The following is a 221,577-nucleotide window of genomic DNA, read 5'->3' on the forward strand; positions in this document are numbered from 1 at the left end:
CCGATCTGTGGACGGTCGACTGCGCGCGGACTCAGGCCGTTTGGGTGAGGTCCGCCGCCGCGCGGGCGATGGCGAGTTCCTCGTTCGTCGGCACCACCAGGACCTCTACCTTCGCGTCCGGCGGGGAGATCCGCCGCGCGGTGCGCTCCCGTGCCGTATTGCGGTCCGGGTCGACCGCGATACCGAACCGGGACAGCCCGGCGAGGGTGTCGGCGCGAACATCGGGGTTGTTCTCGCCGACGCCCGCCGTGAACGTGATCGCGTCGACCCCGCCGAGCTCGATCAGGTACGCGCCGAGGTAGTGGCGGAGGCGGTGTACGTACACGTCGTAGGCCAGTCGAGCCGCGGCATCGCCCGCGCCGATGAGCCGCCGCAACTCCCGGAAATCGTTGACCCCCGCCAGACCGCGCAGACCCGACCCGCGGTTGAGCAGACGATCGACGCCGTTGACGTCCATATGCGCGGTACGCATGAGATGGAGGATGATCCCGGGATCCAGGTCGCCCGAGCGGGTGCCCATGACCAGGCCCTCCAAGGGAGTCAGCCCCATACTCGTGTCCACCGGCTGCCCGCCGCGCAGCGCCGAGACCGAGGCGCCGTTACCGAGGTGGAAGACGATCTGGTCGATCGATTCGGGTGGGCGGTTCAGGAACTCGGCGACCCGGCCGGAGACGTATTCGTGCGAGGTGCCGTGGAATCCGTACCGGCGGATACCGTGCGCCGCCGCGACCTGCGCGTCGATGGCATAGGTCTTCGCGGCATCGGGCAGGCCGTGGAAGAACGCGGTATCGAATACCGCGACCTGCGGAATATCGGGCAACAGGGTGCGTACCGCCGCGATACCCCGTACGTTCGCCGGATTGTGCAGCGGCGCCAGCGCCGACAGTTCATCGATCGCGGCCAGCACCCGGGCGTCGACCAGCGTGGGCTCGTAGAACACCTCACCGCCGTGTACGACCCGGTGACCGACCGCGGTCACTCCGGCCGCGGTCAGGTCGTGGCCGGTATCGGCGAACTTCTCGAATGCCAGCCGCAACCCCGCTGTGTGGTCGGGAATCACGACCTGCTCGGTCAGGGTCCGGCCATCCGCGGTGTGTTCGATCGCACCGCCGTCCTCGCCGATCCGCTCCACCAGGCCCGCCGCCGCGATCGTGCCCGAATCCGGGTCCAGCAACTGATATTTGATCGAGGACGAACCGGAATTGACCACCAGCACCAGGTTGCCGCCCACTGCCGTCTCCCTTTCGCCGGACCGCGCCGCGGTCACTGGTCCTGCGCTTGAATGGCGGTGATGGCCACCGTGTTCACGATATCGGTGACCAGTGCGCCGCGGGACAGGTCGTTCACCGGTTTGCGCAACCCCTGTAGTACCGGCCCGATCGCGACCGCCCCCGCACTGCGCTGTACCGCCTTGTATGTGTTGTTACCGGTATTGAGGTCGGGGAAGACGAAAACGGTCGCCCGCCCGGCCACTTCGGAGCCGGGCAGTTTGGCGTCGGCGACCGTGGGTTCGATCGCCGCGTCGTATTGGATCGGTCCCTCGACCGGCAGCTCCGGCGCCCGCTCGCGGACCAGTCCCGTGGCCACCCGCACCTTGTCCACGTCCGCGCCGCTACCGGATTCGCCCGTCGAGTACGAGAGCATCGCCACGCGGGCGTCGATACCGAAGCGGGTCGCGGTCGCGGCCGACGAGACGGCTATATCGGCGAGCTGTTCGGAACTCGGGTCCGGGACCACCGCACAGTCGCCGTAGGCCAGCACCCGGTCGGCCAGGCACATGAGAAACACACTCGACACCGTCGAAACCCCGGGCACAGTTTTGATGATCTCGAACGAGGGCCGGATCGTATGCGCGGTGGTGTGCGCCGCCCCCGACACCATGCCGTCGGCGATACCGCGATGCACCATCATGGTGCCGAAGTACGAGATATCGGACACCGTCTCCCGCGCCCGCTCCAGCGTCATCCCTTTGTGCTTGCGTAGTTCGGTGTATTCGCGGGCGAAATCGTCGAGATGTTCGGAGGTCCGGGGGTCGAGCACCCGGGCATCGGTGATATCCACACCCAGCTCCGCGGCCCGGGCGCGGATCGCCGTCTCGTCGCCGAGGATGATCAGGTCCGCGATCTTGCGTTGCAGGACCCGCCCCGCCGCGCGCAGCACCCGGTCGTCGTCACCCTCGGGCAGCACGATCGTCTTACGGTCGGCCCGCGCGCGTTCGATCAGCTGGTATTCGAACATCTGCGGGGTCACCACGCTGGTCAGCGGGACCTCCAGCCGGCGCAGGAAATCCGCGGCATCGACACGGGTTTCCATCAGCGCCAGCGCCGTATCCACCTTGCGCGGATTGTGCGTCGACATCCGGCCGCGGGTGCGGTGCGCGACCCCGGCGGTCTCGTAGGTGCCCAGACCGGTGGTCAAGATGGGTAATCGCGGTTTCAGCCCGGTGATGAGCCGCGCGATCGCCGGATGCGGGAGCAACCCGCCGTTCATGATGATCCCGGCCAGCGACGGAAAACTCTCCGCCTCGTGCGCGTTCACCACACTGAGCAGAACATCGGAGCGGTCGCCGGGCGCGATGACCACCGCCCCGTCGTACAGACGCTCCAGAATGTGCTCGGCGGTCATGCCGCCGACCATCACCCCGAGTGCCTCCCGGTGCAGCAATTCGGGGTCGCCGCTGTACATATGGCCGTCCAGGGCCTCGCACAACTCCGCCATGGTGGGCGAGATCAGCAGCGGCACCTCGGGCAGGCTCCACGACGGCACCCCGAACGGTACGAGCGCCTCCCGCACGGTATCGAGTTCCCCGGGCGCGCAGCGATTGGCGATGATCGCCGCGAGTTGCGCGTGCTCGGACTTCAACTCGGCCGCGCACAATTCCACCAGTTGCTCGACCTCCTCGGCCGAACGCCGCGCCCCCCGCACCACCAGCAGCACCGGCGCCCCCAGATTCACCGCGATCCGGGCATTGAACCGCAGTTCGCTGGGACTGGCCACATCGGTGTAATCGCTGCCCACGATTACCACGGCGTCGCAGACAGCCGCGACCGCGTGGTACCGCTCCACGATCTCGGAGATCGCGGCGTCCGGATCGGCGTGCACCTGTTCGTAGCCGACGCCCACGGCCTGCTGGTATTCGATATCGACGGTGCTGTGTTCGAGCAGCAGCTCGAGAATGTAGTCGGGCTCGGTGGCCGACCGGGTGATCGGCCGGAACACCCCCACCCGCGCGGTGGTCGCACACAACATCTGCAGCACGCCGAGCGCCACGGTCGATTTACCGGTATCGCCCTCCGGCGATGCGATGTACACACTGGACGCAGCAACCTCGGCCATACGGTGAGTTTATGGTGCGCAGGTGCGCACGTGCGCGTGGGCGGGTCCAGGTGTCATCCTTCCGCGGAGGGCTGGGGCCGGCCGCGCCCGCTCCATAGGACTCCTCCGTTGTGCGCGGCGAACTCGACCGTGCGGTGCCGGAACCGGGCCGGTCAAGGGCTGTTGCCGAGCGCGGAGACGCTGTTCGTGGTCATCGCGGGAATCGAGGCCGTTGTGATGAACGATCGAAATTTTCTGCTGGTGACCCAGGACACCACGGCACCCTAAAGTCCGGATATCGTCGGATATCTCTCGGACTCACCGACCGGCCCGTTCGAATCGCCGGCGCTCCTGTATCAGGCGAAGGAATCGGGCCCGTCCGGATCGTCGCCTCGCTACCGGCTGCGTGCCCGATAGCCACCGCTATGGTGTACCGCCGAGGTTGCCTGCGGTATCCCGTTGGGGCGGATATCGCAGGCACCCGCCGTCCTTCCGCTTACCCCAGTTTCCGCAGCCGGGGGGCCAGGTCGCGCTGAAACAGGTCCAGGAAGCGTTTCTGGTCGTGGCCGGGTGCGTGGAAGACCAGGTGGTTCAGGCCCGCGTCGACGTACGGCTGCACCAGTTCGACCGCCTGGTCCGGGTCGCTGGCGACGACCCAGCGTTTGGCGATCTGTTCGATCGGGAGCGCGTCGGCCGCTTCTTCCATTTCGATCGGATCGTGGATGCTGTGCTTCTGTTCGGGGGTCAGCGACAGCGGTGCCCAGAAACGGGTGTTCTCGAGCGCGAGTTCGGGATCGGTGTCGTAGGAGATCTTGATCTCGATCATCCGGTCGATTGTGCTGACCTCACGGTCCACCTTCGCCGCGCCCTCCGCGACAGCCGGCATCAGCTTCTCCGTGTACAGGTCCATGCCCTTACCCGAGGTGCAGATGAAACCGTCGCCCGCGCGACCCGCGTACCGGGCCACCACCGGGCCGCCGGCGGCGATGTAGACCGGGATCCCGCCTTCGGGTACGTCGTAGATGGAGGCGCCGACCGTCTTGTAGTAGTTACCGTCGAAATCGGTCCGGGCGCCGGTCCACAGGGCGCGCATCAGATCCACCGATTCCCGCAGCCGCGCGAACCGCTCCTTGAACTCCGGCCATTCCCCCGAGTAGCCGGTGGCGATCTCGTTCAGGGCCTCGCCGGTGCCCACACCCAGCATCACCCGACCCGGATACAGGCAGCCCAGTGTCGCGAACGCCTGCGCGATCACGGCGGGGTTGTACCGGAAGGTGGGGGTGAGTACCGACGTACCGAGCAGGATCCGCTCGGTACGCTCACCCGCCGCGGCCAGCCAGGCCAGGGAGAACGGTGCGTGGCCGCCCTTGTGCCGCCACGGCTGGAAATGGTCGCTGACCGTGGCGCTGTCGAGGCCGTGTTCCTCGACCAGTACCGCCAGCTCTACCAGTTCACGGGGTCCGAATTGTTCCGCCGACGCTTTGTATCCGAGCTTCAGCTCACCCATTTGCGCCCACTCCTGTCGCGTTGTGGCCGGACCGTTTCCGGCCCGGATTCGACCCTAATAGGCGCAGTTGGGCCGAGCCCACCCGCAGCCCGCGAGTGACCGCGGCGAGCGCGCAGGTACGCCGTGGTGTCCGGTGGTCTCGTTCTCGGCTCGCGTTCGTCACTGCGGGCGCGGCATACCCACCCCTGGGCCCGCGAAGCGCAGAATCGATGAGTGAGCACAGACGACCGGATTCTGTCCTACCTCACCGATATGGACGGGGTGCTGGTGCACGAGGACCATATGGTCCCCGGCGCCGACGAATTCCTCGCCGAATTGCGGGCCGAGGAGATCCCGTTCCTGGTCTTGACCAACAACTCCATCCGCACCCCGCGCGATCTGCAGGCACGATTGCGGCAGACCGGGCTGGAGATCCCCGAGCATTCGATCTGGACCTCCGCCCTGGCCACGGCGAGCTTCCTCAACGAGCAGCGGCCGGGTGGGACCGCCTATGTGGTCGGTGAGTCCGGGTTGACCACCGCGCTGCACGAGATCGGTTATGTGCTGACCGAGGTGGACCCCGACTATGTGGTGCTGGGGGAGACCCGCACCTACTCGTTCGAGGCGATCACCACGGCGATCCGGCTGGTCGAGCGGGGTGCGCGGTTCATCGCCACCAACCCCGACCCGACCGGTCCGTCCCGCGACGGTGTACTACCCGCGACCGGTTCGGTGGCCGCCCTGATCACCCGCGCCACCGGCCGCGACCCCTACTACATCGGCAAGCCGAACCCGTTGATGATGCGTTCGGCGCTGCGCCGGATCAACGCCCACTCACAGACCAGCGTGATGATCGGCGACCGGATGGACACCGATGTGATCTCCGGGATGGAGGCCGGTATGCGCACCATCCTGGTGACCTCCGGTATCTCGACGAAGATGTCGGTCGAGCACTACCCCTACCGGCCGACCATGGTCCTGAACTCGGTGGCCGACCTGGCGGGGCGGGTACGGACCCCGTTCGCCGCCGAGTCGACCTCGCCGCACTGACCCGGGCTGCCCCCGATCCGTCCGTCCGAGTCCTGCCGGCGCCCGTCCTGGGTCAGGCCTGTCGGGACATATTGTCGTCGCCCTCCGTGCCTATGTCCCAGGTCGGCATCCGACCACGCGGCGCCGGAGGCGCCGCAGATCAACCCAGCGCGTGTTCCAGGTCGCCCAGCAGGTCTTCGATATCCTCGAGGCCGACCGAGATCCGCACGACACCGTCCGACAGCCCGATGCTCGCGCGGCCTTCCGGGCCCATCGCCCGGTGGGTGGTGGTCGCCGGGTGGGTGATGAGGGATTTCGCATCGCCCAGGTTGTTGGAGATATCGACGATCCGCAGCCTGTTCAGTACTTCGAAGGCGCGTTTCTTGGCGAGATCGGCGGCGGCCTCGAGTTCGAAGGTCACCACAGTGCCGCCGCCGCTCATTTGTTCGGTCGCCAGCGCGTATTGCGGGTGCGATTCCAGGAACGGATACCGGACCCAGCTCACCGCCGGATGCTCGTCGAGGTAGCGCGCGATCCGCAGCGCCGAATCGCTGGACTGCCGGACCCGCAGCGGCATGGTTTCCAGCCCTTTGAGCAGCGTCCAGGCGTTGAACGGGCTCAGCGCGGGTCCGGTGTGACGCATCAGCGTCTTCACCGGGCCCTCGATGTACTCCGATGTACCGAGGATCGCGCCGCCCAGCACCCGGCCCTGGCCGTCGATGTGTTTGGTGCCCGAGTAGACCACCACATCGGCGCCGAGTTCGAATCCACGCTGCAGCAGTGGGGTGGCGAACACATTGTCCAGGACCACCTTCGCACCCGCGGCGTGGGCCAGTTCGCAGACCTTGCGCACGTCGACCAGGGTCTGCATCGGGTTGGCCGGGGTTTCGAAGAACACCGCGGTGGTGGGCTCGGACAGGGCGGCTTCCCACTGGTCGAGGTCTTCACCGTCGACGAAAACCGTCTCCACACCCCAGCGGGGCAGGATCTCGTTGCACACCACGAAACAGGACCCGAACAGGCTGCGGGCGGCCACCAGCCGATCGCCCGCCTTCAGCAGAGCGCCGAGGGCGACGAAGACCGCCGCCATACCGCTGGCGGTCGCGAAACAGGCTTCGGCGCTGTCGAGCAGCCGCATCCGCTCCTGGAAGGTGGTCACCGTGGGGTTGCCGTAGCGGGAGTACACGTAGTGCGGATTGTCGCCGGTGAACGCGGCCTCGGCCGCTTCGGCGCTGGCGTAGACGAATCCGGAGTTCAGGTACAGGGCCTCGGAGGTTTCGTCGAACCCCGACCTGCTCAGGCCGCCGCGCACGCCCAGCGTCGCCGGGCCGACGCCTTCGGGTAGCGGACGTTCGAACGAGCCGCCGCCGATCACGACTGCCGCCAGGGGAGTCCCTGGGCCCGCCAGCCGGCGCCGCCGCGGTGTCCGAGTTCGTCCAGCGGACCCTCGAATCCCTCGCTGATGTTGTAGGCGGGTGCGATACCGGCCGCGGTCGCGGCGTCGGCGGCATGCGCCGAACGCTGACCGGAGCGACACAGGAAGAGGACGGGTGCGTCGGCGGGGTGGCCGGCCAGCGCGCTACGCAGTTGGTCGAGGAATTCGGTATTGCGGGCACCGGTACCGTCGACCCACTCCACCAGCAGGGTGGGCTTGGCGATCGGGCTGGTATCGGGTACTCCGACGAACTTCCACTCGGCTTCGGTCCGCACATCCACCAGGACTGCGTCCGGATTCTCGGTCAGCAGTTCCCATGCCTGCTGCGGGCCGATATCCCCTGCGTAACTCATACGTGGCACCTCCTACGAATCCGCACTTGCCGCATCCGATCGATGCGCGCCAGGTCGTCACCCGGAGCACCCCACCGCGGAGGAGGGTTGCCGACCAGCGAGCCGGGGCTTGGTACTGGTACTCATGACCCAATTCATGAGATTGCCCGGCCCGGCCCGGCCCTGTCAAACGTTGGTTGACGCTCCCGGCGGAATCATTCGACCGGCAGGTTGCACACCAGCCAGTCGCCGTCGGTGAGGAACAGCCACCAGGTCGCGGTCTTCTCCTCGCCCTCGACTTCGCTGGTCACCTCGATGGTCGCCGTATCGCCGTTGACCTGGACGGGGCCGAATCTCGCGATCTCGATGTCCTTCCCGGTCTCGCCGGGCTTCAGCTGCCCGGCCAGCGGTGAGCGCGCGGGAACGAAGCCGGGGCAGACCGCCTCGCGTGGCGGCTCCACCCCGTAGCGGCTGCTCGCCTCGGCGAACTCACGGACCGCTCCGGCGATCCGGTCGGAATCTGTGACATTTTTCTCAACGGGCGACACCAGTCCGGCGATCAGCACACCGCCCAGGACCAGGGCGGCAACCACCGCGGCCACGATGAACGGGGTGATCGAGCGCGGTGGTTCACCGTCGCCCGATTTCCCGGCCGCCTGCTCGTCGGCTCCTCCGGCATCGGTCATACCGACGATCATCCCTGGTCCCTGGATCGGTCCGTGCCCGGACCCCGATAGAATCACAGGGGAGGCGGGTACCACAGCACATCGCTACCCGCACAGACGTGGGACGACGAACGGCGACCAGCCGCCCGCGAACGACGCGATGTAGGTGCATATGGGCCGCGCGTCAAGTTAGCCTGAGCTAACAACAACGCCAGTGATTCTTTCGACCGATAAGGGTGCGCGTAACAGATGACCGAGCAGAAGGAAGCGAACCGCCCGCTTCGGATCGCGATCGTCGGGGCCGGACCGGCCGGTATCTATGCCGCTGACGCGTTGATGAAATCCGATGCAGACGTCTCGATCGACCTGTTCGAGCGGATGCCCGCCCCGTTCGGACTGATCCGCTACGGCGTCGCTCCGGACCATCCGCGGATCAAGGGAATCGTCACCGCCCTGCACAAGGTGCTGGACAAGGAGCAGGTGCGCCTGCTCGGCAATATCGACTACGGCACCGATATCACTCTGTCGGATCTGCGCCGCTTCTATGACGCGGTGATCTTCTCCACCGGCGCCAACGCCGACCGGGCGCTGCCGATCACGGGTATCGATCTGGACGGTTCCTACGGCGCGGCCGACTTCGTGTCCTGGTACGACGGCCATCCGGACGTGCCACGCACCTGGCCGCTGGACGCGGAGAAGGTAGCGGTCCTCGGCGTCGGCAATGTGGCGCTCGATGTGGCGCGCGTGCTGGCCAAGACCGGCGACGAACTGCTGCCGACCGAGATCCCGCCGAACGTGTACGAGGGACTGAAGCAGAACAAGGCCCTCGAGGTGCACGTGTTCGGCCGCCGCGGCCCGGCGCAGGCCAAATTCACCCCGCTGGAACTGCGCGAACTCGACCATTCGCCGACGATCGAGGTCATCGTCGATCCGGAGGACATCGACTACGACGAGGGTTCCGAGGCCGCGCGCCGCCACTCCAAGCAGGTCGATATGGTCGCCAATACCCTCGAGCAGTGGGCCATTCGCGATCAGGGCGAGCGCCCGCACAAGCTGTTCCTGCACTTCTTCGAATCCCCCGCCGAGATCCTGGGCTCCGACGGCAAGGTCGTGGGTCTGCGCACCGAACGCACCCAGCTCGACGGCACCGGCAATGTGAAGGGCACCGGCACGTTCCGGGAATGGGATGTGCAGGCGATCTACCGGGCCGTCGGCTACCTGTCCCAGAACATCTCGGAACTGCCCTTCGACGATCAGGCCGGTGTCATCCCGAACGAGGCCGGCCGGGTCCTGATCGACGAGAACGCCGACGGCCCCGCCCGCTACCTGCCCGGCACCTATGTGACCGGCTGGATCAAGCGCGGCCCGGTCGGGCTCATCGGCCACACCAAGGGCGATGCGAACGAAACGGTCGCCTGCCTCATCGACGACAGCGCGAATTTCGGCGCGGCCGAGAGCCCCGAGCCCGAAGCTGTGCTCGAATTCCTGGAGGGCCGGGGTATTCCGTTCACCACCTGGGCCGGCTGGTACCGGCTCGATGCGCACGAGCGGTCGCTGGGCGAACCCGAGGGCCGCGAGCGGGTCAAGGTCGTCGAGCGCGAGGATATGCTGCGCGCCAGCGAACCGAACAAGGTCTGATCGGTGGCCCGCTCCTCCCGGTCCATGGTTGGGAGGAGCAGGTGCCCCGGCATTTCAGGCATGCTGTAGCAGTGTTCGACGCCCATGTGCACATCATCGATCCGCGTTTTCCGCTGATCGAGAACGAAGGCTACCTACCGGAGCCCTATACCGTCGCCGACTACCGGCGGCGGATGACCCGGTTCCGGCCTTCCGGTGGTGCGGTGGTGAGCGCGTCGTTCCAGAGCAATGATCAGAGCTATCTGCGGGCCGCCCTGGCCGAACTCGGCCCCGGCTGGGTCGGGGTGACCCGGCTCGATCCCGACGCCTCCGACGCCGAGATCCTCGACCTGCACGAGGCCGGGGTGCGCGCGGTCCGGTTCAACCTCAAACGCGCGGCCGCCGATATCGCGAGCATGACCCGGCAGGCCCTGCGCGCTCATGAGCTGGCGGGCTGGCATGTGGAAATCTATGTGGACGGCCAGATGCTGGCCTCGCTACAGCCGGTGATCCTGAAACTGCCGAAGGTCTCGGTAGACCATCTCGGAATGTCCGAGGAGGGGATGTCGTATCTGCTGAACCTGGTCGATCGCGGTGCGCGGGTGAAGGCCACGGGCTTCGGCCGGGTCGATATGGATATCGCCACGGCGCTGCGCCGGATCCACGCCGTCAATCCGGAGGCGCTGATGTTCGGCAGTGATCTGCCCGGCACGCGGGCGGGGCGGCCGTTCCGGGAATCGGATGTGGAGCTGATCTGCGATGTGGTCGGCACCGATATGAACGCGGTTCTCGAGGACAACGCCCGCGCGTTCTACGGGTTGCCCGCCGTCGACCGCACCGCCGAGGACCCGACTCCGACTCTGCCGCTGTTCGTTCCACCACGCGAGGACAGGCCGGCGGTGCACGACGGGACGACCCGCCCGCTGCCGATCATCCATAAGCGCCCCGACCTTCGATAGTGCCCGAGCCGGGACGCCGCCCGGAACCTTCACGGTGGGCGAATATGCCGGCCGGGACCTGGTCGAACATATTCGTTACAAAGATCCGTTCGGGGGATAGCTGCGGTGGAGGCACGGATCGCGGGGGCGCCGAATCCGATCGAGAAGGCATTGTTGTCGGAGGAATTGCCTACATTGCGATACGAGTCGGCGGTGTGAACCTGTCGGCCGTGGGTGTGGTCGGCGGGTTCACGCCGCGATGGCGCCGATAACCCACACTCCGCTCGCCAGCAGCGCGCCCAGGAGTTCCACCAGGATCGAGAGTCCGACACCTTTGATCGCGTGTTTGCTCGACACCCAGGCCTGCCGGTTGTCCGGTAGGCGCTGGAGTTCGGAAAGGTAGACCCCGACAACGAAACCCACGAACAATCCGACCACGGGGATCACGAAGAACCCGGCGATACCGGCGATGCCGCCCAGCAGCAGCGTCCGGTTCGGTACGCCCGCTTCTTTCAATTTCTGCCCCGGCCAGGTGTATTTCACGACGCCTGAGATGACCAGCAGGACGGTGCTGATCGCCAGCACCGCCCACGCCGTCGTTCCGCCGGTGACGAACGCCCAGACGGCGATCGCCCCGAAGATCAAGATCACTCCCGGCAGAATCGGCACCACGATGCCCACCAGGCCGACCAGGATCACCAGGCCGACAACGATTTCTCCCCATACGCTCACCGCACCAAAGTAACCCGAATCGGACATCACCGCCGGATCGTGCGTACCCGTTCACCGCAGTGCGGGCGCGGCGTGTTCGCCGGACCCGGTGGATCTGGCGGATTTCGGGCAGGTCCGGCGGTGGATACCAGGGCGAAGGAGTGGTGACCTGCGGACTCGCGTCAGGACGGATTGCCGAGGCCCAGCGTGCGGGCGGTCAGGTCCAGTACGCCGGCGCGGTGGCGCCGACCCGCGATCATATCGGTGATCTCCGGACGCATGCTCGCGAAGATCGCCATGGCCAGGAACTCGGCGTCGGCATCGGGCGCCACCTGTGCGATCAGGTCGGCGAGGAGGGCGCGCCAGGGTGCCCAGCTGTTCGAATGGCAGCCGTCGGGCAGGGCGCGCATCAGCGGGGCCAATTCGATCGCGGTGAGATCGAAGACCGCCGCGACGACCGCCAGGATCCGATCGCCCACGGGCTCCGCGGCATCCGCCGCGAGGGCGCGGACGGTCTCCCAGCTCCGGCTGGTCCGGTCCTCGACCAGCGCGCGGATGAGTCCTTCGCGGTCGGTGAATCGGCGGAACAGCGTGCCCTTGCCGACCCCGGTGGCCGCCGCGATGTCGTCCATGGAGATGTTGTCGCGTTTCTCGTCGCAGATCAGACGCCCGGCCACGGTCAGGATCGCGGCGCGATTGCGTTCGGCGTCGGCACGCACCAGGACTCCTCCTGTTGACAGAAACGGACTGTTGGTCCGTATCATACAGATGACTAAGCGGACTATCGGTCCGGAACGAGAGGTGGAGTCCAGTGCGTGCAGTTCGATATCACGAATACGGAGCGCCGGAGGTGCTGCGCGTCGAAGAGGTCGAGGATCCGGTGCCGGGAGAGGGTGAGCTGCTCGTCCGGGCGACGGCCACCGGTGTCAACTACTTCGAAGTGCAGGTGCGCGCCGGCGTCGTGCCGGATCCGCTCGACTCGCCCTTGCCGCATATTCCGGGTATCGAAGTGGCCGGCACTGTGATCGCCGCCGGTCCCGGCGTCGGACGACACCGGATCGGCGAGCGGGTGGTCGGAACCGTCGCTGCTGGAAGCTATGCCGAATTGGTGGTCGTTCCCGCGGCGGCCGCCGCTCCGCTCGACGAACGGCTCGGCGAACACCGGGCGCTCGCGCTGCTCGGACAGGGGGCGACGGCGGTGGGAGTGATCGAGACCGCCGATATCGGGCCCGGTGACACGGTTCTGGTGGAGGCGGCCGGTGGCGGTATCGGAACCCTGCTGGTGCAGTTGGCCAAACGGGCCGGTGCCCGGGTTGTGGCCGGCGCGAGTGGGGAAGCGAAACGCCGCGTGGCCGCCGACCTGGGTGCCGACACAACTGTGGACTACTCACGACCCGGTTGGGCCGAGGAGGTGGGGCCGGTAACGGTTGTTCTGGAAACCGTCGGAGGGCAGACAGCTCGCGACGCGTACGGTCTGCTCACCGCGCCCGGCGCCCGGATGGTCGTCTTCGGTTCCGCCAGCGGGAATCCGGTGGAGATCGGTTCGCAGCAGCTGCTTCCGGTCGGTGCCCCGCTGATCCCGTTCAGCCTCGGCTACCGTCCGCAACGATGGCCGGAACTGGTCCGTCGCGCCGAGGAATTGACCGTGCGCGGTGAACTCGATCCGGTCATCGGCGCCGTCCTGCCCCTCGCGGCGGCCGCGGCGGCCCACCGTGCATTCGAGGCCCGCACCGCGATCGGCAAGACCATCCTCACCCTCTGAATCCGGCCGGGTCGCTATCGCGCGGCCGTTCCGCGCTGAGAACGCCGACCGCCGGTGGTTCGCCGCCGGGGAGCCACCGGAGCTGATCGCCCACGGCACCGAACTCATGGCCCGGTCGCGCCGGGCGACCGGTTCGACTCTGGCGAACCCCGGTTGTTCCGCGCACACCGCCGGCGACCGGCCGGGAGCACGTTTCCGGAAGCCGGGACCGGTCGAGGCAGGCCATGATGAGCCGATCAGCAGACGAATGTGGAGGTAGCGATGCGGCCGGTGGTTCTGATCGTGGCGGTGATCCTGTTCGCGGCAATGGGTCTGTACGCGCTGGCGGCACCGGCGAAACCGACCGCGCCCTTCGGTATCCCGGTCACCACCGCGAGCGGACGCTCCGAGGTCCGCGCCGTGTACGGCGGGTTCGGGCTGGCGGTGGCCGGCGCCCTCGGCTGGGCGGCCGCGGGAACCGGTGAGTTGCGGCGGGGCGTGGTGCTGGCGGTCGCTGTCGCGCTCGCCGGGATGGCGGCCGGCCGGGCCCTGTCCCGGTTGTTCGACAGCTCGGTTCCGTTCTATCCGGTCTGGTTCTACTTCTGGGTGGAGGTGGTCGCGGCCGCCGCGCTGCTCGCGGTCGCTTGAGGTTCCCGGTGCGCGGGCCCGACGGGCTAACCGGCACCGGCGAGGACCCCGGCCCCGACGGCGATCAGCGCGATACCGACGAGCACATCGATGCGGCCGCGGACCCGACCGTCGGCGAACTTCCGCTGTAGCGCGGAGACCACGCTGGTCAGCGCCAGATACCAGGCTGCCACGACCGCGGCCGCGATGGCCGGGAACGCGATCGCGTCCGCCGCCCGCGCCCCGCCGGGCGGTACGAACGGCGGGATCAACGCGACGAAGAGGACCGCGGCCTTCGGATTGAGAATATTCGACAGGAACCCACGCCCGATATCGCCGACGCGGCTCGCGGCTCGCGGTCCGGACGCGGCGATATCGGGCGCGACGGCCGTGCGGCGGGCCGCGCGCAGGGAGCCGACACCCAGCCAGATCAGATACACCGCACCGGAGATCTCGACCACGCGGAACGCTGTCGCCGAAGTCTCCAGCAGTATCGACACCCCGGTGACGGCGGCGAGTACCCAGAGGAACATCCCGGCCGCCACGCCCAGCGTCGCCGCCGCCCCGGCGGCCCAACCGGTGAGCGCGCGGCCGGTGATCACGGCCATATCCGGGCCCGGCGAAACCGCGATGAACAGCATGACACCGGCGAACGCGGCGTATTGCGCCGGCGCCGAGGTCATTCGGTCTCCTACTTGGATGAGCGGCAGCCGACCGGCGTCACCATGAGCGGTCGGCAGGGCCGGGGTCCGGTATCAATTCTGACGTGGCAGGAGTTCGGTGACGAAACGATCCAGGAAGCCGTCCAGTGGTTTGCCGCCCGCCGGGACCACCACGAACTTGCTCAGTCCGGCTTCGAGATAGCCGTCGACCAGCCGGTGCAGCTCCGGCCAGCTGCCCGCGACCAGTTCGGCCGGGTCGGTTCCGGGGCGCTGGAGTGTGATCCCCGCCGATAGATCGGCCGGGATACCGTCCTCCGCCAGCAGCAGCGTGATCCCGAAATGATCGGCTTCGATTTCTCGCCCCGCCGTCGCGGCCTCGGCATGGATCGCCGCCACCCCCGCGGCAGCCTCGGCCGGGGTCAGGAAGCTGCCCAGCCAGCCGTCGCCGTACCGGCCGATGCGCCGGAACGCGGCGGGTGCGCGGCCGCCGAGCCAGATGTCCAGGGGCCGGGCCGGGCGTCTGCCCACCCGTGCGCCGCGCACCGTGAAATAGTCTCCTTCGAAATCCACATCGTCATCGCGGAGGACGGCGCGCAACAGCCGCAGGGATTCGTCGAATACTTCTCCGCGCCGCCCGGCCACGGGGAACAGATCGCGTTCCTGCGGAGTGGCCGGTTGCAACCCGAACACCGGAAGTACCCGTTTCGGTGCGAGCGCCGCCAGCGAGGCCAGCTGTTCGGCGACCAGGACGGGATGGCGGCCGGGCAGGATGGCCACCGACGTCCCGACCTTCAAGTGGGTTGTGCGCGATAGCGCGAACGCCATCCCGACGGTGGGATCCACAGCCGGTGCGTAGATCAGTTCGGAGAACCAGAGGGAATCGATCCCTTCGCCCTCCAGCCGGTCCACGAGCTCCGGCAGATTCTCCGGTTCGCTGTTCGAGCCCGCACCGACGCCGAATCTAACTTTCATCTAGCCGCTCCTGGTCTGGACGAATTGCCCGTACTGCGACCCTACGGAATCCCGGCGAGCCGTGACGCCGAGGTGTCGCAGGACCTCGACCAGCCGCGGCCGCTGTTCCCGGCTTGTGCGCACGGCGGCGGCCGAGCGCATCGCCCGGAGTTCGAAATTCGTTACACATTCGGCCCATCCAGCTGTGAAACGGTCTCGAATACAAGATGGTATGTGTCATAGCTTCAAGCCATAACTGCTGCTAGGGCGTTGCTTTTGATTTCGTCTTCCGGCTGTCGGGGGCTTGGGTGAGAGCGCAACCGTAAGAGTCCGGGCGCTAGTCCGGACGGACAACGAAACCAGAGAAACGAGGATTTGAAATGGGACTGCTCGGTGGTCTGCTGGATCTCGTCGGTAGCGTCGTCACGAACCTCGCCGGTGTTGTCGGTGGCCTGGGCGGCGTGCTCTTCTGAGTAGGTCGTCCCGCCGTCGGATGCGCTCGTGATCACTGCACCTGACGAGCACTTCCGTTCGGGCGAATTCGATATGGGTGCCCGCTTCGGCCGATCGCTGCGAAGTGACGGCCGGGGCGGGTATTCCGGTGTAGCAACTCTTTTCGTGCCGGGCACTCCGATACGTCCCGGCGCATTCGCTTCGCTGTGAGGAGTTCAGTTGCTTCTGAGTGTTGTCGGCCAGCTCGTCGGCACGGTACTCGATCTCGTTATCGCGCTCCTCGTTCCGTAGCGGGTCCGCGCGAGGTCGATTGCCGTACGGCGCCGTCCGGGGCCGCGCCGTTCCGATGAATCCGGAGGTCTGGATGAGCCGCGCCCGCACGGTGTTCGAACGAGTGGTCTGCGCTGTCGCCGGCGCGGTGACCGTATCGGTCGCCACGCTCGCGGTCGGGCCACCCGCGGTCGCCAGGGCCCAGGACGGTGTCGAGGCGGCGTTGGCGGAGGCCGGGGGTTGCCCCGGCCTTTTCGTTCTCGGGGTACAGGGAACCGGGCAGTCCACCCCGAATTCCCCGGTCGCCGCGGATGTCGGCCTGCTGTCGCTGGTACTGGGCCCGTTGACCGAGATGTTGAGCGGGCCCGCGGTGGGCCGCGCCTATGTTCCCTACCTGGCCGGTTTCGGCGGCGCGCTGCCCGGAGCCACTCCGGCACCGTATTCCGTCTCGGCGGGTGAGGGATTGGGACGGCTCCGCGAGATGGCGGCCGAGGTCACCGAGCGCTGCCCGCGCTCCCAGCTGGGATTGATCGGTTACTCGCAGGGTGCGCATGTTGTTTCGATGTTCGCCCGCGAGGTCGGTACCGGCCTGGGTGCCGTTCCGGCCGACCGGATCGCGGCAGTGGCCCTACTGGCCGACCCGACCCGTGCGCCCGGGGCCGCGGTGTTCCCCGGACAGCCGGGAACGGGACGCCCGGAACCTGCCCCCGGCACAACGGGCGCGGAACTGGACGCCTTGCAGGAGTTTCCGCAGCATCCCGCGCCGGGCGGCGGAATCGGGCCACTGCGCGATATCGCCCCGGACTTCGGGGAACTCACCGGCCGGGTGGCCTCGCTGTGCCTGCCCGGGGACCTCGCTTGCGACGCGCCCACCGATGCGCCGCTGCTGCACATGGTGGTGAACATCCTCGGCCAGGCCGAACTCATCCCGTCGGATCCGGTGGCGGCGCTGGAGTCGATCGGCGACGGTTTCTCGTCGACTCTCGCGCGTACCGCGACCGCGGTCATCACCCATGATCTGCGCGGGTATTCGCTGGGCACACTGTCGTTGACGCCGGAGAAACCGCTCGGCGTCCGGTTGGCCGAGGCCGCGGACCCGCGTTCGGGTAGCGAACCGCAGGCCCGTGAGGCGCTGCTGAAATTGGGTACCAGCGCGCTCAACACACTACTGGCGATCATCGGTATCGCTCTCGAACCCGCCGAAGTCGCCGGAATCGCCACCGCTCCCGACCCGCTGACCGGTATCGAACGCGCCACCGACGCGCTCATCGACGCCGTCCGCCGCCCGCTGCCGCGGCGCACCGTGTTCAATCTGGTCAGTAAGACGTTCAACGCGCTCGGCCAATTGAGTGCCGAGAACGGTGAACTCCTCGACCCCACGCTGTGGCTGCGTTACGCCGATACCGTGCGTAAACACGGCGACTACTTCCACGCGGGCTACACCGCGGACGGTAAGCCCGCGGCCGACCTGGTACTGAAATGGTTCACGGCGGTGGCCGAGGATCTCGCCACCAACCGCATACCCGAACCCTCTCCGGCGCGGTCGGTTCCGTCCGTGCCCGCACCCGCCGATCCCGGCCCCGCACCCGCACCGCAGCAGCAGCCCGCGCCACAGTCGCCTGTGCCCGCCGCCGAGCCCGATATCCGCAATATCGCGGTCGGCGCGCAACCGTCTGCGCGGACGCGGGCCGTGGCCGACACCGCGTCGCACCGACCCGTGCCCGGCTCGGTCCCGTATCTGCTGGGGCTGGTGCTGCTGGCCGCGGTATCGGCCGGCGCGTGCAGTGCGATCAAGGTCGCGCAGCGCGTGCGCGGCCTATGGCTGGTGGTGGCGGCCGGTGCCAGCGATTGTCCGCCTTCGCCGCGACGACGGCCGCGTAACCGGGGTCGCGCATACGGCCCGCGGCGATCAGGGACTCGGCCTTGCGGCGATTGATCTCCGACCAAGGGCTCTTCGGCGTCCGGGGGGAGTAGCGCTGGAGGTAGTGGTCGGCGTCGAACGCGCGGCGGTGGCTGTCTATCCAGCCGTAGCAGAGGGCTACGTCGAGGGCTTCGGTGATGGTGATCGTGGGAGTGGGCGCGTTCTTCTTGGCGATCTTCAACCAGATCTCCGAGGCGGTGTCGTGATGGGTGGACAGCCACGTCTCGTAGTCCTCGGCCGTATCGAAAATGACGGCTCGGGTGTGGTCGACGGTGGGCATCTGTGGACCTCTTCCGACTGGTGTGTGATGGTCTGTCTCGATCCTCCAGCAATAAGTGCGCACCGAATGAGCACTTATCTCCGGCCGTCGCCGTAGCGTTCGACCAGTTCCGCGCCCAGGGTGGCGAGCTCGTCGCACACCGAATCCGGTGCCACGACCTCGGCGGTCGCACCCCAGCCCGCGAGTTGTTCGGCGATCGCGCGCGGGGTGTGCGCGGTGATCCGGACGCGGATACGGCCGTCGGGTGCGGGTCCGAGGATTTCGCAGTGCCGGCCGTGCCGGTCGCGCAGGACCGGGAGCAGGTGTTCGCCGATCAGCACGAGAGCGGAGGTGGTGGCGCGGCGCTGCTCCATCTCCTCGACGACTTCGGCCCAGACGGTGGACAGGTCGAGATCGGCGGGGCGGTGCGCCTCCTCGTCGATAGGGCCGGCGTGCAGGATGCGGTCCACACGGAAGGTCCGGCGGCCCTGTTCGGTTCCGGCCACCAGATACCAGATGGCGTCCTTGTCGACCAGGCCCCACGGATCGACTACGCGGTCGGTCGCCGAACCGTCCCGGCCCGGGTAGCGCAACGCGACACGGCGGCGCCGCACCACCGCCTGCTGCAACAGCCGGACCGTCTCGGGGAGTTCGCGCTCGGTGCGGCCCCAGCCGGCCGGATCGATCACTACCGCGTCGGCGGCGGCCTCGGCTTCGCCGCGGAAGGTCGCGGGGAGAGCACGCAGCAGTTTGCGCAGGGCCGAGCGCGCTTCCGGCACCGCTCCCGCGGACGGGCCGGTGAGCAGGAACAGCGCTCGCGCCTCGCCCGCGGTCAATCCACTCAGATCGGTGCGGGCGCCGCCGATCAACTGCCAGCCGCCGCCGCGCCCGGGTTGTGGGTACACCGGCACGCCGGCGGTGGAAAGTGCCTCCAGGTCGCGGCGCGCGGTCGCGACCGACACCTCGAGTTCGGTGGCGATCTCGGCGGCGGTGACCCGGCCGCGGGTCTGCATCAACAGCAGGGTGGCCACCAATCGATCTGCTCGCATAGCCCGATTCTTCGCTGGAAAGTGCTCAGAAGTTGAGTACTTTGCGCGCGAGGATGGTTACACCAGCTCGAAACCACGACCGAGGAGAACAACGATGCTGCGCGGAATGACGACCGTGAACTTCTACGCCGACGATCTGACGGCGGCCAAGGACTGGTACGAGGAGTTCCTCGGGACCCCGCCCTACTTCGCGGTGCCGGGGTACTACGAGTTCCGGGTCGGCGACTACGAGCACGAATTCGGTCTGATCGACAGTGCGCACAAGCCGAAGCGCGCCGAATCGGGACCGGGCGGTGCGGTGCTGTACTGGCATGTCGACGATCTGGCGGCCACCCACGAACGCTTGCTGGAACTGGGCGCCACCGAATACGAGCCGATCACCACCCGGGGGCCGGGTTTCGTCACCGGCTCGGTGGTGGATCCGTTCGGAAACGTGCTCGGCATCATGAGCAATGTCCACTATGTGGAGATCCTCGGCCGGAAATGACGCTTCGCGTGTGCCCCCGGGATAGTTGCGGGGCTCCCGATCAGAACAGTGTCGGTTCGCCGAAACCGGAGGTGCGTTCGATCGCCAGCAGTGTCGATTTCGTGCCGATCCCGCCCGGCGCCGAGAAACCGTGCAGTGAATGGTCGGCGGCCAGGACGCGATGGCAGGGCACGATGAGGGGGATCGGGTTGCTGCCGAGTGCCTGTCCGACGGCCTGTGCCGCCCCGGGCGCGTCGCAGCGTCGCGCTACCTCCCCGTAACTGAGTGTGTGTCCGGGATCGATGGCGCGGGTGACGGCGTACACCGCCCGGTGGAACACCGGGACTCCCGCGAGGTCGAGCGGTATCCGGCGGAGGTCGTCGAGGTCGCCGTCGAGGTGATCGCGGATACGGGCGATCGCCTCGGCCCGCGGGCCTTCGGTGGGGATCGGGATCGGGCGGGCGTCGCCGGTGAAACGGGAGAAGGCGGTGCCGGGCTCATGACCGGGCAGCTGGAAGCGGATCACGGCGTCCGCTCGCCACGCGATGGCGCAGCGGCCGATCGCGGTATCGAAATCCGTCGCGTCGAGGGGTGCGACCGTACTGTCCGGCATATCGACAGTCTGCTCGCAGCCACCGACAGATGGTGGGGCCGGATCGGACCGCACCGGCCCCGTGACTCGGAGCCGCTGTTGTCATACTGTCAATATGCCCGGCAGGGCAGACAATGGATCGACGACGAACCGAGGTAGGGCGTGAGTACACCATCCACCGCCACCAAGCAGGGCCCGCTCGCGGGCATTCGCGTGATCGAACTGGCCGGAATCGGGCCCGGGCCACATGCCGCGCTGCTGCTGGCCGATCTCGGCGCCGATGTGGTGCGGGTCCAGCGGGCCGGTCAGCTGCCCGGCGGCGCCGACCGTCCACAGCTGCGCGGCCGCACGATCGTGGAGGCCGACCTCAAGGCCCCGGCGGATATCGAGAAGGTACTCGCCCTGGTCGAGAAGGCCGACGTCTTCATCGAGGGATTCCGCCCCGGTGTCACCGAGCGGCTGGGCCTCGGCCCCGACGACCTGCTCGGCCGCAACCCGGGCCTGGTCTACGGCCGGATGACCGGCTGGGGTCAGGAGGGTCCGCTGTCCGACCGCGCCGGGCACGACATCAACTACATCAGCCTCACCGGCGTCCTGCACGCCATCGGCCGCAAGGGCGAACGACCGGTGCCCCCGCTGAACATGGTCGGTGATTTCGGCGGCGGTTCCATGTTCCTGGTGTTCGGCATCCTGGCAGCGCTGGTGGAACGTCAGAATTCCGGAAAGGGCCAGGTCATCGATGCTGCGATGGTCGACGGCACGCTCGCGCTGTCGAATATGATCTGGGCCTTCCGCGGCACCGGCGCCTGGTCCTCCGAACGCGGGACGAACCTGCTCGACACCGGTATGTCGTTCTACGACACCTACGAGACCTCCGACGGCAAATACATGGCGGTCGGCGCCATCGAGCCCCAGTTCTACGCCCAGCTGCTGGCCGGTCTGGAGATCGACCCCGAGGGTCTGCCCTTCCAGATGGACCCGGCCGGGCAGGACACGCTGAAGAAGCTGTTCACCGAGAAGTTCCGCAGCAAGACCCGCGACGAATGGGCCGAGATCTTCACCGGCACCGACGCCTGCGTGAGCCCGGTGCTCACCTTCGACGAGGCGAGCGGGAACGAACATATCGCCGCGCGTGGGTCGCTCATCGAGCTCGACAACGTCACTCAGCACGCTCCGGCGCCCCGCTTCTCCCGCACCCCGAACGGCGTACCCACCCCGCCGCCCACCGAGGCGACCCCGATCGACTCGATCTGGACGGACTGAACTCCGGCGGAGGGCCGGCGCCGACCGGCCTTCCGCCGGTCGCGCGGGTCGCCGGAGGTCGCGGGTAGGCGGCTACGGTTCGGGGAACAGCGCGAACGCGTCGAACCGGCGGCCCCGCAGCCGGGCCGCCGCCGGGGCGCCGCGAGGTACACCGGACAGATCGTAGAAGGTCGCGTTCGCCGAACCGGTGAACGTATCGCCGGCGACCTCCACATCGAATCGGACGATTCCCCGGCTCACCGACTCCGGATCCCGCCGGTCCACGGTGAACTCGACGAAGGCCCCGCGCACCCGCGCGCCGTCGGCACGCCAGGCACCCATGCCGTTGCTGTCGCTGGATATCCGGTTCCCGGAATCCGGATTCGATTGCAGCATGGTGCCGTCGGTGTGGAAGGTCATCACGTGGTATTCGAAGGGCGCGCCCTCCGCGACCACTTCCCACACTCCGGCGATACCGGACCCCTTCACGCCCCGCACACCCGGGCCAGCAGCTCGATCCCGTGATCGATCCGATCGACCGGTGCGCCGGCGAAACTGAGCCGCATCGCCGAATTCGGTGCTCCCTCGACGAAGAACGCGGAGCCGGGCAGGAACGCCACTCCGGATTCGAGCGCCGGCCCCAGGAGGGCATCGGTGTTCAGACCGGTCGGGCCCTCCAGCCACAGGAACATTCCGCCTTCCGGTTCGGTCCAGCGATATTCCCCGGGGAAATGCCGGGCCAGCGCGGCAGTCATCGTCCCGAGTTTCGCCGCGTACGATTTCGTCAGCAGATCGATATGGTCGGCCGCCGCGGGACCGGCCAGGAAGCGGGCCGCGATCGCCTGGGCGAATGCCGAGGTCTGCATATCGATCCCCTGTTTGAGGGCCAGCACGGAATCGACGAGTTCGCCCGGCAGCACCTCGATTCCGATCCGCAGGGCCGGGGCCAGCGTTTTCGACAGCGAGGTGATGTAGACCGTGTGGTCCGGCGCGAACGACCAGAAGGCCGGCACCGGGGTCCCGCGGTAACGCAGATCGGTGTACACATCGTCCTCGACCACCAGTACACCGTGGCGCACGACGATATCGGCGATCGCGGCCCGCCGGTCGGCGGACATGGTGCGTCCGGTCGGATTCTGGAAGGTGGGTAGCAGGTACACGAACGCGATATCGGGATCGGCCAGCGCCGCGTCCAACGCTCGCGGCAGCATGCCCTCGGCGTCGGATCCGACCTCGCGCACCTGTGCGCCGTGGCTGCGGAAAACCTTCACCGCCGGACCGTAGGTCGGCGCTTCCACCAGGACCACCGCGCCCGGTTCCAGCAGCGCCATGCACAAATTGTGCAGTGCCCCGGAACCACCCGTGGCGATATGTAACCGGTCCACCGGGCAGTCGATACCGCGGCCGGACAGCAGTTTCCGTGCCTGCTCCAGCAGCGGCGGGAAACCCCGGGTGACACCGTATTGCAGGGCGGTACTCCCGTATTCGGTCAAGACCTCGGCCGCCAGCGCCGCCACGGTATCGACCGGTAGGAGCGCGGGGTCGGGGGCGCCGACCGCGAACGAGATCACCTCCGGGCGGCGGGCCAGCGTCGCGAAGGCCTCGTCGATCGGGCCGCTGCGCACGGCGGGGCGGCGTCCGGCCCGCAGGATCGCGGTCATGCTGTGTCCTTTCCGGCTGCGGGGAGAGCTCGGCCGCTCACGCCGCGGCGCGCTCCCGCCACAACCGTGCCGCGATCTCGGCGGCGGCGGCGTCGAACTCCGGTGCCAGAATCAGGTCCTCGCTGAACTTCGGATCGGTGCGGATATCGAGGGCGACCAGATCGTCGGTGTCGCTCAAATTCACGGCGACGTGCACGACACCTGCCGGGATGTAGAGGAATTCATCGGGTCCGTGCTCGTGCGGCACCAGATCCGGGCCGACCAGCGTCGCGGCGCGCCCGCGCGTGCACACCACGATCGTCTCGGAGTGCGCGTGATAGTGCGCTAGCGAGATCTTGCCCGGCGGCATGTTGACCAAGCCCGCGGAGATCGCTCGGGCGCCACAGGTCTCGCTGGTGACGCAGGGAACCAGGAGTTGGTTCTGCGGGCCCACCACCTCCTGGATATCGGCGGCGGATACCACGCGGGCGGGGTTGACCAGGTCCTTCATTCGAACTGCTTTCGCTCGTGCGTCGGTCGAGGAGTGAAGCTACCGCCGGCGGCCCGGCGGACGGGTGGGCCGAAGTCGCCGCCGGTGGGAGGAGGTCGGCGGCCGGAGCGGCGCCGCACCCGGCCTCACGCCGAAGGCTACGACCGGCGGCGGTCCGGAGACATCCGCCGCGAGAACCGGGAATATGGGTACGTGCGGTGGCGGGGCCGGCCGGAACCCGGTGTCCGGGAACGGCGGAGCGCGCTGGTCAGAACCAGGTGGTGGGCCGGATGTAATTGGCCAGATCGACCAGTGCGTATCGGTGGCGGCGGCCGGGAGCCAGGCGCGCGAGTGTGCGCAGCCCGGACTCGGTGCCGTCGCGTAACGCGTGCTCGGTGAACGCGACTCCCATGATCGGCGGCCTGGGCCGCCGCGGGGTATTACCGGCCTGCAGCCAGGCCAGCGCGCTGCCCAGCACCATGACTCGCAGCTGTACGGCCCGGCGCTCGTCCGGAGGTAACGCTTCCACGCGTGCTGCCGCTTCGCGCAGCAGGTCTTCCGGCAGTTCGGCCACGGGTGCGCTGGTGAGCAGCAGAAGTACCACGGTCATCTTGGCGGTGGTGAAATAGCGGGAGGAGCCGGGTACCTCGTCCAGCGCGGTGACGGCCTCGCGGTGGCGGCCCGCGGCGGTGAGCAGCCGGGCCGAGCCGAACGCCGCACTCACCAAACCGTGATCGGTGCGCCAGGTGACGGCGTAGAAATTCTCGGCGTAATCACGCCAGGCCCGGGTCTCGTCCGGTTCCCAGTGCTGGAGCACGAGTTCTGCGGTGGCGGCCAGGGCCAGCTTCGGCGCCAATTCACCCGGTAGTACTCGGAGCACGGCGTCGAACGCGGAATAGGCTTTCTCGTAGTCCTTCTCGCGTAATCCCGCGATACCGGTGTACCAGTCGATACGCCAATCCCGCCGCCCCGGCTGCGGTATCGCGTCGAGCAATTCGGTGGCGTCGGTGACGCGGTCCAGGTCCAGCAGGATCCGTGCCTCGGCCAGGCGCAGTTCGCGTTCCAGATTCTCCGGTGCCGCGGCGGGATCCTCGGCGAGTTGCTCACGTGCCTCGTGCAGCGCGGCCAGCGCCTGGTCCGGATCCGATTGCAGGGTGTCGGTCAGCCGGGCGGCGGCCGGATCGGTGCGCGGTAGCAGCGGGATCGGCAGGGCGGCGGCGATATCGGCGGCCGAGAGCAGGGTGCCGCGGGCGATACCGTCGGCGTAGGCGTCGGTCTGGCCGATCAGTTCCTGGGCGCCGAACGCGCTGCGCTGTTTGCCGAAAACCATGGATCGGTGCGGCCGCTCCACGCCTGTATCGAGCGCCAGGATCTCCCGCAGCACTCCGGACAACTGGTCGGCCATGGCGCCGGCCGAGGGGAACCTGCGGTCCGGATCGGAATCGGTGGCGCACAGCAGCAGCCGGTGGAACGATTCGTAGCGGGTCAGGATCGGTTCGTCCTCGGGTGTGGGCAAACCGTCTCGGTAGGCGCCGTGCTCGGTGGGCATGTTCAGGGTGAGTACGGCGAGCGTGCGGCCGACCGTGTAGATATCGGAGGCGATCGTAGGACCGGTCCGGGCGATCTCGGGCGCCTGGAAACCACGGGTACCGTACAGGTTCCCGTAGGCCTCCACCGGCGCCACCGCCCCCAGATCGAGCAGTTTGACCTGATCCTCGGTGACCATGATGTTGTCGGGCTTGAGGTCGTTGTAGGTGAGCCCGGTCGCGTGCAGATAGTCCAGTGCGGGCAGCACTTCCAGGATGTAGGCGATGGCCTGGGCCACCGGGATCCGTTCGGGGCGTTGGTGGTCGTCGAGCATGCTGCGCAGGGACCGGCCGCCCACGTACTCCATCACGATGAACCCGATCGGTTCCCCGCCGGGCGGCAGGTGCTCGACGAAATTGTGGATCTTCACGATGCCGGGATGGGCGACCTCGGCCAGGAATTCCCGCTCCGCCACGGCGACGGCCTGCGCCTCGATATCGTCCGCGTGCAGCAGCCCCTTGAGCACCACCCAGCGGTCGCTGACATTGCGGTCGACGGCCAGATAGATCCAGCCCAGCCCGCCGTGCGCGAGACAACCCTGGACCTCGTACTGTCCGGCCACCATGTCTCCGGGGCTCAGCGTCGGACGGAAATCGTAGGCGGCATCGCAATTCGGGCAGATACCGCGCGTGCCGGCCGGACCGCGCGCACTCGCCCGGCCCACCGGTTTACCGCAGCGCCAGCAGAACCGTTTGCCTTCCGCGACGACCGGGTCGGCCAGCACCGCGGCGACCGGGTCGGCCGCTTCGACGGGCGGGATCTCGACCAGGCCCGCGACGAGGGTGCGCACCGTGGGCCGGGAACGGACGGTGCGGGAACTCCGGCCGGTACGCAGCTGGGAACCACTGCCGCGCCCCGAACTCTCGGTGGCTCCCGAGCCGGTTCCGGTATCGGCGAAGGGCGCGGCCGCCGCGGTACCCGGATACGCGGCGGTACCCGCGATCGCACCGGTGACCGGGGATGCTGTGGTTCCTGCCACCGCGGCGGTTGCCGGGGACGCGGTGGTTGCCGGGGACACGGCCGTTTCGGTGACTGCGGCGGTTACGGGACCCGCGTTGTGCCCGGGAGTGTCCTGTTCGCCGCGGGCGCGACCGGCGCCGAGTTGGGTGGCCGCACTCGGCCGACCGTCCGGCTGCCGGCTCCGGGTGGCATCGACCGCACGAGTCTGCGGCGGCTCCGGAGTATCACCGGAGCCGGACCGGGTGTCCGACTCGTCCGTCGCCAAGGCGATCAGTCCCGATAGACCGGCGGCGGAGGTCCGGGGGAGGGGCCGAGGGCCGACAGCCACGTGTTGTAGAGGCGATTCCAGGTACCGTCCGCGCGGATGCGATCGAGTGTGCCGTTGACGAAACGCACCAGATCCTCGTCCCCCTTGGGGATGCCGATCCCGTACGGTTCCTCGCTGATACTCGGGCCCACCAGTTCGGTGTAGGGGTCCTGTTCCTGGAGACCGGCCAGGATCGCGTCGTCGGTGCTCACCGCGTCCACCTGCCGCTGCTGCAGCACCACCAGACAATCCGCCCAGGTGGGCACGGTGAGAATGGACGCATCGGGCTGGATCTGGCTGATATGTTCCAGCGAGGTGGTGCTGCGGATCGTGCACACCCGTTTGTTCGCCAGATCCTTCAAACTGTTGATGCCGGAGTTCTGCATCGCCAGCACCCGCTGATGGGCCTTCAGGTACGTGGTGGAGAAGGCGACCCGCTCCAGTCGCGCACAGGTGATGGTCATGGTTTTGACGACCATATCCACCCGGTGCTCGATCAGCGCCGCCTCGCGCTCTTCCGAACTCAGACTGCGGTACTCGATCTTCTCGGGGTCGCCGAACAGGTCCCGGGCCACTTCGCGGGCGATATCGGCGTCGAAACCGACGATCACACCGCTCTCCGGGTCCCGGAAACTGAACAGGTTGCTACCGGTGTCCAAGCCGACCACCAGTCGGCCGCGGGCTCGGATACGGTCCAGCACCGGACCCGTCGCGCCAGGACCGGTGGGGCGCAGACCGGCGGTCGGGTCGCCGCAGTTGGTGGGATCGTCGGGCAGCGGTAGCGGGCCGTCGGCCTCCATCGCCGTCGCCTGTGCGGGTAGCGGCGGTTCGGCGTAGTCGCTGTGCGGTATCTCGCTGTGTGGGCCCGGGCCGGTCGCGCAGCCGGCGAGAAGCAGCGCGGTGCACACCACCCCGAACTGCAGCGGCCACGATCGTCGTGACGGCCGTCGACGGGCCGCCGGTCGGACCGGGTTTCGCGCAAACCTCATCGATACTCCCGCAGTCTTGGCCAGATGCCGAAGGCGATATACGCCGCGGCGGCGATACCGAGGATCAACGCACCTGGTGCCAGATAGTCGAGTACCCGGGCACTGTGGAAAATATTGCTACGCAGTGTCTCCCGGGTCTCGGTAATACCGTTGCCCAGCGCTTTGTCCAGGGATTCCACATGGGCGGTCGCGTTCTCGGCGCCCGGCGCGGTGGCGATCGTGGCCGCGCGGGTGAATTCACCGCGGTTGAGTGCCTCGTTCATCCGCTGATGCGCGGCCAGCCAGTGCAGCAGGGCGGCGCGCGCGTCGACGGTGGCCCGGTCTGTATGGCCGGCGAGCAATTCGTTGAGCCGGGTGATGTTGGCGTCGAACGCGTGATCGTAGTCGCCGGTGGTGTCGCGGCGCACCAGTTTCAGGGTTTCCGCCGAACGTGCCTGCTGCGCGAGGATGCGGCTCTCGGTGAGCCGGGCGGCGGGCACAGTACCGTCCGCGCGGCCGCTGGACATCGCCACCGACGAAACCGATCCGGCGATCACGGTCCACAGCATGAGGATCAGTAGCGCACCCGAGGCCAGCAGCAGGCCCGGATTGAAGGTCCGGCGCCAGTGCCGGGCCAGCAGCCGTTGTCCCCAGACGAGTGCGATCACGGCGACCGCGAGCAGGCATATGGCGAACCACGGCGGCCGTACGTGCCGGTCCTGGGCGCTGTCGACCGCGGCCGCGCGCCGCACATACAACTGTTCCGCCGCCGGAAGCAGCACCGTCTGCATCTGCGACGACGCCTCGCTCAGGTACGCCGCGCCGACCGGATGGCCTTCGCGGTTGTTCGCCCGCGCGGTCTCCACCAGTCCCGAGTACACGGGCAGTCCCGAGCCGATTCCCATTCGCTGCCCGGTGTCCTGGGCGTCGTCCCCGGACAGCGTGACCAGATCGGCGCCCGCTTCTCCCAGCGCCTGACTGTAGCGGTCGCGCACCTGCTCGGGTTCCAGGCCGCCGGAGATGAACGCCGTGGCCGCGGCGGCGTCGGCGACCGAGAGCGAGGTGTAGAGCCGATGTGCCGCGTTCGCATCGGGTTCGGTGTGGGCGAGCAGGATGTCGAGATCGCGCTGGCGGTCGTGCACAGCGCCCGCGGTGATCGCTCCCGACCCCACGCACAGCACGACCAGCAGCAGCCCCACCCCGAGCAGCCGGCCGGGGGAGGACTGCGCGAACAGGCGTATCCGTGCCGGATTCAACCACTTCCAGGCCCGCGTGATCCGGGGGCGGACGTGGCCCGCTCGCCCGCGGTCGGGCGCCGGTTCCGGGTGGGCCGGGTCGGGTTCGGTTACCACCCGATCCACCGCCAACCGCGTCATGTCCACCCTCCAACTCTGGGCGCCGTGTGTGCTGTATCGCTTCGCCGGTGCCGCGCGAGATCGCTCACACCGCTGCTATGAGCGTATTCGGTATTCTCCACGCGCGCGCCCCGACCTCCACAACGCCTCACCCACTCGGTGCGGTGGGGCAGGATGGAGGCAACGGTCGACGAGGGCGGTGCGAGATGCGTGGTGACGGTGACGGGTGGTCCATAAGCCCGGGTGGTGTGCGGCACTGGGGCCTGTTCGGCGCGGCCGGGTTGCTGCTGCGCGCCCCGCTCGGGACCGGCGGTTCGGCGGTGCTGTTGCAGCATCGCGCCTTGTGGAGCCACCAGGGCGGCACCTGGGCGCTGCCCGGCGGCGCCCGTGACAGCGACGAGAGCGCGGTGCACGCGGCGGTCCGGGAAGCCGACGAGGAGGCCGGGATCAAGGCCGCCGATATCCGGGTGCGCGCCGAACGGATCACCGCCGCCGCCCCGAGTGGCTGGACCTACACCACCGTGATCGCCGATGCCGGTAAACCGCTGCCGATATTCCCGAATATGGAGAGTGTGGAGCTGGCCTGGGTTCCGGAGGCCGAGGTGGATCAACGTCGGCTGCACGCCGGATTCGCCGATGCCTGGCCCGGGTTACGGGCCACGTTCGCCCGGATGGACCCGGGTGAGTGCACGGCGGCCGAAGCGGCGGAACTGGCCGCGACCCTGCCCCGCACGGTCGACCTGGGTGCGGAGTTCGTCTGGTTGCACGCCGAACCGGGCGGGCCGGGTGAGCGCGCGGTTCTGCTGAACCCCCCGTACCCGCCGGAGAATCCGGAACCCAGCGGATCCCCGAATCCGGTGGGCGAGGCGGGCGATCCGGGAGCGGGGCTCGGCGGGGTCGTCCCCGAGGATGCCCGGATACTGGGAATTCCGCGCAGCGCGGTGCTGGGTTCCGCGGGCTGAGATGGAAATCGTCACCGAGGAAGGCGCTCGCCCGGAACGGCCGTATGTGCTGCTCTCGGTAGCGGTGAGCGTCGACGGCTACATAGACGATACGGAGCCCGAACGCCTGCTCCTGTCCAACGAAGCCGATTTCGACCGCGTGGACGGTGTCCGGGCCTGGTCGGACGCGATCCTCGTCGGAGCCGAGACCGTGCGGCGCGACGATCCCCGGCTGATCGTGCGGGACGAGTCGCGTCGCGCGCAACGGGTCGCCGCGGGTCGTACGGAGTTCCCGCGGAAGGTCACGGTGACCGCGAGCGGTGACCTGGATCCGGAGGCGCGTTTCTGGCGTTACGGCACCGCCGAACACGCACCGCTCGTGTACACCACCGAGGCCGGCGCGCGACGGTTGCGCGACCGTCTCGCCGAACCGGCCGAGATCGTCGTGCTCGGCCCGGACCTCGAATTCGGGCCGCTGCTGGACGATCTCGGCGCCCGGGGCGTCGGGCGGCTCATGGTGGAAGGGGGTGGCCGGATCCATACCGCCTTCCTGGCCGGTGGATTGGCCGACGAGTTACAGCTCGCCATCGGTCCCACCCTCGTCGGAGACCCCGCCGCACCACGTTTTCTGCATCCCGCCCGTTTTCCGGGCGGCTCGACCCATCGGATGCGGCTGGTCGATATCGACCGGCTCGGTGATGTGGCAGTGTTGCGGTATCGACCCCAGGAGGCCCGGTGACCGAACCCGACCACCACTACTGGATGAACCGGGCGATCGATCTCTCCCGGCAGAGTCCGCGGGCCCCCGGTGCGTTTTCGGTGGGCGCGGTGATCGTCGCCGACGGTGCCGAGATCTCCACCGGCTACTCCCGGGAATCCGATCCGAAGGTGCACGCCGAGGAGTCCGCGCTGGACAAACTGGATCCGCGGGATCCACGGTTGCGCCGCGCCACCCTCTACAGCACCCTGGAGCCCTGTTCGGAGCGGGCGACCAAGACGCGGCCGCCGTGTACCGACCGTGTGCTCGGCGCCGGTATCCCGGTCGTGGTGATCGCCTGGCGGGAGCCGTCCACCTTCGTCGAGAACTGTGTGGGAGTCGAGAAGTTGCGGGAACGCGGGGTGCGGGTACTGGAACTCCCCGATCTGGCCGATGCCGCGATGGCCGTGAACCGTCATCTCGATCTGTCCTGAGCGATTCGTCACCGCAGGCAGGAGGGCCCGAACAGGGCTTTCAGCTCACCCATCAGCGCGGGCGAGGTGGTGACCCGGAAGCGCGGGTCCAGGGCGAGCAGCCGAGGGCCACGGGCACCGATCAGATCGATCCGGAGATCGGTGGGGCCGGGATGGCGCTGCAGGGTTTCGCGCAGGGCACGCACCGTACGCGGTGTGCAGGCCGCTACGGGCAAGGTGAGGGTGTGTGGCCGGCCGGACGTCGCACCGGTGAGGTCCGGGGTACTCACCTGATCGCCCAGCAGCGACTGTCGTCCGTCGCGGACACTGACCGTAGCGGTGACCACCACGACGGCGTCCTCGGTGAGATACCCGGTAGCCGTCGCGTAGGCGGCGGGGAAGAAGAGGATCTCGGTACCGGCCTCCAGATCCTCCAGGCGCACCACCGCCCAGGACTCGCCCTTGCGGGTGACCCGCCGGTCCACGGCGGCGATGATCCCGGCGAGCCGTATCCGGCGACCGTGTGGAACCCGGCCGTCGTGCAGGGCGGCGATCGGGGTATCGCCGGCGGCGCCCAGCGCGGTCGCGATCTCGTCGAGCGGATGCCCGGACACGTAGAGCCCGAGCATCTCCCGTTCGTAACCCAGCCGTTCGCGGGCCTCCCATTCCTCGTCGGGCACGGGCAGATCGAAAACAGATCCGTCGACATCCGGGTCGGCGGTGGCGCCGGAGAACAGATCGAACTGTCCCCGCGCGGCGGCCTTCTTGGTCACCGCCACCGCATCGATCGCCTCGGAGTGGATCGAGAACAGACCTTTGCGGGGATGGCCGAGCGATTCGAAAGCACCCGCTTTGATCAGTGATTCGATCACCTTCTTGCTGCACGCCACGGTGTCGGCCTTGGCCAGATAATCGGAGAACGCGGTGAAATCACCAGCCGACTCGCGCGCCCGGATCACCGCCCGCACCACCGGTTCCCCGACATTGCGGACGGCGCCCAGACCGAATCGGATATCGGGCCCGACACTGCTGAATGTGGCCGCCGACTGGTTCACATCGGGTGGTAGGACCCGGATACCGCGTTTCCGGCAATCGGCGAGATAGATCGCCGATTTGTCCTTGTCGTCGCCGACCGAGGTGAGCAGGGCGGCCATGAACTCGGCCGGATAATTGGCCTTCAGGTAGGCCGTCCAGTACATCACCAGGCTGTAACCGGCGGCATGGGATTTGTTGTACGCGTAACCGGCGAAGGGGAGTACCGCCTCCCACAGCGCGGTCACGGCTTCGTCGCGGTAGCCGTTGCCGCGCATACCGTCCCGGAAGTTCTCGAATTCCATGGCCAGTACTTCCGGTTTCTTCTTACCCATCGCGCGGCGCAGCAGATCGGCCTGCCCCAGGGAGTATCCGGCGACTTGCTGGGCGATCTGCATGATCTGCTCCTGATAGACGATCAGCGCATAGGTTTCGGCGAGGATCTCGCGCAGCGGTTCGTCGAGTTCGGGATGGATCGGCGTCACCGCCTCCCGCCCGTTCTTGCGATCGGCGTAGGCCCAGTGCGCCCCCACTCCCATCGGCCCGGGCCGGTACAGCGCGTTGGAGGCCACCAGATCGTTGAACTCGGTGGGCGTCATTCGCAGCAACAACTCACGCATCCCGGCCGAATCCATCTGGAAGACCCCGAGATTGTCGCCGCGCGCCAGCATGGCGTAGGTGGGTTCGTCGCCGAGACCCAGGGTGTCCAGGTCGATCTCGATACCACGGTTGCCGCGGATATTGTCCAGGCAGTCGCCGATCACGGTGAGCGTGCGCAGCCCCAGGAAATCCATTTTCAGCAGGCCCACGGCCTCACACGACGGATAGTCCCAGCCGGTGATGATCGCCCCGTCCTGCGGGCGTTTCCACAGCGGCACGATATCGAGCAGCGGTTCGCTGGACAAAATCACCGCGCAGGCGTGCACTCCGGCGCCGCGGACCATTCCCTCGAGCCCGACCGCGGTGTCGTAGATCCGGCGCATATCGGGATCGGTCTCGATGAGCGCCCGGACCTCCGCTGCCTCACCGTAGCGTTCGTGTGCGGTATCGGTGATCCCGGACACCGGAATATCCTTGGCGGCCACCGCGGGCGGTAGCGCCTTGGTGATCCGGTCGGCGAGCGCGAACCCGGGCTGACCGAACTGGACGCGGGCCGCGTCCTTGATCGCCGCCTTGGTCTTGATGGTGCCGAAGGTGATCACCTGGGCCACCTTGTCCGCGCCCCAGCGATCGGTGGCGTAGCGGATCATCTCGCCGCGGCGGCGGTCGTCGAAGTCGATATCGATATCGGGGGCCGACGGGCGTTCGGGGTTGAGGAATCGTTCGAACAGCAGACCGTGCTCGATAGGGTCGATATTGGTGATCGCCAGCGCGTAGGCCACCAGCGACCCGGCCGCCGAACCGCGTCCGGGACCGACCCGGATACCCACCTTGCGCGCATACGCCACCAGATCGCCGACCACCAGGAAATAGGCGGGAAAGCCCTTGTCGCGGATGATGTCCAGCTCGAATTCGGCGCGGTGCAGGTACTCGGTGGGAACGCCGTCCGGGAAACGCCAGCGCAGGCCCGCGTCCACCTCGCGGCGCAGCCAGCTGTCCTCGGAATGCCCCTCCGGAACCGGGAACACCGGCATCCGGTCCCGGAACTTCCAGATCTCGTCGTACGGTTCGATCCGCTCGGCGACAACGAGCGTGGTATCGCAGGCCCCGGGCACCTCGTCGTCCCATAGCGCCCGCATCTCCGCCGGGGACCTGAGGTAGAAACCGTCGCCGTCGAACCGGAACCGTGTCGGATCCGAGAGCGTTCTACCGGTCTGTACACACAACATCGCCTCGTGCGCCGCCGCCTGCTGCCGCAGCACATAGTGACAGTCGTTGGTGGCCAACGGCGTCAACCCGACCTTCTCGCCGACCGCGAGCAGATCCTCGCGGACCCGGCGTTCGATCGTCAGGCCGTGATCCATCACCTCGAGGAAGAAGTTCTCCGGGCCGAAGATGTCACGCCAGCGGCCCGCCGCCGCGTAGGCCGCGTCGAATTGTCCCAGGCGCAGCCGGGTCTGGACCTCGCCGGACGGGCAGCCCGTGGTGGCCAGTACCCCCTCGGCGTGCTCGGCGACGAGTTCGGCGTCCATCCGCGGCCATTTCCCCAGCTGGCCTTCGAAAGACGCCCGCGACGACAACCGGAAGAGGTTGCGCAGCCCGACGGCGTTCGCGGCGAACAGTGTCATGTGCAGGTACGCGCCGGAACCCGAGACATCGTCGGACTTCTGCCCGGGATCGCCCCAGAACACCCGCTTGCCGGAGAACCTGGATTCCGGCGCGACATAGGCCTCGATCCCGATGATCGGTTTCACCGGGGAACGCTGTGATACCCGGAAGAACTCCGCCGCCCCGTACATATTGCCGTGATCGGTCATCCCGACGGCCGGCATTCCCAGCCGCTCGGCCTCGGCGAACAACGGCCCCACCTTCGCCAGACCGTCGAGCATCGAGTATTCGGTGTGGTTGTGCAGATGTACGAAAGACGCATTGGTCATCGATAACCCCGTGCCGTCGAACCGGTCCGGAGGCGGTTCGGTTGTCGATCCGGCCGGGCCGATAAGGTCGTTTCGGCTACATATGACCAGCTCATATGTAGCGAGTCGAACAATCGGCACGAGAGTGGGAACAACCGATGGATGTATCAGGAGGTGGGGTGGGCGAGCTCGATCTGGCGACCGTGCGAGCTTTCGTCACCGTCGCCGACGAAGGTCAGTTCAGCGCGGCCGCGGCGCTGCTCGGGATCAGCCAGCAGGCGGTGTCCAAACGAATCGCGCGGCTGGAACACCGACTCGGTCTCGACCTCTTCCACCGGGTGCCCACCGGTGCCACTCTCACCGCGGCCGCCGCACGGTTCCTGCCGCACGCGCGGTCACTGCTCGCCGTAGCCGACGAAGCCGTGGCCACGGTGGTGCGGCAGCCGCGGCCGCTGCGGGTCGCGGTGCTGGGGGAGCGGGCGACCGAAATGCGGGCCATGCGGTACTACCTCGGGCGCCACCCCGATCGCGATACCGAGATCGTGCTGACCAACGCGTTCGTCACCTCCCGGGACGCCCTGGTCGCCGGGCGGGTCGACGCCGCCTTCGCCCGTGCCCACGGTGGCCCCCGCACATTGCCGGCGCGGATCGCGGCGATCCCGTTCCATCTGGACCTACTGCATCTGCTGGTCGGCAAGGATCATCCGCTGGCCGGTCATGCGGCGGTGCCGCTCGCCGAACTGGCCGGGGCCACGGTGTGGGTGCCCGGGACATCGGTGGAATCGGAATGGACCGACTACTACCGCGAACTGAGCCGGTACAGCGGGGTCGTGATCGACAGCAGCCGCCGGTCGGAACTGTTCCCCGATGTCGCCACCGGCCGTGGCCCGGCGCCGATCGCGATGGTGATCGAGCACATCGCCGATTCGGATACCCTCGCGACCTTCAGCGCCGACGGTTTCGAATCCCCGTGGCATCCGCATATCCGCCGGGTGCCCGTCGTCGACCCGACACCCGCCTACCCGCACGCGCTGTTGTGGGACGAAACCGACCCGCATCCGGGCATCGCGGATCTGGTCGAGTATTTCCGGGACAACTACAACCGCGACGTCGCGGCCGACTGCTGGATCCCCGAGATCGACCGGTCCCTGTTCGTACCCGCGTAGCAGCCACGACCAGAAACCTGCTCTGTCCTGCACCGTCCGCACCGAACCGCGCCGCCGGTGGGGCTGGTCCCCGGACACGCGGGCGTCCCGGCGGTGATCAGGCCGAACTGACCCGGTATATCCGCAGATCCTCCGGGACACCGCTCAGCGGCGCGGCGAAGAAACTGCGGCGGTAGGGCCGCGCGGTGTACCCGAGTTCGTCCAGCGTCTCCGGCTCCAGTGCGGCGAGCGTGGTCTCGGAGATCATCATCTTGCCGTTGCCACCCGCCTCCATCACCCGGGCGGCGATGGTGACGTCCACACCCAGCCAGTCGCCACCGATCTCCCGCGGTGAGCCGGTGTGCAGGCCGATCCGCATCCGGGGCCGATAGCTACCGGCGGTGATATCGGCGAGGTTGCGTTTCGCCGCGATCGCGGCCTGGACGGCCCGATCGGCGGACGGGAACACCGCCATCACGCCGTCGCCCATCCGTTTCACCACCTGACCGCCGCGTTCGGCGATCGGCGGTTCGATGGCCTTGGCTACTTTGCGGAGTAGATCCAGGGTGGCTTCGTCGCCCGCGGTGAGTGACCAGGAGGAGAACGAGACCAGATCCGTGAACATCACGGTCGTCTCCTCGGTGCCCTTGCCGCGGCCGAGCCGTTCGAGCATCGCTTGCCAGACCTGGAGTGCGCCGAAACCGATCTCCCGGGCGGCGCTGGGGTTGTCGCCGACCAAGCGGTCCGCGGCGCGCGCGACGGCCCGGGCGCCGCCGGGGCCGGTGACCGAGAGCGGATCGCCGAAAGCGGGGTCGCCGGGGAGTTGATGACGGGCCCGGCGCAGCACCTCGATCACGTCCGGACGCTGGTTCGCCGCATTCATCAGGGCGGACAGCGGGTGGACGCGCGGGCGGCCGGAGCCGACGGCCTCGCCGTTGTCGGGTACGGGGGTAAGCCCGATCCGGACCTTGTCCGCGGTCGCGTGGTCGGCGACCGGCGCGGCGGTGCTGTCGACCTCCGGCTCCGGTACGGCACGGCCGGAGGGCTTTTCGTTCACATCCCGAGCGTATCTCAGGGGGTCGGACGTGGGGGGAACGCTGAGAATCGTCACCTGTCGCCTCTCGATCGGAGGAATGCGGCACGCCGTTGGGTCCGCCGATGGAAAACGTGTGGTGCCTGCACCCGATCGTAGTGACGACCGGCGTTCTGCTGGTGAACGTATGGTTACAGATATTTGGCAACTCGCGAAGAGTCCGCTCGCTCGCCTCGCACCGATCACCGGGGTGAACAACCACACTGTGTGATCACGACCACCGGCCCGGCGCGTCGCCGCGCCGGGCCGGTGGTAAGTGCACTCCGACGACCGGGCAGTGGCCGCCGGCGTGCGGGGGCGCGCGAACCTCCCGACAAGGTCGTGCTACCCACAACCCGAGCGGCGAGGGAAGCGGCTCGGGTGGTTCTCGGTCAGGCGTCGCGCTTGTTGACCACCAACAGTGCGACGCCGGTGACGAGTGCGACGAAGGCGATGAAGTAGACGAGGCTGCCCCATACACCCCAGTGCCAGTTGCCCGACGCCATCGACTCATCCATCAGCGCGAAGCGGCTCGCGTTCTGGAACGGCAGGAACGCGCTGATCTCACGTCCCACCTTACCCAGTGCGCCGACCAGCGGCTCGATGATCAGCTGCCAGAGCACGATCAGCGAGATGGCCGCGGCCGACTGCCGGACCAGCACACCGATACCGATGGCGAGCACAACATTGAGGAAGGCGAGGATCGGTATCGCGTACAGGGCGCGCCAGTTGTCCTCCAGGACCAGCGTCGACCCGGCATCCCCGGCGACAGCCTTGGCCACCGCGTACGCGGCGAACGCCAACACCGTGGTCAGCGCGGCCGCGTACAGGCCGACCAGGCCCGCTTTGGTACCGATCACCAGCAGGCGATTGGGCACCGCCTGGAAGGTGGTGCGAATGATGCCGAACCGGTACTCGCTGGTCACGGTCAGGGTGGCCATGATGGCGAGCACCATGACCCCGAACCCGCTGATCCCGAGGAAGGCAGTGTCGACGGTCAGGGCGGGCGCACCGGAAGCCTGAGGGTCGTCGGCGGCGATCCGGCCGATCAGCCCGAACAGGGCGGCGAAGCCGACGGCGAGGCCCACCACGATCAGTGAGCACCACCACGGCGAACGGGTCGAGGTGAGTTTGATGCGTTCCGCGGCGATCACACCCATTACTTGGTACCTCCGAGAACCTTGGGCTCGACCGGCTGCTGGGCGACTGCTCCCGGCGGAGCCGCCGCTACCTCGCCCGGCGGCCCGACCTCACCGTGATACTGGACATCCCCGCCGGTCATCCGCATGAACGCTTCCTCGAGCGAACCCCGCTGCGGGGCGAGTTCGAAGAGGGTGATGTGGTGTTCGCCCGCCAGCGCGCCGACAGCGTCGCTGGTGACCCCGTTCACCACCAGGGCCGCGCCGTCGGCGCTGCCCTCGTTCTGTTTCACGGTCATCCCGTTGGAGGTGAGCAGGCTGCGCAACTCGTCGAGCTGCGGACTGCGCACCCGCACCGAGGACTCCGACGCACGTTCGATGAAGTCCGAGGTCGTGGAATCGGAAATGAGCCGGCCGCGGCCGATGACCACCAGGTGATCGGCCGTCTGCGACATCTCCGACAGCAGATGGCTCGAAACCAGTACGGTGCGGCCCTCGGCCGCCAGCCGCTGCATGAACCGCCGGATCCAGAGGATGCCCTCCGGATCCAGGCCGTTGACCGGCTCGTCGAAGAGCAGGATCTTCGGATCGCCCAGCAGCGCCCCGGCCAGACCGAGCCGCTGCGACATACCGAGAGAGAAACCACCGGCCGATTTACCGGCGACCTCGGACAGGCCCACCAGCCGCAGCACCTCTTCGACCCGGGATTTCGGCAGCCCGTTCGAGGCTGCCATCCATTCCAGATGGGCCCGCGCCGAACGGTTGGGATGCACCCATTTCGCGTCCAGCAGCGCGCCGACCTCACGTAACGGGTGCTTCAGCTGCCCGTACGGTCTGCCGTTGACGAGCGCGCTGCCCGCGGTGGGGCGATCCAGGCCGAGGATCATGCGCATAGTGGTGGATTTACCGGCGCCGTTGGGTCCGAGGAAACCGGTGACCTGACCGGGTTTCACAGTGAAGGTCAGGTCCTGGACCGCGACGGTCTGCCCGTAATGCTTGGTCAAGCCCCGGACTTCGATCATGACGACCAGCATGCCCTATCCACGGCGTGCCCGCGTCGCCCGTTGGTCGCCATCGGCACTCATCCTGGAGGATGACCCGGCTCCGGCCCACCACCCACTCGCGGACGGTCGGGCCTCGGGGGATCTACCGCCCGGGGGAGGACGCCTGGGCCCAGAACCGCTTCGGGATGCGGCCCGCTTCCCGCGCCCGGTAACCGGCCCGCACCGCGTCGGCCATGGCCGCGGCCATCAGCGCCGGACGCTTGGCCCGAGTCACCGCGGTGGCCAGCAGGACCGCCGAGCAGCCGAGTTCCATGGCGAGTGCGGCGTCGCTGGCGGTCCCGATTCCGGCGTCCAGGATCACCGGCACCTGGGCGCGGCTCACGATCATCTCGATATTGTGCGGATTGCCGATACCCAGACCGGTACCGATCGGGGCGCCCAGCGGCATCACCGCCGCACAGCCCGCATCCTCGAGCCGCCGCGCCAGCGCGGGGTCGTCGTTGGTGTAGGGGAGCACGGTGAAACCGGCGTCCACCAGCTGTTCGGCGGCATCGATCAACTCGATCGGATCGGGCAGCAGGGTCCGGTCGTCCGCGATCACTTCGAGTTTCACCCAGTTGGTGTCCAGCGCCTCGGCCGCCAGCTGGGCGGTGAGGACCGCTTCGGCGGCGGTCCGGCAACCGGCGGTATTGGGCAGCGGCGTGATATCGAGCCGTTTCAGCAGGTCGAGCACGCCGGTACCGCCCGCGGCGTCGACGCGGCGCATGGCGACGGTGGTCAGTTCCGTACCGGAGGCCAGCAGGGCCTCTTCCAAGACGGTCAGATTCTCCGCGCCGCCGGTGCCCATGATCAGCCGGGAGCCGAATACACGGTCAGCGATACGCAGCGCTTCGTCAGCCACCTTGGACCGCCGTGAGTACATCGATCTCCCAGCCGCGACCCACCGGTTCTTCCCAGCGCGATTTGGGGAACACGGTGCCGTCGACCGCCAGGGCCACACCCTGGCACGGCAGCTCGAGGCGTTCGAGCAGTTCGCGCACCGTGAGCGGTTCGGCGAACTCGTGGTCTACCCCGTTCACCGTGACGCCGATCGGCACGGACGAGCCGTGCGCCGGCGACCCTTGTGTTGGCGACTGTGTCATCGACTACCTCCTGAGGGTGTGGATGCCGTGAACCGGTGCGGATCGGCGGCCGCGGCCTCGGCCAGCGGTTTCCCGCGGAGCTCGGCCACTACCGCGTCGGCGGTGAGCGCGCTGGTCAGCATGCCGTTGCGGCCGTGTCCGGTGGCCGCGACCACGCGGTCGGACAGCCGCCCGACGAGCGGAAGATTATCGGGCGAGCCGGGTCGCGACCCGGCCGCGGCCTCGGCCAGCTCGTACTCCCCGATACCGGGGAAGACGGTTTCGGCGTCGCCGATGAGATCGCGCACCCCGGCAACCGTGACCGCGGTATCGAAACCCGCCTCGTACTGGGTGGCGCCGAGCACCACACCGTCGGCGCGGGGCACGAAGTACACGGGCCGGCCGTGGACTCGGGCGCGCACGACCCGGGTGGGCGGGGGCTGTGCGCCGGGCCGGTGCCGCAGCCGCAGGATCTCCCCCTTCACCGGCCGGACCGGCAGGCCGGGCCATAGTTCGGCCGACGCCGCGCCCGCGGCCAGTACGACCTGCCGGTGATCGAGTTCGGCGAGGTCCCGGACCCGATCCGGGTGCACGGTCACCCCGGCCTCGGCCACCGCCTTGCGCAGTGCGGTCACCAGCCGGCGGTTGTCGACCGCCGGTTCGGTGGGAGCGAGCAGACCCGCGCGGACCGTACGGGCCAGTGCCGGTTCCAGCTCACGGACCCCGGCCCGGTCCAGTACCCGCAGTTCGTGTCCGCGCGCACCGACCCATTCGGCGACTGTTCGCAGATCGGCGGCGTCGGCGGTGTCCTGGGCGACGGTCAGGGTTTCGGCGGCGACGAAAACGTCCACACCGGTGACGGCCGCGAGCCGGGCCGCGAATCCGGGCCAGCGCGCCAGTGCGGCGGCGCCGAACTCCAGGACTTCGTCTTCACCGGGCCAGCCCTCCGACAGCGGTGCGAGCATGCCACCGGCCACCCATGAGGCGCCGGTACCCACCGCCGGATCGAACAGGGTGACCGTCCAACCCGCTTCCGCGGCCCGCCAGGCCACCGCCAGCCCGATCACGCCGCCGCCGACGACGGCCAGCGTCGCGCCGGTGGCCGGTTCGCTCACCTGTGCCACCTCCTCCGGGCGCCGCGGCGACATCGCATCGGGTCAGCGGTACCGCCGGATCGATGGAGCGGTGCCCGGCCACCTCGCGGGAGCGGCGCCCGGCCGTGTCGTACCGGTCGTTTCCGGCTCGCCGCCCGCGCCGTGCGCGCGGATGTTCGCACTACGTTCCACCTCCTGCAACTTCTCCACGTTAGCGCGGTTACCGTGGCAGTTGTGCAACCGTCCTCCGCTCGCCGACCGCTGCCCCCGCGCGACCGTCTCACGACCGCCCGGCTGTACCTGTGCACAGACGCCCGCCGGGAAAAGGGGGATCTGGCCGAGTTCGCGGAAGCGGCTCTGGCCGGTGGTGTCGATATCGTCCAGCTCCGCGACAAGGGGTCGCCCGGTGAGCAGCGGTACGGTCCACTCGAGGCCAAGGGCGAACTCGCGGCCCTCGCCGAACTGAAGGGGGCCGCCCGCCGGCACGGGGCGCTGCTCGCGGTGAACGACCGCGCCGATATCGCGCTGGCGGCGGGCGCCGATGTACTGCATCTGGGCCAGCAGGACCTGCCGCCCTGGTATGCCCGCAAAATTCTCGGTCCGGACGTGGTGATCGGGCGGTCCACCCACGACCTGGATCAGGCCCGGCTGGCCGCGGGCGACGAGAACCTCGACTATTTCTGTACCGGCCCGGTGTGGGCCACACCCACCAAACCCGGGCGTACGCCCGCGGGTCTGGAACTGGTGCGCGGGACCGCGGAAGCGGAACCGACCCGCCCGTGGTTCGCCATCGGCGGTATCGACGCCGCGACCCTGCCCGAAGTGCTGGCGGCGGGCGCCGAACGTGTCGTGGTGGTCCGCGCGATCACCGCCGCCGACGATCCGGAAGCCGCGGCACGTGAGCTGAAGTCCGCGCTGTTGGCAGCCGATTGACCGGACGGGCCTGGTTTCGCGGGTCCAGCGGCCTGGTTCATCCTGCGTCGGCGCCGACGAAAGGGCTGTACCAGCCGTCGGGCCAGCCAGGTGCCCGACGATCTCGTTTCCGATCGTGGCGGACCAGCCGGCGAGCAGCTTCGGGCCGTCCTCGGCGGCGGTTGCGGGGGGCGGGCTGTAGACGACCACGCTCAGGCCGCTCTCGTCCGGCAGGGTCATGGTCTCCTGATCGAGTTCCAGCTCGCCGACGAGTGGATGGTTGAGGCGTTTCGTGCTCTCGCCGAAGGCGTGTACGTCATGGGATCCCCACATCACGCGGCCGAACCGCCCGCTGCCGGGCGCCCGGCGTCCAACCTCATCACCCGCCGAACCCTCGGCTGGGAACCCACTCAGCCCGGCCTGCTCGCCGATTTGGACAACGGCCATTACTTCCCCGGCAGGGGCCTGATCACTCGCCAAGCTGCGCACGCCTAGCCTCACGCACCGAACACATCTCAACCACGTCACTCACCCTCACCAATGCTGGACTCCGACACATCCCTGGAAATCGAAATCTGTTGGGAGAGAAGAGTAACGACTGTTCCACCCGCCATGTTGCTCCAAACCGACCGACGTGAACAGGGAGTGCGTAACGAACGTCTCACCCCCGCGAGCGTCGCGACCTCACCCCTGCGCAGTCCCGGCACCCCGTCGAGCGAACCCGGGCTGATCCGGAAGGAAGGCGCGCCGGCCGTGCCCGGCGCAGAGGGGCAGGGCCGACGCGTGTTCCGGCGGTGCCAGGTGAGGTGAGCGGTGGAGCCAGGTCGCATCCCCTGGCTCTGGTTCACCGCGATTTCCGGCCTGTCGCGCAGCGCGCCGTGCTCTGAGTGTTGACACTTTCGAGGCGCCGGAAACCTGCTCGGGTGGACCGGTTCACGGTCGCGGATCGTCACGGGCAGTGCGGTCCGGGACGGCCGGACAGCCCGCCCGCGTCAGGATCGGATTCTCAGAGTAGCCAGAGCACCGCGCCCGCTGCCGCGAGCACAGCGCAGATCCCCAGGCCGATGGACACCGGCCGGGCGGTCTTCCAGAGCGTGTAGGCACCGCCGATGAGGAATCCGGCGAGGGTGAACAGCAGAACTACGGCGACATCGGTGGACACAGAGCCCTATTGTGCCTGGTCTTCGCGCTGGTCCGGGCGGGGGCCCGAGCCTGGAAATTAACAAGCACGCGTGCTTGATTTTTTGCCGGTCGCCTGTGATGCTGGGGCGGTACGCGGACAGCCACGGGCGCATATCGGCGCCCCCGCCCGGTGCCGCGGTAGGAGGCGAAGCCGCTGATGAGTGGTCTGTCTGCCGATCCCGGCCTGATCCGGATCGGTAACTGTTCCGGGTTCTACGGCGACCGTTTCGGCGCGATGCGCGAAATGCTCGAGGGTGGGCAGCTCGATGTGCTGACCGGCGACTACCTCGCCGAACTGACCATGCTGATCCTGGGCCGCGACCGGATGAAGGATCCCGGCCTCGGCTATGCCAAGACCTTCCTGCGCCAGCTCGAGGATTGCCTCGGCCCGGCTCTGGAACGCAACGTCCGGATCGTCACCAACGCCGGCGGCCTGAATCCGGCCGCGCTGGCGGAGAAGGTGCGGGAACTGGCGGCCCGCCTCGGCCTCGAGGTCCGGGTCGGATATGTGGACGGCGACGATCTCACCGGCCGCGCCGCCGAGCTGGACCTCGGGTCGCCGCTCACCGCCAACGCCTATCTCGGAGCCTGGGGTATCGCCGAATGCCTGGAAGCGGGCGCGGATGTGGTGGTCACCGGCCGGGTCACCGACGCATCGGTCGTGGTGGGCCCCGCCGCCGCGCATTTCGGCTGGAAACGCACCGATTACAACCGGCTGGCCGGTGCGGTGGTGGCCGGTCATGTGATCGAGTGCGGCACCCAGGCCACCGGTGGCAATTTCGCGTTCTTCACCGAGCTCTCCGATCTCGGCCGGCCCGGGTTCCCGCTCGCGGAGATCCGCGCGGACGGTAGCAGTGTCATCACCAAACACGAGGGCACCGGCGGCGCGGTCACCGTCGATACGGTGGCGGCGCAGCTCATGTACGAGATCCAGGGCGCGCGCTATGCCGGGCCCGATGTCACCGCCCGGCTCGATACGGTCGAACTAGCGGCCGACGGGCCGGACCGGGTATCGATCCGGGGGGTCGAGGGGGAGCCGCCGCCACCGACGGTGAAAGTCTCACTGAACACTATCGGCGGATTCCGCAACGAGATGGAGTTCATCCTCACCGGACTCGATATCGAGGAGAAAGCCGCGCTGGCGCGGCGGCAACTGGAGTCCTGGTTGCCCGAGCGCCCGGCCGAGCTGGACTGGACTCTGGCGCGGCTGGACCGCCCCGACGCCGGAACCGAGGAACAGGCCAGCGCCCTGCTGCGCTGTGTGGTTCGCGACCCCGACCCGAACAAGGTGGGTCGCGCGTTCTCCAGCGTGGCCGTCGAACTCGCGCTGGCCAGCTATCCGGGATGCAGTTTCACCGCCCCGCCGGGGAACGGCTCACCCTACGGTGTCTACCGCCCGGGGTATGTCGACGCCGCCGAGGTCTCGCATGCGGCCCACCGCCCGGCCGGTTGTCAGGTACTGGTCGGGGGGCCGTCGGAGACGCGGGAACTGACCGAGGTACCGGAACCCGGGCTTCCCGAACCGCTTCCGTCCGGGCCCACCGAACGGGTGCCGCTCGGTGCGATCGCGCTCGCCCGCAGCGGCGACAAGGGTGGCGATGCGAATATCGGCGTCTGGGTGCGCACCGATGACCAATGGCGCTGGCTCGTCCACACTCTCACCGTCGACCGGCTGCGCGAACTGCTGCCCGAGACCGCGACGCTGGAGGTCACCCGGCATGTGCTGCCGAATCTGCGGGCCCTGAACTTCCTGATCTCCGGTCTGCTCGGTGCGGGCGTGGCCTATCAGGCCCGGTTCGATCCGCAGGCGAAGGGACTCGGCGAATGGCTGCGGTCCCGTTATCTCGACATACCGTTGGAGTTGCTGCCGTGAGCACTGTCTGGAATACGCCGGAGCGCCGGGAACTACGCACCACGGTGCGGGCGTTCGCCGAGCGCGAGATCCTGCCCCACCTCGACGATTGGGAACGCGACGGGGAGATCCCGCGGGAACTGCACAAGAAGGCCGGCGCGCTGGGGCTGCTGGGTATCCAGTTCCCCGAGGCCGTCGGCGGGGCCGGGGGCGACGGTATCGACGGCGCGATCGTCTGCGAGGAACTGCACTACGCGGGTGTCTCCGGCGGGCTGTTCGCTTCGCTGTTCACCTGCGGTATCGCCGTCCCGCATCTCATCGGCGCGGGAGACCCCGAACAGATCGCGCGCTGGGTGGAACCGACCCTGGCCGGGGAGAAGATCGGCTCACTGGCCATCACCGAACCCGGCGGCGGCTCCGATGTCGGCCATCTGACCACCACCGCCCGCCGCGACGGCGACCACTACATCGTCAACGGCGCGAAGACCTACATCACCTCCGGTTGCCGCGCCGATTTCGTGGTCACCGCGGTGCGCACCGGCGGCCCCGGAGCCGCCGGCGTCTCACTGCTGGTGGTCGAGAAGGACGCACCCGGTTTCACCGTCGGCCGGAAACTGGACAAGATGGGCTGGCGGGCCTCCGATACCGCGGAACTGTCCTACCAGGATGTGCGAGTTCCGGCGGCGAACCTGGTGGGGCCGGAGAATTCCGGTTTCCTGCAGATCGCGTCCGCGTTCGTCAGCGAGCGGGTGGGCCTCGCGGTGCAGGCGTATTCGAGCGCGCAACGCTGCCTGGACCTCACTCTGGACTGGGTGCGCACCCGCGAGACCTTCGGCCGCCCGCTCATCAGTCGCCAGGCCGTGCAGAACACCGTGACCGAGATGGCACGCCGGGTGGATATCGCCCGGGTGTACACCCGTGACGTGGCCGCTCGCGCCGCCGCCGGGGAAACCGATCTGATCGCCGAGGTGTGCTTCGCCAAGAACACTGCCGTCGAATCCGGTGAATGGGTCGCCAACCAGGCGGTGCAGTTGTTCGGCGGGCTCGGTTACATGCGGGAATCCGAGGTCGAGCGCCAGTACCGCGATATGCGGATTCTGGGCATCGGCGGCGGCACCACCGAAATCCTCACCGGCCTGGCCGCGAAACGATTGGGGTACCAGTCTTGACGACACTGCGCAGCACCCTCGATACCGGCACCGGTGACTACACCGCGGCGGCCGCGGCGATGACCGCCAAGCTCGCCGAGGTCGAGGCGGAATTCGGAAAGGTCATCGCGGGCGGCGGCCCGGACAAACTGGCCCGGCACCGCAAACGCGGCAAGCTCACCGCCCGGGAGCGGATCGAACTGCTCATCGACGAGGACTCCCCGTTCCTCGAACTGTGCCCGCTGGCGGCCTGGGGCAGCGAATTCCAGGTCGGCGCGAGCACGGTCGCCGGGATCGGTGTGGTCGAGGGCGTGGAATGCATGATCGTCGCGCCCGACCCCACCGTGCGCGGCGGTACCTCCAACCCCTGGACGCTGCGGAAAACGCTGCGGGTCAACGACATCATCCGGGAGAACCGGCTCCCGGTGATATCCCTGGTGGAATCCGGGGGCGCCGATCTGCCCACGCAGAAAGAGGTTTTCGTCCCCGGCGGGCGAATGTTCCGCGACCTCACCCAGGCCTCGGCGGCCGGGATCCCCACCATCGCCCTGGTCTTCGGCAACTCCACCGCGGGCGGTGCCTATATCCCCGGTATGTCCGATCATGTGGTGATGATCAAGGAACGCTCCAAGGTGTTCCTGGGTGGACCGCCGCTGGTGAAGATGGCCACCGGTGAGGAGTCCGACGACGAATCGCTCGGTGGTGCGGATATGCACGCGCGGGTCTCGGGCCTGGCCGACTACTACGCGCTCGACGAACAGGACGCCATCCGGATCGGCCGGCGCATCGTCAAACGGCTGAACTGGAAGAAACAGGGTCCCGCGCCCCGAGTCGCGGTGCTCGAACCGCTCTACGACCCCGGCGAGTTGCTGGGGATCGTCCCGCCCGACCTCAAGATCCCGTTCGATCCGCGCGAGGTGATCGCCCGGATCGTCGACGGTTCCGATTTCGACGAGTTCAAACCGCGTTACGGTTCCAGCCTGGTCACCGGCTGGGCAGACCTGCACGGGTATCCGGTGGGCATCCTCGCCAACGCCCGCGGTGTGCTGTTCTCCGAGGAATCGCAGAAGGCCACCCAGTTCATCCAGCTGGCCAACAAGACCAACACTCCACTGCTGTTCCTGCACAACACCACCGGCTACATGGTCGGTAAGGAATACGAGCAGAAGGGCATCATCAAACACGGTGCCCAGATGATCAACGCGGTATCCAATTCCAAGGTCCCGCACATCTCCGTCCTGATGGGCGCCTCCTACGGCGCCGGCCACTACGGCATGTGCGGCCGGGCCTACGACCCCCGATTCGTCTTCGCCTGGCCCAGCGCCAAATCCGCTGTGATGGGCGGGGCGCAGCTGGCCGGGGTGATCTCCATCGTCGGCCGCGCCTCCGCCGAGGCCCGCGGGCAGGCGTTCGACGAAGAGGCCGATGCCGGGATGCGCGCCATGGTAGAGGCTCAGATCGAGGCGGAATCGCTGGCGATGTTCATGTCCGGGCGGCTCTACGACGACGGGGTCATCGACCCGCGTGATACCCGCACAGTGCTGGGTATGGCCCTGTCGGCCATCCACACTGCTCCTGTCCAGGGCGCCGAATCCTTCGGCGTCTTCCGAATGTGAGGCCGGTCGTGTCGAATTCGCAGCAACTCATCACCAGTGTTCTGGTGGCCAATCGCGGTGAGATCGCGCGCCGGATCTTCGCCTCCTGCCGCCGGATGGGCCTGGGCACGGTCGCCGTGTACTCCGATGCCGACTCGGCTTCACCACATGTGGCCGAGGCGGACGCGGCGGTGCGCCTACCCGGGAACACCCCGGCACAGACCTATCTGCGCGCCGATCTGATCATCGCCGCCGCACAGGCCGCGGGCGCCGACGCCGTACATCCCGGCTACGGATTCCTCTCCGAGAACGCGGAATTCGCGCATGCGGTGGAAGCCGCCGGATTGGTCTGGATCGGGCCCCCGGCCACCGCCATCGAGGAGATGGGTTCCAAGGTGGCGGCCAAGAAGATGATGGATGCCGCCGGTGTGCCGGTGCTGGCCGAACTCGACCCGGACGAGGTCACCGAAGCTCAGCTGCCCGTGCTCATCAAAGCCTCCGCCGGTGGCGGCGGTCGCGGTATGCGCGTAGTACGCACCCTCGCCGAGCTTCCCGAACAGCTCGCCGGGGCCCGCCGGGAAGCCGAATCGGCGTTCGGCGATCCGACTGTCTTCTGTGAGCGCTACCTGGAGACCGGCCGCCATATCGAGGTGCAGGTGATGGCCGATACCCACGGCACCATCTGGGCCGTCGGCGAACGGGAATGCTCGATCCAGCGCCGCCACCAGAAGGTCGTCGAGGAAGCGCCCTCACCGCTGGTGGAACGGATCGATTCCGGTCTCGGGCCCGGGACGGGACCCGGAATGCGGGACCGGCTGTTCGACGCGGCCCGCCAGGCGTCGGCCGCCATCGGTTACACCGGCGCCGGCACGGTCGAATTCCTCGCCGACGAGGCCGGGCAGTTCTACTTCCTGGAGATGAACACCCGGCTACAGGTCGAACATCCGGTCACCGAATGCACCACCGGTCTCGATCTCGTCGCGCTCCAGCTCGAGATCGCCCAGGGTGCCCGGCTCGACCCCGAACCCCCGGCCATGCGCGGGCATTCCATCGAGGCGCGGCTCTACGCCGAGGACCCCGCACAGGACTGGCAGCCGCAGAGCGGCACCGTGCACCATATCGAGATCCCTTCGGTGATCACGGAATTCGATCTACCCGTGCGACCCGGCGTCCGGCTGGACTCCGGCGTGGTGGACGGCTCCGTGGTCGGTGTGCACTACGACCCCATGCTGGCCAAGGTCATCTCCTACGGCCGCACCCGCGACGAGGCCGCCCGGCTGCTGGCCGGGGCGTTGCAGCGGGCCCGGATCCACGGACTCGTCACCAACCGGGACCTGCTGGTCCGGGTGTTGCGTCATCCCGCGTTTCTCGCCGGTGACACCGATACCGCTTTCTTCGCCACTCACGGTCTGGACACGCTGGCCGCGCCCCTGCTCACCGCCGACGACGAGAAGCTCTCGATCATCGCGGCCGCGCTCGCCGAATCGGCCGCGAACCGGGCCGGGGCCGGTGTGGTCGCCGGTGTCCCGAGCGGCTGGCGCAATCTGCCTGCGCAATCCCAGCGCAAGTCCTACGAGAGTCGCCTCAGCGGCGTCCACGAGATCGACTACCGGTTCACCCGGACCGGTATCGAAGTAGCGGGTGTCGCGGGACTGGAGTTGATCACGGCCACCCCCGGCGAGGTGGTGCTGGCGGTGCCGGGGGCACACGGCCCGGTGCGGCGGCAGTTCGCCGTCGCCCGCTACGACGATCTCGTCTGCGTGGATTCGGCGCTCGGCCCGGTGACCGTGCGGCGGTTACCGCGTTTCACCGACCCGGCCGACCAGATCGCCACCGGTTCCCTGCTGGCTCCCATGCCGGGCAGTGTGATCCGGCTGGGCGCCACGGTCGGCAGCCCCGTCACCGCCGGGCAGCCGATCCTGTGGCTGGAGGCCATGAAGATGGAGCACACCGTCGCCGCTCCGGCGGACGGGGTGCTCAGTGCCGTCAATGTCGAGGTCGGCCAGCAGGTCGAGGTCGGCGCCGTTCTCGCCGTGGTGGATCCCGCCGCCCAAGACCAGGAGTGAGCAATGAGCTTCATCGAATCCGACGAACGCAAAGAGTTGCGGGTCGCCGTCGCCGCGTTGGCCACCAAGTACGGCTATCGCGACTACGTGCTGGCCAAGGCACGTAAGAGCGAGCCGCTCGACGAACTCTGGAACGAGGCGGGCAAGCTCGGCTTCCTCGGTGTGAACCTGCCGGAGGAATACGGGGGCGGCGGCGCCGGGATGTACGAACTGGCGCTGGTGATGGAAGAACTGTCCGCACAGGGCGCGGGCCTGCTGCTCATGGTGGTCTCACCCGCTATCTGCGGCACCATCATCACCAAGTACGGCACCGACGAGCAGAAGTCCGAATGGCTTCCGAAGCTCGCCGACGGTTCGGCCAAGATGGTGTTCGGTATCACCGAACCCGATGCCGGCTCCAATTCGCACAAGATCACCACCACCGCGCGCCGCGACGGTGACGACTGGTTGCTCACCGGCCGCAAGATCTTCATCTCCGGTGTCGACCAGGCCGAGGCCGTACTGATCGTGGCCCGCACCGAAGACCATAAGACGGGCAAGCTCGAGCCTGCCCTGTTCATCGTCCCCACCGACGCGCCCGGGTTCGAGAAGACCCCGCAGGACATGGACATCATCGAACCGGACCACCAGTTCACCCTGTTCCTCGACGATGTCCGGCTGCCGTCCACCGCGCTGGTCGGTAAAGAGGACGCCGCCCTCATGCAGCTGTTCGCGGGCCTGAATCCGGAGCGGATCATGGGCGCCGCCATGGCGGTCGGAGTCGGGCGCTACGCCATCGACCGGGCGGTCGAGTACGCCAAGGAGCGCACTGTCTGGAAGACCCCGATCGGTGCGCACCAGGGCATTTCGCATCCGCTCGCGCAGGTGAAGATCGAACTGGAACTGGCCCGGCTGATGATGCTCAAGGCCGCCACCCTCTACGACGCCGGCGACGAGATGGGCGCCGCCGAAGCCGCGAACATGGCCAAATACGCGGCCGCCGAGGCCAGTATCAAAGCCCTCGACCAGGCCATCCAGACCCATGGCGGTTCGGGCCTCACCTCGGAATACGGTCTGGCCGCGATGCTCGGCGCGGCCCGGATCGCGCGGGTGGCCCCGGTGAGCCGGGAAATGATCCTCAACTTCGTCGCCCAGCATTCACTGGGCCTGCCGAAGTCCTACTGAGCAGCCGGAGAGCCGGGGCCACGCGCCCCAGCCCGTCCAGAAAGGCAGGAGCGCCGTGACCGGAACCGAGACCCGGGTCGTCGACTACGCCGTCGAGGACGGGTTCGCCACCCTGACCCTCGACTCCCCGCACAACCGCAACGCCATCTCCGCCCGTCTGGTGGCCGAACTCCTGGAGGGCCTCGACCGCGCCGCCGCCGACCCACAGGTGCGGGGCGTGGTCTTGACACATACCGGCGCCACCTTTTGCGCGGGTGCGGATCTGAAGGAAGCGGTGGATGCCGATCTCGCCGCCGCCTCCGATATCCGCACCCAATGGATGGTGCGGCTGCTGCGCACCATCCTGGAACTCCCCAAACCCGTGATCGCCAGGGTGGACGGGAACGTGCGGGCCGGCGGTATGGGCCTGCTCGCGGCATGCGATATCGCCGTCGCGGGCCTGTCTAGCAGTTTCGCGCTCACCGAGGTCCGGCTCGGGCTGGCCCCGTTCGTCATCTCGCTGACCCTGCTGCCCAGGATGGCGCCTCGCGCCGCCGACCGGTATTTCCTGACCGGCGAGAAGTTCGACGCCGACACCGCCGAGCGGGTCGGCCTGATAACCCTGGCGACCAGCGACCCGGCCGCCCGGGTCGCCGAACTACTGGACGAACTGCGCAAGGGTTCCCCGCAGGGTCTCGCGGAGAGCAAACGACTCACCACCGCGCCGATCCTGGCCGAATTCGACCGCTCCGCCGACGAATTGGCGACCCGCTCGGGTAGCTTCTTCGGCACCGAGGAAGTGATCGAGGGTATGACCGCGTTCCTGCAACGCCGCCCACCGCGCTGGGCCGTCCCGGCCGCCGAATCGTCCTCGGCAGAATAGGCCGCTATGGCGACACCCCACGAACCCAAACAGGACCGCAGCCGGGCCACCCGGCAGCGGCTCCTCGAGGCGACCATCGACTGCCTGGCGGAAAAGGGCTGGGCAGCGGCCACGGTCGCAGTGGTCGCCGAACGGGCGGGGGTGTCGCGGGGCGCGGCCCAGCATCATTTCCCGACCCGCGAAGACCTGATCACCGCCGCCCTGACCTATATGTTCGACACCCGCACCGACCAGGCGGTATCGGCGGTGGTCGTCGAACCAGGTCTGGCCCGCACGGAAGCGGTGGTGGCCGGGCTGGTCGAGTCCTATACGAGCACGCTGTTCAAAGCCGCCCTCCAGGTCTGGACCCACGCCGCCGCCGACCCGGCACTACGCGAACGAATCGTTCCGCTGGAGGCCCGGTTCGGTCGCGGCGCCCACCGTCGCGCTGTCCGCGCGCTGGGGGTCGACGATTCGGATCCGGTCACCCACCACCTGGTCCAGGCCACCCTCGACCTGGCGCGCGGGCTGGGCCTGGCCGACGTCCTCACCGACGATTCGGCCCGCCGCAAGCAGATCGTGCACCAATGGGCGGTCACGTTGCACGAAGCCCTCGAAGCCCGACGGAACTGAATCGAGTAGCCCAGCGGCCCGGGCCGGCTCGGCCGGGGTGACCGATGTGGGCCAGGTGGCTCGGTCCGCAGCGGTAGGCCGACGGAGCTCGCTGAGGCCGTGTCGGCAGAAGTGCCGGCGGCGGTACCGCGAAGCCCCAGCGACTAGCATCATCGGTCCGCCGCAACTTACAGTGCCGGTGTGAGCACCCGATCAGCTGTGGCGCTAGCCGCGGAGACCGAAGCCGAACTCGACCGCTACCCCGACCAGCGCGGTGAGATCCTGCTCGAAGCCGCCGCGCTCTGGCACGACGCGGAAGAGCACGATCGCGCCATCGATCTGTTGACTCGAGCCGTCGCGCTCGGCGGCGAGGACGGCGGACTCGCCCGGGTGAGCATGGCCGAGGTGCTGTTCGATCTCGCTCACGACGCCGAAGCCTGGGCCCAACTCGATGCGCTACGGCAGGACCGGATCGCTTCACCTGCGCCGTATCACCTGGCTGCTGAACTTCTGGAAGAACGCGGCGATGACCAACAAGCCCTGACCTGGTTCAATATCGCTGTTTCTCGGCTGACCGATCAAGAAATGGCTGAACGAGAGACCGAATTCGGCTACTTGTCCTACGCCGACAACATCATTTCCGGTCGCCGCCGCGTCCGCGAAGCACTCGGCCTGCCCGCCGATGAACTCGACGGCTCGGTCTCGTCGGCCGCTGACCGCGCCGCGGAACTCGCCCGCGCGTTGACACCGCCGATACCGCCGCGTGAAATGCGAATCCTGTTCTGGCCCCGTGCTGAAATACCCCGCGCCCACGAAACCTGGCCACAACTGGTCGAAAACCTCGATACCGATACCTACGCCACCGGCCGGGAGAAAGAAAACCGCGAACTGGCCGATTCCGGCATCCCCCGCATCACCATGGTTCCGCTAACCGTCGCGAAACTCGTCGAATACGCCGCGCGCACCGGCGGCGATCCCACCGACTCCGAGACTCGCCAGGCCTGTATCGACGAGATCGTCAGCGAAGGCAAAGCGATCAGCTGGCCGCCCCCGCGCAACGCGCCGTGCTGGTGCGGATCAGCCACCAAATACAAGAAATGCTGCGGTCGGCCGACCCTCGGTTGAGGCACCTCGACCGCGGTGTGCCGTCGGATCCGGGCGGGGCTGACGGACTCACTTCGTAGATTTGAACCGAGTTTTCCGTCGGTCTATTCGGCGGCGTGATCGTGCGGCACACTCGGACGCGTGACGGCATTGATCGTAACGAGTGCTTCCAACCCCCTGAAATCGTCAGGGTTGGTCGTATAGAGGGGTAGGTCTTCTGCCACCGCAATCGACGCGATCATCAGGTCGGCGATACGCCGGCGCGGTTTGCGTCCGGCAGCGATTACGGACGCACATACGCGGCCATAGGCTCGTGCGGCTTCCGTGTCGAACGGGACCGGATCGAATTCGTGCTCGGCTCGCTGCAGAACATCCAGGCGCCGGGCTCGTTCGGAGTGCTCGTTGTAGCTGTTCTGCATGGCATTACCACGGACTTCGTGTGGCCCGGCTGATAATTCTGCCAGCGTGACGGCCGTGATCGCCATCTCGTCCGGGAGTTCTGCGGGGTCCAGCCAGCGACGCAGAATCATGATGTTGGTATCGATCAGTCCACGCGTACGAACCGGACGTTCAACGGTCATAGAGGTCGTCCAGATACTGGTCGGCGGTGGCGTCCTGGTCAGCACGGAAAGTATCGGGGTCGAGACCGGGTGCGGTTCGCGACATCGCCGCGAATTCCGCCCGTGGGACGAACCTGCGGCGACGGCGAAGCGGAACGAGTTCGCCGATCTGATGTCCGTCGCGGGTGACTGTGAACGCCTGCCCGTCTTGGACGGCGTCCATGATCTCCTTGGATCTGTTGCGAAGGTCCCGCTGCGTGATCTCGGGCTGACCGCTCATTTCCCCAGGTTAGCGCAGCGTGCCACTTGGCGCCACCAGGTGCCACGCAAGCTTGCTGCTCCAGTCGGACACAAATCGTCGCCTGGCGTCGTGGTGCGGCGTGCCGGTAGGGTCGGGAAAGTTGTTCGATCTTCAGGGGGATTCATGGCCGATCCGGCGGATTCCGTGTCGGCGATGCAGGTGGTACCGGACCATGTCCTCGACGCCGGCAGGTTCGTCCAGCTCACCGCCGACCAGCTGGTGAACGCGCTGCGCGATCTCGATGCCGATATCGACGGCGTGCTGGAGGTGTGGAAAGGTAACTCCGCCACCGCGTATCGGGTGGGCTGGGACGAGACCAAACAGGGTGCGGTCCAGGTCCTGGAGGCACTGGCGACCATTGCCGAACTGTTGGGTGTCACCACACAGACATTCGTGGAGCAGGACGATAGCAATTCGCAGAGCTATCCGTCTCTCAATCTCTGAACTATCAAGGGGGAAACGCCATGCCCGAACCATCCGAGGCTTTCCAGGTCGATCTCGACGAACTGGACAATCTCACCGCGCGTGCAGCGAATTTCATCGGCTTCCTCAATGACAGCCTCACGAGTCTCGAGCAGCGTATGGCCACAATGCACCAGGCCTGGTCCGGGGACGCGGCTATCGCCCAGGCCGATGCCTTCCGGCAGTGGTCTGCTGGGGCCACCGACGTTCGCGAAGGTGTCGACGCCATGCGTCAGGCCGCGGTCGACGCCCACACCCGCTACACCGATGCCATCCAGACCGTGCAGCGAATGTTCGGCCCACGGTAGCCCGAGCCGGTAGATGAACTTCATCAATGTTGATCCGGCCGTCTACTACGAGGCCGCCACGATCGTGAACCGCGCCGCGAGCGCGTTCTTCACCGCCTACGACCAGCATTTGCAGGCCATGAACGGTACCGGTGCCATGGCCGGCAGCGCCGGGCCCGGAAAGGATTGGGCGACCTCCTACGACCAGCAGGTCCGTGAAACCAACAATCTCGTCACCGCGATGATGCTCGCGCTGGACAAGTACGCCCGCGTCCTGAATCAGGCCGGCTACGTCTACGCGAGCAGTGACCACGACCCCAAGTCCGGAACCCCCGCGCCGCAGAAGCCGCCCGACCCGCCGTTGGCCTACGCCAGCTGTGCTATCCCGCCGCCATCTGCCGGTGGGCCGGGCAGCGGCTTGGTCGACGACGGTCTCGAACTCGCGAAGAAGATCGGTATCGACCTGCCGGTCCCCGACGGTGACACAGACAAACTGAACACTGCCGCCACCGTCTGGAACAGTCTGGCCCACGCCCAGGGCGCCACCAACCTGCCCGTGGAGCTGGGACGGGCGGCGGTGATGTTCCAGCAGGTCACAGCGCCCGAGGTGGCATCGATCGACGAGGATCTGCGGGCGATCAAAACCGCTGCCGAAGATCTGCTGGCGACCTTCGCCGATCTCGCTGCCGCGTGCGCGGCTCAGAAAACCGCGCACGACAACATGAAACAGCGGCTGCACGACCTGCTCGCCCAGTTCGCCGACGAACTGAAGAAGCAGATAGCCATTACTCTCGCGCTCGCTGTCGCCGCATCGGTGGTCAGTTTCGGAATCGGTGGCAGCGCTGTCGCGGCCATCCGCGCGGGCAAAGCTGTCGATCTCGTCAACGATCTCGTGAAAGCGCTGCGCGGCCTCGTTGCCGCGGCCGGCCTACGTACGGTGGTCGCCATTACCCGGGCCACGGGCGATACTCGCGCCAAGATCGAACGCATCCACGACCTTATAGAGGCCATCGAGGATACGGTCGAAGCCCTGGATAAACCGGAGCTGTGGGACCCCGATCATCGTCCCACGGGCGTCCCCGATGATTGGGTCTCCCGAACGGCGGACAACGGAAAAGGAGTGGTGTGGCAGAAGCCCGGCGCGGACCGAAATGCTGATTCTGTACGGGTCATGGAACCGACAAATAGATACCCCAATGGTTATGTACGATTCTATAATTCCGGCGGTCAGCCCATCAATCTCGATGGTAAGCCGGGACCTAACTCGGAAACGCACATAGCGATCAACCCGGACGGTACATATTCACTTCCGAAAGGATGGCAAGAATGATCGTTCCAACGCCCGCGCACCCGGTGCAATTGGTGCAACTGACTCCTGTGCTCGTACTTCGTGCGGGCGCGGATTTCGAGGTCCAGATCGAAAGTGAGGTCGGTATCGAAACGGCTGATCGGGTAACACATCGCTACTTGGTCGGGGCGATACCTGAAAATATTGGCCCGCAACTCACCGGGCTGCTTCGAGATGCGCAGGTGACTGCGGACGGAACACTGCGGTTGGAGTTCGATTCCGGAAGCTCGATCGAAGCCTTCTCTGATGCGGACTACGAGGCATGGAGTGTAGTTGGGGCCAACGGGTACAGAGTGGTGTGTATGCCGGGTGGGGAACTGGCTGTGTGGTCGACGGGGGAATAGCATTCGACGCAACTCGTCGTGTGATCATTCATGGATGCTGGTGATAGCGGGTGCTGGCAGGTTTGGGCGCCTGTGCAGCCGAGATCCATTTGGGATGGGTTTGATGAGCTATATCTTCGACATCGAAGACGTGACCGTGTGGAGTCCTGCTCTGCGGGTGGGAAAACTGTATGTGGGCATGGCTCGGGACCTGGCCGATTCGCTTGGAACCTCAATGGGAATTACTGTAATGGCATCCGATTTCTGGGAAATAGAACTCGACAATTTCGATTCATTCGTTCGGATGATGAATGCGGAATATTTCTCCAGTGAACATCCGGTACTCAAAGTTTTGGTCGGAGCAGTATTGGCGCCATCGATAATCCTGCTGGAACGTGGCGGCAACTCGATCGTTCCTCGCTCTGCGGAAGAACGGGAATTCTTCGACCGTGCTCATGAGCTGTCCATGCCTCAATGAGCATACGAGGGAGGTGATGGCTGGGTACCGTGCGTCCCGGCTCTGCCCGAGGAGATCCAGTGACCGATCCAGAAAATGATTCCACCGCACTGGAGACTGCGTTGTCGAACTCCCGGAGTCCGGACGGTCTCACACGAGACGCGGCTATCTTCGAACTTGCAAATTTCATCCATGAAGATAGTGCTGTAAGACGCCTGCACGAAATGCTGGACGAAGATATCGTCACGATGCAGGTCGATGCATCTGATGTTCTGGCCCGGCTGGGCGGGGTAAAGGGCCTGTTTCTCGTCTTGGATGAGATCGGGCGGCGACGTGACGACCCCGATGCGGACTACATTGCAAATTGGCTGTACGAGTTGGATGCCGGTGGGGATGTAGAAATACTGGAAATGATCGATCCGGTGAGCGGTGAGCTGTCGAATAACGGGATTTCGGCAACTGAGAAGGTTGCGAGGCCGTGAGTAGGAGGGGCGCAGCTACACCAGTTCCCCCGGCAGCAGGCCGAACAGCACGGTATCACGTCTGCCGTCCCGGAACGGGATATGCGACCGCAGCACTCCTTCGCGGAGGAATCCGCAACGCCGGGCGACCTGTTGCGATGCCGTGTTGTCGGGCGCGCAGGTCAGCTCGAGGCGTTGGACAGCAAGGCAGTCGAATGCCCAGCCGGCCAACAGACGCAGGGTTCGCGTGGCATTACCGCGACCCCGCGCTTCGGGTGCCAGCCAGTACCCGACTCCCAACCGTCCCTCGGACCTGACCGTGTCGTAGACGGACGCACCGCCCCATATCCGTCCGGTCTCCCTCGCGTCGACCACCGCCAGGCAGACCTCCTCTCCCCGCAATCGAGCCGGTTCCTCCTGCACGAAACGCTCCCGCACATGTCGCTCGGTCAACGGTTCGGTGAGTGGCCACGAGAAGCGAAGGCACAGCGGATCGGCGAACGCGCGGAACCGCTGCGGGATATCACCTGCGCGCCGGGGACGTAACAGGACCACGCCGTCGGTCAGGGGTGGGTCGGGGAGCGGGAGAGCTGGCACGGTCGGGGAGGGGAGGTCAGCTCTGCGTTCGTGGAGGGAACGGGGGAGCCGCAGCGCTCTGCCCGGTGAGGAACGACCAGACAACCTGCCAGACCAATTGAAAAGGGTCGTAGCTCATCGTCACCTTCTCCTGTGGTCATTGGTTCGTCGAGATCGCACCGCATCCGACGGTTTGCAAACAATAGCGGGCCGGCGGCCGAGTAAGGGTGCAGTGCGACGAGACGCAGTGATCCAGCGAAGGGCGCCCAGTGTCCCTGCGCGGCTTTGCGCCTAATGGATACGCACGACGGTGCGCATCCATTAGGCGGTTTCGAGCAGGCCGGTGCGCAGGTCGGTGGTCGGCCGCCAGCCGATACTGTTCCAGGTGTGGGTGAGGTTCGGGGACAACGGCGTCGGTCACCGCGCCCGGTGGCGTGGATTCCAGCCATCCGGTGCCGGCGAGCGCGATGGCTGTGCCGGCGAATTCGCTCAGTGGTAGCGCCGGACCTGCGATATCGAGCGGGCCCTGGATGCCGGTGTCGAGCATGCTGACCAGAGCATCGACGGTGTCGGTGATGTAGACGAAGGCCTGTGTCGGATTATCGGTGAGGTACAGAGTGAGGCGTCGGCAACGGGGTGCGGTCGGCCAGCGCCTCCAGCGTGGCGTGCAGTCCGTCGCGTGCCAGCATCGCCGGATAGATCCGCCACGACCCATACTTCGCCCCTGGCACCCGATTCCGCTACTCCAATACCAACTACATCGTGGCCGGCCTGCTGATCGAGCAGGTCACCGGTCGCTCTTACGGCACCGAGATCGCCGACCGTATCCTCGCCCCACTCGGGCTGACCTCCACCACGGTTCCCGGCAACGATCCTGGTCTCCCGCGGCCCGCTCTCGCCGCGTACCGCACCATCGACGGCGAGCGGACCGCGGTCACCGATATGAACCCCTCGTTGGACTGGGCGGCTGGTGAGATGGTGTCCACGACCGCCGGTCTCGAGAAGTTCTTCGCTGCCCTGCTGTCGGGTGAGTTGACCAGTCCGCACGCGCTGGCGCAGATGCGGAACACCGTTTCGATGGGTGGTATGGGTTTCTACTACGGCCTGGGCCTGCAACGCTTCGATCCGCCGTGCGGGGACTCGGTGTGGGGTCACGGCGGTGAACTACTCGGCTATGTCTCCTATGCTTTCCGGTCGGACCGGGGCCGTGCGATGACCATGGTCACAGCCTCCGCCGACAGTTCGAACGAGCTGTCGATGTTTGCGGTGGCCACCGCGGTGTACTGCTTGAAGTGACTCCGACGGCACTGTTGTCCAGCCGATCGGTGACGGGACATCCGGTATGGCGCACTGCTGTCGATGTGCCTCTGCGGTGTCCGAGCGAGGTGGGTGCTTCGGTCGGTCGGGGCGAATTCGGGTTCACCAACTCTGAGAGCAGTTGGTCTCGGTGGAAGAATGACGGGTACATGCCTTGAGGAGTGTGCTGTGCCTGTGGATACGGTTGCCGAATCGGTGTCGACTCGATCTGTGAATCCGCTGAGCGAGCGTTCAGCGTGGACGGCGACAGCTGTATGTTGAAGTCGGTGGACCTGTTCAAAATAAGCAGAGACAAGCTGGAATATATTTCTGGTGATGTCTCCGACATGATGAACGGTCACACTCTCTCGTGCTCCGGATTTGCCCGTAGTGCCGCGTCGGTGCACGACGATCTCGATCGAGATCTGGGCGCCGACCTCGACCGGGAAGTGGAATTACCGTGGCCCGAAAACCCGCCGCCTCGTGAGGGACCCGAATGGAACAAATACATATCCGACTGGCTCAGATATTGGGACGATAATCCATCGGCAGCAGATGATTTTCTCGATCTCGACACTTACCTCATGAGTTACGATTTCCGGGAGATCAATGCCGCGCTCCGAAACAGGCACAACACCCCGATCCCGGCGGATATGCAGCAGATGATCGACGGCGCTGTCCGGGCGCTGCAAAGATTACCGAAGTTCCAGGGCCAGGTGTTTCGGCACGTTGATCTCCCACCGGAAGTACTCCAGCAGTACGTGCCGGGAAATACTGTTACCGAGGAAGCTTTCACCTCTACGACAATTACCCCGGGCGGCGTACCCTGGCTGAGAAGCCGTCCGGTCGAGATGCGGATAGAAAGCAGGACCGGAAGGGATATGCGGTATGTCCCGCTCACTATCAGAGGTGAGGACGAGGTGCTGTTCGCGCCGGGAACGCGGTTTCGTGTCACCGACCGATACGAGGACTCCGGACGTACGGTGATCACAATGGTGGAGAATATATAGTTTCCGAGTTTCGGATAAGCGCGAGGGTGCGGATCCATTCGAGGGTTTCGAGCAGGCCGGTACGCAGGTCGGTGGTCGGTTGTCAGCCGAGGCTGGTCCGTGTGCGGGTGAGGTTCGGGACAACGGTGTCGGTCACCACACCCGGTGACGTGGATTCCAGCCATCCGGTGCCGGCGAGCGTGATGGCTGTGCCGGCGAATTCGCTCAGTGGTAGCGCCGGACCGGCGATATCGATCGGGCCCAGGGTGTCGGCGTCGAGCATCTTGACGAGAGCATCGACGGTGTCGGTGATGTAGACGAACGACTGCGTCGGGTTATCGGTGAGGTACAGAGTTTGGGCGCGCAGTGCGGCAGGGCAGACCGCCGCAGTGGCGCGACCATCCCCGGGTAGCAAGCCCGGACCGTAAACCTCGAATAGGCGGATGATGCCGATATCGGCACGCCGGTCGTGGTAGGCGGCGGTTTCGATCAGGTAGTGGCCGGCCCGCTGCACATCGAATTCCGTGGCCCGGTGGCCGGCCACCGATCCGGTTCCGGGGTCGGGTCCGGAAGCGAGAACGATGCGAGCGTTGTGGGCCGCGGCGAGGTCGAGTGCGGCGAGGGTTCCAGTGCAGGCCGCGCGCAGGACCGCTGCGGAGTTGCGCGCGGCGGCGACGGGACTGCCGGGGTGGGCGAGATGCGCGATATGGGTGACCTGGTCGAGCCCGGCGAATGCGCCGAAGGCGGTGGCATCGGTGCTGCGCAGGGTGAAGCGTGGGTCGTCGGCCAGATCGGCGACGGCAGCGGCACGTCCGGTGCTGAAGTTGTCGATGGCGGTGACGCGGTCGCCGCGGCCGAGCAGCCGGCGGCACAGATGCGAACCGAGGAATCCAGCTCCGCCGGTGACGACTATATGGTTCATGACGGTACTTTCTGCCGATACGGTCGGCGGCTCGTATCGGGAACGATGCAGCCGTAGGCGACCAAGGTGGCGAACGCGGCGCGTTTTCGGGGGCAGTCGTGTTCGCGGTGGTGGCGCGCGGCGTTGTGTGCGTCGTCCGGGCTCAGCGGTGTTCCGGGTAGTGCGCAGGTCCAATCCGTGGGGCCGGGGACGGTAGAGGTTCGGTGGCTCGGCAGGCGCGGGTGGGCGGCGGGACGCGTACGCGGCGGCGGGTCGGCCGGCCATACGCAACCGAGGGCTACCGCCGCTATCCCGCACACGGCGATGGTGAGAGCGGCGGTGCACAGCATGTGCCATGGAGTCATACCTTCGCACCACCCGATACGAGCGCCGGAACACTTGGCGCCCAAACGGTGTGTGGACAAACGGTTTCCAGCCGGTACCCGAGGTCGCAGATCAGCGCCGGTCGATCGTCGACCTGGCCGAGATCGAAGGCGATGATCACCTCGGCGCCGAGTGCGGTGGCCAGGGCGCGAACATAGGTGAGCGGATTCGGCTCATCGTCCGGCGGTCGCAGGGTGTAGAGGTAGCGGTAGCCGGATTCGCGGGCGTGCCGCTGGATCTGCTCGGCGTGGCGCGGAGCGTGCGGCCCGGATATCTCGGTGCGCACGAACCCGATGGCTGTCGGCCTGAGCTGCGCTGATGGCCTGCGGGCGTACGGATACGGCATCGGTCCTCCCGGAACCAGTGATCGGAATGGGTGCTGTCCGCACGCCACCATCCGGGCGGAACGCGCAGTGCGCGGAAGTGGGTCGCGGCCGACTCGTTGAAGCTCACGAGGATCGGGTGACGGTCGATCGATACGCGGTGTCACCCGTTCGCCTGACCCAGCACACCACGGGATATACGCTGGTCCAAGCCGAATCGACGGGTCCGGACCATGTTGGTGCGCTGTCCCAGAACGAGATTCGAACCCCGGTTCGGCGATGATTCGATTTCGGGGTGCTCAATGATTCGTTTTTTCGAACGGAGGCAGAAGTATGGACAGTGACGAGGGGGCGGAACCGTCGACGTTGCCGCGCCGCCAGTTGGGGCGGTTTCTGCGGGAGCACCGTGAGGCGATCGGTTTGAGCCTCGCCAAGGCCGCCGCCCTGGTGGAGCTGAGCCAGGCTGCGCTACAACGCATTGAGGCTACCAGGACGAAGAAAGTGCGCGCGGTGGATGTGCGCGCGCTGTGTGAGCTGTACGAGGTTCCGCGCGATGAGACGGTGCGGGCGCTGGATCTGGCGGAACAGGCGAAGGTGACATCGTGGTACACGGCGTTCGCGGGGCTCTACAGCGACCCGACCTTCAACATGTATGTGGAGCTGTCCGCGTCGGCCCGACAGCTCGTCTCGTATCAGGAGATCGTATTCGGCCTGGTACAGACACCCGACTACGCGCGCGCTCTGATCAGCAGCTTCTACCGGGAGGAAAGCCCGGACGATATCGAACGCCGCGTAGGTCTCCGGATGAAACGTCAGTCCATCGTTACCCGTAAGGCCGATCCGGTGCGGCTCGAGCTACTGCTACACGAATCGGCGCTACAACGTATGGTCGGCGGCCCGAAGGTGATGGCAGAGCAACTCCGGTACCTGGCGGAGATCGGCAAGCGGCCGAACGTGGACATTCGAATCCATCCGTACAGCGCCGGATGCGCGCAGGGTCTGTTGCACGGCCCGTTCGTGATCCTGGATTTCGGCGCGGATGTCAGAGGCCGGCCAGTCGAGCCACCGCTGGTCTACTTCGAGGGGGTAGGCAAACCCGACCTCTATCTCGAGAACGGTGGTGACGTCCGGCGATACGATGAGCTTGCTTCGATGATCCGAAGTGCGGCACATGATCAAGTGCAGTCGCGAGAACTGCTCAGGCACACTGCAAGGGAGTATGAAGCGTGAAGACAGATCTATCCGGAGCAGAGTGGTTCAAGAGCAGTCACAGCAGTGGGCAAACTGATTGCGTTGAGGTTGCGTGGTTGATGGGTGGTCAGGTCGGGGTGCGGGATTCGAAGAACACTTCTGGCCCTGCTCTTCTCTTCGCTCCCGGAGTCTGGGATGCCTTTGCGAACGGACTCCGAGCGGGCGGGTTCGGTTCTCAGTCGTGACAAGTCATTGCCGAAGTGAATTGCAACCGTTCCGACGAGACCCCCGATAGTGTCACGTGATGCCGTAAGGCGCGCACGGGTCGTCACCGTGCGCGCCACCTTCTCGGCGACAATCGGTGGAACCGCCAGCCCCTGCCCTGCGTCATACACTACGAGCGTAGTACTCGCGGCCGATGGGAGCAGTGGTGGGACAACGGGCGAAAGTGGGAGCCGCAACGGTACTGGCAGGGGCTCTGCTGGCAGGGAGCGGCTGTGACGCGACCACCAGTGGGTCGGCGGCACCGGCGACGACCGCGGACGCGGCAGCAGCGACCGAAGCACTGTGGGATCCGTGCACGCAAATCAGTGACGACGTGTTGCGGCAGGTGAGGGTGGACCCCGCCACGCGGGACAACACCATCTCGGGGGTGGCGAACGTCGAGGGGTGGAAATTGTGCTCATGGCACAACAAGGCTTCCCGATGGGACTACACGCTCGGAGTGTGGTCGACGACCTATACAGTCGAAGAACTGAGGAAAGACGCAAATAATGTGGAATTCAAAGATGTATCGGTAACGGGACGTTCGGGGGTTCAGTTCAGAAAAGCCCATGATAGCCATGATTCGGTCTGCTACTTGGGATTCCCATTTTCAAACGGAACAATTGAGATTTCAGTGTTCAATTCGGCGGCGTCCGACCTTGGACAAGACCCATGCCGGACGGCTAGCGCGGCCGCTGATGTGCTGGTCGCTCAGCTTCCGAAATAGATTAGGGGCGAGATTTTGAGCGTTCAGGAGGACATCACACTGTGGCGATCTCTTGCGGATGAGGCTCAGGACGGTCGGCTGTACCTCGAGGATTCTGTTGCCACAGCCTGCCGTGCAGCGATCGACAAGCAGATCGGCGTATACGTAGAAGTCCTCGAAGGCATCGAGGCTATGGCCAACGTAACGGGCCTGGGCGAGTTCGACTGCGGTATGGAGTTGGCACGACTGCTCGGCTTGAAGGCGGTCGATTCGGCAGGTGACGGTGATCTCGCGACCTCGTTGCGAGATCATATCGAGGTCCTGAAGTTGATGGGCGACACGATCCAGGTGTCACTGGATCGTGTGCAAGAGCAGGATTCGAGTAACTCGCAGGATTACAACCAGGTGAGTTGAGGGGGATTGAGATGTTCGGGTTGCCGTCGTTCGACGAAGTTATCGTGAGTTTGGGGACATTGGCGATGCGGGGGCCGCTCGGCGCCATGGCCGCCGGGTCCTCGGATATCGATTCCGCCGCGCAGGCGCTGGCCGCGGCATACGGGGATCAGAGTCCCGAAGCGATCGCCGCGCGTAATCGTATCCAGGATCTCACCGACAACAATTTCGACGGCGAATTCCACAACCCCCGGATTCCGGAACAGATGTTCGGCAATGTGCGCAGTGAGGATCTGGACGATCTGTACCGGAAAGCGCAGACCATCGACGTCTCCGCCATGGATACCCTGCATCAGATGTGGACCGCGCGGTCGGCGAAACTCGAGACCGGGCTGAACGAGTTCGGGCCCGCGATCGGTAAAGCCATCGCCGAATTGTGGAGCGGGGTTTCCGCCGCCGCGGCGGCCGGGGGTATCGCCGACTACGTGACGAAGGCGCAGAATCTGGTCTCCGGCACCAAGATTGTGGCCGATAAGGTCGGGATCGTGAAATCCGCGGTCGAAGTGACGAAACAGAATGTGCAGCCCGCCCCGGATACCGGCTGGGCCAGCACCGTCGCGGGCTGGGTACCCGGGCCCAGCTGGAAAATGGACAGCGATCGCATCAGTGCCGCCGAACTCGCCACCTATTCCGTGCTCGAGCGCGTCTACCAGCCGGGTATCCGGGAAGGCGATACCAGCCAGCCGCGAATCCCCTTGGCCTACAATCCGGTCCACGATCCGGGTACTGCCGATCTCGGCCTACCCGGTAGTTCTACAACTACCGGGCCAGGCGGACAGCGACCGGTGACCTCGGACGCCGGCGCCCAGTCGCCGAATACCACTCCCAGCGCGACAGAGCAGGACCCGGGCGAAACCCAGACCGCGTCGCAAACGCCGCAGGAACCCGGCATCACGGATACTCCGGCGGGACTCGATACGACTACCGCGTCCACCACCGACCCCGGCGCGGCCCTGCCCCCGGGTCCGGGCAGCCCGGCCGCCACACCGGGCAGTCCGTCGACGGTACCGGGCAGTCCGGTAGGTGCCGCTCCCGGTGGTCCGGGCAACCCGGCCGCCCCGACACCAGGACGTACGGTGACCGGTCCCGGTCCGGTTCCCGGGGCGGGCCGCCCCGGTGCGGCGGCGAATGCCGGTACCGCCACCACGCCGGGGCGCAGCGGTGTGCCGGGAGCGATGATGCCGCCCGGTGCGCGCGGTAAGGGCGACGACGACCAAGAGAAGCAGAAGTCCGCGATAGCCGAAGCGCTGGTCACCCAGCAGCACGGTGACGAACTGACCGGACTCGACCCCGAACACCGCCCGAAAACCGTGCCACCTGTCCTGGGGGCGTAGCGAATGGATTCGACCCCCCGCACCTGGAGACTGTCGGCCCTCGAATTCCTGGTGCTGTGGCACGCCATCGGCCGGGACGTGCTGCCCTATCCGCTGCGGTACCGGTCGGTCGAGGACACCGCCGCCGCCTACGAGCGCGCGTACAAGGCCGCGGCCGTCCGGGTGCGCACCGTGTTCGACGAAGACCTCTACGGCCCGTTGCGGGTGCTGGTGGAACCGGAGGCGCGTATCGAGATCACCGGTTTCGCGGGCGCGGCTCGTCCGGTACCGCCACGCGCGGCGGCCGACCCTGCCGCGCAGGTGCGCATGCACGCGGCGGTCGCCGGCCGCGGTGCTGTTCTGCTCACTCAGGACCCGACCGCTGCTGCCGACTGTGGCGGCGATGTGCGGATCGTGCTCGTCCCCGCGCACACGCTCGCCCGCCGCGTCCTCGCGGCGTTCCCCGATGTTCCCCGTGGCAGCGGCCCGGAGATCCGGATCGACCGCACCGAGGTGGAAGAACCGGCCGACCGTCCGTTCACGGCCTTCTTCGACGACGCGGCCCGGCCGTCGCGCGACGAGGCCCGCCGCTTCTTCGAACGCCCCCGGTCCACCGTCGCCCACTTCGCCGTCTACCCCGGCGGCGCCTACGATCACCGCCCCGCCCCGGCCCGTGACTTCCATGTCATGGACTACCCCGACGGCCGCTACCGGGTCCGCGCCACCGGCACCCTTCACGCCACACCCGTCGGCACGACAGACCTCACTACCCACCTGCACAACCTGCTCGAACGCACGGTGCACGACCACCGCGAAGACCATGAACCCTGACAGCATGGCCGCCTCGGAGTGTTCGATTCCAGCGGCGAAAGCGTGCGAGACGTGACGACTGATCTATTCCGGTAGGTCAGGGTCGCAAGGGATCTCGCGATAAGATGTCGGAGAAAGGGAACCGATCACGCTGAGGTTCCGTCAAACCTTGTAACCTGACTTGACTCAAGTTAGTGCGCAAACCCTACCGAACCCGGCATCAAAACCTAAGGCCACAGGACCGCTGCTCTCCAGATAAGTCGACTGTTCCCCCTGACGATCTTCAGGCAAGTGACCATTGTTCGCGATGGTCGTTGATATGCGAAAACTTCACCCTGATTAGACTCTCGATGCCAGGCAACAACGAAGCGGAGGATCGTGTGACGGACACGTTGACCGAGGTTAAACGGCATGGTAAACACTACACTCCATCTGGGCTCGCGCGGTTCCTGGCAGATCGCGTACTCGGCCAGTTTGACAGTGATATTGAGCAGGTCTCCGTCCTCGATCCAGCTTGTGGCGACGGCGAGCTGCTGCTTGCCGTCCGCGAAGTCGCCGCTGAGCGGCTCCCTGCTACGCGACTGGTATTGACGGGATACGACTTGGACACCAAGGCTATTGCGGTGGCCCGGCAGCGCTCTGAGGAACTCGGGATCAACATCGACTTACATGAAGGCGATTTCCTCGACGCGAGTCGTGATCTCGCCGACGGATCGTTCGACGCGGTGATCACGAATCCTCCATATGTTCGAACGCAGCAACTGGGCCAGTCGGCCGCACAAGTACTCGCTACAAGGTTCGGGCTCTCTGGTCGTATAGACCTCACCCACCCGTTCGTCGTTTTGCTCCCAACTCTTCTGCGAGCGGGAGGCGTTGTAGGGCTCCTCTGTTCGAACCGTTTCCTCACCACCAAAGCCGGTGCGAACGTCCGAAATGTTTTCCAGCAATCGCTTCAGCCGATTGAGCTATACGACTTGGGAGACACGAAATTGTTCGCAGCTGCCGTATTGCCCGCAATCATCGTCGCCCTGAACCACGCTCCAGACTATTCCATGAAGTGCACATTCACGTCTGCTTACGAAGATGATGCGGCCGAATCTACCGACGCTTCGGGGCTCTATCAGGCGCTGACCGCAGGAAAAGATGGTCTGGTTAAACACGATGGTCGCACGATAGCCATCAGAGCAGGTCACCTCGTTCAGTCCAATAGCGCTACAGAGCCGTGGAGGCTTTCGCACTCAGTTGGTGACGAGTGGCTGCAAGGAATCGCAGCGGCTACTTGGCGAACCTTCGGCGATGTCGCAAAGATTCGGGTCGGTGTAAAGACGACCGCCGACAAGGTCTTCATACTCGATGACTGGGATCAAGCGGTTCCCCGTCCAGAAAGCGAATTACTCAGGCCGCTTATCACCCAGAGCAACTTAACCCCATGGCGAATCTCGGAGTCGCTCGCAACCCGGGTTCTCTATCCGTATGACCTTGAGAAGACAAAGCGCACTCTGGTCGATATGAATAAGTTTCCAAAAGCAATGTCATATCTTGAGAACCACGCTGAGCAGCTCAAGGGACGCCAGTATGTGATCGAGGGCGGCCGTGATTGGTTCGAAATCTGGGTTCCCCAGAAGCCAGCAATGTGGGCTGCCCCAAAGATCGTTTTTCCCGACATTAGCGTCCATGCACGATTTGCTTTAGATGTCACCGGCGCTATAGTGAATGGCAACTGCTACTGGATTTCACTACATGATATCGGCTATGTTGACGTCGCGTATCTCATGCTGGCAGTGGCAAACTCACGTCTGGGTTTGCGATTCTATGATGAAGTATGCGGAAATAAGCTTTACGCTGGTCGACGCCGGTGGATGACCCAGTATGTTTCCAAACTTCCGTTGCCGCACCCGGACGCGCCCGAATCCCAAGAGCTGGTCCAAATTATCCGCGATTTGCTCGCTACGGGGGACGCGCCCGACGATGAGCAAATCTCTGCCATCGACGACCTGGTGGAATCTGCGTTTCGGCAACCTCCACTCAACCCTCAGAGTCGCCAATTAGGCCCTAGTGGCGACTCCGTCGAACAAGAAACCTTGTTCTAGAAGAACCAGTCCGAAGGCAGGCGGAGTTGGAGCTTGGAGTTGGAGATTTTTCCTCCGAACTGTCGGAATTCCGTAAAGAAGTCCTGGCCAGTAACCACCACCAGTTCTGTGATCGAAAAAGTGGCGCCCAACCGTTCGCCGTAGAATATTGCGTAACGTACATCTGCTACTGATAGAACGCCGTTTGTCGATGCGACTGGTGTTCTCGATTCCGGAAGTTCCAGGCCAAGGTCGACGGTGCGGGCGAGTTGCAGTTTTACCTCCAGGGCCTGCGACAAGACATCCGGGAACTGACCGTTATCCGCGAAATGAGACAAGCCAAGTTGGGCGCATACTTGTCGATGAACTGCGGTCCCTCGATTTCGTTCCTGGGTAAGCCCAGGATCGGAAAACGAGTGTCCCACTAAGGGGAGTAGGCGTGTGTAAACCGTATTTATATCGAGGACCTGGCCGGGCGAGGGAGGGATCACCGGCGAGACTTCGCCGCGAAGAACTGACACTGGCCGGAGTATTTCGATGAATTCCGATGTGTCTGCATGGGAAGCCAGTAGAGATCCCGAATTCTCGTTAATTCTGTTCGCCTGAAATTTTCTGGTTAGCGTACCGGTCGTGTCGTATTGTGCGAGATCCGCTCCCGCGATGACCTTAACGTCGGCAACCAGCCCGTCTTTTAGTATTAGAATTACGTAACGGCGCGCAGAGTCGAGTGCTTGATTCCAGATTTGAAGGTTGCTTGCCTGCTGGCTATAAACGTCGACGTTTGGGTGGGTCAACCTAGGATTGACCTTCTTGAAGGCCGACGGTGGAGCGTACCCAAGGGTTTCGCAGACGATCCGTTTTGCGACTTTCGAACGTGTCCGGACGGCGATGTCGGCTAGATCATCCCTCCCGACTATTTCCGCGCGCAGAAGCGCTTCGAGTTCATGCGGCGTATAGAACAATCCGGTTATTTCATTCGCGGGCTCGTCATAAATCGAGGGGCGCGCTTTGCGAATTTCTTCCCGCACGGCCAGTGCGGTGTCGAGGTTCCCGGTCTTCATCACAACCCGGTGACAAGGTCGGTGACCGTCATACCAAGACCTCTGGCGTACTTCACCAAGGTCAGGTAGGTCGGATTGCGTTCCCCACGCTCGACTGCGCCGACGTACGTGCGGTGCAGGCCGCTGTCGTTGGCAAGAGCATCCTGTGATTTCCCATTTTGCTCGCGATGAGTGCGGAGAGTGTCGCCGAGTTGTCGAAGTAGATTCGAGTCATCGACGATTGGTTCCTGTCTGTAAGGCACCCGGCGATCCTGCCCAGTGGACAGTCAATCGAGCGACACTCTATGAGTAGCAATCCTGTTCCCTGGCGGTCCGATGTGGTCTTCCCTCGGTGACCGGCCCCCGAGAACGCGATTTGAAGCTGGTGATCATCGAGAACCCCGGGTACGGCGGCAATCTCGATCACCTCAGGGTGGAGGTCGATTCGTCTGAGCAGGTGCACGCGGAGATCGCGCGGTTGTCCGCTGCCGGGTGGGTTGTTCACCGAGGAGCAGATGGCGACGACGTGTTGTTTCGCCACGCAGGACAAGGTGTGGGTGACCGGGCCGAGCTCCGAGCGGTGGGAGGTCTACGCCGTGCTCGCCCATTCCGAGTCCTTCGGCACAACTCCGGAGTTCGCCGCGATGAACGATGGGGAGGCGGTGCAGGCATGCTGCGGCACCGATGGCTGCGGGGATTCCGAGACCGTATGCTGCCCGTGCTTCCCCGGGGCCCTGGAAACTCGACGATTCCGCCGGCGGCAATCTCACGATTGTGCGCCGGATCCGCGACGATATCGAGCACCGCGTCCGCGGACTCCTTACCGAACTCGACATCGCGCCGACGCAATAGCGGCTCAGCGGTGGCCGTCAACCTCATGAATCGCTGCCCAGAGGCCTCCCGACGGCATCCCGCACCGCACACCGGACGCGATAGCCCTCGATTACCGGACGCCGCGCACTCACCTCGAAGATGCCGAGCACATAATCGCCCGGCGGAACCGGCCCCGCCACGATACGAGTGGTCCTGCGCAGGCAGGCCGGAACGGGCTGCGCGGTCGGAGCAGTTGATGGCCCTCATACGCGCACTCCCTCGTCCCCGCCCGGCGACAGAGCGAGGTGGGGCCAATCGGCGAGGTCGGTGAACAGCTGCCGATCGTGCGTGGCCACGATGACGGCGGCCGGCGTCGCCGCCAGCGCGGCGGTGAGTTCGTCGACCAGCGAGACCGAGAGATGGTTGGTGGGTTCGTCGAGGATGAGCACCTGCGGCCGGGCGGCGAGCCGCAGCGCGAGATGCAGTCTGCGCTGCTGCCCCTGCGACAGTTTCCCCACCGGGGTGTGCCGCGAGCGTCGCTCCAGCAGGCCGGTCGCCGCGAGCGGTACCGGTTCGAATAGGTGGTGCGGTTCGAGGCCGCCGAGATGACGGTCGTAGAGCTCCTGGGCGGTGGGTTCAGGGTCCCACGCCGGTACTTCCTGGCCGACGAGGGCGACCCGGGCGGCAGTGCGCCGGCCCACGGTGCCGGTGGACGGTTCGAGTTCACCGGTGAGTACCGCCAGCAGCGTGGACTTGCCCGCACCGTTCGGGCCGGTGAGCAGTAACCGGCCGCCCCCTTCCAGGGCGAGAGAGACAGGGGAGTGCAACCGGCCCGCGACGGTGACCTCGTCGCAGTGCAGAAGCGGTGTACCAGGGCGGGCCGTGAGGTCCGGGAAGCGCAATCGCAAGGGTGGTTCGGGCACAGTCACGGTATGGGCCGCGAGTTCGGAGCGGCGGCGGTTCAGCGCTCGAACCAGACCCGGGGCCCGGGACTGCCGCTGGTGCTTACCGGTGCCCTTCTCGGGCCGCCAGCCGGTGCTGAGCTGGTCCCGGGCCACCGCCACAGCTTCTTTCAGGCGCGCCTTTTCGGCCAGCTGGTCCTCGTACTCGCTCTCCCACCGGGCGCGTGCCCGCAGCCGCCCCTCCTGCCACCCGGTGTAGCCCCCGGCGAACAGTTGCGGGCGACCGTCCTGGCTCGGGTCCAAATCGAGGAACTCGTCTGCGATATCGCGCAGCAGCGCGCGGTCGTGGCTGACGACGGCGAGCCCACCGGAGTGTGCGCGCAGGCGTTCGGTGAGAAAGTCCAACCCCTTGCGATCGAGGTGATTGGTCGGCTCGTCCAGCAGCAGTATGTCCTGGGCGGCGCCGAGTAGACACGCCAGGCGAACCCGATACCGCTGTCCGACGGACAGCGTCGCCAGCGGGCGTCCGCGGTCGGTACACGCACCCAGCGCCTCCAGCGCGATATCGACCCGGCGTTCGGCGTCCCAGGCATCGAGCCGTGTGGCGGCGTCCAATGCCGTCGTATAGGCGTCGTCGGCTCCCGTCGCTCCGTCCGCGAGCGCGACGGTAGCGGTATCGAGCTCCCGCAAGGCCCGCTGGGCCGGTTCGATGGTCTCGGCGACCAGTTCACCGACGGTCTCGCCCGCTCGGAAAGGTATGGCCTGCTGAGCGATACCGATCGTGCCGACCCGCCCGACGGTACCGCTGTCGGGGCGCAGCAGCCCGGCCAGTACGTGCAGCAGAGTGGTCTTACCGCGCCCGTTCTCGCCGACCACGGCCAGGCGCGAGCGGTGGGATACCGTGACGGAGATATCCGTCAGAACCGGTCGGGACCCGAGGGTCAGGTGCAGCGAGCTCGCCCGGATATGCGCGTGCACACCGGCGGGCAGCGAGTCGGACGAAAAGTTTCGGTGTGAAGGTTCGGATATGAACAGGCCGGATCGGCCCGTATGGGAAATGGACACTGGTTCTCCGCGGCTCGAGGATGGAGCCGGGACAGCACGTGATACCGCCCGGCACGAATGCTCGGATGGCGGCTGGGAAGGATCGTCGGGATTCCGGTCGCCGCCTCAGCGGCGCGACCAGGGCTTCATCGACACAGTGCCTACGGACATGTTCGCCACGGTAGCCGACGGACGGGAGGCACTGCCACCGAATTCTGTGTGGCGTCGACCGCACAGGCAGTAGCGCCGCGCGTCAAGGAATCGTTCCACGATGACACGACTTCTCGGTTCGTCCGGAACGGTTCGCTTCGCAGTCGGTGCGGAAGGGCCCCACCGGCTTCGCCGAGGTGATGCCCTCCGGTGGTGAGGCCGAGACGGCCTGGATACCGTCCAGGCCGGGCATCACCTACCGATGGTCGCGCTGCCGGGTTCGATCAGTGGATATCGCACGTCCCGCATCTGCGCGGACACTTCGAGGAATCGTTCGTTCTCCACGTTCGTGCCGATGGTGACCCGCAGATGATGCGGTGTTCCCACATCGCGGATCAGCACCTTGCCGTCGAGGTATCGCGCCCAAGCCCGGGGCGCGTCGATGAATCTGCCGAACAGCAAGAAGTTTCCCGAACTGCCGATAACCTCGAAACCCATTTCGCGCAGGCTTGTCCGGACGCGTTCGCGCTCACGCACTATCGCCGCGATATTGCCGAGGATCTCCTCGGAATGCGCCAGCGCGGCCCGCGCGGCCGCTTGGGCGATTGTCGACAGGTGGTAGGGCAACCGCACCAGCCGCACGGCGTCGATGACGACCGGTGCCGCGACGAGGTAACCCACCCGCCCGCCCGCGAAGCCGAATGCCTTGCTCAAGGTCCTGGTCACCACCAGTTTCGTCGGGAACCGGTCGATCCGGATTTGGCAAGACTTATGGCGGGCCTGAGTCTTTATGGCGCGCACTGAGCCGCGCCGGCTCCATATCTGTACGTGGCGCCGCGTGCCGGGGGATCAGTGGTCCTTTCCAGTTGGACGGTCGCAACAGTCGCAGGCTTCGGCGGTCGGAGCGGGGCAGCACATGTCGCCCTTCCACGCGTCGACACCTTCCTTCGCCGCGACCCCGGCGATGACGAGCCCGGCGATCGGGTCGGCCCACGTCCAGCCGAACAGGCTGTTGAGCAGCAGCCCGCCCAGCAGCACCGCCGAAAGGTAGGTGCACAACAGTGTCTGCTTCGAATCGGCCACCGCGGAAGCGGATCCGAGTTCGCGTCCGGCGCGGCGTTGTGCGGCCGAGAGCGCCGGCATGATCACCAGGCTCGCCGCCGCCAGCCCGATCCCTATCGCCGAGTGCTGCGCTTCGCCGAGCCCGAACAGCGCGCGGGCCGAGTCGACGGTGACATACAGCGCAAGGGCGAAGAAGGAGAACGCGATGATCCGCAGCGCGATCTCCTCCCGCGCTTCGGGATCGCGGCCGGCGAACTGCCAGGCGACCGCCGCTGCCGACGCCACTTCGATCACCGAGTCCAGGCCGAACCCGATCAGCGCGGTCGAGGAGACGCGGGCACCTTCGGTGAGCGCGACGAACGCCTCGAACACGTTGTAGGTGATCGTCGCGGCAACGAACCAGCGGATTCAACGCGCCAGCAGTGCTTTCCGATCCGGATCCGGTCCGACGGTCATCGTGGACGGAAGCGAGGGCAGGCCGAGCGAGGTCATCAGCAGCAGCCTTCGGCGGTGGAATCCGGGCAGCATGCCGGATCCACCGCCAGCACCAGACCCAGCAGATCACCCAGTGCCGCGGCGATCCGGGCATCGGCGAGTTCGTAACGGCTGCGCCGGCCCTCGGGCACCGCGACCACCAGCCCACAACCGCGCAGGCAGGCGAGGTGATTGGACAGGATCTGGCGGGTCACCCCGATCTGCTCGGCCAGTTCCGAGGGATATCCCGGTGCCTGCCGCAAGCTCAACAGGATCCGGGTACGTGTCGGATCGGACAGGGCGTGGCCGAATCGGGCGAGTGCGTCGGTGTGAACCGCGGTCTCCATACGCCAGACGATACATCGTAATCTGTATTCAGAAAATAATGAACCTTCAAGTCTCTGCCGACTCCGCCGGCTACCGCCGACGGTGTTCTACAGCCAGCCGTTGCGGCGGAACAACACGACCAATCCGGTGCAGGTCAGTACCATCACCGCCAGTACGGTGGGGTAGCCCCACACCTGCTTCAGTTCGGGCATGTGCTCGAAGTTCATGCCGTAGATTCCGGCGATCATGGTGGGAACGGCGGCGAGCGCGACCAGCGCGGAGATCTTGCGCATATCGGTGTTCTGCCGCACCGCGATACGGGCGAGGGTTGCGCTGATCAGCGCGGACAGCGCGTCGTCGAAGTCGTGGACGCGTTCGGCGGCGCTGGTGTGATGGTCGGTGACGTCGCGCAGGTAGCGGCGGACCTCTTTGCTGAGGCCGGATTCCGGCCGGGTGAGCAGCTGTAGTGGCAGACCCAGCGGTATCACCGAGCGGCGCAGCTCCACGATTTCGCGTTTGAGCTGATAGATCGATTCGATGGTCAGCCGGGAATTGGGGGTGAACACCTCCTGTTCCATCTCCTCGACATCGGTCTCGATCTCCTGCACGACGTCGAGGTAGGTGTCGACGACATGGTCGGCGACGGCATGCAGCACCGCACCGGGTCCCAGTCGCAGGCGTTCGGTGTCGGCTTCCAGTTCCGCGCGGACCGCGCGCAGACCGGAGTGCTCGCCGTGGCGGACCGCGACCACGAAATCGGCGCCGAGGAAGATCAATATCTGTCCGGTCAGCACGATCTCGCTGACACTGTGCATATCGTGCTCGACGTAGGCCACGGTCCGCAGCACGAACATCAGGGTGTCGTCGTAGCGTTCCAGCTTCGGGCGCTGATTCCCGGCCACCGCGTCCTCCACGGCCAGCCGGTGCAGTCCGAATACCTCGGCGACCTCTCCCATCTGGTGGATATCGGGTTCGTGCAGACCCAGCCACACGAACCCGCCCGCACCCTCCTCCCCACGGACCCGCGCGAGGGCCTCGGCGAGACCGAACCGGCCGGGAAGCCGTTCGCCGTCGCAGTAGATGCCGCAGTCCACCACTGCCCGGGCCACCGGCACCGGTATCCGCTTCAACGACACCCTCGACCCACCGACGTCGCGATCCGATCCACTCAACACCCTGCGAGCCTAGAAGCTCTGCGGTCCGGTGATCCGGACGGAGCCGGGTTCTGTCCTCATTCGCGCCGCGAGGGTCGTCGGCGGCGCTGGGGCCGGGGGAGCCGTCCACCCACTCTCTTCGGCCCAGCCGAACCGCTGATCCGCGCGTTCGACACCCGAACCTCGCCCGATGTATCCGCGGCGGCGAGAATCGAGGTATGAACGATTCGTCCGAGCGGCCCTCCTTCACCTACTCCGAGGTCGCCGCTACCCGTGGCGAGCTGCCCGCCGGCTACCAGCACCTTCGGTTGCGCCGCGAGATCGGCCGGGGCGCCGACGAATTCCACCGGCTGGGCGAGGCGGTGCTCGGCTACCGGATACAGCGTGGCCTGCGCATTCTCCGGGAAGCGCAGACCCCGGTGGCCGAGCCGGGTGCCGACGTGACGGTCCGGCTCGGCGTCGGCCGGTTCGGCCTGCGCGCGCCGTGCCGGGTCGTGTACGTCCTGCGCGAGCCGGACCGCATCGGTTTCGCCTACGGCACCCTGCCGGGGCATCCGGAGAGCGGGGAAGAACTGTTCGCCGTCGAATACGACCGGGACACCGGCACCGTGTACGGCGTGGTCACCGCGTTCTCCCGCCCCGCGAGCTGGTACACCCGCCTCGGCGGGCCGCTGGCCGTCCTGGCGCAGCGGGTGGCCGCGGCGGCCTACCTGATGGTGCTGCGCCGGACCCCACAGGAGCGATGAGACCCGGTACCGAGTATCCGGCCGTACCGCTGTTCGGAGGTCGCGTAGCCGCCGGCGCGCGGTGAGCCGGGATCTCGATCAAGCGGAGGTATGGACGGTGCGCCGCACCTGTACCTCGCCGGGGGCGAAGGCGTGTCCGGCCAGATTGAAACTCCAGGACACGGTGGGCGTGATCCGCATATACGGGGCGGGCCCGAACCGGCCGACCCGCTGGACCAGTTCGGCAGTCCCGTAGACGCGCAGATATCGCGGTGTCCACGGGTCCGTGGACACGAGATCGTCGATCACGACGGCGACCTTTGTACTGCCGCGTTCGACATTGCGGTACTTCCTGGTCCGCGCCGGATCGTGGCCACCGATGTAGATGTAGGTACCGTCGAACTCGTAGCCCACCGGTGCCACGTCGGGCTGTCCGTCCGCTCCCACGGTCGCCACTCGCGCGAGCGGCTGGGAGCGCAGATAGGTGACCTCTTCCTCGGTGAACGACATCGAGAGCCTCCTTGTGACAGATCCGGAGATCCCGTGCTGATCGGTCCCGCACGGCGATCGTCGACGACGCGATTATTTCGCGGGAACGCGTCCGGGCCCGGCCGCGACGCACCCGGGAAACTCGGGGCGGATCAGGAGAGACCGAACCGGACGCCGGTGAGTTCCTCGGAGACCTCCCAGAGCCGCTGTGCCGCGGCCACATCGCTGGCCTGGGCCGATCGGCCCACGAGTGTCGGATAGCCGTGCATCTCCCCGCGACCGTCGGGCCCGACGTAACTAGCACCCGGTAGATCTTGCGTCGCCGCGAACAGCGTGGTCAGCGCGGCCTTTTCCGGGGTCTGCGCGAGGTAGCGCCCGGCCAGGTGCACGATGCCGACCAGGAATTTGTTGCGGTTCGCGGTGCCGAGTTCGGTGGCCGCGTAACCGGGATGGGCGGCCGTCGACCGCACCGCCGACCCGGCTCGGCGGAGCCGCCGTTCGAGTTCGAGGGTGAACAACAGGTTCGCGAGTTTCGATCGGCCGTAGGCCTTCACCGCGCCGTAGCCGCTCTTCGCGAAGTCGAGATCGTCGAAATCGATGGTCCCCGCCCGGTGGGCGCCGGAGGCCAGGTTCACGACGCGATCGGTGATATAGGGCAGCAGCCGATTGGTGAGCGCGAAATGGCCGAGATGATTGGTGCCGAACTGCGTTTCGAAGCCGTCCTTCGTGCGGCCCTGCGGCACCATCGCGACCCCGGCGTTGTTCACCAGGATCGAGATCTCGCCCGCCCACGCCTCGGCGAATTCGCGGATCGATTCCTGGTCGGCGAGATCGAGGCGCCGGACTTCGTTACTGCCGCCGATCCGGCGGGCCGCTTCGTTTCCGCGGTCGATATCGCGGACCGCGAGCACCACATGCGCGCCGGCCCGGGCCAGCAGTGTGGCGGTGCCGAATCCGACGCCGCTGTTGGCGCCGGTGACCACCACGGTGCGGCTGTCGAAGGCGGGCAGATCGGCCGCGGTCCAGTGCGAAGTACTCATGCCCAGACGGTAGCGTGGGGGCTCGCGCCGGGCGCGGACACGCCGGAAATAATGCGGTGCCTGCGGTTACGCCGCTGAGACGCGCCACCCCGGCGGCGAATAAATGACCGGAAGCGCCGAACACCGCGGGTCCGGACGCGTAGCGTGAAGGTGGTCTTCCGGGGTCGGCCACGCGCGGCGCGAACCCCGGATCCGGCATTCCGCTCGATCCTGGTCGAGCGCTCGGCCAGGTGGTACCGGCAGTTCCGTTCGATCCGCTGTCACTCCGAAAGGGTCGTTGATGCATCGTTCACGCAGGACCGTTTCCACCACGGCGTTGTCGATGGGTGCGCTGGCTGTGGCGCTCGTGGTCACCGCACCCGCCGCACCCGCCGCGATCACCGAATTCGAAGTGGCGCCGGGAAGCGGTACGGGTAGCTCCCCGGCGCCCTACGGCACGCATTGCACCTACACCGCGACCGCCACCGCGGAGCCGGGTGAGTACGTCAGTTTCTACGACAGCCAGAAAGGTTCGTTCGATCCGCCCGGCGCGATCCTCGTCGGTGCTTCCGGCACGGTGACCGCGGAATGGACCCCGCAGACTTCCGGGACGCACGACCTGCACGCCGTGAATATCGGTAGCGAACAGTCTCTTCAGGTGGAGGTCGGCTCCGGCCTGAACCTCGGCTCCGCCTGCCCGGTCCTGTGACCGGCGGCGTAACCGCCGTATCCGGCGGTGATATCTCGGATTCCGGATCGAAAGGCAGACACAGACCTGTCGCGTGAATCGCGGCAGCCGGCGGAAGGGGTGTGTGTATGGGGGATTTACGTCGCGCACGGCGTTCGGGTGGCGCGGGCGCCGCGATCGAACGGATCGGCGCGCTACTCGACGGGGGATCGCTGCGCAACGAACTCGTGGTCGCGGCTCTGGTCCTGTCCTCGATCACTGTCGTGCTGGGCCTGACCTCGGATGGTTTCGGATGGAAGGCCGGATACTGCCTGGCCGGGATTCTCGGCGTCACAGCGTCGTTCGTGGTGCTGCGCAGGGACCGGCCGCGGCAGCAGTGGGCGGCACTGATCGGTATCGCCGTGCTCAATGTGCTCCTGCTGGTGGTGTACGGGAGGATGTCCGGGAGTCTCTGAACCGAGCACGACAGCGGCCGGCCGGGTGCCCGATTCCGAAGGGCTTCCGGCCGGTCGCTCGGGTGAGGCCGGCAGCGTGAACACCCGGCCGGGTGGTCGTTCCATTTCACTGTTCGATCGGCCCGCCGCCGGTCCGGAGCGCAGGGAACAGCGAGTAGACCGGACTCCGTTACGAACTGTGCGCGGTCGCGGGCCGCACCAGGTGTTCGGTCAGGAAAGCGATCTGGTCGGCGACGATCTGCTCGACCACGGGCGGGTGGTACACAGTGAAATGGTCGGCGTCGTAGCGCTTCAGTACGGCTCGGGGCGCGGTGGCGGCCACCCGTCCGGCGATGGCGGGATCGATCAGGTTCTCCCGTTCGCAGGCGCAGACCAGTAGCGGGCAGCGCACCCGCGATGCGGCCGATGCCGCGTTGTAGAACAACATGCCGAGTCCGGAGGCCGCCGTGATCCGATTGTCGAAGCGGTACCCCGGCGGCGTCACCGACTGCCATCCCTCGAGCGCGCCCGGTTGTGTCACGAAGGCACGGTCGCCGGGTTTTCCGACCAGCGGTACATAGCGCCGGGGCAGTCCCAGCGCGGCGCGGACCAGATCGGAGGCGATCGGCGGGGTGAACCGGAGCAGATGCCCCACCCCGGCCCGGGAGACGATCGCACGTCCACTGAAAACCGGGCATTGGACGACGGCAGCGCGCAGGTCGCGGTGACGGGCGGCGGCGGCCAGGACGTGGCTGGCACCGAAGGAAGTGCCCCACAGCGCGATCCGGCCGGGATCCAGTTCGGGACGTGACCGAGCGAAGGCCAGTGCCGCGTCGACATCCTCGGCGTAGCGGCGCTGATCGACCAGTTGCCGCGGCTCGCCGCCGGATTCGCCGAGGTGGCGGAAGTCGAAGGCCACCACGGCCAGCCCCGCTCGCGCGAACCAGTTCTCGTATTGCCCGAGCATCATCTCGTGGGTGGCGCCGCCGCCGTGGACGAGGACGACGGTGGGGTGTGGCCCGGCGCCCTCGGGCAGCGTCAGCCAGGCCGCGCAGTGGTCGCGGCCGGAGGGGAAAGTCGTGCGGATCGTCATGAGACCTCGATTTAGGTACGTTGTACGTGAACGAGGTCAGTTAATCACGTACGTTGTACTTGAACAAGGAGGGTTATGCCGGCGCCCAGGAAATTCAGTCGGGAACAGCTACAGGTGGCCGCATTGGCACTGGTCGACGAACAGGGGCTCGCCGGCCTGACCATGCGCAATCTCGCCGCCGAACTCGGTACCGGCGCGATGACGATCTACAACTATGTGGACGGCCGAGAAGGACTCGAGGAGTTGGTGACCGAAGCCGTTATGGGTGAAACCCGCTGGATCGAAACCGCCGGAGACTGGCCGGCGCAGGTCCTGGCCATCGCGGAGGGGATGTGGCGGGCCGTCCGCGCGCATCCGCACGCCATCCCGCTGATCCTGACTCGGCGCAGCTCCGATATCTCGACCCTCGTACCGGCCGAGGCGTTGCTGGAGGCGCTGGCCCGTTCCGGTCGATCGGGTGTCGACCTGCTGGTGGCCTTCCGGGCGGTCTCCGGGTTCGTCACCGGCTTCGCCCAGGCCGAACTCACCAGCCCGTTCGCCGCCCGGGCCGGTGAGGACCGGGCCGCTGTCGCCGCCCGCGTCACCGAACTGCCGGCGGACCGGTTCCCGAAACTGATCGAGATCGCCACGGCCGCCGCCGGCGGCGATCCGGAAGCCGAATTCCGGGACGGGCTGGGGATCGTGCTGGCGGGACTGTGCGCCCGGGGATTGTTCGGTGGCGGCCCGCAGTAACCGCCACGGGCCGGGTCACGGCGTCGCTTGGATGCGCCAGCGCTGGTAGGGGCCGCCGCGCGGGGTCATCTTCAGGGCCCGGCCGCCGGGCAGGTAGGTGAGCACCGATTTGGGGTAGCCCTCCTCGAAGAGGTAGCCGTCCTCGATATGCCACTTCACCGCGAGACCGGACCCGGCGGTCACGAGGCGCGCGTTGATTCCGCCCTGCGAGGGGACGCTGCCGTAGGACAGGGCGAAGTATCCGCGAGTGTCCTGCGCGACGCCGTTGACGAGGTTGTTTCGCACACCGGAATAGGTGTTCGCGCCACTGGAATCGAACAACCATCGCTGCCGGATCGAGCTGTCGCAAGCGAGCATCGCGAGGCCGGGGTCGGTGATCACGCTGGCCCGGTCGCTGTGCCGGGTGTATTCCCGCTGCTGCCAGGTGCCGTCGTATTCGTAGTACCGGCCGGGTTCACTGGTCAGGCACAACCGGGTCTCCTCGTTGCGGAGGGCGAACATCCCACCGGGAAACCCGTTGGCGATCACTGGCACCGGGCTTCGCCGCGGCGGCTCACCGCCGGCCAACTCGATATCGGGCGCCGTCGCGGAATGGGTCGCGACGAGAAGGCCGGCGATCAGGGCGACGAGTGGCAGCGAACCGCCGCAGACTCTTCGAATTTTCATGCGCGAAAGCTATCAATGCTTCATCGGTAGGCGTCGATGGCGCGCGGAACCCACAAGGGAGGAGCTGTGCGGAGGCGCTCGATCCGTGATCCCTCGCCCGCTCAGGGGGTCTGGATGGCGGTGAAGGTCATCCGGTCTCCGCGGTAGAGCGAGCGGCGATGTTCGATCGGGACGCCCCCGGGATCGTTGGAGACCCGTTTGAGCAGGAACATCGGGGTGCGGGTATCGACCGTCAGCAGGGCGGCCTCACGGGCGTGGGGCAGGGTGGTCTCGATACTGTCGACCGCCCGCGCGAAAACTATTCCCCGATCGGCGATCTCGGCATACAGGGATTGTGTGTAGTCGAAGGATTCGAGCAGCCCGGGATAGCGGTGGGCGGGCAGGCAGGAAGGCCGGGTGGCCAGGGCGCCCGCAGCAGCGCGACGGCGGTGCTGACGAGTTCGCGACCCGGGATGTCGAGGGACTGTGCGGGGGCGGCCTCCCGCTCCCACGTGGCGAGGGCCGCGATCACGTACCGCGACATCAAGGCCACGCGCCGCGTCCGCGACTCGGTGGGCAGCTGGGTCAGCATCGCGGCGATCTCGGTGAACAGGCCGTGCGGGACCAGCACCGATTCGGTGTGCGGCTGCGCGGCGCGGGGTCCGGGAGACTCCGGTCACCTGCTGAGGTGGCCCCGCCATCCGTGTGCTGGGTCGGTATGGCCCTAGGGTGCCGCGATGTCGGTACGCGTTTCGGCGTGACGTTGCTGGGCTCGGAGGACCTCGGGCATGCGGTCCTCCAGGAAGGTGATGAGTTCGAGCAGCCGCGGGGCCGTATCGCTGCCCAGGCCGGTGAGGCTGTACTCGACGTGGGGCGGGATCGCGCGGCGTACCTCACGGTGGACGAAGCCGTCCCGCTCCAATTGCTGCAGTGTCTGGGCGAGCATCTTCTCGCTCACTCCGTCGATGCGGCGGCGCAGGTCGCCGAACCGCACCGGACCTGCGGCGAGGCCCACCAGGACGAGGGCTCCCCAGCGTCCGGTGAGGTGTTCGAGCACTGGGCGCGACGGGCAGGCGCGAGCGAAGACATCGAACGGCAACTCCGCGGTCGCGGTTTCCGTGGGGCAGGGGTCCGCTACGTCCATACCGCAATAGTAACCACAGGTGAGCACTTACTAAAAGTTTGCACTGTGGTTTTTGCCGTGTACTTTGGTCGTCGGACGCACTGCGTGTCCGAAACAGCCCGAGAAGGAGTTCGCCCATGCTCGTCGTCACCGGCGCCACCGGACAGTTCGGCCGTCTCGCGGTAGAGGCCCTGCTCCGGCGGGGCGTACCTGCCGAGCGGCTCGCGGTGGCCGTCCGCGATACGGACTCCGCCGGCGATCTGGCCGACCGTGGTATCACGGTCCGGGCGGCGGACTACGACCGGCCCGAGACACTCGCCCCGGCCTTCGCCGACGCGGAGAAACTGCTGTTCGTCTCCGCGAACGGTCCCGAGGATCTCCGCATCGTCCAGCACGCCGCCGTGGTCGAGGCCGCGGCGCGGACCGGTGTCGGGCTGGTCGCCTACACATCGGTCGTCGGGGCCGATACCAACCCGCTGGGTCTGGCCCGTGTCCATCGCGATACCGAGGCTCGGCTCGCCGCCGCGGGGCTGCCCACCGTGCTGTTGCGCAACGGCTGGTACACCGAGAACTACACGGCCACTCTCGCCGAGTCGGTTCGGCGCGGGCGCTCGTCGGCGCCGCGGGAAAGGGCGGGATCGCATCGGCGACCCGGGCCGATCTGGCCGACGCCGCCGCTGCCGTCCTCACCTCCGGTGACGATCAGGCGGGCAAGGTCTACGAACTGACCGGCGACGTGGCCTGGACCCTGGACGACCTCGCCGCCGAAGCGGCCGCGGTATCCGGTGAGCCGATCGCCTACACCGATCTCCCCGCGGCGCAGTTCGCCGAGATCCTCACCGGCGCGGGGCTGCCCGATTTCCTTGTCGCCCTGCTCGTGGACTCCGAGGTGCAGATCTCCGCGGGTGCGCTCGCCACCGTCACCTCCGATCTGACCCGGTTGCTGGGCCGGCCCGCTACACCGCTGCGCGACGCTGTCGTCGCCGCGCTCGGATAACCAACCCCGCTGTCACCGGTCCGTTTCGGCATCACACAGAAGGATCACGCCTTGGCCGTCCGACGCCTCAATCACGCCGTTCTCTACATCCGGGATCTCGACCGCGCCGTCGACTTCTACACCGCCACCCTCCAGTTCGACATCGCCCACCTGATCCCCGGCCGGGCCGCGTTCCTGCGGGCGCCGGATACCGAAAACGACCACGATCTGGGACTGTTCCCGCTAGGTGACCAGGCCCCGAGCCCGCCACCCGGCAGTACCGGCCTCTACCACCTTGCCTGGGAGGTCGGCACCCTCGGAGAATTGGCCGAGGCCGGACGCCGGCTGCGGTCGAGGGACGCGCTGGTCGGCGCCTCGGACCATCTCGTATCGAAATCCTTCTACGCGAAAGACCCGGACGGTAACGAGTTCGAAGTGATGTGGCGCGTCCCCCGCACAGACTGGCCCGGGACCGAAGACCTGCGGCCCCGCCAACTGGACCTCGACGCGGCCCTCACGCGCTGGGGCGCGGATCTGGAAACGGGAGCGGCGGCCGGTTCGCCGACCTGACACCCGCTCCCGCAGGCGGATTCAGGACGGCGGCCGGTGCCGGGCGGGCCCGCTGCCGCACGACTGGACGAGGCGCCACCGGCGTTGTTCCGCCGACGCGAGCGGATCAGCGGCGCTGGACCCGTGGTGCGGGAGCGGCCACCGGCCCCTCCGCACGGAGGTAGGTTTCCAGCGCGTCGAGATCGGTGGGGCCCACCGTCGTATCGGTCCCCCGGGCGAACACCGTGAAGCCGTCCCCGCCGGATGCCAGGAAGTTGTTGGTACTCACCCGGTACACCGCGACCTCGTTCAACGGCTGCCCACCGATCCGCACCGAATCCTCGACCACCTTGTCGCCCGGCGCCGCCGAATCGTCGTAGGCGTAGGAGATGCCGGCGACCGAGAGGACCGCGGGTTTGCTCTCGTTGTCCCACTGCTGTTCCAGCAGTTCCAGGATCTGGTGGCCGGTGAGGGACAGCGTGACGACCTGGTTGCCGAAAGGCTGGGTCTCGTAGATGGCACCGTAGGTGATCGGGCCCGGGTCGATATCGGCGCGGACACCGCCCGGGTTCATGAAGGCCGCCACCGCCCGCGCCGATTCGCCGGTGACGTCGAGCATCGCATCGGCGATCACCGCACCCAGCGGGGATTCGCCCGTGGCACTGCCGCGCGCCAGCGGTGCCGTGGCGGTGCCGACCACCCGTTCGGCGCGCGGTGCGGCCTGCGCGGCGTAGAAGTCGATCGCAGCGGTGACCGTCGCGTCCGGTTCCACGTCACGGGTGACCACCCGGTTCACCGCCTCCGCGCTGACCTTTCCATCGCGGAAGCGCAAGGTCACATCCGTGATCAGGCGACCGTAGGAGGCTGCCTGGGTCACTACCTTGCCGTCATATTCGCAGACGTAGGGCTGGTGGCTGTGCGCGGTGAACAGCACCTGGACGGCGGGGTCGGTGCGGGCGGCGAGATCGGGAACGCCGGGACTGATATCGGCACAGCCGTTGTAGTCGGTCGTCTTCGCCGGCGTCCCCTGGGTGCCGCCGTCGTGCACCAGCGCGACCACGGTTTCCGCGCCCGCCTGTTTCATGGCGGGGACGTACTTGTTGATCGCCTCGGCCTGATCACCGAACGAGTAGCCGCGGATCCCCTCCGGGAAAACGAGGTTCACGGTATCGGGCGTGACCGTCCCCACCACACCGATCTTGTGTCCCCCGACCTCCAGCATGGTCCAGGCCCGAACCTCCGGCGGCAGTTCACCGCCCGCGTTCGTGAGATTGGCGGCCAGGAAATCGAATTCCGCGCCCGTGAACGGTGCGCCGGGCGAGCAACCGTCGATCGCACAGCCGCCCTTACCGAGCCGAGTCAATTCCGATACTCCGTGGTCGAGTTCGTGATTGCCCACCGCCGACGCCGCTACCCCGACCCTGTTCAGGAACGCGACAGTCGGTTCGTCGTGGAACAACGACGACACCAGCGGGCTCGCACCGATATTGTCCCCGGCCGAGAGCACCGCGCTGTCCGGATACGCCGCGCGCAACCGATCGAGATGAGCCGACAGGTAAGCCGCTCCACCTGCCGGGTACTCGCCGACCAGCCCGTTGCTCGCCTCCGGCGCTTCGAGATGGCCGTGCAGATCGTTGAACCCGAACAGATGCACCTCACCGGGTTCGGCCGCGGGCAGATCGCCGGTGGAGACCAGCGGAATCACGCCGGGCGGCGCCGGAGCGGGATCCTCGGACCCGGTGCACCCGGCCAGCAGGACAAGACTCAGCCCGGCAGCGCAACCGGCCGCGGCCCGACGCAGAACACTCATACCGCCCGACTCTGACACCCCCGGGCGGACACCGGGCGACGCCACGGTGAATTCTGCTGCCACCTGTGCTTCTCCAGAAACTTTCACCACACCGATGAATTTCTCCGGCCCGCGTCGTCGCCATGTACGGGGCGGCGGTCCGTAAATCCGAGATACTGGACCGTCGCCCCCTGTACGGCGCACGGTGCGGGGAGACGCCGCGTTCCGGTTGCGGCCTCGGGCCGGTTGTGGCTCCATGAGCTGGCGCTGTCGATCGATTGCGCGGGTTTGCCGTCCAGCGCCCGTCTGCGCGGGTAGCGGACACCAAGGAGTTCGACCATGACAATCGGGTACGTCTGGAACACGGTCTACGGATGGGCCGACACCGGTTCGGAGAGTCTGTTCCCCTCCGATGCGACCACCGGACTCCAGCCGATAGGTCACCATCTCGCCCACCCCGATACCAAGCGCCGGTTCCACGAGCTGGTGGCCGTTTCGGGTCTGCTCGACCGGCTGCAACCGGTCCGCGCGGTTCCGGCGACCGAGGAGGACATCCTCCGGGTCCACACCGCCGAACATCTGGCCCGGATCGAGGAGGAGAGCCTCCAGCCGAAGGGCGGCGACGCCGGTGACGGTTGTTCGCCGTTCGGGCGCGGCGGATACGAGATCGCGGCGCTGTCCGCGGGTGGTGCGATCCAGCTGGTCGAACAGGTCGTCTCCCGGACGGTCGATACCGGGTACGCGCTGGTCAATCCGCCGGGCCATCATGCCTATCGCGCGAGCGGTATGGGTTTCTGCATTTTCAACAATATTTCGATAGCCGCCGCGTACGCCAAGGAAGTCCTCGGGGTGGAGCGAGTGGCCGTGGTGGACTGGGATGTCCACCACGGCAACGGTACGCAGGAGATCTGGTACAGCGACCCGTCGGTGCTGACCATCTCCCTGCACCAGCACCTGTGTTTCCCGCCGAACTCCGGCTATCTGGAGGAGCGGGGTACCGGAGCGGGGGAGGGTTATTCGATCAATATCCCGCTTCCGCCCGCCAGCGGTGACGCCGCCTATGTGCACGCCATGGACGAGGTCGTGCTTCCGGCGTTGCGCGAGTTCCGGCCCGAGCTGATCCTGGTGGCCTCCGGTTTCGATGCCAGCATGATGGATCCGCTGGCTCGTCAGATGGTCACCAGCGCCGGGTTCGCGCAGCTGACCCGCCGGGTGCTGGATGTGGCGGCCGAACTCTGCGAGGGCCGTATCGCTTTCGTGCAGGAGGGGGGGTACAGCCCGCACTATGTTCCGTTCTGCGGACTCGCGGTGCTGCGCGAAATGCTGGGGGACGCTTTCGAACCCGATCCGTACACCCCGATCGTCTCGTCGCAGGGCGGTGATGTGCTGCTGGCTCATGAGGCGGAGGCCATCCGGGCGGCGATTCCCGGCTCGCTCCGGGCACCGGCCGAGGCGCGCTGATCGAGACAGCCGGGTAATGCGGGGCACCCTGCATCGCCGGACTCGGTGGAGCCGGCTACGAGGGAGCAACGCTGTACGAGATGCCGGGCGCGGTGGGCGATGTTGCACTATTGTGCTCGCAGTATCTCGAAAATTGTTCCCTTCCTGGGGATCTCAGTAAGGAGTTGGTTGATGACTTCCGTCCGGCAAGTCGTGGAGGACTACTACGAACACATCGACTCCGGCCGGCTGGCCGACGCTGTGCAATTGATGACCCAGGACGTGAAGCTGACCTTCGCCAATGCCGAACCTGTGACCGGCCGGGAGGCGGCGAGCGCGTCCATCCAGTTCGTACTCGACCAGTGCACGAAGATCAGGCACAGTATCTTCCACTGGATCGAGCCGCAGCCGGCGACGGACGGTACGACGGAGGTCACCTTCGAGATCCGCATCCACTACTGGCTGAACAGCGGTAAGGAACTCGATATCCCCGGTGCGGTGTACGCGAGCTTCGATTCCGATAACCAGTGCACCGAACAGCGCCTCTACGGCGATCTCACGGCGGTGTTCGCCTGATCCCACCGCACGCGGTGCGCTGATACATCGATGGCTCGGACCGATCGGTCCGAGCCATCGATGTATCAGCGCCGATTACTTTCCGGCCGACCAGGCAGTAGAGACGGCGGGCTTCCTCATGGAGGGTCGACCGCGCGCCTGGAAGTTCCTCGGCGGCGCCCCCGGCGCTCGGATCGCGTCGGGAGTCGCGGGATCCGACCCAGACACCGGGACCCCTTTTTGGCTCTATGCCACCAGCTGTCCGTGATCGGGCAGCTGCCCGGTCGGTTCGTCGGCTGGACCCGGTCGCGCCGTGGTTCGAATCTTCGAGGCCGACACCGGAATCCGACGCCGCGCAGCGGGTATCAGGAGATTGCTAATAGATTGCCAGCGTTGGCATATCGAATTAAGAGGATTTCCTTGCGGGAAAACTGGTCGCTTGCTATGTTGCCTGGGTCACCGTCGGACATCATGGCCGGTGACCGTCCTCCCGGCTGTGAGCCGACTCTGTGAGGGCGACTCAACCCACTCTAGGAGTTTCATTATGGGTTCGCTCACCGATCTGATCACCGCGCTGATCCCGGCACTCGGTTCGGCCGTCGCCGGCGATGGCCTCCTGGAACTCTTCCTCGGTTCCATTCAGGGAAGCGTTGCCTGATTCGGCGACCGGAAAACCCACATTCACCGAAATTCCTTACGGAAATTCGATAATTCAGCAGTATAAGGAGTAGGACATGGGATCTCTCATGGAAATTCTGGGCTTGGGCACGGCCAGCGCTGGAGGTGTCGGCACGACTATCATCAACGCGCTGGTCACCCTGAGCGGAGGTACCCCTGCCCCGGGCAAATAGATCGACGGTCAGATGTGGGGTCCACCCGGTGACGACGGGGTGGGCCCCGCGCTCGATAGCCAGGCCTAGGAATCCATGATCTCCCCCTCTCGAAGCGCGCCGTTCGCGGTGTATCTGGTCGCGTTGCTGTTCGTTCTCGCGCCCGGTGCGGCGCCACGTGCCGCGGCCGCGCCCGCAGCGCATATCGTCTCGCTCGAGCCCGGTAGCGGGCGAACGGTCGAGGTCAGGGTGCATTCTCCGGCCATGCGGCGGGATATCGCCCTCCAGGTCCTGCGGCCCGCCGATACCGATACCCCTGCACCGACGCTGTACCTGCTCAATGGCGCCGGTGGTGGCGAGGACGCCGCCACCTGGTCGGCGCAGACCGATATTTCGGACTTCTTCGCCGATAAGCACGTCAATGTCGTGATCCCCCAGGAGGGGGCCTTCAGTTACTACACCGACTGGCAGCGAGAAGACCCCGGCCTGGCCGAGAAACTGGACAACAACGGCCGGAACATGTGGGCGACCTTCCTGACCGAAGAACTACCGCCCGTCCTCGATGCCACTTTCGGCGCCACCGGCCGGAACGCGATCGCGGGTATCTCGATGGCCGCGACCTCGGTTCTCGACCTCACCATCCGCGCGCCTCACCTCTACCATGCGGCGGCCGCCTACAGCGGATGCGCCATGACCAGCGACCTGTTGGGGCAGGCATTCGTGACACTGGTGGTGAGCCTGGGCGGCGGAGACGCCGAGAACATGTGGGGTCCGAGCGGCGGCCCCGGTTGGCGCGAGCACGACCCCTATCTGCAGGCGGACCGGCTGCCGGATATCCCGATGTACATCACCAGCGGCACCGGACTGGCCGGACGATACGACTCGGCCGGCGATCCGCGCCTCGACGGTGACCAGCGAATGTTGTGGAACCAGCTACTGATCGGCGGGGGAATAGAGGCCGCCGCCGACTACTGCACCCGGGCACTTCAGCGCCGCACCCAGGAACTCGGCCGGACCGATATCGTCTACGATCTCCGCCCGTCCGGCACGCACTCCTGGGGGTACTGGCAAGACGATCTGCACCGGTCCTGGCCGCTGCTGGCCGGTGCGCTGCGTCCCTGAAACCGGACCGCGGCTGCGGGTATCCCTGGGCCCGGCCGGTATCGGCCGGGCCCGCGGCGTGTCATCCGATCGCGGTCACCAACGCGCGCAACGATTCCCGGAGCAACTCCCGGTAGTGATCGGGATCCGGCATCATCGCCGGATCCACGGTGACAGTAAGGACGATCTCCTCGCCCTGTGAGCTGATCAGGTGCCGTAATCCGTCACCATCGAATATCGGCAGGATACCGAACGCCCGCAGCAGCGGCGCGCCACGGAATGTCAGGTCGGCCCCCAGCCGTGGAACATTGCTGATCGTGGTGTTGCTCAGCGGAACCGAGGTCAGGTCGGTGAACGAACGATGCGCGCGCGCCCAACCCGCCGATCGCAGCAGCCAGGCCGGCGCGGTATCGACCCGCTCGGCGTGCCGGAGCACCGCCGGATCGCTGTGTCGATCGCGCTCCCGGCGTACCGATTCCCGGATCGCCGACAATCTCGCGCGCGGATCGTGCTGGTCGGTGTGCAGGTCGACAGTCATCTGGCAGAGTTGGTTCGCCGAATTCCACTGGGCGATACCGCGCACCGACATCGGCACCATGGCGGCGAGCGCGCCCGAGGGCGTCTCGTCCTTTTCGGCGAGGTAGGTGGCCAGCGCACCCGACACCACCGTCAGCATCACGTCGTTCACCGTGACGTGTCCGGCGCACCGCGCACGCAGCGCCGTCACCTCGGACAACGGCAGGAATATCTGCTCGATCACCGGGGTGGAACCGATCGTTCGGTTGAAGCGGGTCGCGGGTCGCGCGGGTAGCGGTTCGCGCAGCAGCCCGGCCTCGATCCGGGAACGAGCTGCGGCGTTCGCGGCCCGGGTACGCGACAGCCCCCATACGAAACGGCCGGTGCGGTAGGGAAACAGCATCGCGGCACGTAACGCTGCCGCGGATGCCGACCAGCGGCCTTCCGTCGATGCGGCCGGTGCTTCCTGGCCACCGAAGAGATCCAGTTCGAGTTCCCGGGTCGCGACGCCGTCGCCGGCGCTGTGGTGGAATTTCAGCGCGATCACCGTCGCATCCCCGGGTATGTCCGGAACGGCGTGCACCCGGTCGAACACCTGGATCTGCCAAGGTGGCCGGGTGAGGTCCAGCGGGACCGTGACCAGCTCCGCGAGCCGGGATCGTACGGTATCCCAGTCGGCTCCCGATGGTCCGAGCACCACATGCTCGGCGATCTCGAGCGCCGGATCGGGGACCCAGTACGGCAGGTCCAGGTCCAGCGGGACTCGCTGTAGTCGCCGCTGGAACAGGGGTGCGAAGCCCAACCGCGCACGAGCCCAGCGCAACACCGCGGCGGTATCCGCCGGCTCGGACCCGGCGGCATCGAAAACATAGACCGCGACGATATTGGACGGATGCCGCTCGGTTTCGTCGTAGACGAACACCGCGTCACGCGGCGCCAATTGTGCTCTGGTGACAATGTTTTTCGCCCGGTTCGTGGCGAGAATGCTGTTCTTCCGATAAATCATCGTATTTCCTGCCGGGCCGATATCCAACGCGAAGAATTGCCTGGTCGAGACGGGCTGTTCGACCGATCCTATCTTCACGGCGGGCGGCACCGAAAGGAATCCACATGCGCAGCACCGCGGAAATGTCCGAACCGCGTGGATTTTCGATAACGTGCAGTTCGGCGTGCCTCGGAATTCCTGCTGTCTCGGACGGTCTGCCGGGATATGTATTCAGGTAAACCGCCGTACTCCCGATTTCACCGCCCACCCCGCGGGTGCATTCTTCGCTCATCGGATAGCCGTGCTCGCTCCGGTGCCGGTCGTTACGCGGTGGGGCCGCGATGTTCGAACAACCTTGAAACATAGCTGAATCGAATCAATCCGATGACATAGCTGAATATTTGCTGCAATAGCCGGGCGCGCTACTTGACTGTGCACCTCGGCCTGCATCCGGTGCACGTCGAACAGCAGTGGTGCGGAACAACCCTTGCCGAGCGATACACGAAGTCCGACTGGGACACCCAGCACGTAGCGCAGCGGCCCGGCAGCGACCTCTCCGGCCCTGCCCTGTGCGGTAGGTCCGGACGCCGATGGCTCGAACCATAGGTCCCAGCCATCGGCATTCGGGACAGGGCTCACTTCGGTGCGGTGAGGTCGTAGAGCGTGACCCCGTCCACCTCCTTCGCGATGAAGCCGTCGGTTACCCACTGGGATATCGCCGAGGTCGCGCCCTGTCGGCCGCCGGGTCCGGATCCACCGATGAAGTAGTGGATCTGTCCGGCAGCGACATACTGCTGGAACTGCTCCAGAGTGGGCGAGGGGTCACTGCCGTTGAATCCGCCGATCGGCATGATCGGAAGCTCGGTGGCCAGCTGATATCCGGCCGCTCCGTTGGAGGAGATGGTGGCCGCGGCCCAGGTGTAGTCACCGGCGTCGTCCTTCAACAACGCCACCAGGGCGTCGCTGGGGCTGGTCGCGTTCAGGAACCCGCCCCCGGGTCCGCCCCGGCGATTGCCGTCCTGGCCGCCGTCGGTTCCGGCTCCACCATCGGCCCGGGTTGTTCCGCCGTCCGTCGTTGCGGGCCCACCATCCGGCATCCCACCGTCAATACTCGGCATTCCGCCCGGACCGCCGGCCGTGCCCTGCGTCCCGCCGGGCCCGCCGTTCGTACCCGGCATTCCGCCCGGCCCGCCGTTGGCCCCGGCCATGAATCCGCCCGGTATTTCGCCACCCATACCGGGCGGGCGCATACCGCCGAACATCCCGGTGTTCGGTCCGGCAGTCGGGATCGCCCCGGCGTGCCCGGTGTTCAGGGTGTCCACCGTGTAGGCGATCGGCCCGGCCAGACCCACCGCTGCGGCGAGCAGAGCCGCGGCCGCGGCGGCGCGGCCGGGTAATGGAACCAGGAGGGCGAGGCCGGCGACGATACCGCCGACCAGAACCGTCCACCGCAGCCACGGTAGGAAATCCGCACTGCGCGAGAGCAGCATCCATGCGGTCGCGGTGGTGAGCCCGACCGCGAGCGCGGCCGCCACCCGGACCCACCAGCGGGACCGGTTGCGCCAGCACAGCACCGCGCCGATACCCACCAGTGCGGCGCTCGCAGGAGCCAGCGCCACCGTGTAGTACTGGTGGAAGATTCCGGCCATGAAACTGAACACCAGGCCGGTGACCAGCAGCCAGCCACCCCACAGCAGTATCTGGGCCCGGGGGCCGTCGGTGCGTGGCGCACGACCGCGTAGCAGCAGCCCCGCGGCCAGCGCGACCAGCGCGGCGGGGATCAGCCAGGCGATCTGCCCGCCCTGCATATGGTCGAACATCCGGGTGATACCGGTCTGCCCCCACATACCGTTGCCGCCGGGCGGCAGTTCACCGCCGGGGCCGACACTTCCGGTCTCGTTACCGTTCAACCGGCCGAGCCCGTTGTAGCCGAGGGTCAGTTCGATGATCGAATTGTTCTGCGAGCCACCGATATAGGGTCGCGAATCGGTCGGCCACAGCTCCACAGCCAGCAGCCACCAGCCGGCGGCCACCACCATGGCGGCCCCGGCCGCGAACAGCTGCGCGATCCGTCTACCCAGCTTCGGCGGTCCGGCGAACAGATACACCAGCGCGAGCACGGGCACCACCAGCATCACCTGCAACTGTTTGGCCAGGAAGCCGAACCCGATGAAGGTCCCGGTGAGTACCAGCCAGCGCCAGCGCCCGTCGTCGAGCGCCCGCATCATCGCCCACACCGCCGCGACCATCAACAGCACCAGCAGCGCGTCCGGGTTGTTGAACCGGAACATCAGCGCGAACACCGGGGTCACCGCCATCGCGAACCCGGCGATCAGCCCCGCCGACGGGCCGAACGGACGCCGGACGGTCACCCGGACCAGCGCCACCGCGGCCACGCCCAGCAGCACCTGGGGGACCAGAATGCTCCAGCTGTTCAAGCCGAACAGCCGCACCGACAATTCCATGAGCCACAACGACGCGGGCGCCTTGTCCACGGTGATGGAGTTCGCGGCATCGGAGGAACCGAAGAAGAATGCCTTCCACGACACCGAACCCGCTTGGATGGCAGCGGAGTAGAAGGAATTGGCCCAGCCGTTGGCACCGAGGTTGTACAGGTAGGAGAGGCCGGTGGCCAGCAGCAGCACCGCCAGCGCGGGGTACTCCCAGCGATTCGCACGAGCGGGTTCGGGACCGGTCGCGGTAGCCGGCGGCACCACGGCCCCGGACGGAGTCGCGGTAACGGTCATCGGGTGGCCTGCTCGGTGACCCGGGCGGTGCGTCCGCTGTCACGGAACACCCAGCGCAAGCCCACGAACCGCATGAGGGTGGCGATCAGATTCGCGACGACCAGCACGAACAACTCCAAGTGCACCGGGGCGCCGGGCGCCCAGTGGTGCAGGGAGAACAGCGAACCGCTGGTCACCAGCAGTCCGAATCCGAAGATCAGCAGCCCCTGGAACTGATGCGACACCATCCCGCTGTGCCCGCGCACCCCGAAGGTGAAGGCGCGGTTGGCGGCGGTATTGCCGACCGCGGTGATCAACAGCGCCGCGAAATTCGCGACCTGTGCCCCGGCCATCGGCTGCAACAGCAGATAGAGCAGCACATAGGCCAGGGTGGAACCGACGCCGACCAGCGCGAACCGCACCAGCTGACCGATCATGCCGAGCGGCACTCCGGGCACCAGCGGCTCCCGGCCCACGGCCGCGCGCAATTCGGTCAGCGGCAGCGACCCGGTGGCCAGCGCCCGGCCCATCCGCCAGATCCCGCGCAGATCCTTGTACGCGGTATCGATGATGTCGACGCGGCTGTCGGGATCGTCGATCCAGTCCACCGGTACCTCGTGAATCCGCAGACCCGCCCGTTCGGCGATCACCAGCAGTTCGGTGTCGAAGAACCATTCCCCGTCCTCGACCAGCGGCAACAATTCACGCGCGACCTCGGTGCGCATTGCCTTGAAACCGCATTGCGCGTCGGAGAAATGCGCCCGCAGCGATGCTTTGAGCAGCAGGTTGTAGCAGCGGGAGATGAATTCGCGCTTCGGCCCGCGCACCACCCGCGACCCGGCCCCCAGCCGGGTGCCGATGGCCAGATCCGAATGACCCGAGACCAGCGGCGCGACCAGCGGGAGCAGTGCGTTCAGATCGGTGGACAGGTCGACATCCATATAGGCGACCACCTGCGCGTCCGACTCCTGCCACACTGTCCGCAACGCCCGCCCACGACCCTTCGCGTCCAGGTGCACCACCCGGACACCGTCCAGCTCACCGGCGAGCAGTTCGGCCACCGCGAGTGTGGCGTCGATGCTGGCGTTATCGGCGATGGTGATCCGAGCCGGGAACGGGAACCCGCTGTCGAGATAGTCGCGGAGCCGGCGCACACAGACGCCGAGATCGGTTTCTTCGTTGTACACGGGAACGACCACATCCAGCACCGGCGGCGCCGCGGTCTCGTCCCTGAGGTCCGCCGCTGCGGCGAGGGTCACGGTCTCGGTCATATGGACCAGAGTCGGTGCGCGGGCTGGGGCCCGGCTCCAGCGAACCTGGGAGGTAGCTGTGTTTATTTGCGCCGCCTTCGGCGGCGCGGGGCGGGGCCCTGTCAACCCCGGTTCTTCACTCCTTCGCTCAGTCGCTGCGCTCCTTCGCTACGTCGCTCCAGAACCGGGGCGGGCCCCGCCCCTGGAGGTAGACCATCCGGAGTGGACAGAAGGTATGTGTGGGGGTGGGCCTCGAGTGCATGGGGTGGGTTCACGGCACTGTCGGTGCCCGGTGCCCGGTGCCCGGTGCCCGGTGCCCGGTGCTCGGACCAGTGCCCGAAGGACGTCTCCAAGATCGTCGGCGGCGTACTCCTGGAGTTCTCTACAACTAACCGGCAGGGCACGGATTCATCTGCGCACGACGAACCCCATCGAATCTACTTTCGCGACAATGCGTTCGAGGAGCAGGGGCAACCGAGGGACCGGGCTCGCGCGTGGCTGGTCTCGCGATGGCGCTCGAGCTGATCGAAGCCGCCTGACGCTCGCCGCTTCTACACGGATTCGACGATATTTCGTGTGGCGTCGCGATGAGTTCTGCCCTCCGGTGCAGTCTGATCTCCATGGGCAAACTCATCTATGGCTTCAACGTGTCGGTGGACGGGTACATCGCTGACGCGCAAGGCAGCATCGACTGGTCCGATCCGAGCGAAGAGCTCCTCCAGTACTGGAACGACTTCGAGCGGGAGACCGCCCTGTCGTTCTACGGGCGGCGGCTCTACGAACTGATGTCCGCGTACTGGCCGACCGCTGACAAGGCTCCGGACGCCACCCCTCTGATCGTCGACTTCGCCCGCATCTGGCGCGATATGCCCAAGGTCGTGTTCTCACGCACCCTGGAGTCGGTCGACTGGAACTCCCGCCTGGAACGCGGCGACCCGGTCGAGGTGGTGACGAAACTGAAAGCCGAAACCGACGGCAGGCTGGAGGTGGCCGGCGCGACGCTGGCCGCACCGATCGTGCAGGCCGGACTGGTGGACGAGTACCGGATAGTGGTCACGCCCACCGCCGTGGGTGGCGGCACCCCGTTCTTCCCGACACTGCCGTCATGGATATCGCTGCGACTGTTGGAGAACCGCACCTTCCCGGGCGGCGCGGTCCTGCTGCGCTACGAGGCGAAACACGACTGACACAGCTCTCGGTTCGGCTGCTTCGGGCCGGGCGGACTCGACGACCGACGCCGACCAGCCGGAAAGGGGCGCCGACCGCACCGGCCCGGTGTTCTATTCGAACGTCGTTGTTCTCCCCTCCACACCATTGTGGAGGGGTGTTCCGGAACACCCCGAGTATGCACCCGGCCACCGACAGCTTCGGGGCGCGGCCACCGTCAGTTCAGCCGCCACAGCGGGGATACCGGGCCGTGGCCTTTGCCGAGGTCGTAGGCGGCCGCCAGGCTGCGCCGGGTCCATTCCTTGGCGAATTCGAACGCGTCGGGGACCGAATAGCCGTGGGCCAGTGCGCAGGCCAGGGCTGCCGCCAGGGTGTCGCCGCCGCCGTGGTCGTTACCGGTGTCGATACGTGGCGCGGAGAACTCCAGGAACCGATTGCCGTCGAACAGCAGGTCCGTGCTCTGCGCCGAGGTGCGCAGGTGCCCGCCTTTCACCACGACCCATTGCGGTCCGAGGGCGTGTAAGGCCTCGGCCGCGGTATGCGCGGATGCTGTATCGGTGACCTCCACTCCGGTCAGCAACCGGACCTCGTCCAGGTTCGGGGTGACGATGGTGGCCAGCGGGAACAGCGTGTATCGCACCGCGTCCAGCGCTTCGGCGTGCAGCAGTGGATCGCCGTGCATGGAGGCCGCGACCGGGTCGACCACCAGGGGTACCGCGCCGTTGTGGCCGATCCCGACCTCCCGGCAGACCGCGGCGACGGCCTCGATGATGGCGCTGGAGGCGAGCATGCCGGTTTTGGCGGCGCCGATCCCGATATCACCGGCCACTGAACGGACCTGGTCCGCGACCACCTGCGGTGGGATCTCGTGGAAGCCGCTTACGCCCACGGTGTTCTGCACGGTCACCGCGGCCACCGCCACCAGGGCGTGCACCCCGCACAGGGCCATGGTGCGAGTATCGGCCTGTATCCCGGCTCCGCCGCCCGAATCGGTACCGGCGATGGTGAGCACCCGGACCGGGGTCTGTCCCGAGGGTGTCAGCGGCAACAATTTCACGCCGTCACCCTACGTGGGCGGGGTTCGGGCCGGGGTGGGTGTATCGGGTCGTCCCGCGCGGTGGGAGTCCGGAGGCGGCACAGGCGATCGGCTTCTCACGACGGTCCCGATGCTCGGTGTCGCTATCGCGCGACGTCACCTCCACCACCATGGCGGCCGGACGCGGGGCCGGAGCCTCAGCGGACGGCTTGGTCGATCAGCCGGCGGGCCGCGCGGTCGGTGCGTTCGATATCGCCGGTGACGAGCCGATCCTGCAGGATGCCGCGTAACCCGGAGACCAGCAGGGTCGCCACCACATCTGGTTCGTCGACGGTCTCCAGGGTGCGCAGCCCCGCGGTGAGGGTGCCGACGAATGTCGCGATCGCGTCGTCCGCGTATCCGGCGTAGGGCCCGTGCGGCGCGCAGGCCGCGCCGAGGACCTGGAGCATCACCCGCACGCTCACGGCGCCGGTACCGGTGGTGTTCGAGCGCCAGAAGTCCCAGAGCCGGCCCCGTAGCGCGGCGGCGTCGTCGAGATCGGCGAATACGGCGGTGAGATCCGGACGGTGGGTGGCAAGGGCCTGGACCAGGAGTTCTTCTTTGGTGCCGAAGTAGTAGATGAGCATCCGCGAACTGGTGCCCAAGGCCGCGGCCAGGGGGCGGAGCGAGAGGTCGGCCAAGCCGCGTTCGGCGATATAGCGCACTACCGCGTCGAGGATCTCGGCGCGTTTGGCGTGGTCGAGTGGGCGGGCCATGGGTTGACTGTAGCGAACGCTACAGGTATCCATTACTCCGTGACTGTACCGATCGCTTCAGAAACTCCGGCGGCCCAGGTGGTCGTCACCGCGTACGCGGGTGCCACCTCGATCGCCGACGATATGGACGAGACCTGGTCCGGGCTACTGGACGGCCGGACCGGTATCACCACCCTCGACGACGACTTCGTCGCCGAATACGACCTGCCCGTGCGTATCGGCGGAAAACTGACGGCGCATCCAGGGGCCGAACTGACCCGGGTCGAACAGCGCAGGCACTCGTATGTGGAGCAACTCGCGCTGGTCCTGGGCCGGCGGGTCTGGCAGGCGGCGGGTGCACCCGAGGTGGAGGGCGAACGGCTGGCCGTGGCCATCGGCACCGGACTCGGCGGCGGGGACGCCCTCATCGACGCGGTCGACGCGTTGCGCGCCGGGGGATACCGCAAGGTCTCACCCATGTCGGTGCCGATGGTGATGCCGAACGGTCCGGCGGCGGCCGTAAGCCTCGAAATCGGTGCGAAGGCCGGTGTTTTCGCACCCGTATCGGCCTGCTCCTCCGGTACCGAGGCGATCGCGCACGCTTGGCGGCTGATCGCCACCGGCGAGGCGGATGTGGTGGTAGCGGGTGGAGTGGAGGGACATATTCACGCTGTTCCCATCGCCGGTTTCGCGATGATGCGGGCGATGAGCACCCGCAACGACGAGCCCGCCGCGGCCTCCCGGCCGTTCGACCGGGACCGTGACGGTTTCGTCTTCGGGGAAGCGGGTGCGCTGGTGGTTCTCGAATCGGAACGGCACGCCCGCGCCCGCGGCGCCCGGATCCACGCCCGCGTACTCGGCGCCGGAATCACCTCCGACGCCTACCACATCGTCGCCTCCGATCCGGCGGGTGAGGGTGCGGCCCGGGCCATGCGCAAGGCGATCGCCGTCGCGGGTCTGACGCCCTCCGATATCCAGCACGTGAACGCCCACGCCACCTCGACATCCATCGGCGACGCCTCGGAGGCGGCCGCGATCGAGGCCGTGACTCCCGCCGCCTCGGTCTACGCGCCCAAATCGGCGCTCGGTCATTCCATCGGCGCGGTCGGCGCCCTGGAAACGATTCTGACCGTCCTCACACTGCGGGAACAGGTCGTACCGCCGACCCTCAATCTGGAGAACCCCGACGCGGATCTGGATATCGTGTGCGGCCGGGCCCGTCCGCAACGGATCGATCACGCCCTGACGAATTCGTTCGGGTTCGGCGGCCATAATGTGACGCTCGCGTTGGGCCGGGTGTGATCTGCCCCGGTGGGTGTGCGCGAGTCGAGCCGGAACGGCGCGGCACCGAATTCCGCGACCCGGGCTGAGCCGGTGTCCGTGCGCAGCCGGACACCGCTCACCGCCCGGTTCTCAGCCCGGCACCTTGTCCAGGAAGCCCAGTACGGTAGCGATCCGGCCCTGATCGTCGGTGACCAGGACATCGAAGCCGATGATCACGGGCTCGGAGCCCTCGGGTCCCAGACCCCACTGGAACCGGATCTGGCGGTGGTGGGTATCCGGCTCGCCGACCGGGGTGAAGACGAACCCGGGGAACTGCTCGTGCACCGCGCCGATGGTCGCACCGATCGCATCGTGGCCGACAGCCTCGGCGAGCGGATCGGTGTAGGACGCCTCCGGCGCCCAGTGCCGGGTCAGCAGTTCGGTCCGGGCAGCCGCGTCGGTGGTGTTCCAGGTCCGCAGGTAGGCGGTGACGGTGTCTTTCATCGAAGTTCCTTCCGAGGTTGTGTGAACCAGGTGCCATCAGCATCGCCGTGACCGGCCGCGCAGACGATTACCTCGGAGGTAATGGGATCGGTTACCAGCGCGGCTACGATTTCGGTGTGGTGATCTCGGATACCGAACCCTCGGTCGGCGGGCTGCTGCGCTCCTGGCGGGAGCGGCGCCGGTTGAGTCAGCTGCAGCTCGCTTCGGAGGCCGCGGTGTCCACCCGCCACCTCAGTTTCGTCGAGACCGGCCGGTCGCGACCCACCCGGGAGATGGTCGAACGGCTGGCCGGGCATCTGGATGTCCCGCTGCGCGAACGCAACGAACTGCTGCTCGCGGCCGGGTATGCGCCGAGCTACGGGCAGCGCGATGTGGACGCACCGGAATTGCGCTCGGTGATGGACGCCTTCCGGATCCTGCTCGACGCGCATATGCCACATCCGGCCCTGGTTCTGGACCGATGCTGGGATGTGGTCGACCGCAATGCCGCCACCGATCTACTGCTCGACGGTTGTCCCCCGGAGTTGCTCGAACCGCCGGTCAACGCGATCCGGATCTCCTTGCATCCAGCAGGTTTGGCTCCGCGTATCCGCAACCTCGGCCAGTGGCGCGGTCATCTGCTCGGCCAGCTGCGCAGCAGGCTGGATGCCACCGGCGACCCACGGTTGAAGGCCCTGGTGGACGAGGTATCGGCCTACCCGTGTCATGACGCCGGCGTCGCCGCGCGAGCCGATGTGGTGATCCCCCTCCAGCTCCGGGTTGGGACAACGGAACTCTCGTTCTTCAGCGTCACCACGTCGGCGATGTCGGCGACCGATGTCACGATCGAAGAACTACACATCGAAGCCTTCTACCCTGCGGACGAGGCGACAGCCCGCGCTGTGCTGCCGGGCTGACACCGGCCGGAAGCCGGTTCGTCGGCCACACTACGGATACAACCACGGGGCTGGACTCGATGAGCTTTTCGGGGTCGACGTGGACGCTCGCTTATGTCCTCGAGCGTCACGACCATGGTCCGTCTCGGTTTCGGAAGCTGTACTGGATTCAGTCACAAGCAACAGTTTTCGAGTCAGGAGCAATTATGCGAATCGCGGTTTTCGGGGCGACGGGCACAGTCGGGCAGCACATCGTCGAGCAGGCGCTGGCGCGCGGATACGAGGTCACCGCACTCACCCGCGACGCCGCCCGGATCACCCGCACGCACGAACATCTGCGCATCGTGGAGGGTGATGTGCTCGATCCAGAGGCGGTCGATCGGGTGGTCTTCGGTCAGGACGCGGTCCTGGTGGCGCTGGGCAACGGGCGCAAAGGTGTGGTGCGGGCGGAGGGCACCCGCACGGTCATCGACGCGATGAACCGCACCGGGGTGAAAAGGCTCGTCTGCCAGTCCACGCTGGGTGCCGGCGACAGTCGCGCCAATCTGGACTTCCTGTGGAAGTACATCATGTTCGGCCTGCTGTTGCGCCCGGCCTACGCCGACCACCAGCAGCAGGAGACGTACGTGCGGGCCAGTGATCTGGAATGGACCATCGTGCGGCCCAGCGCTTTCACCGACGGGCCGCGGACCGGCACATACCGGCGCGGATTCGGTGCGAACGAGACCGGACTCAGCCTGAAGATCGCCCGGGCCGATATCGCGGAGTTCCTTCTCGATCAGGTCACCGACCGCACCTACATGCACAAGACGCCGGGGATATCCCACTGAAATATACAGTGGCGACGAGTCTCGACGAGGATCCGGCCAGGATGGGTACACCCGGCTACGAAAGCAGGACTGTGGCACCGACCGCTCGTCAGAAACCGCGAGATTTCCGCCTGTTCATGGCCGGGCAGGTCTCCACTACCTTCGGCTCCGCCCTGACCGCGGTCGTGCTGCCGGTTATCGCTGTGGAGAAATTCATGGCCGACGAGTGGCAAATCGGCCTGCTGTACGCATCCTCGGCGGTCCCGGTGGTTCTTTTCGGCTTCCTGGTGGGAGTGTGGTCGGACAGGAGAGAACGGAAGCGGCTGTGCTTGATCGCGGCCGATATGGTATCCATCGCAGCCATCGGCCTTCTCTGCCTGGGCATTTCGACGGGGATAGCCGGATTCTACTGGATACTTCCGGTGAGCTTCTTGTTCGGAATATTGACGCTCGTGGTCGAGGCTCTCTATTTTTCGCACCTCGAGACGGTGATCGGCGACCGGACGGTCCTGCAGGCCCGCTCTCGGCTGATTGCCAGTGAGAGGGCTGGGGTCGTCGGCCGGTCGTGGCCTGTCGGGAGCGCTCATCTGGTTCGGCGGATATGTGTTTCCGCTGGTGATCGACCTGTTGACCTTCCTGGTCAATGCGATATGCCTCGCGTTGATCAAGAGTCCGGACAGCGTGCGGGGAGGGCGACCTGAGTCCACTGTCCGGCAGGACCTGGTGGACGGATTCCGCTTGCTCGCGCGGGTTCCGCTGCTCAAGGCATTTTCGACCTTCGGCCTTCTCATTTCGGTGGCGGAAGCGATGATCATGGCAATGCTTCCCATCCTCCTGCTGCGGCAACTGGGCCTACCGGACTTCTATTACGGCCTCGTGTTCATCGCATCGAGTACGGCCGCGATCGTCGGTGCGTGGATCTCGCCACGCCTCGGTGAACGTCTGGGAATAGTGACTGTGAATCGTCTCGGACTGATCGGAATCGCTGTCGGCACGGTCTGCATCGCTGTCGGGGCCACACTCGGATCGGTTTCGGCTGGGCTGTCGCCGGTCTCGCGACTCTGGGTCTTGCCGGGTCGGTGTGGAACGTCGGGTTGACGACCCTGGTCACCGAATCGGCTGATTCGGCTGTACTCGGGCGGGTTTCGATGAACATACGCACACTGACGGCGCTTGCCGGGATCGTCGGAGCGGTAGCCGCCGGAATTCTCGGTGGGGCCTTGGGAATCACGAATCAGCTGTGGATCGCGGTGGTCGTGGGCACGGTCGGCGTCGTTCTGATGGCTCTGGCGATGTCGCGGAACGAAATGAACTCCGCCTCGTCTGCCGAAGGGCGTGTCCATGCCGATATCGACTGAGCGCAAGTAGCGAGCGCGGACTGTATCTGCCGGTGCTGAACGGTCCGGGTGCTGCTCGGAACGAGGAACCGTGGATCGACGGATCACTGCTCCACGAACCCATCCGGACCTGTTTCCCGGCAACGGTCGCGGGCGGCCCACCTCCTCGGCGGGCCGCCCGGACGCCCTACGAGACGATCGGGAGGTACACCGCCTTCCCCGTATCAGCGAACTGCGCCGACTTCTCCGCCATCCCCGCCTCGATGGCTTCCACATCGGTCAGATTGTTGCGTTCGGCGTATTCGCGGACATCCGCAGAGATCCGCATCGAGCAGAACTTCGGACCACACATCGAGCAGAAGTGCGCTGTTTTAGCCGGTTCCGCGGGCATCGTCTCGTCGTGGTACTCCCGGGCGGTGTCCGGGTCGAGCGAGAGTGCGAACTGGTCACGCCAGCGAAATTCGAAACGAGCCCGGGACAGCTCGTCGTCGCGACGCTGGGCGTGCGGATGTTCCTTGGCGAGGTCGGCTGAATGCGCGGCGATCTTATAGGTGATGACGCCGGTTTTCACATCGTCGCGGTCGGGCAGACCGAGATGTTCCTTCGGGGTCACGTAACACAACATCGCGGTCCCGGCCTGCGCGATGATGGCGGCGCCGATGGCCGAAGTGATGTGGTCGTAGGCGGGCGCGATATCGGTGGCCAGCGGCCCGAGCGTGTAGAAGGGGGCCTCCTCGCACAGCTCTTCCTCCAGCCGCACGTTCTCCACGATCTTGTGCATCGGCACATGCCCGGGCCCCTCGATCATCACCTGGACACCGTGCGATTTCGCGATCTTGGTCAGCTCACCGAGTGTGCGGAGTTCGGCGAACTGGGCCTCGTCGTTGGCATCGGCGACCGAACCGGGCCGCAGGCCGTCGCCCAGCGAGAATGTGACGTCGTAGCGGGCCAGGATCTCGCACAGCTCCTCGAAATGGGTGTACAGGAACGACTCCTGATGGTGGGCCAGGCACCAGGCGGCCATAATGGAACCGCCCCGCGACACGATCCCGGTGACCCGCTTCGCGGTGAGCGGCACGTACCGCAGCAGCACCCCGGCGTGCACCGTCATGTAATCGACACCCTGTTCGCACTGCTCGATCACGGTGTCGCGGTAGATCTCCCAGGTGAGAGCGGTCGGATCGCCGCCGACCTTCTCCAGCGCCTGATAGATCGGCACCGTACCGACCGGCACGGGGGAGTTGCGCAGGATCCACTCGCGGGTCTCGTGGATGTTCTTGCCCGTGGACAGATCCATGATGGTGTCGGCGCCCCAACGGGTGGCCCACACCATTTTTTCGACCTCCTCGGCGATCGACGACGAAACCGCCGAATTGCCGATATTGGCGTTGATCTTCACCAGGAACTTCTTGCCGATCACGGTCGGCTCCAGCTCCGGATGCCTGTGATTGGCGGGGATCACCGCCCGCCCGGCGGCGACCTCGGTGCGCACCATCTCCGCCGATACGCCCTCCCGGGCGGCGATGAACCGCATCTCCGCCGTCACGATCCCGGCCCGTGCCCACGCCAGCTGAGTGCGCGGTCCGGGCATTTCCGGCCTCTCCCAGCCGTCCCGGAGCGCGGGCAACCCGGCCTCGAGATCGATGGTCGCCGCATCATCGGTATACGGCCCGGAAGTGTCGTAGACATCGAAACGCTCGCCGTTGGTCAGGTTGATCCGGCGCACCGGAATGCGTAGACCGTCGACGTCCTGATAGTGCTTGACGCTGCCCTCGATCGGACCGGTGGTCACGGAATCGACAGGTGTGGTCGTCATATTTCCTCCCTACGCCGGCATTACCCGGTCAGGTTCATACGGTCGACGGCCCTGAGCGCTCCGCAGAGCTAGCCGTCCTCTCAGCCCGCTGGTGCGAGCCCCCGTTGGCATGTGCGATTTTTCGTCGCCGACCCTACCCCGCCCCGGACCTGTCCATCGATCGACGGTGAATCCGGCCAGTTCTCCGGCGGCCTACCAGCCCGAGCCCACGGTTCTGGAGGACAGAGCGAAGGAACGCAACCACCGAGCGCCTGCGACGCGTAGTGGGCCGTCCAGCGGCCGGCGACCATTGAGTACTTACAGTGTTGGGAGCCCACCCATGCTGTTCGAGGTTCACTTCTACATCCACCTTCCGTCTACTCCGGATGGTCCACCCTGGTAGGCGGGGGTGCCGCCCCGGTTCTGGAGTGACAGAGTGAAGGAGCGCGGCGACCGATCCCATGCGATGTGCGATGTGCCGTCGGTTGTCCAGAGATCGGCGACCATCGAGTACTTACAGTGTTGGGAGCCCACCCATGCTGTTCGAGGTTCACTTCTACATCCACCTTCCGTCTACTCCGGATGGTCCACCCTGGTAGGCGGGGGTGCCGCCCCGGTTCTGGAGTGACAGAGTGAAGGAGCGCGGCGACCGATCCCATGCGATGTGCGATGTGCCGTCGGTTGTCCAGAGATCGGCGACCATTGAGCACTTACAGTGTTGGGAGCCCACCCATGCTGTTCGAGGTTCACTTCCACACCCACCTTCCGTCTACTCCGGATGGTCTGCCTTCGACGGCGGGGCCCGCCCCGGTTCTGGAGCGACGTAGCGAAGGAGCGCAGCGACTGAGCGAAGGAGTGAAGAACCGGGGTTAATAGGGCCCCGCCCCGCGCCGCCGAAGGCGGCGCAAATAAACACAGAGCGATAGGGTCTATCCGTGACCCTCTCGCATGGATCGCTGATGACCGCCGACGAGTTCGAAGAACTCGACTCGGCTGCTCAGCGGATTTCCGAAGGGCTGCGGCTCGAATATCTGAACGGCCTACTGGCCGCGAAGGCGCGACCGGATACCAACCACACCCGGGTCGTGCAGTGGCTGGCGCGATTCCTGGTGCCGCGCCGCTCCGAACTGTGGCTCTTCGCCGATCGCGGCCTGCGGGCCGGGCGTAACGGTGGCAGCCGGGTACGGCCCGATGCGATACTCGCGCCCGCGTCGGCCTTCGCCGGTGAGGGTGAATGGTCGGATCCGCAGCCGGTCTTCATGACCATCGAGATCAGTTCGCGGGCCCAGCACACCGAACTCCGCGACCGGCTCGACAAACCGTTCCTCTACGCGGCCACGGGTATCCCGCTCTACTTCCTGATCGACCGCGGTGCCGCGGAGGTGAGCGTGTACAGCGAGCCGGAAGACGGGCGCTACAGCACCAAGGTGACCGTACCGTTCGGCACCGATATCGAAATCCCGGAGCCGCTCGGGGTCTTCCTGGCCACCGATCCGCTCGCGGACTGGCTGTAGCGCGGGTCAGTCGGTGAATTCGGCGATCACCGGGGCGTGATCGCTGGCACCCTTGCCTTTGCGTTCTTCCCGGTCCACCCCGGCATCGGTGACCGTCGCCGCCAGGGCCGGGGAGGCCAGCACGAAATCGATGCGCATCCCTTCTTTCCGGGGAAACCGCAGCTGGGTGTAATCCCAATACGTGTACACCCCGGGACCGGGCGCGAACGGCCGCATCACATCGGTGAAACCGGTATCGACCATCGCGTCGAACGCGTCCCGTTCCGGTTGCGACACATGGGTTCTACCGGCGAAGAACTCCGGCGACCAGACATCGTCATCGGTGGGCGCGATATTCCAGTCCCCGACCAGTGCCGTCTTCACCTGCGGATCGGCGGCGAGCCAACGAGCGGCATTATCGCGCAGCGCGGCCAACCAGGCGAGCTTGTACTCGTAATGCGGATCGGTCAGCGCCCGGCCGTTGGGCACGTACAGGCTCCACACCCGGACTCCGCCACAGGTGGCGCCCAGGGCCCGCGCTTCGACGGTCGGCGAGGGGATGAGGGTATCGGCGGCATCACGGTCGAACCCGGGCTGGTCCGGGAACCCGATCTCCACATCGTCGAGCCCCACCCGCGAGGCGATCGCCACCCCGTTCCACTGATTCAGCCCGATATGCGCCACCTCGTACCCGGCCTCGGTGAAACGCTCGAACGGAAACTGGTCGTCGCGGCACTTGGTCTCCTGGAGCGCCAGCACGTCGATATCCTGGCGATCCAGCCAGGCCAGTACGCGGTCCTGCCGAGAGCGGATCGAGTTGACATTCCAGGTGGCCAGTCGCAAAGAAAACCTCTGTGTTCATGGCGGCGCCTGCGGCGCCGCGGGGCGGGGCCCTATCAACCCCGGTTCTTCACTCCTTCGCTCAGTCGCTGCGCTCCTTCGCTACGTCGCTCCAGAACCGGGGCGGGCCCCGCCATGGAAGCAGACCATCCGGAGTGGACGGAAGGTGGAGCGGAGGTGCGTCTCGACCGGCAGGGGTCGGACCGGACCACTGTAAATGCTCGATCGTCGCCTGACGTCGGACGGCCCGACTGGGCGCGGTCTGTCGCTGTGTTTCTTCGCCTTTTCGCTCCAGGGCGGGGGCGGGCTTCGACCACGGAGGCGGACCATCCGGAATGGGCGAAAGGTGGGGGCGGAGGTGCGCCTCGACCGGCAGGTTCGGCCCGAACCACTGTAGATGCTCGAGGGTCCGCTGCTACTGGACGGCCCTGCCCACCGCGGTTGCGTAACGGGGTCGGTCGTCCTCGCGTCGACCAGGCGCGGGAGGAGTCGTTGCGGACGGATCTCGATCGGCCGGTGCAGTGCGTTCCTTTGCTTCGTCGCTCCGGAACCGGCGGGTATCGGACCTCGGCCGGTCGCGACGGCGCTACAGGGTGGTTCCGGAGCTGCCGGGGACGGCGTAGCGGTAGCTGTGGTGATCGACGAAACCGAGTTCGCCGAACAGTTCCAGGGCATCGACGTTACCGGCCTCTACCTGCACGTACGCATGTGTTGCGCCACGATCGTGGCCCCAGCGCAGCAGTTCACCGCAGACGAGTGCGGCCAGGCCGTGCCGGCGATGGGCGGCTACGACGGCCACGCAGGTCAGGCCGACCCAGCGGCGGCCGTCCGAGGCGGCGGTGAGGGCGCCACGGGCGATGGCGATGGGATTGGGCAGGCCCAGCGAGGCGAATCCCAGTTGTCCGTCGTGTACGGCGGAGAGCACCTCGGGGAGCGGCACTGTGGCGGTGTGGCCGCTGGGTTCGTCGCCGCGGTAACGGTGGATCTCCAGCCAGGAGATATCGGGTTCGGGAGCGATTCGCACCATGGACGGGCCCTGGGGTAATACGAAATTTTCCAGATCGATGCCGAGGACCCGGGTCTCACCCCAGCTGTTCCAACCCGACGGCACAGTGGCCAGCCGGTCCGGCAGCGCCAGTTGCAGTGGTAGCCCCTGGGCGGCGTACCAGGCACCGATCCGATGCAGGGTATCCGGGGTGATCCGGGCGGGCCCGCTCGAATCACCGATGGGCACAGCGGAATTGGCTCGACGGGTGTAACCGTGGCCGGCGCGCAGTAGCCACCCGTCGATCCAGGCGTATTCCGAGCCGGGCCAGCCGAAGGCCGCCGCGGTTTCCAGCGCACGGATCTCCGAGGTGCGAATCGGCCTGGGCGTCAACGATTTCAACGCCACCACGCTGGCGGCCGGGATCATCACCGGATGCCCGTCGGCGGCCAGGACGGTGAGCGGATTCGTCTCCACCACCTCGCCGATCACATCGGTCAGCGGCGGACTGCTGCCCTCGGGCAGTCGATAGCGCACCACGACCCGTTCGCCGAGTGGGATATCGGTGATCGGGATATCGTCGTCGGGCTCGTGCGGGTCAGTCGTCATGTCCGAAGGGGTCCGGGTCGTTGCCGGGTAGCCAGTCGAGGCCGGGGACGCCCCAGCCGTTGCGTTTGACCGCCTTCTTCGCCGCTCGCGCATGACGTCCGACCAGCACGTCGATGTAGAGGTGGCCGTCGAGATGACCGACCTCGTGCTGCAGCATGCGGGCGAAGAAACCGGTGCCCTCCACCGTGACCGGTTCGCCGTGCTCGTCGGTTCCGGTGACCCTGGCCCAATCGGCACGGCCGGTCGGGTACTGCTCTCCCGGTACCGACAGACAACCCTCTTCGTCGTCATCGGGATCCGGCATGGTCTCGGGGATCGCCGAGGTCTCCAGCGCTGGGTTGATCACGGCTCCGCGCCGCCGCGTCACCGTGCCGTCCTCGGCCTGGTCCGGGCAGTCGTAGACGAAGAGACGCTTGGACACTCCGACCTGGTTGGCGGCGAGGCCGACACCGTTGGCGGCGTCCAGGGTCTCGTACATATCCGTGATCAGCCCGGCCAGTTCCGCCGGCGATTCGGTCACCGGCGCGGTGGGGCTGTGCAGCACGGGATCGCCGACGATCACGATGGGCAGGATTGACATGGATACGAGCTTATTGGGGTCGGTGCCGGGCTGTGAAAAGGGCCTGCTCTGTGCGGTCGCCCTCGCGGGTCCGGGCAGGTGCGACGGGTCCCGGTGAGTCTTCTGGTACCACCGTCCCGGACACGCCGGACATCGACGGCAGCGCTCACCCGAGCGGCGTGGTTGAATATCGCAAGGCAGTAACACGGTGACCTGATCGTGTCCTTCAGACGGCGATCGCGTCCGGTGGTAACTCGGCGAGGAGCAAGATGGACGGCGCAGCAGCGCGGGATCTTTCCGCAATCCAGGGCAGTCCTCCGGCCAATACAGAGAATACGAATTCCGAAGCGGCCCGAGATCCCGAGAGCGGCCTGAGTCGCCGCGAACACGAGATGCTGGCTTTCGAGCGGCAGTGGTGGAAATACGCGGGCGCCAAAGAAGAGGCCATCCGCGAACTGTTCGCGCTGTCGCCGACCCGCTACTACCAGGTCCTCAACACCCTCATCGACCGGCCCGAAGCGCTGGCCGTCGACCCGATGCTGGTGAAGCGCCTGCGCCGGCTGCGCGCCAGCCGGCAGAAATCACGCGCCGCGCGAAAGCTCGGTTTCCAGGTCTGAGGGCCGACGCCGGCGGCGGCGCCGAAAATACCGGCCCCGACCCGCCCCGCCGCAGGCGGGGCAAATAAACACAGCAGGCGCTAGGCTCGGGCGGGTGAGCAATTCGAACCCTGGCTCCGGTGGACCGCCGCTGCGCGCGACGGCAATGGTTCTGATCGCCCTGGCGATCGTTTTCGCCGGTCTGGGCGCGATGTCGCTGTCGAGCGCCGATTCCGAGAGCTCCGACAACACCGAGGGTGCCGGGACGGCATCGTCGACGACCGCCCTGGCCGCGCCGCGCGCCACCACCAGCGCGGCGGTTGCGCCCACTACAGCGGACGCGGGGTCCTCGACCACGACCGCCGTCGCACCCACGACTACCGCGGCGGCCGACGGTGTGGATCGGTCCGTACCGATCCGGGTGCTCAACAACAGCATGGTCGCTGGGCTGGCATCCACGACCGCGAGCGATCTCACGGCACGTGGCTGGACCAATACCACGACCGGGAATTACGCCGCGACCACTCTCGCGGCCACCACCGTGTACTACGGCAGCGCGCCCGGTGACGCGGAGACCGCCGCCGCGGTCGCCGCGGATATCGGTGCCACCGCCGCACCCATGATCCCGGGACTGGGTGACGGTTCCGGGATCGTCGTGGTGGTGACCGGCCGGTGATCCCGGCCGGAGGTCGGGGGTGCCCCGGGCGGATACAGAGGCCGTGGCATCATCTGATGCGTCGAAAGATCGTTGTCGAAACGCTCTGTCCGTAAACTCGGTACTCGTAAAGGAGTTCCCAGATGGCACCGTCCACTTCTCGTCGCCCGTCTTGGCGTAGCGTGACGCCGGTGCTGGCTGTCGCGGCTTTCGGCCTCGTTGCCTGCACGAACAGTCAGGAATCCAGCGATGTGGCGGGTACGACTCCGCCGGTGTGGACGTCATCCCCGGCACCGGCCGGCGCGGGCGAGCACGGTGAGCACAGCGAGGAGCAGGACACCCCGGCCGGTTCCGGTACCGAGGTCGAGCTGAAGTCGCCGAGCGGCGCGAAGATCGGGACCGCGAATATCGCCCAGGACGGCAATCATCTGCGGATCACCGTCGATACGACCGGTCTCACCCCCGGCTTCCACGGGTTGCATATCCACCAGGACGGTAAATGCGAGGCGAATTCGGCCCCGCCCGCCGGTGGTGCGCCCGGTGACTTCCTGTCCGCGGGTGGACATCTGCAGGTCGGCGGTGCCACCGGCCACCCGGCCAGCGGTGATCTGTCCTCGCTGCAGGTGCGCAAGGACGGCCACGGCTACCTGGTGACCACCACCGACACGGTCACCCTGAGCGATATCCAGGGCAAGGCGCTGATCGTGCACGCCGGTTCCGACAACTTCGCCAATATCCCGGACCGCTACAGCCGTGAGGGCGGCACCGGCCCGGACCAGCAGACGATGAGCACCGGTGACGCAGGCGGCCGGGTCGCCTGCGGCGTCATCGGCGGCTAGTACAGACGCGCGACAGCGGAGGGGCGATATGGGTGGGGCGCGGATCGATCCGGTGCCATTCCGTGGATCGCCCCGGCCGACCATCGGTATCGAATGGGAGATCGCGCTCGTCGATAAGACGAGTCGCGATCTGTCCAATACCGCGGCTGCGGTTTTCGACGCGGTGGGTGAGTTGCGCGCGCACGACGGCACGCCGCAGGTGAGCAAGGAACTGCTCCGCAATACCGTGGAGTTGGTCACCGGAGTGCACGAAACCGTCGGTGGGGCCCTGCAGGATCTGTCGGGCACCATGGACACCGTGCGCCGGGCGGCGGACGGACTCGGGGTGGATCTGTTCTGCGCGGGCACACATCCGTTCGCGCAGTGGTCCACTCAGCAGCTGACCCGTTCCGAACATTACGACGAATTGATCGAACGCACCCAGTGGTGGGGGCGGCAGATGCTGATCTGGGGCGTGCACGTCCACGTCGGAGTCTCCCACCGGGAGAAGGTTTTTCCGATCCTGAACGCCCTGCTGCTGTCCTATCCGCATCTGCTGGCGCTGTCCGCGTCCTCACCGATGTGGTCGGGCTCGGACACCGGGTATGCGAGCAATCGTGCGCTGATGTTCCAGCAGTTGCCCACGGCGGGACTACCTTTCCAGTTCGAGAACTGGGGCGAGTTCGAGCGGTATGTGCACGACCAGATGAAAACCGGTGTGTTCGAACAGCTCGGCGGTATGCACTGGGATATCCGGCCCGCGCCGAAATGGGGCACCATCGAGGTGCGTATCTGCGACGGTATCTCCAACCGGGCGGAGCTGGCCGCGCTGGCGGCGTTCATCCACTCCCTCATCGTGTACCTGGACGACAAGGTGGAACGCGGTGAGACGCTGCCCACACTGCCGCCCTGGCATGTGCAGGAGAACAAATGGCGGGCCGCCCGTTACGGGCTGGACGCCATCGTGATCGTGGGCGACGACAACCGGGAGCGCCTGGTCACCGAGGATCTCGAGGAGCTGCTGAACCGGCTGGAGCCGACCGCGCAGCGGCTCGGCTGTGCGGCCGAACTCGCCGCGGTCGCCGATATTCCGCGGCGCGGGGCCAACTATCAGCGACAGCGGCAGGTGGCCGCGGCGTCCCAGGGGGACCTGATCGCGGTGGTGGACGCACTGGTTCGCGAACTCGGCAGCTGACCTATCCGGTCCGCTGCTGTTCAGCAGCCCGGTGACCTGCCGTTCACGTGCCGTTTACGATAGGCGGGTGCTAGTCGAAAACCCGAATATGGGAGCCGGAGCAGCGGCGCGCAGATCGGTGCCGCGAAGGGGGATTCGGGTCGCCGCCGTCGCGGCGGTGCCGGTGCTGCTGCTGGTGCTGCAAGGGGTGGCGGTATGGCGGGGGTACGAGGGGCCGCTGACGAGCCTGGCCCGCGACTACGTCGGCACTCCGAAATCCATGACCGTGCCCTGGGCCGGCCTGATCCTGGCGCTGGTCGGGATCTCGGCCCGGCGCCGGGTGATCGCGTTCGGGGCGGCCGTTGTGATCGATCTCGCCTTCGCGGGAGCGCGCGTGCTGATGGGCGGGCCGTTCACGGTCGGTAACGGACCGGTTCTCGTGCTCACCGCATTGGCGCTGGTGGCCTGGTTGCGCTGGACGGGCATCGAACGGCGCGATGCGCTGCACGCCGCCGCGCTGGGTGCGCTGCTGGTCCTGGCGACCAAGGTGGGTGACGTCTGGCTGCATATCACCGCGGATGTGCGGCCGCAGGTGCTGGACCAGTACGTGATGCTCGCCGATCATGCCCTCGGCGATCCGGCCTGGGTGATGGGCCGGGTGCTGGAGACCCTGGGTCCGCTACCCGACGCCGTGCTGCACTGGGTGTACATCGAACTGCCCGCGGCGGCCATCGTAGTGGCGGTCTGGCAGTTGCGGTCGGTGGTGACCGCCGGCCGGTGGCCGAACCACTATCTGGTGCGGACCTTCCTGGTGCTGGGCCTGGTGGGGCCGCTGGTGTACATCCTGTTCCCCGTGGTCGGGCCGATATTCGCCTACGGGGTCGACGGGAACGGTTTCCAGCTGGGCAATTTCTGGCCGAATGTGGTGCCGCCGCTCGATCGGGCACCGGAAGCGATCGCCTTCGACTCGTTCTCGCCGCGCAACTGTATGCCGTCCATGCACACCGCGTGGGCGCTGGCGCTGTTTCTGCACACCCGTCGCAACGCCGATGGTTCGCTCGCCCCGACCTGGCTGCGCTGGGGTGGGATGTTCTGGCTGCTGTGCACGCTGGCCGCGACCCTCGGATTCGGCTACCACTACGGGGTCGATCTGGTCGCCGGTGCGGTGCTCTGCCTGACCGTGGAATCGGCGCTGCGGGAACCGGAACGCGGCTGGGGCTGGTTCCGGATCCGCCTGGTCGCCGGTGGGGCGATGGTACTGGTGACGCTGCTGCTGGGCTACCGGTATCTCGCGGTGCACATGGCCGACTATCCGGTGGTCGCGGGATCGATCGTCTCGGCGCTGCTCGCCGCGCTGGCCGCGGGTTTCCATGCCACCTGGTTCGCCCGGCGCCGCGCCGACCGGCCGGCGGAGCCCGCGGCCGCGACCCTGCCCGCCGAATCGGCGGAAGCGGTGACGGCCACCGCCGATCCGCTCGATACGACGGTGGTCGGGCCGGACGGGATCACGGCTGATCCAGTTCGTCCTCGAGTTCGTTGACCACCAGCAGATCCTTGCGGTGCGACTGCTCCCGGTAGGCGGTACGGCCGATCAGGTGGGCGATCACCGGCGCGGTGAGCAGGGTGAACAGTCCGACCAGGACCAGCATCCAGACATTCGGATCGTCGTAGACCCGGATACAGGTGCCGGTCAGCACCGAGATCAGGCCGATGGCCTGAGGTTTGGTCGCGGAGTGCATACGCAGCAGGGTGTCGGGGAACCGGACGATCCCGATCGCCGCGGTGAGCGCCAGCAGTGCGCCGAAGATGATGAGGGTGCCGGAGATCCAGTCGAGTACCGTGCTCATCGGTCGTCCCGGACCCGGAAGCGGGTGACGGCGGCGGACCCGAGGAAGCCCACCAGTGACAGCGCGACGATGGCGGGCACCACGCTGGTATCGCGGCTGTAGGCCGCCCATACCGCGAGTCCGCAGATCGCCATCGCGATGATGGAGTCGATCCCGACCACGCGGTCGAGGGTATCGGGGCCCGCGAGTATGCGATATCCGGTGATCAACGCGGCCGCACTGAGCAGGACCGCGGCCACCACGGCCACGACTATCACTGGGTCACCTCCTGGCCGGTCTGCGGTGGGAGCGGGGTGGCGCGCCGCTGGAACGTGTCGATCAGCAGACCTTCCACCACCCGGATGGTGCGGTAGAACTTCGCCACCGCCTCCTCGCTGCTGACATCGATGACATGCACATAGACCACGCACTGTTCGCGGTCGAGTTCCAGCACCATGGTGCCCGGGATCAGGTTCAGCAGGTTGGTGCACAGCACCAGGACCAGGTCCGATTTGAAGGCGAACTGGACTTTCAGCACGCCGGAGACCGGGGGCGGCACGGGCCGCAGTGCGAACCAGGCCAGCTGAAGGCTGGATTCGAGCCCGTAGTAGACGCTGACCGCCGCCAGTTTCAGCAGCGGTAGCAGTCGCAGCCGCCCGCGCACCGGGATCCGGGGCAGCGGAAGGGCCACCATGATGATCGCACCGGCCGCGAGCCCGGCCGCGACATTGGCGATGCTGACCCGCCCCCACAGCGCCACCCACACCACGGTCAACCAGATCAGGATGCCGACCCGCAGCACATTGTCGCGGTTCACCAGTTCACGTAGCGCGGTCATTTCGTCCCCCCGCCCAGGACCGCGCCGATATAGCTCGCGCGGTCCTGTAGTTCGGCCGCGGCGCGGTCGGCGATACCCAGCACCGGGCCCGCCCAGACGGTGAGCGCCAACCCGACCGCGACCAGCGCGGCGGTCGGCAACACCATCATGGCCGGTAGCCGCCCCGGGTCGGTGCGCTCGTCGTAGAGCATGTCGGTGTTGTCCTCCACCAGCGACGGCAGGGTCGCGGCCACCAGATGGCCGTCCGGCGCCTGTTCCCGCGGCCGCCAGAACGCCTTGCTCCACACCCGGGCCATCACGTACAGCGTGAGCAGGCTGGTGACCACCGACCCGGCCACCAGGATCCAGGCGAGCGAACTGCCGTTCTGTGCGCCGGCCTGGAGCAGCGCGACCTTGCCGATGAAACCGGAGAACGGTGGTATCCCGCCGAGATTCAGCGCGGGGATCAGGAACAGGCCCGCCAGTATCGGGCTGGCGGCGGCCAATCCGCCGACCCGGCGCAGCGAGGTCGAACCCGCCTGCCGTTCGATCAGGCCGGCCACCAGGAACAGCGCGGTCTGCACGAGGATGTGATGCGCGATGTAGTACACCGTGCCCGCAAGCCCGACCGCGTTGGCGATCCCGACCCCGAACATCATGTACCCGATATGGCTGACCAGGGTGAACGACAGCAGTCGCCGGATATCGTTCTGCGCGATGGCGCCGAAGATCCCGATCAGCATGGTGAGCAGTCCGGTGATCAGCAGCAAATTGTCGAAACCGCCGTCGGGGAACATCAGGGTCTGGGTTCGCACGATCGCGTACACGCCGACCTTGGTGAGCAGGCCCGCGAAGACCGCGGTGACCGGCGCCGGAGCGGTGGGGTAGGAATCGGGCAGCCAGTTCGACAGCGGGAAGACCGCCGCTTTGATCCCGAACGCGACCAGCAGCACGGCGTACACGGCCTGGCGGATCCCGTCGGGGATCGCATCCATCCGCAGGGACAGTTGCGCGAAGTTCAGGGTTCCGGTGGCGCCGTAGACGACGGCGGTGCCGATCAGGAAGATCAGCGACGACACCATCGACACCATCACATAGGACACCCCGGCTCGGATACGCTGCGCGGTCGCGCCCAGGGTGAGCAGCACGAACGAGGCGACCAGCAGGATCTCGAAACCGACGAACAGGTTGAACAGATCACCGGCCAGGAACGCCATCGCCACACCCGCGCTGAGCACCAGGTAGGTGGGCCAGAAGATGGAGGTGGGCTGTTTGGCCTGGGCGTCGGCGATGTTCTGGCCGGCGCCGTAGAGCGCGACCGCGAGCAGCACGATCGCCGAGACCAGCAGCATGGCGGCGGAAAGGCGGTCTACCACGATCGTGATACCGATCGGGGTCTCCCAGCCGCCGACCTGAACGGCGACCGTTCCGTCGCGGTCGGCGAGATAGAGCAGCACACCGCAGACGGCGACGGCGCAGCTCAGCGCGACGGTCGCCAGCACCCGCTGCACTCGCGGACTGCGTCCGACGACGAGGGTCAGGGCGGCGGCCAGCAGCGGAATGAGTACCGGCAGCGGCGCGAAGGTGGCGAGCAGATCGTGCGACAGACTCATTCTTCGGGTTCCTCCGGCGGGCGCGCGGCGATCCCGACATCCTCCGGGTCGTTCTCGACTTTTTCGCTCGTGGTCAGGATGTAGGAGCGGTACGCCAGCGCCAGGACGAACGCCGAGACTCCCATGGTGATGACGATCGCGGTCAGCACCAGCGCCTGCGCCAGTGGATCGGCCATGGTGTCGTGATCGGCATCGCTCGCGCCCTGGATCGGCGGCGCTCCGCCGGGTCCGCCCATGGTCAGGATCAGCAGGTTGACCGCGTTGCTGAACAGCAGGATGCCGAGCAGCATCCTCGATACGGTCCGTTCCAGCAGCAGGTACACCCCGCAGGCCATCAGGATCCCGACCACGATCAGAAGGGTGAGATTAGCGGTCATATACCTGCACCAGCTCGTCGTCGAGGCGCGCGCCGAGGCTGCGCAGCACATCCAGGATGAGGCCCACCACGATCAGATACACGCCGAGATCGAAGAACAGCGAGGTTACCAATTTGATGTGACCGAGCAGCGGTACCGAGGCCTCCACGATGGTCGAGTACAGCGGCGGATACCCCAGCACCAGTGATGCCGTGGCGGTGCCCGCGGCCAGGATCAGTCCGGCACCGAGCAGATGCCCGGCTTCGACGGGCAGTGCTTCACCGAGTTCGTACTGACCGCCGGCGAGATAGCGCAGTACCAGTGCCAGACCGGCGATGAGGCCGCCGGCGAAACCGCCACCGGGCGCGTTGTGACCGGAGAAGAAGAAGTACACCGACAGGACCATGATGGTCGGGAAGACCAGGCGGGTCGTGATCTGCAGGACCATCGACCGGTCCCGGCGGTCCACCAGCCGCCCGGCGGGCAGCCAGCTCACTTTGCCCGGGCTGTAGTTCGGGGCGTCGGCCGCGCGTGGTGCCGCGCCGAACCGGCGGCTGCGGAATACCAGTGAGGCGACGCCGGTCGCGGCGACGACCAGGACCGATATCTCGCCGAGGGTGTCCCAGGCACGGATATCGACCAGTAGGACGTTGACCGCGTTCTTGCCGCCGCCGAATTCGTAGGCCGCCGCGGGTATACGTTCCCAGATCGGCTGCGCATTGCGCGCCGCGCCGGCGAACGCCGCCAGGACCGGGACCGCGATCCCGACCGCGATGGCGATGGCGGCCCGGCCGACCTGGAAACCCGTCTGCTGTTCCGGGCCGATCTCGGCAGGGAAGGCACGCAGGACCAGGACGAAGACCACCAGGGTGAGGGTCTCCACCAGGAACTGGGTCAGGGCGAGGTCGGGGGCACCGTGCAGGGCGAAGATGACACCGCAGCCGTAGCCGGTGAGCCCGACGACCAGCACGCTTGCCAAGCGGTTGCGCAGTACGGTCGCGCCCAGCGCCATGGCGATCATGATCGCGCCGATCACCAGCTGCAGCGGGGAATCCCACAGCCGCAGTTCCACACCGGTGCGCGTCCCGACGGCCAGGACCACCGCGGGCAGGATGACCAGCGTGCCGAGGATGATCGCCTGGTTCAGTGGGAGCGAACCGCGCTGTACCGAAGTGGTCATCTTCAGCGACAGCCGGTCCATCGCCCGCAGGGCGGTGTCGTAACCGCGGTCGGCGTTGCCGAGCAGGGTGGCCGATTCGCCGAACCGGTCCTGCACCGAGAACAGGGCGAGGCCGCCGGCGATGATGACGACGGTGAGTGCGAGCGGCCAGGTCAAGCCGTGCCAGAGCTGGAGATGCTCGGTCAGCTCGCCCGGCAGGGTTTCGGCGTACGGTGCCAGCAGGCCGTCCATCCAGGGCGCGGCGAGTCCGGCGGCCAGCGAGCCCACGGCGAGCGCGACCGGTGCCGCGATCAGTCCGGCGCCGGGCGCGTGCCATCCCGGGACCGGGACCCCGGGTTTGTCGGAGAAGGCGCCCCAGACGAAGCGCGCGCTGTAGGCGACGGTGAGCATGGACCCGAGCACCAGACCGGCGCCCAGCAGCAGCCGCACGGTGAGGGAGAGCGGCTCGGCGTCGAGCTCAGCGGCCAGCGCCGATTCCTTCGCTACGAAGCCCCAGAGCGGCGGTATCCCCGCCATGCTCAGCGCGGCCAGCGACGCGGCACCGAGGAGGACCGGTGCGCGGCGCCCCAATCCGGAGAGTTCGCGCAGATCACGGGTGCCTGCCCCGTGGTCGATGATGCCGACCACCAAGAACAGGGCTGCCTTGAAAAGGGCGTGCGCCACGATCAGACCGATACCGGCGAGCGCGGCATCCGGGGTGCCCAGACCGACCATCACCACCAGGAAGCCCAGCTGGCTCACCGTGCCGAAGGCGAGGACCAGTTTCAGGTCGGTCACCTGGAGGGCGCGCAGCCCGGCCAGCAGCATCGATGCCAGGCCGAGAGTGAGGACCAGCGGTCGCCAGACCGGTGCGTCGGCGAAGGCGGGCGCGAGGCGGGCGATCAGGTAGACACCCGCTTTCACCATGGCGGCCGCATGCAGGTAAGCGCTCACCGGGGTGGGTGCGGCCATGGCGCCGGGCAACCAGAAGTGCAGCGGCACGATGGCGGATTTGCTCAGCGCGCCCACCAGCACCAGTCCGATCGCGACCTGGATCGCGATACCGCCCGGCGGATGTTCGGCCGCCAGCAGGTCCGAGAGCAGATAGCTGCCGTAGGACTGTCCGAGGATCACGATCCCGGCCAGCATGGCCAGGCCGCCCGCGCCGGTGACGAGCAGCGCCTGCAGGGCGGCACGGCGTCCCGGGACGCTGTCGGAGTTGTGCCCGACCAGCAGGAACGACAGGACGGTGGTCACTTCCCAGAACGTGAAAAGCAGCAACATGTTGTCGCTGGTGACCAGGCCGAACATGGCTCCGGAGAAGGCGACCAGCCAGGCCGCGAACGAGCCCAGCTTCGGTTCGCCGTCGGTGAAGTAACGGGCGCAGTAGGCGAGTACGAGGGCGCCGATACCCAGTACCAGCGCGCTCATCACGGTCGCCAGCGAATCGAAACGCAGGTCCAGCGACAGATCGATGGTCGGCGCCCACGGCAGCCGGACCTGGATCTCGTCGTTCCAGTGGGCGACGACCCAGCCGAGACTACCGAGCGGTACCAGCGCGAGTGGGTAGAACGCATTGCGGCCGAGTGCTCGCACAGCGGAGGGCGCTATCAGCGCGGCCAGGGCGTGTGCGAGCAGGATGGCGAGCAAGCGTTACCTCCGTCGGGGTCGGGGCGGCGGGGTATTGCGCGCTCATCATATGCGAGCACGAACTGGGACAATCGTACAGATTAAGGGTTCGCCCCTCGTACCCGGCTACCCTCGGGCAACTGTTCGACCAGGTCAGGCATAACGGACAGATCGGAATCGGGTCAGTAGCGGGACTCCGCGTACCGGCGCAGCGACTCCACCTGCTCACGGTCCAGCGAAGGCCGTACCGCCCGGCGCGCGGCGGCGATATCCGCGGCCGTGACATCGGCGGCATCCACATCACGGCGCATGGCCGACAACGCCGCTTCGCGCAGCAGTGCCGCGCAGTCCGCGGCGGAGAAACCGTCCAGATCGATGGCCAGCCGGGCCAGATCCACCGACTCCGCCAGTGGCACCGCGCGGCCGGTGGTGCGCAGAATCGCCTCCCGGGCGTCGGCGCCGGGGGGCGGAACGAACACCAGTCGTTCGAGCCGGCCCGGCCGCAGCAGTGCCGGATCGATCAAATCCGGGCGGTTGGTGGCGCCCACGACCACCACATCGCGCAACGGTTCCACTCCGTCCAGCTCGGTCAGCAGCGCCGCCACCACGCGGTCGCCCACCCCGGAATCGGAACTCTGGCCGCGTCGCGGCGCGAGCGCATCCACTTCGTCGAGGAAGATCAGCGACGGCGCGGAATCACGGGCTCGCTGGAACAGCTCGCGCACCGCGCGTTCGGACGATCCCACCCATTTGTCCATCAGCTCCGCACCCTTGACGGTGTGGACGCTCAACTGGCCGCTTCCCGCCAGCGCCCGCACCAGGAAGGTCTTCCCGCAGCCGGGCGGGCCGTACAGCAGCACCCCGCGCGGCGGTTCGATCCCGAGCCGCGCGAACGAATCGGGATGTCGCAGGGGCCACAGCACCGACTCGGTCAGCGCCTGCTTGGTCTCTGCCATATCGCCCACATCGTCGAGACCGAGACTGCCGATCGCCAATTCCTCGGTGCCCGAGCGTGACAGCGGACGGATCACCTCCAGCGCCCCGCTGAGATCCTCCTGTTCGAGCTGTGGCTCGGTGCTGTCGCGGCTGGCCCGCGCGGCCGCCCGCAGGGCCGCCTCCCGGCACAATGCGGCGAGATCGGCGGCAACGAAACCCGGCGCGGACAATGCGATCTCGTCCAGCCGCAGCTCACCCGTCGGCACCTTGCGCAGCAACTGCTCGAGCAGTGCCCGGCGTATCGCCGCGGTGGGCAGCGCCAGCGCGAGCTCCCGGTCGCACAGATCGGGCGCCCGCAGCCGCCGGTCGATCGCCGCCGGATGCGCGGTGGTGGCCAGCAGCGCCACACACGGTTCGGCCACCGCGGCCCGCAGTTGATCCAGGATCAGTGTGGCCACCGGTTCGGCCGGTTCGGGCAGCAGCGCATCGATATCGGTGACCAGCAGAATCCCGCCGCGACCCGAACCCGCCGCCGCGGCCGCGGCGGCGACCGCGCGCAACCGCGCCCCGCTCTCCGCGGCTCCCACCGCCGGGCCGTCCAACTCCACGATCCGCCGCGGCGCCGCGACCGCCCTGGCCAGCGAGGCCTTACCCACCCCCGCCGGACCGGTGATGAGCACACCCAGGCGCGGGGTCGCGCCCAGCGCCTTCAGCAGCTCGGGTTCGTCCAATGCCAGACTCAGCCATTCCGCCAGCTTCGCCGCCTGCTGCTGCGCGCCGGCCAGATCCTCCACCTTCAGCTCGGTGTACGGGGCCTTCTCGACCGGGACGGCCCCGGGCATCTCGCTGCCGACAATCGTTTCCGGATGGCTCGGTGCCAGCGGCTGACCCGGGCCCGGACGCTCGTTCACCCGAACCGGAACGGGCTCATCGCCGGCGACCACCCCCGCGGTCCACTCGACCGCGGTATTCGGCTGTACGCTCACCGGCGCACCGGCGGGTTCGGTGGCGACCACGGTGAGCAGCTCGGAGGTCCAGGCGATTCCGAACGCGCGGGACAATGCCTGACTGGCCACCGACGACGGGATATCCGGCCCCAGCTCCCGGGGTAGCAGCGATACCGTATCGCCCACGGTCACCACTTTGCCCAGCAGCGCCTGACGCAGCGTCGCCGCGGGAATCGACTGTGTCGCATGCCGGGAACCGCTCACCCGGATACAACGGGCGCCGTACACCACGGCCGGTGCGATCACGACGCCCGCGTTCTCGCGCAGTCCGGCATTGGACAGGGTCACATCGTCGAGGAGCGCGGTACCGGCCGGAGTGCCGGCGGGCGCCCGGCCCACCACCGCGGCGGTACGGCGGGTACCGACGAGTGAGATACCGTCCCATTCGCGTAATCCGAGAGCGGTGAGCGCCTCGGGATGCAATCGGACCACTCCGCGCCGGGCATCGGCGGCGGATGGATTCAGACGGACGGTCAACGCCAACTCGGCCACGATGCCCATTCTGCGCCGCTTTCCGCACTGCGGGGGCGGGGCCCTGGTGACGGGGTCGGATCATCGCCTCGACGACGGTAACGCGGTCTCGGGGATCGGCGGCCGAGCCGGCGAGTGGCTTCGGCCGCGGGCGGACCCGGACTTATCCGTCGACGACGATGCCCGCGACCACGGCGACCCTCTGATCGGCCAGTTTCTCGGAATTGCAGACCAGTTTCGCGGTCCCGAGTGCGGCATTGGGATTGCCCACGAACGCGCTGTCCGGATTGTCGGCGAGGATCTGGCCGATCAGTTGTTGCTGCTGCGGTTCGTCGAGCTCCTTGAACTGGCCGCAGGTGGTGTCGGAGGGACGGTTCGCGGCGGGGGCGTCGGCGGCGGAATCCTCATCGGGTTCGGTTGTTTCCGACACCTGGGTACCTTCGTCACCGGGCGCGGTGGTTTCGGTGGTGGCGCTCTCGCCGGATTCCGTCTGCGGTGCCGTCTGCGCGGTCGCGGTGTTCTTGCGCAGACCCGACGCCTCGGCCGGCTCCTCCTCCGACGAGCAACCCGACAGCACCAGCGCCGCGGTGGCGGCAGCGGCGACGACAACAGTTGAGATTCGCTTCATAACGCATTCCCCGGTGGTCAGCCACGCCGGAGCCTCCGGCGCGACCAGCAGCGTACCGGGTGGTGCGTGGCGGCCCGGGGACGAAGGTCGAGAGGCACTTTCGCCTGCCCCTTCGAACGCTGCAAGCTTCTGTCTACTCCGGAGGGGCCCGCCCACCGAGGCCGCAGGCGCCGCGAATAAACGCAGACCTGCGTGGATGGTTGGCTGCGACGTCTTCGCAGGTTGGGCAGCTTGTTTAGGTTGGGGTGGGCTTGCTCGCGGAGGTGGGAGGTGCGAGGTGGGCTTGCTCGTGAAGGTGCTGTGTTTTTTGGCGCCGCCTGCGGCGTCGCGGGGTTGAGGCCCCCTCGGTCTCGCCGTTCAGGCCTCGAGACTCGAGCCTTCGGCTCATGCGCTTTCGAGGCCTGAACGGCGAGACGGGCCTCAACCCTTGAAGGTGTCTCGTAAAACTCGACTCACGTGGGTTGCGTCAGCGTGGATGTCTCGATCCGGATGCTTTCCCGTCCTTCTGTCTTCTACGGATGGTCCACCTCAGTGGCGGGGCCCGCCCCGGTTCTGGAGCGACGTAGCGAAGGAGCGCAGCGACTGAGCGAAGGAGTGAAGAACCGGGGTTAATAGGGCCCCGCCCCGCCCGCCGGAGGCGGGGCAGAAAATTCGTGTAGCACCATATCCAGTTCGGTGGGGGTGAGCAGTCGTTCCAGCCGTTCGTCTATCTTGGCGTTTCCGGGAGGATCACCGGGTTCGAGTGCCGGGAGTTGTGGCAGTCCCTCGGTGGTCTGGCGGCGCAATAGCGAGCGAAGGTTCACGGCCCATCACCTTACGGTAGCTGTATGTTTGCTGGCGACGTGTCTTGCTTGCGGTGGCGTGTACGGCAACCGATGGGGTCCCGCAATCGATTCTGCTTGTGGATCGGCGATATCGATACTCGACGAGGGAAAATGTGACCGAGCCGTCGCCAATCGCTACCCTTTCTGATACTTGGAGTTTCATCTACCCGGAGGCAACGTTGCCGAAAAATCTGGAAGCCAGTATCGATATCGCCGCACCGCCGGAACGGGTCTGGGCGGTGCTCGCGGACCCGAGCCGGATGCCGGAGTTCAGCCCCCAGTGCGTGCGGATGATCCCGATCGGCCGGCCGAAGGCGGGCACGCTGACGGTCAACCTCAATCGGGACGGGTGGAAGTTCTGGCCGACCACCTCGCGCATCCTGCGCTACGAAAAGGATAGTGCGCTGGCCTTCCGGATCACCCAGAACCGGACGGTGTGGACCTACACCCTCGAGCCCACCGAAGAGGGAACCCGGGTGGTCGAACGCCGCGATGTCCCCAACGGCACCACCTGGGTATCACGAACCCTGATCGATGCGGTGCTCGGTGGGGAGGCGGCGTTCGAGGAGGACCTGGTACGCGGAATGAACGAATCCCTCGCGAAGATCAGGACAGCGGTCGAGACGAACTGAACTTCGGCAGGGTTACGACCTGGGCGGCGTAGGAGAGTCCGGCGCCGAAGGCGATGAGCAGCGCGGTATCGCCCGGCTCGGACTGCCCGGTACGCAGCATGGTCTCCATCGCCAGCGGAATCGAGGCTGCTGAAGTGTTGCCGGTCTCCTCGATATCGTTGGCCAGCGCGCAGTTCTCCGGCAGTTTCAGCACCCGCGCCATGATCTCGATGATCCGGCCGTTGGCCTGATGCGGGATCATGGCGTCGAGGTCGTCGGTGGACAGGCCGGCCCGGTCGATGGCGTCGCGGCAGACCTTCTCCAGCGAATGCGCGGCCCAGCGGAAGACCGCAGTGCCCTCCATCGCCAGATAGGGACGGACGGCGTCGGTGCCCTTCTCCTCGATCTCGGCGAAGAACTCGACCCAGTCCTTGTCCTGGCGGATGGCCCGGTGCTGGGTGCCGTCGGAACCCCAGACGGTGGGCCCGATGCCCTGCTCCTCGGCCGGGCCCACCACCACGGCACCCGCGCCGTCGGCGAACAGGAAGGCCGTACCGCGGTCGGCCGGGTTGACTGTATCGCTGAGCTTTTCCACGCCTATGACGAGCACATGGGACGCGGTGCCCGCGCGCACCAGGTCGGAGGCCATGGCCAGGCCGTGGCAGAACCCGGCGCAGCCGGCCGAGATATCGAAGGCGGCGGCGCCGTCCGTGCCGAGTTCGGTGGCGATCCGCGGCGCGGCCGCGGGAGTCAGCAGTAGATGGGTCGAGGTGGCCACGATTACGCAGTCGACCTGATCGCCGGCGATTCCGGCGGAATCCAGGGCGCCGCGACAGGCGGCCACGCTCATCGAATGAATGGTCTCTGTCTCATCGGCGAACCGGCGGGTGCGGATACCCGAACGGGTACGAATCCACTCGTCGCTGGAATCGATCGGTCCGGCCACCTCGTCGTTGGTCACGACTCGCGCCGGACGGTACACGCCCAGCCCCAGGATCGCGGTGTGCTGCGCCCCGGTCGTCTGGGCGATCTGAGTAGCCATGTGCTTCTCCTATGTACCTGCGGCCGCTCCGCCGCGAGGGTTGACCCGATTTCGATGTGGATTCCTCACCCGCCGGCCGCGTGGGGGCGACCACTGGGCAATCCGGAGACATGAGGCACCCTCATATTATCTCCATGTCCGCCCGCCGGCATCGCATATTCGATAATCGACGGGGTTATCGAGACCGGGTCCGGGTATTGCGGCCGTACGCGTCCCGCAGCCGCGGACGTGCCACCGGAGAACAAGCGAGGAACAACTCATGCTCGGTCTCGGCATCATCGGCTGGATCCTCATCGGCGGTATCGCCGGGTGGATCGCCAGTAAGATTATGAAAACCGATGCTCAACAGGGCATTCTGCTCAATATCGTGGTGGGTATCGTCGGCGGCCTGCTCGGCGGCTTCCTGCTCTCGGTATTCGGTGTCGACGTGAACAGTGCCGGCTGGTGGTTCAGCTTCTTCACCTGTCTGGCCGGTGCCGTCATTCTGTTGTTCCTGGTGAAACTGGTCGTACGGAGGTAGCCCTCGGTTCGGCACCCGGTGCCACGGGCCTGTTCGGCGTAGGGTGTGAACGCTTGCGCCGACAGGTTCGGCCGGTACCCGCGCGGTGACCGGTCGCCACTCTGGTCCGCGTGGATCGAACCGAGTACGAAAGAGGAATAAGTGGCACGCCGTCCCACTCCGCCCGGCACACCGGAAACCACCGGTCCGGCCCATCTGGTCGATCTGGTGCGCAGCACGATCCCGCCGCTGCATCCGGCCGGTTTGCCCTTCGTGGCCGTTCCGCTGGGCATCGCGGTTCTCGGTCGGCGCCGCCGCTGGGTGCGCCGGTTCGCGGTCGCGGCCGCCGCGGCGAGCGCCGCCTTCTTCCGGCACCCCCACCGCGTGCCCCCGAACCGGCCCGGCGTGGTGGTGGCACCGGCCGACGGTGAGGTGGCGCTGGTCGATACGGCGACGCCCCCGGCCGAACTCGGTCTCGGCGATCAGCCGCTGCCCCGGGTGAGCATCTTCCTGTCGGTGCTGGACGTCCACGTCCAGCGGACGCCGGTCTCGGGTGTGGTGCGTGATGTGCAGTATCGGCGCGGACAGTTCAAATCCGCCGATCTGGCCGATGCGAGCGAGGTCAACGAACGCAGCAGCATGCTGATCGACACCCCCGACGGGCAGCAGCTCGTGGTGGTTCAGATCGCCGGGCTGCTGGCGCGTCGGATCGTGTGCGACGCCGCGCCCGGCGATCGGATCACCATCGGCGACACCTACGGTCTGATCCGGTTCGGCTCCCGCGTGGACACCTATTTCCCGGCCGGTACCGAACTGCTGGTGAACATCGGGCAGCGCACGATCGGGGGGGAGACGGTGCTGGCGGTCCTGCCGTCGGCGGACGCGTGATGGAGCAGGTCATCGAAGGCAGGCGGCGCCGATCCATCCGGCTGCTGCCCAGTATCGTCACGATCCTGGCGCTCTGCTCGGGTTTGTCCGCGGTGAAGTTCGGACTGGAGGGCGAACTGAAGATCGCGCTCGCCATGATCGGCGCCGCCGCGGTACTGGATACGCTGGACGGCCGGCTGGCCCGTTTGCTGTCGGCGACCACCAAGATCGGTGCGGAGCTGGATTCGCTCTCCGATGCCATCTCCTTCGGGGTGGCGCCCGCCCTGGTGCTCTACGTGGTGCTGTTCAACGGTGAGAGCAGTGGTTCGGGGTGGATCATCGCGCTGCTGTTCGCGGTGAGCGTCGTATTGCGTCTGGCCCGGTTCAACACCTTGCTCGACGACGACACCCGCCCGGATTGGGCGCGGGAGTACTTCGTCGGCGTCCCGGCGCCCGCGGGGGCGCTCATAGCCATGGCTCCGATCGCGGTGTTCGTGCAGTTCGGCGACGGCTGGTGGACGAGTTTTCCGGTGGTCGCGGCGTGGACAGTGTTCGCCGCCGCGCTGTGTGTGAGCACCATTCCGACCCTGGCCCTGAAATCGGTGTCGGTGGCCCCACAGGCCGCGGCCGGTCTGCTGGTGCTGGTCGCGCTGGCCGGGGCCGCGCTGATCACCTACCCGATCGTGCTGCTGCTCGTACTGATCGTGGTGTACCTGGGGCATATCCCGTTCGCCTGGTATTCGCAACGCTGGGTGGCCGCCCGTCCCGAGACCTGGCAATACAAACCGTCCGAGCGTCGTGCGCAGCGCCGGGCCGACCGCCGGTTGCCCGTACTGCGCCGACCGGAGATCCGCCGGCCCGTACTGCGGCGGCCCGATATCCGCCGGCCGGTGGTGCGTGGTGATTCGCGGTTGCGGTTGCGCCGGCCCGGCGGGCGGAACTGAACCGAGGGCAATCGTCAACCTTTGGTTGACGATCATCATGCGTCAACCTATAGTTGACGCATGACTTCCTCAGTACGTTTGGATGATCTCATCGAGGTCATCAAAAGGGCCCGGCCCGACAATGCCCTGGACCAACTCGCCGACGCGGTGGTCACCGCGGGCCGGCTCGGCGAGCTGGCCGACCATCTGATCGGCCATTTCGTCGACCAGGCTCGCCGTTCCGGCGCCTCCTGGACCGAGATCGGCGCGAGTATGGGCGTCAGCAAGCAGGCGGCGCAGAAGCGATTCGTGCCCAAGGCGCCGGGCGATCCGGCCGCCGAGATAGACCCGAACGCGGGTTTCGGGAAATTCACCGAGCGCGCGCGGGTGGTGGTGGTCGCCGCGCAGGAGGCCGCCAACATCAGCGGCAGTGCCGAGATCTCCCTCGCTCACCTGGTGCTGGGCCTGCTCAGTCAGGGTGACGGTCTGGCTGTGCGGTTGATCGTCGACCAAGGGGTCTCGCCGGTCGATCTGGGTAATGCCGCGGTCACCGCCTCGGGCGCGGAGCCGGGTACGGCGATTTCACCGGAGGAGCTCGAGGCCGTTACCGCCACCGGGAAGATGGGCGGACTGATTCCGTTCGGTGCCGATTCGAAGAAAGCGCTGGAGCTCACATTCCGGGAAGCTCTGCGGCTGGGGCACAACTACATCGGCACCGAGCACATCCTGCTCGCGATCCTGGAGCAGGAGAACGGCACGGGGATCCTGAGCGATTCCGGGCTGCGCAAGGATCTGCTCGAGGCCCGGTTGATCGAACTCCTCCAGCAGATCGTGGCCGCCCAGGAGTGAGAATGCGCGCCGGCGGGGGTGTCCGGACTCTGTCGGCCGCGCGATATCGCCACTCGGGCCGGTCCGTCGTGATCTTCGTGCGGGTGCTGTCCGCCCGCGAATCGGTGTCCCCGCAGGAGAGGGCTGCGGTGCACCCGATCCACGCCGGTGTCCCGGTAACCTATAGCAATGGCGGATGAAACGGACTCCGACCTGGTGGCCGGTGAGCACCGGGACGATCTGCTGCGCGCATTGACCTACGTATCGACCGAATCGTTGTCGGACGGGAGCTATGTGGTCAACGGTGATCTACCGCCGGAGGTCGCACCGCCGTTCATTCGCGCCATCATGCGGGTCGAGGCCGAGCTGCTGCTGCACGATGCCGAATTCGTCACCATCGACGAGGGGGAACCGCGGACGCCGGAGGAGCGGCGCGCGGATGCCTTTCTGGCCCTTGCCCTGCGGGTTACCGACAGCCTCTGAGGGTTCGTGATCGATGGCCGCCGACACCGGGGTTCGATGGACGTCCGGTGCGGGCTCGCGCCGATCGACCTTGCACTCGGCACCGACGAGTGCTAAAAATGGCTTTGGCACTCCCGACCGGAGAGTGCCAAGGTCGGGACGGTGAGATCGGGTACCACGACACCCCTGGTCGTCCGTCGCGGGCACCGAGCCTGGCCACAAGCGTAGCTAAAGGGTGACCCGACAATGTGGTCATCCTGTGTGTCAGCCTCATTACTTGGAGGATCTCACCGCAATGGCCAAGACAATTGCGTACGACGAAGAGGCCCGTCGCGGCCTCGAGCGGGGTCTGAACGCCCTCGCCGACGCGGTCAAGGTGACGCTGGGGCCGAAGGGCCGCAACGTCGTGCTCGAGAAGAAGTGGGGCGCCCCCACGATCACCAACGATGGTGTGTCCATCGCCAAGGAGATCGAGCTGGAGGACCCGTACGAGAAGATCGGCGCCGAGCTGGTCAAGGAAGTCGCCAAGAAGACCGACGATGTCGCGGGCGACGGCACCACCACCGCCACCGTGCTCGCCCAGGCGCTCGTGCGCGAGGGCCTGCGCAACGTCGCGGCCGGCGCGAACCCGCTGGGCCTGAAGCGTGGCATCGAGAAGGCCGTCGAGGCCGTCACCGCCAAGCTGCTCGACTCCGCCAAGGAGATCGACACCAAGGAGCAGATCGCCGCTACCGCCGGTATCTCGGCCGGTGACTCGTCCATCGGTGAGCTGATCGCCGAGGCCATGGACAAGGTCGGCAAAGAAGGCGTCATCACCGTCGAAGAGGCGCAGACCTTCGGTCTGTCGCTGGAGCTCACCGAGGGTATGCGCTTCGACAAGGGCTACATCTCGGGTTACTTCGTCACCGACCCCGAGCGTCAGGAAGCGGTCCTCGAGGATCCCTACCTGCTGCTGGTCGGCTCGAAGGTCTCCACCGTCAAGGATCTGCTGCCGCTGCTGGAGAAGGTCATCCAGGCCGGTAAGCCGCTGCTGATCATCGCCGAGGACGTCGAGGGCGAAGCCCTGTCGACCCTGGTCGTGAACAAGATCCGCGGCACCTTCAAGTCCGTCGCCGTCAAGGCCCCGGGCTTCGGTGACCGTCGCAAGGCCCAGCTCGCCGATATCGCCATCCTCACCGGTGGTGAGGTCATCAGCGAAGAGGTCGGCCTCTCCCTGGAGACCGCCGGCATCGAGCTGCTCGGCCAGGCGCGCAAGGTCGTCGTCACCAAGGACGAGACCACCATCGTCGAGGGCGCGGGCGACGCGGAGGCCATCCAGGGCCGCGTGGCGCAGATCCGCACCGAGATCGAGAACTCGGATTCGGACTACGACCGGGAGAAGCTGCAGGAGCGTCTGGCCAAGCTGGCCGGCGGTGTTGCGGTCATCAAGGCCGGCGCCGCGACCGAGGTCGAGCTCAAGGAGCGTAAGCACCGCATCGAAGATGCCGTGCGCAACGCGAAGGCCGCCGTCGAAGAGGGCATCGTCGCCGGTGGTGGCGTGGCCCTGCTGCAGGCTGCCCCCGCGCTCGACGATCTGAAGCTCGAAGGTGACGAGGCCACCGGCGCGAACATCGTCCGGGTCGCGCTGTCGGCTCCGCTGAAGCAGATCGCCTTCAATGCCGGTCTCGAGCCCGGTGTCGTCGCGGAAAAGGTTTCCAACCTGCCCGCCGGCAGCGGTCTGAACGCCCAGACCAACGAGTACGAGGACCTGCTGTCCGCCGGCGTCGCCGACCCGGTCAAGGTCACCCGTTCGGCCCTGCAGAACGCGGCGTCCATCGCGGCCCTGTTCCTCACCACCGAGGCCGTTGTCGCCGATAAGCCGGAGAAGGCCTCGGCCGCCCCGGCCGATCCGACCGGCGGCATGGGCGGCATGGACTTCTGAGTCCCGCCACCCGGCAACCCTTTCGAACCGAGGGCCGGTCCACCTCCGGGTGGACCGGCCCTCGGTCTGTAGGGGGGGTAGTTCTCATCCACCGGCTTCTCGATTCCGGGCCGGGTGAGCCGCGCCGCAGCGGTGTGTGCGGGGGATGCCGGCCCGTGATCGACAAAGCCGCAGAGCAACCGGCCGACGTCGATAATTCGTGGTTGGATGGTGCCCCGGTTCTCCAGTGTTGCAGCGGTGTTGGTTGATGTGGACGTGGAAGTTCTCAGCGGCCGGCTGGAGCGGTTCATCGTTCGCTGAGTTCGGCCGGACCGCAGCGGTCTGCAGGGGTCTGCAGGGGTCTGCTGTTCGACTCGAAGGGCGACGCGGCGTGGAAAGAGGACCTGAGAACCTGTATGGGCACACCCTGGGGGTTCGACCTCGGTGACATCAACTGCCCGACCATGATCTGGACCGCGAGCGGAGATGGACTCACACCCTCCACCCATGCGCACAAGATAGCCGAACAGCTACCGCCGGAACAGGTTCGAGTGTATACGGTTCCCGGCGGCGACGTCGGTCATCTGGGTGCGATGGAGACCAGGCCGGGTGCCTACGCATGGCTGTCCGGTCGGGAAGATCTAGCTCTCTTTCCGACCGGCTCACCCCCCGCTCATCCACCTGGCGCAGCCATCCCCACCAGTTTCGATCAGTGGACGAAGCTGGCCGAGTCCGGCGCCGGGTGAGCTCGGAAAGTGACGGGCGCCCGGCAGGAGGCCTCCGGGCAGACAACCAGTGGTAGAAAATTCACAAGGGTGGCAATTTTCGGAGATTACCGTAGGGTCCGATCGGTCATGTTGTGCCGGACGTGGCGATCGTGAATGGAGGCCCGGCAGCGTGTCGATGGTGAAGAAAGTCCTGGCCGCAGCCGCGGTGGGCGTGATCGGCCTGGTTCCGGGTGCGACGCCCGCTCTGGCTCAGCAAGATCCGGGTTCGGCGAATACGGCGTACGCACCGACGATGCTCGTAGTGGATGCGTCGGGTTCGATGCTGGCGCCCGACCCTGCCGGTGGCACAAAGATGGACGCGGCCAAGAACGCCGTCCGCACCTTTGTCACGGCGGCACCGGACGCGTCGAAGGTCGGCCTCACCGTGTACGGCACCTCGACGGGTTCCTCGGACGCGGAAATGGCCGCGGGCTGCCAGGACGTCAAGGTACTGCACCCGGCCGGAACCATCGACAAACCGGCACTGACCGCGGCGGCGGACCAGATCGTACCGCAGGGCTACACCCCGATCGGCACCTCACTGCGCGCCGCGGCCGCGGCGCTGCCCCAGCAGGGGCCGCGCTCGATCGTGCTGGTCTCGGACGGACTGGACACCTGCGCGCCGCCGGACCCCTGTGATGTCGCGCGTGAACTCAGCGCACAGGGTGCCGAGATAGTGGTGCACGCTATCGGGTTCGGGGTCGACGATCCCTCCCGGGCACAGTTGACCTGTATCGCACAGAGCACCGGCGGCACCTACACCGATGCCGTCGACGGCAAGACCCTCGAGCAGGTACTGCCACGCGTCAGTGCTGCCGCACTGCGCAACTACGCCGCGACAGGTACCCCGATCGCGGGTACACCGGAATATCGCGACGCACCGGTGGTGACGCCGGGGCAGTATGTCGACGTGCTGCAACGGAAGAAGCCGCAGTATTACGCGGTGGATGTACCCGACGGCGCGACCGCGTATTTCACCGGCACGGTGTCGTTTCCGCGGGTGTACGGGACCGAAAATTCGACCAACTCACTCCAGATGCAGGTCTACGGCACCGACGGCCAGGACTGCTACGGCTTCGAGAGCGACTCCTCCACCGGTTCCTCCGACGGGGTGAGCCTGACGGTCGGCAGTGTGTGGGCGGGCGCGGCCGAACCCGAAACGGGGAGCTACAGCACCGATAAGTGCAAAGGTGGTGGACGCTACTACTTCACGTTGGAATGGGCCCACGTCGCGGCCGACGGGCCGGCGCAGCTACCGCTGGAAGTATCGGTCGGCCTGGAGCCCGGTGTCGTCGATCCCGGCGCAGCGCCCGAACCCACCCCGGTGACATACAGCGAGCCGGGCGGGCCACCCACACCCGTGGTGGGCGGCGGATCCTTCAATGTCGCGGCCGAGCTACCCGGGTCCGGCCGGTACTCCGATACGTTGCAGCGTGGCGAGTACGTTTTCTATCGGGTGAAGCTCGATTGGGGCCAGGGGCTGGCGTATCGGGTGCGGTTCGGCGAGAGCCCGTTACGCGGTGTCGACAACCTCTCGAATGTCTGGACGACGCTCTATACGCCCTACCGGGTGAAACTCGACTCCGATTTTTCCTCCTACAACGGCACCGAAAACCTGTTGCCGGCCAACGCCCCGGCGATAGCGACCGTCCCGGTCCGCTATGCGAATCGGGAGAATTCCGACGCCGATATCGCGAATCAGGCACTGGCGGGCTGGTACTACATCGCGGTCAAACTCAGCCCGACGCTCGACGGCGAGCGTACGGCCGGGCCGGTCCCGGTCGAACTGGAAGTCGACGTCACCGGTGCCCCGGAGCCCGGGCCGCGCTACGAGGACCGGACCGCAGACGATTCAGTGTTCGGCGAGAGCGGAAAATCGCGCAGCGCGCCGGACGGGGCCGCGCAGGCAGCCGGCGCGAGCGAAGGCGACGGTATATCCCCGGTGATCTGGACCGCGATCGTTGCGGGGATCGTGCTGGTGGCCGGTGCGGTGGTGGCGGGAGTGCTGGGTATTCGCCGTACCAGGCGCTGACAGAACCCGGAACGGGGCGGTGGGTGTACCGGGGGCCCAGTGGGCCGCCGCTGTCGAACGGCGAGGCAACGCGGCCCACCGAAAAAGCGAATCAATGATGGGTGAAGGCGACACCCGCGCGATCGCGGTGAAGTGAACTGTCGGTGACGGATTCACCGATGCCGAACGGGAAACGCTGTGCCGGTCGCTCGCTCGCTGCGCCGCCCTGTTCGATAGTGCGCGGGCGGAAGTGCCGGTCGCCTTCGCTACCGAAGGTCCCGTTGAGCCGCGATGGGCATGAGGCAGTCGCTCGGATCGCCGCACCGCCGTTTGCGTGATGGCCGACCGGCTGCTCGAGCGCCGATCGGGCCGAGGCTGCGGATCACTTCTGCCGGGAGGGAGGCTGTGCAGGTGGATGCATCGGGAGACCGGCACCGAATATTCTCTTGACAATTGGATGCCGATTAACGGAGCCATTGGCAAACGGATATTGACGCCGAAACGACCGGAATGGTTCCACCGAGAAACAGCATGTGATATGGATCATATCGACTTGCTCTTGCAATTCGGCGATGTACAGTTGAAGCGTCCCCGGGGTTGGGGCCGATTGATAAATCGGTAGGGCTGAGAAAAATATGGGAGGGAAACCACATGAACAAGATTCCTGAAGAATTTGTGCTGGAGATCATCGAAGGCAACGAAAGTGGACGTTCGGCTTTCGGGCCCGTTCCTGTTCCGGGTCCGCGTCAGGACACCGGTCACTGAAGTAAAGGTTGATCCCACACTCTTTTCGGGTATGGGGAATATCTGAATTCTAATTTCTGATCGGATGCCAATGCATCCGAGTTGATTTCAGCTCGCTCGACCCCGGGGGCCTTCGATAATGTCTGTACAATACTCGTCAAAATTGCTCGAGATCGCCGCTCATGCGCCGGAATTCGCCGAGCTCTTCTATCTCCCCTCTGCGCTGTCTCTGCAGGATACGGCCACTATTGGTGCTCATCTGGCCGAAGCGGTACGAAACTTGACGTCGAGCTCGCGCTCCCGTCCCAGGGTTCGCGCCTTCCGTGCCGGCGTGCTGGACTACCGGCTCTCGGAACGGCTCGCCCGAAGTCGGCTGGGGCCGGACTCGAATGTGAACGAATGGCTCCGGGCGGCATCGGGTGCGGAGCCCGGATGTGTGGCGATAAACAATCTGGCCGCATGGTCGCTGCCGTTGTCGGAATGGTTCGCAGGACTGGTTAGAAAAATAACCGTGGATGTCGGATACGAGCCCCTGGCGGGGACAGATATCTATTCCTTCGTCGCCGAATCCGAATGGACTCCCTTCGGGATTCACTGCGATGACGAACCGTCGATGATTTTCCATCTGGGCCCGGCCGAGAAGACTGTGTGGGTCTGGCCGGAAGGCGCATTGTCGGCTGATCTTTTCGTTCACAGCCCATCGTTCAACGGTATTTCTTTCGAAATCGAAAGACACTTGGAATCAGCCGAATCGATCACGCTCCGGCCCGGTGATTTCATTTCCATTCCCCGCGGTAGATATCACTTGTTTCGCAATGAGGGCCCGTCTGCTTTCGTCGGACTCACGATCTATCCGTTCAGTTTGACCAGGAGCCTTGCCGCCGCCCTGCCGGCGGTTATCGAGCGACTGGTACCCCCGGCCGAGGAGATCCGTACGGCAGCGGATTTCGGATCGGTAGTGCACGGTCTGGGTGTGAAGCCTGCCGCGCAGGATCGGATCACCGATCTGGTGGCCGCCGAGTTCGCGCGCAATCAAGCCGTGGCACGGACCCAGGGCTATATCGCCAAACCGGAACAGGCAGCCCTGGCCGGGCGAAGCGATGTGCCCGCGCATGTACGCGGTGCGTTTCCGGGAGTCGCGGCCGCTGACGGCCCCGGGGCCGTACTGGTCCGTGGGAGGATGCTGCGAGTGAACACGCCTGTGGAGTTCGAGTCGTTCGTGGAATTGATCGACAGTGGCAGTGCGCACTCCCGCGAAGAGTTCATCGCCGCGCTGGACATTCCCTCGGAGGCGGGCCGCAAGGTCGTGGAGGGCGTTTACGGGCTGGGCGGGCTGGTCGCTGGATGAGGCCTTCTGCGGTGCGAGACGGCCTCCGGAACAAGCTGAGTCCATTGCAGGACCGCGCGTTCCGCGGCCTGTACCTCGGTAGTATCTGTTCGAGCGCCACAGACGGTCTCATACCGGTGGCGTTCGCGGTGTACTCCGTTCAGGCGTTCGGCGCCGCCAGCGCGTTGACGATCATTCTGATCAGCCTCTGGGTGGGCCGCTTCGTCTGCACGCCGCTGGCGGGGCGGGTTGCGGGCCACTACAACCAGTTCACCGTTATGATCCTGTCCGATGTGGCGCGGATCGCGGCGCAGGGCGGCCTTGCGCTCTATCTCGTTGTGACGAACCGGGATTCACTTCTCGCCATGTCGGTATCGGCTGCGGTCTACGGCGCGGCGACGGCTTTCTACGGTCCGGCCGGCTACACCCTGATGCCTCAGCTCGTACCTCAGCGTGAGCTGCGTACGGCCAACGCTCTCGTCGCCATGGTGGTGGACCTCAGCGTGCTGCTGGGCCCGGCAGCTGCGGTGGTGCTGTTGGAAACAGTGGGATTCAGATGGATCCTGGTATTCGACTCCATGACCTTCGTAGTGAATCTCCTGGCTTTGATGTACGTGCGCCGCATCGCCGTATTGACGAAACCGGAACGCACTGGAGCCGACGAGCTCGACAGGGACGAACCCGCCGAGGCTCGGGACACGGTTCGGTCGCTCGTCGCAGCGGCTCCTTGGCTCGGCTGGACGGTTGCCCTGTGGTTCGTGGTTTCGTTCGCGATCGGAATGGTCGCTGTGGCCGGGCCGGCCCTCACTGTCGAGCGGACCGGTGGCGGTGGCCAGTGGGCTGTCCTGGCGACCGGGATGGCCCTGGCCGGTCTCGCGGGTTCGACGGTGCTGATCGCCGGATCGCGGCAGGTGGGATGGCCTTTCATGTCTGCCGCGGTAACCGGCGCGGTCATTCTGGAACTCGTGGCTGTCGCCGGCTACGCCCGCGGAGCGGCCGGGCCGGAGCTGCTCTTCGTCGGTTGTATGACCGCGGGATTCATGATTTCGGTGGGTGGCATCGTATGGCAGTCGCTGATGCAGTCTCAATTGTCGATCACCGCCCTCGGACGGTTCAGCTCTACCGAGGGTTTCGTGAACGCCGCGGGTGTACCCGCGGGAATGGCGATCGGAGGGGTCGCGCTGTCCACCATCGGAATCGAGCCCGCCGCGGTGCTCTGCATCATCGTGACCGCCGCTCTCGCGGTTGCCGTCCGGGTATCGCACGGGAAGCGCCTCGATCCTGCGGCGCCACTGCAGCCGGAGCTTTCAGGGAGGGAGAACAATGAGCACTGATCCGGGTTTCGAAATTGCCCAGCGATTGGCACGGCATTGCAGCACGGAGCATCGTTTCGCCAGGTCGGCCTTCCAGCCGGAGCTGACCGAGTTGAAAGTTCTGGAGGAGCATCTGTGGCGCGATATCATGCGTCCGGGGCCGCTCTGGTCGAATATCCGCCTCGTACACGAGGGCAAGGATCTGCATCCGAGCAAATTCATGGACGCTCGTATCGGTGACGGTTTGGTCGCACACTCCTATCTGAACTCCGCGCGGGTGAGCCGGTATCTTCTCGACGGCGGAACACTCATCCACAACCATCTGCACGAGAACTCGATGATTGTGCAACGGATTCAGGAGGCACTGGAATACCTGGTCGGTGCGCGGGTGTGGGTGCAGGCCTACCTCACGCGTACTTCCGAGTCGGCCTTCGGGCCGCATGTCGACGATCACAACTTCCTGGTGTTGCAGGTCAGTGGCAAGAAACGGTGGTCGGTGTACGAACCCGGCAGCGATGTTCCCATAGTCGACAACAGCATCCTGATGCCCGGTGACTTCATGTATCTGGCATCGGATACTCCGCATATGGTTTCGGGGGAAGGGGTGCTCTCACTGCACCTCACGATCGCATTCGACTGGTTGGATCGCCCGAATCGTTTCGGTTCGAGTCTGTCCGCGCATGTCAGAGAAGAGCACCAGCTCGCTCGACGAGAGGGCGGGGCACTGCCCGTCCTGCTCGATCCGAATACCGATCCGCGAGGATACGCATATAAATTCGCCGGGCGCGTTCGCCCCGGTCTGGTGGAGGGCGACGGTGGGATCCGGCTCACGGACGGCGACAGGTCACTACTGCTCGACGGCCGGTTGCGTCCCGTGCTCGAGTATCTTGCCGACGGGCGATACGCGGACTTCGCTACGCTGTGCGAACTTGCGGAAGAAGTGAGCGAAACCCAGATGCGGGCCTTCGTCCTGTTCGCTGTGCAGAACGAAATACTCTACTGCTGAGCCCGGAGATCCCCGCTGAACACGTCGGCTGTGATGTCTCGGGTATCACCCTCGGGTTCTTCGCCGGATCACCGGTCATGGAGCCACTTCTCGATACGGTCGATCACCGCGGCCGGATCCTGGATCCAGCCGTTGTGGCCGAGCGGCCGGGGTTCGTGCCAGGTGGTCGTGTCGGCATCAGGCAGTTTGTCCAGCAGATGACGAGCCGACGCTCGCGGAGCGAGTTCGTCGCCGGACAGGGTGATCGAGAGGACGGGGAGTTTCAGCCGGGAGAGCCGTTCCTCGTAATCGATATCGGCACCGGCCGGGGTGAACCGGCCGGTGCGAGCCAGCCGGGCCCAGTCGGAGATGAGCACTTTGGATTGACGGCCGAATCCGTTGGGACCCATTTTATCGCCGGGCCAGACCCCGGCCAGGCCGGCGGTCAGTGATACCGCAGCGGTGCCGAGCAGCATTCCCGGCCCGAGAAGTCCGCGAAAACCCCGGTGATAGGGAGTTCCTGAGGCGACGAGTATCAGTCCCGCGAGCCGGCCGCGAACCCGCGCGGCGTACAGCGCCGACAGTTGCCCGCCCATACTGTGGCCCAGCAGGTACGGGGTGCTGTCCGGGAATCGAGTGCGCACCACCTCGAAGATCGCCGGGAAATCGACCGCGACGAGTTCGTGGTACCCGTAGGTGCTGGTCGTGCTCGCTTTCGGCAGGCTGTCGCCGTTGCCACGCAGTTCACCCACCGCGACATCGACCCCGCGCCGGGCGAGTTCCCGGGCGAAATAGAGGTAGTACTCGCCGGGCACGCCGAGTCCCGGTATCAGCACGACCACCGGGCGCGGTGTATCGAGAGTGATCGGGTGCCGGTGCGGTCCCGTGGCCGGGAGCAGCCGCACCGGTACGGTGCTGCCGTCCGGCATCTGGATCGGAACGGTCTCCACCGGGTCAAGGCTAGCCGCCGGACCTCTCGCACGGCGGCCGCCGTGCTCAGGCCCGGATCGCACCCACAATGATTCGGCTCAGTACCCGGATCACCTCGTCCAGCGGCTGCCGGGATTCGACTCCGCTCCATTCGTCCACGACATAGTTGACCGCGCCGATGATGGCGAGCATGCGCAGGTCGTAATCGCCGGTCGGTATCTCGCCGTGCAATGCGGCGTCCTCCGCGGCCCGGGCGAGCACCGAACTCCAGGCCCGGCGCGATTCCCCGCGCATCTTCTCGACTTTGGTCCCGGCACCGACCACTTCGACGAGCACGACCCGAGCTCGTCGCATATCGGTTCCGATGGATTGCACATAGGCGCGGATGGCGCTGTCGATCCGTTGCAGTGCGGTCTCCTCGGTGCTCTGCTCCAGCGAGGCGAGTACCGCGGTCCGGGATTCCCGGTCGATGAGGGCGAAGAGTTCCAGGAGCAAGGATTCGCGGCCGGTGAACTCCTCATAGAACTGGCGCGAGGACAACCCCGCGTCTTTGCAAATGGCGCCTACTGAGCTATTGGCATACCCGTCTCTCGCAAAAACCGTCAGGCCGGATTCGAGAAAACGAGCGCGTCGCTCGCGTTGCCGATCTTCTACGGGCTGCCCGGCATACCGTCGTCCCGAATTCGCTTCCTGTGACATCGCGCAGAACAATACCGAAAAGCCCGATCCCCTCGTCATCGATCGGGCCTTTCGTAGCATGGTGGTAGCACGGCGTGGGTTTGCCGAAAGTTGTCTGCCCGCAACCGGGGTCGCCGGCGAAACTGCCAAATCGGACAGTGCCCGGATCTGTGCAGGTACACGGGATTTTAGAGGGAAATTCTAGAATAATTTCCATCGGCCGTGCATCACCACTGCAACAACCCGGCAACACATAGTGTTCAACTTATGGGAGCCGCACTGCTGTATGGGCTGGGTACCGCAATTCCATTGCTCATCGGAGCGATCATCGGTTTGCGAACAACATTGCCCAGACCATTGCTCGCCTCGCTGATGGCGTTCGGTGCGGGCACCATGATCGCCGCGGTCTCCAACGAACTGTTCGAGCCCGCGTTCCTACAGGCGGGAGCATTCACCGCCGGAGCTGCGCTGTTTCTCGGCGCGACCGTGTATGTGGTCGCGAATCGGCTTCTCGAACGCCGCGAGGGCGCGGGTGCGGTGGGCTGGGCCCTGATGCTCGGAACGGTACTGGACGGAGTTCCGGAGAACACGGCGCTCGGCGTCTCGCTGAGTTCGGGGGGAGGGATGGTCCTGCTGGTCGCCATCGCGGCGGGCAATGTGCCGGAGGCGATCGGGGGTTCGGCGCTGCTGCACCGGCAGCGAAACGTCTCCACCGGCAGGGCATTCACCCTGTGGCTGCTCACCGGCGCGGTCCTCGTGGTGGTGACAGTCGCCGGGGCCCTACTGTCCGATCGCCTCGAACCGGCCCATATCAGTGCGATCCAGGCCTTCGCCGGCGGCGCGACCATCGCGGTCCTCGCCGATTCGCTGATGCCGGAGGCATACCGGGAAGGCGGCTGGTGGGTCGGTATGGCGACCTCGGTCGGATTTCTCGTCGCCTTTCTGCTGGGGTGACGGTCGGTCCCGCAGAATAATCCTGAGCGCCGCGTGTTCGGAGTCGCCGACGGACTCGCCGAACGTGCGCGCTTCGGCGAACGCGCGGCGTGCCGCGGGCCGGGGCCGTGGGCGCTACGGAGCGGAATCGGCTGTCCACGTTCCGGGCGTGTCGACTCGTGGTGCGTAACGGTCGTCCGGTCGCCATGGCGGGGCTGGTCGGTGTCCCCGCGATCAGGGGCGGCAGGCTTTGCCAGGTGAGCTGCGATCCGCGTTCTGGTTCGGGCCGGCAGCGGAGATTCAGGTGCAGGACATCCAGCCGCACAGCGGGTTTGCTCGCAGCGCGGGGGTGCCGAGGGAACAAATGCGAATCACCCCGGTATCCGGGTGTAGTGGGCGACTTCGGCATCGGCGTCCTTCCCTGCGAGGTATATGAATGGACGAGTGAGCAGAATCGCAGGGCATTGGAATCATCGGTGTCGCAGGCGAAGTGATCATCTGCTGCCACGGGGACAACGGCGCGATCCTGCTCCGCGAATCGAGCGACGAAATCGCCGCGACCCAACCGTTCAACGATCGGCTGACGCCGGAGCATGTGCGTGCGCACCTGCGGGGCTCGGCGAGCGTATCGGCCGGTGAGTCTGCGATGGTCGCGGCTGGGTCACAAGTGCCCGTCGGGAACCCGGAGCGAGTCCAGCCAGCGCAATAGGCGGGTTCCTTCGCGGGTCATGATGTCCGGGTCGCGCAGGGCATTGGCCAGGAGCGACATGCCCTGGTAGGTGGAGATGAAAGTGAGGGCCAGGCCGTCCGGGTCACGCAGGCCCAGCTCGCGGAACTGGCGTCCAGCCCAGTCCAGCAGCCGCCGGATGACTGCGCCGGCCTCGGCGTCGAGGGTCCCGTCGGCGCGCTTGTCGAGCTCGACGGCCAGGGTGCCGGTGGGGCAGCCGTAGCGGGCGGCGACATCGCGCTGGTCGACCCACGCTTCGATCAGCGCTCTGAGGCGGTCACGGGGGTCGGCCAGCTGATCCAGCCGGCCGGTGAGTTCGTCCAGGTGTGCGCTGTGCTCGGACAGCGCGGCCTGGACCAGCTCGTCCTTGGTCTTGAAGTAGTAGTACACGTTCCCCACCGGGACGTCGGCCTCGCGTGCGATATCGCCGAGGGTGGTGCGTTCGACCCCCTGCTCGTGCAGGACCCGCGCGGCCGCCGACGTCAGCCGTTGACGTTTCTGCGACGCTCGCACCCGCCGATCTGCTGAGTTGGTCACCCAACTAACTATAGACAACCTTCCGTGGAGCGGCTATCTTTCGACTTAGTCATTCAACTAACTAAGATTTGAGGTCATGATGATCGTAGTAACAGGAGCTACCGGCAACATCGGAAGGACGCTGGTGCAGCTACTGACCGAGGCGGATGAAGAGGTCGTGGCCGTGTCGCGTCGACCCCAGCCCGCCGGACTGGCGGCCGGTGTCCGGTGGGCCCAGACCGATATCGGGGCCGCTGCGGGCCTGCGGCCGGCTCTTGACGGAGCCCGCGCCTTGTTTCTCCTGCTGGGCGGCGAACTGAACAGCCGAGGCGAAAGTCCGGCCTCCCTGCTCGATTCGGCGACGGACGCCGGGGTCGAGCGGATCGTCCTGGTCTCGTCGCAGGTCAGTGCCACCCGCCCAGAAGCGCTTTCGCATGCCCGCCTGCGGGAGTTCGAGTCGGCCGTGCGCGCAGCGGGGCGTGATTTCACCATCCTGCGTCCCGGCGGTTTCGCCTCCAACGCCTTCGCCTGGGCCGAGACAGTCCGCACGAAGTGCACGATCTTCGCACCGTTCGGAGATGTGGCACTGCCCGTCATCGACCCGTCGGACATTGCCGCAGTCGCCGCCGCTGCGCTACGCGAAGACGGTCACGCGGACCACGTATACGAGCTGACCGGCCCGGAGCTGATCAGCCCGCGTGAGCAGGCCGCGGTCATCTCGGAGGCCCTGGGTGAGGAAGTGGCGTTCGTGGAACTGGCCCGCGAGGAGGCCCATGCCCGCATGGCACAGTTCATGCCGGAACAAGTTGTCACCGGCACCCTTGATGTACTCGGCGTCCCGCTTCCGGCGGAGCAGAAGATCAGCCCCGACGTAGCGGCCGTCCTCCACCGCCCGGCCAACTCCTTCGGCGAGTGGGTGGCTCATAACTTGCCGGCGTTCCGGTAGGGCCTGTCCCGGGCGCGCACAAGGCCGTGCGCCCAGGACAGCCTCGCTGCTCCAGTGGCTGCCCGATTTCCCGGGACGAGGCCACCCACCGCCACCGCGCCGTGTGGCGCTTCCCGGCCGACTCCCGGTGCCCCGGGTCGACCCCGGCTCGTAACGCGGAGTCGCGGACCGGCCGGACCAGCTGCGTCGAGACGGTTCCGATCATCGGATCGGCGTTGCCGAGGCGAACAGAACGTACGTTGATCGGACGTCGACCGGGTCGACGTCGCGGGACCGAGCGGTAACCACGGGCTACCACGGTAGTTATTGCGGCCGTGCCACGAGCAACCAGCGGGTGGGTGGAGCTCCTCACCATTGCTGGGGCTAGGCGAGTGAACTTCCAGCAACAGCGTTAGGCTCGACAGCGTGACTTCCCACTACGATGTCGTCGTTCTCGGTGCTGGTCCCGGCGGTTACGTCGCCGCGATCCGCGCCGCTCAACTCGGCCTGCGAACAGCGATCGTCGAGCAGAAATACTGGGGTGGCGTGTGCCTGAACGTCGGCTGCATCCCGTCCAAGGCCCTGCTGCGCAACGCGGAGCTGGCCCATATCTTCACCAAGGAAGCGAAGACCTTCGGTATCACCGGGGAGGCGTCCTTCGATTTCGGAGCGGCCTTCGACCGGAGCCGTAAGGTCGCGGACGGCCGGGTCAAGGGCGTCCACTTCCTGATGAAGAAGAACCAGATCACCGAGTACGACGGCAAGGGTTCGTTCACCGGCCCGAACGCTCTCTCGGTCGAGCTCAGCTCGGGTGGCAGCGAGTCGATCACCTTCGACAACGCCATCATCGCCACCGGCACCAACACCAAACTGCTGCCGGGCACCTCGCTGAGCCAGAACGTCGTCACCTATGAGGAGCAGATCCTCACCCGCGATCTGCCGGGTTCGATCCTCATCGTCGGCGCCGGCGCGATCGGTATGGAGTTCGGCTACGTCCTGCGCAACTACGGCGTGGATGTGCGGATCGTGGAATTCCTGGACCGGGCGCTGCCCAACGAGGACGCCGATGTCTCCAAGGAGATCACCAAGGCGTACAAGAAGCTCGGGATCACCATCACCACCGGTGCCGCGGTGCAGTCCATCGACGACGACGGCTCGAAGGTCACCGTCGCGATCAAGGACAACAAGTCCGGCTCGGTCGAGACCGTCACCGTGGACAAGGTGCTGCAAGCCGTCGGCTTCGCGCCCCGGGTGGAAGGCTTCGGCCTGGAGAACACCGGTGTCGCGCTCACCGACCGCGGCGCCATCGCCATCGACGACAGTATGCGCACCAATGTGGCGCATATCTACGCGATCGGCGATGTGACGGCGAAACTGCAGCTCGCGCACGTCGCGGAAGCGCAGGGTGTGGTCGCGGCCGAGACGATCGGCGGCGCGGAGACACTGCCCCTGGGCGATTACCGGATGATGCCGCGCGCCACCTTCTGTCAGCCGCAGGTCGCCAGCTTCGGTCTCACCGAAGCGCAGGCGCGCGACGAGGGCTACGACGTGAAGGTCGCGACCTTCCCGTTCACCGCCAACGGCAAGGCGCACGGCCTCGGTGATGCCACCGGTTTCGTCAAGCTGATCTCGGACAACAAGTACGGCGAACTGATCGGCGGGCACCTCATCGGCCCCGATGTCTCCGAACTGCTGCCCGAACTGACCCTGGCGCAGAAGTGGGACCTCACGGTCAACGAACTGGCCCGCAATGTGCACACACACCCGACCCTCAGCGAGGCGCTGCAGGAGGCCATCCACGGCCTGGCCGGGCACATGATCAACTTCTGACCTGCTCCGGCGGATCGTTCCCCCGGCCCGGTGCCCGTGTTCCACACGGCGCCGGGCCGATCCTTTCGGCGGTAGAGCCGGTGATGTCGATGGTCCCGCTCGCGTTGTGGGCGGATCGGCGACCGGGGCCGAGCGCTTCGCCGCGGCCACCGGGCAGCCCATGCCCGGCTGGGATATATTCCGCCGGTGAGCCCGGAACCGTCACCGCCCGCACGCCGCGGGTTGCGACCGGTCCTCGGTGCGGCGGCGGCCCTGCTGCTGTTCGTGATCGTGCTGATCGCGGTCTTCGTCGACACCCGGATGGTGCACACCGAGGTACTGCGGGTCGAAACCCAGCCCGCGAGCGTCGAATACGACGGCTCGACCTACCACACCGGACTCCTGCGCCGGGAGAGTTGGCTGCTGCATCGACGTCTCCCGGACATGATCCTGGTCGGACGTTACCCGGAAATGGAGTACGGGCACCCGGTGTACTTCGAGATCACCGGCACCCGCGATCCGGTACTCGAGTCGGTGCGATGGAGCCCGGCGGGAGTGTGGGCCCACCTCGACTCCGGGCACGAGATATTTGTTCCGGCAAACGCTTTCACCGGCGGTCGCTGACACCAGGGCGGCCACCGAACCCCTGGCTCCGGGCAAGGTGAGTGCGGGCGACGATGTAAATGGGCCCGGACGAGATGGAATCCGGCGCAACGTGGCGGCGACCGGGGTCTCACGCACTACGCATCGCGCGGAACCGGTGGGGCCCGGTGGTGCGGTGATCGCCCGGCACGAGCAGGAGGTCTACGCGCGGCGGCGCAGGTCTGTGTGACCGTTCGGCCGGTTCAGAAATCGTCGCGGCGGATGCGAAGTGTGGTGATGGTCGAGGCCAGGCCCTCGTACTGATTGACCAGCAGGACGATTTCGATGAGCCGGCGGTCGTCGTAGTAGGTGGACAGGTGTTCCCAGGCGGCGTCGTCGATATCGCGGGTCGAGACCAGCTGATCCACCGCGGCGAGCAGCGCCCGGTGCTTATCGGTCCAGCCTTCCGCGCCGGCGCCGGCCCGGATCCTTTCCAGGATCTCCGGGGTCACCCCGGCCCGCCGCCCGAGGCGGATGTGGTGGTCGGTCTCGTATTCGCAATCGCGCAGATGGGCGACGCGCAGGATGACCAGTTCGGTCTCGTGGCGGCGCAGCCGCCCACCCGGCATCAGCATTCCGGAGAAGTGCAGCCAGCCGCGGAACAACCGTCCGGCCCGGCCCAGGGTGCTGAACACCTGGGCGTCCGCGGTGCCCGACGCCCGCGAGAGCACCTGCCAGGCCGCCCAGTTGAACGGACCCAGCTCGCGGAGGCGGCCGGGGGTTATCCGTGGTCGCGGCTGCGAAACCATCACATCGCCCTCTCCGGTGGAACAGTTGTGCGGCCGCGGCTGTCGTCGCGACTCCCGCGGCACGGCTTTGCTCCGAACCTACCCGCCGGTGGCGCGGCCGGAGCGGACGACTTTCCCGGAGTGTATTTCACGAGCGTGCGGAATCGCCTCGGTCGAGCAGTTCGGAGACCGTGACGAACCGGTACCCCTGCGCGTGCAGTTTCGCGGCGATCGGACCGATGGCGGCCCGGGAAGCCGCTCCGGACGCGTACATGGTGTGCAGCAGGATGATCGACCCCGGGCGTACCTGGTCGACGGCGGCGGCGACCATGTCCGCGGTCGAGGTGTTGCCGTCCTCGGGTTCGACATCCCAGGTGACCGTCGTGCGGTCGTGGTCGGCGAGATAGCTCGGCAGGGCCCACAGTTTCTTGCAGTAGGGCGGCCGGAAGGTGATGTCGCCCTGGTAACCGGCCGCCCGGATCTCGCTGTCGGTGCCTTCCACCTCCTCGACGACTGTTTCGGGCGAGACCAGCACCATGCGCCGGTGGTTGTAGGTGTGGTTGCCGAGCTCGTGACCGGCCGCCACGATGGCCCGGCCCAGTTCGGGGCGGGCGGCCAGATCGCGGCCGTTGAGATAGAAGGTGGCGGGGATACCGGCGGTGGCGAGTAGCCCGAGCACTTCGGGAGCGTGCTCGGACGGTCCGTCGTCCAGCGTCAGTGCCACCACCTTCTCGGTGGTGTCCACGCGGTCCACCAGGCGACCGGCCAGCTGGTAGGTCCGCGAATTCATCAGGAAATAGCCGCCGGCCACCACGATCAGCACCGCCACCAGGGCGATCGCCGACCCTGCCATCCACTTCCGCATGCCAGGTATATATCAGGTGCCGGTCGAGATGGCGACTGTAGGAGAGGTCGGTCAGGCGGTCCGGTCCGTACGATTCGCCGACGTTGTGCCGCTGGGCTTTTCGCGTCGTTCGCGCTTGCCACGGGCGACCTCGGTGGCGAGGGCGTCGAGGGGTTGCGCGAATCGCGCCAGCGGGTCCACCAGTTCGGTCAGCCATTCCCGCGCGGTCGCGATCCCGTCCGGTTCCAGGGCGTAGAAACGCCGGTTGGCTTCCGCGCGTACCCGGACCAGTCCGGCCGCGCGCAGCACCTTGAGGTGCTGGGAGACCGCGGGTTGCGAGATCGGCGTGTGCTCGCGGATCTCGTCGACCAGGGTGCCGGCGGAGCGTTCACCGCCGGACACCAGTAGCAGTATCGCGCGGCGCACCGGGTCGCCGAGTGCCTCGAACACTTTCGCCGGGGAGGCGTGGCCCATCAGGATTGTTGCTCCTCCTCGGCGGTGTAGAAGCCGACGGTCGCCTCGGCGGCCGTATGAGCCTGTGCCGGATCGTCACCGTCGGAAATCGCGGCCTCGGCCCAGTCGCCGGCGGCGGCGCGGACGAACGAGTTGCCCGCGGGTGTGAGCGGAAATTCCACCGCGGCCGCCGAGTGGTCCTCCGCACGGCTGTCGAGATGCAAACCCAGACCCAGCAGCGCGAGATCCCAGCCCACGCCGACCGCGCCGGGGCCGAATTGTTTCCACATATCCGGGTCGACGGGGGCTTCGTGGACCAATTCCAGAGTAGTTCCCGCATCCGCCCGGGTGAGCCGTATTTCGAGCCAGGAAACGATGGGCCCTGCCTCCCAGGTCACGGCAAAGTGTTTCGGCGGTTCGCATTCCTCGATCACACCGCCGGCATTTCCTTCGGTTTGGTAACGGCCGCCCACGCTCAACTGTCCGGTAACAGGTAGGAACCATCGGGGAATCCGATCGATATCGGTGAGTGCCTCCCACAGATCGTCCGGATCGGTGGCGTATGTACGCCGCGCGACGGCGATCCGGGTGACGGCTCCCTGCCGTTCCCCGGTGCGGACCTCCCGGGTGACCAGTCCCGCGATAGCGGCCGGATCGGTGAGCGAACCCATATTTTCCTCCCTTGATAAGTTTCTACTTATATTACATCGATTAGGCCGGTGTAGCTGTGCCGGCCGTGGCGGGTGGTGCGGTTCGGCCGGGGCGGGAGTGGAATCTCCGGTACAGCAACGGGTCCGGGTTCATCGCTCGATCCCGTGAGAGGGAAACAGCGCTGTTTCCCCGGGCGTCCGCCGGGATAAAGTGACGAGCGGATCGCGGGGTGGATTCCACGGCGGAATTCGGTATTCCCGGGCCATGCGCGGTCCGGTCCGAGGCGACTGCGCCCGGCTCGGGCAGGCAATGGATCAATTCGCTACTCCGGTGGTAGCGAAATACTGGTTAGCATTTGTGAAGAGCTTGTCGTCCTTTGGTCACAAGCCGGAGTCGCAACGAAGGAGCCAGATATGCGAGAACTGGTGCCACGCTTCGATATGCACGATCCGACGAGCGCGGCGGTACCCGGTCCGGTGCCGAAATCACGCCGCCGCGTATTTCCCGTACACCGGTATATAGGACGTTCGCGTCCGGCCGCGGCGAAGGGCGTGCTCTTCTGATGGCGGATCACGACTCCGGTATCGGCCGCAAGATCGCCTATTACCGTGCGCGGAAAGGTCTGTCCCAGCGGGACTTCGCCCCGCTCATCAAACGGTCGGAGGCCTGGGTCTCGCAGGTGGAACGCGGTGTCCGGCCGGTCAAGGCGCTCGATGTGCTCGAACGTATCGCCGATGTGCTCGATATGCCCGTCGCCGAACTGGCGCCGTCCGCGCCCACCGCGCAGGCCGAACCGGTCCCGGCCGTAGCCGTGCCGCTACTTCTGCTGCTGACCGGTAACCACGCCCTGCGGGCGCTGACCGCCGGATCCGGGACCGTCCCGGATCCGGATCGACTCGCACAGGGCGCCGACGCCGCCTGGACGTTCACCCGGCTGGGCCACTACACGGATCTACTGGATCTGCTGGAATCGCTGCTGCCCGAACTGGAGGCCGCGGTGGTGCACACCGGCTCCCGCGACGCCGAACTCCTGCTGGCCGATACCTACCAGGCGTATGCGGTCGCGCTCGCGGACCTGCAGCAGTTCGATGCCGCGTGGGTGTCCGCCGATCGCGCGATCGCCGCGGCGCAGCGTGCCGCCGATCCGATTCTGATGGCCGCGGGCGCATTTCGTCTCGCCTTCGTCTTCCACCGTTCCCATCGCCTCGACCAGGCGAAACACACCGCGAGAAGCGCACGCGAGGTGCTCGGCGGACTTATCGGCGAGGCCGAGCCGCGAGCAGCGAGTGTGTACGGCGCACTGACCCTCCAGCTCGCGCTCATCGCGGCGAGAACCGAGGAGGCCGAGGAGGCCTACGAATTGCTCGCCGCCGCCCGCGCGACGGCGGCGGCCCTGGGCGAGGACCGCGATGACCACCATATGGATTTCGGACCCACCGCAGTGGATCTGCACGAGGTCGCCGCCGCGGTGGAACTGGGCGATGCCGGTACCGCGATCCGGCTGGCCGGCAAGATCGACCCGGAACGGCTCGCGCCCGGACAGCACAGCCGGTTGCTCATCGATGCCGCCCGTGCGTGGGCTCAGCGTCGCAGTCCCGAACGCGCACTCGCGTTACTGCTGGAGGCGGAGGTGCTCGCCCCCGAACAGGTGTACCGGCACAAGTCGGTGCGGTCGACGACCGCGGATCTGCTCAGCATGGACCGCAGCACGCCCGGCCTGAGTGAATTCGCGCAGCGAATCGGTGTGGACGCGGCGCTGATCCAGCCGGTGACGGTCCGTCCCGGCCCGGCCCGCAGCGGTCTGCGCGCAGCCCGCGGCCCACGCGCGATCTGAGCGGTCCGGTCCATCGGGCGCGGCAGGGTGTGGCCGAGCCGCAAATCCGCGCACGGCCGGAGCGAATGCGGAGGTACGCCTAGTCGGTGGCCGGTGTGGCGGGCCAGAATTCCTTCAGTTCGGCCGCGGTCGGCGCCGCCTGCCGCACGCCCGATTCGTAGGCCGGACCCAGCGCGGCGTCGGCGAACAGATCGGTTCCGAACGCGGCGACGGCAGTCTCGTCCGGACGCACCGAGATCTCTCGCGCGGCGCCCAGTTCACGGTCGGCGCGGGTGCGCGGATACACGTGTGCCAGCGGCTCCAGGATCACGACTACATCGTGATCCACGGCGAGGTCGGCATTGATGGTGGAACGCACTCCACCGTCCATGTAGTGCCGGCCGTCGATCTCGATCGGCGGGAAAACGCCGGGAACCGCGGTACTGGAGGCGAGTGCCTGGACGAGCGTGGCAGCGCCGTCGCGGGTCCAGGCGGTGAGCGTCCCCGTGCCGATATCGACAGCGGTGATCCGCAGATCGGTCTCGGGCCATCCGGCGAAACCGACAAGGGATCCGATGCGCTCGATATGCGCGGCCGGGTCGCCGGTGTCCGTGCCCAGTGCGAGTTCGCCGATTCGCTGGAGCACCAGATCGCGATCCTGGTCGACGGCACGCAGCAGGGAGGCGATCTCGAGCAGCGGCGCGTAGTTGTGCCGGGGCGGTTCGGTGGACCGCGGCCGCGGAGTCAGCAAGGTGGCGAGGTCGAGTCCGGCCGCGACGGCCGAGCCGACGACCGCGCCGGCGGAGGTGCCGATGATCCGGTCGGCCAGGGACAGGTCGATCCCGGCGTCGCGTAGGCCGCCGGCGAGGCCGCTCAGCCAGGCGATTCCGACCGGGCCACCGCCTCCCAGTACCAGGGCGATCGTGGGTTTTCCGGCAGGCCGGGCGTCAGGCATGGCAAGAGGTTAGCCAATGCGGGAGAGTCGCGCCCGGCGCGACCGGTCGGTATCGCCGCCGCTCCGGAGTCGGGCACTGCGCCGTATTTATGGCGTAGATCACGGTGCGAGGCGCGGACCGAGTGGGTAGAAATAACTTCGTACACCATACGTTGTTTTCGGCAAGCGGAGGTCATATGCGAATCACCGGTACCGCTGTATCGCTCAACGTCGCCGATCCCGCCGTTTCGGCGGAGTTCGTCACCACCCATTTCGGCTTCGCCGAGCAGATGGCCGCGGATGGTTTCGTCTCACTCGGCCACCCCGAGGCGGGGATCAACCTCATCTACCTGCGCACCGGTCTGTCCACGTTCAAGCCCGAGCGCGCCGCCGGTGCCGCCGGTGACGGATTGCTGGTGGTGTTCGTGGTGGCCGATATCGATACCGAATACGCTCGCCTGCGCGCGGAAGGGGCCCCGATCGTCACCCCGATCGAGACCGAGGAGTGGGGCGAACGCTATTTCCAGACCACCGATGCGAACGGGATCATCTACCAACTCGTGCAATGGGTTTGACGCCATCGCGCACCCCGGACCGGGTACCCGGGCGCCGGGTCCGGGGTGCTGATTGCCGATTCGCCTGAACCGCAGGTCATATGAGTGGTACGAAAGTGGCTGGCGGGCCGTTATCGACATGGGGGTCGGTGGTGGCATGAGGGGTAACGACACACGGCAGAGGTAGAGCACGATGCTGGTGAAGGTCGACGATCGGGCGGAACTATCCGCGGCCGAAAAGGAATTCGTGGAATGTCTGCGGCAGCTGCCTACGACCGGTCTGGCCATCGTGGATCTGCGGATCGGTACCCAGCGTGGAACCCGGCAGATCGGCGCGGTGATCTGGACGCCGCAGGGCGTCCTCGTGGTCGAAGTGGTCGGGTTCCGCAGCAGGCAGAGCGGCGTGTTGACGGTGTCCCAGGAACGGCCGTGGCGGGTGGGTGATGTCGCGGCGGATCTGGAACTGGAATTCGGGGTGAACCCGGTGCGCAAACTGGAGACGGCCGTGCGGGAGGTCGAGCTGACCTTCGAGCGCGCCACCTACGACCCCGGGCAGTTGTGCGGGGCGGTGGCGCTGGCCCCCATGCGTGGCGCGGTGCTGCGGCCGGGCCGGGAAACGCTGCGGCCGGGGCTGGACGTAGTGGTCGGTAACACGGTCGAATCGACCGAACTGCGGATCTTCCTGGAGAACTTCGCGCCCGGAGCGCCGCGCTGGACGCTGGGCCGGGTCTGTGCGGCGACCCGGGCGCTCACCGGTTGGGCGCCGGAACGCGGTGAGCTGATCGCCGCCGGTTTCGAGGACAAACTGCCGGAGGCGCCCAGGAAACCGCGGGAGCGGCCCAGTTGGCGCCGTCCGGATTCCGGTCGTAACCAGGACGCCGTCGGTTGGGTGGTGCTCACGGTCGCGGTGCTGGGCATGCTCGTGGTGCTGGGCGCGATCATCGGATCCCTGCTGACCGACGGGCCCGCTGCCGAACCGGCGGCGCCGCCGAGCACCACCGTCGAGCCGACTGTGCCCGTGCGCGGGGGTCCGGTGGAGTGCTGGCCGCTACAACCGGGTTGTTGAGCAGGGTGTGCGCCTGTCCCGGACACCGGTTCCGGGCCGGGTGAGCGGTCGGGCCGAAACTACGGTTGCGTACCCGGTGCCGAGTCCGGCACGCTTCGGTTCGTACGATGTCGAAATGCCTGTAACCACGCGGTCGGCCCGGCCGCCGACCGTTTCGACCAGGAGGACAGCCGTGGGTCACTACCAGGCGAATCTGCGTGATATCGAGTTCAACCTCTTCGAGGTGTTCGAACTGGGCAAGATTCTCGATTCCGGTGCGTATGGGGATCTGGACACCGATACCGCGCGCGAGATCCTGGCCGAGGTCAAACGACTCGCCGAGGGGCCGGTGGCGCAATCATTCGCGGCAGCCGACCGGGATCCGGTGGAGTTCGTGCCGGAGACCCATTCGGTCACTGTCCCGGAAGCTCTGGCCGAAACCGTGCACGCCATTCGCGACGCCGGCTGGAACCGCCTCGGCAAGCCCGCGGAGATGGGCGGTATGCCCGCACCGGCCGCACTCTGCTGGGCGGTCAGCGAAATGATCACCTGCGCCAACCCGTCGGCGGTGTTCTTCGATATGGGCGCGGTGATGGCGCAGGTCCTTTTCGAGATCGGCAACGAGCAGCAGAAGCATTGGGCCGCAGCCGGTTTCGACCGTCATTGGCAGGGCACCATGGTGCTCACCGAACCCGACGCGGGCTCGGATGTGGGTGCCGGTCGGACCAAGGCCGTCGAACAGCCCGACGGCACCTGGCATATCGAGGGTGTCAAACGCTTCATCTCCGGCGCCGATGTCGGCGATACCGCGGAGAACATCTTCCACCTGGTGCTGGCACGCCCCGAGGGCGCGGGGCCGGGCACCAAGGGCCTATCGCTGTTCTACGTACCGAAATTCCTGTTCGATCCGCAGACCCTGGAACTGGGCGAGCGCAACGGGGCCTATGTCACCGATGTCGAACACAAGATGGGCCTGAAGTCCTCGCCCACCTGTGAACTCACCTTCGGGGGCGAGAAGCCCGCCGTGGGCTGGCTGGTCGGGGACAACCACAACGGTATCGCGCAGATGTTCAAGGTGATCGAGAACGCGCGCATGATGGTGGGCGTCAAATCCAGCGGGACCCTGTCCACCGGATATCTGAACGCTCTCGCGTACGCGAAAGAACGGGTGCAGGGCGCCGACCTGACCCGGATGGCGGACAAGGCCGCGCCGCGGGTCGCCATCACCCACCACCCGGATGTGCGGCGCAGCCTGGCCACACAGAAGGCCTATGCCGAGGGTCTGCGCGCGGTCTACCTCTACACCGCGGTCCACCAGAACGCCGATGTGGCGGAACTGGTTTCCGGGGTGGACGCCGAAACGGCACACCGGGTGGACGATTTCCTGCTGCCCATCGTCAAGGGTGTGGGTTCGGAACGGGCCTACCAGTACCTGACCGAATCGCTGCAGACCCTGGGCGGCTCGGGCTATCTGCAGGACTATCCGATCGAGCAGTACATCCGCGACGCCAAGATCGACTCGCTGTACGAGGGCACCACCGCCATCCAGGCGCAGGACTTCTTCTTCCGCAAGATCATCCGGGACAAGGGTGCCGCCGCGGGGCAGATCTTCGGCCAGATCCTCGCGTTCCTGGATTCGCCCACCGGCCGGTTGGATACCGAACGGGCACTGCTGCGCACCGCGCTCGAAGATGTCCAGACGATGGCGGGGGCGCTGACCGGCTATGCCGTGGCCGCCCGATCCGAACCCGCCGAGCTGTACAAGATCGGACTCGGTTCGGTGCGGTTCCTGCTCGCGGTCGGTGATCTGCTGATCGGCTGGCGGCTGCTGGTCCAGGCCGAGGTCGCCACCGCGGCTCTGGCCGCGGCCGGCGAGCGGGACCGGCCGTTCTATACGGGCAAGGTCGCGGTGGCGAGCTTCTTCGCGAAGAATGTGCTGCCCACTCTCACCGCGACCAAGGAGATCATCGCGGCGCTCGATACCGACATCATGAGCATGCCCGAAGAGGCTTTCTGATCCGACCGGTGGCGGCCCGTCCGGGATCGGATGGACCGCCACCGGTCGCAGGCGCGCTCAGCTGTCGCGCGGGCGGGTGACGCGGGGTGCCGTGCCGGTCAGTGCGCCGGCCAGTGCGCGTAGGCCGCCGATGGCCGCTGTCAGACTTTCCCGATCGGCCGGATCCAGAGTGGCCAGGGCGTCGAGGACCAGTCCGGTGCGTACCGCCTCCATCTCGCGGGCGTGCGCGATGGCCTTCTCGGTGGGCAGGATTCGGCTGCAACGCCGGTCGCCCGGGTCGGGTTCGCGATCGATGAGGCTGTATTCACTCAGCTGACGCAGTGTCGCGCTCATATTGCTCGGCTGCATACCGGTCAGCGCGGCCAGTTCGCCGGCGGCGGTGCCGGGGTTGTGCACGATGATGCGCAGCACCTCGAATTGGGTATCGGTGAGTGGTTCGGCACCGGTGAGGCGCGGTGTCGCCTTGCGCACCGCCCGCGCGATATCCCGCAGCGCGTTGTCCAGCGCGCGGAGATCGGAGGGGTTGCTCATTCGCCCATGTTAGCTTATGTATACATAAATAAGCATTTTGGGAGGAGGCGCCGTGCTACCTGTTCGTACGCGACCCGGGGTATCGGGACTGCTACTGGTGGTGCTGGCACTGCTGTCGGCCGCGGCGCCGTTCGCGGTGGACATGTACCTGCCGGCGTTCACCGAACTCGCCGCCGATCTCGACACCAGCGCGGCGAGCGTGCAGCTCACCCTGACCGCGTTCCTGGTCGGGCTGGCGGCGGGGCAGTTGCTCATCGGACCACTCTCCGATCGGTTCGGCCGCCGCACACCCCTGGTGGTGGCTACGGCGATCACCGTCGTGGTCACCGTGATCTGTGCCCTGGCGCCCACTATCTGGCTGCTGATCGCCATGCGCTTCGTCCAAGGCCTGACCGCGTCCTCGGGTCTGGTCATCGGTCGTGCGGTCGGCGCCGACCGCACCGAGGGCGCGGCCACCGCCCGGCTCTTCACGCTGTTCTCCGCCATCGGAGGTATCGCGCCGGTGGTCGCGCCACTACTCGGCGGCGTTCTGGTGTCCGCCGGCTGGCGGGCCGAATTCTGGGCGCTGAGCGGAATCTTCCTGCTGATGTTCCTGGGTGCGCTGTTCGTGGTGCCGGAATCGCTGCCGCCGGAGCGGCGGCATACCGACGGTATCGGCGGCACATTGCGCACCATGCGGGATATCGGTTCCGACCGCGGTTATCTCGGCTATATCTTCGCTTTCGCGCTGGGGTTCGCCGGGATGATGGCCTATATCTCGGCCTCTCCGTTCGTGATCGAGAACGTGCTGGGAATGTCCAACCGCGTGTACACGATCGTGTTCGCGACCAATGCCGCCGGGATGGTGGTGGCCGGGGTGGTGATCTCCCGGCTCGTCGGCCGGTTCGGTCCGGGGCCGATCCTGCGGATCGGGCAGGCGGTGATCCTGGTGGCCGGGATCGTGTTGCTCGTACTGCTGGTCGCCGGGGCGCCGGCCGCGCTGGTACTGCCCGTGCTCTTCGTGATGGTGGCCGCCACCCCGACGGTCATGGGCACCGCGAGCGCGCTGGCGATCGGCCGGGCGCGTCACGCCGCCGGTACTGCTTCGGCGCTGATGGGGGCACTGCAATTCACGCTGGGCGCGGTGGTTTCTCCGCTGGTCGGTCTCGGCGGTCCGGCCACCGGTGTACCGATGGGCATCGTGATCGTGGTCTGCGCGTGCCTGGGCATGATCGCGCGGCGGGTCGCGGCGACGGCGGGTGAGGTCGCGCGGTTCGAGCGCGAAGCGGCCCACATATGAGGGTTCGGCGGCGCGCCACCCGCGTTCACGCAAGTGGGTGCTGTCTTTCGCCGGGCGCCCGGTCCCGCTGGTCCAGACCGTGCGGTCCATGACGCACAATGCATGGCGTGACGGTTGAGCTGCTGATCCTTCTGGTCGTCATTGTCACGGCGCTGGCTTTCGACTTCACCAATGGTTTCCACGACACGGCCAATGCCATGGCGACCTCCATCGCCACTGGAGCGCTGCGCCCCAGAGTCGCGGTCGCGTTATCGGCGATCCTGAATCTGGTGGGCGCGTTCCTGTCGGTGGCGGTGGCGGCGACGGTGGCCGAGGGAATCGTGCGGTTGAACGAGGTGTCCGGGCACTCACTGCTCATCATCGTCTACGCCGGGTTGGTCGGCGGTATTCTCTGGAATCTGCTCACCTGGTTGTTCGGGTTGCCGTCGAGTTCCTCGCACGCGCTGTTCGGTGGTTTGATCGGCGCGACCCTCGCGGCACTCGGGTGGAGCGGGGTGGTGTGGGTCTCCGGTGACGGCGGGGTGATCAACAAGATCGTGATCCCCGCGCTGCTCGCGCCGATAGTCGCCGGTATGGTCGCCACGATCGGGACCTGGTCGGTGTACCGGCTCACCCGAAGTGCCGATCCGGACAAGGTGACCACCGGGTTCCGGTGGGGCCAGGTCGGCTCGGCATCGCTGGTATCGCTGGCGCACGGCACCAACGACGCGCAGAAGACGATGGGGGTCATCTTCCTGGCCCTGGTCGCCCACGGTGAACTCTCCCCGGATTCGGCGATGCCGCTGTGGGTGATGGCCGCCTGCGCGTGCGCGATCGCGGCGGGTACTTATCTGGGTGGCTGGCGGATCATCCGCACCCTCGGGAAACGACTGGTCGATATCGATTCACCACAGGGCCTCGCGGCCGAATCGGCCTCGGCGGCGATCATCTTGACCTCCGCTCATTTCGGATTGCCGCTCTCGACGACACAGACCGTTACCGGTGCGATACTCGGTTCCGGACTCGGCAAGGGCGCCGAGGTGCGCTGGGGTGTGATGGGCCGGATGGTCGTGGCGTGGCTGCTGACACTGCCGGCCGCCGGTATCGCGGGCGCCATCTGCTGGGTGCTCGCGCACTACATCGGCGGGCTGGCGGGTGTGCTGGTGGTCTTCGCGCTGCTGATCGCGCTGGCGGGTCTCATCTACCGGCGCTCGCTGCGGGACAAGGTGTCCAGCGGCAATGTGAACGACCCCCCTGCGGCGGATGCCGAGCCGGCTCTGCCCCGGCCGGCGCAGCAACCACCGGTCGCCGGATCGACATCCGAGGAGGCTTCATGATGCGGTACCTCCGCCTTCGCTGCGGTCTCCGCGGACCGCATGGAACGAATTCGATGGAGGCTTCATATCGATGGTTCTGACGAATCTCAGAGCGCTGGGGCAGGTGACGCTGGCGGCGCTGGTTCTCGGTGCCGGGCTACCGATGGTGTTCGCACTCGGGGTGCGGCTGTGGTCGGCCGCGGGGACGGCGGGGCCCGGCGGTTCGTTGCGGCGGCGTCCGGCCGCGCTGGTCGGTGCCTGCGCCTGCTTGGTCGCCGTGGTGGCCGTGGTGATCGCGGGGGTGCTCTTCGTCGCCAAGGCATTTCTCGCGCAGCGGCTCGGTATCCACCTGTTCGGGCAGGCTTGAGATGACCGCGGAGCACGGGGTGTCGCCGGAGCGGTCGGGTCTGCTGACCCGGGTTCTCGCGTGGCTGCGGGCCGGATATCCACAGGGGGTTCCCCAATCGGACTATGTGGCACTGTTCGCCGTCCTGCACCGGGACCTGACCGAGTACGAAGTCGTACAGGTAGCCGAGGAACTGGTCCGTGACCGTGATGATCAGGCGATCACGCACGCCGAGGTGGAAGTGGCGGTCAGCAGGTACGCCCGGGAACAGGCAGGTCCGGAGGATATCGCCCGGGTGGCGTCGCATCTGGCCGCGGGTGGCTGGCCGCTTGCCTCGCCGCTGGCCGAGATCGCCCGGCCCGACGAGGACCGATGATGCCGCATGTGCTGCGTGCGATCGTCGATTGGCTCCGGCGGGGTTATCCGGAGGGCGTCCCGGAATCCGATTACATTCCGCTGGTCGCGCTGCTGCGACGAAGGCTGACCGACCAAGAGGTCCAGGAGATCGCCGCGGAAGTACTGCATTCGCCGGACCGCCCGATCGATCGCACCGATATCCAGGTGATGATCACCGAGGTCACCGACGAGATGCCCTCCGAGGTGGACCTGCAGCGGGTGCTGTCACATCTGGATCCACCCGGCTGGCCCCACTGAACCCCGACCGTACAGTCGAATATGCAATTCTTGCTAACCCGCGTATCGCACGGTGCGAACGACCCCTAAGCTGGACGCATGGCCAAGACTTATGTCGGCGCCCGGTTGCGGCAGCTGCGGACCGAACGCGGGCTCAGTCAGGTGGCGCTGGCGCAGCAACTGGAGATCTCGGCCAGCTATCTCAACCAGATCGAGCACGATGTCCGGCCGCTCACCGTCCCGGTTCTGCTGCGGATAAGCGAGGTCTTCGGGGTCGAGGCCACCTTCTTCTCACCGCAGGACGACACCCGGCTCATCGCCGAGCTACAGGAAGTGGTGATGGACCAGGAACTGGGTATCGAGGCCGACGCCCGCGAGATCGCGGAGATGGTCTCGGCCCATCCGAGTATGGCCCGGGCCCTGGTCAATATGCACAACCGCTACCGCAACACCAGCGCCCAGCTGGCCGCGGCCACCGAGGACAGATTCGCGGACGGCTCCGGTAGCGCCACCATCAGCAAACCGCACGAGGAAGTGCGCGACTACTTCTATCAGCGGCAGAACTATATCCACGAACTCGACACCGCCGCAGAGGAACTGGCCAACCGGATCCGTTTGCACAACGGCGACGCGCACAGCGAGATCCCCAAGGTGCTGCGTACCCACGGTGTGCGGATCGTGGAACGTATCGATCTCGGTGGAGGCGTCCTGCACCGCTACGATCCGGATGATCAGGTGCTCGAGATCGCGCCGCATCTGTCCGGTGGGCAGCGTCTGTTCAAACTCGCCGCCGAACTGGCCTATTTCGAATGCGGGCAGCTGCTGGAGAAACTGGTGGACGAGGGCAACTTCTCCGGTCCGGACGCACGCAAACTCGCAATGCTCGGTCTGGCCAACTATTTTGCCGCCGCCACCGTACTGCCCTACACCTACTTCCACGAGGTCGCCGAGGATTTCCGCTACGACATCGAACGGTTGTCGGCGTTCTTCGCGCAGAGCTACGAGACCATCTGCCACCGTCTCTCCACGCTGCAGCGGCCGGAACTACGCGGGGTGCCCTTCTCGTTCGTACGGGTCGACCGGGCCGGGAACATGTCGAAACGGCAGTCCGCCACCGGTTTTCATTTCTCCTCCAGCGGTGGCACCTGCCCGCTGTGGAATGTGTACGAGACCTTCGCCTACCCCGGCAAGATCATGACGCAGATCGCGCAGATGCCGGACGGCCGCAAGTATCTGTGGGTGGCGCGCACGGTGGAACGTCGGGCGACACGGTACGGACAGCCCAGTAAGACCTTCGCGATCGGGCTGGGCTGCGAGATCCGGCACGCGGCGCGGGTGGTGTACGCCGACGGGATCGATCTGCGCGAGGCCAACGCCACCCCCATCGGCGCGGGCTGCCGGGTATGCGACCGCACCAACTGCCCTCAGCGTGCGTTCCCGCCGCTCGGCAAAACCCTGGATATCAGCGAGCATCGGAGCTCGGTCTCACCGTATGTACTGAAATAAGCCTCGCGACAGAGGCTTCCGGTCAGTTCCCGGTCGATTGCCGTTCAGGGGTCTCCAGCTCGGAGACGAGCACGGTCGGCGCCAGATGACCGCGCAACCGCCGGTCTATTTCCCCGGCCACCGGAATGACCACCGACGCGGCCGAGGTCGCGACCGCGTCGACGAGGATCGCCGGCCAATCCGGAGTCTTCGTGGTGGCCAGGGCCGCGATCACGGCGGCGGCCACCGGATCACCCGCGCCGGTCGGATTACCGGTGAGCGGTTCCGGTAGCCGGGCCTCCCAGGAACCGTCCGGGGTCACCGCGACCATGCCCAGCGGTCCCCGGGTCACGATCACCGCGCCCACACCGCGATCCACCAGCGGCCGGGTTGCGGTGAGCAGTGCCTCCGGAGTCTCGGGACGGCAGTGGGTGAGCGATTCGAATTCGTCGAGACCGGGCAGCAGCACGACCCCGGGGACTCGGGCGACCATCCGCAGTGCCGGTCCGTGCAGATCGCAGACTGTGGGCACCGCAGCATCCAGGGCCGCGTGAGCGATCCGGGCGGGTAGACCGGGATCGATACCGTCGGGTAGTGATCCCGCGATCACCAGACCCGAGATATGCGGCAGCATCCCCGATACCCGAACTTCGAGCTGCTCGGAGGCGTGCGGATTCGATATTCTCGCCCCGGGTTCCCGGAACGCGGTCGCGGTACCGGTATCGGATTCGCTGATCACCACGGTGCGCCGGACCCAGGGCAGCGCATGGACGAAATCCACCGGCATCTCGGCCTCGGCTGCCGCGGCGAAGGCGTGATCGGCGAACCCGGTGGCGCGGGCATAGCGGCCCAATTGATTGAGCACCCGGGTGACATTGATGCCCTTGCCGCCGAGACGCTGCTCCACCGAGCGAACCCGATGTGTCTGTCCGCGGGTGTAGTTCTCGACCCGGTAGGTCACATCGTAAGCGGGATTCATTGTCACGGTGAGGATCACGAGAACCACTGTCCACGAGAGTCGGCCCGGCGCAAGATCGAGGGGCGGGATTGCGAGGATGATTTCGGTCGCCTCCGGTGCGACCCGGAACGACGGGATACTGGGCTCAGATCGCCGCCTCCGCCGGGAACGAGACCGTGATCCGGCCGAGCCGGCCGTTGCGCACGGCCACCAACTCCGCGATCACCGCCAGTGCCGTCTCGGTGGCCGTCGCCGCGCCGATATCCATTCCGGCAGGGGAGTGCAGGCGTGCCAGCTGCGTATCGTCGAACCCGCTCGCCCGCAGATCGTCGAGGCGGCGCGCGCTCGAGACCAGTGAACCGACCGCGCCGATATAACCGATCTCCGGCAGTCGTAGCGCGACGGTGAGCAGCGGGATCTCGAACTGCGGATCGTGGGAGGCCAGCACGATACCGGTGGAGGAATCGATCTCGCCCTCGGAGACCAGCATGTTCAGGTAGCGGTGTGGCCAATCGCAGACCACTTCGGCGCCGGGGAAGGATTCCGGCACCGCGAACGTGGGTCGTGGATCGCAGATGGCGACCCGGTAGCCGAGGAGCTGCGCTTGCGCCGACAACGCCGCGGCCACGGTATTGGCGCCGAACATCACCAGCAGCGGCGGCGGAGCGAACGAGGCGACGAAGATATCGGACTGCGGTAGCGAGACCAGTTCCGTCGCATGTCTTTTATCGGTGATCAGATGCTGGCCGATCATTCCCGGCTCCGGATTCCACACCACCGTGAAAACGGTGACCCGACGGTGCTCGGCTATTTCGGCGGCAATGGTCGGGAATTCCGGGAAATGGCCGCGGGAGAACGGTTCGGTGAACACATCGATCACCGCGCCCTCGCCACCGGGTACGGGCAGCCGGTGCAGCGCGCGCTGACCGGTCCGGGCCGACTGCAGGGTGGACTCGTAGACGGTGTCCTCTATCCCGGTCGCCGCCATGGTCCCGTAGATCATTCCGTCGGGGTCCACCAGTATCGATGTCCCCACCGGAATATCCACCTGACCACCCGTGCGCACGATGGTGGCCAGCCCGCCCGTCCGGCCCGAACGCCACACCTGCAGCAGGTCGTCGACGATGTCGCGCATCAACAGCTCCGATCCCACCGTGCGACGGAGGGCAGGCGCTCACTATCGGCACCCGTCACCGATGACCGCGCACGTGACGGCCACCCTAGCGCTGTTCTCTGTGAATTTGGCACGCCTGCGAAAATCTCGTCGGGCGAGAACATGAATGGTTGGCCAAGTGTTGTGTGGCGCCACGGTCCCGTTCTGCGCATATTGTGAAATTCTCGGGGTTCACCAGTGAGTTGTGCTCCCCGGCGGCGGGAAGAAGGATGAAAACCGGGTGGGGTCCACGAGACGCCGGCCGGGAGGTTCGCGAGGAGTCCGGGCCTGGCGCGAAGGTGGCGGGCGGGACGGCCTCAACCCTTCGAGGTGGCTCGTAGAACTCGACGCATGTGGTTGCCTCGCCGGTCGATGTCCCTCGGCGGTGACTCGCGGCGGGACGTAGTTCACATCTGGGGTCGGGCGACTTCAGTTATGAACGTCCTCACAGGCTCGTGTCGCGGGGTGGTGGGTTCGGGCCGGGTTCATACTTTCGCTAACAGTACGGGCGTTACGCTAAAAGCCCATGTCAGGGCTACTGGTGAGTAGAATCGACGGCGGCTACGCGCTGGCAACTTTCACAGACTTAGCAAAGTGATGGCTGATCCTAGCTCAGATTCACAGAAGCAACAGGTAGACGGCATTTTGATGGTGTGTCATGGTGTGGAAGTACACCCACCGGGCATTGCAAGCCTGCAAATCGTCGTTCCAGCAGTGCGACGCGGAAACGCTTCGTCGACGCGGACCGGCGGACCGACCGAACAAGGAAGTGGAGTCGCAAGATGTCGACCACCGGCACCCCGAAGACCGCCGAGGAAATCCAGCAGGATTGGGATACCAACCCGCGCTGGAAGGGCGTCACCCGCAACTACACCGCCGAGCAGGTTACGAAGCTGCAGGGCACCGTTGTCGAAGAGCAGACCCTCGCGCGTCGTGGCTCGGAGATCCTCTGGGATCTGGTGAACAACGAGGATTACATCAATTCGCTGGGCGCCCTCACCGGCAATATGGCGGTGCAGCAGGTCCGCGCCGGCCTCAAGGCCATCTACCTGTCGGGCTGGCAGGTCGCCGGTGACGCGAACCTCTCCGGTCACACCTACCCCGACCAGAGCCTCTACCCGGCCAACTCGGTGCCCGCCGTGGTCCGCCGCATCAACAACGCGCTGCTGCGCGCCGACGAGATCGCCAAGGTCGAAGGCGACACCTCGGTCGAGAACTGGCTGGCCCCGATCGTCGCCGACGCCGAAGCCGGCTTCGGTGGCGCGCTGAACGCCTACGAACTGCAGAAGGCCATGATCGCCGCCGGTGCCGCCGGTGTGCACTGGGAAGACCAGCTGGCCTCGGAGAAGAAGTGTGGCCACCTCGGTGGCAAGGTGCTCATCCCCACCCAGCAGCACATCCGCACCCTGACCTCCGCGCGTCTGGCCTCCGACGTCGCCGAGGTGCCCTCGGTGATCATCGCCCGCACCGACGCCGAAGCCGCCACCCTCATCACCTCCGATGTGGACGAGCGCGACCGTGAGTTCCTCGACGGCACTCGCACCGCCGAAGGCTTCTTCGGAGTGAAGAACGGCATCGAGCCCTGCATCGCCCGGGCCAAGGCCTACGCCCCGTACGCCGACCTCATCTGGATGGAGACCGGCGTGCCGGACCTCGAGGTCGCGCGCAAGTTCGCGGAATCCGTCCGCAGCGAATTCCCGGACCAGCTGCTGGCCTACAACTGCTCGCCGTCCTTCAACTGGAAGGCGCACCTGGACGACGCCACCATCGCGAAGTTCCAGCGGGAACTCGGCGCCATGGGCTTCAAGTTCCAGTTCATCACCCTGGCCGGCTTCCACTCGCTCAACTACGGCATGTTCGACCTGGCCTACGGCTACGCCCGTGAGGGTATGACCGCCTTCGTCGACCTGCAGGAGCGTGAGTTCAAGGCCGCCGCCGAGCGTGGCTTCACCGCCATCAAGCACCAGCGTGAGGTCGGCGCCGGCTACTTCGACACCATCGCCACCACCGTCGACCCCAACACCTCGACGGCGGCGCTGAAGGGCTCCACCGAAGAAGGACAGTTCCACTGAGTTGTCCGCGGCGCCCTCCGGCGCCGCGGGGTCGAGGCCCGTCTCGCCGTTCGGTACCGAGACTCGCGCTTCGCGCACGCGACGTGCGGCCGACCGTCCGGGGAATGCGACCGTAGCGCACCTTCGGCCGATGGCGAGACGGCCCCAACCTTTCGATGGCCTCGTAAGACTCGGCACCAGGTGGTGGTTGCGATGAGGATCGATGTGCTGCGATCCGGATTCTGGTCGTTTTCGGATCCGGTGCGGGAATCGGGCCTGTCGGCCGACCGTGAAATGGTGCCGGAAGTACGGCCCCGGCTCGGGGTTTCCGCTCCGAGCCGGACTCGGGCCCACGGGTTCGAGTCCACCGGGACCGATCGTGGTATTCCACCCTGCGGTGGATACTCCGGACCCGCTACCTCGGTAGGGGTGTACCGCCCCCTCGCAACAGCCCGGCGAGGGGGCTTCGGTCCTTCTGTGGTCGAAAAGAAACGACAGACGTCACCGACGCCTCCGGCCTACCCTTCTCCTGGCAAGCCGGTATTCACGGTCGGGGTCCACCCCGGTCCCGGCGCGAAGGAGCGCAGCGAGCGATCGCGTGCGACATGCGCGTGCGGCAGGCCGTCCATAGATGGGCGACTATTGAGCACTCACAGTGCTGTGAACCTACGTAGGTTGATCAAGGCGCACGTCCGCGCGCATCTTCCCTCTACTCCGGATGGTCGGCCTCCGTGGTCGGGGCCCGCCCCGGTTCTGGAGCGACAGAGCGAAGGAGCGAAGCGACTGAGCGGCGGAGTGAAGAACCGGGGTTAATAGGGCCCCGACCCAGCGGCGCCGGAGGCGACGCCATAAACACAGGAGCGAGACGTGAGCGAAAAGATTCAGCGTGTCGGTATCATCGGTGCCGGCCAGATGGGCGCCGGTATCGCGGAGGTGTGTGCTCGAGCGCATGTCGATGTGCTGGTGTACGAGCAGACCCGGGATCTCGCCGCCGCCGGCCGGTCGCGGATCCTGCGGTCCCTGGACCGGGGCGTCAGTAGCGGCAAGATCACCGAACGCGAGCGGGAACAGGCCGCCTGGCGGCTGCGCTTCACCTCCGACCTCGGCGATTTCGCCGATCGGCAGCTCGTGGTGGAAGCCGTGCTGGAAGACGAGAAGGTCAAGACCTCCATCTTCGCCGAACTCGACAAGGTGGTCACCGACCCCAGCGCGGTGCTGGCCTCCAACACCTCCTCGATCCCGATCATGAAGATCGCGGTGGCGACCAACAACCCCGAGCGGGTCGTCGGTATGCACTTCTTCAACCCGGTGCCGGTGCTGCCGCTCGTCGAATTGGTGACCACCCTCAAAACCAGCCCTCCCGTCACCGAGCGGGCCGAGAAGTTCGCCGCCGAAATCCTCGGCAAGGAGATTGTCCGCTCCTCGGACCGCTCCGGCTTCGTGGTCAATGCGCTACTGGTGCCTTACCTGCTGTCAGCGATCCGCATGGTCGAGTCCGGCTTCGCTACCAAAGAAGATGTCGACAAGGCGATGGTGCTCGGTTGCGCCCACCCGATGGGCCCGCTCGCACTCACCGACCTGGTCGGCCTCGACACGGTGAAATCGATCGCCGACTCGATGTACGGCGAATTCAAGGAGCCGCTGTACTCGGCGCCGCCGTTGCTCATGCGCATGGTCGAGGCGGGGCTGCTGGGTAAGAAATCGGGGGCGGGGTTCTACCAGTACAACAAGGCGTAGGTCGGTCGATGGGGTCGCAGGCGTACGGATCCGGGGATACGGGCCGGGTGCCGCGGTTGCGTGGGGGGTGTGCGCAAGGGTCGCATGTAAACCCCTGCTCCGGGTAGCTCTCGTACGCCTGTCGCAGGACGTACCGTCTACCCAGACGGCCGGCATCCATCGTCGGGGCCCGCCCCGGTTCTGGAGCGACGGAGCGAAGGAGCGCAGCGACTGAGCGCAGGAGTGAAGAACCGGGGTTAATAGGGCCCCGACCCGCGGCGCCGAAGGCGACGCAAATTAATACGGAGGTCGGCAATGGTCAACGTCAGTGATGGGTTCGGGTCGAGTGTGCTCGGGTATCCGCGGATCGGTCCGCACCGGGAGCTCAAACGCGCGCTCGAGGCGTACTGGCGGCGGGCGATCACCCGGGAAGAACTGCGCGCGGTCGGACGTGATATCCAGGAACAGCAGTTCAACGAACTCGCCGCCACCGGCCTGACCCAGGTGCCGGGGAACACATTCTCCTTCTACGACCACGTGCTGGACAACGCGTTGCTCTTCGGTGCGGTCCCGTCCCGTTTCGAGGAATACCGGGCCGAGCTGGACCCGCTGGACTTCTATTTTCTGATGGCGCGGGGCCGGCCTGATCTACCGCCGCTGGAATTGGTGCGTTTCTTCGGAACGAATTACCACTACCGGCAGCCGGAACTCGACGCCGACACCGAATTCTCCCTGCATCCCGAAGCGCTGCTGGACGAATGGGACCGGGCGATGGCGGTGGGTATCGAACAGCGGCCGGTGGTGCTGGGGCCGGTGTCGTTGCTGCTGCTGTCCAAGGCGGGCAGTGTGCCCGGTGAATCCGCCGGCTTCGACACCGTCGACCTGCTGGACCGGCTGCTACCGGTGTACGAGCAGCTGTTCGAGATCCTGGCCCGGCGCGGTGCCACCTGTGTGCAGTTGGACGAACCCTGTTTCACCGCCGAACGTTCGGCGGCCGAACTCGCGGCCTTCGAACGCGTCTACGACCGGCTGGCCAAGGCGCCACTGCGGCCGCGCATCCTGGTCACCGGTCAATACGGCGATTTCGGTGAAGCGCTGCGCATTCTGGCGGGTACCGCGGTGGAGGCGATCGGCGTGGATCTCGCGTCCTACCGGATCCGGCCCGAAGATCTGGCGAGTATTCCGGGTATCCGTCGTAAACGGCTGTACGCGGGTGTCATCAGCGGTACCAACGTGTGGCGGGCCGATCGCTACGTGACCCTGGAATACCTGAACGAGCTTGCGAAAGTGTGCCCTGATCTGGTGGTTTCCACGGGCACCACATTGCTGCATGTGCCCTATGATGTGCTCGCCGAATACGATATCCCCGGAAATGTGGCCGATCGGCTCGCATTCGCGAAGCAGAAAGTCGGCGAGGTCGTCTCGCTGGCCAAAGCACTCACCGAGGGGCCCTCGGACAAATGGCGTAAACGCCCCGGTGAGGTGCATTTCAAACAGAAGCACGCGGTGCGGCAGCGGGTATACGCGATCACTCCGCAGATGCGCGAACGCGCACCCTATGCCGAGCGCCGCGCCGCGCAGCAGGAGAAGTTGCAACTGCCGCTGGTGCCCGCCACCACGCTGGGGTCCTACCCACAGAGCACCGAGGCACGGCAGGCCCGTCATCAACTGGGTGAGGGCCGGCTGTCCTACGACGAATATCGCAAGAAGATCGAGGCGGAAATCGCCGCGACCATCGCGCTGCAGGAAGATATCGGTCTCGACGTGCTGGTGCACGGCGAACACGAGCGCAACGACATGATCCAGTATTTCGCCGAACTGCTGGACGGTTTCGCCACCACGCATTTCGGCTGGGTGCAGGTGTACGGCTCGCGATGTGTGCGTCCGCCGATCATCTACGGTGACGTTTCGCGACCGGCCCCGATATCGGTGGACTGGATCACCTACGCGCAATCGCTGACCGATAAACCGGTGAAGGGCATGGTCACCGGACCTGTCACCATGGTGGCGCGCTCGTTCGTCCGGCAGGACCAGCCGCTGTACGAGACCGCGGACCAGGTGGCGCTCGCCATTCGCGACGAGGTGGTCGATCTGGAACGGGCCGGGATCGGCATCATCCAGGTCGACGAGCCGGCGTTGCGGGAGCTGTGGCCGGCCCGGCCCGAAGGCCGTGCCGAATACCTGCGCTGGGCCATCGGCGCCTTCCGCCTCGCGACCTCCGGCGTGACGCCCAGTACCCAGATCCACACCCATATCCCGTACTCGGGGCGTACGGAGATCGTAGAGGCGATCGAGCAATTGGACGCAGATGTCACCGCCATCGTCGCCACCCGGTCCATCGAATGGGTGCTGAAAGCGCTGGAGGAGGACTACGCCTCCGGCCACGGACTCAGCCACGGGGCCGGCCCGGGTGTGTACGAGAGCCGGTCGGCCCGGATCCCGGATATCGACGAGCTGGACGAACTGCTCACCGCCGCCGCGGCGGCGGTCGGGCCGCAGCAGCTGTGGGCCAACCCGGACGGTGGACTCAAGACCCGCCACCACTGGCAACTCGAACCTGCCCTGCGCAATATGGTCGCTGCCGCCCGCCGAGTCCGCCGCCGTCTCGAGTCGGCGGCGGAACAATAGAGTTCCGCTGCACACACTGTCCCGGCCGGACGTTGGCAAATACCGGTATGCGACGGTAGGCATGGACGCATGAGCAATGCTGTAGCCGCCTACGCGATGGCCGGTCCCGATGCCGCGTTCGAGAAGGTCACCATCGAGCGGCGGGAACTCGGGCCCGACGATGTCCTGATCGATATCGAATACGCCGGGATCTGCCATTCCGATATCCACACCGCCCGCAACGAATGGGGTGGCGCGGCCTATCCGTGCGTTCCGGGGCACGAGATCGCGGGTACCGTCGCGGCCGTCGGGTCGGCGGTCGACCGGTACCGCGTCGGCGACCGGGTGGGCGTCGGCTGCATGGTGGATTCCTGCGGGAAATGTGAGCCGTGCCTGCAGAGTGAGGAGCAGTTCTGTACCCGTGGCGCGGTGATGACGTACAACACGCGGGTGCCGGAGGAAGTGCAGCCGGGCGGGCACACCATGGGCGGATACGCCACGCAGATCGTGGTGACCGCGGACTTCGTTGTCGCCATCCCAGAGGGAATCGATCTATCGGTGGCCGCGCCGCTGCTGTGCGCCGGAATCACCCTGTACTCACCGTTACGACAATGGGGTGCCGGGCCGGGTAAAAAGGTCGCGATCATCGGAATGGGCGGGCTCGGTCATATCGGTGTGAAAATCGCGGCCGCGCTGGGCGCCGAGGTCACCGTGTTGAGCCATTCGCTGAGCAAGCAGGAGGACGGAAAACGATTCGGCGCGCATCACTACTACGCCACCAGCAATAAGCAGGTGTTCCGGGAGCTGCGCAGCAGCTTCGATCTCATCATCAACACCGTATCCGCGGATCTGCCGATCAACGACTACATGAAGCTGCTGCGGCTGGACGGGACGCTGGTCGTCCTCGGGTTGCCGGAGGCCCCGTTCGAGGTCCAGGCCCGGGTGCTGGCAGGCCGTCGCCGGTCGCTGGCCGGTTCGATGATCGGTGGTATCCAACAAACGCAGGAGATGGTGAATTTCTGCGCCGAACACGGAATCGGCGCGGAAATCGAGTTGATTTCCGCGGACGAGATCGACAGCGCATATGAGCGCGTGGTGGACAGTGATGTGCGGTATCGGTTCGTCATAGATACCGCGACCATCTGACGGTTTCCGGACAGCCCGCAACCACTCGAAGCGCCCTGGTAATGCCGATCGCATCGGCGATCATCGAACAATCGGCCATCGTCGAACAAAGGGATTCCGGCCTTACGGCACCTTTCTCCACACTGTGGAGAAGTCTGTGGAAAACCCGATTCCGGGGCGTGGATGTGAGCCGGGGGCTGTGGATGGATTGCCGGGCGTAGCGGCCCGGATACCGGAAATCTATTGATTCGGTTTCCACCGGATAACGGACCGGGAGTATTTCCGGCGGTGGTGACCGGAGCGGGTTTCCGGGTAGACACCGACATCCGGGCCGGTTTTGGCCCGAACGGTGTAAAGGGCCGTCGTCGGCGATGTGATGTAGATGTGACCGGGGCTGTCCCGGGTAACGAATCCACAGGCATCCCGCTGGTCTTTCCCCAGGCCGCCTCCGGCCTGTGGATAACTGGGGATGCCTGTGGATAACTTCCCCCATGGCCGAGAAACCCGGCAGCCGCGCGGCGATCCGGGCGACAATGGTCGTGATCGGCTGCGGCAGCGGGAGGCTCCTTGGACAACCAGTGGCAGGGCACCGGCTCCGGCGGACCCACCGGCGGGGGCCGCGTGCTCATCACGGTCTTCGCGGCGGTGCTGGCGCTGGGGGCGCTGTTCGGCTATCGAGTAGAGCTACCCGGCCTATCGCAACCCGGTCGCAGTATCGTCGCGGCGCCGGTACGTCCCGCGCCGCCCCCGTTGAACGCGAGTGAGCTGACGCGCGGCCTCTCCCCGGTGTTGGTGAACATCACTGCCGCCGCCCGACCGTTCGGTGCCGCGGCGGCCGGATCCGGCATCGTGCTCACCGGAGAAGGGCAGGTTCTCACCAGCCATCATGTCGTGAAGGGGGCGAAAACCGTCCGGGTCAGCCGCGTCGCCGGTGGCGCCGTGTACACGGCCGAGGTACTCGGCTACGACGCCCACGCCGATATCGCCCTGCTCTCCCTCACCGGCGCTCAGGGCCTGGCCACCGCCCGGATCGGCAGTTCCGCCGGGCTCCGGGTCCGCGATGAGGTGCTGGCCGTCGGCAATGCGGGCGGTAGTGGTACGGCTACCGCGGTCGCCGGCGAGATCAGCGATCTGGACAGCACGATCATGGCCCTGAACCAGCAGGATCTGTCCCGGCAGGCGCTCACCGGCATGCTGGAGATCGAGGCCGCCGTCAGCGCCGGCCAATCCGGTGGTGCCCTCACCGATCACACCGGTGCGGTCGTCGGTGTCATCGCGGCGGCGTCAGGGAGCCGGGACCCCCCACCGAACGAGGACGCCGACCCGCCCAACGGCTACGCCGTGCCGATCGACGCCGCCATGCGGATCGTGAGCCAGATCCGCTCCGGCACCCCTACCGAATCCGTGCATATCGGTCCCACCGCCACCCTGGGCATCCTGATCTCCGATGCGCGTCCGCACGGCGCCCGTATCGATATGGCGATCTACGGGTTGCCCGCGCAGACCGCCGGCCTGGCGGCCGGGGAGATCATCACCTCACTCGACGGCCGCGCCATCACCAGCGCCCGTGCCCTGCGCGCCGTGATCGATACCCGCAAACCCACCGAAACAGTGCGGCTGGGGGTGCGCGCACCGAACGGCACCGAACGGGTCGTGGCGGTGCAACTGGCTACCGGTACACCGGGCTGAGGCGTACCTCCGCCTTCGCTCCGGCCGTGCGCGTTCTGCGTACCTCCGCCTTCGCTCCGGCCGTGCGCGTTCTGCGTACCTCGGCCTTCGCTCCGGCCGTGCGCGTTCTGCGTACCTCGGCCTTCGCTCCGGCCGTGCGCGTTCTGCGTACCTCGGCCTTCGCTCCGGCCGTGCGCGTTCTGCGTACCGAGTGCCAGTCAGAACAGCGACAGCCAATAGTCCTGGAACCGCAGGAACACCAGTACCAGCACCACCGCGTAGAATACCGCGACAAAAGTCCAGCGCCATTCCGCGACGACTCGCAGCGCACCCCGATCGCTACCCCACAGCTGCTCGGTGATCACTGCGAGCAGCGGTGTGATGATCGCCCAGACCACCATGCAGTAGGGGCACAACGCGTTGATGCGGTACAAGCTCTGGAAGATCAGCCAGCAGATGAACAGCGTGCCCGCGGCCGTCCCCAGCCATAGACCGGTCCAGATCCACCGGGGCAGTCCGACTCCGGCGACCGAGAGCACGCCGAGGGTCACCACCACCGAGAACCCGGCCAGTCCGATGATCGGGTTCGGGAACCCGAGTACCGCGGCCTGATCGGTGGCCATCACGGAACCGCAGGACAGTACCGGGTTCAAGCTGCACGACGGCACATAGCCGGGGTCGCTGAGCAGTTTGAAATCTTCGACCAGCAGGACGAACGCGGCGATCCAGCCTGCCAGCCCGCACAGGAGCAACGTCCAGGCGGCAGGCGGCGAAGTCCGGATCACCGGCCCGCAGCCGCCTGGATCGCGGCGGCCAGCGGTGCGGTATCGAATTTCTGCCCGCTCGGGTCGGCGGTGAGCTTCACCTGCTCACCGTTGACGAAGACCGTCGGCGTTCCGTCGATACCCTCCGCCAGCGATTCCTTGGATTTCGCGGCGACGAAGCCGTCGTATTTCCGGTCGGTGATGCAGTCGGCGATGGTGGGGTCGGTATAACCCGCCTGCTGCGCGATGGCGATGAGCTGCTCGTCGGTCAGGCCGGCGCCACCTTCGGGCGGCTGCTGCTGGAACATCAGCTTCAGCCAGTCCTGATACTTATCGGTCCCGGTATCGGCGACGCAGTAGGACGCGTTGGCCGCACGGGTGGAGTATTCGGTGCTGGACATCTTGTCCAGGTAGCCCACGATGTTGTATTCGACCGCGGCGGTGCCGTCGGCGACCGATTCGCTCAGCAGTTCGGCGTGGTCGGCCTCGAACTGTTTGCAGACCGGGCACTGCATATCCGCGACGATGCGCACGGTCGCCTTCGCGTCGGGCTGCCCGATCCGGATGGCACCGTTATCGGTCGCCACCGCCGGGACGGGGCCCACATCGTCGGAACCGGAGTTGCGCACGGCCAAGCCGATACCGATCGCCGCGACCAGCACCACCAGCACGGCGGCCACTGCGACCTGTATCGCGATCTTGCGGTTGCGGTCCGCGCGCGCGGCCGCAGCCACCGGATTCGGCCGTCCGGGGTTTTTGCTCACCGTGCGTTCACCACGCCTCTCACTCGCCTCGCTGCCTCGGCCGCCCGTAGGTTCGCCGAGGGGCGCCGGGCTTCCCGGCGCACCGCCCCATCATTGTCCGGCTTGCTGAGAGTTTCCATAACCAGCTTGTCCGCGTCGGTCAGGCGGTGTCGAGCCGGCGCAGTTCGGCGGCCGGATCGAAGTTCGCGGGTGGCCAGTTCAGGTCCAGTTTCTCGAGCGCCTCGATCAGCAGTTCGGTAACGGCCAGGCGCGAGTACCACTTCGCGTCGGCGGGCAATACGTACCAGGGCGCGTGGCCGGTGGAGGTGCGATCCAGCAGATCCTGGTAGGCCTGCTGGTATGCGGGCCAGTACGCGCGCTCGTCGATATCACCGGGGCTGAACTTCCAGTACTTGTCCGGCCGTTCCAGTCGCTCACGAAGCCTTTTCTTCTGTTCGTCGAGCGATACGAACATCGCGACCTTCACCAGTGTGGTCCCGGATTCGGTCAGCTCCTGCTCGAAATCGTTGATCTCGGCGTAGCGCTGCTCCCAGATGGCCTCGGGCACCAGCCCGTGGACGCGCACCACCAGGACATCCTCGTAGTGCGAGCGGTCGAAAACCCCCAACTGGCCGCCGCGTGGGAGGGCCTTGCGGATGCGCCACAGGAAATGGTGCCGCTTCTCTTTCGCGGTCGGAATGCCGAAAGCGGCGTGATCGACACCCTGCGGGTCCACCGAGCCGATGACATGACGCACGATTCCGCCCTTGCCGGCGGTGTCCATCCCCTGGAGCACCAGCAGGACACTGCGGTTGTCACCGGAGCGGCCGTTGGCGTAGAGCTTCTCCTGGAGAGCGGCCAGAACTTTGCTGCGTTCGCTCAGCAGCTGTTCCCCGTCCTTCTTGCGACCATGGAACCCGGGTTTGGCGGAAGTATCGATATCGGCGACACGCAGGCCGTCGGCGCGCAGGGCCCGGCTCGCGGGAATCTTCCAGTGCTCGGACATCGGACAGACCTATCACAGACCTGGCGTGCTACCGCGGATGCGGGCCAGGCTCTGCAGGTTGTCGGCGAAATCGGAATCGCCGACCGGGGCGAGGACCAGGACGTCGGCGGTGGTCAGCAGGTAGCGGCCGTCATCGCGGATATCGAGCCAGCTGCGGTGCAGCGTCGGCGGGGACATGGGATCCTCCGGGGCCACCGCGACGGTGATGAAACCACGGGAGTCGACGGGTTCGCGCAGGGTCGCGCGGAACCGGGCGGCGTCGCCGTCTCCGTCGGCGGTGGATATGGGGGCGTCGGTGAGTACCGCGTCCTGGGGCTGGTGGAACGGGCCGTGCGCCCCGGGGCGGGCGGATCCGATCAGCTGTACCAACCGGCCCCCGAGATCCTGGGCATGGCACATGTGGACCGTGACCTTCGTGGGCGTCGCGTGCAGGACGGCGGCGTGATGATCGATGACGGCGGCGAAGCCGAGGATCTGCTCGGTACGTGGCAGCTCGCCGTTGCGGGCGAGCGCCGGGCGTTCTCCGGAGATCGTGACTGCGGTGGCGTCCGGGCGGGCGCAGAGCATGAGCGCGGCTGCCAGATCTGGGTCGGCCTGTCTGGCGAACCGCTGTGGTAATCGCAGGGCATCCAATTCGGATGCGGTGCGCACCGTACTCGCCGGTGCCAGGTTCACCGGGTAGGGACGGCGGTCCAGGCTCGTCTCATTGGCCCAGACGTAACTGAATTCGTCAGGGGTCAGAATCCATTTCACTGGCCTGGGCTCCCGCCGGCGCCGGTGGACGCGTCGGGGAACCGGGGGACCCGGTCACCGGAAACCGGGAGGGTCGGGGTGTAGATGGTGGTCATCGCGTCCTGCGCGTCGGCGGTGGCCGCGGCGGCGGCGATATCGTGATCCATCCGGCGGCGGCCACCGTGTACGGCCTCGGCCGCCGGATCGTCGAGCGGCCGATACGGCTGCGGTGGAGCCAGCGCCGACCGGAGTGTTTGTGCCGCTTCGGTATTGCCCTCCATGAGGCGTTGCAGGGCCCGGCACGCCTCATGGGTTTCGGTGCCACGGATGATGAACTCCCGCGTCGCCTGCCGGGCCGTGTTCGCGGAATGTCCCGACCAGCGTTCGAATTCGCGACGGGCGGTATCGGTGAACGCGGCGAAGGCTTCGGCCACACTGTCTGCGTTCGACTTCCACGCCGCGGCGGCATCGCCGAGCGTGCCGGGGTCGAGGACCTCGTGTACCCGCTCCCAGATCTCCTGATGGGTGAAACTGCCGAAACATTCGCGTTCCGGCGCGTAGGGCGGGTCCGTATCGGCGGATTCAGCCATGGCCGTCCTGTTCGTGGCGGTCGTGGTCGGAGCCGGAACGAGCCGCGACCACCGCGAGGGCGGCGCGATTGGCGAGGTCGGCTTCGGCGAGTTTGCCGCCCGCGGCGAGATAGGCGGCCTTGAAGCAGAGTGCCGTTTCCTGGAGCGCGGTGAGGGTCTCCAGGTACTGCACTGCCTTGCCCCGGAATCCCGCGGCGAGCGCATGTCCGGTGGGCAGGTCGGGAAATCCGGCGGTGCCATCGGTTTCGGCGATCCGGTGCCCCCCGAGCCGGGCCGCTTCCAGTTCGGCGACCAGGGTGTCACAGGCGTGAGCCAGGCGCAGCGCGACATCCTCGGCGAGGGTGAAGGAATCCGCGCCGCCGGCCGTGGCCGCGCGGTACAACCGACGGGCCGTGCTCTGACCCACCTCCGGTACCGACATCTGGAATCCCCCTTCCGGCCCGCGGGTACGCCACGTGACTCTACCGACGAGTAGCCGCGTACGCGTGTGAAAACCCGCCGGTCACAGTGATTCGGCTGTGAAATGGCGCACGCGCGGTGGGCGGCGGGCAGCAACGGATCCAGGGGTGGCAACGGGTCGAGCAATTCTTCTCGTGACGCGGAATCCGTCAGACCCCGCGCCCGGACGCGGCCGGGCGGTCCGCGGCGCGCCCGGCCGTGCCGGCGACCGGGCGGGTGGCGGTCACGTACTGGAAGAAGCGGTGCACACGCTGGTCGATATCGACGAGTCCGGCCGCCGCGAACAGGTCCGGGAAGGTCCGGCCGCCGAACATCCGCAGTCCGCTCACCGCGGCGGTGACCCGTATCAGTTCGCCGATCGGATTGTCCGGGCGGTGGCTGGTCGTGATCGCGATCCGGCCGCCGGGTGCGAGTACCCGGATCATCTCCCGGGCCGCGACCAGTGGGTCGGGAATCAGATACAGCGCACCGAAACAGCAGATCGCGTCGAAGCTTTCGTCGGGAAACGGCAGACGGCGTGCGTCACCGCGCACGTATCCGGCCCGCGGCCCGGCATTGTCGGCGAGGGCGCGCGCCAGCATGGGCGGCGAGTAATCGATACCGGTGACGTAGCCGTCGGCCGATACGTGCTCGCTCAGGAATCGGGTGAAATTACCTGGCCCGCAGGCGATATCCAGCACCCGACGCGATGTGCCGAGATGCAGTGATTCCACCGCGAACCGGCGGTCGGCATCGGTGGTGCGGCCGGTGGCCAGGTAGAACACCGTGGGTCGCCAGATCCGTTCGTAGACCGCCGCGAGCGCGGGGGCGTTCATGGTGCGCCGAGCGAGATTCATCCCAGTGGCTCGACATCGATCGTCATCCCGGCCGCGCGCAAGCGTTCGGTCAGGGCGTCGCCCATGGCCGCGGCGGGGGTCAGTATTCCGGCGAGTTCGGGTTTCTCGTCGAAGGCCAGTGCGAGACCGCTTTCGCCGAGCATGACCGCGGTGGCCTTGTATCCGGGATCACCGAGACCGGCGAAATCGGCCCGGTACCGCGCACCCGACGAGGTCTGCGTATAGGTGCGCATCCGGAACCAGCCGCTCTCCCGGGTCGATTCGCTGGGGCCGGTGCCCGGCGCGGGCAGAATCCGGTCCAGCACCGCGCGGCCGGCGCCGGACCGGGACAGCAGACCACCGACCGCCATCCCGGCGACGACACCGCCGGAGATACCCGCCGCGATCACCGGCGCCAGGCGTGAGGATCCGGCTCCCATGGTTTCGCGGTAGCGGAAGTTCTTGCCGTAGACCCAGCCCAGCAGGCCGTTGCTGCGGCGCACGATCTTGGTGTTGTGCGCGGCCATGACGAAGGTACCCAGCCAGCCGTCGAGGCTCGGGTCGATATCGCGGGCGCGCTGGAGGGTGAGGTCGGTTTGCCGGCCCACCTCGGGGTCCAGGGATTTATCGGGACTCAGCGAGTACGGGTGACTCAGCACCGCACCCTTGGATCGATCCGCCGCGACCGCTTCCATCATCGCGCGGCCGGAATCGATGGTGCCGCCGCTGACCCCGCCGCGCAGCGTCGCGATCAGTGTGGTGTCGCCGAGCTCGCCGGTGTTGTCCGAGACAGTGCGCCGATAGAGCTGATAGACGCTCAGATCCGAGGGGACCGAGTCGTATCCGCACGAGTTCACGATCTTGGCGCCGGTACGTGCGGCCTCGTCGTGGTGGTTGTCGATGGCGTCGCGGATGAACAGCGGTTCGCCGGTGAGGTCCGCGTAGTGGGTGCCGGCCTTCGCGCAGGCGGCGACCATGGGCATTCCGTAGCGCAGGTACGGACCGACCGTGGTGATCACGGCGGTGGTCCGGGCCGCGAGGGCATCCATCGACTCCTGGTCGGTGGTATCGGCGACGATCAGGCCCCAGTCCGCGGCGCCGATCTCGTCGCGGACGGCGGCGAGTTTGTCCGCCGAGCGGCCGGCGAGCGCGATCCGCGCTCCGGCCGGTGCCGCACCCAGCAGATACTGGGCGGTGAGTTTGCCGACGAAGCCGGTGGCGCCGAAGACCACAAGATCGAATTCGCGTGTGTCCGTCATGGATCGAACCCCTTGAATGTGTGTTGGTGCGGCGGCGCTAACCCGTATGCCGCTTGCCGCGCTTGGCCGACCGGCGCTGCGCCAGCCACTGTCGGTGGAGGCGGCCGAGTTCGGTGTCCGGCTCCTCGCCGTACAACCATTCCCGGGCGATGCGATGCCAGTTCGCTGTCGCCTCGAGCTGGCCGAGCATGCCGAAGGTCAGGAAATCGGCCCGCCGCGAGAACAGATGCTCCGGCGGCAGATTCTGTTGTTTCATACCGGAGAACTCGCTGGATCGCGGGTCCACGGCCAGTAGGAACGCACCGCTGGCCAATTCCGGAGTAATGGTGAGTTCCTGATCCACCAGACACCATTCGGACGCCGAGAGCACGTACTCCAGGCATTCCTCGACCCCGATCTCGTCCGCCGAATCGATGACCCCGCGCTGGATCATCAGTTCGCGCAGGTCCTCACCGCGGTCCTCGGCTGCCGCGCACAGGCAGATCGCTTCGAATCGGACGTGTTCGGGGTCCATCCGGTTGAACAGCCCGAAATCCAGGAACCCGACCCGGCCGTCCTGGGCGAGCAGCACATTGCCCGGGTGCGGGTCGCCGCAGAACTCGTTGAAATTGAACAGCGACCCCACGTAGAAGCGGTAGATGATCTCGCCGACCCGGTCGCGTTCGGACCGCGGCATCCGCCGGATGTCCTCGAACGCGGTGCCCGCCAGATATTCGGTGACCAGCACACGGCGGGTGCTGTGTTCGAGGACCGGACGCGGGACGACGACGAACGGATGGTCGGCGTACAGCGCCGCGATGTCCTGCTGGGTTTCGGCCTCGATGTGATAGTCGAGTTCGGCTTCCATATTCAACCGCAGTTCGTCGAGGACCGCGGGGGTCACCCACGGCATCGCCGACTGCAGCACCCGGCGGAACATGTTCAGATTCTTCAGATCGGCCCGGACCGCCGCGTCGATCCCCGGGTACTGCACCTTTACCGCGACCTGGCGGCCGTCGTGCAGCCGGGCCAGATAGACCTGGCCGATCGAGGCGGCCGCGATGGATTCGGGTTCGAATTCGGCGAACACCGCGTCCAGCGGCTGCCCGTAGTCCTCTTCGATCACCGCGCGCATGGCCTCGAACGACACCGAGGGCGCCGCGTTGCGCAGGACCGCGAGCCGTTTCTGGAACCGTTCGCGATGCTCCGGCGGCACCAGGTCCAGGTCGAGCACCGACATCATCTGGCCCAGTTTCATGGCCACGCCCTTCATGGTGCCCAGCACCATGACCAGCTGCTCGGTGCTGCGAAGAATGGATTCCTCGGCCATCCGGGCGCGCACGGCCTCGGATCGCCCGCGCATCGAGAGCCGGGCGCGTTGTTTGCGCACCATCGAGCCGGCCGCGACGGCACCGAGTTTGGTGCCGCGGGTCAGCCGGGATGTCGGCACTTGTTTCGCCATCGAGGTACCTCCGTTGGTGCCGACGCGCGCCTACGGCGACAGAAGAACACAGTCGATTCCTCGTCACCGCACGGGAATCAGACTAGCCAAACGGGCCCGGATGTCGAGCCCGCTACGCGCGCCGGCTCAGACGGCCTGGTCGTCGGAGGGGACAGGGGGGAGCACATGCTCCTGTTCGGCGAACTTGGTGCGTGAACCACCGGCGCGGGCCATCCCCTCGATGGCACTCCACACCATCATCGTGAGGTAATCGATGACCTCTTCGCGGGGCAGGGTCTTGTGCGTGGTCCACCAGTGGGTCGCGAGCTGGATACCGCCGACCAGCACATAGGACCACAGCATGACGCCTTCGGTCTCGATCCCGCGTTCGCTGCCACGTTCGGTGATTGCCGCGGCGACCACCTCGGCGAACAACCGTTCGAAATCGGCCAGCGAGGATGGGTCACCGGAACCGGTGCCCATGATGAACCGGTACACCTCGGGGTCCTCGTCGACCGCGCCCACGTATTCGGCCAGTGCCGACCGCACCAGCTGGTACTCGTCGGCGTCGAGGCTGATCGCGCCGTAGACGCGCGGCATCAGCGTGATCTCGATGAACCGCTGCATAGCGGCGTTGACCAGATCGTTCTTATCTGAGAAGTAGCGGTAGAGGACTGTTTTGGACACCCCGATCTCGGCCGCGATCTCGTCCATCCCGGCATTTCCGCCGCGGGTCCGCACAGCCGCGAGCGTGCCGTCGACGAGCTCCTCCCGGCGGTCGATCTTGTGCTGCCGCCAGCGACGTTTTCGTCCGTCGGTCCGCGGGGTACGCACCGGCGCCGATCGATCGGCGGATTTCCCGATATCGAGCAGGTCTTCGGTGGACAGCGTGGGCTCCTCGGTCCGGACGGTTCACGTTCATTCCACTCTAGGCCCCATCCCCGCCCGGGTGGTTCGTTTGGTGCCTGTGTGCATGCGGACAGACATCCGCGAAGAGGAGATCGCCCGAGCGCTCGCCATGCGCTGTGAGCCTGCCCACGCTGGTCGTGGCGTCCGCATATCGTCCCGCGCGGACCGCGCTTCTCCGGAGGCCGGCCGCCCGAGCCCCGCCCACCCCGGTTTCGGAGCAACAAAGCCACACACCGCAAGCAACCGACCGCCTGCCGTACGCCGACCGGACATCGCCGACTTCGAGCACTACACAGCAACGTCCACCCACCCCGGCCGACCGACGCCTACTCCTGCGCACCTCTCCCGCACGCCGGGAGCTGCGACCTTCTCCCGCACGCCGGGAGCTGCGACCTTCTCCCGTACGCCAAGACCTGCGACCTTCTCCCGCACGCCGGGACCTGCGACCTTCTCCCGCACCCCGGTTGGTCCACCTCGGTACCCCGGTTGGTCCACCTCAGTAGGCGGGGCCCGCCCCGGTTCTGGAGCGACGTAGCGAAGGAGCGCAGCGACTGAGCGAAGGAGTGAAGAACCGGGGTTAATAGGGCCCCGCCCCCGCGGCGCCGAAGGCGCCGCAAATAAACACAGCAGAATGGGAGGTATGCAGAAAGCGACCGGTAGCAGCGCGGTGCTCGAATCCGCCGCTGGGGCGTCCACCCCCGGCGGCCCGGCCGAACCACCGGGCGTGTTCGCCACCCTCACCGACGACGCGGCCAAACGACGGGACCTGTGGCGGATGAAGGCCGTCGCGACCGGCCTGCTGGCCGTCGCCACGATCATCTACCTGGTGTGCCGGTGGTTGGAGTCACGCGGCGGCGCCGGCGACTGGGTGGGTTACGTACGGGCCGCCTCCGAGGCGGGCATGGTCGGTGCGCTGGCCGATTGGTTCGCGGTGACGGCCCTGTTCCGGCATCCGCTCGGCCTGCCGATCCCGCATACCGCGATCATCCGCCGGAAGAAGGACCAGCTCGGCGCGAGCCTGGGCGATTTCGTGGGCACCAACTTCCTGTCCCCCGAAGTGGTGACGGCGAAGGTGAATTCCGCGCAGATCCCGTGGCGGGTGGGGCGCTGGATGGCCGGGCCCGGGAATGCGGCCCGGGTCGCCGACGAGAGTTCGACGATCCTGCGTGCGGTCGTGGGAGTACTGCGCGACGAGGACGTCGAACAGGTCATCGACAACACCATCGTGAAGCGGATCGCCGAACCACTGTGGGGTCCGCCGATCGGCCGGGTGCTGTCCGAACTGCTGGCCGACAACCGGCAGCTGCCCCTGCTGGACCTGCTCGCCGAACGGGCCCACCAGTGGGCGCTGGGCAGCCAGGAGACGATCGACCGGATCGTCAACGGCGAGGCGCCGCAGTGGGCACCGAAGTTCGTGAACGTGCTGTTGTCGGAGAAGGTGTACCGGGAGCTGGTCGAATTCACCTGGAAGGTGCGTTCCACGCCCGACCACGAGGTCCGGCTGGCCGCGAACCGTTTTCTGGAGGAGTTCGCCGAGGACCTGCAATACGACGAGACGATGATCGCCAAGGCCGAACGGATCAAAACCGAGATCATGGGCCGGGAGGAGATCACCGGTCTGGCCGAGGCGACCTGGCGGGCGGCCAAACGTCTGATCCTGGAATCCGCCGACGACCCGAACAGCACCCTGCGCCGCAAGGTCGCCGAGAACGTGCAGCAGCTGGGCGAACGTTTGCGCGACGACACCGAGACCCGCGCCAAGGTCGACAGCTGGATCGAGCGCGGCGCCCGCTATCTGGCGGCCAACTACGCCGACGAGATCGCCACCATCGTCAGCGATACCGTGGCCCGCTGGGACGCGGAGGAGGCCAGTAAGAAGATCGAGCTCCAGGTGGGGCGTGACCTGCAGTTCATCCGGATCAACGGCACCGTGGTCGGAAGTCTGGCCGGATTGGTGATCTATACGGTGTCGCAGCTGATGTTCGGAGGGTGAGGTGTAGGGCCGACGCGGATGGGGCCGGGTGCGTGCGGGGCAGGAGTGAGTCTGGAGGTGTGGGTGGGTCTGGAGGTGTGGTCGGACCAGCCGTGATCATGGCCGCTGAGGTAGGGATATGCGGACCTGTTCGTGGAGGTGCTGTGTTTTGGCGCCGCCTGCGGCGTCGCGGGGTTGAGGCCCCCTCGGTCTCGCCGTTCAGGCCTCGAGACTCGAGCCTTCGGCTCATGCGCTTTCGAGGCCTGAACGGCGAGACGGGCCTCAACCCTTCGAGGTGTCTCGTAAGACTCGACTCATGCGGTTATGTCGGCATTCGATGTCCCGGTCGGCATGCGGACACCCAGGTGTGGCACAGCACTAACTTCTAACTTGCTTGCCCTTCACTACCTCCGCTTGCCCTTCACTACCTCCGGATGTACCCATCCGTAGGCGGGGCCCGCCCCGGTTCTGGAGCGAAGGAGTGAAGAACCGGGGTCGATAGGGCCCCGCCAGCGGCGCCGAAGGCGCCGCCATAAACACTGCTAACATAGTGCTTGCAATTGCTAGCACCCTGACCTATCGTTGTACTTACAACGCCAGAAGGTGAGTGATGGTCGACCATCCCGAGGTTTTCGCCCAGCGCATCGACGATCCGGCAGCGTCTGCCGGCGCCGGCGACAAGGCGGCCCGCGTAGTCAACGCGGCGCAGGACATCGGAGGGTTCATCAGGGCGCAGCGCGAAGCCGCGCAGGTTTCGTTGCGCCAGCTCGCCCAGCTGGCCGGGGTGAGCAACCCGTATCTCAGCCAGATCGAGCGCGGGTTGCGTAATCCCTCCGCCGAAGTGCTCACGCAGATCGCCAAGGCCCTGCGGGTTTCTTCGGAGGTGTTGTACGTGCGCGCCGGCTACCTCGAGCAGCGGCCGCACAGTCCCGTCCGGGATGCCTTGCTCGCGGATTCCGCGATCAGCGAGCGACAGAAACAGGTGCTCCTGGATATATACGAGTCGTTCCGCCGGGAGAACGGGCCGGAGGAAACGATCCCCCGGGACAGTGTTGTTCCACAACCGACAACCGACGCTCCACGCCAGGAGAACGATAAATGACCGAGAAGTACACCACTGCCAAACCACTGTTCGCCACCGTCGGCGCCACGGACGCGGTCTACACCGCGGTTGTGGACGCGGTGAGCCAGGTGCGTGAGCGTGCGACCGACGTCAACGGCCGGGTCGACGATGCTCGTGAGCGGTTCGCCGGCCTGCCGGCCGATGTGCAGACCCAGTTCGAGCAGATCCGCGCGCGGTTGTCCGAGCTGCCCTCCGAACTGCCGGAGGATCTGGCCGAACTGCGGGAGAAGTTCACCACCGAGGAGCTGCGCAAGCTCGCCGAGCAGTACTACCGCCAGGCGCTCGACATCTACGCCGACCTCGCGGTCCGCGGCGAGGAGACCGTCGAGCGGTTGCGCGCCAACCATCTGGTCGAAGAGCAGGTCGGCCGGGTGGAGACCCTGTACAAGGACGCCAGCAGCCGGGCCGAGGATGTTCTCGGCCGGGTCAACGGGCTGATCGGCCGGAGCAAGACCGAATCCGCTCCGGCCGCTGAGTCGGCCGCCCCCGCCGCCCCCGCCGCGCCGGAGGTGCTCGATGCCGAAGTGATCGAGGTCGCCCCCGAGGTTGCTCCGGAACCCGCGCCCGCGCCTGTCCCGTCGGCCGAGGCGGCGCCCGCCGCCAAGAAGCCCCCGGTCGCCAAGAAGGCTGCCCCGGTCGCCAAGAAGACTGCCCCGGCAGCCAAGAAGGCCACGCCGAAGAAGGTCTGACCTGACGATTCAGGCGAAGCGCCCCCGTGCACGTGCAGTGCGCGGGGGCGCTGCTCTTATCATGGTGGGGTGGAACAGGTGTATGGCTTGACCGGGTGGATCATGGCCGCGCTGTGGCTGCTGGCGGCGAGCGCGACCATTTTCGCGCTGGTGCACGCCGTGCGCCAGCGTTCCGACGCGTTCACCGCGGTCGACAAACTGACCAAACCCATATGGCTGGGCATCCTGGGGGTGGCGATTCTGCTGCTGTTGGTGAATTTCCTCAACCTGGGTCTGCTGGCGTTCATCGCGATCATCGCGACCGGTATCTATCTGGCCGATGTGCGGCCGAAAGTGGATGAGGTTCAGCGCGGTCCACGCTGGTAATCGCGCTTATCGGCATCGTCGGCGGCGCTGCGGGCCGGGGCCCTGACCCCGGTTCTCCACTTCGTCGCTCGGTTGCCGCCCTCCGTTCGCCCGAGGACTGGGCGGGCCGGACCGTGATGCGAGCGCCGGGTGAGCGCCGGTTCTGCCCCCGCTCGTCCGGTATGTGACCTATCTGAAAAACAGGCCGATACGGCCGCTCGGGACGGTGAGATCGTCTCGACTGTGGTGTGTGCGCTGGCGGGCCCCGACTCCACGCGTTACTGTGTCAATCGGTAACACAAAGGAGTGTGTGTTGATGCGTGCGACCATGCCGAAGGCACTGAGCGCCCTAGCCGAACAGGTCGAGGGGCTGTTCGAGGTGCACCGTGCGGGGCTGCGCACCCGTGGCGGCTACCGTAATCCGGCTTTGAATCCGCCGAGTGCCGAACATCAAGTGATCGATGTGCGCGCCGATGACGGGGCTCGCCTGCGGGTCCACGCCTATGGGCCGGAAGACGCTCAGCCGGTAGTACTGATCCACGGCTGGACCTGCTGTCTCGAATACTGGAACCCGCAGATCAACGCCTTCGCCGAGCAGTACCGGGTCATCGCCTTCGACCTGCGCGGCCACGGTGAGAGCGAATTCGGCGAACCCGATCAGCTCGATTGTCACCTGCTCGCCGACGATCTCTGCGCGGTACTGGACGCGGTGCTGCGGCCCGGACAGCGAGCGGTGCTGGTCGGGCACAGTCTCGGCGCGATGACCGTCCAGGCCTGGGCCGGAAAATATCCGCAGCGGGTGACCGACCAGGTCGCGGCCGCACTGCTGGCCAACACCGGACCGCATTCGCTGGTCGCCGAGACCACGGTGGTGCCGTTCTTCAACCGGCCACTGCCGCTGCTCAACCGGATGATTCCGCTGCCGGCCTGGCTCGGCCGCAACGGGCTGAGCGCCCGGATCGTCTTCCCTCCGGTGGCCGCGGTGCGGTGGATCTTCGCCCGCCAGATCATGAGCCTGGCCGCCGACCCGGAATCGATCGAGTTCGGGATGAACATCGTGCGCTCCTGCCGGTCCCGGATCCGCTCGGAATTCGGGTTGCTGCTGGCGCAGATGGACCTCGGGGACGCGGCTCGTCACCTGGTGGTGCCGACCACGGTGGTGGCGGGAACGGCCGACGATATGACACCGGCGGTGCATGCCGAGCAGATCGCGTCCTGGCTCCGGGAGTCCGGGAATCTCGTGCAGTTCGTCCTGCTTCCCACCGGTCACCTGGGCAATCTGGAGGAGATCGACGGGTTCAACGAGATCCTCGAACAGGTGCTCACCTCGGTGCGGAAACCGGCCGAAGCGACCGGCTGACCCGCGTCAGGAGAACACGACGGTGCGCCGCCCGTGCACCAGTACCCGGCTCTCCAGGTGCCAGCGCAGGCCGCGGGCCAGTACCACTCGCTCGATATCGCGGCCTTCGCGGACCATATCGGTCACGCTGTCGGCGTGGTCGACGCGGATCACGTCTTGTTCGATGATCGGTCCCGCGTCCAGTTCGGCGGTTACGTAGTGGCAGGTCGCGCCGATGAGTTTGACGCCGCGCACAAATGCCTGGTGATAGGGGCGGGCACCTACGAACGAGGGCAGGAAACTGTGGTGGATATTGATGGCCCGCCCGGCCCAGTGCTCGCACAGATGCTCGGGTAGCACCTGCATGAATCGGGCCAGCACCACCGCGTCGGGGGAATGCGAGTCCACCAGTTCCCGAACCTGTTCGAAGGCCGGGCCGCGTTCGGCCGGGTTCTTCGGGAACGGCACGTGGTGGAAGGGGATGCCGTGCGCCTCGGTGATCGCCGCCAGATCGAGATGGTTGCCGATAACAGCTTCTATGGTGGCGGGAAGCTCACCGGAGGTCGCGCGGCCGAGTAGATCGTGCAGGCAGTGCCCCTCTCTGCTCACCAAGACCACCGCGCGGCGCCGCACTCCCGAATCGTGCACCTGCCATTCGGTTTCCGGGCCGAGTTCGGCGGCGACCCGCTCGAACCGGCTGCGCAGCTCCTCCACGCCGAACGGCACGGTGGAGGCCTTGATGGACTGCCTGGTGAAGAACCAGCCGGTCTCGAGGTCGGAGTGGTAGCCGGCCTCCAGGATGGAGCCACCGAATTCGGCGATGAACGAGGTGATGGTGGCGATGATGCCCGGGCGGTCGAGACAGCCCAGAGTGAGCACGTAGCGTCGGCCGTCGGGAACGGTGGCTGCGGAAACCATGACGTCATCCTGACAGGACGACCGCCGGCCGGTCGCCGCGACTCCGCGGTTCCGGTCGACCGGGTGTGCCGGGGCCGCGTCGCGGGGGACGCGGCGGTCCGGTCACAGATCGTAGAACGGGGCGGCGTACCGGAATTCGCCGACTATCTGGGAGTCGTAGGCACTGAGCGGCCGGATCTGGAAATGGCTCGCCCATTCGGGCCGGTCGGGAATTATGCCCAGACGCGCACCCGGCTGGAAACCGAACCGGGGGTAGTAGTCGAGGCTGCCGAGCAGGCCGACGAGCGGTTCGTCCAGGGCGTCGGCGGCGCCGAGTACGGCGTGCATGAGTGCCGACCCCGCTCCCCGGCGCTGCTGTTCGGGCAGTATCCCGATGGGCCCGAGTGCCAGCACCGGGAACGGGCCCACGGTGGCCCGGGTGACGCATACGTGCCCGACAACGGTCTCGCGGTCCACCGCGACCATGGACAGGGTGGGCATCCATCCGGGATCGGTACGCAGCCGAGCCAGCAGCGCGACCTCCGGCGGCGCCTCTGCCGGAGCGGTGCCGGCCGCAGGGCCGTCCGGCGCGTAGTGCGGGGCGAAGGCGCTACGGTGCACGGCTGCGACAGCGTCGCTGTCGACGGCTCGTTCGCGGCGGATCAGCAACATCGTCCTCTCGTCGGAAGGCGATACGAGTGTGCGGGAGGAGTTCGAGGCGCGCAACGGAATTCGCCGCGCGTGTGCCAGACTCTCGTCCCATGGCCGATTCCATATCGCTGACCAGGTCCGAGGTGGCCGCAATGATCGACCACACGCTGCTCGCCCCGGAGGCGACGAGCGCGGATGTTACCGCCGCCGTGGCCGAGGCCCGGGAACTCGGTGTGTACGCGGTATGCGTTTCGCCGGCCGCGCTGCCGGTACGGGCTCCGGGCCTGGTGGTGGCGACCGTCGCGGGATTCCCCTCCGGAAAACATCATTCGCTGGTCAAGGGGGCCGAGGCCCGCCTCGCCGTGGAGCAGGGCGCGGCCGAAGTGGATATGGTGATCGATATCGGCGCGGCGGTCGCGGGCGATTTCGCGGCGGTTCTCGCCGATATCATCGTGGTACGCGAGGCGATCTCGGAGCGCGCGGTGCTGAAAGTGATCATCGAATCCGCCGCGCTGACCGACGAGGCGATCGTCGAGGTGTGCCGGACGGCCGAGCGCGCGGGCGCCGATTTCGTGAAGACCTCCACCGGTTTCCATCCCGCCGGAGGCGCCGATGTGCGCGCGGTCCGGTTGATGGCCGAGACCGTCGGGGGGCGACTCGGGATCAAAGCCAGCGGGGGGATCCGTACCGCGGCCGCGGCTGCCGATTTGATCGCCGCGGGCGCCACCCGGCTCGGGCTGTCCCGGTCCCGGGCGGTGCTCGAAGGTTTCCCCGCCTGACGGCCGGCGGGGGTCAGCAGGTCGCCTCACCTTCGACGGCCGGCAGTTCGGTCGGACCGCCACGGAGGTCGACCTCGATACCGTTGCCGGTGACCTGCAACGCGGTCGGCTGCAGGCCCATCGGGTAGGTCTGCAGGCTCTCGGTCATCAGATCCACGACGCCCTGCGCCAGATCGTCGGGCACTCCGATACCGAGGAACTGTGCCTGGGACACATCGATATCGACTCGGCCGTCCTGTATCCGTGGGGTGAGTTGCATGGCCCCGAAACCGCCCAGCACCTTCATGGTGAGCTGCCCGGTATCGGGGTCGGACTGCACATCGCTGACCAGACCCTGCAGCGTCTGGGAGATACCGGCGTTGCTCCAGGAGACGTCGGCGTTCGAACTCCCGACCGAGCTGCCGCTGTTACCTCCCTCGGCCATCTCGATATCGTGGAATTGGGCGTGGACCTGCATATCGACGGCCGGACCGAATTCGTCGCCTTTACTGTCGACGTCCATCCGCGAGACCTTCCCGTCCAGCCAGGTGAGCAGTAGCGGTTTCGCGCCGAAGCCGACGTCGATCTGCGATCCCATCTCTTTCTCGAACTGCGCACTGATGCAGCCCGCGATTTTGTGCCGCGCATACGCTTCACCGCCGATCAGCGCGGCCACCACGAGCACGACCACGGTGATCAGGGCGATCGCGACGGTCCGGCGGCTGACCTTCGGGGCAGACAGGGACTTGGTGGGCATGCTCGAGATTCTTCCCGATGATTCTGTGCCGGCTCTGTGGCCCGGTTGTGGGCGGAGGGTGAATGTGACGACGTCAGCGCCGATCGGAACGGCAATTTATGATTTAGATCACATTTGTTGTTCCGCCTGTCCGGCGGGGGCGACCGCCGACCACGGGACGCTCAAGACATTGTCCCGTAATCGCCGCCGGTAATGGTGTACCGGAAAACCTTGTTCCCGCAGGAGGTCCGCCGCCGCACGCCAGCGCACCCGCGGGCCGAAAACCGCCAGGGGTGCGGTATGCGCCCACGCCCGGTCGGCCGCGCCGAGCAGATCGTGCACCGGTTCACCCGGCACATTGCGGTGGATCAGCGCCTTCGGGAGCCGTTCGGCCAGCGCAGAGGGACGCTCGACGGTGAACGGATCCCATGCCAGGGTCAGTGTGCGTGGTCCCGAGTGGTCCAGGACCACCCAAGCGCATCGGCGGCCGAGTTCGTCGCAGGTGCCCTCGACCAGCAGCCCGCCCGGGGCCAGCCCGGACAAAATCGTCGCCCATGCCCCGGCCACCGCCGACTCCGGGTACTGACGCAGCACATTGAACGCGCGGACCAGCGTCGGACGCAGATCCGCCAATTCGAAACCGCCGCGGGCGAAGCACACGCCGTCACGAGCCGGAACCACCCGCGCCGGATCGATCTCGAGTCCCACCACCCGCACATCCGGGCGGACGGTGCGCAACCGGGCGGCCAGCTCCAGCGTCGTCCACGGTTGTGCTCCGTAACCGAGGTCCACCACCAGCGGGTCGGCGGCCCGGCGCACCGCTTCGGAGATCCGCGGATCTCCGATCAGCTGACGGTCGCTGCGGCGTAGCCGGTTGGTTCCGGTGGTACCACGGGTGACAGTGCCGAGCGGAACGCTCAGCCGGCCGGTTTTTGCTCGTCCAGCCACTTCTGGGTCACTTCGGCCTCGGCACGGAACAGATCCACCAGATTCACCAGCATGAGCTGCTCGAGCCGCGGACCCATCATCGGGATGAACACCTTGGCCTCCGAGGACATCCGCATGGTGCATCCGGTGTCGGTCGGGAAAAGACGTGTCGTACCGGTGAGGCTGCCGGGCCCGGCGGGGATCGACGCCGAATACTTGCCCTCGACCTCCGGGCCGAACGGCCCGAAGCTCTCCTTACGGGTGATGACCATATCCTTGCGCATCACCGACTGCGCGACCTCGGGCAGCGTCTCGCGCGGCAGGATGTGGTGCAGGACCACCTCGATGCCGTTCTCGTTCACATCCAGACTGATGACTTCGTTCGGTGAGTACTTCCGCATCTCGACCATCCGGGCCTCCCAGTAGGCCTGGTCGGTCAACGCCGCGTACAGCTCTTTGGTGGTGTGCAGCGGGTAGCGGGCGGAGTAGTCCAGTCGACGAGCCATGCGCGGTAGGTTACCGCCCGGACCTGCCGGAGCCGTATGAGGCCGGGCGGGCTCGGGCTTCCGAACCCGCGGTCACCGGGCGCTACCCCTGTTCGGCGATCCAGGTGTTGGTGAACTCGGTCTCCTCGGCCAGCAGTTCGGTGAGACGCTCGCCGATGGCCTCCTCGATCTTGCGGCCGAACAGCGGAACCTTCACCTCGATCGTGCCGGAGATCTCGGCGACCGCGCCGGTGGGTTCGTCGGTGGCGGTGATGGTGCCGCGGACCTCCGCCGGCGCCCCCTCGACCCGCGCCTCGAAACTACCGGTGGTACCCGTCCACAGTTCGGTGCGCGGAATGATCAGGTCGCCGGGACGTACGGCGGTGATGGCGGGCGGTAGCAAATCGGCGGGGATGGACTGCACGACCTCGACCCGTACCTGCTCGCCCTCGACGTTCAGGGAGACGAACTGGGCCTCGGGCCCGCCCACGGCGGCGATCCGGTCCTTCCAGTACTGCTCGTTGCAGAACGCCTCGCGTACCGCGGCAACCGGATGAGAGTAGTGAGCCGTATACGCCAGCGCTGTAGCCATGACCGAACACGCTACCGTCTGGTCGTGCGAACTTCTCGGGCTGTCCCGGCGGACGAACTGCGGCAGATACTGGCCGGAACGGGCGCGGTCGTACGGTCCGCGGTCCCGCTGGCGGAACTGACCACGCTGCGCGTAGGCGGCCGGGCCACCGTCGCCGACTGCGGTACCACCGCGGCGCTGGTGGCGACCGTGCAGGCGCTGGACACCGCCGCGATTCCGGTGCTGCTCGTCGCCGGAGGCTCGAACCTGCTGGTCTCCGACGAGGATGTGGCGTCGGTGGTGGTCCGGGTAGTTACCGAGGGCGTCGAATTCGGGGCCGACAGCGTCACCGCGGAGGCGGGTGCGAACTGGGACGACGTGGTCGCGAAGAGCGTGCGCGCGGGGTTCGGGGGGCTGGAATGCCTGTCCGGGATCCCCGGGTCGGCGGGGGCGACACCGGTGCAGAACGTTGGGGCATACGGTGTCGAGGTCGCGAATCTGCTGCGCCGGGTACAGCTGCTGGACCGGGCGACCGGCGATATCCACTGGGCCGGTCCCGACGAGCTCGCGTTCGGCTACCGGACCAGCCGGCTCAAACACCGTGACGACGCGGTGGTCCTGGCGGTGGAATTCGCGCTGCACCCCGACGGTACGAGCGCGCCACTGCGCTACGGGGAGCTCGCCCAGCGTCTGGACGCCACCGAGGGGGAGACCCGCCCGGCGGCCGTCGTCCGCGAAACCGTGCTCGGCCTGCGAGCGGGCAAAGGGATGGTGCTCGATCCCGCCGACCACGACACCTGGAGCGCCGGCTCGTTCTTCACCAACCCGGTAGTCCCCGACGGCGAGGTGGATCGGGTCCGGGCCGCTATCCGGGACCGGCTCGGTGAGGTATCGGTCCCCACCTACCCGGGGACCGGCGGGGTGAAATTCTCCGCGGGCTGGCTGATCGAACGCGCCGGTTTCGCGAAGGGATTCCCGGGCGCGGAGGCGCCCGCACGGCTGTCCACCAAACACACCCTCGCCCTCACCAATCGCGGTGCGGCCACGGCCGCCGATATCGTCGCGCTGGCCCGGACGGTGCGCGACGGAGTGGCGGAGCGGTTCGGGGTCGTACTGGTACCGGAACCGGTGACCGTGGGAGTGGAACTCTAGCGGTACCGGCCGCGCAGTCCACGGGTCCGCCGCGAGCCGCGAATCGACCGAAGCCCGCCGTACCGCATTGCCGTCGGGCAGACCTTCCGCTCTCGGGATCGCGGCGATACTCAGCGAAGACGGTCATATGAGCAGGTAGGTGGCGTAATAGGCGAGGCGCCGGGTGGAGGCCGTCAGCTGCGGCGGGCGAAGCGGCCCGGGTCGGCCTGGTCGCGGGGTTTGACAATGATCTGATCCAGGTTGACATGCGGGGGGCGGTTCGCCACGAAGGCCACGATCTCGGCGATGTCCTGGGCTACCAGTGGGTCGATGCCCTGGTAGACCGCGGACGCGCGGTCGGCGTCGCCGTCGAAGCGGACCAGGGAGAATTCCGTCTCCACCGCACCGGGGGCGATTTCGGTGAGCCGGACCGGTCGGCCGAGGAGTTCGCCGCGCAGCGTCCGATGCAGGACGGCCTGGGCATGTTTGGCCGAGGTGTACCCCGAGCCGTTGTCGTAGGCGTGGAAGGCGGCGACCGAGGTGATGGTGACGATGAGTCCGTCGCCGGAGGCGATCAGTTTCGGGAGCAGTGCCTTGGTTATCCGCAGCGTGCCGAGCACATTGGTTTCCCACATCCAGCGCCAATCGTCGAGATCGGCGTCGGCCACGGTGGCCAGGCCCTTGGCGCCGCCGGCGTTGTTGACGAGGATATTCGCGTTCTCGACCGCGTCGGCGAATGCCCGGACCGATTCGTCGGAGGTGACATCGAGTTCGAGCGCGGTACCGCCGATCTCGTCGGCCAGCGCGCGCAGCCGGTCGAGCCGGCGGGCGCCCACGTACACGTGGTACCCCTGTTTCGCGAGTTCCCGGGCGGTGGCTTCGCCGATACCCGAGCTGGCCCCGGTGACAACAGCGGTGCGTGTGCTCATGAACCCGATCCTATGATGCGCTCATGGCCATACGGGAAGCGCGCAGTGCGGACGGGACCGGCATCGTCTATCGGACGGGTGGGCCCGCGCAGGCGCGGCCGTTGGTGCTGGCGCACGGCTGGTCGGCGGATCTGCGCTGCTGGGGGCGAGTGTTCGACGACCTCGCCGCCGATTTCCGGGTGGTCGCCGTCGACCTGCGCGGTCACGGGTATTCGGGGGCGCCCGATTCCGGTTACGACGATTCGAAGAACTGGGCCGCCGATATCGCCGCGGTACTGGCCGCCGAGTCCATCGAATCGGATGCGCTGCTGCTGGGGTGGTCCTACGGCGGGATCGTGATCAGTGACTATCTCGCCGAATACGGTACGGGCGCGGTCGCCGGAGTCGTCTACACCGGCGCGACGGCCAATATCGGTAAGGGTGTGCCGGGTGCCGAGGTCGGGGAATCGATGCAGCAGGCGATTCCCGGGGTGTTCGAGGAGAGCGCGGGGCGGGCAGTGCGCGGTTTCTCGGCGTTCGGGAACGCCAATACCGGCCCGGGTCCGGACAAGGGCCCGGATGCGCAGCGATTGTTCGGCGCGAGTCTGGCGACTCCACCGTTCGTCCGCAAGGCGCTGTTCTACCGTTCGGTGAACAACACCGAGACCCTGCGCGGGCTGGATGTTCCGGTGCTCGTCCTGCACGGTTCGGCGGATCCGGTGGTGCCGGTCGCCAACGGCCGCTATATCGCTGATACCGCTCCGCTGGGCCGGGCCTCCATCTGGGAGGGGGCGCAGCACGGGCTGTTCATCGAGGATCCGGCCCGCTTCGTGCGCGAGGTCCGCGAGTTCGCCGCGGAGTGCGATGTGAAGTCCTGATTGTCCGTGACGGGCGCTTTTACTGATCTGTCCGGCTCTGTGGGCGGGTGCCTCGGTTGCACGCCGGGACTCGGGGAGAGTGCCGAACCGGCGAGGTGTGATCACTTTCACGACCGGGGAAGGCCGGGCCGGGCCGGGGCGTTGCACCGTGCAGTATGGACATCGTGAGTCAACGCCCGGACCGACGGCCGAACCGTATCGCCGTACTGACGGTGCACACCTCACCACTGGCGCAGCCCGGTACAGGCGATGCGGGCGGGATGAATGTCTACGTCCTCCAGACCGCTCTGCAGCTGGCCCAGCGGGGGACCGAGGTCGAGATCTTCACCCGGGCCACCTCCTCGAATCTGCCGCCGGTGCAGGAAGCCGCGCCCGGGGTACTGGTACGCAATGTGGTGGCCGGGCCCTTCGAAGGCCTGGACAAACACGATCTGCCGACGCAGCTGTGCCCGTTCACCGCCGAGGTGCTGCGGCAGGAGGCCCGGCAGCTGCCCGGCTACTACGACCTCGTGCATTCGCACTACTGGCTGTCCGGACAAGTGGGCTGGCTCGCCCGTGACCGCTGGCGGGTGCCGCTCGTACACACCGCGCACACCTTGGCGGCGGTGAAGAACGCCGCCCTCGCCGAGGGGGATTCCCCCGAACCGGCGACCCGCGAGATCGGTGAGAAGCAGGTCATCGCCGAAGCCGATCGGCTCACCGCCAATACCGTCCGGGAGGCGCGCGACCTGGTGGATCTGTACGGTGCGCTGCCCGACCGGGTGGATATCGTCCCGCCGGGCGCGGATTTGACGCAGTACCGCCCGGGTGACCGGGCGGCGGCCCGCGCCGAGTTGGGGCTGGCGGCGCACGAGGAGATCGTCGCGTTCGTCGGCCGGATCCAGCCGCTGAAGGCACCCGATGTACTGGTGCGCGCCGTGGCCGAGGCCCTGCGGCGGCGACCCGGTCGCGCCCTGCGCGCCCTGATCGTGGGCGGCCCTTCCGGTACGGGCCTGGAGCGGCCCGACGCCCTCATCGAACTCGCCGCCGAACTCGGCATCGCCGACCACGTCACCTTCCTGCCACCGCAGCCGCCCGACCGGCTGGTGCAGGTGTACCGGGCCGCGGATCTGGTCGCGGTGCCGAGCTACAACGAATCTTTCGGGCTCGTCGCGCTGGAGGCGCAGGCGAGCGGGACACCGGTGCTGGCGGCCGCGGTCGGCGGGCTGGGTACCGCGGTCCGGCACGAGCACAGTGGGCTGCTGGTGGCCGGGCACCGTACTCCGGACTGGGCCGGTGCGCTGGAATATCTGCTCGACAACCCGCGGCGGCTGCGCCTGCTGGGCGCGCAGGCAGTGACGCACGCGGCGGATTTCTCCTGGGCGCATACCGCCGAGAAACTGCTGCACAGCTATACCGCCGCGCTCGGCGGTTACGGTCGCGGTCCGGCTATCCTCGGCGAGAGCCAGGCCAGATCGCGGGCGCTGTGGCGGCGCCGGACGGGAGTGCGCAGATGAGCGGGACATCGGCCACGGCGCGGATCGTCGAGGAAACACTGCGGGATCGCGAGATCGAGTACACCCACCCCGGCGACGATGTGTTCGTCGCCGTGCTGCCGGGTGAGCGGAAGCTGAAGACCAATGTGATGCTGACCCTCGGGGCGCACGGGGTGCGTTTCGAATCGTTCGTGTGCCGCAAACCCGACGAGAACTTCGAAGGCGTCTACAAGTATCTGCTGCGCCGTAACCGGCGTCTCTACGGCGTCGCGTACACGATCGACAAATTGGGCGATATCTATCTGGTGGGCCGGGCGGCCACGCACGCGATCACCGCCGAGGAACTGGATCGGATCTTCGGACAGATCCTCGAGGCGGTGGACGGGGATTTCAACACCCTGCTCGAACTCGGCTTCGCCGAATCCATCCGCAAGGAATGGAAGTGGCGGGTCTCACGCGGTGAATCGTTGCAGAACCTGCGCGCCTTCGAACATCTGGTCGATTCCGCCGATCCGAACTGAGGCGGTCAGCGCGAGCCGATATGTTCGATGAGGCCGAGCAGTTCGCTCCGGCGGTGCCGTAGGTCGTCGAGTTTGCTGTCCAGCGCGGCGAGTTCGGCACGAAGGGCGGGTTCCATACAGGGCTCGACGTAGTCGGCGCCGTCCCATTCACAGTCGAGTACTTCGTTGATCACGCGAATCGGTAATCCGGCGGCGAGCAGGCGACGGATCCGGGTGACATCGCCGACCGCTGTTTCGGCGTAGCGACGGTATCCGTTCGTGGTGCGTTCGGGCGTCAGCAGCCCGCGTTCCTCGTAGTACCGCAGCAACCGCTGGCTGGTGCCGGTCGCGGCCGCGAGTTCGCCGATCCGCATGGGGTCTCCTCATCGTTCCTGTGGAGCAACCGCAGCCGGGACCTGGTGATTCCGGCGCTTGACCTTCACACCGTGTGAATGTGGACGGTGGAGGACATGCGAGCTGATCGGTGACACCACCGGCCCGGCCTGTCCGAAGGACAGCTCGGCGGCTGCCGCACTCGGGTTCGCCGCCGGTGACCTGCCGGCGTTTCGATTCCGGGCCCGCGGAACAGGAGACACGATGACAGTTCATACCGCCCAGCTCGACGGCCGTGCCGCAGCCGCCGCGGAATTGGCGCCACTGGCCTTCGCCGGCTATGCCCACTTCACCGCCGCTCAGGTGCGCGGTGGGCGGATCCGTGGCCTCGATCTGCATCTGAACCGGTTGCGGGAGGCTTCCGAACAGCTTTTCGGCCGAGCACTTCCGGACGACCGGGTGCGCGAATTCCTCCGCGCAGCGCTGGCCGCGAGCCCGGCCGATGTCTCGTTGACCGCCACCGTGTTTTCGCGGCCGGGTGAGTTCGTCGCGACCGGCGCCGACCTCTCGGTCCTGGTGCGAACCGGTGCACCCGCCGCGGGCCCCGCCGGGCCTCTCGCGCTGGCGGCGGTGGAGTACGAGCGGCCACTCGCCCGGGTGAAGCACGTCGGCGAAGTGGCCAAGACCTACTATCTGCGCCGGGCCGTCCAGCAGGGATTCGACGACGCGGCCTTCGTCGACCGCGAGGGGCGGCTCAGCGAGGCGACCATCTGGAATCTGGCGTTCTGGGATGGTGATTCAGTGGTGTGGCCCCGGGCCGGGATGCTGCCGGGGACGACGATGGGCATCGTGCGCAGGCAACTGGACCGTCTGGGCGTGCCCCAGCGAACCGGGGATATCGCGTCGCGCGACCTGCCCGGTCTCCGTGGAGCGGTGGTCATGAACTCGTGGACGCCCGCCGTATCCGTGCACCGGATCGGGGCCATCACCCTGCCCGCGGCGCCCGATTTCGTCGAACTGCTGCATCGGTCCTACGCGGAGGAGCCCCTCGTCGTGCCGTGAACACCGAGCCGGCCCCGGGAATGAACGGATCGTGCGGGCGGTAGATAGAGGGCATGAGACTCGACGATGCCGCTCGCACATTCATCGGCGCCGGAGCCGACGCCACGCTGGTCACCCTCAACCCGGATGGGAGTCCACAGGTCAGCGTGGTGTGGGTGGCGCTACAGGAGGGGCCGGATGGTGACGAACTGGTCACCGCGCACCTCGGTGAGTACCGCAAGGTCCGCAATGTGCGCCGCGACTCCAGGGTGGCGGTCACTATCCTCTCGCCGGAGAAGGGCGAGATCATGCGGCCGTATCTATCGGTCACCGGAATCGCGCGCATCGTCGAGGGCGGCGCACCGGAGCTGCTGGCGGAGCTGGCGAAAACACTCACGAGTCCCGGCGTGGCCTTCCCGCCCCCGGACGCTCCGCCCGGCCTGCTCACCCGGATCCGGATCGACAAGGTCGGCGGTATCGGTCCCTGGGCTCCGTGACAACGACCGCTCGCGCACGCCGGTGTGATAGTTCGGAACCCGGCCGTGAATGGGTGACAATCGGGGCCTGCGGATCAGATCTTCGGGAGGCGGCGCGGTGGCGGTTCTGGCACTGGATATCGGGGCGACGAAATTCGCCGCGGGGCTGGTGGACGCCGCGGGCCGGGTGAGCGCGGTGCGGCGGGTCCCGGTACCGGACCGCGATGTGTGGCAAGCCTGTGGCGGGCTACTGCGTGAGGTCGCGGCCGGGGCCGCGGTGACGGCGGTCGGTATCGGATCGGCGGGGCCGGTGGACGTTCCGTCCGGTATCACCCGGGCACTCAATATTCCGCAGTGGCGCGACGGGTTCGCGATCGTCGCGGCCGTCGGTGCGCTGTTTCCCGGCGCCGTGGTGCGTTTCGCCCTCGACGGGGCGTGCCTGGCACTGGCCGAACATTATTCGGGTGCGCTGCGCGGGCTGCGGAACGGACTGGCGATCACCGTCTCGTCCGGGATCGGTGGCGGCATCCTGGTCGACGGCCGGGTGTCGACGGGACGTACCGGAAACGCCGGTCATATCGGTCATATCGTGGTGCCCGGATGGGATGTGCCGTGCGCCTGCGGAGGTTTCGGTTGCCTGGAAGCGGTGGCGAGCGGGATGTCCTCGGTGCGGTGGGCACGGGCGCAGGGCTGGGCCGGCGATACCGGCGTGGAACTGGCGCGCGACGCCCGCGCCGGCGAGACGATCGCGCTGGCCGCGCTGGAGCGGGCCGGTACTGCGCTGGGGATCGCTGTCAGTTCCGCGGCCGCGTTGCTGGATGTGGACACGGTCGTGGTCGGTGGTGGTTTCGCGGACTCGGGAGAACCGCTGTGGGCGCCATTGCGGGCGGCGGCCGCCAGGCACGCGGGATTGGGTTTCATCCGTGAGCTCCGAGTGGAACGGTCCGGTCTCGCCGAGGGCGCGACACTGCGCGGCGCGGCCATCCTGGCGGCCGGTCTGTCTGTACAGGCGTAGCCGGCGGTGACGGGGTCCCGGGGGTGCGCGGCCCCGGATCGGGCCATGGCAGGATGGCCCGCATGACGAACACCCTCGTTTTGCTGCGCCACGGCGAGAGCGAATGGAACGCCCTGAACCTGTTCACCGGCTGGGTGGACGTGCATCTCACCGATAAGGGCATCGCCGAGGGTAAACGGGCCGGTGAACTGCTGGCCGAGCACGGAATCCGGCCCGATATCGTCTACACGTCCCTGCTGCGCCGCGCCATCTCGACGGCGAATATCGCGTTGGACGCCGCCGATCGCCACTGGATCCCGGTGGTGCGGGACTGGCGCCTCAACGAACGCCACTACGGCGCGCTACAGGGGAAGAACAAGGCGCAGATCCGCGACGAATACGGCGAGGACCAATTCATGCTGTGGCGGCGCAGTTACGACACGCCGCCGCCGCCGATCGAGCTCGACAACGAGTACAGCCAGGTCGGCGAACCGCGATACGCGGGAATCGAGGTCCCGCGTACGGAATGTCTGCTGGACGTGGTGAACCGGATGGTCCCGTACTGGGAATCGACCATCTCGCGGGAACTGCGCGGCGGAAAGACGGTGCTGGTCGCCGCCCACGGTAATTCGCTGCGTGCCCTGGTCAAACACCTGGATGCAATCTCCGACGACGATATCGCCGGGTTGAACATCCCCACGGGAATTCCGCTGCGCTACGAATTGGACGACGATCTGCGTCCGGTGCGCCCCCGGGAATATCTCGATCCGGAAGCCGCGGCCGCCGGTGCGGCCGCCGTCGCGAGCCAGGGCGGAAAGTAGTTCGAATCACGGCGCCGCGACCCGGAACGGGTTGCGGCGCTTTTTCGTACCGGTACCTACCGAGCGGGTGGGCGCCCCGCGATTCTGTGATTCACCACGGAAGACAATGGTTTCTCCTGTGCGAGAACATGATATTCGGCTACGTGATCGGAAAGGCATGTTTCCAGCAGGGTCGATTCTCATTACTCGCCGGTAACGTTGTGTAAGCTCTCGAGCATCCGACCAGTCCGAGAGATGGATCACGACCGATGAAGTTTGTGATACGAGCCACTGTCGCGATGGCCGTCAGCGTGCTGCTGGTGCCACTGCTCGGCGGTAGCGCCGGGGCGGCGCCGGTGACCTCCGGTCCCGACGGGGGAGCGGCGGGGGCGCAATGGGCGGCCACCCACGACGGACCGCAGCAGTATCCCAATATCAACATCACCTGGGATGTGCCGATCACCATGAGCGACGGCACGGTTCTGAAGGCCAATATCTACCGGCCCGCCGACGCCGGGTCCCGGCCGATCGACACCCGCCTGCCCGTACTCGTCAATATGACGCCCTATACGAAACTGGTGTCCAATCTCGTCGACCACATGGGATCGGTCCCGGGTCTGTCCGATGCCGTGTCCCAGCTGGCCCGCGATATCGATATGACCGGCACGCCGCTGTCCGGGCTGACCGATCTGACGAAGGCGCTCGGCGGTGGGGCCATGCGTAATTTCGCGGTCGACCGTCAGCTGGTGAAAAGCGGTTACGTCCAGGTGGTGGTGGACGTGCGCGGAACCGGCTTCTCCCAGGGGATCTGGGATATGTTGCGGCAGCGCGAACAGAGCGACACCGTGGAGGTTGTCGACTGGGCCTCGCGCCAGCAGTGGGCGGACGGACAGGTCGGGATGACCGGCATGTCGTATTCCGGTATCAACCAGTTGCAGGCCGCCGAGAAGCATCCGCCCGCGCTGAAGGCGCTCTTCCCGGTGGTGCCGGGCAGCGATCTGGCGCAGGACGTGCTCATGCCCGGTGGTGGTTTCGGCTTCGCCTTCATCCCGTTGTGGATGTCGCTGATCAACGCGACCAAATGGGTGCCCGATGTGCAGTCCATGGTGAACGGCACCTTCGATCAGCGCTGGCTCAACGATCGGTTGTCCTCTCCGTTCACCTACCTGGATGTGTTCCTCAACGCTTACACGACCCCGCGCGTAGAGGATCTCGATCCGCGGTTGCAGGAGATGATCAGGGGCGACAGTCCGGACCGGCGGGCCTGGCTCGGTGATCCGGCGCGGATCGGCGTACCGACCTTCGTGACCGGTGGCTGGCACGATCTGTTCACCTACTCCGAATCCCAGATCTACAACGCGATATCGGTGCCGCCGGGGCAGAAACAGCTGCTCATGGGCGATACATATCACATCAACTCCGGTAGTGAATCGGGCAAACCCGGGCTGCCGCCGCGCCTGGACGTGCTGCAGCGCGCCTGGTTCGACAAATGGTTGAAAGGTATCGACAACGGCATCGACCAGTACGGTCCGGTGACCCTGCGGCAGCAAGGCGGTGGCTGGGTGACCAAGGCCGGGTTCGGTGCGAGCGCGCCGGCGGATCAGGCAGCCGGGTACCGGCGGATGTACCTCTCGGCGGCGCCCAGCGGAACGGGCGGGCACAGCGTGCACGACGGGTCGCTGGGGACGGTCGCCGACAGTTCCGCCCGCCTGACCGTCGCGCCGGGACTTACGGGACTGTGCTCCAACGACGGGGGGCAGGCCACCGCGGGAGTGGTCGCGGTGATCAACGCCTGCGGCGCCGATTCCCGGATCCAGGAAACCAACGGACTGACCTTCACCAGCACACCGGTGACCGAGGCCGTCGAGATCTCCGGACCCATAGCCGTGCATCTGGAGACAGTGCAGGACGCGGCCGACGGCTACTGGTCGGTGACGGTCAACGATGTGGCGCCCGACGGCCGGTCCCGGGTGCTGTCGTCGGGTCAGCTGATGGCATCCCTGCGGGAGATCGACGATTCGCTGAGCAGTCGATCGGCCAATGGCGACTACACCGACCCTCGGCCCTTCATCACGCTGGAGAGCCGGCGGCTGACGGCACCCGGCGAAGTGACGACGCTCGATATCGCGGTTCCCGCGATCGAAGCGAAGCTGGAACCGGGGCACCGGTTGCGCGTGGACGTCTACGCGGGCAACGCGCCGAAAGGGGTGCCGCCGCTGCCGATGATGATCGATACCGGGCTGAAGCCGCAGCATGTGCAGCTCGATCCGAACCGGCCGAGCTTCGTGAACCTGCCGGTGCGCGGTAATCCCGGTTGGTGAACGGCCGCCGGCCACGCACGCCACACGAACCCTGTTGTGTCCCAGACGCAATGGGGTTCGTGGGCGTTTCCGGTCCCGGAACACGCCCGGGGTGATCGAAACCTGTTCGCTGCCGAACAATGAGTAAACGCCCGGCGAACACCGAAGTAATCGCCCGTGACCTGCACGAAACTTCACCTACCCCGGGTTTGTTTACCTGTCGTCGACCGTACGATTCTTGATGTGAGCGTTCCCCAGGCCGTACTGCTGGCAGTCCTGGCGGCTGTTGTCGGACTGGCCGTCGGCGGACTTGTCATCCCCTATATGAACGCTCGGCAGGCACAGCGGCGGCAGGCCGACTCCGGCCTCACGATGTCGCAGGTTCTCGACCTGATCGTGCTGGCCTCGGAAAGCGGTATCGCGGTGGTGGACGAATACCGCGATGTCGTACTGGTCAACCCGCGCGCCGAGGAACTCGGCCTGGTCCGCAACCGGCTGCTCGAGGAGCGGGCGTGGGTGGCGGTGGAGAAGGTCCTGGCGACCGGTGAAACGGCGGAGTTCGATCTCACCGCGGATAAACCGACGCCCGGCCGCGGCCGGATCGCGGTGCGCGGTCTCGCCCGGCCGCTGTCCCCGGAGGAGACCAGCTTCACCGTGCTGTTCGCCGACGACGACTCCGAACAGGCACGGATGGAGGCGACCCGCCGCGATTTCGTCGCCAATGTGAGCCACGAGCTGAAAACGCCGGTCGGGGCGATGAGCCTGCTGGCCGAGGCGCTGCTCGAAACAGCGGACGATCCCGAGGCCGTCCGGCATTTCGGCCAGCGGGTGCTGGCCGAATCCAGCAGGCTCGGGAAGATGGTCACCGAACTGATCGCGCTGTCGCGGCTACAAGGGGCCGAGAAACTTCCCGAACTCGAGGTCGTGGACGTCGATACGGTCGTCAACCAGGCTGTGGACCGATCCCGGACCGCGGCCGAGGCCGCCGGGATCACGGTCAGCACCGACCGCCCCAGCGGGCTGGAGGTCCTCGGCGACGAAACACTGCTCATCACCGCGCTGTCGAACCTGGTGGAGAACGCCATCGCCTACTCGCCGCGGGGCTCGCACGTATCGGTCAGCCGGTCGGTGCGCGGCTCCTATGTGGCCATGGCGGTGACCGATCGCGGTATCGGAATCGCCAAGGACGACCAGGAGCGAGTGTTCGAACGGTTCTTCCGTTCCGACAAGGCGCGCTCCCGTGCCACCGGCGGCACCGGACTCGGCCTGGCTATCGTGAAACACGTGGCCGCCAACCACAACGGTGAGATCACCCTGTGGAGCAAACTCGGCACCGGCTCGACATTCACCCTGCGCATCCCCGCGCATCAGGAGGCCGACGGCACCGCCGCCGGTCCGCCTGTGCTGACCAAAAGAGAAACCAGCCCGCGCCCCTCGGGCCCGGGCCGAACGAACGGTGTGGAGGCACGCAGATGACCAGTGTGTTGATCGTCGAGGACGAGGAGTCGCTGGCCGATCCACTCGCCTTCCTGCTACGCAAGGAAGGTTTCGAGGTAACGGTCGTGGGTGACGGACCCTCGGCGCTCGCCGAGTTCGACCGGTCTGGCGCCGATATCGTCCTGCTCGACCTGATGCTGCCCGGTATGAGTGGCACCGACGTCTGCAAACAGCTGCGCACCCGCAGCGGGGTGCCGGTCATCATGGTGACCGCGCGCGACAGCGAGATCGACAAGGTCGTGGGGCTCGAACTCGGTGCCGACGACTATGTCACCAAGCCGTATTCGGCACGGGAGCTGATCGCCCGTATCCGGGCCGTGCTGCGCCGGGGCGCCGGTGACGAATTGGACTCCAGCAGCGAGAACGGCGTGCTGGAGGCGGGCCCGGTACGGATGGACGTGGACCGGCATACGGTGCTGGTGAACGGCAAGCCTGTCACGCTACCGCTGAAAGAGTTCGACCTGCTCGAATACCTGCTCCGCAATTCGGGCCGGGTACTGACCCGCGGTCAGCTCATCGACCGGGTGTGGGGCGCGGACTACGTCGGCGACACCAAAACCCTAGATGTGCATGTGAAGCGGCTGCGATCGAAGATCGAGTCCGATCCGGCGCGGCCCGAACATCTGGTGACCGTCCGGGGTCTGGGGTACAAGCTGGAAGCCTGACCCGGCCGGATCAGGGGAAATAGATCCAAACCTCGCCGACCGGCGTATCGGTGCGGTGCAGCGGTGCCCAGCCGAGACCGTCCTCCTGGGCGCAGTCGTAGAACGGCACCGCCGCGCCGTCGCCGCGGCAGACGATACTGCGGCGGGTGGCGTGCGGGCTGAGCACGAGATGTCTACCGGCGTCGCGGGCCGCCAGCGCGTTCTGATCACCGAGCGGGACGAACTCGGCGGTTCGATCGGAGAACTGATGCGGATCGGTGGCGGGTTCGGCGCCCGCACCGCCGGCCGCGGCGGCGCAGGTGAGACCGACAACTGCCAGCGCCGCCGTACCGGCCGGCCATCGCGTCCAGGGGCTGCGCGCCATGCTGTGCTCCCGTTATCGCAGGTCGAGTCCGATTATTCGCGCGGGACGTTCGGCCGGGCCGTTCTCTCCGGCCTTGCGCCGCGCACGGGTGGTGGCGGGATGCTCCGCACCGATCCCGGTGCCCGCCCGCCGCTGCAACTGCCGTTCGAGTTCCTGGTAGGCCGGCTCCCCGATCAGCTCGATGAGTTCGGAACGGTAGGACTGCCAGACCGGACGTTCCCCGATATGGGCATCGGGCGACCCGGAGCAGTACCAGTCCAGGTCGATTCCGCCCGGCCCCCACCCGCGCCGGTCGTATTCGGTGATCACGGTGCGCAGGATCCGCACGCCATCGGGCCGGTCCACCCACTCCTGGGTGCGGCGGATCGGCAGTTGCCAGCACACGTCCGGTTTGACGGTATGGGGTTCCACCCCGCGGTTCATGGCCATGATGTGCAGAGCGCAACCCGGCCCGCCCGGGAAATCCGGCCGATTGTGGAAGATGCACGCCCCGTCGACCCGACGGGTGCGTTCGGCGGTCTCACCGTCGAGTTCGTCGGTCTCCAGATAGGTTTTGCGGGTGATCTTGCCGCGCTCGTCGCGGGCCTCGTCCATCAACTGCCATTCCTGAGCGGTGAGCAACTTGACCGCCTTGCGCAGGCGTTTGCGATCGTCGGCGTCGGAGAGGAAGGCCCCGTGTGTGCAGCAGCCGGCATCGGGCTGTTCGGACAGGATGCCCTGGCAGGCGGGCGTGCCGAAAACGCAGGTCCAGTGGGAGGTCAGCCAGGTGAGATCCGCGGCGATCAGATGTTCGTCGTCGGCGGGGTCGACGAACTCGAGCCACTCGCGCGGGAAGTCGAGCGGTACTTCCCGGCTCGGCCGCATCTTCGGCATCGGAAGGTCGGTCGGAGCGGGGACGGAGTCGTTCGCGGCTGCGCCAGACGTCACAACCCTCAACGCTAACACCACAACCGGGTCGCCTGGTGTTCAGGTGCACCAAGTAACGTGTCCGTGTGCGTCTAGGTGTCCTCGATGTCGGAAGCAACACCGTCCACCTGCTGGTGGTGGACGCGCATCGGGGTGGCCACCCCATGCCGATGAGCTCCACGAAGGAATCGTTGCGGCTGTCGGAGAACCTCGACGAGGCGGGCCGGATCACCGCGGCCGGCGAGCAGAAACTCGTCGATACGGTGGCCGATCTGGCGAGTCTGGCCGCCACCTCGGGCTGTTCGGAACTGATGGCCTTCGCGACCTCGGCGGTGCGCGAGGCGACCAACTCCGACGAGGTCCTGGGCCGGGTGCGCGCGGAGACCGGGGTGGATCTGCGGGTGCTGTCCGGAGTGGACGAGGCCCGGTTGACCTTCTTGGCCGTGCGTCGCTGGTACGGCTGGAGCGCGGGCCGGATCATCAACCTCGATATCGGCGGCGGTTCGCTCGAGGTGAGCAGCGGGGTGGACGAGGATCCGGAAGTCGCGCTGTCGCTGCAACTGGGAGCCGGCCGGTTGACCCGTAAGTGGTTACCGGAGGACCCGCCGAGTAAACGGCGTATCGGCATCCTCCGCGACTGGCTCGCCGCCGAGATGGTGGATCCGGCCAAACAGCTCGCCGAAGCGGGCCGGCCCGATCTGGCGGTGGGTACGTCCAAAACTTTCCGTTCCCTGGCTCGGCTGACCGGCGCGGCGCCCTCAGGTGCCGGGCCCCGGGTCCGCCGGACCCTTACCGGTTCGGGGCTGCGTCAGCTGATCGCGTTCATCTCCCGGATGACCGCCTCCGATCGCGCCGAACTGGAGGGGGTCAGCGCCGACCGGTCCCAGCAATTGGTGGCGGGAGCGCTGGTAGCCGAAGCGGCCATGCGCGCACTTTCCCTGGATACGCTGGAAATTTGTCCGTGGGCGCTGCGCGAAGGGCTGATCCTGCGCAAACTGGATACCGATATGGATGGTGGACCACTGACAACGAACGCACCGAAAGCGGCAACCGGTAACGGTGCGGCGCCCGGCGGCAAGACGTCGGCGGGCCCGATCGAAACGGTGCCTTCATGAGCAGGAACTCCAATCAACTGTCGGTAGCCGAGCTGCTCGCCCGCAACGGGCAGCAGCCGGCCTCCAGCGGCGGCGGCAGACGGCGGCGCGGCGGTCGCGGGCTCTCGGTAGACGATCTGTCCGGAGATCTCCCGGCCGTCGAGCGCAACGGGTCCGCCCACGCGGCTCCCGACGAAGCCGATGCGGAGTATGCGCAAGAGCCCGCGGCCGATGCCGCGGAGGCGGGCGATGGCTTCGGCGCGCAAGGCTATGCGGGCGAGCAGGTTTCCTATGCCGCCCCGGATCCGAACAATTCGCCGATGTCGGGTCCTATCACCGTCTACAACCCGCTCGAGCCGTACCCGGCGGGACCGGGCGGTGACGGCGCTCCCGCGCGGCTGGGTGATCCGGATTCGTTCGCGGACGGCCGGGACCAGTTACCACCCGCGGAGGAGTCGCGCCGCAGCGGCCGTCGGCGGCGGCCGGAACCGGACGACGATTTCGCCGCGGAAGGCTATTACGCGAACGAGTCGGGCGCCGAAGCTCCGGCGAACCAGCCCCGGGAGACCGGTCCGCCGACCCCCGGCGGTGGGCGCGCTGCGCGCCGGCGTGCGGCCGAAGCCGCCGAAGCCGCGGCCGTGGCCGAATCCGCCCCCGAACCGGAGGCTCCAGCGGGCTACGACCTGCCTCCGGGACCCACTGATTTCGGCCGCCTGCCGGCACCCCCGGGAATACCGGAGTTCGGCGGTCCGGACGCGGGTCCGTCGTGGCCGGGTCAGGGATTCGACGGTCCACCCCGGCTGGGACCGCCCGGTGCCGCCCCGCCCACTGAGGCCTGGCAGGCACCCGATATGCCCGGCGACGATTCGCGGCCCAGACTCGAGCGCCGCCGCCGTGGTGCGCGGCCGCTGCCCGAGCCGGCTTCCTGGCCGGAATCGCCCGAGCCGGGGGCCGCGGACCAGCACACCGTCGCCTGGTCGCCGGCCGACCAGGGTGTGCGGTTGCGTGCCGGTCTCCAGGGGCTGGAGGCGCCCCCGCACGAAAATCCCGACCACTTCCGCGGCCCAGGACCCAGGAACGGCCGGCCGATGCCGCCCGCTCCGGGGATGCCGGCACCGGATTTCGGCCAGGACCAGAATTTTCACCCCGGCCAGGGTTTCGGTCCCGGCCAGGGTTTCGGTCCGGACCCCGGTTTCGCTCCCGACCCGGACTTCGGTCCGGACCCGGGCTTCGCGAAGACCGATATCTTCGCCACCGATGTGCACGGTCCCATGCGGCCGCGTCCGGGCCCGATACCGCCCGGTGAACAATTCGAAACCGGTGATTTCGAACCGGAATACGATCCCGACGACTACGACGACCCCGAGGACACCGCCGACAGCGAGAACCGCCTGGGCCGTGCGCGTTCGGCACTGAGCGGCAAATTCGGTGCAGCCGGCGGGAAGCTGGCCGCCACCAAGGCCAGGTTCGGGGCCGCCGCGCGTAATCCCGACCGCGAGACCATCGACGATCCGCGCAAACAGTGGATGGTGCTCGGCGCGCAGAGTGTGGGCGCGGCGATCGCCGGGATGCTGGCGTTCAAAGGTTTCGAGATGTTGTGGGAGGCGCAGCCGCTCGCCGCGCTCGCGCTGGCGGTCGTGGTCATTCTCGGGCTCGTCGCGCTGGTGCGGATCCTGCGGCGCGGCGACGATATGTTCAGTACCGTGATCGCTGTGGTCGTCGGTGTGTTCGTCACCCTGGGGCCGCTGGCATTTCTACTCAGTACGGGCTGAGCGAGGCAGGCGATGGCAGGCATTTCTCCCGCGGCCGGCCCGCGGGACGACGGGCGGCGCCGCGGAATCAAGGTGGGGCTGTCGACCGCCTCGGTCTACCCACAGAACACCGAGGCAGCCTTCCGCTACGCGGCCGAACTGGGTTACGACGGTGTCGAATTGATGGTCTGGGCCGAACCGGCCAGCCAGAGCATCACCACCGTGCGCGGTTACGCCCGCGAATACGCGGTGCCGGTACTCGCGGTGCACGCGCCGTGCCTGCTCATCTCGCAGCGCGTGTGGGGTGCCGATCCGGTATCGAAACTGGAACGCAGTGTGCGGACGGCCGAGGCACTGGGCGCCGATACCGTGGTGGTGCACCCCCCCTTTCGCTGGCAGCGCCGCTACTCCGAGGGTTTCGCCGACCAGGTGACCGAACTCGAGGAGAGCAGTTCGGTCGCCGTGGCGGTCGAGAACATGTTCCCGATGCGGGCCGATCGGCTCTTCGCCCGCCGGGCCCGCGATATCCAGCGATTGGAACGACGTGGCGGACCAGGCCTTTCGCTGACCGCGTTCAGCCCCACATACGACCCCACCGACACCGGCTTCCGGCACTACACGCTCGACCTGTCGCATACGGCGACCGCCGGCACCGATCCGCTGGCACTGGCCGAGCGGATGGGCCCGGGTCTGGTCCATCTGCATCTCGCCGACGGTCGCGGCGCCGCCCACGACGAGCACCTGGTCCCCGGCGAAGGCACGCAGCCGTGCGCGCAGGTGTGCGCCGCGCTGGTCCGCGACGATTTCACCGGCCACGCGGTGGCCGAGATCAACACCCAGGAAGCACGCACCACCGTAGCCCGCGCCGCCATGCTGGAGCGCACGCTCGCCTTCGCCCGGACCCATCTGAATCCGGCGATCACCTCGCGGCCCGACCCCAGCCCCATCGAGACCCGTTGAGCTGTGTTTTCGGCACCGCCGCAGGCGGCACCGAAAACGCGGAAACACCGCCCCTACCGGTCCCGCCTGTACGCGCGCGAGCACGCTGTACCAAGATTGACCGGCAGTATGCACCCGCGGAACGGTTACCGGGCCGAGGAGAAGGAGTACCGATGACGACGGAGACGGACCTGAGCGCCGAGCGGGAACTGGCGTCCACCGACGCGCCGTTCAGCCGGGTCTGCGCCCTGACCGAACTCGCCGCCGACGAACCGGGCGACGGGCGCTATCGCGGCGTCATCGACGATATCTGGACGATCGGGCCGAAAGTGCACGGCGGAACCATGGTCGCCGGTTCGGCTGCCGCGGCGAGCCGCTGGCTGCGCACAGTGGAACCGGATCGCGCGAGTATGGCGCCACTGTCCGGAAGTACCGATTTCCTCGGTGCTCCCGAGCCCGGCGAGGTCCTCTACGAGGTGACGATCCGCAAGGTGGGCCGACAGATCTGCCTGGTGGATGTGACGCTGGTGCAGCGCGGCCGCCCACTGGTCCGCACGGCCTTCACGTTCGGCCATCTGGACGGACCGGACCGCCCGCCGCTCTACAGTCCGGAGCACACCGATCTCCCGGTGGAACCGTCGGACGGCGCCATCGGTTACGAACCGGGCTCGTCGATGGGCCGGATCGTGCACGTGGCCCGGGGAATGGACGCCTTCCTGGACCGGGAATGGGCCCCGTTCATCGAGAACGCCCACGGCGAACCCCGGCTGCGAATGTGGTTGCGCCCGCGACCGGGCGACCAGGCCGATCCGGAGATCGCCACCTATATCGCCATGATGGCCGCCGATATGTGCCCGCCGGTACCCACCAATCTGGGCTATTTCGGCTGGTCGCCGACGGTCCAGATGACGACCTACCTCCGCGGCCGCCCCGCCCCTGGCTGGTTGCGCGTCATCGCCACCGCCCACGAGGTCGGCGGTGGGATTTTCGATTCGGATCAGATCGTGGTCGACTCCACGGGCGCGCTCGTCGCGCAGAGCCGCCAGCTGGCGCTACTCCCTTCACCCAAGCGGTGAGCTGTGTTTATTGGCGCCGCCTTCGGCGGCGGGGGCGGGGCCCTATTAACCCCGGTTCTTCACTCCTTCGCTCAGTCGCTGCGCTCCTTCGCTACGTCGCTCCAGAACCGGGGCGGGCCCCGCCTACTGAGGTGGACCATCCGGAGTGACGGAAGGTGGTGTGCGTAGGGAGGTGTGTGCGTAGGGAGGTGTGTGCGTAGGTGAGCCTCGGACGGTCGGTGTGGGATCACGGCGTTGTGAGTGGTCGATGGTTGTCGGGTTCCCGGGACGTGCTCGGTCGCTCGCCCGCCCGCGCTATGCCGGTGTGCTCCGGCCGCGCAGGTAGGCCGTCGAGCGCCGACAGGATGTGACCGACGGGATGTGAACAGAAATGAGCCTCGACCGGCCTGGGTAGATTCACAGCGCTGGAAGTGCTCGGAGGTCGCGGCTCTGTGGACTGCCTGTCGCACGCGCATACGCTGGGTCGCCGCGCTCGCGCTCCGGGACCAGGGTGGGCCCGACCGATCCCGGTGCGGACGCTGTGTGGGCCGGGGCGGATCGGAGGGACGTGACGCCAGGTCGTGGACCTGTGTGGTCCGGGCCCGGGAACAATGGGGGCCCCGGACCTGCTCGCCCTAGGCGTGCCAAGAACAATGGCGCGTATGACACGAATTGCGGTGATCGGCGGCGGCCGGATCGGGGAGGCCCTCATTGCCGGCCTGCTGGAGGCCGGGCGGGCCGTCAAGGACTTGGTGGTGGTCGAAACACACGCCGACCGGGCCGAACTGCTCGCTGATCGGTTCGGGGTCCGGGTGACCGACGCGGTCACCGATGCCGCGGTGGGTGCCGATCTGCTGGTGGTCGCGGTGAAACCGGCCGATGTCGACGCAGTGCTCACCGAGCTGAGCAAGGCCGATCTGGGTGGCGATCGTGACCAGATCCTGGTCTCGCTGGCGGCCGGGGTACCGACGGCGCGGCTGGAGGGCAAACTTCCCGCGGGTTTCCCCGTCGTCCGGGTCATGCCGAACACCCCGATGCTGGTCGGCGCGGGAATGAGCGTGCTGGCCGCGGGCCGCTACGCCAAACCCGAACAGATGGAGCTGGTGACCGAACTGCTGAGCACGGTGGGCCAGGTGTGTGTGGTCCCCGAATCGCAGATGGACGCGGTGACCGCGGTCTCGGGGTCCGGGCCCGCCTATTTCTTCCTGGTCGTCGAGGCGATGGTGGAGGCGGGTGTCGGCCTGGGACTGACCCGCGATATCGCCGCGCAACTGGTCACCCAGACGATGCTGGGTTCGGCGGCCATGCTCGCGGAGTCGGGGCAGAGCGCGGTCGACCTGCGGGCGGCGGTCACCTCCCCGGCGGGAACCACTGCGGCGGCGGTGCGTGAACTGGAGCGGGCGGGCCTGCGTTCGGCCTTCCTGGAAGCGCTGCACGCGGCCAAACAGCGTTCTGCCGAACAGGGCACGACCACGGAGTGACCTCCTGCCCCCCAGCGTATGAACCTGATTTCTCACTCCCGTCGCAGTAATCCCACTGGTCCCGCTAAGCTTCAAGGAGCACGTGCGTGTCTGTTCCGCCGGTGGGGAAGCCGGTGGCGCGGACGTGCCGGAGGTCAGTGGTGCGATGATGTCTTCGAACAAGATGTCCGCTAACAGCGGCGGTGGTTCGTCGCCAGGACAATCAATACTCGGTGGTGGTACGCAATTCCTCACCGTCGCCGAGGTGGCAAATTTGATGAGAGTTTCCAAGATGACGGTGTACCGGTTGGTGCACTCGGGAGAGTTGCCGGCGGTCCGCGTCGGGAGATCTTTCCGGGTACACGCCAAGGCCGTGCACGATTATCTGGAGACGTCATATTTCGATGCCGGGTGAAGGCGGTTACCGGCTCGCGGGAGCGGGCCGGTAACATCAACCCTCGCTGTGCGGGATCGGCGGCGCGCAACCAGGCTCTTCGGGGTCGCGCGCAGCCGCCGCCTGCAGGGCTGAGATTCAGCCACGAGCAACCGGGCATTCGACCGGACAGTTGACGTAAGCGAGCGCGAGACGCGCCGAGGAGAGAACGCGAGGCACCCTATGGGTTCTGTGATCAAGAAGCGCCGCAAGCGCATGTCGAAGAAGAAGCACCGCAAGCTGCTTCGTCGTACCCGCGTGCAGCGGCGCAAACTCGGCAAGTAAGCACAACCGCGCTTCGTCATCAGCGAAACCCGCTACCATTCGGTGGCGGGTTTCGCTGCGTTTCCATCAACTGAAATCGGGGTTAGGTCCCCGTTAAGAAGCCGGGGGCCGATGCTTCGGCCGTTAGGCTGGTAGTCGGAACTATTGAGCGGGGGCTCGATGCTCGAGGTGGAACGGTCCGGTGCGGATGGACACTGAAGCGAACGGCAGCTACAAGCCCAAGGTGGTGCTGGTGACCGGCGCCAGCCGGTACTTCGGGGGCAATGTCGTGTGCCGGCTGGTCTCCGATCCCGATATCGAACGAGTCGTCGCAGTCGACGTACTCACCCCCGCGCCGCCGCTGCGCCGCCGGATGGGCCGCGCGGAATTCGTGCGCGCCGATATACGGAATCCGTTGATCCGCAAGGTCATCGAGCGTTATCGAGTCGATACCGTCGTGCACACCGCGGTGCTGTCGCAGCCGCCCTCGGGCGGTGGCCGGGCCGCGATGAAGGATATGAACGTCCTCGGCGCGATGCAGCTGTTCGCCGTCTGCCAGAAATCACCGACTGTGCGCCGGGTGGTGTCACGTTCGAGTTCCGGGGTATACGGCGGGAGTGCCAAGGATCCCGCGAAGTTCACGGAGGAAATGAGCGCACGCAGGGCACCGGGCGGATGGTTCGCCCGGGACATGATCGAGATCGAGGGCTTCGCCCGCGGTCTCGCTCGACGACGCCCCGATATCCCCGTGCTCACCCTGCGTCTCGCACCGATGGTCGGACCCGGCCTGGGGGCCCGGGCCGGGCAATTGATGCGCTCTCCGGTCACCCCGACCGTGCTCGGCCGGGACGCGCGGATGCAGTTCCTCCACGAGGAGGATGCGGTCGCGGCCTTGGTCCACGCCGTCCGGTCCGGCCCGGGCGGCACCTTCAATGTGGCCGGTGACGGCGCGCTCGCACTTTCGCAGGCAGTTCGCCGTTCCGGTCGGGTCGCAATGCCGGTACCCTGGTCGGTGTTCCGCACCGTCGGTAGGACCCTGATGGGTCCGGTGATGCGTGATTTCAGTTCCGAGCAGCTCGATTATTTTCTTTTCGGTTGTGGTCTGGACACGACGCGTATGCGCGGCGAACTCGGGTTCGAACCGCGCTGGACGACGGTACAGGCGTTCGACGACTTCACCGGGGGCGCAGCGTCGCGGCCCGTAGTCGATCCAGCGTGGATCGACGCCGCAGAAAACAAACTGCTCGGCCTCATCGGGGCCGGTACGGGAGCACATACATGAACGACGTCGCCAAAGTCATCAGACTGCAGGACCTCGCCACCGTGCCGCGGCCACGGCCCGCGACACGTGCCTGGACCGGTCCTGCCGACCGGTCGGTGACCTCGCTGACCGACCGTCTCACCCCGCCCATACCTCCTGAACCGCGCTCGCTCTCCGAGCTGATGCGCGGCGCACTCGGCAAGCAGATCGGCCGCACCGCCGAATTCGCCAGGCGCCGGCTCACCGGCGACTATCAGGTCGACGAATTCGGATTCGACGAGCACCTGCTCGAATCGGTCCTGTTACCGGCCCTGCGCCCGCTCGCCGACAACTGGTTCCGGGTTCAGACCACCGGCATGGAGAACGTGCCGGAAGTCGGTGGCGCGCTGATCGTGGCGAACCACGCCGGCACCGTCCCGCTCGACGGGCTCATGTTGCAGCTCGCGGTACACGACCATCACGCCAAACAGCGCGCCCTGCGCCTGCTGGCCGCCGACCTGGTCTTCGAGATGCCGATGCTGGGTACCCTGGCCCGCAAAGCCGGCCACACTCTGGCCTGCCGCCCCGACGCGGAACGACTCCTGAGCTCCGGTGAACTCACCGGTGTGTTCCCCGAGGGCTTCAAGGGCGTCGGAAAGAAGTACGCGGACCGGTACAAACTGCAGCGATTCGGGCGCGGCGGATTCGTCGCGGCGGCGGTGCGCGCCGGGGTACCGATCATCCCGTGCTCGATCGTGGGTTCCGAGGAGATCTACCCGAAGCTCGCCGATATCAAGCCGTTGGCCCGGCTCCTCGGCCTGCCCTACTTTCCGGTGACCCCGACGTTCCCGCACCTGGGACCGCTCGGCGCGGTACCGCTGCCCTCGAAGTGGTACATCGAATTCGGCACTCCGATCAGCACCACCGAATACCAGGCCGAGGACGCCGACGACCCGATGCTCATGTTCGAGGTCACCGACCAGGTCCGCGAAACGATCCAGCAGACCCTCTACAAACTTCTGGTCAAACGCCGCAACGCCTTCATGGGGTGATGGTCCGGGTCGGTTGTGGAGCCGCGCGCTGGGGAGGAGTCAGTGGGCGCTCTTGCGGCGGGTGACGGCTGCGGCGACAGCACCGCCCGCGGCGCCGAGGGCCAGGGCTGTGGGGACGCCGATCTTGGCGGCCTTGCGGCCGGTACGGAAATCGCGGATTTCCCAGCCGCGGGCCTTCGCGACCTCGCGCAGGTCCGAATCCGGGTTGATCGCGACCGCGGTGCCGGTGAGCGACAACATGGGTACGTCGTTGTGGCTGTCGGAGTAGGCGGTGCAACGTTTGAGGTTGAGGCCCTCGCGAATGGCCAGGGCGCGGACGGCGTGCGCTTTGCCGAGGCCGTGCAGAATATCGCCGACCAGGCGGCCGGTGAACTTTCCGTCGACGCTTTCGGCGACGGTGCCGAGAGCCCCGGTCAAACCGAGTCGTTTGGCGATCACCTGCGCGAGCTCGACCGGGGTGGCGGTCACCAGCCAGACCTGCTGTCCGGCATCGAGATGCATCTGTGCCAGCGCGCGCGTACCGGGCCAGATCTTGTCCGCGATGATCTCGTCGAAGATTTCTTCGCCGAGCGCGGCGAGTTCTGCGGTGGACCGGCCGGCGATGAATTCGAGCGCTTTCTCTTTACCGGTGGCCATATCGGTGCTGTTCTCTTTGCCGGTGATCCGGAACTTCACCTGCTTCCACGCGATATCGACCAGGTCGGCGCTGCGAAAATATTTGCGCGCGGCCAGACCTCGGGCGAAATGCACGATCGAGGCGCCCTGCACCATGGTGTTGTCCACGTCGAAGAAAGCCGCGGCCGTGAGGTCCCGGGGCACCTCCTGCGGAGGGACACCGGTCGCCGCGCGTTCGGCGTCCTGTAGGGCCAGGGCGGCGTCGGCGCTGGCCTCGCCGGCGACATTGGCGCGGACCTCCTCCTCGCTGGGTCCGAACGGGCTGCGCGAGATGCGCGCCAGCTGCTCGGACAGGCCCTGCCCGAGCGGGCCCAGATTCCATCTGACCGGAAGTTCCCCGAACCGGCCCGCGATGAACCCGGATTTCCCCACCTTCGATCGTTCCGGCACCAGTACCTCCGCCTGTTCGCGCGAATCACGTCCACACTAGTGGGTACTGGTGGGCGGAGCCCATCCACAGCCCGCGCGTGGCCGGAGCGAATGCGGAGGTCCGCCTGACCGGATGCGGGCTCTGGGACGCACTACGCCCGCCGCGTCCGGTCCGGAGGCGGGTTGAATAGCGGTCATGACGAACTCCACGACGCATGAGGTGACCCTGCTGACCCGCGCCGGTTGCGGTATGTGCGAGCGGGCGCTGGAACAGCTACAGGGGATCTGCGCGGAATTCGGTATCGAGGTCGGCAGTGTGGATGTGGACGCGGTCGCCGCTACCGAACCGGGCCTGCGCGCCGAATACGGCGACCGGCTGCCGGTGGTGCTGCTCGACGGCCGTGAACACAGCTATTTCGATGTCGACGAGACACGACTGCGGGCCGACCTGTTTCGCTGACATTGTCCGAATTCCGGCGGGGGATCGTACAAGGTGAGGTCGCGACACAAAATGAGGCGAATTTCACCGACTTTGTGCATGGGTTCACAAGCAGTTACGGTGGTGGCACGCGAACCGCAGGCCGGGGCGAATATCCGGCCGCCGGTAGCAGGTGAATCAACCCATATCCGACCCCGTCATCGGCGCATGGACCGCAACGGAGGTCGCCGAGCACCCGGGCCGTTTCGGTCCGGACGAGGAGCCGAGGACGTGACAGAGCACCATGAGACGCGCGACGTCTCCGGCGATGCTCCCAACGTCACCACCCGCACACTGCAGAAGGGTATTCCTCAGGCTACGGTGGCGCGGCTGGCCACCTACCTCCGGGTGCTCGCCCTGTTGACCGATGACGGTGTGGCCATCGTATCCAGTGAGGAACTGGCTGTCGCGGCGGGTGTCAATTCGGCCAAGCTACGCAAGGACCTGTCTTTCCTGGGCCCGAACGGAGTTCGCGGCGTGGGCTACGACGTGGCCCGCCTGCGGGCCCGGATCGAGGACGTCCTCGGACTGTCCGGCGGGCACCGGGTGGTCCTCGTCGGAGCCGGTAATCTCGGACGCGCGCTGGTCGGATATCGCGGGTTCCGGCGGCGTGGTTTCGCGGTGGTCGGGATCTTCGACAACGACCCCGATGTGATCGGTCGGGAGGTCGAAGGGCTGCGGGTGCGTGATGCGGCCGGGCTCACCGACGATATCGCGCTGCTGCGCCCGACCATCGCGGTGATCGCGGTGCCCGACGACGCCGCTCAGCGGGTATGCGACGAACTGGTCGCCGCCGGTGTGCAGTCGATCCTCAGTTTCGCGCTCTGCCCGCTCACCGCACCGTCCGGTGTGGAGTTGCGGCGGGTGGATCTCGCGGTGGAAATGCAGATGCTCTCGTTCGAGCGGGTCCGCAACGCCGATCCCGACGAGTCGGCCCCCGCGGCCTCCGGCGACGGTGTGACCACCGGAAATGTGGCGGAGAACGCCGCCGCGACGGCGAATGATTCCACTGCAGGCGGTGTTGGAAGCAGTAGTGCCGTGCCGTCCGCCCACTCACTGAACGGCTCCGGCCGGATCGCCCGCCGGATGCCCGCGCATTCGACGCCGGGCTCCGCCGGGCTGTCCCATTGTGCGGCGCAGGCCGCCCAGACGACCTCGCATACGGCAACGGAGCCAACCAGCAAGGGATCGGTGGTCACACCATGAGCGTTCTTCTCGTCGGAATCTCCCATCGCAGCGCGCCTGTTGCGATGTTGGAGAAGGTGGCGATCACCGATGCCGATCGGCCGAAGCTGATCGACCGCATGCTGGCTTCGAGTCATATCTCCGAAGCGATGATCGTCTCGACCTGCAACCGGGTGGAGATCTATGCGGTGGTCGACGCGTTCCACGGCGGTCTGGCCGATGTCGGCGAACTGCTGACCGCGCACTCCGGGCTGCCGATGCCGGAACTGACCCGCCACGCCTATGTCCGGTACAGCGAAGCCGCCGCCGAACATCTGTTCGCGGTGGCCAGCGGCCTGGATTCGATGGTCGTCGGCGAACAGCAGGTCCTCAGCCAGATCCGCAGCGCCTACACCACCGCGGACGCCCAGCAGGCCGTGGGCCGGACCTTGCACGAACTCTCCCAGCAGGCTCTGCGCGTCGGTAAACGAGTGCATTCGGAAACCGGGATCGACCGGGCCGGAGCCTCGGTGGTGTCGGTGGCCCTCGATCGGGCGACCACGGTCCTCGGACCGCTCGCCGGCCGGACGGCCGCGGTGATCGGCGCCGGAGCGATGGGCGGCCTGTCGGTCGCGCATCTGGCCCGCGCCGGTATCGGACGGATCCTGGTGGTCAACCGCACCATCGAACGTGCCGAAAGACTCGCCGCGACAGCGGAATCCCATGGAGTGGCGGGGCAGGCCTACGAACTGTCCCGGCTCCCCGAGGCGTTGTCGGCCGCCGATGTGGTCGTCACCTGCACCGGTGCGGTGGGGTCGGTCGTCACCCTGGCCGACGCGCACAACGCGCTGTCGGATCCGGCCCGCGGCGCGGGCCGGCAGATGGTTTTCTGCGATCTGGGCCTACCTCGCGACGTGGACCACGCGGTGGCCGGACTCCCCGGTGTCACCGTGATCGATATCGAGACCCTCCAGCACGACCCGGCCGCCGGCGCCGCCGCCGGTGATACCGCGGCCGCCCGCGCCATCGTCGCCGAGGAACTGGCCAAGTACCTGGCCGGACAGCGGATGGCCGAGGTCACGCCGACCGTCGCCGCGCTGCGGCAACGGGCCGCCGAAGTGGTGGAGGCCGAACTGCTGCGGCTGGATTCGCGGTTGCCGCGGCTGGCCGACCCCGAACGCGACGAAGTGGCGCGCACGGTCCGGCGCGTGGTGGACAAACTGCTGCACGCGCCGACGGTGCGGGTCAAGCAGCTGGCCAGCACACCGGGCGGGGACAGCTATGCCGAAGCACTGCGGGAGTTGTTCGAACTGAAACCCGGATCGGCTCAGGCGGTCGCGGCTCCCATGGAGATCAGCCGGGCCGAACACAACGGTGCCGGCTGGATGGGCCTGGACGGCGATATCGCCCTGGCCGACGATTTCACGCCCGGCAGCCACGAAGACGAACAGGAGCAGTCGACATGACAATCCTGCAGGGCTCGGACGCGACCGCGGTCGCGGGCGCAGGGGGCTCCGGAGCCACCGGTCGGCGGCCGTGGCGGATCGGCACCCGGGGGAGTCTGCTGGCACGTACCCAGGCCGGTGATGTGCGCGATGCGCTGATCGCGACCGGGCAACCGGCGGAACTGGTGATCGTCGAAACACCGGGCGATCTGTCCGCTGATCCGGTCGAGGAGATCGGCGTGGGCGTTTTCACCAGCGCGCTGCGCGCCGAACTCGCGGCCGCGAACATCGATATCGCGGTGCACTCCTACAAAGACCTACCCACCGCCGGCGACGATCGTTTCGTGCTCGCCGCGGTACCGCCGCGCCAGGATCCGCGCGACGCACTCGTCGCCCGCGACGGCCTGGTGCTCGGTGAACTGCCGCCGGGCGCGGTGGTCGGTACCTCCGCGCCGCGCCGGATAGCGCAGGTGCGCGCGCTGGGCCTCGGCCTCGAGATCCGGCCGCTGCGCGGCAATCTCGACACCCGGCTGCGTCAGGTCGTCGAGGGCAAACTCGACGCTGTGGTGGTCGCCCGCGCCGGACTGGCCCGGATCGGCCGGTTGGACGCGGTCACCGAGGCGCTGGAACCGGTGCAGATATTGCCGGCGCCGGCGCAGGGCGCGCTGGCGGTCGAATGCCGCGCCGACGATACAGACTTGATCGAGCTGCTCGCTGTTCTCGACGATTCGGCCACCAGAACGGCCGTCACCGCGGAACGGGCGCTGCTCGCCGAACTCGAGGCGGGCTGCACCGCGCCCGTCGGAGCGATCGCCGAACTCGTCGAATCCTTGGATGACGACGGACGCATCGTCGAGGAACTGTCGTTGCGCGGCTGTGCCGCCGCACTCGACGGTTCCGATGTGATACGGGCCTCGACGGTGGGTGCACCGGCCGAGGCCGCCGAACTCGGCCGCGCACTGGCCCGCGAACTGCTGGAGCTGGGTGCCCGCGAGCTACTCGCCGCCGAACCCGGCACCGCGGAACCGGATCTCGCGAGAGCCGGGAACAACACCACCCCGGTGGGAACGAGCACCGCCGCAGCGGAACCGAGCGCCGCTACCGCGGGAACGAGCACCGCCACGGACTTCACCGAACCCAGTCCAATGGAGAACAACCGATGAGTCGAGCCAGCAAGAAGCATCCGGGGCGGATCCTGTTCGTCGGATCGGGCCCTGGGGACCCGGCATTGCTGACCACCCGATCACGCGAAGTGCTCTGCCGGGCCACCCTCGCGTTCACCGATCCCGACGTGGACGCCGGAGTGCTGGCCCTGATCGGCACCGATGTCGAGCCGGAGCCGGACGGAGAGCGTCCGGTGGATGTGCGGCCCGCCCTCGGCGATCCGGCCGAGGTCGCGAAAACCCTGATCGCCGAGGCCAAGTCCGGTCACGACGTGGTGCGGGTGGTCTCCGGCGATCCCCTCACCACCGATGCGGTGATCGCCGAGGTCACCACGGTCACCCGCTCGCATATCGTCTTCGAGGTGCTGCCCGGACTACCTTCCGGGTCGGCGGTACCCAGCTATGCCGGTATCGCACTGGGCTCCGGTCACACCGAAGCCGATGTACGCGGCGAAGTGGATTGGCCCGCCCTGGCGGCCGCGCCCGGACCGCTGGTGTTGCACGCCACTTCCGGGCACTTGGCCGAAACCGCCAGCGCCCTGGTGGAACACGGGATGGCGCCGCAGACTCCGGTCGCGGTGACCGTGCGCGGCACCACCCGCCAGCAGCGCACCATCGAGGCCACCTTGGCCACGCTGAACGGCGCCGCTTCCGAACTGGTCGGCCCGCTGGTGGTCACGATCGGTAAAGCGGTCGCGCAGCGGTCGAAGATGTCGTGGTGGGAATCGCGCGCGCTCTACGGCTGGACCGTGCTGGTGCCCCGCACCAAGGATCAGGCCGGCGAGATGAGCGAACGGCTGGTCACTCACGGCGCCATCCCCAAAGAAGTACCGACCATCGCGGTGGAACCGCCGCGTAGCCCCGCGCAGATGGAACGCGCGGTCAAAGGTCTGGTGGACGGCCGCTACCAGTGGGTGGTCTTCACCTCCACCAACGCGGTCCGCGCGGTGTGGGAGAAGTTCGCCGAGTTCGGCCTCGACGCCCGCGCGTTCTCCGGCGTGAAGATCGCCTGTGTGGGCGAGGCCACCGCCGAGCGGGTGCGTTCCTTCGGTATCAACCCCGAACTGCTGCCCAGCGGCGAACAGTCCTCGCTCGGCCTGCTGGCCGATTTCCCGCCCTACGACGATGTTTTCGATCCGGTGAACCGGGTCCTGCTGCCGCGCGCCGATATCGCCACCGAGACCCTCGCCGAGGGATTGCGCGAACGGGGCTGGGAGATCGACGACGTCACCGCCTACCGCACAGTGCGCGCCTCTCCGCCGCCCGCGGAAACCCGCGAGATGATCAAGACCGGCGGATTCGACGCGGTGCTGTTCACCTCCAGCTCCACGGTCCGCAATCTGGTCGGCATCGCCGGGAAGCCGCATGCGCGCACCATCGTGGCCTGCATCGGTCCGAAGACGGCCGAGACGGCGGTGGAGTTCGGATTGCGGGTCGATGTGCAGCCGGAGGTCGCGCAGGTGGGCCCGCTGGTGGAGGCCCTGGCCGAACACGCCGCCCGGCTCCGGGCGGAGGGCCTGCTGCCGCCTCCGCGCAAGAAGAGCCGCCGCAGCCGCTGACCACCGAGTCCGAGCCCCGGCCCCGCGGCGGAATGCATGCGTGGTTGGGGCCTGCTCCGGTTCGGGGCGTGTGAGGTCGGCCGTCCGTAGGTCGGTGACTATCGAGCACTTGCGGTGCCGTGGCGCTACTCGGGTGATCCAGGTGTACTCCCGCGCGTGCCTTCCGTCTTCTCCGGATGGTCGGCTTCAGTGGTTGGGGCCTGCTCCGGTTCGGGGCGTGTGAGGTCGGCCGTCCGTAGGTCGGTGACTATCGAG

Annotated in this window: 219 protein-coding genes, 5 pseudogenes and 1 riboswitch; of the genes and pseudogenes, 124 read left to right on the forward strand and 100 right to left on the reverse strand. The window is 67.0% G+C overall.

Annotated features, from left to right (window positions below):
* Window positions 1-31 precede the first annotated feature (31 nt).
* The 3 genes from IEY68_RS23450 to fgd all read right to left on the reverse strand — a co-directional run bounded on the left by IEY68_RS23450 (window position 32) and on the right by fgd (window position 4,822).
* The gene (locus IEY68_RS23450; RefSeq protein ID WP_058854124.1) at window positions 32-1,231 is read right to left on the reverse strand and encodes an acetate kinase; all 1,200 of its coding nucleotides are present in this window, start codon (window positions 1,229-1,231) and stop codon (window positions 32-34) included.
* A gap of 32 nt (window positions 1,232-1,263) precedes the next feature.
* On the reverse strand, window positions 1,264-3,336 hold the full coding sequence (gene pta, locus IEY68_RS23455) for a phosphate acetyltransferase (protein ID WP_058854123.1): 2,073 nt from the start codon (window positions 3,334-3,336) through the stop codon (window positions 1,264-1,266).
* A 475-nt stretch (window positions 3,337-3,811) separates the two neighbouring features.
* Window positions 3,812-4,822, reverse strand: a complete 1,011-nt coding sequence (gene fgd / locus IEY68_RS23460; protein ID WP_058854122.1) for a glucose-6-phosphate dehydrogenase (coenzyme-F420) — start codon at window positions 4,820-4,822, stop codon at window positions 3,812-3,814.
* A gap of 252 nt (window positions 4,823-5,074) precedes the next feature.
* Here fgd and IEY68_RS23465 point away from each other — a divergent pair, with 252 nt between their 5' ends.
* Window positions 5,075-5,851: an HAD-IIA family hydrolase gene (locus tag IEY68_RS23465; RefSeq protein ID WP_156426099.1), complete on the forward strand. Its 777-nt coding sequence runs from the start codon at window positions 5,075-5,077 to the stop codon at window positions 5,849-5,851.
* Window positions 5,852-5,990: 139 nt separating this feature from the next.
* Here IEY68_RS23465 and IEY68_RS23470 read toward each other — a convergent pair whose 3' ends face one another.
* The 3 genes from IEY68_RS23470 to IEY68_RS23480 form a co-directional block, all read right to left on the reverse strand.
* Window positions 5,991-7,205 (reverse strand): O-succinylhomoserine sulfhydrylase, encoded by a 1,215-nt coding sequence (locus IEY68_RS23470; RefSeq protein WP_058854120.1) that lies wholly within the window; start codon window positions 7,203-7,205, stop codon window positions 5,991-5,993.
* The gene (locus tag IEY68_RS23475) at window positions 7,202-7,618 is read right to left on the reverse strand and encodes a rhodanese-like domain-containing protein (RefSeq protein ID WP_058854119.1); all 417 of its coding nucleotides are present in this window, start codon (window positions 7,616-7,618) and stop codon (window positions 7,202-7,204) included. The genes IEY68_RS23470 and IEY68_RS23475 overlap by 4 nt, the downstream gene beginning before the upstream one ends.
* Before the next feature lie 17 nt (window positions 7,619-7,635).
* Window positions 7,636-7,748: riboswitch (SAM riboswitch) on the reverse strand.
* Window positions 7,749-7,812: 64 nt separating this feature from the next.
* Window positions 7,813-8,283: an Rv0361 family membrane protein gene (locus IEY68_RS23480; RefSeq protein WP_156426097.1), complete on the reverse strand. Its 471-nt coding sequence runs from the start codon at window positions 8,281-8,283 to the stop codon at window positions 7,813-7,815.
* A gap of 228 nt (window positions 8,284-8,511) precedes the next feature.
* On the opposite strand from IEY68_RS23480, the gene IEY68_RS23485 reads away from it, so the two are divergent.
* Together IEY68_RS23485 and IEY68_RS23490 are read left to right on the forward strand one after the other, a co-directional pair.
* Window positions 8,512-9,900, forward strand: a complete 1,389-nt coding sequence (locus IEY68_RS23485) for an FAD-dependent oxidoreductase (RefSeq protein ID WP_058854117.1) — start codon at window positions 8,512-8,514, stop codon at window positions 9,898-9,900.
* Between the two features lie 71 nt (window positions 9,901-9,971).
* The gene (locus tag IEY68_RS23490) at window positions 9,972-10,838 is read left to right on the forward strand and encodes an amidohydrolase family protein (protein ID WP_058854116.1); all 867 of its coding nucleotides are present in this window, start codon (window positions 9,972-9,974) and stop codon (window positions 10,836-10,838) included.
* 228 nt (window positions 10,839-11,066) lie between these two features.
* On the opposite strand, the gene IEY68_RS23495 is transcribed toward IEY68_RS23490, so the two are convergent.
* Window positions 11,067-11,576 (reverse strand): DUF456 domain-containing protein, encoded by a 510-nt coding sequence (locus IEY68_RS23495; RefSeq protein ID WP_373293007.1) that lies wholly within the window; start codon window positions 11,574-11,576, stop codon window positions 11,067-11,069.
* A 134-nt stretch (window positions 11,577-11,710) separates the two neighbouring features.
* Complete coding sequence (locus IEY68_RS23500; protein ID WP_058854114.1) at window positions 11,711-12,247, reverse strand: TetR/AcrR family transcriptional regulator; 537 nt, start codon at window positions 12,245-12,247, stop codon at window positions 11,711-11,713.
* A gap of 92 nt (window positions 12,248-12,339) precedes the next feature.
* On the opposite strand from IEY68_RS23500, the gene IEY68_RS23505 reads away from it, so the two are divergent.
* Window positions 12,340-13,290, forward strand: a complete 951-nt coding sequence (locus IEY68_RS23505) for a quinone oxidoreductase family protein (RefSeq protein WP_063916385.1) — start codon at window positions 12,340-12,342, stop codon at window positions 13,288-13,290.
* Between the two features lie 261 nt (window positions 13,291-13,551).
* Entirely contained in the window at window positions 13,552-13,917 is a 366-nt protein-coding gene (locus IEY68_RS23510) for a DUF4345 family protein (RefSeq protein ID WP_058854111.1), read from the forward strand.
* Window positions 13,918-13,943: 26 nt separating this feature from the next.
* Here the strand turns inward: IEY68_RS23510 and IEY68_RS23515 are convergent, their stop codons facing one another.
* On the reverse strand, window positions 13,944-14,579 hold the full coding sequence (locus IEY68_RS23515; RefSeq protein WP_058854110.1) for a LysE family translocator: 636 nt from the start codon (window positions 14,577-14,579) through the stop codon (window positions 13,944-13,946).
* Between the two features lie 72 nt (window positions 14,580-14,651).
* Window positions 14,652-15,530 carry a TIGR03854 family LLM class F420-dependent oxidoreductase gene (locus IEY68_RS23520; RefSeq protein ID WP_058854109.1) on the reverse strand — a complete coding sequence of 293 codons (879 nt, stop codon included), beginning with the start codon at window positions 15,528-15,530 and terminating at the stop codon, window positions 14,652-14,654.
* A gap of 1,054 nt (window positions 15,531-16,584) precedes the next feature.
* On the opposite strand from IEY68_RS23520, the pseudogene IEY68_RS36380 reads away from it, so the two are divergent.
* Window positions 16,585-17,100: pseudogene (locus IEY68_RS36380) on the forward strand (cutinase family protein); the annotation flags it as partial.
* A gap of 922 nt (window positions 17,101-18,022) precedes the next feature.
* On the opposite strand, the gene IEY68_RS23525 reads toward IEY68_RS36380, so the two are convergent.
* Window positions 18,023-18,433, reverse strand: coding sequence for a YdeI/OmpD-associated family protein (locus IEY68_RS23525; RefSeq protein WP_082681224.1), 411 nt, complete (start codon window positions 18,431-18,433; stop codon window positions 18,023-18,025).
* A gap of 74 nt (window positions 18,434-18,507) precedes the next feature.
* Window positions 18,508-19,461, reverse strand: a complete 954-nt coding sequence (locus IEY68_RS23530; protein WP_058854107.1) for a helix-turn-helix transcriptional regulator — start codon at window positions 19,459-19,461, stop codon at window positions 18,508-18,510.
* 94 nt (window positions 19,462-19,555) lie between these two features.
* Here IEY68_RS23530 and IEY68_RS23535 point away from each other — a divergent pair, with 94 nt between their 5' ends.
* Window positions 19,556-19,948, forward strand: coding sequence for a VOC family protein (locus tag IEY68_RS23535; RefSeq protein ID WP_058854106.1), 393 nt, complete (start codon window positions 19,556-19,558; stop codon window positions 19,946-19,948).
* A 40-nt stretch (window positions 19,949-19,988) separates the two neighbouring features.
* On the opposite strand, the gene IEY68_RS23540 is transcribed toward IEY68_RS23535, so the two are convergent.
* Window positions 19,989-20,540 carry a methylated-DNA--[protein]-cysteine S-methyltransferase gene (locus tag IEY68_RS23540; protein ID WP_058854105.1) on the reverse strand — a complete coding sequence of 184 codons (552 nt, stop codon included), beginning with the start codon at window positions 20,538-20,540 and terminating at the stop codon, window positions 19,989-19,991.
* 141 nt (window positions 20,541-20,681) lie between these two features.
* Between IEY68_RS23540 and IEY68_RS23545 the strand changes: the two genes are divergently transcribed.
* On the forward strand, window positions 20,682-21,782 hold the full coding sequence (locus IEY68_RS23545; protein ID WP_058854104.1) for a CaiB/BaiF CoA transferase family protein: 1,101 nt from the start codon (window positions 20,682-20,684) through the stop codon (window positions 21,780-21,782).
* Between the two features lie 72 nt (window positions 21,783-21,854).
* Here IEY68_RS23545 and IEY68_RS23550 read toward each other — a convergent pair whose 3' ends face one another.
* The 6 genes from IEY68_RS23550 to IEY68_RS23575 all read right to left on the reverse strand — a co-directional run bounded on the left by IEY68_RS23550 (window position 21,855) and on the right by IEY68_RS23575 (window position 29,089).
* Complete coding sequence (locus tag IEY68_RS23550; protein WP_058854132.1) at window positions 21,855-22,250, reverse strand: hypothetical protein; 396 nt, start codon at window positions 22,248-22,250, stop codon at window positions 21,855-21,857.
* A complete protein-coding gene (locus tag IEY68_RS23555; RefSeq protein WP_058854103.1) occupies window positions 22,247-23,422 on the reverse strand; it encodes an aminotransferase-like domain-containing protein in 1,176 nt (391 codons plus the stop codon). The genes IEY68_RS23550 and IEY68_RS23555 overlap by 4 nt, the downstream gene beginning before the upstream one ends.
* A gap of 37 nt (window positions 23,423-23,459) precedes the next feature.
* Window positions 23,460-23,912, reverse strand: a complete 453-nt coding sequence (locus IEY68_RS23560; protein WP_058854102.1) for a cupin domain-containing protein — start codon at window positions 23,910-23,912, stop codon at window positions 23,460-23,462.
* Window positions 23,913-24,159: 247 nt separating this feature from the next.
* The gene (locus tag IEY68_RS23565) at window positions 24,160-26,703 is read right to left on the reverse strand and encodes a serine/threonine-protein kinase (RefSeq protein ID WP_229718942.1); all 2,544 of its coding nucleotides are present in this window, start codon (window positions 26,701-26,703) and stop codon (window positions 24,160-24,162) included.
* A 5-nt stretch (window positions 26,704-26,708) separates the two neighbouring features.
* The gene (locus IEY68_RS23570) at window positions 26,709-27,734 is read right to left on the reverse strand and encodes a glutamate ABC transporter substrate-binding protein (RefSeq protein ID WP_082681223.1); all 1,026 of its coding nucleotides are present in this window, start codon (window positions 27,732-27,734) and stop codon (window positions 26,709-26,711) included.
* Window positions 27,731-29,089 carry a GlnX family signal transduction membrane protein gene (locus IEY68_RS23575; protein ID WP_062999603.1) on the reverse strand — a complete coding sequence of 453 codons (1,359 nt, stop codon included), beginning with the start codon at window positions 29,087-29,089 and terminating at the stop codon, window positions 27,731-27,733. Before IEY68_RS23575 ends, IEY68_RS23570 begins: the two co-directional genes overlap by 4 nt.
* Before the next feature lie 185 nt (window positions 29,090-29,274).
* On the opposite strand from IEY68_RS23575, the gene IEY68_RS23580 reads away from it, so the two are divergent.
* Genes IEY68_RS23580 through IEY68_RS23590 form a run of 3 tightly spaced genes read left to right on the forward strand, consistent with a single transcriptional unit; the run spans window position 29,275 to window position 31,200 of the window.
* Window positions 29,275-30,030: an NUDIX hydrolase gene (locus IEY68_RS23580; protein WP_082681416.1), complete on the forward strand. Its 756-nt coding sequence runs from the start codon at window positions 29,275-29,277 to the stop codon at window positions 30,028-30,030.
* A 1-nt stretch (window position 30,031) separates the two neighbouring features.
* Window positions 30,032-30,748 carry a RibD family protein gene (locus tag IEY68_RS23585; protein ID WP_062999597.1) on the forward strand — a complete coding sequence of 239 codons (717 nt, stop codon included), beginning with the start codon at window positions 30,032-30,034 and terminating at the stop codon, window positions 30,746-30,748.
* Window positions 30,745-31,200, forward strand: a complete 456-nt coding sequence (locus IEY68_RS23590; protein ID WP_058855354.1) for a deaminase — start codon at window positions 30,745-30,747, stop codon at window positions 31,198-31,200. Before IEY68_RS23585 ends, IEY68_RS23590 begins: the two co-directional genes overlap by 4 nt.
* Before the next feature lie 8 nt (window positions 31,201-31,208).
* Here IEY68_RS23590 and dnaE read toward each other — a convergent pair whose 3' ends face one another.
* Window positions 31,209-34,748: a DNA polymerase III subunit alpha gene (gene dnaE, locus IEY68_RS23595; RefSeq protein WP_058855353.1), complete on the reverse strand. Its 3,540-nt coding sequence runs from the start codon at window positions 34,746-34,748 to the stop codon at window positions 31,209-31,211.
* A 158-nt stretch (window positions 34,749-34,906) separates the two neighbouring features.
* On the opposite strand from dnaE, the gene IEY68_RS23600 reads away from it, so the two are divergent.
* Window positions 34,907-35,893 (forward strand): LysR family transcriptional regulator, encoded by a 987-nt coding sequence (locus IEY68_RS23600; RefSeq protein WP_229718943.1) that lies wholly within the window; start codon window positions 34,907-34,909, stop codon window positions 35,891-35,893.
* A gap of 97 nt (window positions 35,894-35,990) precedes the next feature.
* Here the strand turns inward: IEY68_RS23600 and IEY68_RS23605 are convergent, their stop codons facing one another.
* The 6 genes from IEY68_RS23605 to thiO all read right to left on the reverse strand — a co-directional run bounded on the left by IEY68_RS23605 (window position 35,991) and on the right by thiO (window position 41,323).
* A complete protein-coding gene (locus IEY68_RS23605; RefSeq protein ID WP_058855363.1) occupies window positions 35,991-36,755 on the reverse strand; it encodes an adenylate/guanylate cyclase domain-containing protein in 765 nt (254 codons plus the stop codon).
* A 581-nt stretch (window positions 36,756-37,336) separates the two neighbouring features.
* Window positions 37,337-38,104, reverse strand: a complete 768-nt coding sequence (locus tag IEY68_RS23610) for an ABC transporter permease (protein ID WP_058855351.1) — start codon at window positions 38,102-38,104, stop codon at window positions 37,337-37,339.
* Window positions 38,104-39,105, reverse strand: a complete 1,002-nt coding sequence (locus tag IEY68_RS23615; RefSeq protein WP_062999605.1) for an ABC transporter ATP-binding protein — start codon at window positions 39,103-39,105, stop codon at window positions 38,104-38,106. Before IEY68_RS23615 ends, IEY68_RS23610 begins: the two co-directional genes overlap by 1 nt.
* Before the next feature lie 124 nt (window positions 39,106-39,229).
* Window positions 39,230-39,988, reverse strand: a complete 759-nt coding sequence (locus tag IEY68_RS23620) for a thiazole synthase (RefSeq protein ID WP_058855350.1) — start codon at window positions 39,986-39,988, stop codon at window positions 39,230-39,232.
* Window positions 39,981-40,229, reverse strand: coding sequence for a sulfur carrier protein ThiS (gene thiS / locus IEY68_RS23625; RefSeq protein WP_058855349.1), 249 nt, complete (start codon window positions 40,227-40,229; stop codon window positions 39,981-39,983). The genes IEY68_RS23620 and thiS overlap by 8 nt, the downstream gene beginning before the upstream one ends.
* Window positions 40,226-41,323 carry a glycine oxidase ThiO gene (gene thiO / locus IEY68_RS23630; protein ID WP_229718944.1) on the reverse strand — a complete coding sequence of 366 codons (1,098 nt, stop codon included), beginning with the start codon at window positions 41,321-41,323 and terminating at the stop codon, window positions 40,226-40,228. Before thiO ends, thiS begins: the two co-directional genes overlap by 4 nt.
* Before the next feature lie 213 nt (window positions 41,324-41,536).
* Between thiO and thiE the strand changes: the two genes are divergently transcribed.
* Window positions 41,537-42,235 (forward strand): thiamine phosphate synthase, encoded by a 699-nt coding sequence (thiE, locus tag IEY68_RS23635; protein ID WP_058855348.1) that lies wholly within the window; start codon window positions 41,537-41,539, stop codon window positions 42,233-42,235.
* Window positions 42,236-42,442: 207 nt separating this feature from the next.
* Here the strand turns inward: thiE and IEY68_RS37155 are convergent.
* Together IEY68_RS37155 and IEY68_RS23645 are read right to left on the reverse strand one after the other, a co-directional pair.
* Window positions 42,443-42,661, reverse strand: a pseudogene (locus IEY68_RS37155) (MmyB family transcriptional regulator); the annotation flags it as partial.
* Window positions 42,662-43,220: 559 nt separating this feature from the next.
* Complete coding sequence (locus IEY68_RS23645) at window positions 43,221-43,376, reverse strand: CG2302 family histidine operon protein (RefSeq protein WP_189094468.1); 156 nt, start codon at window positions 43,374-43,376, stop codon at window positions 43,221-43,223.
* 177 nt (window positions 43,377-43,553) lie between these two features.
* On the opposite strand from IEY68_RS23645, the gene IEY68_RS23650 reads away from it, so the two are divergent.
* The 7 genes from IEY68_RS23650 to IEY68_RS23680 are packed head-to-tail and all read left to right on the forward strand — an operon-like array spanning window position 43,554 to window position 52,695.
* Entirely contained in the window at window positions 43,554-45,269 is a 1,716-nt protein-coding gene (locus IEY68_RS23650) for an acyclic terpene utilization AtuA family protein (RefSeq protein WP_058855346.1), read from the forward strand.
* Window positions 45,266-46,417, forward strand: coding sequence for an acyl-CoA dehydrogenase family protein (locus IEY68_RS23655; RefSeq protein ID WP_234293534.1), 1,152 nt, complete (start codon window positions 45,266-45,268; stop codon window positions 46,415-46,417). The genes IEY68_RS23650 and IEY68_RS23655 overlap by 4 nt, the downstream gene beginning before the upstream one ends.
* Window positions 46,414-48,012, forward strand: a complete 1,599-nt coding sequence (locus IEY68_RS23660) for an acyl-CoA carboxylase subunit beta (protein ID WP_058855344.1) — start codon at window positions 46,414-46,416, stop codon at window positions 48,010-48,012. The genes IEY68_RS23655 and IEY68_RS23660 overlap by 4 nt, the downstream gene beginning before the upstream one ends.
* A gap of 8 nt (window positions 48,013-48,020) precedes the next feature.
* A complete protein-coding gene (locus IEY68_RS23665; RefSeq protein ID WP_058855343.1) occupies window positions 48,021-50,057 on the forward strand; it encodes an acetyl/propionyl/methylcrotonyl-CoA carboxylase subunit alpha in 2,037 nt (678 codons plus the stop codon).
* A gap of 3 nt (window positions 50,058-50,060) precedes the next feature.
* Window positions 50,061-51,221, forward strand: a complete 1,161-nt coding sequence (locus IEY68_RS23670) for an acyl-CoA dehydrogenase family protein (RefSeq protein ID WP_058855342.1) — start codon at window positions 50,061-50,063, stop codon at window positions 51,219-51,221.
* Between the two features lie 55 nt (window positions 51,222-51,276).
* Complete coding sequence (locus IEY68_RS23675; RefSeq protein ID WP_058855341.1) at window positions 51,277-52,083, forward strand: enoyl-CoA hydratase family protein; 807 nt, start codon at window positions 51,277-51,279, stop codon at window positions 52,081-52,083.
* A 6-nt stretch (window positions 52,084-52,089) separates the two neighbouring features.
* The gene (locus IEY68_RS23680; RefSeq protein WP_058855340.1) at window positions 52,090-52,695 is read left to right on the forward strand and encodes a TetR/AcrR family transcriptional regulator; all 606 of its coding nucleotides are present in this window, start codon (window positions 52,090-52,092) and stop codon (window positions 52,693-52,695) included.
* A 204-nt stretch (window positions 52,696-52,899) separates the two neighbouring features.
* Here IEY68_RS23680 and IEY68_RS23685 read toward each other — a convergent pair whose 3' ends face one another.
* The gene (locus IEY68_RS23685; protein ID WP_156426228.1) at window positions 52,900-53,100 is read right to left on the reverse strand and encodes a hypothetical protein; all 201 of its coding nucleotides are present in this window, start codon (window positions 53,098-53,100) and stop codon (window positions 52,900-52,902) included.
* Here IEY68_RS23685 and IEY68_RS23690 point away from each other — a divergent pair.
* Window positions 53,080-53,799 carry an SEC-C domain-containing protein gene (locus tag IEY68_RS23690; RefSeq protein WP_189094469.1) on the forward strand — a complete coding sequence of 240 codons (720 nt, stop codon included), beginning with the start codon at window positions 53,080-53,082 and terminating at the stop codon, window positions 53,797-53,799. The two genes, IEY68_RS23685 and IEY68_RS23690, sit on opposite strands and share 21 nt — an antisense overlap.
* 83 nt (window positions 53,800-53,882) lie before the next feature.
* Here IEY68_RS23690 and IEY68_RS23695 read toward each other — a convergent pair whose 3' ends face one another.
* Both IEY68_RS23695 and IEY68_RS23700 read right to left on the reverse strand, forming a co-directional pair.
* A complete protein-coding gene (locus IEY68_RS23695; RefSeq protein WP_308434989.1) occupies window positions 53,883-54,404 on the reverse strand; it encodes a type II toxin-antitoxin system VapC family toxin in 522 nt (173 codons plus the stop codon).
* Window positions 54,349-54,618 (reverse strand): type II toxin-antitoxin system prevent-host-death family antitoxin, encoded by a 270-nt coding sequence (locus IEY68_RS23700; protein WP_058855337.1) that lies wholly within the window; start codon window positions 54,616-54,618, stop codon window positions 54,349-54,351. The genes IEY68_RS23695 and IEY68_RS23700 overlap by 56 nt, the downstream gene beginning before the upstream one ends.
* A 144-nt stretch (window positions 54,619-54,762) precedes the next feature.
* On the opposite strand from IEY68_RS23700, the gene IEY68_RS23705 reads away from it, so the two are divergent.
* Genes IEY68_RS23705 through IEY68_RS23730 form a run of 6 tightly spaced genes read left to right on the forward strand, consistent with a single transcriptional unit; the run spans window position 54,763 to window position 57,998 of the window.
* Complete coding sequence (locus IEY68_RS23705) at window positions 54,763-55,083, forward strand: WXG100 family type VII secretion target (protein WP_058855336.1); 321 nt, start codon at window positions 54,763-54,765, stop codon at window positions 55,081-55,083.
* Window positions 55,084-55,103: 20 nt separating this feature from the next.
* Entirely contained in the window at window positions 55,104-55,409 is a 306-nt protein-coding gene (locus IEY68_RS23710) for a WXG100 family type VII secretion target (protein WP_058855335.1), read from the forward strand.
* A gap of 13 nt (window positions 55,410-55,422) precedes the next feature.
* Entirely contained in the window at window positions 55,423-56,718 is a 1,296-nt protein-coding gene (locus IEY68_RS23715) for a hypothetical protein (protein WP_058855334.1), read from the forward strand.
* Window positions 56,715-57,080, forward strand: a complete 366-nt coding sequence (locus tag IEY68_RS23720) for a DUF6188 family protein (RefSeq protein ID WP_058855333.1) — start codon at window positions 56,715-56,717, stop codon at window positions 57,078-57,080. Before IEY68_RS23715 ends, IEY68_RS23720 begins: the two co-directional genes overlap by 4 nt.
* A gap of 34 nt (window positions 57,081-57,114) precedes the next feature.
* Window positions 57,115-57,537 (forward strand): DUF6086 family protein, encoded by a 423-nt coding sequence (locus tag IEY68_RS23725; protein WP_229718945.1) that lies wholly within the window; start codon window positions 57,115-57,117, stop codon window positions 57,535-57,537.
* A gap of 59 nt (window positions 57,538-57,596) precedes the next feature.
* Entirely contained in the window at window positions 57,597-57,998 is a 402-nt protein-coding gene (locus tag IEY68_RS23730) for a hypothetical protein (RefSeq protein ID WP_156426226.1), read from the forward strand.
* 15 nt (window positions 57,999-58,013) lie between these two features.
* Here IEY68_RS23730 and IEY68_RS23735 read toward each other — a convergent pair whose 3' ends face one another.
* On the reverse strand, window positions 58,014-58,574 hold the full coding sequence (locus IEY68_RS23735) for a GNAT family N-acetyltransferase (RefSeq protein WP_058855331.1): 561 nt from the start codon (window positions 58,572-58,574) through the stop codon (window positions 58,014-58,016).
* Window positions 58,575-59,252: 678 nt separating this feature from the next.
* On the opposite strand from IEY68_RS23735, the gene IEY68_RS23740 reads away from it, so the two are divergent.
* Together IEY68_RS23740 and IEY68_RS23745 are read left to right on the forward strand one after the other, a co-directional pair.
* On the forward strand, window positions 59,253-59,849 hold the full coding sequence (locus IEY68_RS23740) for a serine hydrolase domain-containing protein (protein ID WP_082681413.1): 597 nt from the start codon (window positions 59,253-59,255) through the stop codon (window positions 59,847-59,849).
* 287 nt (window positions 59,850-60,136) lie between these two features.
* The gene (locus IEY68_RS23745; protein ID WP_189094470.1) at window positions 60,137-60,859 is read left to right on the forward strand and encodes an ADP-ribosyltransferase; all 723 of its coding nucleotides are present in this window, start codon (window positions 60,137-60,139) and stop codon (window positions 60,857-60,859) included.
* An 82-nt stretch (window positions 60,860-60,941) separates the two neighbouring features.
* On the opposite strand, the gene IEY68_RS23750 is transcribed toward IEY68_RS23745, so the two are convergent.
* Both IEY68_RS23750 and IEY68_RS23755 read right to left on the reverse strand, forming a co-directional pair.
* Window positions 60,942-61,760: an NAD-dependent epimerase/dehydratase family protein gene (locus tag IEY68_RS23750; RefSeq protein ID WP_058855328.1), complete on the reverse strand. Its 819-nt coding sequence runs from the start codon at window positions 61,758-61,760 to the stop codon at window positions 60,942-60,944.
* A gap of 340 nt (window positions 61,761-62,100) precedes the next feature.
* Window positions 62,101-62,469 (reverse strand): hypothetical protein, encoded by a 369-nt coding sequence (locus IEY68_RS23755; RefSeq protein WP_058855327.1) that lies wholly within the window; start codon window positions 62,467-62,469, stop codon window positions 62,101-62,103.
* 310 nt (window positions 62,470-62,779) lie between these two features.
* Here IEY68_RS23755 and IEY68_RS23760 point away from each other — a divergent pair, with 310 nt between their 5' ends.
* From IEY68_RS23760 to IEY68_RS23790, 7 genes are all read left to right on the forward strand, one after another.
* Complete coding sequence (locus IEY68_RS23760; RefSeq protein WP_058855326.1) at window positions 62,780-63,676, forward strand: helix-turn-helix domain-containing protein; 897 nt, start codon at window positions 62,780-62,782, stop codon at window positions 63,674-63,676.
* The gene (locus IEY68_RS23765; RefSeq protein WP_082681411.1) at window positions 63,673-63,882 is read left to right on the forward strand and encodes a DUF397 domain-containing protein; all 210 of its coding nucleotides are present in this window, start codon (window positions 63,673-63,675) and stop codon (window positions 63,880-63,882) included. The genes IEY68_RS23760 and IEY68_RS23765 overlap by 4 nt, the downstream gene beginning before the upstream one ends.
* Before the next feature lie 173 nt (window positions 63,883-64,055).
* Window positions 64,056-64,628: a DUF3558 domain-containing protein gene (locus IEY68_RS23770; RefSeq protein WP_082681410.1), complete on the forward strand. Its 573-nt coding sequence runs from the start codon at window positions 64,056-64,058 to the stop codon at window positions 64,626-64,628.
* Window positions 64,629-64,643: 15 nt separating this feature from the next.
* Window positions 64,644-65,021 (forward strand): hypothetical protein, encoded by a 378-nt coding sequence (locus IEY68_RS23775; RefSeq protein ID WP_058855325.1) that lies wholly within the window; start codon window positions 64,644-64,646, stop codon window positions 65,019-65,021.
* A complete protein-coding gene (locus IEY68_RS23780; RefSeq protein WP_229718961.1) occupies window positions 65,018-66,394 on the forward strand; it encodes a hypothetical protein in 1,377 nt (458 codons plus the stop codon). The genes IEY68_RS23775 and IEY68_RS23780 overlap by 4 nt, the downstream gene beginning before the upstream one ends.
* Window positions 66,395-66,397: 3 nt before the next feature.
* Window positions 66,398-67,204, forward strand: a complete 807-nt coding sequence (locus tag IEY68_RS23785) for an ESX secretion-associated protein EspG (RefSeq protein WP_058855323.1) — start codon at window positions 66,398-66,400, stop codon at window positions 67,202-67,204.
* A gap of 359 nt (window positions 67,205-67,563) precedes the next feature.
* Complete coding sequence (locus tag IEY68_RS23790; protein WP_229718946.1) at window positions 67,564-69,273, forward strand: Eco57I restriction-modification methylase domain-containing protein; 1,710 nt, start codon at window positions 67,564-67,566, stop codon at window positions 69,271-69,273.
* Here the strand turns inward: IEY68_RS23790 and IEY68_RS23795 are convergent.
* Window positions 69,270-70,313 (reverse strand): hypothetical protein, encoded by a 1,044-nt coding sequence (locus IEY68_RS23795; RefSeq protein ID WP_058855322.1) that lies wholly within the window; start codon window positions 70,311-70,313, stop codon window positions 69,270-69,272. The two genes, IEY68_RS23790 and IEY68_RS23795, sit on opposite strands and share 4 nt — an antisense overlap.
* On the reverse strand, window positions 70,313-70,555 hold the full coding sequence (locus IEY68_RS23800) for a helix-turn-helix domain-containing protein (protein WP_229718947.1): 243 nt from the start codon (window positions 70,553-70,555) through the stop codon (window positions 70,313-70,315). The genes IEY68_RS23795 and IEY68_RS23800 overlap by 1 nt, the downstream gene beginning before the upstream one ends.
* A 104-nt stretch (window positions 70,556-70,659) precedes the next feature.
* On the opposite strand from IEY68_RS23800, the pseudogene IEY68_RS36955 reads away from it, so the two are divergent.
* Window positions 70,660-71,008: pseudogene (locus IEY68_RS36955) on the forward strand (ArsI/CadI family heavy metal resistance metalloenzyme); the annotation flags it as partial.
* A gap of 360 nt (window positions 71,009-71,368) precedes the next feature.
* On the opposite strand, the gene IEY68_RS23805 reads toward IEY68_RS36955, so the two are convergent.
* The 5 genes and pseudogenes from IEY68_RS23805 to corA all read right to left on the reverse strand — a co-directional run bounded on the left by IEY68_RS23805 (window position 71,369) and on the right by corA (window position 76,239).
* Window positions 71,369-73,042, reverse strand: coding sequence for an ABC-F family ATP-binding cassette domain-containing protein (locus IEY68_RS23805; RefSeq protein WP_411550496.1), 1,674 nt, complete (start codon window positions 73,040-73,042; stop codon window positions 71,369-71,371).
* Window positions 73,043-73,453: 411 nt separating this feature from the next.
* Window positions 73,454-73,954 (reverse strand): annotated as a pseudogene (locus IEY68_RS23810) (aminotransferase class I/II-fold pyridoxal phosphate-dependent enzyme); the annotation flags it as partial.
* 96 nt (window positions 73,955-74,050) lie between these two features.
* Complete coding sequence (locus IEY68_RS23815; protein ID WP_229718958.1) at window positions 74,051-74,671, reverse strand: cation efflux transmembrane domain-containing protein; 621 nt, start codon at window positions 74,669-74,671, stop codon at window positions 74,051-74,053.
* A gap of 83 nt (window positions 74,672-74,754) precedes the next feature.
* On the reverse strand, window positions 74,755-75,084 hold the full coding sequence (locus IEY68_RS23820) for an ArsR/SmtB family transcription factor (RefSeq protein WP_058855320.1): 330 nt from the start codon (window positions 75,082-75,084) through the stop codon (window positions 74,755-74,757).
* Between the two features lie 87 nt (window positions 75,085-75,171).
* The gene (gene corA, locus IEY68_RS23825; protein ID WP_229718949.1) at window positions 75,172-76,239 is read right to left on the reverse strand and encodes a magnesium/cobalt transporter CorA; all 1,068 of its coding nucleotides are present in this window, start codon (window positions 76,237-76,239) and stop codon (window positions 75,172-75,174) included.
* Between the two features lie 197 nt (window positions 76,240-76,436).
* Between corA and IEY68_RS23830 the strand changes: the two genes are divergently transcribed.
* Window positions 76,437-76,964: a DUF1990 domain-containing protein gene (locus tag IEY68_RS23830; RefSeq protein ID WP_058855318.1), complete on the forward strand. Its 528-nt coding sequence runs from the start codon at window positions 76,437-76,439 to the stop codon at window positions 76,962-76,964.
* A 78-nt stretch (window positions 76,965-77,042) separates the two neighbouring features.
* On the opposite strand, the gene IEY68_RS23835 is transcribed toward IEY68_RS23830, so the two are convergent.
* Both IEY68_RS23835 and IEY68_RS23840 read right to left on the reverse strand, forming a co-directional pair.
* Entirely contained in the window at window positions 77,043-77,453 is a 411-nt protein-coding gene (locus IEY68_RS23835) for a PPOX class F420-dependent oxidoreductase (protein WP_058855317.1), read from the reverse strand.
* Between the two features lie 131 nt (window positions 77,454-77,584).
* A complete protein-coding gene (locus tag IEY68_RS23840; RefSeq protein WP_199804948.1) occupies window positions 77,585-78,478 on the reverse strand; it encodes an oxidoreductase in 894 nt (297 codons plus the stop codon).
* A gap of 274 nt (window positions 78,479-78,752) precedes the next feature.
* Between IEY68_RS23840 and IEY68_RS23845 the strand changes: the two genes are divergently transcribed.
* Both IEY68_RS23845 and IEY68_RS23850 read left to right on the forward strand, forming a co-directional pair.
* A complete protein-coding gene (locus IEY68_RS23845; RefSeq protein ID WP_156426223.1) occupies window positions 78,753-79,160 on the forward strand; it encodes a hypothetical protein in 408 nt (135 codons plus the stop codon).
* A gap of 107 nt (window positions 79,161-79,267) precedes the next feature.
* Window positions 79,268-79,594, forward strand: coding sequence for a hypothetical protein (locus IEY68_RS23850; protein ID WP_058855314.1), 327 nt, complete (start codon window positions 79,268-79,270; stop codon window positions 79,592-79,594).
* Window positions 79,595-79,763: 169 nt separating this feature from the next.
* Here IEY68_RS23850 and IEY68_RS23855 read toward each other — a convergent pair whose 3' ends face one another.
* The gene (locus tag IEY68_RS23855; protein ID WP_058855313.1) at window positions 79,764-80,666 is read right to left on the reverse strand and encodes an alpha/beta hydrolase; all 903 of its coding nucleotides are present in this window, start codon (window positions 80,664-80,666) and stop codon (window positions 79,764-79,766) included.
* A 75-nt stretch (window positions 80,667-80,741) separates the two neighbouring features.
* Between IEY68_RS23855 and IEY68_RS23860 the strand changes: the two genes are divergently transcribed.
* Window positions 80,742-81,398: a TetR/AcrR family transcriptional regulator gene (locus IEY68_RS23860; RefSeq protein WP_058855312.1), complete on the forward strand. Its 657-nt coding sequence runs from the start codon at window positions 80,742-80,744 to the stop codon at window positions 81,396-81,398.
* 15 nt (window positions 81,399-81,413) lie between these two features.
* Here IEY68_RS23860 and IEY68_RS23865 read toward each other — a convergent pair whose 3' ends face one another.
* From IEY68_RS23865 to IEY68_RS23875, 3 genes are all read right to left on the reverse strand, one after another.
* On the reverse strand, window positions 81,414-82,064 hold the full coding sequence (locus IEY68_RS23865) for a hypothetical protein (RefSeq protein ID WP_058855311.1): 651 nt from the start codon (window positions 82,062-82,064) through the stop codon (window positions 81,414-81,416).
* Window positions 82,065-82,165: 101 nt separating this feature from the next.
* Window positions 82,166-82,744, reverse strand: coding sequence for a UTRA domain-containing protein (locus tag IEY68_RS36850; RefSeq protein ID WP_267886578.1), 579 nt, complete (start codon window positions 82,742-82,744; stop codon window positions 82,166-82,168).
* Between the two features lie 23 nt (window positions 82,745-82,767).
* Window positions 82,768-83,187 carry a winged helix-turn-helix transcriptional regulator gene (locus tag IEY68_RS23875; protein WP_058855310.1) on the reverse strand — a complete coding sequence of 140 codons (420 nt, stop codon included), beginning with the start codon at window positions 83,185-83,187 and terminating at the stop codon, window positions 82,768-82,770.
* A gap of 116 nt (window positions 83,188-83,303) precedes the next feature.
* Between IEY68_RS23875 and IEY68_RS23880 the strand changes: the two genes are divergently transcribed.
* Genes IEY68_RS23880 through IEY68_RS23885 form a run of 3 tightly spaced genes read left to right on the forward strand, consistent with a single transcriptional unit; the run spans window position 83,304 to window position 84,712 of the window.
* The gene (locus IEY68_RS23880) at window positions 83,304-83,894 is read left to right on the forward strand and encodes an NAD(P)H-binding protein (RefSeq protein ID WP_229718950.1); all 591 of its coding nucleotides are present in this window, start codon (window positions 83,304-83,306) and stop codon (window positions 83,892-83,894) included.
* An 8-nt stretch (window positions 83,895-83,902) separates the two neighbouring features.
* Window positions 83,903-84,163, forward strand: a complete 261-nt coding sequence (locus IEY68_RS36400; protein WP_229718951.1) for a Rossmann-fold NAD(P)-binding domain-containing protein — start codon at window positions 83,903-83,905, stop codon at window positions 84,161-84,163.
* A 51-nt stretch (window positions 84,164-84,214) separates the two neighbouring features.
* Window positions 84,215-84,712 (forward strand): VOC family protein, encoded by a 498-nt coding sequence (locus tag IEY68_RS23885; protein ID WP_058855309.1) that lies wholly within the window; start codon window positions 84,215-84,217, stop codon window positions 84,710-84,712.
* A 106-nt stretch (window positions 84,713-84,818) separates the two neighbouring features.
* On the opposite strand, the gene IEY68_RS23890 is transcribed toward IEY68_RS23885, so the two are convergent.
* On the reverse strand, window positions 84,819-86,501 hold the full coding sequence (locus IEY68_RS23890; RefSeq protein WP_058855358.1) for a bifunctional metallophosphatase/5'-nucleotidase: 1,683 nt from the start codon (window positions 86,499-86,501) through the stop codon (window positions 84,819-84,821).
* Window positions 86,502-86,819: 318 nt separating this feature from the next.
* Here IEY68_RS23890 and IEY68_RS23895 point away from each other — a divergent pair, with 318 nt between their 5' ends.
* The 3 genes from IEY68_RS23895 to IEY68_RS23905 all read left to right on the forward strand — a co-directional run bounded on the left by IEY68_RS23895 (window position 86,820) and on the right by IEY68_RS23905 (window position 90,427).
* Window positions 86,820-87,941: a histone deacetylase-like amidohydrolase gene (locus tag IEY68_RS23895; protein ID WP_058855308.1), complete on the forward strand. Its 1,122-nt coding sequence runs from the start codon at window positions 86,820-86,822 to the stop codon at window positions 87,939-87,941.
* Between the two features lie 171 nt (window positions 87,942-88,112).
* The gene (locus IEY68_RS23900) at window positions 88,113-88,496 is read left to right on the forward strand and encodes a nuclear transport factor 2 family protein (RefSeq protein ID WP_189094471.1); all 384 of its coding nucleotides are present in this window, start codon (window positions 88,113-88,115) and stop codon (window positions 88,494-88,496) included.
* A 905-nt stretch (window positions 88,497-89,401) separates the two neighbouring features.
* Window positions 89,402-90,427, forward strand: a complete 1,026-nt coding sequence (locus tag IEY68_RS23905) for an alpha/beta hydrolase (protein ID WP_058855306.1) — start codon at window positions 89,402-89,404, stop codon at window positions 90,425-90,427.
* Between the two features lie 61 nt (window positions 90,428-90,488).
* On the opposite strand, the gene IEY68_RS23910 is transcribed toward IEY68_RS23905, so the two are convergent.
* The 3 genes from IEY68_RS23910 to IEY68_RS23920 form a co-directional block, all read right to left on the reverse strand.
* The gene (locus IEY68_RS23910) at window positions 90,489-91,928 is read right to left on the reverse strand and encodes a wax ester/triacylglycerol synthase family O-acyltransferase (protein WP_058855357.1); all 1,440 of its coding nucleotides are present in this window, start codon (window positions 91,926-91,928) and stop codon (window positions 90,489-90,491) included.
* 614 nt (window positions 91,929-92,542) lie between these two features.
* A complete protein-coding gene (locus tag IEY68_RS23915; RefSeq protein ID WP_058855305.1) occupies window positions 92,543-94,654 on the reverse strand; it encodes a glycosyltransferase family 39 protein in 2,112 nt (703 codons plus the stop codon).
* Entirely contained in the window at window positions 94,651-95,904 is a 1,254-nt protein-coding gene (locus tag IEY68_RS23920; protein ID WP_058855304.1) for a bifunctional glycosyltransferase family 2/GtrA family protein, read from the reverse strand. The genes IEY68_RS23915 and IEY68_RS23920 overlap by 4 nt, the downstream gene beginning before the upstream one ends.
* Before the next feature lie 315 nt (window positions 95,905-96,219).
* On the opposite strand from IEY68_RS23920, the pseudogene IEY68_RS23925 reads away from it, so the two are divergent.
* Window positions 96,220-96,419, forward strand: a pseudogene (locus tag IEY68_RS23925) (IS256 family transposase); the annotation flags it as partial.
* Window positions 96,420-96,503: 84 nt separating this feature from the next.
* Window positions 96,504-97,070 carry a dihydrofolate reductase family protein gene (locus IEY68_RS23930; protein ID WP_058855303.1) on the forward strand — a complete coding sequence of 189 codons (567 nt, stop codon included), beginning with the start codon at window positions 96,504-96,506 and terminating at the stop codon, window positions 97,068-97,070.
* 197 nt (window positions 97,071-97,267) lie between these two features.
* Here IEY68_RS23930 and thiD read toward each other — a convergent pair whose 3' ends face one another.
* Together thiD and IEY68_RS23940 are read right to left on the reverse strand one after the other, a co-directional pair.
* On the reverse strand, window positions 97,268-98,107 hold the full coding sequence (gene thiD, locus IEY68_RS23935) for a bifunctional hydroxymethylpyrimidine kinase/phosphomethylpyrimidine kinase (protein WP_058855302.1): 840 nt from the start codon (window positions 98,105-98,107) through the stop codon (window positions 97,268-97,270).
* Window positions 98,108-98,283: 176 nt separating this feature from the next.
* Window positions 98,284-98,841, reverse strand: coding sequence for a TetR/AcrR family transcriptional regulator (locus IEY68_RS23940; RefSeq protein ID WP_058855301.1), 558 nt, complete (start codon window positions 98,839-98,841; stop codon window positions 98,284-98,286).
* A gap of 39 nt (window positions 98,842-98,880) precedes the next feature.
* Here IEY68_RS23940 and IEY68_RS23945 point away from each other — a divergent pair, with 39 nt between their 5' ends.
* Complete coding sequence (locus IEY68_RS23945) at window positions 98,881-100,122, forward strand: KasA/KasB family beta-ketoacyl-ACP synthase (protein WP_058855300.1); 1,242 nt, start codon at window positions 98,881-98,883, stop codon at window positions 100,120-100,122.
* A 111-nt stretch (window positions 100,123-100,233) separates the two neighbouring features.
* On the opposite strand, the gene IEY68_RS23950 is transcribed toward IEY68_RS23945, so the two are convergent.
* Entirely contained in the window at window positions 100,234-100,587 is a 354-nt protein-coding gene (locus tag IEY68_RS23950; RefSeq protein WP_058855299.1) for a nuclear transport factor 2 family protein, read from the reverse strand.
* 47 nt (window positions 100,588-100,634) lie between these two features.
* Here IEY68_RS23950 and IEY68_RS23955 point away from each other — a divergent pair, with 47 nt between their 5' ends.
* The 5 genes from IEY68_RS23955 (at window position 100,635) to IEY68_RS23970 (ending at window position 103,629) form a co-directional block, all read left to right on the forward strand.
* Window positions 100,635-101,483 (forward strand): helix-turn-helix domain-containing protein, encoded by an 849-nt coding sequence (locus tag IEY68_RS23955; protein ID WP_308434990.1) that lies wholly within the window; start codon window positions 100,635-100,637, stop codon window positions 101,481-101,483.
* A gap of 185 nt (window positions 101,484-101,668) precedes the next feature.
* On the forward strand, window positions 101,669-102,292 hold the full coding sequence (locus IEY68_RS23960; protein ID WP_058855298.1) for an NAD(P)-dependent oxidoreductase: 624 nt from the start codon (window positions 101,669-101,671) through the stop codon (window positions 102,290-102,292).
* A gap of 41 nt (window positions 102,293-102,333) precedes the next feature.
* Window positions 102,334-102,972, forward strand: a complete 639-nt coding sequence (locus tag IEY68_RS23965) for an MFS transporter (RefSeq protein ID WP_156426222.1) — start codon at window positions 102,334-102,336, stop codon at window positions 102,970-102,972.
* Window positions 102,875-103,369 (forward strand): MFS transporter, encoded by a 495-nt coding sequence (locus tag IEY68_RS37160; protein ID WP_234293536.1) that lies wholly within the window; start codon window positions 102,875-102,877, stop codon window positions 103,367-103,369. Before IEY68_RS23965 ends, IEY68_RS37160 begins: the two co-directional genes overlap by 98 nt.
* Window positions 103,366-103,629: a hypothetical protein gene (locus tag IEY68_RS23970; protein ID WP_156426221.1), complete on the forward strand. Its 264-nt coding sequence runs from the start codon at window positions 103,366-103,368 to the stop codon at window positions 103,627-103,629. Before IEY68_RS37160 ends, IEY68_RS23970 begins: the two co-directional genes overlap by 4 nt.
* A gap of 166 nt (window positions 103,630-103,795) precedes the next feature.
* Here the strand turns inward: IEY68_RS23970 and thiC are convergent, their stop codons facing one another.
* Window positions 103,796-105,424: a phosphomethylpyrimidine synthase ThiC gene (gene thiC, locus IEY68_RS23975; RefSeq protein WP_058855294.1), complete on the reverse strand. Its 1,629-nt coding sequence runs from the start codon at window positions 105,422-105,424 to the stop codon at window positions 103,796-103,798.
* Between the two features lie 914 nt (window positions 105,425-106,338).
* Here thiC and IEY68_RS23980 point away from each other — a divergent pair.
* Window positions 106,339-106,917 (forward strand): Uma2 family endonuclease, encoded by a 579-nt coding sequence (locus tag IEY68_RS23980; protein WP_229718952.1) that lies wholly within the window; start codon window positions 106,339-106,341, stop codon window positions 106,915-106,917.
* A gap of 6 nt (window positions 106,918-106,923) precedes the next feature.
* Here IEY68_RS23980 and IEY68_RS23985 read toward each other — a convergent pair whose 3' ends face one another.
* The 3 genes from IEY68_RS23985 to IEY68_RS23995 all read right to left on the reverse strand — a co-directional run bounded on the left by IEY68_RS23985 (window position 106,924) and on the right by IEY68_RS23995 (window position 109,910).
* Window positions 106,924-107,739, reverse strand: coding sequence for an exodeoxyribonuclease III (locus tag IEY68_RS23985; protein ID WP_058855292.1), 816 nt, complete (start codon window positions 107,737-107,739; stop codon window positions 106,924-106,926).
* Window positions 107,740-108,322: 583 nt separating this feature from the next.
* Window positions 108,323-109,330, reverse strand: coding sequence for an N-acetylglutamate synthase, CG3035 family (locus tag IEY68_RS23990; protein WP_058855291.1), 1,008 nt, complete (start codon window positions 109,328-109,330; stop codon window positions 108,323-108,325).
* On the reverse strand, window positions 109,320-109,910 hold the full coding sequence (locus IEY68_RS23995) for a peptide deformylase (protein ID WP_058855290.1): 591 nt from the start codon (window positions 109,908-109,910) through the stop codon (window positions 109,320-109,322). The genes IEY68_RS23990 and IEY68_RS23995 overlap by 11 nt, the downstream gene beginning before the upstream one ends.
* Before the next feature lie 248 nt (window positions 109,911-110,158).
* Between IEY68_RS23995 and napA the strand changes: the two genes are divergently transcribed.
* From napA to IEY68_RS24020, 5 genes are all read left to right on the forward strand, one after another.
* Window positions 110,159-110,506 (forward strand): nucleoid-associated protein NapA, encoded by a 348-nt coding sequence (gene napA, locus IEY68_RS24000; RefSeq protein ID WP_058855289.1) that lies wholly within the window; start codon window positions 110,159-110,161, stop codon window positions 110,504-110,506.
* A gap of 94 nt (window positions 110,507-110,600) precedes the next feature.
* Window positions 110,601-111,161 (forward strand): LytR C-terminal domain-containing protein, encoded by a 561-nt coding sequence (locus IEY68_RS24005; RefSeq protein WP_058855288.1) that lies wholly within the window; start codon window positions 110,601-110,603, stop codon window positions 111,159-111,161.
* A gap of 122 nt (window positions 111,162-111,283) precedes the next feature.
* Window positions 111,284-111,979: a superoxide dismutase[Cu-Zn] gene (sodC, locus tag IEY68_RS24010; protein ID WP_058855287.1), complete on the forward strand. Its 696-nt coding sequence runs from the start codon at window positions 111,284-111,286 to the stop codon at window positions 111,977-111,979.
* 28 nt (window positions 111,980-112,007) lie between these two features.
* Window positions 112,008-113,153, forward strand: a complete 1,146-nt coding sequence (locus tag IEY68_RS24015) for a glutamate--cysteine ligase (protein WP_058855286.1) — start codon at window positions 112,008-112,010, stop codon at window positions 113,151-113,153.
* 88 nt (window positions 113,154-113,241) lie between these two features.
* Window positions 113,242-114,672 carry a phosphatase PAP2 family protein gene (locus tag IEY68_RS24020; RefSeq protein WP_082681403.1) on the forward strand — a complete coding sequence of 477 codons (1,431 nt, stop codon included), beginning with the start codon at window positions 113,242-113,244 and terminating at the stop codon, window positions 114,670-114,672.
* Here the strand turns inward: IEY68_RS24020 and mnhG are convergent.
* The 9 genes from mnhG to IEY68_RS24065 all read right to left on the reverse strand — a co-directional run bounded on the left by mnhG (window position 114,638) and on the right by IEY68_RS24065 (window position 124,377).
* The gene (gene mnhG / locus IEY68_RS24025) at window positions 114,638-114,979 is read right to left on the reverse strand and encodes a monovalent cation/H(+) antiporter subunit G (RefSeq protein ID WP_058855285.1); all 342 of its coding nucleotides are present in this window, start codon (window positions 114,977-114,979) and stop codon (window positions 114,638-114,640) included. The genes IEY68_RS24020 and mnhG overlap by 35 nt on opposite strands.
* Window positions 114,976-115,236, reverse strand: coding sequence for a monovalent cation/H+ antiporter complex subunit F (locus IEY68_RS24030; RefSeq protein WP_058855284.1), 261 nt, complete (start codon window positions 115,234-115,236; stop codon window positions 114,976-114,978). Before IEY68_RS24030 ends, mnhG begins: the two co-directional genes overlap by 4 nt.
* A complete protein-coding gene (locus IEY68_RS24035) occupies window positions 115,233-115,796 on the reverse strand; it encodes a Na+/H+ antiporter subunit E (protein WP_058855283.1) in 564 nt (187 codons plus the stop codon). The genes IEY68_RS24030 and IEY68_RS24035 overlap by 4 nt, the downstream gene beginning before the upstream one ends.
* The gene (locus IEY68_RS24040; RefSeq protein WP_058855282.1) at window positions 115,793-117,388 is read right to left on the reverse strand and encodes a Na+/H+ antiporter subunit D; all 1,596 of its coding nucleotides are present in this window, start codon (window positions 117,386-117,388) and stop codon (window positions 115,793-115,795) included. The genes IEY68_RS24035 and IEY68_RS24040 overlap by 4 nt, the downstream gene beginning before the upstream one ends.
* Entirely contained in the window at window positions 117,385-117,765 is a 381-nt protein-coding gene (locus IEY68_RS24045) for a Na(+)/H(+) antiporter subunit C (protein WP_058855281.1), read from the reverse strand. The genes IEY68_RS24040 and IEY68_RS24045 overlap by 4 nt, the downstream gene beginning before the upstream one ends.
* The gene (locus IEY68_RS24050) at window positions 117,755-120,553 is read right to left on the reverse strand and encodes a Na+/H+ antiporter subunit A (RefSeq protein ID WP_058855280.1); all 2,799 of its coding nucleotides are present in this window, start codon (window positions 120,551-120,553) and stop codon (window positions 117,755-117,757) included. The genes IEY68_RS24045 and IEY68_RS24050 overlap by 11 nt, the downstream gene beginning before the upstream one ends.
* A gap of 161 nt (window positions 120,554-120,714) precedes the next feature.
* Window positions 120,715-122,967 carry an AAA family ATPase gene (locus IEY68_RS24055; RefSeq protein ID WP_229718953.1) on the reverse strand — a complete coding sequence of 751 codons (2,253 nt, stop codon included), beginning with the start codon at window positions 122,965-122,967 and terminating at the stop codon, window positions 120,715-120,717.
* A gap of 142 nt (window positions 122,968-123,109) precedes the next feature.
* Entirely contained in the window at window positions 123,110-123,574 is a 465-nt protein-coding gene (locus IEY68_RS24060) for a hypothetical protein (RefSeq protein WP_062999609.1), read from the reverse strand.
* A 608-nt stretch (window positions 123,575-124,182) separates the two neighbouring features.
* Window positions 124,183-124,377, reverse strand: a complete 195-nt coding sequence (locus IEY68_RS24065; RefSeq protein WP_189094472.1) for a hypothetical protein — start codon at window positions 124,375-124,377, stop codon at window positions 124,183-124,185.
* A 200-nt stretch (window positions 124,378-124,577) separates the two neighbouring features.
* Between IEY68_RS24065 and IEY68_RS24070 the strand changes: the two genes are divergently transcribed.
* On the forward strand, window positions 124,578-125,030 hold the full coding sequence (locus IEY68_RS24070; RefSeq protein ID WP_062999611.1) for an SRPBCC family protein: 453 nt from the start codon (window positions 124,578-124,580) through the stop codon (window positions 125,028-125,030).
* Here IEY68_RS24070 and IEY68_RS24075 read toward each other — a convergent pair.
* Window positions 125,005-126,051, reverse strand: a complete 1,047-nt coding sequence (locus IEY68_RS24075; RefSeq protein ID WP_062999613.1) for a beta-ketoacyl-ACP synthase III — start codon at window positions 126,049-126,051, stop codon at window positions 125,005-125,007. The genes IEY68_RS24070 and IEY68_RS24075 overlap by 26 nt on opposite strands.
* A 259-nt stretch (window positions 126,052-126,310) precedes the next feature.
* On the opposite strand from IEY68_RS24075, the gene IEY68_RS24080 reads away from it, so the two are divergent.
* From IEY68_RS24080 to IEY68_RS24130, 11 genes are all read left to right on the forward strand, one after another.
* Window positions 126,311-126,571, forward strand: a complete 261-nt coding sequence (locus tag IEY68_RS24080) for a GlsB/YeaQ/YmgE family stress response membrane protein (RefSeq protein WP_062999615.1) — start codon at window positions 126,311-126,313, stop codon at window positions 126,569-126,571.
* A gap of 141 nt (window positions 126,572-126,712) precedes the next feature.
* Window positions 126,713-127,438, forward strand: a complete 726-nt coding sequence (locus IEY68_RS24085; protein ID WP_062999617.1) for a phosphatidylserine decarboxylase — start codon at window positions 126,713-126,715, stop codon at window positions 127,436-127,438.
* A complete protein-coding gene (locus IEY68_RS24090; protein ID WP_062999619.1) occupies window positions 127,438-128,361 on the forward strand; it encodes a CDP-alcohol phosphatidyltransferase family protein in 924 nt (307 codons plus the stop codon). The genes IEY68_RS24085 and IEY68_RS24090 overlap by 1 nt, the downstream gene beginning before the upstream one ends.
* A gap of 60 nt (window positions 128,362-128,421) precedes the next feature.
* Window positions 128,422-129,189, forward strand: coding sequence for a Clp protease N-terminal domain-containing protein (locus tag IEY68_RS24095; RefSeq protein ID WP_062999621.1), 768 nt, complete (start codon window positions 128,422-128,424; stop codon window positions 129,187-129,189).
* A gap of 168 nt (window positions 129,190-129,357) precedes the next feature.
* Window positions 129,358-129,651 (forward strand): DUF222 domain-containing protein, encoded by a 294-nt coding sequence (locus IEY68_RS24100; RefSeq protein WP_030524663.1) that lies wholly within the window; start codon window positions 129,358-129,360, stop codon window positions 129,649-129,651.
* 274 nt (window positions 129,652-129,925) lie between these two features.
* Window positions 129,926-131,551, forward strand: coding sequence for a chaperonin GroEL (gene groL, locus IEY68_RS24105; RefSeq protein WP_062999626.1), 1,626 nt, complete (start codon window positions 129,926-129,928; stop codon window positions 131,549-131,551).
* 395 nt (window positions 131,552-131,946) lie between these two features.
* Window positions 131,947-132,276, forward strand: a complete 330-nt coding sequence (locus IEY68_RS24110) for an alpha/beta hydrolase (protein ID WP_062999628.1) — start codon at window positions 131,947-131,949, stop codon at window positions 132,274-132,276.
* A 157-nt stretch (window positions 132,277-132,433) separates the two neighbouring features.
* Window positions 132,434-134,329 (forward strand): vWA domain-containing protein, encoded by a 1,896-nt coding sequence (locus IEY68_RS24115; RefSeq protein ID WP_063916388.1) that lies wholly within the window; start codon window positions 132,434-132,436, stop codon window positions 134,327-134,329.
* Between the two features lie 886 nt (window positions 134,330-135,215).
* Window positions 135,216-136,400: a cupin domain-containing protein gene (locus IEY68_RS24120; RefSeq protein WP_062999629.1), complete on the forward strand. Its 1,185-nt coding sequence runs from the start codon at window positions 135,216-135,218 to the stop codon at window positions 136,398-136,400.
* A gap of 44 nt (window positions 136,401-136,444) precedes the next feature.
* A complete protein-coding gene (locus tag IEY68_RS24125; RefSeq protein WP_062999631.1) occupies window positions 136,445-137,713 on the forward strand; it encodes an MFS transporter in 1,269 nt (422 codons plus the stop codon).
* Complete coding sequence (locus IEY68_RS24130; RefSeq protein WP_189094473.1) at window positions 137,703-138,698, forward strand: JmjC domain-containing protein; 996 nt, start codon at window positions 137,703-137,705, stop codon at window positions 138,696-138,698. The genes IEY68_RS24125 and IEY68_RS24130 overlap by 11 nt, the downstream gene beginning before the upstream one ends.
* A gap of 68 nt (window positions 138,699-138,766) precedes the next feature.
* Here the strand turns inward: IEY68_RS24130 and IEY68_RS24135 are convergent, their stop codons facing one another.
* Both IEY68_RS24135 and IEY68_RS24140 read right to left on the reverse strand, forming a co-directional pair.
* Window positions 138,767-139,627, reverse strand: a complete 861-nt coding sequence (locus IEY68_RS24135) for an alpha/beta hydrolase family protein (protein ID WP_062999635.1) — start codon at window positions 139,625-139,627, stop codon at window positions 138,767-138,769.
* A 46-nt stretch (window positions 139,628-139,673) separates the two neighbouring features.
* The gene (locus IEY68_RS24140; protein WP_308434991.1) at window positions 139,674-140,366 is read right to left on the reverse strand and encodes a TetR/AcrR family transcriptional regulator; all 693 of its coding nucleotides are present in this window, start codon (window positions 140,364-140,366) and stop codon (window positions 139,674-139,676) included.
* A gap of 186 nt (window positions 140,367-140,552) precedes the next feature.
* On the opposite strand from IEY68_RS24140, the gene IEY68_RS24145 reads away from it, so the two are divergent.
* Window positions 140,553-141,239, forward strand: coding sequence for a ZIP family metal transporter (locus tag IEY68_RS24145; protein WP_062999642.1), 687 nt, complete (start codon window positions 140,553-140,555; stop codon window positions 141,237-141,239).
* A gap of 640 nt (window positions 141,240-141,879) precedes the next feature.
* On the opposite strand, the gene IEY68_RS24150 is transcribed toward IEY68_RS24145, so the two are convergent.
* Complete coding sequence (locus IEY68_RS24150; protein WP_062999645.1) at window positions 141,880-142,482, reverse strand: TetR/AcrR family transcriptional regulator; 603 nt, start codon at window positions 142,480-142,482, stop codon at window positions 141,880-141,882.
* Between the two features lie 76 nt (window positions 142,483-142,558).
* Between IEY68_RS24150 and IEY68_RS24155 the strand changes: the two genes are divergently transcribed.
* From IEY68_RS24155 to IEY68_RS24165, 3 genes are all read left to right on the forward strand, one after another.
* Window positions 142,559-143,407: an SDR family oxidoreductase gene (locus IEY68_RS24155; RefSeq protein WP_229718954.1), complete on the forward strand. Its 849-nt coding sequence runs from the start codon at window positions 142,559-142,561 to the stop codon at window positions 143,405-143,407.
* 405 nt (window positions 143,408-143,812) lie between these two features.
* Window positions 143,813-145,216: a dihydrolipoyl dehydrogenase gene (gene lpdA, locus IEY68_RS24160; protein ID WP_062999647.1), complete on the forward strand. Its 1,404-nt coding sequence runs from the start codon at window positions 143,813-143,815 to the stop codon at window positions 145,214-145,216.
* 186 nt (window positions 145,217-145,402) lie between these two features.
* Window positions 145,403-145,819, forward strand: coding sequence for a hypothetical protein (locus IEY68_RS24165; RefSeq protein ID WP_062999649.1), 417 nt, complete (start codon window positions 145,403-145,405; stop codon window positions 145,817-145,819).
* Window positions 145,820-146,040: 221 nt separating this feature from the next.
* Here IEY68_RS24165 and IEY68_RS24170 read toward each other — a convergent pair whose 3' ends face one another.
* The 4 genes from IEY68_RS24170 to IEY68_RS24185 form a co-directional block, all read right to left on the reverse strand.
* Complete coding sequence (locus IEY68_RS24170) at window positions 146,041-146,586, reverse strand: carboxymuconolactone decarboxylase family protein (protein WP_062999651.1); 546 nt, start codon at window positions 146,584-146,586, stop codon at window positions 146,041-146,043.
* 127 nt (window positions 146,587-146,713) lie between these two features.
* Complete coding sequence (locus tag IEY68_RS24175; RefSeq protein ID WP_062999653.1) at window positions 146,714-147,430, reverse strand: polysaccharide deacetylase family protein; 717 nt, start codon at window positions 147,428-147,430, stop codon at window positions 146,714-146,716.
* A gap of 51 nt (window positions 147,431-147,481) precedes the next feature.
* Window positions 147,482-147,883 carry an ArsR/SmtB family transcription factor gene (locus IEY68_RS24180; RefSeq protein ID WP_062999654.1) on the reverse strand — a complete coding sequence of 134 codons (402 nt, stop codon included), beginning with the start codon at window positions 147,881-147,883 and terminating at the stop codon, window positions 147,482-147,484.
* Window positions 147,883-148,533, reverse strand: coding sequence for an SRPBCC family protein (locus IEY68_RS24185; protein ID WP_062999656.1), 651 nt, complete (start codon window positions 148,531-148,533; stop codon window positions 147,883-147,885). Before IEY68_RS24185 ends, IEY68_RS24180 begins: the two co-directional genes overlap by 1 nt.
* Window positions 148,534-148,926: 393 nt before the next feature.
* On the opposite strand from IEY68_RS24185, the gene IEY68_RS24190 reads away from it, so the two are divergent.
* Both IEY68_RS24190 and IEY68_RS24195 read left to right on the forward strand, forming a co-directional pair.
* Window positions 148,927-149,076 carry a hypothetical protein gene (locus IEY68_RS24190; protein WP_189094474.1) on the forward strand — a complete coding sequence of 50 codons (150 nt, stop codon included), beginning with the start codon at window positions 148,927-148,929 and terminating at the stop codon, window positions 149,074-149,076.
* On the forward strand, window positions 149,076-150,347 hold the full coding sequence (locus IEY68_RS24195; RefSeq protein WP_063916387.1) for a helix-turn-helix domain-containing protein: 1,272 nt from the start codon (window positions 149,076-149,078) through the stop codon (window positions 150,345-150,347). The genes IEY68_RS24190 and IEY68_RS24195 overlap by 1 nt, the downstream gene beginning before the upstream one ends.
* 79 nt (window positions 150,348-150,426) lie before the next feature.
* On the opposite strand, the gene IEY68_RS24200 is transcribed toward IEY68_RS24195, so the two are convergent.
* Window positions 150,427-151,281: a patatin-like phospholipase family protein gene (locus IEY68_RS24200; RefSeq protein ID WP_062999658.1), complete on the reverse strand. Its 855-nt coding sequence runs from the start codon at window positions 151,279-151,281 to the stop codon at window positions 150,427-150,429.
* A gap of 176 nt (window positions 151,282-151,457) precedes the next feature.
* Between IEY68_RS24200 and IEY68_RS24205 the strand changes: the two genes are divergently transcribed.
* The 3 genes from IEY68_RS24205 (at window position 151,458) to IEY68_RS24215 (ending at window position 154,876) form a co-directional block, all read left to right on the forward strand.
* Window positions 151,458-151,835: a VOC family protein gene (locus IEY68_RS24205; protein WP_062999660.1), complete on the forward strand. Its 378-nt coding sequence runs from the start codon at window positions 151,458-151,460 to the stop codon at window positions 151,833-151,835.
* 172 nt (window positions 151,836-152,007) lie between these two features.
* Window positions 152,008-152,880, forward strand: a complete 873-nt coding sequence (locus IEY68_RS24210) for a nuclease-related domain-containing protein (RefSeq protein WP_062999662.1) — start codon at window positions 152,008-152,010, stop codon at window positions 152,878-152,880.
* A 172-nt stretch (window positions 152,881-153,052) separates the two neighbouring features.
* Window positions 153,053-154,876 (forward strand): acyl-CoA dehydrogenase, encoded by a 1,824-nt coding sequence (locus IEY68_RS24215; RefSeq protein ID WP_062999663.1) that lies wholly within the window; start codon window positions 153,053-153,055, stop codon window positions 154,874-154,876.
* Window positions 154,877-154,933: 57 nt separating this feature from the next.
* Here the strand turns inward: IEY68_RS24215 and IEY68_RS24220 are convergent, their stop codons facing one another.
* Entirely contained in the window at window positions 154,934-155,407 is a 474-nt protein-coding gene (locus IEY68_RS24220) for a MarR family winged helix-turn-helix transcriptional regulator (RefSeq protein ID WP_062999665.1), read from the reverse strand.
* Window positions 155,408-155,459: 52 nt separating this feature from the next.
* Between IEY68_RS24220 and IEY68_RS24225 the strand changes: the two genes are divergently transcribed.
* From IEY68_RS24225 to ramB, 6 genes are all read left to right on the forward strand, one after another.
* Window positions 155,460-156,686 (forward strand): multidrug effflux MFS transporter, encoded by a 1,227-nt coding sequence (locus IEY68_RS24225; protein WP_189094475.1) that lies wholly within the window; start codon window positions 155,460-155,462, stop codon window positions 156,684-156,686.
* A 107-nt stretch (window positions 156,687-156,793) separates the two neighbouring features.
* Window positions 156,794-158,002: an inorganic phosphate transporter gene (locus IEY68_RS24230; RefSeq protein WP_062999667.1), complete on the forward strand. Its 1,209-nt coding sequence runs from the start codon at window positions 156,794-156,796 to the stop codon at window positions 158,000-158,002.
* Window positions 158,003-158,072: 70 nt separating this feature from the next.
* The gene (locus tag IEY68_RS24235; protein ID WP_062999669.1) at window positions 158,073-158,348 is read left to right on the forward strand and encodes a hypothetical protein; all 276 of its coding nucleotides are present in this window, start codon (window positions 158,073-158,075) and stop codon (window positions 158,346-158,348) included.
* A gap of 1 nt (window position 158,349) precedes the next feature.
* Entirely contained in the window at window positions 158,350-158,703 is a 354-nt protein-coding gene (locus tag IEY68_RS24240; protein ID WP_062999671.1) for a DUF3349 domain-containing protein, read from the forward strand.
* Window positions 158,703-158,981: a DUF3349 domain-containing protein gene (locus IEY68_RS24245; protein ID WP_062999673.1), complete on the forward strand. Its 279-nt coding sequence runs from the start codon at window positions 158,703-158,705 to the stop codon at window positions 158,979-158,981. The genes IEY68_RS24240 and IEY68_RS24245 overlap by 1 nt, the downstream gene beginning before the upstream one ends.
* 78 nt (window positions 158,982-159,059) lie before the next feature.
* The gene (ramB, locus tag IEY68_RS24250; RefSeq protein ID WP_062999675.1) at window positions 159,060-160,466 is read left to right on the forward strand and encodes an acetate metabolism transcriptional regulator RamB; all 1,407 of its coding nucleotides are present in this window, start codon (window positions 159,060-159,062) and stop codon (window positions 160,464-160,466) included.
* Between the two features lie 22 nt (window positions 160,467-160,488).
* Here the strand turns inward: ramB and IEY68_RS24255 are convergent, their stop codons facing one another.
* Together IEY68_RS24255 and IEY68_RS24260 are read right to left on the reverse strand one after the other, a co-directional pair.
* The gene (locus tag IEY68_RS24255; RefSeq protein WP_063916389.1) at window positions 160,489-161,442 is read right to left on the reverse strand and encodes a hexose kinase; all 954 of its coding nucleotides are present in this window, start codon (window positions 161,440-161,442) and stop codon (window positions 160,489-160,491) included.
* Window positions 161,443-161,548: 106 nt separating this feature from the next.
* Window positions 161,549-162,538: an XdhC family protein gene (locus tag IEY68_RS24260; protein WP_062999687.1), complete on the reverse strand. Its 990-nt coding sequence runs from the start codon at window positions 162,536-162,538 to the stop codon at window positions 161,549-161,551.
* 800 nt (window positions 162,539-163,338) lie between these two features.
* Between IEY68_RS24260 and aceA the strand changes: the two genes are divergently transcribed.
* From aceA to IEY68_RS24285, 5 genes are all read left to right on the forward strand, one after another.
* Complete coding sequence (aceA, locus tag IEY68_RS24265; protein ID WP_062999677.1) at window positions 163,339-164,628, forward strand: isocitrate lyase; 1,290 nt, start codon at window positions 163,339-163,341, stop codon at window positions 164,626-164,628.
* Between the two features lie 846 nt (window positions 164,629-165,474).
* A complete protein-coding gene (locus IEY68_RS24270) occupies window positions 165,475-166,344 on the forward strand; it encodes a 3-hydroxybutyryl-CoA dehydrogenase (RefSeq protein WP_189094476.1) in 870 nt (289 codons plus the stop codon).
* 294 nt (window positions 166,345-166,638) lie between these two features.
* Window positions 166,639-168,951: a 5-methyltetrahydropteroyltriglutamate--homocysteine S-methyltransferase gene (metE, locus tag IEY68_RS24275; RefSeq protein WP_062999691.1), complete on the forward strand. Its 2,313-nt coding sequence runs from the start codon at window positions 166,639-166,641 to the stop codon at window positions 168,949-168,951.
* Between the two features lie 69 nt (window positions 168,952-169,020).
* The gene (locus tag IEY68_RS24280; RefSeq protein WP_062999693.1) at window positions 169,021-170,076 is read left to right on the forward strand and encodes an NAD(P)-dependent alcohol dehydrogenase; all 1,056 of its coding nucleotides are present in this window, start codon (window positions 169,021-169,023) and stop codon (window positions 170,074-170,076) included.
* A gap of 546 nt (window positions 170,077-170,622) precedes the next feature.
* Window positions 170,623-171,744, forward strand: a complete 1,122-nt coding sequence (locus IEY68_RS24285; RefSeq protein ID WP_062999695.1) for a S1C family serine protease — start codon at window positions 170,623-170,625, stop codon at window positions 171,742-171,744.
* A 197-nt stretch (window positions 171,745-171,941) separates the two neighbouring features.
* Here IEY68_RS24285 and IEY68_RS24290 read toward each other — a convergent pair whose 3' ends face one another.
* The 10 genes from IEY68_RS24290 to IEY68_RS24335 all read right to left on the reverse strand — a co-directional run bounded on the left by IEY68_RS24290 (window position 171,942) and on the right by IEY68_RS24335 (window position 180,345).
* Window positions 171,942-172,505 carry a vitamin K epoxide reductase family protein gene (locus IEY68_RS24290; RefSeq protein ID WP_062999715.1) on the reverse strand — a complete coding sequence of 188 codons (564 nt, stop codon included), beginning with the start codon at window positions 172,503-172,505 and terminating at the stop codon, window positions 171,942-171,944.
* Window positions 172,505-173,251: a DsbA family protein gene (locus IEY68_RS24295; protein ID WP_062999697.1), complete on the reverse strand. Its 747-nt coding sequence runs from the start codon at window positions 173,249-173,251 to the stop codon at window positions 172,505-172,507. Before IEY68_RS24295 ends, IEY68_RS24290 begins: the two co-directional genes overlap by 1 nt.
* Before the next feature lie 139 nt (window positions 173,252-173,390).
* Entirely contained in the window at window positions 173,391-174,236 is an 846-nt protein-coding gene (locus IEY68_RS24300; RefSeq protein WP_062999699.1) for a polyphosphate kinase 2 family protein, read from the reverse strand.
* 12 nt (window positions 174,237-174,248) lie between these two features.
* Window positions 174,249-174,989 carry an ESX secretion-associated protein EspG gene (locus IEY68_RS24305; RefSeq protein ID WP_062999701.1) on the reverse strand — a complete coding sequence of 247 codons (741 nt, stop codon included), beginning with the start codon at window positions 174,987-174,989 and terminating at the stop codon, window positions 174,249-174,251.
* A complete protein-coding gene (locus IEY68_RS24310) occupies window positions 174,986-175,558 on the reverse strand; it encodes a hypothetical protein (protein WP_062999703.1) in 573 nt (190 codons plus the stop codon). Before IEY68_RS24310 ends, IEY68_RS24305 begins: the two co-directional genes overlap by 4 nt.
* The gene (locus tag IEY68_RS24315) at window positions 175,551-175,979 is read right to left on the reverse strand and encodes a hypothetical protein (protein WP_062999705.1); all 429 of its coding nucleotides are present in this window, start codon (window positions 175,977-175,979) and stop codon (window positions 175,551-175,553) included. The genes IEY68_RS24310 and IEY68_RS24315 overlap by 8 nt, the downstream gene beginning before the upstream one ends.
* Window positions 175,980-176,166: 187 nt before the next feature.
* Window positions 176,167-176,853 carry a class I SAM-dependent methyltransferase gene (locus IEY68_RS24320; protein WP_062999707.1) on the reverse strand — a complete coding sequence of 229 codons (687 nt, stop codon included), beginning with the start codon at window positions 176,851-176,853 and terminating at the stop codon, window positions 176,167-176,169.
* Window positions 176,850-178,091 (reverse strand): saccharopine dehydrogenase family protein, encoded by a 1,242-nt coding sequence (locus tag IEY68_RS24325; RefSeq protein WP_062999709.1) that lies wholly within the window; start codon window positions 178,089-178,091, stop codon window positions 176,850-176,852. The genes IEY68_RS24320 and IEY68_RS24325 overlap by 4 nt, the downstream gene beginning before the upstream one ends.
* A 37-nt stretch (window positions 178,092-178,128) precedes the next feature.
* Complete coding sequence (locus IEY68_RS24330; protein ID WP_062999711.1) at window positions 178,129-179,532, reverse strand: ABC1 kinase family protein; 1,404 nt, start codon at window positions 179,530-179,532, stop codon at window positions 178,129-178,131.
* A gap of 126 nt (window positions 179,533-179,658) precedes the next feature.
* Window positions 179,659-180,345, reverse strand: a complete 687-nt coding sequence (locus IEY68_RS24335) for a TetR/AcrR family transcriptional regulator (protein WP_062999713.1) — start codon at window positions 180,343-180,345, stop codon at window positions 179,659-179,661.
* A gap of 715 nt (window positions 180,346-181,060) precedes the next feature.
* Between IEY68_RS24335 and IEY68_RS24340 the strand changes: the two genes are divergently transcribed.
* From IEY68_RS24340 to IEY68_RS24360, 5 genes are all read left to right on the forward strand, one after another.
* Window positions 181,061-182,413: a DUF445 domain-containing protein gene (locus IEY68_RS24340; RefSeq protein WP_189094478.1), complete on the forward strand. Its 1,353-nt coding sequence runs from the start codon at window positions 181,061-181,063 to the stop codon at window positions 182,411-182,413.
* Window positions 182,414-183,002: 589 nt separating this feature from the next.
* A complete protein-coding gene (locus tag IEY68_RS24345) occupies window positions 183,003-183,494 on the forward strand; it encodes a helix-turn-helix domain-containing protein (RefSeq protein WP_062999717.1) in 492 nt (163 codons plus the stop codon).
* On the forward strand, window positions 183,491-184,204 hold the full coding sequence (locus tag IEY68_RS24350) for a hypothetical protein (RefSeq protein WP_062999719.1): 714 nt from the start codon (window positions 183,491-183,493) through the stop codon (window positions 184,202-184,204). Before IEY68_RS24345 ends, IEY68_RS24350 begins: the two co-directional genes overlap by 4 nt.
* Before the next feature lie 69 nt (window positions 184,205-184,273).
* A complete protein-coding gene (locus tag IEY68_RS24355; RefSeq protein WP_229718955.1) occupies window positions 184,274-184,570 on the forward strand; it encodes a DUF2516 family protein in 297 nt (98 codons plus the stop codon).
* A 295-nt stretch (window positions 184,571-184,865) separates the two neighbouring features.
* Complete coding sequence (locus IEY68_RS24360) at window positions 184,866-185,909, forward strand: alpha/beta fold hydrolase (protein ID WP_062999723.1); 1,044 nt, start codon at window positions 184,866-184,868, stop codon at window positions 185,907-185,909.
* A 6-nt stretch (window positions 185,910-185,915) separates the two neighbouring features.
* On the opposite strand, the gene purU is transcribed toward IEY68_RS24360, so the two are convergent.
* Together purU and IEY68_RS24370 are read right to left on the reverse strand one after the other, a co-directional pair.
* Complete coding sequence (purU, locus tag IEY68_RS24365) at window positions 185,916-186,806, reverse strand: formyltetrahydrofolate deformylase (RefSeq protein ID WP_062999725.1); 891 nt, start codon at window positions 186,804-186,806, stop codon at window positions 185,916-185,918.
* Between the two features lie 102 nt (window positions 186,807-186,908).
* Complete coding sequence (locus tag IEY68_RS24370) at window positions 186,909-187,454, reverse strand: GNAT family N-acetyltransferase (RefSeq protein ID WP_062999769.1); 546 nt, start codon at window positions 187,452-187,454, stop codon at window positions 186,909-186,911.
* A gap of 92 nt (window positions 187,455-187,546) precedes the next feature.
* Between IEY68_RS24370 and deoC the strand changes: the two genes are divergently transcribed.
* Window positions 187,547-188,215 (forward strand): deoxyribose-phosphate aldolase, encoded by a 669-nt coding sequence (deoC, locus tag IEY68_RS24375; protein ID WP_062999727.1) that lies wholly within the window; start codon window positions 187,547-187,549, stop codon window positions 188,213-188,215.
* A gap of 13 nt (window positions 188,216-188,228) precedes the next feature.
* Here deoC and IEY68_RS24380 read toward each other — a convergent pair whose 3' ends face one another.
* The 4 genes from IEY68_RS24380 to IEY68_RS24395 form a co-directional block, all read right to left on the reverse strand.
* Window positions 188,229-188,951, reverse strand: coding sequence for an LmeA family phospholipid-binding protein (locus IEY68_RS24380; protein ID WP_062999729.1), 723 nt, complete (start codon window positions 188,949-188,951; stop codon window positions 188,229-188,231).
* A 108-nt stretch (window positions 188,952-189,059) separates the two neighbouring features.
* Window positions 189,060-189,878, reverse strand: a complete 819-nt coding sequence (locus IEY68_RS24385; protein WP_229718956.1) for a class I SAM-dependent methyltransferase — start codon at window positions 189,876-189,878, stop codon at window positions 189,060-189,062.
* Window positions 189,848-190,363 carry a DUF2505 domain-containing protein gene (locus tag IEY68_RS24390; RefSeq protein WP_062999731.1) on the reverse strand — a complete coding sequence of 172 codons (516 nt, stop codon included), beginning with the start codon at window positions 190,361-190,363 and terminating at the stop codon, window positions 189,848-189,850. Before IEY68_RS24390 ends, IEY68_RS24385 begins: the two co-directional genes overlap by 31 nt.
* An 82-nt stretch (window positions 190,364-190,445) precedes the next feature.
* Window positions 190,446-190,934 (reverse strand): DUF2505 domain-containing protein, encoded by a 489-nt coding sequence (locus IEY68_RS24395; RefSeq protein ID WP_062999733.1) that lies wholly within the window; start codon window positions 190,932-190,934, stop codon window positions 190,446-190,448.
* Window positions 190,935-190,991: 57 nt separating this feature from the next.
* On the opposite strand from IEY68_RS24395, the gene IEY68_RS24400 reads away from it, so the two are divergent.
* On the forward strand, window positions 190,992-192,065 hold the full coding sequence (locus IEY68_RS24400) for a UDP-N-acetylmuramate dehydrogenase (RefSeq protein WP_062999773.1): 1,074 nt from the start codon (window positions 190,992-190,994) through the stop codon (window positions 192,063-192,065).
* Window positions 192,066-192,238: 173 nt separating this feature from the next.
* Here IEY68_RS24400 and IEY68_RS24405 read toward each other — a convergent pair whose 3' ends face one another.
* Complete coding sequence (locus tag IEY68_RS24405; protein WP_062999735.1) at window positions 192,239-192,973, reverse strand: SDR family NAD(P)-dependent oxidoreductase; 735 nt, start codon at window positions 192,971-192,973, stop codon at window positions 192,239-192,241.
* A gap of 23 nt (window positions 192,974-192,996) precedes the next feature.
* On the opposite strand from IEY68_RS24405, the gene IEY68_RS24410 reads away from it, so the two are divergent.
* The 3 genes from IEY68_RS24410 to IEY68_RS24420 all read left to right on the forward strand — a co-directional run bounded on the left by IEY68_RS24410 (window position 192,997) and on the right by IEY68_RS24420 (window position 195,826).
* A complete protein-coding gene (locus IEY68_RS24410) occupies window positions 192,997-193,830 on the forward strand; it encodes an alpha/beta fold hydrolase (protein WP_062999737.1) in 834 nt (277 codons plus the stop codon).
* 155 nt (window positions 193,831-193,985) lie between these two features.
* On the forward strand, window positions 193,986-195,326 hold the full coding sequence (mshA, locus tag IEY68_RS24415; RefSeq protein WP_062999739.1) for a D-inositol-3-phosphate glycosyltransferase: 1,341 nt from the start codon (window positions 193,986-193,988) through the stop codon (window positions 195,324-195,326).
* Window positions 195,323-195,826 (forward strand): type III secretion system chaperone family protein, encoded by a 504-nt coding sequence (locus IEY68_RS24420; RefSeq protein ID WP_062999775.1) that lies wholly within the window; start codon window positions 195,323-195,325, stop codon window positions 195,824-195,826. Before mshA ends, IEY68_RS24420 begins: the two co-directional genes overlap by 4 nt.
* 5 nt (window positions 195,827-195,831) lie before the next feature.
* On the opposite strand, the gene IEY68_RS24425 is transcribed toward IEY68_RS24420, so the two are convergent.
* Window positions 195,832-196,179, reverse strand: coding sequence for a MerR family transcriptional regulator (locus IEY68_RS24425; RefSeq protein WP_062999741.1), 348 nt, complete (start codon window positions 196,177-196,179; stop codon window positions 195,832-195,834).
* A gap of 223 nt (window positions 196,180-196,402) precedes the next feature.
* Between IEY68_RS24425 and IEY68_RS24430 the strand changes: the two genes are divergently transcribed.
* The 7 genes from IEY68_RS24430 (at window position 196,403) to IEY68_RS24460 (ending at window position 203,911) form a co-directional block, all read left to right on the forward strand.
* On the forward strand, window positions 196,403-197,200 hold the full coding sequence (locus tag IEY68_RS24430) for an aminotransferase class IV family protein (RefSeq protein WP_062999743.1): 798 nt from the start codon (window positions 196,403-196,405) through the stop codon (window positions 197,198-197,200).
* Between the two features lie 53 nt (window positions 197,201-197,253).
* Window positions 197,254-197,676 (forward strand): PPOX class F420-dependent oxidoreductase, encoded by a 423-nt coding sequence (locus IEY68_RS24435; RefSeq protein WP_062999745.1) that lies wholly within the window; start codon window positions 197,254-197,256, stop codon window positions 197,674-197,676.
* 97 nt (window positions 197,677-197,773) lie between these two features.
* Window positions 197,774-198,670: an ROK family protein gene (locus IEY68_RS24440; protein ID WP_189094480.1), complete on the forward strand. Its 897-nt coding sequence runs from the start codon at window positions 197,774-197,776 to the stop codon at window positions 198,668-198,670.
* 62 nt (window positions 198,671-198,732) lie between these two features.
* Entirely contained in the window at window positions 198,733-199,470 is a 738-nt protein-coding gene (locus IEY68_RS24445) for a phosphoglyceromutase (RefSeq protein ID WP_062999749.1), read from the forward strand.
* A 248-nt stretch (window positions 199,471-199,718) separates the two neighbouring features.
* Window positions 199,719-201,770 (forward strand): CocE/NonD family hydrolase, encoded by a 2,052-nt coding sequence (locus IEY68_RS24450; RefSeq protein WP_062999751.1) that lies wholly within the window; start codon window positions 199,719-199,721, stop codon window positions 201,768-201,770.
* A 222-nt stretch (window positions 201,771-201,992) separates the two neighbouring features.
* A complete protein-coding gene (locus IEY68_RS24455) occupies window positions 201,993-203,225 on the forward strand; it encodes a sensor histidine kinase (RefSeq protein WP_062999753.1) in 1,233 nt (410 codons plus the stop codon).
* Window positions 203,222-203,911 carry a response regulator gene (locus tag IEY68_RS24460; protein WP_062999755.1) on the forward strand — a complete coding sequence of 230 codons (690 nt, stop codon included), beginning with the start codon at window positions 203,222-203,224 and terminating at the stop codon, window positions 203,909-203,911. Before IEY68_RS24455 ends, IEY68_RS24460 begins: the two co-directional genes overlap by 4 nt.
* Window positions 203,912-203,921: 10 nt before the next feature.
* On the opposite strand, the gene IEY68_RS24465 is transcribed toward IEY68_RS24460, so the two are convergent.
* Both IEY68_RS24465 and IEY68_RS24470 read right to left on the reverse strand, forming a co-directional pair.
* Window positions 203,922-204,275 (reverse strand): hypothetical protein, encoded by a 354-nt coding sequence (locus IEY68_RS24465; RefSeq protein WP_062999757.1) that lies wholly within the window; start codon window positions 204,273-204,275, stop codon window positions 203,922-203,924.
* Window positions 204,276-204,287: 12 nt separating this feature from the next.
* Entirely contained in the window at window positions 204,288-205,139 is an 852-nt protein-coding gene (locus tag IEY68_RS24470; RefSeq protein WP_062999777.1) for a DUF3109 family protein, read from the reverse strand.
* Window positions 205,140-205,267: 128 nt separating this feature from the next.
* On the opposite strand from IEY68_RS24470, the gene IEY68_RS24475 reads away from it, so the two are divergent.
* The 9 genes from IEY68_RS24475 to IEY68_RS24515 all read left to right on the forward strand — a co-directional run bounded on the left by IEY68_RS24475 (window position 205,268) and on the right by IEY68_RS24515 (window position 214,469).
* Window positions 205,268-206,296 (forward strand): Ppx/GppA family phosphatase, encoded by a 1,029-nt coding sequence (locus IEY68_RS24475; RefSeq protein ID WP_062999759.1) that lies wholly within the window; start codon window positions 205,268-205,270, stop codon window positions 206,294-206,296.
* Window positions 206,293-208,047: an Rv0497 family membrane protein gene (locus tag IEY68_RS37165; protein WP_062999761.1), complete on the forward strand. Its 1,755-nt coding sequence runs from the start codon at window positions 206,293-206,295 to the stop codon at window positions 208,045-208,047. The genes IEY68_RS24475 and IEY68_RS37165 overlap by 4 nt, the downstream gene beginning before the upstream one ends.
* A gap of 12 nt (window positions 208,048-208,059) precedes the next feature.
* Window positions 208,060-208,986, forward strand: coding sequence for a sugar phosphate isomerase/epimerase family protein (locus IEY68_RS24485; protein ID WP_062999763.1), 927 nt, complete (start codon window positions 208,060-208,062; stop codon window positions 208,984-208,986).
* Window positions 208,987-209,138: 152 nt separating this feature from the next.
* The gene (locus IEY68_RS24490) at window positions 209,139-210,041 is read left to right on the forward strand and encodes a thioesterase family protein (protein WP_062999765.1); all 903 of its coding nucleotides are present in this window, start codon (window positions 209,139-209,141) and stop codon (window positions 210,039-210,041) included.
* Between the two features lie 641 nt (window positions 210,042-210,682).
* Window positions 210,683-211,501, forward strand: coding sequence for a pyrroline-5-carboxylate reductase (gene proC, locus IEY68_RS24495; protein WP_062999791.1), 819 nt, complete (start codon window positions 210,683-210,685; stop codon window positions 211,499-211,501).
* A gap of 145 nt (window positions 211,502-211,646) precedes the next feature.
* Window positions 211,647-211,895: a helix-turn-helix domain-containing protein gene (locus IEY68_RS24500; protein ID WP_030525584.1), complete on the forward strand. Its 249-nt coding sequence runs from the start codon at window positions 211,647-211,649 to the stop codon at window positions 211,893-211,895.
* 201 nt (window positions 211,896-212,096) lie between these two features.
* Window positions 212,097-212,198: a 30S ribosomal protein bS22 gene (locus IEY68_RS24505; protein WP_003402602.1), complete on the forward strand. Its 102-nt coding sequence runs from the start codon at window positions 212,097-212,099 to the stop codon at window positions 212,196-212,198.
* A gap of 187 nt (window positions 212,199-212,385) precedes the next feature.
* Window positions 212,386-213,459 carry an NAD-dependent epimerase/dehydratase family protein gene (locus IEY68_RS24510; protein WP_062999779.1) on the forward strand — a complete coding sequence of 358 codons (1,074 nt, stop codon included), beginning with the start codon at window positions 212,386-212,388 and terminating at the stop codon, window positions 213,457-213,459.
* Entirely contained in the window at window positions 213,456-214,469 is a 1,014-nt protein-coding gene (locus IEY68_RS24515; RefSeq protein ID WP_062999781.1) for a lysophospholipid acyltransferase family protein, read from the forward strand. Before IEY68_RS24510 ends, IEY68_RS24515 begins: the two co-directional genes overlap by 4 nt.
* A 39-nt stretch (window positions 214,470-214,508) precedes the next feature.
* Here IEY68_RS24515 and IEY68_RS24520 read toward each other — a convergent pair whose 3' ends face one another.
* Window positions 214,509-215,534, reverse strand: a complete 1,026-nt coding sequence (locus IEY68_RS24520; RefSeq protein ID WP_373293006.1) for an HAD family hydrolase — start codon at window positions 215,532-215,534, stop codon at window positions 214,509-214,511.
* Between the two features lie 175 nt (window positions 215,535-215,709).
* Here IEY68_RS24520 and IEY68_RS24525 point away from each other — a divergent pair, with 175 nt between their 5' ends.
* From IEY68_RS24525 to IEY68_RS24545, 5 genes are all read left to right on the forward strand, one after another.
* Window positions 215,710-215,973, forward strand: a complete 264-nt coding sequence (locus tag IEY68_RS24525) for a glutaredoxin family protein (protein WP_062999783.1) — start codon at window positions 215,710-215,712, stop codon at window positions 215,971-215,973.
* A 249-nt stretch (window positions 215,974-216,222) separates the two neighbouring features.
* On the forward strand, window positions 216,223-217,197 hold the full coding sequence (locus IEY68_RS24530) for a redox-sensing transcriptional repressor Rex (protein ID WP_062999785.1): 975 nt from the start codon (window positions 216,223-216,225) through the stop codon (window positions 217,195-217,197).
* Window positions 217,194-218,621: a glutamyl-tRNA reductase gene (locus IEY68_RS24535; protein ID WP_062999787.1), complete on the forward strand. Its 1,428-nt coding sequence runs from the start codon at window positions 217,194-217,196 to the stop codon at window positions 218,619-218,621. The genes IEY68_RS24530 and IEY68_RS24535 overlap by 4 nt, the downstream gene beginning before the upstream one ends.
* On the forward strand, window positions 218,618-219,763 hold the full coding sequence (hemC, locus tag IEY68_RS24540; RefSeq protein WP_189094482.1) for a hydroxymethylbilane synthase: 1,146 nt from the start codon (window positions 218,618-218,620) through the stop codon (window positions 219,761-219,763). Before IEY68_RS24535 ends, hemC begins: the two co-directional genes overlap by 4 nt.
* On the forward strand, window positions 219,760-221,322 hold the full coding sequence (locus IEY68_RS24545; RefSeq protein ID WP_062999789.1) for a bifunctional uroporphyrinogen-III C-methyltransferase/uroporphyrinogen-III synthase: 1,563 nt from the start codon (window positions 219,760-219,762) through the stop codon (window positions 221,320-221,322). The genes hemC and IEY68_RS24545 overlap by 4 nt, the downstream gene beginning before the upstream one ends.
* Window positions 221,323-221,577: the final 255 nt, after the last annotated feature.

Origin of the sequence: Nocardia jinanensis, from assembly GCF_014645735.1 — a bacterium.
GTDB classification, from domain to species: domain Bacteria; phylum Actinomycetota; class Actinomycetes; order Mycobacteriales; family Mycobacteriaceae; genus Nocardia; species Nocardia jinanensis.

Bases quoted from the DNA above. Each gene is read 5' to 3' on its own strand.
- pta (WP_058854123.1), bottom strand. From the start codon at position 3,336: ATGGCCGAGGTTGCTGCGTCCAGTGTGTACATCGCATCGCCGGAGGGC.
- fgd (WP_058854122.1), bottom strand. From the start codon at position 4,822: ATGGGTGAGCTGAAGCTCGGATACAAAGCGTCGGCGGAACAATTCGGA.
- IEY68_RS23465 (WP_156426099.1), top strand. From the start codon at position 5,075: ATGGACGGGGTGCTGGTGCACGAGGACCATATGGTCCCCGGCGCCGAC.
- IEY68_RS23475 (WP_058854119.1), bottom strand. From the start codon at position 7,618: ATGAGTTACGCAGGGGATATCGGCCCGCAGCAGGCATGGGAACTGCTG.
- IEY68_RS23480 (WP_156426097.1), bottom strand. From the start codon at position 8,283: ATGACCGATGCCGGAGGAGCCGACGAGCAGGCGGCCGGGAAATCGGGC.
- IEY68_RS23485 (WP_058854117.1), top strand. From the start codon at position 8,512: ATGACCGAGCAGAAGGAAGCGAACCGCCCGCTTCGGATCGCGATCGTC.
- IEY68_RS23495 (WP_373293007.1), bottom strand. From the start codon at position 11,576: ATGTCCGATTCGGGTTACTTTGGTGCGGTGAGCGTATGGGGAGAAATC.
- IEY68_RS23510 (WP_058854111.1), top strand. From the start codon at position 13,552: ATGCGGCCGGTGGTTCTGATCGTGGCGGTGATCCTGTTCGCGGCAATG.
- IEY68_RS23515 (WP_058854110.1), bottom strand. From the start codon at position 14,579: ATGACCTCGGCGCCGGCGCAATACGCCGCGTTCGCCGGTGTCATGCTG.
- IEY68_RS23520 (WP_058854109.1), bottom strand. From the start codon at position 15,530: ATGAAAGTTAGATTCGGCGTCGGTGCGGGCTCGAACAGCGAACCGGAG.
- IEY68_RS23525 (WP_082681224.1), bottom strand. From the start codon at position 18,433: ATGCCCACCGTCGACCACACCCGAGCCGTCATTTTCGATACGGCCGAG.
- IEY68_RS23530 (WP_058854107.1), bottom strand. From the start codon at position 19,461: ATGCGAGCAGATCGATTGGTGGCCACCCTGCTGTTGATGCAGACCCGC.
- IEY68_RS23535 (WP_058854106.1), top strand. From the start codon at position 19,556: ATGCTGCGCGGAATGACGACCGTGAACTTCTACGCCGACGATCTGACG.
- IEY68_RS23540 (WP_058854105.1), bottom strand. From the start codon at position 20,540: ATGCCGGACAGTACGGTCGCACCCCTCGACGCGACGGATTTCGATACC.
- IEY68_RS23555 (WP_058854103.1), bottom strand. From the start codon at position 23,422: ATGACCGCGATCCTGCGGGCCGGACGCCGCCCCGCCGTGCGCAGCGGC.
- IEY68_RS23560 (WP_058854102.1), bottom strand. From the start codon at position 23,912: ATGAAGGACCTGGTCAACCCCGCCCGCGTGGTATCCGCCGCCGATATC.
- IEY68_RS23570 (WP_082681223.1), bottom strand. From the start codon at position 27,734: ATGAGGTTTGCGCGAAACCCGGTCCGACCGGCGGCCCGTCGACGGCCG.
- IEY68_RS23575 (WP_062999603.1), bottom strand. From the start codon at position 29,089: ATGACGCGGTTGGCGGTGGATCGGGTGGTAACCGAACCCGACCCGGCC.
- IEY68_RS23580 (WP_082681416.1), top strand. From the start codon at position 29,275: ATGCGTGGTGACGGTGACGGGTGGTCCATAAGCCCGGGTGGTGTGCGG.
- IEY68_RS23585 (WP_062999597.1), top strand. From the start codon at position 30,032: ATGGAAATCGTCACCGAGGAAGGCGCTCGCCCGGAACGGCCGTATGTG.
- dnaE (WP_058855353.1), bottom strand. From the start codon at position 34,748: ATGACCAATGCGTCTTTCGTACATCTGCACAACCACACCGAATACTCG.
- IEY68_RS23605 (WP_058855363.1), bottom strand. From the start codon at position 36,755: ATGAATGCGGCGAACCAGCGTCCGGACGTGATCGAGGTGCTGCGCCGG.
- IEY68_RS23610 (WP_058855351.1), bottom strand. From the start codon at position 38,104: ATGGGTGTGATCGCCGCGGAACGCATCAAACTCACCTCGACCCGTTCG.
- IEY68_RS23615 (WP_062999605.1), bottom strand. From the start codon at position 39,105: ATGATCGAAGTCCGGGGCTTGACCAAGCATTACGGGCAGACCGTCGCG.
- thiS (WP_058855349.1), bottom strand. From the start codon at position 40,229: ATGACACAGTCGCCAACACAAGGGTCGCCGGCGCACGGCTCGTCCGTG.
- IEY68_RS23650 (WP_058855346.1), top strand. From the start codon at position 43,554: ATGAGTGGTCTGTCTGCCGATCCCGGCCTGATCCGGATCGGTAACTGT.
- IEY68_RS23670 (WP_058855342.1), top strand. From the start codon at position 50,061: ATGAGCTTCATCGAATCCGACGAACGCAAAGAGTTGCGGGTCGCCGTC.
- IEY68_RS23680 (WP_058855340.1), top strand. From the start codon at position 52,090: ATGGCGACACCCCACGAACCCAAACAGGACCGCAGCCGGGCCACCCGG.
- IEY68_RS23700 (WP_058855337.1), bottom strand. From the start codon at position 54,618: ATGAGCGGTCAGCCCGAGATCACGCAGCGGGACCTTCGCAACAGATCC.
- IEY68_RS23705 (WP_058855336.1), top strand. From the start codon at position 54,763: ATGGCCGATCCGGCGGATTCCGTGTCGGCGATGCAGGTGGTACCGGAC.
- IEY68_RS23710 (WP_058855335.1), top strand. From the start codon at position 55,104: ATGCCCGAACCATCCGAGGCTTTCCAGGTCGATCTCGACGAACTGGAC.
- IEY68_RS23715 (WP_058855334.1), top strand. From the start codon at position 55,423: ATGAACTTCATCAATGTTGATCCGGCCGTCTACTACGAGGCCGCCACG.
- IEY68_RS23720 (WP_058855333.1), top strand. From the start codon at position 56,715: ATGATCGTTCCAACGCCCGCGCACCCGGTGCAATTGGTGCAACTGACT.
- IEY68_RS23725 (WP_229718945.1), top strand. From the start codon at position 57,115: ATGCTGGTGATAGCGGGTGCTGGCAGGTTTGGGCGCCTGTGCAGCCGA.
- IEY68_RS23750 (WP_058855328.1), bottom strand. From the start codon at position 61,760: ATGAACCATATAGTCGTCACCGGCGGAGCTGGATTCCTCGGTTCGCAT.
- IEY68_RS23755 (WP_058855327.1), bottom strand. From the start codon at position 62,469: ATGCCGTATCCGTACGCCCGCAGGCCATCAGCGCAGCTCAGGCCGACA.
- IEY68_RS23760 (WP_058855326.1), top strand. From the start codon at position 62,780: ATGGACAGTGACGAGGGGGCGGAACCGTCGACGTTGCCGCGCCGCCAG.
- IEY68_RS23770 (WP_082681410.1), top strand. From the start codon at position 64,056: ATGGGAGCAGTGGTGGGACAACGGGCGAAAGTGGGAGCCGCAACGGTA.
- IEY68_RS23785 (WP_058855323.1), top strand. From the start codon at position 66,398: ATGGATTCGACCCCCCGCACCTGGAGACTGTCGGCCCTCGAATTCCTG.
- IEY68_RS23795 (WP_058855322.1), bottom strand. From the start codon at position 70,313: ATGAAGACCGGGAACCTCGACACCGCACTGGCCGTGCGGGAAGAAATT.
- IEY68_RS23820 (WP_058855320.1), bottom strand. From the start codon at position 75,084: ATGGAGACCGCGGTTCACACCGACGCACTCGCCCGATTCGGCCACGCC.
- IEY68_RS23830 (WP_058855318.1), top strand. From the start codon at position 76,437: ATGAACGATTCGTCCGAGCGGCCCTCCTTCACCTACTCCGAGGTCGCC.
- IEY68_RS23835 (WP_058855317.1), bottom strand. From the start codon at position 77,453: ATGTCGTTCACCGAGGAAGAGGTCACCTATCTGCGCTCCCAGCCGCTC.
- IEY68_RS23845 (WP_156426223.1), top strand. From the start codon at position 78,753: ATGCATCGTTCACGCAGGACCGTTTCCACCACGGCGTTGTCGATGGGT.
- IEY68_RS23850 (WP_058855314.1), top strand. From the start codon at position 79,268: ATGGGGGATTTACGTCGCGCACGGCGTTCGGGTGGCGCGGGCGCCGCG.
- IEY68_RS23855 (WP_058855313.1), bottom strand. From the start codon at position 80,666: ATGACGATCCGCACGACTTTCCCCTCCGGCCGCGACCACTGCGCGGCC.
- IEY68_RS23860 (WP_058855312.1), top strand. From the start codon at position 80,742: ATGCCGGCGCCCAGGAAATTCAGTCGGGAACAGCTACAGGTGGCCGCA.
- IEY68_RS23865 (WP_058855311.1), bottom strand. From the start codon at position 82,064: ATGAAAATTCGAAGAGTCTGCGGCGGTTCGCTGCCACTCGTCGCCCTG.
- IEY68_RS36850 (WP_267886578.1), bottom strand. From the start codon at position 82,744: ATGGCGGGGCCACCTCAGCAGGTGACCGGAGTCTCCCGGACCCCGCGC.
- IEY68_RS23875 (WP_058855310.1), bottom strand. From the start codon at position 83,187: ATGGACGTAGCGGACCCCTGCCCCACGGAAACCGCGACCGCGGAGTTG.
- IEY68_RS23880 (WP_229718950.1), top strand. From the start codon at position 83,304: ATGCTCGTCGTCACCGGCGCCACCGGACAGTTCGGCCGTCTCGCGGTA.
- IEY68_RS23890 (WP_058855358.1), bottom strand. From the start codon at position 86,501: ATGAGTGTTCTGCGTCGGGCCGCGGCCGGTTGCGCTGCCGGGCTGAGT.
- IEY68_RS23895 (WP_058855308.1), top strand. From the start codon at position 86,820: ATGACAATCGGGTACGTCTGGAACACGGTCTACGGATGGGCCGACACC.
- IEY68_RS23900 (WP_189094471.1), top strand. From the start codon at position 88,113: ATGACTTCCGTCCGGCAAGTCGTGGAGGACTACTACGAACACATCGAC.
- IEY68_RS23905 (WP_058855306.1), top strand. From the start codon at position 89,402: ATGATCTCCCCCTCTCGAAGCGCGCCGTTCGCGGTGTATCTGGTCGCG.
- IEY68_RS23910 (WP_058855357.1), bottom strand. From the start codon at position 91,928: ATGATTTATCGGAAGAACAGCATTCTCGCCACGAACCGGGCGAAAAAC.
- IEY68_RS23915 (WP_058855305.1), bottom strand. From the start codon at position 94,654: ATGACCGTTACCGCGACTCCGTCCGGGGCCGTGGTGCCGCCGGCTACC.
- IEY68_RS23920 (WP_058855304.1), bottom strand. From the start codon at position 95,904: ATGACCGAGACCGTGACCCTCGCCGCAGCGGCGGACCTCAGGGACGAG.
- IEY68_RS23930 (WP_058855303.1), top strand. From the start codon at position 96,504: ATGGGCAAACTCATCTATGGCTTCAACGTGTCGGTGGACGGGTACATC.
- IEY68_RS23940 (WP_058855301.1), bottom strand. From the start codon at position 98,841: ATGGCCCGCCCACTCGACCACGCCAAACGCGCCGAGATCCTCGACGCG.
- IEY68_RS23950 (WP_058855299.1), bottom strand. From the start codon at position 100,587: ATGAAAGACACCGTCACCGCCTACCTGCGGACCTGGAACACCACCGAC.
- IEY68_RS23960 (WP_058855298.1), top strand. From the start codon at position 101,669: ATGCGAATCGCGGTTTTCGGGGCGACGGGCACAGTCGGGCAGCACATC.
- IEY68_RS23965 (WP_156426222.1), top strand. From the start codon at position 102,334: ATGGGTACACCCGGCTACGAAAGCAGGACTGTGGCACCGACCGCTCGT.
- thiC (WP_058855294.1), bottom strand. From the start codon at position 105,424: ATGACGACCACACCTGTCGATTCCGTGACCACCGGTCCGATCGAGGGC.
- IEY68_RS23990 (WP_058855291.1), bottom strand. From the start codon at position 109,330: ATGACGACTGACCCGCACGAGCCCGACGACGATATCCCGATCACCGAT.
- IEY68_RS23995 (WP_058855290.1), bottom strand. From the start codon at position 109,910: ATGTCAATCCTGCCCATCGTGATCGTCGGCGATCCCGTGCTGCACAGC.
- napA (WP_058855289.1), top strand. From the start codon at position 110,159: ATGGACGGCGCAGCAGCGCGGGATCTTTCCGCAATCCAGGGCAGTCCT.
- sodC (WP_058855287.1), top strand. From the start codon at position 111,284: ATGGCACCGTCCACTTCTCGTCGCCCGTCTTGGCGTAGCGTGACGCCG.
- IEY68_RS24015 (WP_058855286.1), top strand. From the start codon at position 112,008: ATGGGTGGGGCGCGGATCGATCCGGTGCCATTCCGTGGATCGCCCCGG.
- IEY68_RS24020 (WP_082681403.1), top strand. From the start codon at position 113,242: ATGGGAGCCGGAGCAGCGGCGCGCAGATCGGTGCCGCGAAGGGGGATT.
- mnhG (WP_058855285.1), bottom strand. From the start codon at position 114,979: ATGAGCACGGTACTCGACTGGATCTCCGGCACCCTCATCATCTTCGGC.
- IEY68_RS24035 (WP_058855283.1), bottom strand. From the start codon at position 115,796: ATGACCGCGCTACGTGAACTGGTGAACCGCGACAATGTGCTGCGGGTC.
- IEY68_RS24040 (WP_058855282.1), bottom strand. From the start codon at position 117,388: ATGAGTCTGTCGCACGATCTGCTCGCCACCTTCGCGCCGCTGCCGGTA.
- IEY68_RS24045 (WP_058855281.1), bottom strand. From the start codon at position 117,765: ATGACCGCTAATCTCACCCTTCTGATCGTGGTCGGGATCCTGATGGCC.
- IEY68_RS24060 (WP_062999609.1), bottom strand. From the start codon at position 123,574: ATGAAGCGAATCTCAACTGTTGTCGTCGCCGCTGCCGCCACCGCGGCG.
- IEY68_RS24075 (WP_062999613.1), bottom strand. From the start codon at position 126,051: ATGGCTACTCAGATCGCCCAGACGACCGGGGCGCAGCACACCGCGATC.
- IEY68_RS24080 (WP_062999615.1), top strand. From the start codon at position 126,311: ATGCTCGGTCTCGGCATCATCGGCTGGATCCTCATCGGCGGTATCGCC.
- IEY68_RS24090 (WP_062999619.1), top strand. From the start codon at position 127,438: ATGGAGCAGGTCATCGAAGGCAGGCGGCGCCGATCCATCCGGCTGCTG.
- IEY68_RS24095 (WP_062999621.1), top strand. From the start codon at position 128,422: ATGACTTCCTCAGTACGTTTGGATGATCTCATCGAGGTCATCAAAAGG.
- IEY68_RS24100 (WP_030524663.1), top strand. From the start codon at position 129,358: ATGGCGGATGAAACGGACTCCGACCTGGTGGCCGGTGAGCACCGGGAC.
- groL (WP_062999626.1), top strand. From the start codon at position 129,926: ATGGCCAAGACAATTGCGTACGACGAAGAGGCCCGTCGCGGCCTCGAG.
- IEY68_RS24110 (WP_062999628.1), top strand. From the start codon at position 131,947: ATGGGCACACCCTGGGGGTTCGACCTCGGTGACATCAACTGCCCGACC.
- IEY68_RS24115 (WP_063916388.1), top strand. From the start codon at position 132,434: ATGGTGAAGAAAGTCCTGGCCGCAGCCGCGGTGGGCGTGATCGGCCTG.
- IEY68_RS24130 (WP_189094473.1), top strand. From the start codon at position 137,703: ATGAGCACTGATCCGGGTTTCGAAATTGCCCAGCGATTGGCACGGCAT.
- IEY68_RS24140 (WP_308434991.1), bottom strand. From the start codon at position 140,366: ATGCTACGAAAGGCCCGATCGATGACGAGGGGATCGGGCTTTTCGGTA.
- IEY68_RS24145 (WP_062999642.1), top strand. From the start codon at position 140,553: ATGGGAGCCGCACTGCTGTATGGGCTGGGTACCGCAATTCCATTGCTC.
- IEY68_RS24155 (WP_229718954.1), top strand. From the start codon at position 142,559: ATGATGATCGTAGTAACAGGAGCTACCGGCAACATCGGAAGGACGCTG.
- IEY68_RS24170 (WP_062999651.1), bottom strand. From the start codon at position 146,586: ATGGTTTCGCAGCCGCGACCACGGATAACCCCCGGCCGCCTCCGCGAG.
- IEY68_RS24175 (WP_062999653.1), bottom strand. From the start codon at position 147,430: ATGCGGAAGTGGATGGCAGGGTCGGCGATCGCCCTGGTGGCGGTGCTG.
- IEY68_RS24180 (WP_062999654.1), bottom strand. From the start codon at position 147,883: ATGGGCCACGCCTCCCCGGCGAAAGTGTTCGAGGCACTCGGCGACCCG.
- IEY68_RS24185 (WP_062999656.1), bottom strand. From the start codon at position 148,533: ATGGGTTCGCTCACCGATCCGGCCGCTATCGCGGGACTGGTCACCCGG.
- IEY68_RS24190 (WP_189094474.1), top strand. From the start codon at position 148,927: ATGCGAGAACTGGTGCCACGCTTCGATATGCACGATCCGACGAGCGCG.
- IEY68_RS24195 (WP_063916387.1), top strand. From the start codon at position 149,076: ATGGCGGATCACGACTCCGGTATCGGCCGCAAGATCGCCTATTACCGT.
- IEY68_RS24200 (WP_062999658.1), bottom strand. From the start codon at position 151,281: ATGCCTGACGCCCGGCCTGCCGGAAAACCCACGATCGCCCTGGTACTG.
- IEY68_RS24205 (WP_062999660.1), top strand. From the start codon at position 151,458: ATGCGAATCACCGGTACCGCTGTATCGCTCAACGTCGCCGATCCCGCC.
- IEY68_RS24210 (WP_062999662.1), top strand. From the start codon at position 152,008: ATGCTGGTGAAGGTCGACGATCGGGCGGAACTATCCGCGGCCGAAAAG.
- IEY68_RS24220 (WP_062999665.1), bottom strand. From the start codon at position 155,407: ATGAGCAACCCCTCCGATCTCCGCGCGCTGGACAACGCGCTGCGGGAT.
- IEY68_RS24235 (WP_062999669.1), top strand. From the start codon at position 158,073: ATGGTTCTGACGAATCTCAGAGCGCTGGGGCAGGTGACGCTGGCGGCG.
- IEY68_RS24240 (WP_062999671.1), top strand. From the start codon at position 158,350: ATGACCGCGGAGCACGGGGTGTCGCCGGAGCGGTCGGGTCTGCTGACC.
- IEY68_RS24245 (WP_062999673.1), top strand. From the start codon at position 158,703: ATGCCGCATGTGCTGCGTGCGATCGTCGATTGGCTCCGGCGGGGTTAT.
- ramB (WP_062999675.1), top strand. From the start codon at position 159,060: ATGGCCAAGACTTATGTCGGCGCCCGGTTGCGGCAGCTGCGGACCGAA.
- IEY68_RS24260 (WP_062999687.1), bottom strand. From the start codon at position 162,538: ATGCGCGACATCGTCGACGACCTGCTGCAGGTGTGGCGTTCGGGCCGG.
- aceA (WP_062999677.1), top strand. From the start codon at position 163,339: ATGTCGACCACCGGCACCCCGAAGACCGCCGAGGAAATCCAGCAGGAT.
- metE (WP_062999691.1), top strand. From the start codon at position 166,639: ATGGTCAACGTCAGTGATGGGTTCGGGTCGAGTGTGCTCGGGTATCCG.
- IEY68_RS24280 (WP_062999693.1), top strand. From the start codon at position 169,021: ATGAGCAATGCTGTAGCCGCCTACGCGATGGCCGGTCCCGATGCCGCG.
- IEY68_RS24300 (WP_062999699.1), bottom strand. From the start codon at position 174,236: ATGTCCGAGCACTGGAAGATTCCCGCGAGCCGGGCCCTGCGCGCCGAC.
- IEY68_RS24310 (WP_062999703.1), bottom strand. From the start codon at position 175,558: ATGGCTGAATCCGCCGATACGGACCCGCCCTACGCGCCGGAACGCGAA.
- IEY68_RS24315 (WP_062999705.1), bottom strand. From the start codon at position 175,979: ATGTCGGTACCGGAGGTGGGTCAGAGCACGGCCCGTCGGTTGTACCGC.
- IEY68_RS24320 (WP_062999707.1), bottom strand. From the start codon at position 176,853: ATGAATCTCGCTCGGCGCACCATGAACGCCCCCGCGCTCGCGGCGGTC.
- IEY68_RS24325 (WP_062999709.1), bottom strand. From the start codon at position 178,091: ATGACGGACACACGCGAATTCGATCTTGTGGTCTTCGGCGCCACCGGC.
- IEY68_RS24330 (WP_062999711.1), bottom strand. From the start codon at position 179,532: ATGGCGAAACAAGTGCCGACATCCCGGCTGACCCGCGGCACCAAACTC.
- IEY68_RS24340 (WP_189094478.1), top strand. From the start codon at position 181,061: ATGCAGAAAGCGACCGGTAGCAGCGCGGTGCTCGAATCCGCCGCTGGG.
- IEY68_RS24345 (WP_062999717.1), top strand. From the start codon at position 183,003: ATGGTCGACCATCCCGAGGTTTTCGCCCAGCGCATCGACGATCCGGCA.
- IEY68_RS24350 (WP_062999719.1), top strand. From the start codon at position 183,491: ATGACCGAGAAGTACACCACTGCCAAACCACTGTTCGCCACCGTCGGC.
- IEY68_RS24360 (WP_062999723.1), top strand. From the start codon at position 184,866: ATGCGTGCGACCATGCCGAAGGCACTGAGCGCCCTAGCCGAACAGGTC.
- purU (WP_062999725.1), bottom strand. From the start codon at position 186,806: ATGGTTTCCGCAGCCACCGTTCCCGACGGCCGACGCTACGTGCTCACT.
- deoC (WP_062999727.1), top strand. From the start codon at position 187,547: ATGGCCGATTCCATATCGCTGACCAGGTCCGAGGTGGCCGCAATGATC.
- IEY68_RS24380 (WP_062999729.1), bottom strand. From the start codon at position 188,951: ATGCCCACCAAGTCCCTGTCTGCCCCGAAGGTCAGCCGCCGGACCGTC.
- IEY68_RS24390 (WP_062999731.1), bottom strand. From the start codon at position 190,363: ATGGCTCGTCGACTGGACTACTCCGCCCGCTACCCGCTGCACACCACC.
- IEY68_RS24395 (WP_062999733.1), bottom strand. From the start codon at position 190,934: ATGGCTACAGCGCTGGCGTATACGGCTCACTACTCTCATCCGGTTGCC.
- IEY68_RS24405 (WP_062999735.1), bottom strand. From the start codon at position 192,973: ATGAGCACACGCACCGCTGTTGTCACCGGGGCCAGCTCGGGTATCGGC.
- IEY68_RS24410 (WP_062999737.1), top strand. From the start codon at position 192,997: ATGGCCATACGGGAAGCGCGCAGTGCGGACGGGACCGGCATCGTCTAT.
- mshA (WP_062999739.1), top strand. From the start codon at position 193,986: ATGGACATCGTGAGTCAACGCCCGGACCGACGGCCGAACCGTATCGCC.
- IEY68_RS24420 (WP_062999775.1), top strand. From the start codon at position 195,323: ATGAGCGGGACATCGGCCACGGCGCGGATCGTCGAGGAAACACTGCGG.
- IEY68_RS24425 (WP_062999741.1), bottom strand. From the start codon at position 196,179: ATGCGGATCGGCGAACTCGCGGCCGCGACCGGCACCAGCCAGCGGTTG.
- IEY68_RS24430 (WP_062999743.1), top strand. From the start codon at position 196,403: ATGACAGTTCATACCGCCCAGCTCGACGGCCGTGCCGCAGCCGCCGCG.
- IEY68_RS24435 (WP_062999745.1), top strand. From the start codon at position 197,254: ATGAGACTCGACGATGCCGCTCGCACATTCATCGGCGCCGGAGCCGAC.
- IEY68_RS24445 (WP_062999749.1), top strand. From the start codon at position 198,733: ATGACGAACACCCTCGTTTTGCTGCGCCACGGCGAGAGCGAATGGAAC.
- IEY68_RS24450 (WP_062999751.1), top strand. From the start codon at position 199,719: ATGAAGTTTGTGATACGAGCCACTGTCGCGATGGCCGTCAGCGTGCTG.
- IEY68_RS24460 (WP_062999755.1), top strand. From the start codon at position 203,222: ATGACCAGTGTGTTGATCGTCGAGGACGAGGAGTCGCTGGCCGATCCA.
- IEY68_RS24465 (WP_062999757.1), bottom strand. From the start codon at position 204,275: ATGGCGCGCAGCCCCTGGACGCGATGGCCGGCCGGTACGGCGGCGCTG.
- IEY68_RS24470 (WP_062999777.1), bottom strand. From the start codon at position 205,139: ATGCGGCCGAGCCGGGAAGTACCGCTCGACTTCCCGCGCGAGTGGCTC.
- IEY68_RS37165 (WP_062999761.1), top strand. From the start codon at position 206,293: ATGAGCAGGAACTCCAATCAACTGTCGGTAGCCGAGCTGCTCGCCCGC.
- IEY68_RS24485 (WP_062999763.1), top strand. From the start codon at position 208,060: ATGGCAGGCATTTCTCCCGCGGCCGGCCCGCGGGACGACGGGCGGCGC.
- IEY68_RS24490 (WP_062999765.1), top strand. From the start codon at position 209,139: ATGACGACGGAGACGGACCTGAGCGCCGAGCGGGAACTGGCGTCCACC.
- proC (WP_062999791.1), top strand. From the start codon at position 210,683: ATGACACGAATTGCGGTGATCGGCGGCGGCCGGATCGGGGAGGCCCTC.
- IEY68_RS24500 (WP_030525584.1), top strand. From the start codon at position 211,647: ATGATGTCTTCGAACAAGATGTCCGCTAACAGCGGCGGTGGTTCGTCG.
- IEY68_RS24505 (WP_003402602.1), top strand. From the start codon at position 212,097: ATGGGTTCTGTGATCAAGAAGCGCCGCAAGCGCATGTCGAAGAAGAAG.
- IEY68_RS24510 (WP_062999779.1), top strand. From the start codon at position 212,386: ATGGACACTGAAGCGAACGGCAGCTACAAGCCCAAGGTGGTGCTGGTG.
- IEY68_RS24515 (WP_062999781.1), top strand. From the start codon at position 213,456: ATGAACGACGTCGCCAAAGTCATCAGACTGCAGGACCTCGCCACCGTG.
- IEY68_RS24525 (WP_062999783.1), top strand. From the start codon at position 215,710: ATGACGAACTCCACGACGCATGAGGTGACCCTGCTGACCCGCGCCGGT.
- IEY68_RS24535 (WP_062999787.1), top strand. From the start codon at position 217,194: ATGAGCGTTCTTCTCGTCGGAATCTCCCATCGCAGCGCGCCTGTTGCG.
- hemC (WP_189094482.1), top strand. From the start codon at position 218,618: ATGACAATCCTGCAGGGCTCGGACGCGACCGCGGTCGCGGGCGCAGGG.
- IEY68_RS24545 (WP_062999789.1), top strand. From the start codon at position 219,760: ATGAGTCGAGCCAGCAAGAAGCATCCGGGGCGGATCCTGTTCGTCGGA.